Annotated in this window: 198 protein-coding genes, 5 tRNA genes, 3 pseudogenes and 1 riboswitch (2 of these 207 cut by a window edge); of the genes and pseudogenes, 85 read left to right on the top strand and 121 right to left on the bottom strand. The window is 62.0% G+C overall.

The annotated features are described in order from the left end of the window. A protein-coding gene (locus FYJ44_RS01540) for a sensor domain-containing protein (RefSeq protein ID WP_154508489.1) crosses the window boundary here: on the top strand, positions 1–979 show its 3' end. 1,127 nt of this gene lie to the left of the window's left edge; only the last 979 of its 2,106 coding nucleotides appear in the window; its start codon lies off the left edge, out of view; the stop codon is at positions 977–979. Positions 980–1,071: 92 nt separating this feature from the next. On the opposite strand, the gene FYJ44_RS01535 is transcribed toward FYJ44_RS01540, so the two are convergent. Then, on the bottom strand, positions 1,072–3,135 hold the full coding sequence (locus tag FYJ44_RS01535) for an elongation factor G (RefSeq protein WP_154508487.1): 2,064 nt from the start codon (positions 3,133–3,135) through the stop codon (positions 1,072–1,074). Positions 3,136–3,411: 276 nt separating this feature from the next. On the opposite strand from FYJ44_RS01535, the gene FYJ44_RS01530 reads away from it, so the two are divergent. After that, positions 3,412–3,921 carry a translation initiation factor IF-2 gene (locus FYJ44_RS01530; protein ID WP_154508485.1) on the top strand — a complete coding sequence of 170 codons (510 nt, stop codon included), beginning with the start codon at positions 3,412–3,414 and terminating at the stop codon, positions 3,919–3,921. Positions 3,922–3,942: 21 nt separating this feature from the next. Here the strand turns inward: FYJ44_RS01530 and FYJ44_RS01525 are convergent, their stop codons facing one another. Together FYJ44_RS01525 and FYJ44_RS01520 are read right to left on the bottom strand one after the other, a co-directional pair. Continuing rightward, positions 3,943–5,169, bottom strand: coding sequence for an NAD(P)-dependent oxidoreductase (locus FYJ44_RS01525; RefSeq protein ID WP_154508483.1), 1,227 nt, complete (start codon positions 5,167–5,169; stop codon positions 3,943–3,945). Positions 5,170–5,228: 59 nt separating this feature from the next. Further along, positions 5,229–5,651: an acyl-CoA thioesterase gene (locus tag FYJ44_RS01520; RefSeq protein WP_288230487.1), complete on the bottom strand. Its 423-nt coding sequence runs from the start codon at positions 5,649–5,651 to the stop codon at positions 5,229–5,231. Here FYJ44_RS01520 and FYJ44_RS01515 point away from each other — a divergent pair. Together FYJ44_RS01515 and FYJ44_RS01510 are read left to right on the top strand one after the other, a co-directional pair. Beyond that, positions 5,646–6,827: an MltA domain-containing protein gene (locus FYJ44_RS01515; RefSeq protein ID WP_229772439.1), complete on the top strand. Its 1,182-nt coding sequence runs from the start codon at positions 5,646–5,648 to the stop codon at positions 6,825–6,827. The genes FYJ44_RS01520 and FYJ44_RS01515 overlap by 6 nt on opposite strands. A 76-nt stretch (positions 6,828–6,903) precedes the next feature. Beyond that, positions 6,904–7,605, top strand: coding sequence for a TetR/AcrR family transcriptional regulator (locus FYJ44_RS01510; RefSeq protein WP_154508477.1), 702 nt, complete (start codon positions 6,904–6,906; stop codon positions 7,603–7,605). Here the strand turns inward: FYJ44_RS01510 and FYJ44_RS01505 are convergent. The 11 genes from FYJ44_RS01505 to FYJ44_RS01455 all read right to left on the bottom strand — a co-directional run bounded on the left by FYJ44_RS01505 (position 7,573) and on the right by FYJ44_RS01455 (position 21,536). After that, on the bottom strand, positions 7,573–9,081 hold the full coding sequence (locus FYJ44_RS01505) for a DHA2 family efflux MFS transporter permease subunit (RefSeq protein ID WP_154508475.1): 1,509 nt from the start codon (positions 9,079–9,081) through the stop codon (positions 7,573–7,575). The two genes, FYJ44_RS01510 and FYJ44_RS01505, sit on opposite strands and share 33 nt — an antisense overlap. Next, the gene (locus tag FYJ44_RS01500; protein ID WP_154508473.1) at positions 9,078–10,319 is read right to left on the bottom strand and encodes an HlyD family secretion protein; all 1,242 of its coding nucleotides are present in this window, start codon (positions 10,317–10,319) and stop codon (positions 9,078–9,080) included. The genes FYJ44_RS01505 and FYJ44_RS01500 overlap by 4 nt, the downstream gene beginning before the upstream one ends. A 180-nt stretch (positions 10,320–10,499) precedes the next feature. Next, positions 10,500–11,885: an aminopeptidase gene (locus FYJ44_RS01495; protein WP_154508471.1), complete on the bottom strand. Its 1,386-nt coding sequence runs from the start codon at positions 11,883–11,885 to the stop codon at positions 10,500–10,502. Between the two features lie 18 nt (positions 11,886–11,903). After that, the gene (gene selA / locus FYJ44_RS01490; protein WP_154508469.1) at positions 11,904–13,325 is read right to left on the bottom strand and encodes an L-seryl-tRNA(Sec) selenium transferase; all 1,422 of its coding nucleotides are present in this window, start codon (positions 13,323–13,325) and stop codon (positions 11,904–11,906) included. Beyond that, positions 13,322–14,626, bottom strand: a complete 1,305-nt coding sequence (locus FYJ44_RS01485) for a bifunctional folylpolyglutamate synthase/dihydrofolate synthase (RefSeq protein ID WP_154508467.1) — start codon at positions 14,624–14,626, stop codon at positions 13,322–13,324. The genes selA and FYJ44_RS01485 overlap by 4 nt, the downstream gene beginning before the upstream one ends. A gap of 32 nt (positions 14,627–14,658) precedes the next feature. After that, positions 14,659–16,077 (bottom strand): amino acid permease, encoded by a 1,419-nt coding sequence (locus tag FYJ44_RS01480; protein ID WP_326833657.1) that lies wholly within the window; start codon positions 16,075–16,077, stop codon positions 14,659–14,661. 112 nt (positions 16,078–16,189) lie between these two features. Then, positions 16,190–17,374 carry an FtsX-like permease family protein gene (locus FYJ44_RS01475; protein ID WP_154508465.1) on the bottom strand — a complete coding sequence of 395 codons (1,185 nt, stop codon included), beginning with the start codon at positions 17,372–17,374 and terminating at the stop codon, positions 16,190–16,192. Continuing rightward, a complete protein-coding gene (locus FYJ44_RS01470) occupies positions 17,371–18,048 on the bottom strand; it encodes an ABC transporter ATP-binding protein (protein WP_154508463.1) in 678 nt (225 codons plus the stop codon). Before FYJ44_RS01470 ends, FYJ44_RS01475 begins: the two co-directional genes overlap by 4 nt. Continuing rightward, on the bottom strand, positions 18,045–18,533 hold the full coding sequence (locus FYJ44_RS01465; RefSeq protein WP_154508461.1) for a hypothetical protein: 489 nt from the start codon (positions 18,531–18,533) through the stop codon (positions 18,045–18,047). The genes FYJ44_RS01470 and FYJ44_RS01465 overlap by 4 nt, the downstream gene beginning before the upstream one ends. Before the next feature lie 102 nt (positions 18,534–18,635). Further along, the gene (locus FYJ44_RS01460) at positions 18,636–20,363 is read right to left on the bottom strand and encodes an alkaline phosphatase (protein WP_288956730.1); all 1,728 of its coding nucleotides are present in this window, start codon (positions 20,361–20,363) and stop codon (positions 18,636–18,638) included. 45 nt (positions 20,364–20,408) lie between these two features. After that, positions 20,409–21,536 (bottom strand): twin-arginine translocation signal domain-containing protein, encoded by a 1,128-nt coding sequence (locus tag FYJ44_RS01455; RefSeq protein ID WP_154508457.1) that lies wholly within the window; start codon positions 21,534–21,536, stop codon positions 20,409–20,411. 155 nt (positions 21,537–21,691) lie between these two features. Here FYJ44_RS01455 and FYJ44_RS01450 point away from each other — a divergent pair. From FYJ44_RS01450 to FYJ44_RS01440, 3 genes and pseudogenes are all read left to right on the top strand, one after another. Further along, positions 21,692–21,768 (top strand) — tRNA-Arg (locus FYJ44_RS01450). 388 nt (positions 21,769–22,156) lie between these two features. Next, positions 22,157–23,078 (top strand): annotated as a pseudogene (locus tag FYJ44_RS01445) (IS481 family transposase). Between the two features lie 248 nt (positions 23,079–23,326). Then, positions 23,327–23,624, top strand: a pseudogene (locus tag FYJ44_RS01440) (flagellin); the annotation flags it as partial. Positions 23,625–23,848: 224 nt separating this feature from the next. On the opposite strand, the gene FYJ44_RS01435 reads toward FYJ44_RS01440, so the two are convergent. The 14 genes and pseudogenes from FYJ44_RS01435 to FYJ44_RS01370 all read right to left on the bottom strand — a co-directional run bounded on the left by FYJ44_RS01435 (position 23,849) and on the right by FYJ44_RS01370 (position 39,242). After that, positions 23,849–25,591: an AAA domain-containing protein gene (locus FYJ44_RS01435; RefSeq protein WP_154508456.1), complete on the bottom strand. Its 1,743-nt coding sequence runs from the start codon at positions 25,589–25,591 to the stop codon at positions 23,849–23,851. Then, complete coding sequence (locus FYJ44_RS01430) at positions 25,510–26,058, bottom strand: AAA domain-containing protein (protein WP_229772451.1); 549 nt, start codon at positions 26,056–26,058, stop codon at positions 25,510–25,512. Before FYJ44_RS01430 ends, FYJ44_RS01435 begins: the two co-directional genes overlap by 82 nt. A 1-nt stretch (position 26,059) precedes the next feature. Then, positions 26,060–26,629, bottom strand: a complete 570-nt coding sequence (locus tag FYJ44_RS01425) for a hypothetical protein (RefSeq protein ID WP_154508454.1) — start codon at positions 26,627–26,629, stop codon at positions 26,060–26,062. A 323-nt stretch (positions 26,630–26,952) separates the two neighbouring features. After that, positions 26,953–27,180: a hypothetical protein gene (locus FYJ44_RS01420; RefSeq protein WP_154508453.1), complete on the bottom strand. Its 228-nt coding sequence runs from the start codon at positions 27,178–27,180 to the stop codon at positions 26,953–26,955. Between the two features lie 128 nt (positions 27,181–27,308). After that, positions 27,309–27,479 (bottom strand): bacteriocin-type signal sequence, encoded by a 171-nt coding sequence (locus tag FYJ44_RS01415; protein WP_154508452.1) that lies wholly within the window; start codon positions 27,477–27,479, stop codon positions 27,309–27,311. 43 nt (positions 27,480–27,522) lie between these two features. After that, positions 27,523–28,962: pseudogene (locus FYJ44_RS01410) on the bottom strand (putative sulfate exporter family transporter). A gap of 492 nt (positions 28,963–29,454) precedes the next feature. Beyond that, on the bottom strand, positions 29,455–29,973 hold the full coding sequence (locus FYJ44_RS01405) for a HyaD/HybD family hydrogenase maturation endopeptidase (RefSeq protein ID WP_154508451.1): 519 nt from the start codon (positions 29,971–29,973) through the stop codon (positions 29,455–29,457). Positions 29,974–30,059: 86 nt separating this feature from the next. Next, a complete protein-coding gene (gene cybH / locus FYJ44_RS01400; RefSeq protein WP_154508450.1) occupies positions 30,060–30,758 on the bottom strand; it encodes a Ni/Fe-hydrogenase, b-type cytochrome subunit in 699 nt (232 codons plus the stop codon). A 207-nt stretch (positions 30,759–30,965) separates the two neighbouring features. Beyond that, the gene (locus tag FYJ44_RS01395; RefSeq protein WP_154508449.1) at positions 30,966–32,774 is read right to left on the bottom strand and encodes a nickel-dependent hydrogenase large subunit; all 1,809 of its coding nucleotides are present in this window, start codon (positions 32,772–32,774) and stop codon (positions 30,966–30,968) included. A gap of 12 nt (positions 32,775–32,786) precedes the next feature. Then, a complete protein-coding gene (locus FYJ44_RS01390; protein ID WP_154508448.1) occupies positions 32,787–33,905 on the bottom strand; it encodes a hydrogenase small subunit in 1,119 nt (372 codons plus the stop codon). Between the two features lie 202 nt (positions 33,906–34,107). Then, positions 34,108–34,629 (bottom strand): DUF305 domain-containing protein, encoded by a 522-nt coding sequence (locus tag FYJ44_RS01385; RefSeq protein WP_229772438.1) that lies wholly within the window; start codon positions 34,627–34,629, stop codon positions 34,108–34,110. Between the two features lie 1,166 nt (positions 34,630–35,795). Further along, positions 35,796–37,391 carry a (Fe-S)-binding protein gene (locus FYJ44_RS01380; RefSeq protein ID WP_154508446.1) on the bottom strand — a complete coding sequence of 532 codons (1,596 nt, stop codon included), beginning with the start codon at positions 37,389–37,391 and terminating at the stop codon, positions 35,796–35,798. 11 nt (positions 37,392–37,402) lie between these two features. After that, on the bottom strand, positions 37,403–38,344 hold the full coding sequence (locus tag FYJ44_RS01375) for a respiratory nitrate reductase subunit gamma (protein ID WP_154508445.1): 942 nt from the start codon (positions 38,342–38,344) through the stop codon (positions 37,403–37,405). Positions 38,345–38,756: 412 nt separating this feature from the next. Next, positions 38,757–39,242, bottom strand: a complete 486-nt coding sequence (locus tag FYJ44_RS01370; protein ID WP_154508444.1) for an RrF2 family transcriptional regulator — start codon at positions 39,240–39,242, stop codon at positions 38,757–38,759. Positions 39,243–39,538: 296 nt separating this feature from the next. On the opposite strand from FYJ44_RS01370, the gene FYJ44_RS01365 reads away from it, so the two are divergent. Beyond that, positions 39,539–40,084: an RrF2 family transcriptional regulator gene (locus FYJ44_RS01365; protein WP_154508443.1), complete on the top strand. Its 546-nt coding sequence runs from the start codon at positions 39,539–39,541 to the stop codon at positions 40,082–40,084. After that, positions 40,059–40,361, top strand: a complete 303-nt coding sequence (locus FYJ44_RS01360; protein ID WP_229772436.1) for a response regulator — start codon at positions 40,059–40,061, stop codon at positions 40,359–40,361. Before FYJ44_RS01365 ends, FYJ44_RS01360 begins: the two co-directional genes overlap by 26 nt. Before the next feature lie 134 nt (positions 40,362–40,495). Here FYJ44_RS01360 and hmcF read toward each other — a convergent pair whose 3' ends face one another. From hmcF to FYJ44_RS01340, 4 genes are all read right to left on the bottom strand, one after another. After that, entirely contained in the window at positions 40,496–41,881 is a 1,386-nt protein-coding gene (gene hmcF / locus FYJ44_RS01355) for a sulfate respiration complex iron-sulfur protein HmcF (protein ID WP_154508441.1), read from the bottom strand. 50 nt (positions 41,882–41,931) lie between these two features. Then, positions 41,932–42,612, bottom strand: coding sequence for a sulfate respiration complex protein HmcE (hmcE, locus tag FYJ44_RS01350; protein WP_154508440.1), 681 nt, complete (start codon positions 42,610–42,612; stop codon positions 41,932–41,934). A 50-nt stretch (positions 42,613–42,662) separates the two neighbouring features. Continuing rightward, positions 42,663–43,064, bottom strand: a complete 402-nt coding sequence (locus FYJ44_RS01345) for a cytochrome c3 family protein (RefSeq protein WP_154508439.1) — start codon at positions 43,062–43,064, stop codon at positions 42,663–42,665. A gap of 105 nt (positions 43,065–43,169) precedes the next feature. Then, the gene (locus FYJ44_RS01340; protein ID WP_154508438.1) at positions 43,170–43,460 is read right to left on the bottom strand and encodes a hypothetical protein; all 291 of its coding nucleotides are present in this window, start codon (positions 43,458–43,460) and stop codon (positions 43,170–43,172) included. A 245-nt stretch (positions 43,461–43,705) separates the two neighbouring features. On the opposite strand from FYJ44_RS01340, the gene FYJ44_RS01335 reads away from it, so the two are divergent. Further along, positions 43,706–44,389 (top strand): MgtC/SapB family protein, encoded by a 684-nt coding sequence (locus FYJ44_RS01335; protein WP_154508437.1) that lies wholly within the window; start codon positions 43,706–43,708, stop codon positions 44,387–44,389. A 97-nt stretch (positions 44,390–44,486) separates the two neighbouring features. Here FYJ44_RS01335 and rpoC read toward each other — a convergent pair whose 3' ends face one another. From rpoC to FYJ44_RS01160, 35 genes are all read right to left on the bottom strand, one after another. Then, positions 44,487–48,659, bottom strand: coding sequence for a DNA-directed RNA polymerase subunit beta' (gene rpoC, locus FYJ44_RS01330; protein WP_154508436.1), 4,173 nt, complete (start codon positions 48,657–48,659; stop codon positions 44,487–44,489). 73 nt (positions 48,660–48,732) lie between these two features. Continuing rightward, positions 48,733–52,872: a DNA-directed RNA polymerase subunit beta gene (gene rpoB / locus FYJ44_RS01325; protein WP_154508435.1), complete on the bottom strand. Its 4,140-nt coding sequence runs from the start codon at positions 52,870–52,872 to the stop codon at positions 48,733–48,735. A gap of 472 nt (positions 52,873–53,344) precedes the next feature. Continuing rightward, positions 53,345–53,734: a 50S ribosomal protein L7/L12 gene (gene rplL, locus FYJ44_RS01320; RefSeq protein ID WP_154508434.1), complete on the bottom strand. Its 390-nt coding sequence runs from the start codon at positions 53,732–53,734 to the stop codon at positions 53,345–53,347. 48 nt (positions 53,735–53,782) lie between these two features. Then, complete coding sequence (gene rplJ, locus FYJ44_RS01315) at positions 53,783–54,310, bottom strand: 50S ribosomal protein L10 (RefSeq protein ID WP_288229615.1); 528 nt, start codon at positions 54,308–54,310, stop codon at positions 53,783–53,785. Between the two features lie 197 nt (positions 54,311–54,507). After that, positions 54,508–55,215, bottom strand: a complete 708-nt coding sequence (gene rplA, locus FYJ44_RS01310; protein ID WP_154508433.1) for a 50S ribosomal protein L1 — start codon at positions 55,213–55,215, stop codon at positions 54,508–54,510. Positions 55,216–55,385: 170 nt separating this feature from the next. Next, positions 55,386–55,808 (bottom strand): 50S ribosomal protein L11, encoded by a 423-nt coding sequence (rplK, locus tag FYJ44_RS01305; protein WP_154508432.1) that lies wholly within the window; start codon positions 55,806–55,808, stop codon positions 55,386–55,388. A gap of 183 nt (positions 55,809–55,991) precedes the next feature. Beyond that, entirely contained in the window at positions 55,992–56,564 is a 573-nt protein-coding gene (nusG, locus tag FYJ44_RS01300) for a transcription termination/antitermination protein NusG (RefSeq protein WP_154508431.1), read from the bottom strand. Positions 56,565–56,572: 8 nt separating this feature from the next. Continuing rightward, a complete protein-coding gene (gene secE / locus FYJ44_RS01295) occupies positions 56,573–56,812 on the bottom strand; it encodes a preprotein translocase subunit SecE (protein WP_154508430.1) in 240 nt (79 codons plus the stop codon). Positions 56,813–56,835: 23 nt separating this feature from the next. After that, positions 56,836–56,912: transfer RNA gene (locus tag FYJ44_RS01290), tRNA-Trp, on the bottom strand. Positions 56,913–56,953: 41 nt separating this feature from the next. Beyond that, positions 56,954–57,103 carry a 50S ribosomal protein L33 gene (gene rpmG / locus FYJ44_RS01285; RefSeq protein WP_008684737.1) on the bottom strand — a complete coding sequence of 50 codons (150 nt, stop codon included), beginning with the start codon at positions 57,101–57,103 and terminating at the stop codon, positions 56,954–56,956. 3 nt (positions 57,104–57,106) lie between these two features. Beyond that, on the bottom strand, positions 57,107–58,300 hold the full coding sequence (gene tuf / locus FYJ44_RS01280) for an elongation factor Tu (protein WP_154508429.1): 1,194 nt from the start codon (positions 58,298–58,300) through the stop codon (positions 57,107–57,109). Positions 58,301–58,509: 209 nt separating this feature from the next. Continuing rightward, positions 58,510–58,585: transfer RNA gene (locus tag FYJ44_RS01275), tRNA-Gly, on the bottom strand. Between the two features lie 146 nt (positions 58,586–58,731). Then, positions 58,732–58,817, bottom strand: a tRNA-Tyr gene (locus tag FYJ44_RS01270). Between the two features lie 51 nt (positions 58,818–58,868). Then, a tRNA-Thr gene (locus FYJ44_RS01265) sits at positions 58,869–58,944 on the bottom strand. A 116-nt stretch (positions 58,945–59,060) separates the two neighbouring features. Then, complete coding sequence (gene prmC / locus FYJ44_RS01260; protein WP_288229617.1) at positions 59,061–59,912, bottom strand: peptide chain release factor N(5)-glutamine methyltransferase; 852 nt, start codon at positions 59,910–59,912, stop codon at positions 59,061–59,063. Positions 59,913–59,914: 2 nt separating this feature from the next. Beyond that, positions 59,915–62,398, bottom strand: a complete 2,484-nt coding sequence (gene lon / locus FYJ44_RS01255; RefSeq protein ID WP_195840926.1) for an endopeptidase La — start codon at positions 62,396–62,398, stop codon at positions 59,915–59,917. Between the two features lie 138 nt (positions 62,399–62,536). Then, positions 62,537–63,229: a JAB domain-containing protein gene (locus FYJ44_RS01250; RefSeq protein WP_154508425.1), complete on the bottom strand. Its 693-nt coding sequence runs from the start codon at positions 63,227–63,229 to the stop codon at positions 62,537–62,539. A 102-nt stretch (positions 63,230–63,331) separates the two neighbouring features. Then, positions 63,332–64,363 carry a DNA polymerase III subunit delta gene (locus FYJ44_RS01245; RefSeq protein ID WP_154508423.1) on the bottom strand — a complete coding sequence of 344 codons (1,032 nt, stop codon included), beginning with the start codon at positions 64,361–64,363 and terminating at the stop codon, positions 63,332–63,334. Between the two features lie 15 nt (positions 64,364–64,378). After that, positions 64,379–66,892: a leucine--tRNA ligase gene (leuS, locus tag FYJ44_RS01240; RefSeq protein WP_154508421.1), complete on the bottom strand. Its 2,514-nt coding sequence runs from the start codon at positions 66,890–66,892 to the stop codon at positions 64,379–64,381. A gap of 21 nt (positions 66,893–66,913) precedes the next feature. After that, positions 66,914–67,402, bottom strand: a complete 489-nt coding sequence (gene nusB / locus FYJ44_RS01235) for a transcription antitermination factor NusB (RefSeq protein WP_154508420.1) — start codon at positions 67,400–67,402, stop codon at positions 66,914–66,916. A 3-nt stretch (positions 67,403–67,405) separates the two neighbouring features. Continuing rightward, a complete protein-coding gene (gene ribH / locus FYJ44_RS01230; RefSeq protein WP_154508418.1) occupies positions 67,406–67,876 on the bottom strand; it encodes a 6,7-dimethyl-8-ribityllumazine synthase in 471 nt (156 codons plus the stop codon). Between the two features lie 37 nt (positions 67,877–67,913). After that, positions 67,914–68,624: a riboflavin synthase gene (locus FYJ44_RS01225; protein WP_154508416.1), complete on the bottom strand. Its 711-nt coding sequence runs from the start codon at positions 68,622–68,624 to the stop codon at positions 67,914–67,916. A 4-nt stretch (positions 68,625–68,628) separates the two neighbouring features. Next, on the bottom strand, positions 68,629–69,786 hold the full coding sequence (ribD, locus tag FYJ44_RS01220; RefSeq protein ID WP_154508414.1) for a bifunctional diaminohydroxyphosphoribosylaminopyrimidine deaminase/5-amino-6-(5-phosphoribosylamino)uracil reductase RibD: 1,158 nt from the start codon (positions 69,784–69,786) through the stop codon (positions 68,629–68,631). Next, a complete protein-coding gene (locus FYJ44_RS01215; RefSeq protein WP_154508412.1) occupies positions 69,779–70,282 on the bottom strand; it encodes a deoxycytidylate deaminase in 504 nt (167 codons plus the stop codon). The genes ribD and FYJ44_RS01215 overlap by 8 nt, the downstream gene beginning before the upstream one ends. Before the next feature lie 127 nt (positions 70,283–70,409). Continuing rightward, positions 70,410–71,648 (bottom strand): serine hydroxymethyltransferase, encoded by a 1,239-nt coding sequence (gene glyA / locus FYJ44_RS01210; RefSeq protein ID WP_154508411.1) that lies wholly within the window; start codon positions 71,646–71,648, stop codon positions 70,410–70,412. A 91-nt stretch (positions 71,649–71,739) separates the two neighbouring features. Beyond that, positions 71,740–72,987, bottom strand: coding sequence for a beta-ketoacyl-ACP synthase II (gene fabF, locus FYJ44_RS01205; protein ID WP_154508409.1), 1,248 nt, complete (start codon positions 72,985–72,987; stop codon positions 71,740–71,742). A gap of 207 nt (positions 72,988–73,194) precedes the next feature. Further along, entirely contained in the window at positions 73,195–73,428 is a 234-nt protein-coding gene (gene acpP / locus FYJ44_RS01200) for an acyl carrier protein (protein ID WP_008684722.1), read from the bottom strand. 88 nt (positions 73,429–73,516) lie between these two features. Continuing rightward, positions 73,517–74,281: a 3-oxoacyl-[acyl-carrier-protein] reductase gene (gene fabG, locus FYJ44_RS01195; RefSeq protein WP_154508407.1), complete on the bottom strand. Its 765-nt coding sequence runs from the start codon at positions 74,279–74,281 to the stop codon at positions 73,517–73,519. A gap of 86 nt (positions 74,282–74,367) precedes the next feature. Beyond that, a complete protein-coding gene (locus tag FYJ44_RS01190; RefSeq protein ID WP_154508406.1) occupies positions 74,368–75,354 on the bottom strand; it encodes a beta-ketoacyl-ACP synthase III in 987 nt (328 codons plus the stop codon). 18 nt (positions 75,355–75,372) lie between these two features. Further along, on the bottom strand, positions 75,373–76,407 hold the full coding sequence (gene plsX, locus FYJ44_RS01185; RefSeq protein WP_154508404.1) for a phosphate acyltransferase PlsX: 1,035 nt from the start codon (positions 76,405–76,407) through the stop codon (positions 75,373–75,375). Further along, positions 76,407–76,589 (bottom strand): 50S ribosomal protein L32, encoded by a 183-nt coding sequence (gene rpmF, locus FYJ44_RS01180; protein WP_154508402.1) that lies wholly within the window; start codon positions 76,587–76,589, stop codon positions 76,407–76,409. The genes plsX and rpmF overlap by 1 nt, the downstream gene beginning before the upstream one ends. A gap of 106 nt (positions 76,590–76,695) precedes the next feature. Next, positions 76,696–77,271: a YceD family protein gene (locus FYJ44_RS01175; RefSeq protein ID WP_154508400.1), complete on the bottom strand. Its 576-nt coding sequence runs from the start codon at positions 77,269–77,271 to the stop codon at positions 76,696–76,698. A 73-nt stretch (positions 77,272–77,344) separates the two neighbouring features. After that, positions 77,345–77,980, bottom strand: a complete 636-nt coding sequence (locus FYJ44_RS01170) for a LysE family translocator (protein ID WP_287700977.1) — start codon at positions 77,978–77,980, stop codon at positions 77,345–77,347. After that, complete coding sequence (locus FYJ44_RS01165) at positions 77,974–78,300, bottom strand: GIY-YIG nuclease family protein (RefSeq protein ID WP_229772435.1); 327 nt, start codon at positions 78,298–78,300, stop codon at positions 77,974–77,976. The genes FYJ44_RS01170 and FYJ44_RS01165 overlap by 7 nt, the downstream gene beginning before the upstream one ends. A 42-nt stretch (positions 78,301–78,342) precedes the next feature. Further along, positions 78,343–78,852, bottom strand: coding sequence for a hypothetical protein (locus FYJ44_RS01160; protein ID WP_229772434.1), 510 nt, complete (start codon positions 78,850–78,852; stop codon positions 78,343–78,345). A gap of 190 nt (positions 78,853–79,042) precedes the next feature. On the opposite strand from FYJ44_RS01160, the gene FYJ44_RS01155 reads away from it, so the two are divergent. The 11 genes from FYJ44_RS01155 to FYJ44_RS01105 all read left to right on the top strand — a co-directional run bounded on the left by FYJ44_RS01155 (position 79,043) and on the right by FYJ44_RS01105 (position 92,848). Beyond that, positions 79,043–79,726, top strand: a complete 684-nt coding sequence (locus FYJ44_RS01155) for a tetratricopeptide repeat protein (RefSeq protein ID WP_154508395.1) — start codon at positions 79,043–79,045, stop codon at positions 79,724–79,726. Positions 79,727–79,783: 57 nt separating this feature from the next. Continuing rightward, complete coding sequence (locus tag FYJ44_RS01150) at positions 79,784–81,202, top strand: sigma-54 interaction domain-containing protein (protein WP_154508393.1); 1,419 nt, start codon at positions 79,784–79,786, stop codon at positions 81,200–81,202. 452 nt (positions 81,203–81,654) lie between these two features. Continuing rightward, positions 81,655–83,067 (top strand): MFS transporter, encoded by a 1,413-nt coding sequence (locus FYJ44_RS01145; protein ID WP_154508391.1) that lies wholly within the window; start codon positions 81,655–81,657, stop codon positions 83,065–83,067. 10 nt (positions 83,068–83,077) lie between these two features. Continuing rightward, positions 83,078–84,436, top strand: coding sequence for an amidase (locus tag FYJ44_RS01140; protein WP_154508389.1), 1,359 nt, complete (start codon positions 83,078–83,080; stop codon positions 84,434–84,436). A gap of 116 nt (positions 84,437–84,552) precedes the next feature. Then, positions 84,553–85,971, top strand: a complete 1,419-nt coding sequence (locus FYJ44_RS01135) for a sigma-54 interaction domain-containing protein (protein ID WP_154508387.1) — start codon at positions 84,553–84,555, stop codon at positions 85,969–85,971. Between the two features lie 357 nt (positions 85,972–86,328). Continuing rightward, complete coding sequence (locus FYJ44_RS01130) at positions 86,329–87,831, top strand: tripartite tricarboxylate transporter permease (protein ID WP_154508386.1); 1,503 nt, start codon at positions 86,329–86,331, stop codon at positions 87,829–87,831. A 9-nt stretch (positions 87,832–87,840) separates the two neighbouring features. After that, entirely contained in the window at positions 87,841–88,299 is a 459-nt protein-coding gene (locus FYJ44_RS01125; RefSeq protein WP_154508384.1) for a tripartite tricarboxylate transporter TctB family protein, read from the top strand. 50 nt (positions 88,300–88,349) lie between these two features. Continuing rightward, positions 88,350–89,330, top strand: coding sequence for a tripartite tricarboxylate transporter substrate binding protein (locus tag FYJ44_RS01120; RefSeq protein ID WP_154508382.1), 981 nt, complete (start codon positions 88,350–88,352; stop codon positions 89,328–89,330). Between the two features lie 78 nt (positions 89,331–89,408). Continuing rightward, positions 89,409–90,803, top strand: coding sequence for an aldehyde dehydrogenase family protein (locus tag FYJ44_RS01115; RefSeq protein ID WP_154508380.1), 1,395 nt, complete (start codon positions 89,409–89,411; stop codon positions 90,801–90,803). A gap of 42 nt (positions 90,804–90,845) precedes the next feature. Next, the gene (locus FYJ44_RS01110; RefSeq protein ID WP_154508378.1) at positions 90,846–91,967 is read left to right on the top strand and encodes a succinate--CoA ligase subunit beta; all 1,122 of its coding nucleotides are present in this window, start codon (positions 90,846–90,848) and stop codon (positions 91,965–91,967) included. Continuing rightward, positions 91,967–92,848, top strand: a complete 882-nt coding sequence (locus FYJ44_RS01105; RefSeq protein WP_154508376.1) for a succinate--CoA ligase subunit alpha — start codon at positions 91,967–91,969, stop codon at positions 92,846–92,848. The genes FYJ44_RS01110 and FYJ44_RS01105 overlap by 1 nt, the downstream gene beginning before the upstream one ends. Positions 92,849–92,915: 67 nt before the next feature. Here FYJ44_RS01105 and recJ read toward each other — a convergent pair whose 3' ends face one another. The 7 genes from recJ to FYJ44_RS01070 all read right to left on the bottom strand — a co-directional run bounded on the left by recJ (position 92,916) and on the right by FYJ44_RS01070 (position 98,367). Beyond that, complete coding sequence (gene recJ, locus FYJ44_RS01100; RefSeq protein WP_288229644.1) at positions 92,916–94,640, bottom strand: single-stranded-DNA-specific exonuclease RecJ; 1,725 nt, start codon at positions 94,638–94,640, stop codon at positions 92,916–92,918. Next, complete coding sequence (locus FYJ44_RS01095; protein ID WP_154508372.1) at positions 94,637–95,491, bottom strand: tetratricopeptide repeat protein; 855 nt, start codon at positions 95,489–95,491, stop codon at positions 94,637–94,639. The genes recJ and FYJ44_RS01095 overlap by 4 nt, the downstream gene beginning before the upstream one ends. A gap of 14 nt (positions 95,492–95,505) precedes the next feature. Next, a complete protein-coding gene (pyrF, locus tag FYJ44_RS01090) occupies positions 95,506–96,204 on the bottom strand; it encodes an orotidine-5'-phosphate decarboxylase (protein ID WP_154508371.1) in 699 nt (232 codons plus the stop codon). A gap of 36 nt (positions 96,205–96,240) precedes the next feature. After that, entirely contained in the window at positions 96,241–96,849 is a 609-nt protein-coding gene (gene gmk, locus FYJ44_RS01085) for a guanylate kinase (protein WP_154508369.1), read from the bottom strand. Continuing rightward, a complete protein-coding gene (locus FYJ44_RS01080) occupies positions 96,849–97,103 on the bottom strand; it encodes a DUF370 domain-containing protein (RefSeq protein WP_154508367.1) in 255 nt (84 codons plus the stop codon). The genes gmk and FYJ44_RS01080 overlap by 1 nt, the downstream gene beginning before the upstream one ends. A gap of 4 nt (positions 97,104–97,107) precedes the next feature. Further along, on the bottom strand, positions 97,108–97,989 hold the full coding sequence (locus tag FYJ44_RS01075) for a YicC/YloC family endoribonuclease (RefSeq protein WP_154508365.1): 882 nt from the start codon (positions 97,987–97,989) through the stop codon (positions 97,108–97,110). 123 nt (positions 97,990–98,112) lie between these two features. After that, positions 98,113–98,367 carry an FmdB family zinc ribbon protein gene (locus FYJ44_RS01070; RefSeq protein ID WP_154508363.1) on the bottom strand — a complete coding sequence of 85 codons (255 nt, stop codon included), beginning with the start codon at positions 98,365–98,367 and terminating at the stop codon, positions 98,113–98,115. A 198-nt stretch (positions 98,368–98,565) separates the two neighbouring features. Here FYJ44_RS01070 and FYJ44_RS01065 point away from each other — a divergent pair, with 198 nt between their 5' ends. Next, entirely contained in the window at positions 98,566–99,147 is a 582-nt protein-coding gene (locus FYJ44_RS01065) for a DJ-1/PfpI family protein (protein ID WP_154508361.1), read from the top strand. A gap of 45 nt (positions 99,148–99,192) precedes the next feature. Here the strand turns inward: FYJ44_RS01065 and FYJ44_RS01060 are convergent, their stop codons facing one another. Continuing rightward, positions 99,193–100,587 carry a MiaB/RimO family radical SAM methylthiotransferase gene (locus FYJ44_RS01060; RefSeq protein ID WP_195840925.1) on the bottom strand — a complete coding sequence of 465 codons (1,395 nt, stop codon included), beginning with the start codon at positions 100,585–100,587 and terminating at the stop codon, positions 99,193–99,195. Positions 100,588–100,651: 64 nt separating this feature from the next. On the opposite strand from FYJ44_RS01060, the gene FYJ44_RS01055 reads away from it, so the two are divergent. Further along, on the top strand, positions 100,652–101,512 hold the full coding sequence (locus FYJ44_RS01055; RefSeq protein WP_154508357.1) for a M15 family metallopeptidase: 861 nt from the start codon (positions 100,652–100,654) through the stop codon (positions 101,510–101,512). 10 nt (positions 101,513–101,522) lie between these two features. Here FYJ44_RS01055 and pgl read toward each other — a convergent pair whose 3' ends face one another. The 7 genes from pgl to FYJ44_RS01020 all read right to left on the bottom strand — a co-directional run bounded on the left by pgl (position 101,523) and on the right by FYJ44_RS01020 (position 107,605). Beyond that, the gene (gene pgl, locus FYJ44_RS01050; RefSeq protein ID WP_154508355.1) at positions 101,523–102,269 is read right to left on the bottom strand and encodes a 6-phosphogluconolactonase; all 747 of its coding nucleotides are present in this window, start codon (positions 102,267–102,269) and stop codon (positions 101,523–101,525) included. Between the two features lie 138 nt (positions 102,270–102,407). After that, positions 102,408–103,559 carry a translation initiation factor IF-2 gene (locus FYJ44_RS01045; protein WP_154508353.1) on the bottom strand — a complete coding sequence of 384 codons (1,152 nt, stop codon included), beginning with the start codon at positions 103,557–103,559 and terminating at the stop codon, positions 102,408–102,410. Continuing rightward, complete coding sequence (locus FYJ44_RS01040) at positions 103,556–104,323, bottom strand: class I SAM-dependent methyltransferase (RefSeq protein ID WP_154508351.1); 768 nt, start codon at positions 104,321–104,323, stop codon at positions 103,556–103,558. The genes FYJ44_RS01045 and FYJ44_RS01040 overlap by 4 nt, the downstream gene beginning before the upstream one ends. Before the next feature lie 130 nt (positions 104,324–104,453). After that, positions 104,454–105,596: a metallophosphoesterase gene (locus tag FYJ44_RS01035; protein ID WP_154508349.1), complete on the bottom strand. Its 1,143-nt coding sequence runs from the start codon at positions 105,594–105,596 to the stop codon at positions 104,454–104,456. A 181-nt stretch (positions 105,597–105,777) separates the two neighbouring features. After that, the gene (locus FYJ44_RS01030; protein ID WP_154508347.1) at positions 105,778–106,161 is read right to left on the bottom strand and encodes a RidA family protein; all 384 of its coding nucleotides are present in this window, start codon (positions 106,159–106,161) and stop codon (positions 105,778–105,780) included. Positions 106,162–106,172: 11 nt separating this feature from the next. Next, complete coding sequence (locus tag FYJ44_RS01025; RefSeq protein WP_154508345.1) at positions 106,173–107,399, bottom strand: aromatic amino acid transport family protein; 1,227 nt, start codon at positions 107,397–107,399, stop codon at positions 106,173–106,175. Further along, on the bottom strand, positions 107,396–107,605 hold the full coding sequence (locus FYJ44_RS01020; protein WP_229772433.1) for a hypothetical protein: 210 nt from the start codon (positions 107,603–107,605) through the stop codon (positions 107,396–107,398). The genes FYJ44_RS01025 and FYJ44_RS01020 overlap by 4 nt, the downstream gene beginning before the upstream one ends. A gap of 224 nt (positions 107,606–107,829) precedes the next feature. Between FYJ44_RS01020 and ettA the strand changes: the two genes are divergently transcribed. From ettA to FYJ44_RS00980, 8 genes are all read left to right on the top strand, one after another. Continuing rightward, entirely contained in the window at positions 107,830–109,512 is a 1,683-nt protein-coding gene (gene ettA / locus FYJ44_RS01015; protein WP_154508343.1) for an energy-dependent translational throttle protein EttA, read from the top strand. 84 nt (positions 109,513–109,596) lie between these two features. After that, a complete protein-coding gene (locus tag FYJ44_RS01010; RefSeq protein WP_229772432.1) occupies positions 109,597–111,189 on the top strand; it encodes a DUF4139 domain-containing protein in 1,593 nt (530 codons plus the stop codon). 591 nt (positions 111,190–111,780) lie between these two features. Then, positions 111,781–113,445 carry a potassium-transporting ATPase subunit KdpA gene (kdpA, locus tag FYJ44_RS01005; protein WP_154508339.1) on the top strand — a complete coding sequence of 555 codons (1,665 nt, stop codon included), beginning with the start codon at positions 111,781–111,783 and terminating at the stop codon, positions 113,443–113,445. Between the two features lie 33 nt (positions 113,446–113,478). Then, positions 113,479–115,578, top strand: a complete 2,100-nt coding sequence (gene kdpB / locus FYJ44_RS01000; protein WP_154508338.1) for a potassium-transporting ATPase subunit KdpB — start codon at positions 113,479–113,481, stop codon at positions 115,576–115,578. 28 nt (positions 115,579–115,606) lie between these two features. Next, positions 115,607–116,233 carry a K(+)-transporting ATPase subunit C gene (gene kdpC / locus FYJ44_RS00995; RefSeq protein ID WP_154508336.1) on the top strand — a complete coding sequence of 209 codons (627 nt, stop codon included), beginning with the start codon at positions 115,607–115,609 and terminating at the stop codon, positions 116,231–116,233. A 155-nt stretch (positions 116,234–116,388) separates the two neighbouring features. Beyond that, a complete protein-coding gene (locus tag FYJ44_RS00990) occupies positions 116,389–117,513 on the top strand; it encodes a universal stress protein (RefSeq protein ID WP_154508334.1) in 1,125 nt (374 codons plus the stop codon). A gap of 2 nt (positions 117,514–117,515) precedes the next feature. After that, on the top strand, positions 117,516–119,372 hold the full coding sequence (locus FYJ44_RS00985) for a sensor histidine kinase (RefSeq protein WP_154508332.1): 1,857 nt from the start codon (positions 117,516–117,518) through the stop codon (positions 119,370–119,372). Continuing rightward, entirely contained in the window at positions 119,348–120,685 is a 1,338-nt protein-coding gene (locus FYJ44_RS00980) for a sigma-54-dependent transcriptional regulator (RefSeq protein WP_154508330.1), read from the top strand. The genes FYJ44_RS00985 and FYJ44_RS00980 overlap by 25 nt, the downstream gene beginning before the upstream one ends. A gap of 112 nt (positions 120,686–120,797) precedes the next feature. Here FYJ44_RS00980 and FYJ44_RS00975 read toward each other — a convergent pair whose 3' ends face one another. The 3 genes from FYJ44_RS00975 to FYJ44_RS00965 all read right to left on the bottom strand — a co-directional run bounded on the left by FYJ44_RS00975 (position 120,798) and on the right by FYJ44_RS00965 (position 124,554). Next, a complete protein-coding gene (locus FYJ44_RS00975) occupies positions 120,798–121,820 on the bottom strand; it encodes a transporter substrate-binding domain-containing protein (RefSeq protein ID WP_154508328.1) in 1,023 nt (340 codons plus the stop codon). Positions 121,821–121,922: 102 nt separating this feature from the next. Next, complete coding sequence (locus tag FYJ44_RS00970; RefSeq protein ID WP_154508326.1) at positions 121,923–123,002, bottom strand: ABC transporter substrate-binding protein; 1,080 nt, start codon at positions 123,000–123,002, stop codon at positions 121,923–121,925. A 43-nt stretch (positions 123,003–123,045) separates the two neighbouring features. Beyond that, positions 123,046–124,554: an APC family permease gene (locus FYJ44_RS00965; protein WP_154508324.1), complete on the bottom strand. Its 1,509-nt coding sequence runs from the start codon at positions 124,552–124,554 to the stop codon at positions 123,046–123,048. 101 nt (positions 124,555–124,655) lie between these two features. Here FYJ44_RS00965 and FYJ44_RS00960 point away from each other — a divergent pair, with 101 nt between their 5' ends. Then, complete coding sequence (locus FYJ44_RS00960; protein ID WP_154508323.1) at positions 124,656–125,078, top strand: hypothetical protein; 423 nt, start codon at positions 124,656–124,658, stop codon at positions 125,076–125,078. A 652-nt stretch (positions 125,079–125,730) separates the two neighbouring features. On the opposite strand, the gene FYJ44_RS00955 is transcribed toward FYJ44_RS00960, so the two are convergent. Both FYJ44_RS00955 and FYJ44_RS00950 read right to left on the bottom strand, forming a co-directional pair. Beyond that, entirely contained in the window at positions 125,731–126,258 is a 528-nt protein-coding gene (locus tag FYJ44_RS00955) for a DUF1269 domain-containing protein (RefSeq protein ID WP_154508321.1), read from the bottom strand. Positions 126,259–126,934: 676 nt separating this feature from the next. After that, complete coding sequence (locus tag FYJ44_RS00950) at positions 126,935–128,272, bottom strand: deoxyguanosinetriphosphate triphosphohydrolase (RefSeq protein WP_154508319.1); 1,338 nt, start codon at positions 128,270–128,272, stop codon at positions 126,935–126,937. A 331-nt stretch (positions 128,273–128,603) separates the two neighbouring features. Between FYJ44_RS00950 and FYJ44_RS00945 the strand changes: the two genes are divergently transcribed. The 3 genes from FYJ44_RS00945 to FYJ44_RS00935 all read left to right on the top strand — a co-directional run bounded on the left by FYJ44_RS00945 (position 128,604) and on the right by FYJ44_RS00935 (position 131,527). After that, on the top strand, positions 128,604–129,575 hold the full coding sequence (locus tag FYJ44_RS00945) for a TRAP transporter substrate-binding protein (RefSeq protein WP_154508317.1): 972 nt from the start codon (positions 128,604–128,606) through the stop codon (positions 129,573–129,575). Positions 129,576–129,760: 185 nt separating this feature from the next. Continuing rightward, on the top strand, positions 129,761–130,240 hold the full coding sequence (locus FYJ44_RS00940; RefSeq protein ID WP_154508315.1) for a TRAP transporter small permease: 480 nt from the start codon (positions 129,761–129,763) through the stop codon (positions 130,238–130,240). A 9-nt stretch (positions 130,241–130,249) separates the two neighbouring features. Further along, positions 130,250–131,527 carry a TRAP transporter large permease gene (locus FYJ44_RS00935; RefSeq protein ID WP_154508313.1) on the top strand — a complete coding sequence of 426 codons (1,278 nt, stop codon included), beginning with the start codon at positions 130,250–130,252 and terminating at the stop codon, positions 131,525–131,527. 105 nt (positions 131,528–131,632) lie between these two features. Here the strand turns inward: FYJ44_RS00935 and FYJ44_RS00930 are convergent, their stop codons facing one another. From FYJ44_RS00930 to upp, 3 genes are all read right to left on the bottom strand, one after another. Further along, positions 131,633–131,794, bottom strand: coding sequence for a chaperone protein (locus FYJ44_RS00930; protein ID WP_154508311.1), 162 nt, complete (start codon positions 131,792–131,794; stop codon positions 131,633–131,635). 139 nt (positions 131,795–131,933) lie between these two features. Next, on the bottom strand, positions 131,934–133,193 hold the full coding sequence (locus FYJ44_RS00925) for a uracil-xanthine permease family protein (protein WP_154508309.1): 1,260 nt from the start codon (positions 133,191–133,193) through the stop codon (positions 131,934–131,936). Between the two features lie 27 nt (positions 133,194–133,220). After that, positions 133,221–133,847 carry a uracil phosphoribosyltransferase gene (upp, locus tag FYJ44_RS00920; protein WP_154508307.1) on the bottom strand — a complete coding sequence of 209 codons (627 nt, stop codon included), beginning with the start codon at positions 133,845–133,847 and terminating at the stop codon, positions 133,221–133,223. A 361-nt stretch (positions 133,848–134,208) separates the two neighbouring features. Here upp and FYJ44_RS00915 point away from each other — a divergent pair, with 361 nt between their 5' ends. The 4 genes from FYJ44_RS00915 to tatA all read left to right on the top strand — a co-directional run bounded on the left by FYJ44_RS00915 (position 134,209) and on the right by tatA (position 137,818). Next, positions 134,209–135,333: an alanine racemase gene (locus FYJ44_RS00915; protein WP_326833656.1), complete on the top strand. Its 1,125-nt coding sequence runs from the start codon at positions 134,209–134,211 to the stop codon at positions 135,331–135,333. Positions 135,334–135,429: 96 nt separating this feature from the next. Beyond that, a complete protein-coding gene (locus FYJ44_RS00910) occupies positions 135,430–136,524 on the top strand; it encodes a DUF362 domain-containing protein (RefSeq protein ID WP_154508304.1) in 1,095 nt (364 codons plus the stop codon). 125 nt (positions 136,525–136,649) lie between these two features. Then, the gene (locus FYJ44_RS00905; protein WP_154508302.1) at positions 136,650–137,489 is read left to right on the top strand and encodes an EamA family transporter; all 840 of its coding nucleotides are present in this window, start codon (positions 136,650–136,652) and stop codon (positions 137,487–137,489) included. Between the two features lie 131 nt (positions 137,490–137,620). Next, positions 137,621–137,818, top strand: a complete 198-nt coding sequence (gene tatA, locus FYJ44_RS00900) for a twin-arginine translocase TatA/TatE family subunit (protein ID WP_195840924.1) — start codon at positions 137,621–137,623, stop codon at positions 137,816–137,818. Positions 137,819–138,104: 286 nt separating this feature from the next. Here the strand turns inward: tatA and hrpB are convergent, their stop codons facing one another. Further along, entirely contained in the window at positions 138,105–140,684 is a 2,580-nt protein-coding gene (gene hrpB / locus FYJ44_RS00895; RefSeq protein WP_154508299.1) for an ATP-dependent helicase HrpB, read from the bottom strand. 195 nt (positions 140,685–140,879) lie between these two features. On the opposite strand from hrpB, the gene FYJ44_RS00890 reads away from it, so the two are divergent. The 6 genes from FYJ44_RS00890 to bioA all read left to right on the top strand — a co-directional run bounded on the left by FYJ44_RS00890 (position 140,880) and on the right by bioA (position 150,086). Beyond that, positions 140,880–141,968 carry a sigma-54 interaction domain-containing protein gene (locus FYJ44_RS00890; protein ID WP_154508297.1) on the top strand — a complete coding sequence of 363 codons (1,089 nt, stop codon included), beginning with the start codon at positions 140,880–140,882 and terminating at the stop codon, positions 141,966–141,968. Between the two features lie 115 nt (positions 141,969–142,083). Then, positions 142,084–145,359 carry a tetratricopeptide repeat protein gene (locus FYJ44_RS00885; RefSeq protein WP_229772431.1) on the top strand — a complete coding sequence of 1,092 codons (3,276 nt, stop codon included), beginning with the start codon at positions 142,084–142,086 and terminating at the stop codon, positions 145,357–145,359. 181 nt (positions 145,360–145,540) lie between these two features. Next, entirely contained in the window at positions 145,541–146,287 is a 747-nt protein-coding gene (locus FYJ44_RS00880; RefSeq protein WP_154508295.1) for a DUF4851 domain-containing protein, read from the top strand. Positions 146,288–146,487: 200 nt separating this feature from the next. Continuing rightward, on the top strand, positions 146,488–146,889 hold the full coding sequence (locus tag FYJ44_RS00875) for a Ros/MucR family transcriptional regulator (protein ID WP_154508648.1): 402 nt from the start codon (positions 146,488–146,490) through the stop codon (positions 146,887–146,889). A 142-nt stretch (positions 146,890–147,031) separates the two neighbouring features. Next, a complete protein-coding gene (gene bioB / locus FYJ44_RS00870; protein WP_154508293.1) occupies positions 147,032–147,979 on the top strand; it encodes a biotin synthase BioB in 948 nt (315 codons plus the stop codon). Continuing rightward, the gene (bioA, locus tag FYJ44_RS00865) at positions 147,966–150,086 is read left to right on the top strand and encodes an adenosylmethionine--8-amino-7-oxononanoate transaminase (protein ID WP_154508291.1); all 2,121 of its coding nucleotides are present in this window, start codon (positions 147,966–147,968) and stop codon (positions 150,084–150,086) included. The genes bioB and bioA overlap by 14 nt, the downstream gene beginning before the upstream one ends. A gap of 24 nt (positions 150,087–150,110) precedes the next feature. On the opposite strand, the gene FYJ44_RS00860 is transcribed toward bioA, so the two are convergent. Both FYJ44_RS00860 and lpdD read right to left on the bottom strand, forming a co-directional pair. Further along, complete coding sequence (locus FYJ44_RS00860) at positions 150,111–150,317, bottom strand: hypothetical protein (protein ID WP_154508289.1); 207 nt, start codon at positions 150,315–150,317, stop codon at positions 150,111–150,113. Beyond that, positions 150,311–150,673 carry a prenylated flavin chaperone LpdD gene (lpdD, locus tag FYJ44_RS00855; protein ID WP_154508287.1) on the bottom strand — a complete coding sequence of 121 codons (363 nt, stop codon included), beginning with the start codon at positions 150,671–150,673 and terminating at the stop codon, positions 150,311–150,313. The genes FYJ44_RS00860 and lpdD overlap by 7 nt, the downstream gene beginning before the upstream one ends. Before the next feature lie 463 nt (positions 150,674–151,136). On the opposite strand from lpdD, the gene dapF reads away from it, so the two are divergent. Then, complete coding sequence (gene dapF, locus FYJ44_RS00850; RefSeq protein WP_154508285.1) at positions 151,137–152,006, top strand: diaminopimelate epimerase; 870 nt, start codon at positions 151,137–151,139, stop codon at positions 152,004–152,006. A 16-nt stretch (positions 152,007–152,022) separates the two neighbouring features. Then, positions 152,023–153,249 (top strand): LL-diaminopimelate aminotransferase, encoded by a 1,227-nt coding sequence (locus tag FYJ44_RS00845; protein WP_154508283.1) that lies wholly within the window; start codon positions 152,023–152,025, stop codon positions 153,247–153,249. Positions 153,250–153,309: 60 nt separating this feature from the next. On the opposite strand, the gene FYJ44_RS00840 is transcribed toward FYJ44_RS00845, so the two are convergent. Next, on the bottom strand, positions 153,310–154,548 hold the full coding sequence (locus FYJ44_RS00840) for an HD domain-containing protein (protein WP_154508281.1): 1,239 nt from the start codon (positions 154,546–154,548) through the stop codon (positions 153,310–153,312). A gap of 307 nt (positions 154,549–154,855) precedes the next feature. Between FYJ44_RS00840 and rplM the strand changes: the two genes are divergently transcribed. From rplM to nrdG, 14 genes are all read left to right on the top strand, one after another. Continuing rightward, on the top strand, positions 154,856–155,290 hold the full coding sequence (rplM, locus tag FYJ44_RS00835; RefSeq protein WP_154508279.1) for a 50S ribosomal protein L13: 435 nt from the start codon (positions 154,856–154,858) through the stop codon (positions 155,288–155,290). Between the two features lie 12 nt (positions 155,291–155,302). After that, complete coding sequence (gene rpsI / locus FYJ44_RS00830) at positions 155,303–155,695, top strand: 30S ribosomal protein S9 (RefSeq protein ID WP_154508277.1); 393 nt, start codon at positions 155,303–155,305, stop codon at positions 155,693–155,695. Between the two features lie 108 nt (positions 155,696–155,803). Continuing rightward, complete coding sequence (locus FYJ44_RS00825; protein ID WP_154508275.1) at positions 155,804–157,618, top strand: YcaO-like family protein; 1,815 nt, start codon at positions 155,804–155,806, stop codon at positions 157,616–157,618. A 164-nt stretch (positions 157,619–157,782) separates the two neighbouring features. Further along, positions 157,783–158,931, top strand: coding sequence for an ABC transporter substrate-binding protein (locus tag FYJ44_RS00820; protein WP_154508273.1), 1,149 nt, complete (start codon positions 157,783–157,785; stop codon positions 158,929–158,931). A gap of 137 nt (positions 158,932–159,068) precedes the next feature. Beyond that, the gene (locus FYJ44_RS00815) at positions 159,069–159,962 is read left to right on the top strand and encodes a branched-chain amino acid ABC transporter permease (RefSeq protein ID WP_154508271.1); all 894 of its coding nucleotides are present in this window, start codon (positions 159,069–159,071) and stop codon (positions 159,960–159,962) included. Further along, positions 159,962–160,999, top strand: coding sequence for a branched-chain amino acid ABC transporter permease (locus FYJ44_RS00810; RefSeq protein WP_154508270.1), 1,038 nt, complete (start codon positions 159,962–159,964; stop codon positions 160,997–160,999). Before FYJ44_RS00815 ends, FYJ44_RS00810 begins: the two co-directional genes overlap by 1 nt. Beyond that, complete coding sequence (locus tag FYJ44_RS00805) at positions 160,996–161,814, top strand: ABC transporter ATP-binding protein (RefSeq protein ID WP_154508268.1); 819 nt, start codon at positions 160,996–160,998, stop codon at positions 161,812–161,814. Before FYJ44_RS00810 ends, FYJ44_RS00805 begins: the two co-directional genes overlap by 4 nt. After that, complete coding sequence (locus tag FYJ44_RS00800; RefSeq protein WP_154508266.1) at positions 161,807–162,529, top strand: ABC transporter ATP-binding protein; 723 nt, start codon at positions 161,807–161,809, stop codon at positions 162,527–162,529. Before FYJ44_RS00805 ends, FYJ44_RS00800 begins: the two co-directional genes overlap by 8 nt. 305 nt (positions 162,530–162,834) lie before the next feature. Beyond that, positions 162,835–163,764, top strand: a complete 930-nt coding sequence (locus FYJ44_RS00795) for a DHH family phosphoesterase (protein WP_154508264.1) — start codon at positions 162,835–162,837, stop codon at positions 163,762–163,764. 186 nt (positions 163,765–163,950) lie between these two features. Next, on the top strand, positions 163,951–166,587 hold the full coding sequence (locus tag FYJ44_RS00790; RefSeq protein ID WP_154508262.1) for a M16 family metallopeptidase: 2,637 nt from the start codon (positions 163,951–163,953) through the stop codon (positions 166,585–166,587). A gap of 171 nt (positions 166,588–166,758) precedes the next feature. After that, a complete protein-coding gene (locus tag FYJ44_RS00785) occupies positions 166,759–167,640 on the top strand; it encodes a peptide synthetase (RefSeq protein ID WP_154508260.1) in 882 nt (293 codons plus the stop codon). A gap of 327 nt (positions 167,641–167,967) precedes the next feature. Then, a riboswitch (cobalamin riboswitch) is annotated at positions 167,968–168,149 on the top strand. 125 nt (positions 168,150–168,274) lie between these two features. Further along, on the top strand, positions 168,275–170,542 hold the full coding sequence (locus FYJ44_RS00780; protein WP_154508259.1) for an anaerobic ribonucleoside triphosphate reductase: 2,268 nt from the start codon (positions 168,275–168,277) through the stop codon (positions 170,540–170,542). A gap of 241 nt (positions 170,543–170,783) precedes the next feature. Then, a complete protein-coding gene (nrdD, locus tag FYJ44_RS00775; protein WP_154508258.1) occupies positions 170,784–170,954 on the top strand; it encodes an anaerobic ribonucleoside-triphosphate reductase in 171 nt (56 codons plus the stop codon). Continuing rightward, the gene (gene nrdG, locus FYJ44_RS00770; protein WP_229772430.1) at positions 170,947–171,498 is read left to right on the top strand and encodes an anaerobic ribonucleoside-triphosphate reductase activating protein; all 552 of its coding nucleotides are present in this window, start codon (positions 170,947–170,949) and stop codon (positions 171,496–171,498) included. The genes nrdD and nrdG overlap by 8 nt, the downstream gene beginning before the upstream one ends. Before the next feature lie 16 nt (positions 171,499–171,514). On the opposite strand, the gene FYJ44_RS00765 is transcribed toward nrdG, so the two are convergent. From FYJ44_RS00765 to FYJ44_RS00730, 8 genes are all read right to left on the bottom strand, one after another. Beyond that, on the bottom strand, positions 171,515–172,588 hold the full coding sequence (locus tag FYJ44_RS00765; RefSeq protein ID WP_154508257.1) for a bacteriohemerythrin: 1,074 nt from the start codon (positions 172,586–172,588) through the stop codon (positions 171,515–171,517). Then, positions 172,588–173,898: an HD domain-containing phosphohydrolase gene (locus tag FYJ44_RS00760; RefSeq protein WP_154508256.1), complete on the bottom strand. Its 1,311-nt coding sequence runs from the start codon at positions 173,896–173,898 to the stop codon at positions 172,588–172,590. The genes FYJ44_RS00765 and FYJ44_RS00760 overlap by 1 nt, the downstream gene beginning before the upstream one ends. A gap of 220 nt (positions 173,899–174,118) precedes the next feature. Further along, positions 174,119–175,273 carry a cysteine desulfurase NifS gene (gene nifS, locus FYJ44_RS00755; protein ID WP_154508255.1) on the bottom strand — a complete coding sequence of 385 codons (1,155 nt, stop codon included), beginning with the start codon at positions 175,271–175,273 and terminating at the stop codon, positions 174,119–174,121. Between the two features lie 3 nt (positions 175,274–175,276). Continuing rightward, positions 175,277–176,113, bottom strand: a complete 837-nt coding sequence (gene nifU / locus FYJ44_RS00750) for a Fe-S cluster assembly protein NifU (RefSeq protein ID WP_154508254.1) — start codon at positions 176,111–176,113, stop codon at positions 175,277–175,279. Then, positions 176,100–176,540, bottom strand: a complete 441-nt coding sequence (locus FYJ44_RS00745) for an RrF2 family transcriptional regulator (protein ID WP_154508253.1) — start codon at positions 176,538–176,540, stop codon at positions 176,100–176,102. Before FYJ44_RS00745 ends, nifU begins: the two co-directional genes overlap by 14 nt. A gap of 38 nt (positions 176,541–176,578) precedes the next feature. Next, on the bottom strand, positions 176,579–177,520 hold the full coding sequence (metA, locus tag FYJ44_RS00740) for a homoserine O-acetyltransferase MetA (protein ID WP_154508252.1): 942 nt from the start codon (positions 177,518–177,520) through the stop codon (positions 176,579–176,581). A 157-nt stretch (positions 177,521–177,677) separates the two neighbouring features. Further along, positions 177,678–178,391 carry an ATP-binding protein gene (locus FYJ44_RS00735; protein WP_154508251.1) on the bottom strand — a complete coding sequence of 238 codons (714 nt, stop codon included), beginning with the start codon at positions 178,389–178,391 and terminating at the stop codon, positions 177,678–177,680. Positions 178,392–178,411: 20 nt separating this feature from the next. Next, positions 178,412–179,065, bottom strand: coding sequence for an HAD family hydrolase (locus FYJ44_RS00730; RefSeq protein WP_154508250.1), 654 nt, complete (start codon positions 179,063–179,065; stop codon positions 178,412–178,414). A 212-nt stretch (positions 179,066–179,277) separates the two neighbouring features. Between FYJ44_RS00730 and FYJ44_RS00725 the strand changes: the two genes are divergently transcribed. From FYJ44_RS00725 to FYJ44_RS00715, 3 genes are read left to right on the top strand one after another with little or no spacing between them, the layout of a single operon-like run. Further along, on the top strand, positions 179,278–180,174 hold the full coding sequence (locus FYJ44_RS00725; protein ID WP_154508249.1) for a Rossmann-fold NAD(P)-binding domain-containing protein: 897 nt from the start codon (positions 179,278–179,280) through the stop codon (positions 180,172–180,174). A 10-nt stretch (positions 180,175–180,184) separates the two neighbouring features. Then, positions 180,185–181,039 (top strand): threonine/serine exporter family protein, encoded by an 855-nt coding sequence (locus tag FYJ44_RS00720; RefSeq protein ID WP_154508248.1) that lies wholly within the window; start codon positions 180,185–180,187, stop codon positions 181,037–181,039. After that, the gene (locus tag FYJ44_RS00715; RefSeq protein ID WP_288229975.1) at positions 181,036–181,551 is read left to right on the top strand and encodes a threonine/serine exporter family protein; all 516 of its coding nucleotides are present in this window, start codon (positions 181,036–181,038) and stop codon (positions 181,549–181,551) included. The genes FYJ44_RS00720 and FYJ44_RS00715 overlap by 4 nt, the downstream gene beginning before the upstream one ends. 240 nt (positions 181,552–181,791) lie before the next feature. Here FYJ44_RS00715 and FYJ44_RS00710 read toward each other — a convergent pair whose 3' ends face one another. The 12 genes from FYJ44_RS00710 to FYJ44_RS00655 form a co-directional block, all read right to left on the bottom strand. After that, positions 181,792–182,337 (bottom strand): serine/threonine protein kinase, encoded by a 546-nt coding sequence (locus FYJ44_RS00710; protein ID WP_154508247.1) that lies wholly within the window; start codon positions 182,335–182,337, stop codon positions 181,792–181,794. Further along, positions 182,337–183,122, bottom strand: coding sequence for a 7-cyano-7-deazaguanine synthase QueC (gene queC, locus FYJ44_RS00705; protein WP_154508246.1), 786 nt, complete (start codon positions 183,120–183,122; stop codon positions 182,337–182,339). Before queC ends, FYJ44_RS00710 begins: the two co-directional genes overlap by 1 nt. After that, a complete protein-coding gene (locus tag FYJ44_RS00700) occupies positions 183,119–183,829 on the bottom strand; it encodes a thermonuclease family protein (RefSeq protein WP_154508245.1) in 711 nt (236 codons plus the stop codon). The genes queC and FYJ44_RS00700 overlap by 4 nt, the downstream gene beginning before the upstream one ends. 160 nt (positions 183,830–183,989) lie before the next feature. Continuing rightward, a complete protein-coding gene (rpoD, locus tag FYJ44_RS00695) occupies positions 183,990–185,759 on the bottom strand; it encodes an RNA polymerase sigma factor RpoD (protein WP_154508244.1) in 1,770 nt (589 codons plus the stop codon). Further along, positions 185,752–187,491, bottom strand: a complete 1,740-nt coding sequence (gene dnaG / locus FYJ44_RS00690; RefSeq protein WP_154508243.1) for a DNA primase — start codon at positions 187,489–187,491, stop codon at positions 185,752–185,754. Before dnaG ends, rpoD begins: the two co-directional genes overlap by 8 nt. Positions 187,492–187,670: 179 nt before the next feature. After that, positions 187,671–190,067 (bottom strand): endonuclease MutS2, encoded by a 2,397-nt coding sequence (locus tag FYJ44_RS00685; protein WP_154508242.1) that lies wholly within the window; start codon positions 190,065–190,067, stop codon positions 187,671–187,673. 415 nt (positions 190,068–190,482) lie between these two features. Beyond that, complete coding sequence (locus FYJ44_RS00680) at positions 190,483–190,938, bottom strand: GatB/YqeY domain-containing protein (RefSeq protein ID WP_154508241.1); 456 nt, start codon at positions 190,936–190,938, stop codon at positions 190,483–190,485. A gap of 152 nt (positions 190,939–191,090) precedes the next feature. Continuing rightward, positions 191,091–191,294 carry a 30S ribosomal protein S21 gene (rpsU, locus tag FYJ44_RS00675; RefSeq protein ID WP_009302365.1) on the bottom strand — a complete coding sequence of 68 codons (204 nt, stop codon included), beginning with the start codon at positions 191,292–191,294 and terminating at the stop codon, positions 191,091–191,093. Positions 191,295–192,033: 739 nt separating this feature from the next. Continuing rightward, the gene (locus tag FYJ44_RS00670; protein WP_268234056.1) at positions 192,034–192,333 is read right to left on the bottom strand and encodes an HU family DNA-binding protein; all 300 of its coding nucleotides are present in this window, start codon (positions 192,331–192,333) and stop codon (positions 192,034–192,036) included. 71 nt (positions 192,334–192,404) lie between these two features. Continuing rightward, positions 192,405–193,244, bottom strand: coding sequence for a 16S rRNA (adenine(1518)-N(6)/adenine(1519)-N(6))-dimethyltransferase RsmA (rsmA, locus tag FYJ44_RS00665; RefSeq protein WP_154508239.1), 840 nt, complete (start codon positions 193,242–193,244; stop codon positions 192,405–192,407). 7 nt (positions 193,245–193,251) lie between these two features. Next, complete coding sequence (fusA, locus tag FYJ44_RS00660) at positions 193,252–195,294, bottom strand: elongation factor G (RefSeq protein ID WP_154508238.1); 2,043 nt, start codon at positions 195,292–195,294, stop codon at positions 193,252–193,254. A gap of 117 nt (positions 195,295–195,411) precedes the next feature. Next, positions 195,412–195,855, bottom strand: a complete 444-nt coding sequence (locus tag FYJ44_RS00655) for a VOC family protein (RefSeq protein WP_154508237.1) — start codon at positions 195,853–195,855, stop codon at positions 195,412–195,414. Positions 195,856–196,078: 223 nt separating this feature from the next. On the opposite strand from FYJ44_RS00655, the gene FYJ44_RS00650 reads away from it, so the two are divergent. Continuing rightward, positions 196,079–196,390 carry a hypothetical protein gene (locus tag FYJ44_RS00650; RefSeq protein ID WP_154508236.1) on the top strand — a complete coding sequence of 104 codons (312 nt, stop codon included), beginning with the start codon at positions 196,079–196,081 and terminating at the stop codon, positions 196,388–196,390. Between the two features lie 62 nt (positions 196,391–196,452). On the opposite strand, the gene FYJ44_RS00645 is transcribed toward FYJ44_RS00650, so the two are convergent. From FYJ44_RS00645 to FYJ44_RS00635, 3 genes are all read right to left on the bottom strand, one after another. Next, positions 196,453–197,331, bottom strand: coding sequence for a hypothetical protein (locus FYJ44_RS00645; RefSeq protein WP_229772429.1), 879 nt, complete (start codon positions 197,329–197,331; stop codon positions 196,453–196,455). A gap of 350 nt (positions 197,332–197,681) precedes the next feature. Further along, the gene (gene argH, locus FYJ44_RS00640; RefSeq protein ID WP_154508235.1) at positions 197,682–199,076 is read right to left on the bottom strand and encodes an argininosuccinate lyase; all 1,395 of its coding nucleotides are present in this window, start codon (positions 199,074–199,076) and stop codon (positions 197,682–197,684) included. Positions 199,077–199,154: 78 nt separating this feature from the next. Then, on the bottom strand, positions 199,155–200,360 hold the full coding sequence (locus FYJ44_RS00635; protein WP_154508234.1) for an argininosuccinate synthase: 1,206 nt from the start codon (positions 200,358–200,360) through the stop codon (positions 199,155–199,157). A 213-nt stretch (positions 200,361–200,573) separates the two neighbouring features. Between FYJ44_RS00635 and FYJ44_RS00630 the strand changes: the two genes are divergently transcribed. The 7 genes from FYJ44_RS00630 (at position 200,574) to FYJ44_RS00600 (ending at position 209,614) form a co-directional block, all read left to right on the top strand. Then, positions 200,574–201,059, top strand: a complete 486-nt coding sequence (locus FYJ44_RS00630) for a hypothetical protein (RefSeq protein ID WP_154508233.1) — start codon at positions 200,574–200,576, stop codon at positions 201,057–201,059. Positions 201,060–201,240: 181 nt separating this feature from the next. Beyond that, positions 201,241–203,190 (top strand): 8-amino-7-oxononanoate synthase, encoded by a 1,950-nt coding sequence (gene bioF, locus FYJ44_RS00625; protein WP_154508232.1) that lies wholly within the window; start codon positions 201,241–201,243, stop codon positions 203,188–203,190. A 101-nt stretch (positions 203,191–203,291) separates the two neighbouring features. Further along, the gene (gene carB, locus FYJ44_RS00620) at positions 203,292–206,534 is read left to right on the top strand and encodes a carbamoyl-phosphate synthase large subunit (RefSeq protein ID WP_154508231.1); all 3,243 of its coding nucleotides are present in this window, start codon (positions 203,292–203,294) and stop codon (positions 206,532–206,534) included. Positions 206,535–206,537: 3 nt separating this feature from the next. Further along, positions 206,538–207,668, top strand: coding sequence for a glutamine-hydrolyzing carbamoyl-phosphate synthase small subunit (gene carA / locus FYJ44_RS00615; RefSeq protein WP_154508230.1), 1,131 nt, complete (start codon positions 206,538–206,540; stop codon positions 207,666–207,668). Positions 207,669–207,967: 299 nt separating this feature from the next. Next, positions 207,968–208,399 (top strand): hypothetical protein, encoded by a 432-nt coding sequence (locus tag FYJ44_RS00610; RefSeq protein WP_288229990.1) that lies wholly within the window; start codon positions 207,968–207,970, stop codon positions 208,397–208,399. 49 nt (positions 208,400–208,448) lie between these two features. After that, positions 208,449–208,691: a YMGG-like glycine zipper-containing protein gene (locus tag FYJ44_RS00605; protein ID WP_020990587.1), complete on the top strand. Its 243-nt coding sequence runs from the start codon at positions 208,449–208,451 to the stop codon at positions 208,689–208,691. Positions 208,692–208,834: 143 nt separating this feature from the next. Beyond that, entirely contained in the window at positions 208,835–209,614 is a 780-nt protein-coding gene (locus FYJ44_RS00600) for a 4Fe-4S dicluster domain-containing protein (RefSeq protein ID WP_154508229.1), read from the top strand. A gap of 76 nt (positions 209,615–209,690) precedes the next feature. On the opposite strand, the gene FYJ44_RS00595 is transcribed toward FYJ44_RS00600, so the two are convergent. The 4 genes from FYJ44_RS00595 to pyk form a co-directional block, all read right to left on the bottom strand. Further along, positions 209,691–210,365 carry a nucleotidyltransferase family protein gene (locus FYJ44_RS00595; protein WP_154508228.1) on the bottom strand — a complete coding sequence of 225 codons (675 nt, stop codon included), beginning with the start codon at positions 210,363–210,365 and terminating at the stop codon, positions 209,691–209,693. Between the two features lie 31 nt (positions 210,366–210,396). Further along, the gene (locus FYJ44_RS00590; protein ID WP_154508227.1) at positions 210,397–211,242 is read right to left on the bottom strand and encodes a class I SAM-dependent methyltransferase; all 846 of its coding nucleotides are present in this window, start codon (positions 211,240–211,242) and stop codon (positions 210,397–210,399) included. A gap of 242 nt (positions 211,243–211,484) precedes the next feature. Beyond that, complete coding sequence (locus FYJ44_RS00585) at positions 211,485–212,531, bottom strand: HD-GYP domain-containing protein (protein WP_154508226.1); 1,047 nt, start codon at positions 212,529–212,531, stop codon at positions 211,485–211,487. Positions 212,532–212,533: 2 nt separating this feature from the next. After that, complete coding sequence (pyk, locus tag FYJ44_RS00580; RefSeq protein WP_154508225.1) at positions 212,534–213,952, bottom strand: pyruvate kinase; 1,419 nt, start codon at positions 213,950–213,952, stop codon at positions 212,534–212,536. Positions 213,953–214,278: 326 nt separating this feature from the next. On the opposite strand from pyk, the gene FYJ44_RS00575 reads away from it, so the two are divergent. From FYJ44_RS00575 to FYJ44_RS00515, 13 genes are all read left to right on the top strand, one after another. Further along, the gene (locus FYJ44_RS00575; protein ID WP_154508640.1) at positions 214,279–214,689 is read left to right on the top strand and encodes a division/cell wall cluster transcriptional repressor MraZ; all 411 of its coding nucleotides are present in this window, start codon (positions 214,279–214,281) and stop codon (positions 214,687–214,689) included. A 17-nt stretch (positions 214,690–214,706) separates the two neighbouring features. Next, complete coding sequence (gene rsmH, locus FYJ44_RS00570) at positions 214,707–215,693, top strand: 16S rRNA (cytosine(1402)-N(4))-methyltransferase RsmH (protein ID WP_154508224.1); 987 nt, start codon at positions 214,707–214,709, stop codon at positions 215,691–215,693. Further along, a complete protein-coding gene (locus FYJ44_RS00565) occupies positions 215,693–216,001 on the top strand; it encodes a hypothetical protein (RefSeq protein ID WP_154508223.1) in 309 nt (102 codons plus the stop codon). Before rsmH ends, FYJ44_RS00565 begins: the two co-directional genes overlap by 1 nt. A gap of 103 nt (positions 216,002–216,104) precedes the next feature. Further along, a complete protein-coding gene (locus FYJ44_RS00560; RefSeq protein ID WP_154508222.1) occupies positions 216,105–218,231 on the top strand; it encodes a penicillin-binding transpeptidase domain-containing protein in 2,127 nt (708 codons plus the stop codon). 2 nt (positions 218,232–218,233) lie between these two features. After that, a complete protein-coding gene (locus FYJ44_RS00555) occupies positions 218,234–219,700 on the top strand; it encodes a UDP-N-acetylmuramoyl-L-alanyl-D-glutamate--2,6-diaminopimelate ligase (protein ID WP_154508221.1) in 1,467 nt (488 codons plus the stop codon). Further along, positions 219,691–221,172, top strand: a complete 1,482-nt coding sequence (locus FYJ44_RS00550) for a UDP-N-acetylmuramoyl-tripeptide--D-alanyl-D-alanine ligase (protein WP_229772428.1) — start codon at positions 219,691–219,693, stop codon at positions 221,170–221,172. Before FYJ44_RS00555 ends, FYJ44_RS00550 begins: the two co-directional genes overlap by 10 nt. Further along, a complete protein-coding gene (gene mraY, locus FYJ44_RS00545; RefSeq protein WP_154508220.1) occupies positions 221,162–222,238 on the top strand; it encodes a phospho-N-acetylmuramoyl-pentapeptide-transferase in 1,077 nt (358 codons plus the stop codon). The genes FYJ44_RS00550 and mraY overlap by 11 nt, the downstream gene beginning before the upstream one ends. Positions 222,239–222,421: 183 nt before the next feature. Next, positions 222,422–223,729, top strand: coding sequence for a UDP-N-acetylmuramoyl-L-alanine--D-glutamate ligase (gene murD, locus FYJ44_RS00540; RefSeq protein WP_154508219.1), 1,308 nt, complete (start codon positions 222,422–222,424; stop codon positions 223,727–223,729). Then, positions 223,726–224,901, top strand: coding sequence for a putative lipid II flippase FtsW (gene ftsW, locus FYJ44_RS00535; RefSeq protein WP_154508218.1), 1,176 nt, complete (start codon positions 223,726–223,728; stop codon positions 224,899–224,901). The genes murD and ftsW overlap by 4 nt, the downstream gene beginning before the upstream one ends. Then, on the top strand, positions 224,883–225,959 hold the full coding sequence (gene murG, locus FYJ44_RS00530) for an undecaprenyldiphospho-muramoylpentapeptide beta-N-acetylglucosaminyltransferase (protein WP_288230946.1): 1,077 nt from the start codon (positions 224,883–224,885) through the stop codon (positions 225,957–225,959). The genes ftsW and murG overlap by 19 nt, the downstream gene beginning before the upstream one ends. Positions 225,960–226,139: 180 nt before the next feature. After that, positions 226,140–227,513, top strand: a complete 1,374-nt coding sequence (murC, locus tag FYJ44_RS00525) for a UDP-N-acetylmuramate--L-alanine ligase (protein WP_154508216.1) — start codon at positions 226,140–226,142, stop codon at positions 227,511–227,513. Further along, positions 227,506–228,396, top strand: coding sequence for a UDP-N-acetylmuramate dehydrogenase (murB, locus tag FYJ44_RS00520; protein WP_154508215.1), 891 nt, complete (start codon positions 227,506–227,508; stop codon positions 228,394–228,396). The genes murC and murB overlap by 8 nt, the downstream gene beginning before the upstream one ends. Continuing rightward, positions 228,381–228,828: the 5' portion of a cell division protein FtsQ/DivIB gene (locus tag FYJ44_RS00515; protein ID WP_288230948.1), read on the top strand. Its footprint extends 443 nt past the window's final position; only the first 448 of its 891 coding nucleotides appear in the window; the start codon lies at positions 228,381–228,383; its stop codon lies beyond the right edge, outside the window. The genes murB and FYJ44_RS00515 overlap by 16 nt, the downstream gene beginning before the upstream one ends.

Below are 228,828 nucleotides of genomic sequence, written 5' to 3'. Positions count from 1 at the left end.
CAACCGCTTTGAGCCGATAGTCCGGCGCAAGTATATTATCTCCTTCTCCGCCGGTATCTACCACATTGACGACCCGTCCCTGCCGCTGATCCAGATTCAGGACAGGGCCAACATTGCCCGTAAAAATGCCGGCGCCGCCGTGGGCAACGGCCTGTGCGCCTGCCGGATGTACAGCGAGCAGGACCGTCTGCGCTCCCTGCGTGAAAAGGAAATGGAAAACCGCATGCGCGGCGCGCTGGAGCGGGGGGAATTCATCGTCTATCTCCAGCCCAAGCAATCCCTGAAAAAATCCTCCATTGCCGGCGCTGAAGCTCTGGTGCGTTGGAATGCCCCGGAAGGCCTGATCTCTCCCGCTGAATTCATCCCTCTGTTTGAGCAGAACGGTTTTATTGTGGACCTTGATCTCTATGTTTTCGAGCAGGTCTGCGCCATGCAGCGCAAGTGGCTGGACAACGGCGTCGCGGCGGTGCCGGTATCTGTGAACATGTCGCGCACGCACCTTTCGGACCCGCATTTTCTTGATCACTATGAGAGCATCCGGCAAAAATACGGCGCACCTCCGGGCCTGCTGGAAATTGAACTGACGGAGAGCCTGGTGTTTGAGAATCCGCAGTTGCTGATCCGCTTCATTGATCAGATCCGCGCCCATGGCTACCATTGTTCCATTGACGATTTCGGCAGCGGCTATTCCTCGCTGAACATCCTCAAAGATTTGAACGTCAACGCCCTCAAGCTGGACAGAGTCTTTTTCTCCTCAAAGGAAGTGGGCAACGCCCGTGAGCAGGTGGTCATCGTCTCGGTTATTGATCTGGCCAGAAAGCTCAGCATGGTTACAGTGGCTGAAGGCGTGGAGACAGAGCCGCAGGTGGATTTTCTGCGCCGCACGGAGTGCGATATGGTCCAGGGCTATGTCTTTTCCCGGCCCGTGCCTCTAGCGGAATTCGAGCGGATGGCCTATGGCCGTGAAATCGCCGCCTGAATTGCCGGGCCGCACTTCGGCTGCCATAAAAAAGACGCCCCGTACGGGGCGTCTTTTTGTCGGCACAGTCCGGGACCGTGTGCCCCGTAGGGTTATTCTGCGGCCTTGGCGGCCTGGTGCTCGGCAATAACTTTTTCGGCCACAGGCTGCGGCGCTTCCTCGTAATGGTCAAATTCCATGGTGAAGAAGCCCTGACCGCCGGTCATGGAGCGCAGGTCCGGCGCGTAGCGCAGCACTTCGCTCATGGGCACGTGGGCCTTGATTTCGGTGATGCCCGCCTGGGAGTCCGAACCCAGCACCTTGCCCCGACGGGAGGAAAGGTCGCCGATCACGTCGCCCATGCTTTCATCGGGAATGGACACGGTCAGCAGCACGATGGGCTCCAGCAGCACGGGTTTGAGGCTTTCCATGGCTTTTTTGAAGGCCAGGGAACCAGCCACCTTGAAGGCCATTTCCGAGGAGTCCACGGTGTGGTAGCTGCCGTCGTAAACCTTGACGCGGAAGTCCACCACTTGGCAACCGGCCAGAAAACCGCGCGCGGCCGCTTCCTGAACGCCCTTGTCGATGGCCGGAATGTACTGGCGCGGGATGACGCCGCCCACAATGGCGTCTTCAAAGACATAGCCCGAGCCGCGTGGCAGGCCTTCCATCTCGATCCAGCAGTCGCCGAACTGGCCGCGCCCGCCGGATTGCTTTTTGTGGCGGCCCTGCACCTGGCATTTGCCGCGTACGGTTTCGCGGTAGGGCACCTTGGGCGTTTTGAGCACGATGTCGATCTTGAAACGGCGCTTGGCCTTTTCCACGGAAAGTTCAATATGCAGCTGGCCCATGCCGGAGAGCAGAATGTCGCCGTTCTCTTCGTCGCGGCCCAGGCGGAGGGTGATGTCCTCGTCCAGCAGACGCTGGATGGCCGCGTAGACCTTGTCTTCCTCGCCTTTTTCCTTGGGGGCCAGGGCGTAGGTGATCAACTGCGGCGGCAGTTCGGGCATGGGCAGGGCGAAGGGCGCTTTTTCGTCGCAGAGGGTGTCGCCGGTGCGCGTGTTCTTGAGTTTGGCCACGGCCACAATGGCGCCCGGACCCACGGGATCCTTGCAGGGGGTCTGGGTTTTGCCCACCAGATAGAGCAGGCTGCCCAGGCGTTCGTTTTCCTCGCTGCGCATGTTCCTGAGTGTGGCGTCGCCGTTGATGGTGCCGGAAAGCACCCGCAGGATGGAAAGCTGCCCGGCAAAGGGATCGGCCAGGGTTTTGAACACAAAGCAGGCCACCGGGCCGTCCGGATCGGGCGCGCGCTCGGCCCCGGCGGCGTCTTTAAAGGCCGGGTGGTCCAGCGGCGAGGGCAGCAGGGCTTCCACCGCATCCAAAACGGCTTTGCCGCCCTTGTTCTCCAGGGCGGAGCAGACCAGCACCGGGGTCAGCTCGCCGCTGAGCACGCCCTTGCGCAGGCCGGATTGCAGGTCTTCCAGAGAGAGGCTGCCTTCCTCCAGATATTTTTCCATCAGGACTTCATCGCTTTCCGCGATATTTTCCACGGTGACGTCGCGCAGCAGGCTCATGTCGTCCAGCAGGTCGGCGGGAACTTCCGCTTCGCTGACAGAGCCGTTTTCGCCGAAGATGAGGGCTTTGCCTGCCAGCACGTCCACCATGCCCGTGAAAGCCTCGCCCTGGCGGATGGGCAGTTGCAGGGCCACGGGTTTGACGCCCAGGGCCGCCAGACCGTCAAAGGCCATGTGAAAATCGGCCCGGTCGCGGTCCAGCTTGTTGATGACGATCATGGCCGGCAGGCTTTCCGCGCGGACCATGCTCCAGAATTTTTTGCTCAGGGGGCGCACGCCGTCCACGGCGTCCAGCACGAAGAGCACGCTGTCCACGCCCTTGAGCAGGCATTCCATATCGCCGGTGAAGTTGCCGTCGCCGGGAATGTCCAGCAGGAAATGGCGGTTCTTGTTCCAGAGATAGGTGGCGCAGGCAGGCTGCACCGAACCGCGGCGGCGCACTTCCTCGGGTTCGTAGTCGAGGTTGGTGGTGCCGTCTTCAACGGCGCCCATGCGGGTCACGGCCCCGGCGTTGAACAGCAGCATTTCGGCCAGCGACGTTTTGCCGCAGCCGCCGGTGCCGACGAGAGCGAAAGTGCGTTGCATTTCCAGAGGGGTTGGCATGGTTTTCTCCCTTAGTAAGCGATATGGCGGCGCGAAAAAAGAGCGCGCAAGCCGGGTGAACGAAACCAGGGAAGGCCCGCGCGCGGGCCGCGCGCGCCAATCAGGATTAACGATACAGTCTTGCACGGAAAAAGGGAAGAGCCCCGCGTCCCTGCCATGACCCTGCCGGGTACGGGGCCCGGCGACACGGCGCCCTTCTGCCGCTTACCGGGCGCGGGCGCTTGACAGGGCCGCCGGCAATGGCGAGATTAACCGCAAAAGCGGGAGGCCGTGCCGATGATTCTGGAATGGGCCGCCGCCGGAGCGGTAATTCTGGCGGGCCTGATTTTCTGCCTGCGCATCATGCGGCGCGGCATCACCACGCTGGACCAGGACCGGGACCAGTATCTGGAGCGCATCCGGGCCGGTGAGCGCCAACTGGACGAGGACAGGAAAAATATTTCCCTGGACGAACAGTGCTGTGTGCTGCGCGCGGCGGTGGAGGATCTGTTGCGCCTGGCGGGCGACCCGCCCGGTCACGAGCTGTCGGGCAAAGGCACGCGCCTGGTGCTGCGCACCCCGGCGGGAGAGTGGCGCCTGGAACTGAGCATGCGCGAACGGTCCCTGCGCGGCACCCGCAAGGTGCTGCACGGCCGCAGCCGCTGGCTGCTGAGCGGATTCGACCGCGACGAAACCTTTGACGATCTGGCCGGCCTCATGCGCAGCCTCAACGCCCATCTGCGCGGCGACGAGATGGTGACGCCCGAACCGGCGCATCTGGCGCGCCGCCTTTCCCACCAGCGCTGACAGAGGCCGCCCGCCCGGCAATCACGCGCGCGGCAGACTTTGCATATAGGCGTCCATGGCGTCGGCCACTGTTTTGGAGCAGTGCACGGCCTCCACCACGGTTTTGGCCCCGCGCACCACATCGCCCGAGGCGAAGATGCCGGGATAGGTAGTGGCTCCGCGCGCGTCTGTTTTCACCAATCCGCGTTCGTTGATTTCTATGCCTCTGGACGTGGAAACGATCTTGTCCTTGGGGCCCTGGCCGATGGCGATAATCACGGAATCCGAGGGTTCCAGAAAATCCTCGCCTTCCACTTCGCGGGCATGGCCTTCCGCGTCATAGTCCAGGCGGCGGAATACAGCGCCTTCGGGCCGGATTTCCACGGGCCGCACGCAGGTGTGAAAGTCCACGCCGTCCACCCTGGCGTATTCCACTTCGCGCGGGCTGGCGGCCAGCGCGGGCTTGCGGGCGAACACCGTCACCTTGCGCGCGCCGTGGCGCAAAATGGTGCGGGCCGCGTCAATGGCCGCGTTGCCCGCGCCGATCACGCTGACAACTTCCCCCGGATTGTAGACCGCCGGATTGCAGAGATAGTCAATGGCGAAATGCACGTTGCCCAGGCTTTCGCCCTTGATGCCCAGGCTGTTGGGCCGCCAGACGCCCGTGCCGATGAAGACGGCGCTGTAGCCGTCCCGGAAGAGGTCGTCCATGCGCAATGCGCCACCGATGGTGGTATTGGGGCGGATGCGCACGCCCAGTTCCAGCAGGCGTTGCTGATAGCGGTCCAGAATGCTCTTGGGCAGGCGGAAGTCCGGAATGCCGTAGCGCAGCACGCCGCCGATGCGGTCGTGGGATTCGAAAATGGTCACGCTGTAGCCGCGCTGGGCCAGAATGATGGCGATGGTCAGTCCCGCCGGACCCGAGCCGATAATGGCGGCGGCCATGCCGTTCTGACGCGGCCGTGGCGGATGGTGCACGGCCAGAAAGCGTTCGGAGATGTAATTTTCGATGCTGCTGATATGCACGGGGCTGCCTTTTTTGCCCAGAATGCAATGCCCTTCGCACTGTTTCTCGTGGTCGCAGACCAAGGAACAGACAATGGAAAGGGGATTGTTGTCAAAGAGCATCTGTCCGGCTTCGTCGATATTGCCGTTCAGGAACTGTTCGATCATCACCGGAATGTTGGTGCTGATGGGACAGCCCGTGCGGCAGAGAGGCTTTTTGCAGTGCAGACAGCGCCGGGCTTCGTTGATGACATGCAGCGCCATGGCTTCTCCTTGTGCTTGAGGCCGCGCCGCCCGCCGGACGCGGGCGGCGCATCCCGCGTTCAATCGTCGCTTTTCACGCACAACTGCCGGAACCAGTCCGGCACGGGCACGGGGCGTCCCTGGGGATTGACCAGGGCGTGCTGGGTCATGCCTTCGGCCAGCAGGCGCGTCTTGTCCTCGTCCCATATCTCATATACAAAACGCAGTGAGGCCCGGCCCCATTCGCTGATGGCCGCGCGCACCTGCACCAGATCGTCATAACGGGCCGGTGCGCGGTAGCGGCACTGGGCTTCGCGCACGGGCAGGATGATGCCCTTTTTTTCCACGTCGGCGTAGCTCATGCCGCATTGGCGGATGTAGGCGTTGCGGGCGCGCTCGAAAAGGTGCAGGTATTCGGCGTAATACAAAACCCCCATGGTGTCCGTTTCACCGTAGGACACGCGATGGGGCAACCAGATTTCCGGAGTGGGAAAAACATGCACGGGCAAGCTCCTTGTTTCGGCGCGCGCCGCGAAGGCCGCGCGTCAGCATGGGCCGGGGGCGCGTTGCGCCCGGCCTTGATTGTGGTTTTGCTGGCGAGTCTCGCGCTCTCCGCCTGCGCCGGCAAGAAGCCGCAGCCCGAAGAACTGCCGCCGCTGGGGCCGCCGGTGGCCGTGCAGGAAAGCCCGGAATTTTTCGTCGCCAATCTGGCCCCCCGCAACCAGGATCTGACCAGCTGGAAGGACATGGCCCCTACCGTGCGCAAGTCTCTGCGCTATGTCAACAGCAAGCCGCAGGGCGCGGCGGCCGTCAAACGGCCGGGCCTGACCGTGACCTGGGGGGATCTCTCCCGCAGCCTGACCCGCCTGCGGGATCTGCTGCCGCGTCTGGATGCGGAGCCCGGCCTGCTGCTGGCGAACTTCCGCTGGGTGGAAGTGCCGGGCGGCATCAATTATTCCGGCTACTACGAGCCGCAGGTACGGGCCAGCCGTACGCGCAAGCCGGGCTATACCCAAGCCATCTACGGCCTGCCGCCGGATCTCGGGCGGGTGCGCGCCAAACGCGGCCGCTACCATGACCGCCGCACCATTGAGGAAAAGCAGGTGCTGGCCAACCGGGGCCTGGAACTGGCCTGGGCCGCGGACCCTGTGGACGTCTTTTTTCTGGAAATTCAGGGCTCGGGCCGCCTGATTTTTGACGACGGCACGCAGGCCTATGTGAACTATGCCGGGCAGAACGGGCACAAGTACAAGAGTTCGGGCCGGATCATGCGTGAAAAGGGTCTGCTCAGGCGCGGCGACATTTTCGAGCAGCGCGAGTGGTTCAGGAACAATCCCGAGCGGGTGCGCGAAATTCTCAACGACAATCCCAGCTATGTTTTCTTCAAATTCGGCAGCCGCGGGCCCACCGGGGCCATGGGGCATGAGGTGGACGACTGGCTCTCCCTGGCCACGGACCGGTCCTTTATCCCTCTCGGGTCTCTGGTGGCTTACGGTGTAAACGCGCCGGACGAGCGGCGCGGCAGCGTGCCCCTGCGCGGGATCGGTTTCGCCCAGGACGTGGGCGGGGCCATCAAGCGCAACCGTATTGATATCTTTTGCGGCGGGGACGCGCGGGCCAATTATGTGGCCAGCCATCTGGACGCCAAGGGACCGGCCTGGGTGCTGCTGGCCCGCTGAGGCCCGCTGGGTGCCGTGGAGGCCGTAGATGCCGCCGCTCACGCCGACCCGGCGGCTTGTGGGAAGGAATGAGGTCATGAAACATGTCAAAATCCGGCAAAATCCGGTTTCCGCCGCGGCCGGAGGCCGCCGGGAAAAAGGAGAGGCCCGCCGCGCCGCCATTCTGGACGCGGCGCTGGAAGAGTTCAGCGGCAAGGGCTTCACCATGGCCCGCATGGAAGATATCGCCCGGCGCGCCCGTGTCTCCAAGGGCAGTCTTTATCTGTATTTCCCCAATAAAAAAGCCCTGTTCGAGGGCGTGATCGAGGCGGCCTTCGCGCCTTTTTTCGCGCGCAAGCAGGCCATTTTGCAGGACGCCTCACTGGACCCACGCGAAAAGCTGCTGCGCATGTATGAGCCGTTGATCAGCGGCGGGCCGCGCTCGGCGTTGCGGCGCTGCGTGTGCCTGACCTTCAGCGAGGGCCTGCACAATCCGGAACTGATGGGCGGTTTTTACGAGCGCTTCCTTGCCCCCAATACAGCCCGCCTGCGCGAGGAGTTTCTGCCCGTCGCGCGGACCGTCAATGTGCGCGACGCGCTGGACCGCTTTCCTTTGCTGTTGATGGCGCCGCTGCTTTTCGGAGTGCTGCGCGCGGATATCTTCGCCAATCTGGAATCCCAGGACCTGATGGGTCTGTTCCGCGCGCATCTGGATATTCTTTTCCCCGCGCGGACGCCCGATCCGGTTCCCGCTCCGAATCCCGCCTCAGACCCGCCGGGCCAGCCAGACCAGGCCTGAAAGCAGCACAAAAAGCGCGCCGCCCAGCCAGAACAGTTCATCAAAACCCAGAATAAATCCCTGCCGGGTGATTTCATTGGCGATCCAGGCCCTGGCCTGGGGCAGGCTCATGCCGAGCTGTTCCAGAGCGCGCAGGGCCGCGTCCCAGACCGGGCTGTATTCGTTGACGCCCTCGGTCAGACGGGCGTGGTGCAGGGCCTCGCGCCGCTCCCACATGGTCGTGACCAGGGATGAGCCTATGGAACCGGCCAGCACACGCACACAGTTGGACAGGCTGGAGGCGGCGGCCAGCTCGCTGTTGGGCAGGCCGGAAAGGATGATGGTCGTGAGCGGCATGAAAAAGAGGGCCACGCCGATGCCCAGAATCAGCTGGGGCAGGGCCACGGAAAGGAAATCCATGCCCGGCGCGGAACCGGCGCGCCAGAAAAAGCAGCCGGCAAAGACCAGAAAGCTCAGGCAGGCCATCAGGCGCATGTCCAGGCGGCGGGCCTGCCTGCCCAGAATGGGCGAGATGATCAATGGAAACAGGCCCACCGGGGCCAGGGAAAAGCCGGCCCACATGGCCGTGTAGGAGAGGCGCGACTGAAGCATCAGGGGCAGCAGCACCACGGAGGCGAAGTAGAGCAGAAAGCCCAGACTGATGCAGATGGTGCCCACCGTGAAATTACGGTGCCGGAACAGGGAGAGGTTGACCACGGGATGCTTTTCCGTGAGCTCCCAGACGATGAAAAAGGCGATGCCCACCACGGCCGCCACGCCCAGAGCCACGATATAGCCCGAGGAGAACCAGTCGTGGTCCTTGCCCTCGTCGAGCATGAGCTGAAGACAGCCGATGCCCACGACCAGCAACACAAGGCCCACCACGTCAATGGGCGCTTTGCCGGTGGGGGTTTCCCGCCCGCGCAGCGGCGCGCGCAGCAACAACAGGCCCAGAGCGCCCACCGGCACGTTGACGAAAAAAATCCAGCCCCAGTGGTAATTGTCGCAGATCCAGCCGCCGAGAATGGGGCCGAGAATGGGGGCCAGTACCACCACCATGGACCAGAGGGACAGGGCCAGGCCGCGTTTTTCCGGGGGATAGCAGGCCAGCAGCAGGCTCTGTGAGAGCGGCAGGATGGGCCCGGCCGCCACGCCCTGGAGCAGACGGAAGAAAATCAGCATGCCGAGGCTGCTGGAGATGCCGCAGAGAAAGGAGGAAAGCACGAACAGGGCGCTGGCCACGAAGTAAAGTCGCACCTCACCCATCCGCCGGGCCAGCCAGCCGGTAAGCGGAATGGCCACGGCGTTGGCCACGCCGAAAAAAGTGATCACCCAGGTGCCCTGGGAGACGGCCACGCCCAGATTGCCCGCGATGGTCGAAAGGGCCACGTTGGCGATGGTCGAATCCAGCACGGTCATGGCCGTGAGCACGGCAATGCCCACCGTGGCCGTCACCAGCGGCCCGCCGCGCAGCGGCGTGAGCGCGGCCTCGCTCATAGTCCGGCCTGATGCGTGGCGGCGGACCCGGCCTGGGTATTGGCCGCGATGACGGCGCGGATGCGCTCGTCCACAGGCGCGAAATCTACGGGCGGGGTCTGGGCGGCCAGACTGGCCGGCGGCTCGGGCCGGGGCGCGGTAAGCAGCATGGGGCCGTCCTGGTCCTTAGTGTCAACTTCCACGGTCACGGACAGGCCCACCAGCAGGGGATGCGCCCGCAGTTCGTCTTCCGGAATGGCGATGCGCACCGGCACGCGCTGGACCACCTTGATCCAGTTGCCCGTGGCGTTCTGGGGCGGCAGCAGCGAGAAGACGCTGCCCGTGCCCGCCGCGAAGCCCTGAACCGTGCCGTGATAGGTCACGGAACCGCCGTACATGTCGGCCCTGACCAGGGCGGGCTGGCCGATGCGCATGCGTCGCAGCTGGCTTTCCTTGAAATTGGCGTCCACCCAGAGGCTGTCCAGCGGCACAACGGCCAGCAGGGCCTTGCCGGGCGTGACGTATTCACCTACCTGCACGGCGCGACGGGCCACCTGGCCGCGCACGGGGCTGCGCACCGTGGCGCGCTGCAAATCGAGCCAGCGTTCACGCACCGCGGCTGCGGCTTCTCTGACGGCGGGCTGCCCGTCCACCGGCGTGTCCAGCAGCACGGCGGTCAGGGCGTTGCGCTGGGCTTCGGCCACAGCCAGAGCGTGACGGGCCGTAGCCACATCCTCGGCGCTGTGGATGAATTCCTCCTTGCGTACGGCCTTGTCCCTGATCAGGAGCTGGCGGCGCTCCAGGTTGCCCTGCTGGCGCTGAAGGTCAATCTTGCGCATGGCGATATTGGCCTCGCTCTGGCGCAATTCCGCCTCCAGTTTGCAGGTTTCGCGCACCGCCGTGGCCAGGCTGACCAGAGCGTGCTCATAGGCCAGCCGGGCGTCCACCGGGTCGATGGGCACCAGGGCCTGACCGGCTTCCACCAGGTCGGTGTCGTCGGCCAGTACCGCCGTGACCCGACCCGCCACCTGCGGCATGACCGTGACCGTGTTGCCGGCCGCATAGGCGTCGTCCGTGCTTTCCGCATAGCGCAGTACCGTGACCCACCAGATACCCCAGGCCAGGCCCACAGCCAGAAAAAAGCCCGCGAGCAGGAACAGGGCGCGCGCCCGTCGGCCGGCCCGCATTCTGCTGAAATCCGGCAGGCGGTGGGGCGGCGTAACGGGCTGCCCCTCCGGTTGTTTTTGCACTTCGTCCATGCCGATCCTTTATTTTTTCAGGGTATAGTACTGACCGGTCAGTACTATACCCTGAAAAAAACGTCTGTCAACGGGAATAGCACTCTTCCCCTTGACAGACGTTTTTGCAATATACCGTAATGTTACAGAAAAACTGAAGCCAATGCGCGTTTTTCTTTCCTTTACGGCATCCAGCCCGCCTCAGGCTTCCAGAAAGGCTTTGTAGGCTTCCAGGGTGGCGTGCAGGTCCGCCACGCTGGCCAGTTCAAAGGGGCTGTGCATGGAAAGCACGGCCGGGCCCAGGTCAATGACCCGCATGCCGTAGGCCGCCAGAAAAAGGGCAACCGTGCCGCCGCCGCCCAGATCCACCTTGCCCAGTTCGGCGGTCTGCCAGGGAATGCTTTTGGCGTTGTACAGGCCGCGCAGCTCGCCGAAAAATTCGGCGTCCGCCTCGCTGGCCCCGTATTTGCCGCGCGAACCCGTAAACTTGGAGAAGCAGGGGCCGTAGCCCAGCTGGGCCGCGTTCTGCTTTTCATGCACTTCCTGAAAATCCGGGTCCAGAGCGGCCTGCACGTCGGCGGACAGGGCGCGGCTGTGCAGCAGCACGTGCGAGGCGGGCGTGCCCGGAGCCCAGGCCCGGGCCAGATCCTCCACGCAGTACTGGAAAAAGCGCGAGGCCGCGCCCGTGGCCCCGTCCGAGCCGATTTCCTCTTTGTCCCAGAAGATCACAGCCATGTTGCGCGGCCCGGCTTCAGCCGTGAGCAGGGCTTCCAGGGCCGTGAACACGCAGATGCGGTCGTCCTGCCCGTAGCCGCCCACCAGGGCCTTGTCAAAACCCACGAAGCGCGCCGGTCCGGCGGGCACGGCCTGAAGTTCGGCGGTGATCAGGTCTTCTTCGTTGATGCCGTATTTTTTGTGCAGGATGTCCAGCAGTTGTTCCTTGACCGGCTCTTTGGGCGCGTCCTTGTCCTTTTTGCCGCCTTTGGCCTGTTTGGGGCTGTGGGCCAGGATGATGTTCAGCTTTTCGGCCTCAAAGGCTTCGCTGATGGTCTGGCCGCTCTGTTTCTGGGCCAGATGCGGCAGCAGGTCCGCGATGCAGAACACCGGTTCGCCCGGCTTTTCTCCGATGCTCACCGTGAGGCTTTCGCCGTTTTCGCGGATGATCACTCCGTGCAGGGCCAGGGGCCGCGCCAGCCACTGATATTTGCGGATGCCGCCGTAATAGTGGGTCTTGGCCTGGGCCACGCCGGGCTGCTCGATGAGCGGGCGCTGCTTGAAGTCCAGGCGCGGGGTGTCGGCGTGGGCCGCGATGAGCGCCAGCCCTTCCTCCAGCGGTTGGGAGCCGCGCCGGGCCGCGAACAGGGCTTTGCCGCGCAGGGGCCGCAGCACGCGCTCCGCGCCGAAGTCCTCGCTGTACCCTGCCCGGGTCAGGCGTTCGCGCACGTAGTCCACGGTTTCGCGTTCGGTCTTGCAGCGGGTCAGAAAGTCGATGTAGCGGGCGGCCAGGGCTTCCATGTTCTTACGCTGCTTGGCGTCGTCATAGCTTTCCCAGGCGCTTTGCGGTTTGTAAGCCAATGTCTTTTCCATGGTATGCTTCCTTTTCGGCTATGAGGTATGTTTGTTGTCCGCCACATGCAGCGCCGTTTGCAGGGCGCGCAGCAGCGGCGGGTATTCATTGCTTTCCAGGGTGCGCGGGTCCAGGCAGAAATGATCGTCCTCCAGACGGCCCAGCAGGGGCGGATCCGTGTCCAGCAGGGCGTTTTTCAGGGCCGTGGCGCTGAGCCGCGCGGGCTTGAGGCAGACCAGGCTGGTGGGCAGGTCATACTGGGGAAAGGCTCCCCCACCCACGCGCGAGACGTCCGGGCGCACGCTCACGGCGCAGGCCTCGCCCAGGGCTTTGCGCAGCCGGGCGGCCAGGGCGCGGGCGCGTTTGGCCAGTTCTTCGGGCCGCAGGCAGATGCGGCGCAGGGTGGGAATGCGCTCGCGGGCTTTGTCCGGGTCCAGATAGAGGCGCAAGGTGGCTTCCAGAGCGGCCAGACAGAGTTTGTCGCAACGCAGGGCGCGGGTCAGGGGATCGCGCTTCAGCGTGTCCACCATCTCCCTGCGTCCGGCGATGATCCCGGCCTGGGGGCCGCCCAGCACCTTGTCGCCGGAAAAGGTCACCAGATCCGCGCCGCCTGCCAGCACCGAGGGCACGGTGGGCTCGTTGGGCAGGCCGTAGGGAGAGAAATCCATGAAACTGCCGCTGCCCAGATCCTCAAAAAGCGGCAGGCCGCGCCCGCGCGCCAGAGACGCCAGTTCCGGCAGAGGCACGGCAGCGTGAAAGCCCACGATGCGATAATTGGAGGTGTGCACGCGCAGCAGGGCGCGGGTGTTTTCATTGATGGCCGCCGCATAGTCACGTAGATGGGTGCGGTTGGTGGCTCCCACCTCGCGCAATCGCGCGCCGCTTTTTTCCATGACTTCCGGGATGCGGAAGCTGCCGCCGATCTCCACCAGCTCGCCGCGCGAGACGATCACCTCGCCGCCCTTGCAGAAGCCGTCCAGCATCAGCAGCACGGCGGCCGCGTTGTTGTTGACCACCAGTGCGGCCTCGGCTCCGCTCAGGCGGCAGATCAGTTCTTCCACCAGCTCGTAGCGGCTGCCGCGCCCGCCGGTGCCCAGATTGAGTTCCAGATTGCAGTAGCCCCCGGCGGCCAGGGCCACAGCCTGCCGGGCCTCCTCGGCCAGCACCGAACGCCCCAGGTTGGTATGCACCACCACGCCCGTGGCGTTGAGCACGGGCCTGAGCCGGGGCCGCAGTCCGGCGCGGACATGGGCCAGCAAGTCAGGCAGTTGGGCGTCCAGGCTCAATCGGGCGGCCTCGCGGCAGTGTCCGGCGCGGATGTCCTCCCGCCGGGCGTCCCAGAACGCGGTGACCAGCTCGCGCAGCAGGACGCGCGGGGCCGCTTCCAGTTCGGGATCAGCCCCGGTCAGGGCGTCCAGGCAAAGGTCCGTGGCGGGAATGGCGCGGAAGAGTTCGTTCATGGCAAGGCCTTTGGCGGCGCGGCCGCCGACAGGTGTGGAAAGAGGGTGAAAAATTCGGCCAGCAGATAAAGGGAGCCGGTCAGCAGTATCGGGCGCTCGGGGGCCGTGCCTTCCACGCGGCGCGCGGCGGCCAGGGCTTTCGGCAGCGCGCGTGGCCCCGCCAAGGGCACGGCCGTGGCCGGGGGCAGGCTGTCGCAGGCCGCGGCCACCTCGCGGACATCGGCGGCGCGCGGATTGTCCAGGGCGGGGATGAACAGGGGGGCCGCGCCCAGCCGGTGCTTGAGCATCAGGGCCGAGGTGCGCCAGTCCTTGTCGCCTAGGCAGGAGAAAACGGCACCGGCGGGGCGGACGCCAGACTGTTCCAGATAATCCAGCGCCCGCAGCAGGGCGCGCATGCCATGGGGATTGTGCGCGCCGTCCAGCAGCAGGGCCGGGTAGTCCTCTGTGCCGGGCACGCTCTGCAAACGGCCCGGCAAAAAAGCGCGGGCCAGGCCTTCCGCCTGAGCGGCCGCATCGTCGGCCTGTCTGTCCAGCAGCGGGGCCAGCTGCCGCCAGGCCGTAAGGGCCAGCCCGGCGTTGACCATCTGATGCGGCCCGGCCAGCCCAAGACGGGGAATCCACGCGGCGGACAGGGCTTCGGCCTGATACAAGGGCGCATTATGGGCGCGCGCGGCTTCTTCAAGGCAACGCGCGGCCTCGGGGAATTGCGGGGCCGTGCAGAGCGGGACCGGGCCGCGCACGGCGGCGGCCTTGTCCCCGGCGATAGCCGCGAGGGTGGGACCCAGAACGTCCTTGTGGTCCAGGGCGATGGGCGCGTAACAGAGCAGGTCGGCGGCCACGGCGGTGGTGGCGTCGTGGCGTCCGCCCAGCCCGGCTTCCAGCACGGCCACGTCCACGCCTTCTTCCCGAAAGAGCAGCAGGGTCAGTACGGTGAGAAATTCAAAATAGGTCAGGCCGCCGGGTGGGGGAGCCACAGCCATGATCGCGTTGGCGTGCGCGGTCCAGGTTTCGCCGGGCAGGGGCTGCCCGTTCACGCGGATGCGTTCCTCGGGCGAGACGAAATGCGGCGAGGTGTACAGGCCGGTTTTGCAGCCGTGGGCCGCGCAGAGCGAGGCCAGAAAGGCCGCAGTGGAACCTTTGCCGTTGGTGCCCAGAATCTGGACCACCGTGAAGGGGGGGCGGGTCAGATCCAGAGCGGCCAGGGCGCGGCGCATGCGGTCCAGGCGCATGTCCATGTGGAAAAGGCCGAGGCCGTCCAGATGGGCCAGCACTTCCTGAAAATTGTGGAACATCGTGCTCATGGCCGCCACAGTATCCGAAAGCGGGCCGCCTGTCAGCGGGGGCGGGAGGGTGTCTCCCGCGCCGCGCCCCGGCGTTTTTCACGCGCCTTTTTCAGCCGGAAGCCCGCGTACAGCACGGCCAGCCAGAGCGGCAGCGCGAAAACCGCCGGGCGGGTGCCGTCCAGCCGGGTCATCAGCGCCAGCACCAGCGCCAGAAAGGCCAGGCAGAGGTAGTTCAGCCAGGGGCAACCCGGCGCGCGGAAGCTGTCTTTTTCGCCCTGGCCGCGCGCGTCGCGGATCCGGCGGAAGCGGATGTGGGTCAGGGCGATCATGCCCCAGGTCAGCAGGGCCGCGGCCGTGGCGACGGAGACCACATAGAGGAAGACCTGGCCGGGAAAGAGCCAGTTGAGCAGCACGATGACGGCCGTACAGAGCGCGGAGAACAGTGTGCCCAGATACGGAGCGCCCTGGCGGTTGAGCCTGGCGAAAAAGGCCGGGGCGTTGCCCTGCCGGGCCAGACTGTAGAGCATGCGCGCGTTGCTGTAGGCCCCGCTGTTGTAGACCGACACGGCGGCGGAGAGCACCACCAGATTGAGAATGCCTGCGGCCGCCGGAATGCCCAGACCGGAGAAGATCAGCACAAAGGGGCTGCCCTCCATGCCCACCTTGTTCCAGGGATAGAGAATCATGATCACCGCCAGCGCGCCGATATAGAAGAGCAGGATGCGGCGCAGCACCTGGCGGATGGCTCTGGGCAAGCTTTTTTTCGGATTGTCGGCCTCCCCGGCGGTGACCGCGATGAGCTCCGTGCCGCCGAAGGAGAACATGACCAGCACCAGAGAAAGCAGCATGCCCGAGAGGCCGTGCGGGAAAAATCCGCCGTGCGCCCAGAGGTTGGCGAAGCCCGGCCCGTTGGCTCCCTGCGGATCATGTCCCGCGTTGAGCAGAACCAGTACCGCGCCGAGGCCGATCATGCCGATGACGGCCGCCACCTTGACCAAGGCGAACCAGAATTCCAGTTCGCCGTAGAGCCGCACCTGGATCAGGTTGACGGCCGTGACCCCGGCCAGTACCAGAAAGGCCGTGAGCCACTGCGGGAAATCCGGCAGCCAGTAATTGACGTAGATGCCCACCACCGAAAGTTCGGTCATGCTCACGGCTACGTAGAGGAACCAGTAGTTCCAGCCCGAGAGAAAGCCGGGGAATTCACCCCAGTAGGCATAGGCGAAATGGCTGAAGACCCCGGCCACGGGCTCGGCCACGGCCATTTCGCCCATCATGCGCAGGATCAGCCAGATCACGGTTCCGCCCAGCAGATAGGCCGGCAACACGGACGGTCCGGCCAGGGAAATGGAAGCGGCGGAACCGTAGAACAGGCCGGTGCCGATGGCCCCGCCCAGCGCGATCATCTGGATATGCCGGTTTTTCAGGCCGCGCCGCAGTTCCTTTTGCCCTTCGTGCCCGTGTTCCACGCCGTCCTCCTTGCCGTTCAACGTGCCGGAACTGTACAGACAATCGTCGTGGGCGGCAATGCGGGGAGGGACTCTCCAGGCGGGAGCACAGTATGGGAACGCCGGACTCCGCTCACTCCCGCAAGGCCGCGGCCACGGGAATGCGCCAGCAGCTTACGGCAGGGAGCAGGGCGGCCAGACCGCCCAGGCCCAGGGTCAGGCCGAAGGTCAGCAAAAAGTCGGCACCGAGGCTCACGGGCGCGAGCACGCCGGTCTGTTGGGCGAAAAGCTGTGCGGCCCAGCAGGTCAGGCCATAGCCCAGAACCAGGCCCAGCAGGCCGCCCAGGGCCAGCAGCAGGGCCATTTCCAGCCAGAGAGCCAGGGCCCCGTAGCCGCGTGGCGCACCCAGGGCCCGCAACACGGCCAGAGTCGCGCGGCGGCGGGGCAGGCCCGCGAACACCGCCATGAGTACCCCGGACAGCACGGCGGCCTGGGCCAGCCAAGCCATGCCGCTGAGCAGGCTTTGCACATCTCCCAGCACGTTATAGAGGCGCAGCAGCACTTCCGCCGGGAACAGGGCCACGCTGCGCTCCGTGCGCAGGGCGGCGCGCAGACGGTAGGCGCCGGCCACGGAGCGCGGTTTGATCACCAGGGCGGATACGGCCCCGTCGTGCGCGGCGTGCGCATGGTTTTTTTCTTCTTCAGCGTGCTCCTCGTCGTGTTCCGCCGGACCGTGCGCGTGCATGGCCCGCACTGTGGCGGCGGGCACCAGGATGGCACGGTCCCAGGGCGTGCCCGTGGGCGGCAGTTTGCCGCGCACGGTGTAGGCCATTTTATGCACATCCGTGGGGGACAGGGCCGCCGCGCCGTGCGTGCCGTGAAATTTTTGGCCCGGCTCCAGCGGCACCAACGCGCCTGCGAACGCGTCCGTGGCGTCGGCGAAATGGCCCGCGCCCTCCAGAAATACCTCTTCCACGCCCGCGATGGGGTGTTTTTGCCAGGTATCGCCCAGCAGAATGGGGGAAAACCAGGCCACGCCCGGATCATGGGCCACGCTTTCGACCACGTCGCCGCTGAGCAGGGGCAGGGGCGTACCGTCCAGATAGACGGCCGAAAGCACCAACTGGCTTTCACTGCCGGGCGCGCCCGCCAGCAGGTCGAATTTGTCCGCCGCCGCTGTGGCTCCCCGGCGCAGAGAGGGTTCCAACAGGGAAACCGACGTGCCCAGGCCCACGGCCACGGCCACCAGCAGCAGCGTGGCCAGGGAGACCAGAGGAAAACGCCGCAACGAGGCCTGAACGACGGGCAGGGGATTCATGCGACCTCCTTGAGTCGGCCCTGGTCCAGCCGGACGCAGTGGTCCAGACCGGCCATGAGCCGGGCGTCGTGGGTTACGCAGATCAGGGCGCTGCGCCGTTCCCGGCAGAGTCCGCGCAGCAGGTCCGCCACCTGGTCGGCGTTGGCCGCGTCCAGGCTGGCTGTAGGTTCGTCGGCGAAGAGCAGGCGGCAATCGTTCATAAAGGCTCTGGCCAAGGCCACGCGCTGCATTTCTCCGCGCGAGAGCTTCTCCACCCGCGTGCGCGGCGCGGCGATGCCCAGGCGGTCCAGCAGTTCCACCGCCTCGCGGCGCCGCCCCCGCGGGGTACGCCAGCCCCGGAAGGTCTGGGGCAGCAGTACGTTGTCCAGCGCGTTCAGGCCGGGCATGAGCTGGAAATCCTGAAAGATCATGCCCGCAGCGCCCGCCCGCAAGGCGTCGCGCCGGGTCTCGGACAGGGCGTAGATATCTTCTTCGTCCCAGAAAACCCGTCCGCCGGAGGGCGGCAGCAGACCGGCCAGCACATGCAGCAGGGTGGTTTTGCCGCCGCCCGAGGGGCCGCTGACGGCCAAGGATTGCCCGGCCTCCAGGCGTAAGGTGTCTATTTCCAGCAGGAACCGCTCCCGGCGGCCTTCGCGCAGGCACAGGCGCAGATTTTCGGCATACAGGGCGCTCATAGCCGCGAAATCCTGGTTTTGGTCAGCCGCAGCAGGCTGACGAAGCCGGTTTGCGGGTCCGTGGCCGAACCCACTTCCAGTATGCCTTCGGCGGCAATGGCCTCGTTGTTCTGCACAAAGCGCTGGCCGTCGTCCATGTAGGCCACGATGATGTCCGAGGGCCAGTCGGCCTCGGAATTGCAGAAGGGGCAGAGCGACACCGGTTGGCGGGTAAGGACGAAAAAGACGCTGTCGGCCTTGAGAGGCGGGGCCATAAAGCCCTTGATCCGTACTTTTTTGCCGTTCAGGGCCTTGAGCTTATCGGAAAATTCCATGCCCAGCACTCCTTGGGCGGCGTATATTTCGTCAAAGCCCAATTCCGTCGCCCCGGCGTCCAGAGCCCGGACATGGGGCGCGGCGGCGAGAAAATGCGCCAGCCAGAGCACGGTCAAAAACGGCGCGAGCAGGGGGGCGAGCCAATGAAGAAAATAACGCAGGCCTTGCATTGCTGATTCCGTGGTTATGGCCGGGGCGGTATGGGAAATCCGCCCCGGCCCTGTTCAGGGTAAGCCTCCGCGTTCAGGAGGAGAGGAGGAAGGAATGGTTTTTCAGCGGCCCAGGCCCAGCGCCTTGGCCATGAGCTTGAAGACCTCGGTATTTTCCAGATAGCCGTGGAAGTTTTCGGCGGTGGGCCCCTGGGCATGCAGCAGCAGGTCGTCCACGGTATGCACTCCCTGGGCCTCGTCGCGCGGCAGCACGCCGGGCCTGAATTCCGCGCCGGGCGCATCCTTGTAGGCCGCGTTCGCCACATAGCGGCCGTTTTCATCCTTCACGGCCGGGACAAAGGGGTTGTCCAGCTTGGGGGCGAAGGTTTCGTAATAATCCGGCGTGGCCCCGAAGAACACGGCCAGACGCTTGGGCGGGTTCACGCTGTCCGGGTAACCGTCGCCGTCCTTGTCCTCATAGAGCGGATATCCGGCCTTGCCGTAGGTGCCCACCTTTTCCCGCATTTCCGTGCCGGGCAGACGGTCGTCCACCGTGCCCGCCACGCTGATGGAGTGGGTGTGGTCGCCGGTGACGACGAGCAGTGTGTCAGGATGCGTTGCGCAGAACTCACGGGCCATGGCCACCACCTTGTCGAACATGATGGTGTCGTAAACGGAGCGCTCCCAGTCCAGAGGATGCGAGTATTTGTCCACCAGCCCGGCTTCCAGTACCAGCACGAAGCCTTCCGGATTGCGGGAAAGCACGCCCAGGGCCGTGCGGGCCATGTCCGTGAGGTCGGGCTGATCCGGGAACTTGGACACAGTGCCTTTTTTCAGGAATTTGCGGTCCAGCGCGCCGTCCATGTTGCCGGGATGAAACAGGCCGAGCACGCGGTTCGCATCCTTGGGCAGAGCCTGCAATTCTTTGTTGGAGGTCGCCAGGACATAGCCGTCGTCCTTGAATTTCCGGATGTAGTCGATGTCGTCCTTGCGCTTGGAACCCGGCACGCTCTTGGGTAGGAAATAGGCCGCGCCGCCGCCCAGCAGAACGTCGGGTTTTACCTTGTGGAACATCTCCACGATGGCGGCCTTTTCCGCGCGTTTGCGGGTATGGGCCACCACGGCTGCCGGGGTGGCGTCCTCCACTTCCGCGTCGGAGACCACGCCCAGGGATTTTTTGCCCGTGCGGCGCAGAATCTCGCCCAGGGTTTCCTGTTTGGGGTCGTCAAAAGGATCGGGCGTTCTGTCCGCGTAGACGCCGATGGCGTTGACGCTGGATTTGTGGCCCGTGGTATAGGCGCTCATGGTATTGGCCGAGTCCGCGGCGATAGAATCCACGCTGCCCGTGCCCACAAAGGCCAGGTGCGGCATGTCGTCCATAGCCAGTCGGCCGTTGTATTTGCCCTCGGTCATGCCCTTGGAAAGCAGGCGGGCGGCGGTCCGGTGCCCCACGCTCAGGCCGTCGGCGATCAGCAGAATCACGTTTTTGGCCTGGGGCTTGCCGGTGGCATAGACCGTCCAGGTCACGTTTTGGCTCTCATTGCCGCCCTTGGCTTCCACGGTATAGGTTCCGGCGGGCAGGCGCGCGTCGCGGATCAGCAGGGCCGAGCCCTTGCCGTCCTCGTCGGTCACGAATTGCGGTTTTTTGCCCAGCACTTCCCCGGCGTCCTTGCCGTTGATGGTCAGACGCGCGCTGTCGGCATCGGGCAGGCGCGAGTCGAATTCCACCTTGATGTCAAAGAGGCCGCCGGAGAGAATTTCCGCATTGTTCAGGGGGTAGACGGTGGCGGCCTGCGGCGCTGCGGGCAGGCAAAGGGCCGCGGCCAGCAGGACCGGAAGAACTTTGTTCACGGGGATCTCCTTCAAAAAATGGTTGAAAGTGGTGAACGGCATGGCTCAGGCGCGACGCACGATGCTTTCGGTTACCCGTGCCACGCCCTTGGGGCCTTCGGTGACAAGGACGCCGTAGAGGCGCATGATGCTGGCCTGGGAATAGACGTAGTTGCGCAACTGATTGAAGGGCGCGCCGTCGAGGTCCGTGCCGGACAGGCCGTAGCGCTCGCGGGCCACGTCGCGCAACACGGGCGTGAGCCACTGGGCCGCAGGCACGGAAAGCACAAAGTCATGGTCCCCGAGATGGACCAGAAAACCTTCGGCGCGGCGGGGCAGGGGCAGGCTTTTGCCGCCCGGGGCCAGCAGGTCGGCGCGCACCGGGTCCACGCCCGCCAGCAGGGCGGCGGCTGTGATCCAGCTCACTACCTGGGCCTCGTCCTTGTCCGTGCCGGGGTGCGTATGGGCACAGGCCTGGGCCACCACCACTTCGGCGGGCAGCTTGCGCTTGATGCTTTCGGCCACGCTCAGCACATGGTGTTCTCCCGTGGCGGCCAGGGGCTGCTCCGTGCGACAGGTTCCGTCCGTCTGCCACTGGAAGACCCAGGGCTTGTGCAGGTCATGCAGCAGTTGGGCGGCCAGGGCCACGTCCATGTCCGGCTGCATGCCGAAGATGCGGGCGTAATCTTCGCCCAGGGCGCGGGTGGCGCGCACGTTGAAGGCCACGTGAGTGACCAGGCCGCCGGGATAGGCGTGGTGGCTGTTCCAGCCGCTGCCCGGCGCGGAGGAAAAAGGCTGCGGCGCGCGGTCTGTGGTGGCCAGGGGCGGCAGCAGGGGCGCGTCGACCTTGGCTTGACGCAGCCCGGCGTCGATCAGGGCTTCGGCGGCGGCCCGCTGATCCAGCCCGGCGGCCAGGGTGGGGGCCGGATTGTCCAGAATGGCGATCACGGACGCACGCAGCCCGGCGTCGCGGATGCTGTTGGCGGCGTCGCGCAGATCCTGCCAGGCGGCGGTCACTGTGTCCGAGACGGCGGCCATGTCCTGCGGGGACAGGCTCCGGCATTGCTCCAGGCTGATTGTTTTAACGGTCGCCGCTCCGGCGGAGGCGGGCGCGCCGAGCAGACCGGCGCCGCAGACAAAACCGGCAGCGGCGGCGTATTTGAGGAAATCCCGGCGAGTGGAGGGTGAAGGCATATCTGCTCCTTGGCAAGCGTTGTGGAATGAGCACACGCTAGCCGCGAGACATGACGGAATAGTGATGGAGGCGTGACATTTTACGTATCTTGACGCGGTGGGCCGCCGTCTCTATAGTGAGCGCGAAAATGGCGGTCTGTCCGCCGACCTGGCCTGCGCCCATAGCTCAGATGGATAGAGCAGGAGCCTTCTAAGCTCTTGGTCGGGGGTTCGATTCCTCCTGGGCGCGCCACATGGGAATATTGGTCCGCGACTGACGTTGCGGGCCTTTTTTATAGGTGAAAAACTCCTGCCAAGTGGGGAGTTCCAAAAAGGCGAAGCCGATATCTGTCAAAAAGAGGCTCTCCTTTGCCTCATGAAAGTTGTCCTGATTTGCGTAGCAGCAAAGGAGAGCGAAAATGGACGATCAAAGTTTAGAGACACGCGTTTGAATTGCAGATACCATGCTGTATTTACACAAAAATTCAGACGCAACATTATCTATGACAAATACAAAAAGAGATTTTTGTGATATTAAGAAGATAGTGTGAGCACGCGAAGATTGAGATATGAAAAGCACATGCCTGCGTAACTTGTGTGATTCATAGACATCGTTTCAATTCCCCGGTACTTTTCCCTCAATGGAAAAAGAAGTTCGACAGCGTCTTCAATGGGTAAGGCTTTGCGGAGAATCTGGGGATGCCGGGCTTGTTTGTCGGTGTTGCGGAATTTCGCGTCCGACTCTGCGTAACTGGCGCAGGCGGTATCAGGCCCAAGGCATTGATGGCCTGAAGAGTCAAAGCCGACGACCGCACAGTTCTCCTGCTGCCAAGATAGGGCCTGACCACGTAGAGCTTATTGGGGAACTGCGAGAGAGGCGTATTTGGGAGCCAGACGCATACAAAGCGAGCTGAAACGGCTCCATGACATATCTCTTTCCGTTGCCTCCATTCACAAGGTTTTTTGCCACCATCTGGTAAAGCCTCTGGTAACATATCGCCGCAAAAGCGATTTCACACATTACCAGCGCCCGATTCCCGGTGAGCGGGTGCAAATGGATCCTGCAAAATTGCTCACGGCCTGTATCAATATACCGCCGTGGACGACTGTACCCGTTATCGTGTCTTGCGGGTCTATGCCCGCCGGACTGCGAACAATACCTTGGATTTCCTTGATTGCGTCCCTGAGGAAATACCCTTTCCCATTCAACGCATACAGACGGATCGCGGCCGTGAGTTTTTTGCCGTTATCGTCCAAGAGCGCCTAAAGCGCTATGGAATCAAGTTTCGTCCGAACAAGCCAGCCTCGCCACATTTGAACGGGAAGGTCGAGCGCTCGCAAAAAACGGATAAGATTGAGTTCTACAGCACCATCGACCTGTCATCGCCCGAACTTGATATGCTTCTGGCTGAATGGCAGCACTACTATAATTGGGAGCGTCCCCACAGTGCCCACAGCGGGAAAACCCCTATGGAGCGATACTGCGAATTGATGGAGCAAACGCCACTATCTGAAGAGGTAGCGGACGACTATCATCCGGAGCGGGAACACATCCAGGAATAAAATTACAGGCTGGAGCTTCAACTCAGAAAATTGAAACGATGTCTATGAATCACACACATAAATAGTCCGGTAAATGAAGACCTCATTTTTTTATTGCCGGATATGGCAGAGTTGCATTTCGGGCAGACTGGACGGATATGCCCGGTGGGACTGGCGGCCCAGGCCCTCTGCCTGCAGGTGATCCGGTTCATCCTCCTGCCCCTTTCCTACCTGATCCAACTCTTCCTGTTCCCCAAGGCGACGTCATTTCCATCAAGACCCAAGGCTTGGCGCAGTCGGCCCTGGAGCGGCTCGACGGCGCAATGGTCAAAAAACAACATCCGCGCTCATCTTGGCGCGATGCAAAACAGGTTTGAAAATACCGTTACCAATCTCTCCATTCAGGCGGAAAACCTGCAAGCTGCGGAATCGCGCATTTCCGGTGTGGACGTGGCCTTGGAAATGACCGAGCTCATCCGCAGCCAGATCCTCACTCAGGCGGGCACGGCCATGCTCGCGCAGGCCAACGCCATACCGCAGATGCTGGCGGGCTTGCTGCGTGAATAGGGCGTAGCTTTACCTTTTCCAGGAGAAACATGACTCCTCCATCATGTGAAAACGCCGGGAAAGCCATGAGCTTTCCCGGCGTTTTCATTATAGGCTTTAGCCAGTTGAGCGCACGTAGTGCGCGAAACAAGCAAGCATCGCTTGGGACGGTTTTGACTTTCAGCTCCCCACCGTATCGGGTAATTTCAAGATTATCGGTAGGCCTGACACAGTATCAAATTGTTTTAAAACGACTCTATTTCATCAAGTTTCGTTCGTATCTTAGTCATCTCATTACTGCCATTTGTGGGTAAACGCAAAAGAGGCACGCCATATTTGTTCAATATAGATTGTTTAACTGCATCTCTCTTAAGCTGCACAGGATTGTTTTCATGGTATTCAAAACCATCAACTTCTATCGTTAGAACACATTTTTTATCTTGTCTATTATAGATTACAAAATCTATAAAAGCGCGATTGTTGATAAAATCAATTTCACGTTTATCAAGCAGGTCTGTATTTTTTATTATATTCCTTAAAAGAATTTGGCTGGTTACATAGTAATGCATATATTTGGGCTCTGAAAGAATATCTTTCAGGGCAGTATACATAATATTCTCAGACTGAAACTTTGAAATATATAATAATTTTGATTTTAATACCTTCAATTTGTCTGAGTAATTTCTATAAAGTAAATCAAAAATAGAAACGACCTGGCTTTTGATTATATGTTCATCCAAAGTATTATATTGAATATAGCGCAAAAGTTCACGGACATGGTGTCCATGTCTCTGGAACAATTCATCGTCCGTTACCAGTATGAACTGCTTCTGCGCTCGTGAAACCGCAACATTCACCAGGCAAGCATCATCAACGAAGCGGAGCCCTTTTTTCCCGTTACATGTATTATTCAAAACCGTGCTCATAATTATTACATCATTTTCACGACCCTGAAATTTATGGACTGTGTCGTTTTTGATGTCATCAGGAAGATGCGCGCGGGCTTTTTCTACCTGTTTCCGATAAGGAGTGGCAACGCCTACGTCATCTGAGGCCAGATTTACATTTTGCAGAACTTCTTCTTTGATGACATCCAACTCTCGCTGATTATAGAGTCCGTTGCCTTCTCCATGCGTAACTGCACGCATGTGGTTGCCCCTGCTCGTTTTATACAGAATGAGGGGGACTTGGCAGCAATCTGGGTCAGTGAAGGGAATTAATTCACCATCATAATACTTCTGGTTGCAAAACTGGATAATTTGAGGGTGGCATCGATAATGTTCTTTCAGAATAACTCTGGGTATATCTTCAGGATAAAGGCAAATAAATGAAGATAATATGCTCTGCTTAAAATATTCGTACCCCTGAGGGATATTCCAATCCACCATAGTATCTTTAATGCTTTTATCCACAATTTGCGGTAATTGCTTTAAGTCGCCGACAATGATCAGATTTTTGCAGCACGAAAGAGCAAGAACTCCGGAAAGGAGATCAACCTGGGAAACTTCGTCTATTATGATGTAATCGAGTAAGTAGTTCGGTGGGATTGAGTTGCGTATGGAATGATTTGTGCTGAGAACAATGGGATAGTATCGGGTAAACTTTTCGTAGTCAGTTTGGTACTGATCGGCGAAAAAAGCCGGTTGCTCCAAATTACCGTGTGAAAGAAACAGTTTTTTCTGAAATATCCGCTCGGAGATACGTTGATGCTCATCTTGCAGAGCCTTAAAAGAGCTCTTTTCCAAATGTTCTGAAAGGACTTGGCACTCTTCTTCCAGCTCGCGGATTTTTAAAGAGTAAAACCGTCTCTGCAGGTGTAAAAGATAGTCTACTTCGGAGGCTTTCAATTTGCCGAAACGAAATTCTCTGTATTTGAACAGCAGTTTAAGCTTATGCAGGAATTTTCTCACTGACTGAAGCTTCTCTTCAAGGGTCGCGTCCGCCAAATATTCAATAATCTGACCGGAAGAGCGTGTATAGAAAGGCATTTTTTCAATATGTTGTAACTGCTGCGCCGCGAATATTGCTCAAAATGCCGCTGCTCAAGCCGATATGCGGCCAATTCCTGTCTCAACTGAGCCCGCCTGTTATCGTCCGCCAACAACCGGGCCAAAATCTGATTCATCTCCTTAACTCTGTTTTGCAACTCTGGAAGGCTGTCTTTGTGATTCCATGCCGCAACATCAATGGTAGGCAGATTATGGAAAAAATCCTGTCGTTTTTCCGCACGGCCCAAATCCGCAATCAGAAAGCCGAATTTTTGCTTGTTCAGTTTATCTTTGATATTTTTAACGGCTTCATTGTTGAACGAGACTATACCGACGCTTTTGCCCATGACGGTCGTCAAATTCGCCAGAATATTCAGTATGGTCTGGGTTTTTCCCGTGCCGGGCGGCCCTTCTATTATGGATATGGAATGCGTAAGGGCTTTTTCCACGGCGGCTTTTTGGCTCAGGTTAAAACGAAAAGGGAAAATGATCTCTTCCAGCGGCGCTTCTGTCTTGTTTATTGGACTCCGGTTTCAAATAAGCGGCGAGCGCGCTTTCCGGATGAATGAAGTCAAGCTTGGCGTATACTTTCGCCAGAAAGCTACTGCCATTCCCGGTTTCATGAGGATTGGACATCGTCGGTTTGGTTCGTCCGGCAATGGTGCGCAGATAATCAAATATCTTTTGTCCCTCAGGCGACAAATCGGCGGATTCGGATACCGTAAACTTGCTCTCTGGCGCGCTGAAATCCTTACCGTTTTTTTTGACTACGTATAAAAAGCTGTGGCTATCATTCGCAAACAGAAGGATTCTCTCAAAGTCTATTACCGGAGCCCCTCTGTAAAAAATATATTTGCCTTTGCTGGCGTATGGCTGGGGAGTCAGGACGGCGGCATTCGTCTTGCTATATTCATATTGACGGCCATTACTGAAAGTTATCAGATGGTTACCGCGCTCTTCATCAAATTTGTAATCTTCAATGGAGGAAGTTTTATCCTCTCCCTTGCATACGATCATGATCTCTCTGGGATTCAGCATACTGAACCTCTTATCTCCGGCAAAGTAGAACCGTTTCATCCGGCTGCAAAGCATATTACATAAAATATTTACTTTTATATATCCAAGCCGATGTTTACGCCATCAATAATTTGCCGTTTCGATCGCTGACTGTGAGGCCTCACTTTTATAATTTAAGAATATTATCTGTTATATTAATATGTTATATGGTTTGGTTCTATTCCACTGAGTGTGCCAAACATAATAGTGGTCTCCGTCAGATTCTCGGGCTGTTTTTTCCCGAAATTCTTCCGCTGTCATCCAGTGGCTACTTTTAGTGGACGCAAGTCCCTGCCGAAGTTCTGTCAGGCTTTGTCGTCTTCCAGGGGCATGGCTTCCCAAGCTTCAAAATCATAGAGGCTTGTGCCCGGATTTTTAGCGCAGGCCGAGGTATGGTCGTAAGTCTCCACCACCGGCCAGTGGGTGACACGGCCAAGGGCCTCCTGAAAGGAAGCGGCCTCAATGATCTGGCTGCGGCTGATTGTAAGATTTTCGTTAGGCCCCGCGATATAATGCACTCGGTATTGCGGCATTGTTTTTCCCTCGTTGTTGGGGCGGTGTGTGGGCCGCCGGAAATTGTTTGGATCAGAATTTCATAGGAAGAGCGGGAATACGCGTTGGCGTGTTCCCGCTCTTTTCAATTACAGATGCAAAGGGTTTTCTAACTGTGAGCGCCCGGGAAGAGATAACTCACGAACCAGAGCACGACAAGCAGGGTAACGCCCAGCCCCCAGCTCCAGTGGATGAGCTTCAGTTCCGTCTCATCCAGGGGTTCATATTCCATTTTCTGCACTTCTTCCTGAAATTTCATGTCGTTCTTGTCTTCAGACATATTCTGGCTCCTTATGAGGCTGAAACCTCTTGGATGAAACGCGTTAGCCGGCCATTACGGGCGGGGTCATGCCGTGGAAGAACGCCCACGAGATGAACAGGCCGATCCAGATGATAAAGCCGAACAGGCAGATGATGTAAACGACAGCCAGCTTGCCGATGCCTTCCTCCATCAGCTTGCGGAAGTTGGAAACCATGCCGATGGTGAAGAAGGTCAGCGTGAAGAAGATGGTGCGCAGGGGGCCGAGCGTGCTGATCACGCTCTTGCCCATGGCGGCCAGTTCCTTGGACTGCAGGCAGATGATCAGCATGATTGCAAAGGTGCCCACATAGCCCAGCACGAAGCGCGGGAAGCGCGCCCACACGTCGCCGAAGGTCATGGTGCGCTCGCCCCTGGTCTTGTCAAACTTGGCGGCCCAGACCCAGGCCAGCACAAAAGCCCACACGCCGATGAAGATGTCAATGAAGATCTTGACCGTGGTCGTGACCATGGTGATCCAGCCGGATTCCCACATGATGCCGGATTCCATGGCCTTGGCGCGGATCAGCGCGTCGGTGATGGCGCCGCTGGCGATGGCGCCGCCGTCGGACTTGACCGCCAGGCCCATCCAGCCGCCGGCCACCATGGGCTCGTTATGCAGGAAGTAGGAGGCCACGAAGGGCAGCACCAGCATTTCAATGCAGGTGAAGACCACGATCAGCGAGGAGACCATGATCGGCACCACAGGCCGGGCGCGAATGGCGCTGCCCGTGGCGATAGCGGCGGACACGCCGCAGATGGAGATGCCGGAGGCCATGGGCACGGCCCATTCCTTGCTGAATTTGAAATACTTGCGGGCAATGTAGTACACAGTGGCCCAGTAGATCAGATAGGCTTCCACAATGGCGCAAAGACCGCGGAAAATGATGTGGCCGGCATAGCCGGAAGCGCCGGCGGCCTTCACGCCCAGTTCCGCGCCGAGCACCACGATGGCGATCTTGACGAAGAGCTCGGGACGGCAGGCGTCACGCAGTTTTTCCGCCAGGGCGGGGAAGAGGTTGCTGATCAGGATGCCCGCGATCAGCGCCACGATGAAGCCCGCTTCGGTGGTCAGGCCGATGGACTAGGTGATGCCGAATTTGGCCTGCTGGTTGGGCGTGGCCGCGATGTGCGCGTTGGCGCCCAGCATGAAGAAGAATTCAGAGATGAAAAAGACGATAGTGAAGGCCAGCACAAAGCGGCCCACATTGGCTCCCAGGCATTTGATGCCCACGGCGAGCACCGCGGTCATGGCCGCCCAGGTCAGCACAAGCGAGGCGACGCCGGAGAGTCCGCTGTATGCTTTGTTGGTCACCGAGAAGGCATCGCCCATGTTCGTCCACATGTTGGTCTTGAGCACCCAGCCCAACACATCGACGCCCCAGAGATTCAGGGCGGCCAGGATGAAGACAAAGCAGCCGATAAAGAGGGCTACGCTGTCTTCGGTCAGTTTCTTGTTAGCCATAAACCATCCCTCCTAGAAGTACAGACCCGGGATCCGGCTCCACCCGTCGGCGGAAACCTCCCTATGCCAGATGTCCGGCAGTACGTCGACAACTCGGCGCGCGTCGGGCAGAAAAGCCTTGCTATCGCTGTGCCTCAATCATTCCTGAGGCGGTGTTTTTCCCGTTATGTATCTGGAACCCTTTCGGACACAGCGGGCCTATCAAAGCTGCTTGCGGCTGTCAATAGTATAGCTGTAAATTTAGTTATGTAAAACGATATTGTGTTGTTTATGGCTATTTGGAGGCTGTCGGCATTGTAAATTTGTGCTGTTGCTGTCCTTTTTGGGGGTTGACGGTGAGTTTGTGCATATTTTCTCAATCTAATTACAGCCCATATCTCCTTCAATCTGGCCGAGTTGGCGGATTTTACAGGCGCAACGTATTCCCTTAGTTTTCTACTTCTCTATTCGGTTCATGCCGCACGTTTAGGCGCGGCTGGATCAACGCCCGCTTCAGAGCTGGGCCAGCACAGGCGCTGAGAGATGACGGGGCCGCGCGCGGCGGACGGGTTCAATGCCCCAGCGGCGGAGCAGCGCCAGCGCCTGGTCCGTCGCTTTGGGCAGCGCCTGTTCCACTGCGGGCGAGCAGTGCGCGCCCAAGGTCATAACCGCCGGCTGCACGCCCAGCAGGGCGCAACGCCGCGGCAGGGCGCCGCGCAGGGCCGCCAGGCCCAGCACTTCGGAAAAGCTGTTCTGGTGCGGGCCGACCTTCTGAGCGGTGATATAGGCCGGAACTTCCTCGCGCAGGGTCAGTTCTCCTTCCTCAAGGCCAAAATCCACGGCGTCCAGCACCAGCAGGCTGTCCGCCTCCTCCACGAAGGTAAGCAGCGTTTGCCCCTGCGTGCCGCCGTCCACCACGCTGACGCCTGGCGGAAAATCCCAATGGGCGTACAGATGCTGTGCCAGACGCACGCCAAAGCCTTCGTCGCCGTAGAGGAGATTGCCGAGTCCCAGAATGACTGTTTTTTCCATATCTGTTCCTTATCGCGTTTCCGGCCGGTTCCCGCGCGTAACTGCATGGAACCGGCCGGTCGTTGGCGGATTCTGTATCGTTGGGGTCAGCGCCGACGACGCTCCCTGAAGCCGCTGAACATGGCGGAAACCAGGGTGGTCTTGCCCATGATTTCCTCGCGGATCACCATGTACACGTGCACGGTGACGAAGGTCACCAGCAAAAGCATGCCCAGTCGGTGCAGGCTGCGCAACTCCTGTCCGTTGCCGCCCACCCCGTACATCAGGTCCAGCATGAAGAGGAAGGGCCTGAAGAGGGCCGACTGGGAGCTCTCGGCATACATGCCCAGACCGCTGAGCATGATGACCAGCATGAAGACCATGCCCATGGCCATGCCCGCCTGGGCCAGGGGATTATGCCCCACATAGGCGCGCGGCTCCTTGTCCAGGAAGAGATACCAGCGGACGTCGCTCCACAGACCTCCCCACCAGGACTTGCGCCAGACCGGCAGGATAAGAAGTTCCCGCGAGTATTTGTTGCCGATCAGGGCGTACAGGTAGCGCAGCACCGTACTGATGACCAGGGTGAAGCCCGCGATGAAGTGGGCCATACGGGTGTAGCCCATGTAAAATGTGTCATAGGGCTGTCCGGTGACGGAATGCCAGGGTTTGCCGATGATGTAGCCTGTGACGATCAGCACGCTGACGCAGGCCACCATGGTCCAGTGCCAGATGCGGATGGGCAACTGGTAGACATAGACCGACTTGCCCACAGGTTCCAGCACCTTGGTGTCGTTGTCGTTCATGACGTATTCTCCACAACTCCGTGCCGCTTTGACGCGGCGCCGGAGGTTCAGAGCGGTTCCACATCGAAAATGCGGGCGACTCTGTCTGCACTATAACTTCGCTATTGAAAATATCCTATTTTCAATGGCTGCGCTGCCCGTTTGCCGGGGAAAAACGCGTTTTTTCCTTGTTCTTGGGCGCGTTTTGCGTTTGAAATGCAAAATGTTCTAAAATCCCCGGTCCACGCGCACGGTCAGCAGGTCCGAGCCGTCGGGCCCGATGATGTGGGTGGCGCAGGCCAGGCAGGGATCGAAGCTGTGCAGGGTGCGCAGAATTTCCAGCGGCTGCTCGGGAATGTCCATATGGGTTCCCATCAGCGCGGCCTCATACGCGCCCAGCTGGCCCTTGGGACCGCGCGGGGCTGCGTTCCAGGTGGTGGGCACAATGCACTGATAGCGTTCGATCTTTCTGTTCTTGATCACTATCCAGTGTCCCAGAGCGCCGCGCGGGGCTTCGGTAAAGCCCACGCCGCGCACCTCGCCTTCCGGCCAGGTGTCCGGGCTCCAGTTTTTGGTATTGGCCGTGGAGGTGTTGCCGTTTTTCAGATTGGTCACCAGTCGGTCATAGAAGTAACGCAGTTTTTCGGCGGCCCAGGCCAGCTCCAGCGAACGGGCCGCGATGCGGCCCAGCGTGGACTGCAGCACCGTGACCGGCGCGCCCAGACGGCCGCAGAAATCATCCACCATCCCCTTGATGGCGTCGTCTTTTTTGGCGTAGCCCACCAGCACGCGGGCCAGCGGGCCCACTTCCATCTGATTGCCGCGCCAGAGCGGGGTTTTCAGCCAGGAATAGCGCGCCTGCTCGTCCACCTGCTTAAGATCTGTGGGCGTGCCCTTGATGCCGGGACCGGGTTGATAGTTGGGGTCGGTGACGCCGTCAAAGGGATGCAGGCCCACCTTGCCCTGGGGATAGTCATACCATGAGTGGTTGACGCTCTCCTGAATTTCATCCGGGTCTGTGAGGTTGACGGGCAGGACTTCCTCAAAGTTGCCGTTGATAATCGCGCCGCGCGGCAGCAGGAGGCTTTTGTCCGAAAAGTCGTTGGCGATATCCGGAATGGCCCCGTAGGCCAGCACCGAGAGTTTGGACAGGCCGCTGCCGATGCCGAGCCAGTCCTTGTAGAAACCCGCCAGGGCCAGGGTGTCGGGAATCACCACCTGTTGGGCGAAGACCCGGCAGCGCTCGATGACCTGGAGGATGTACTCCAGGCGCTCCTGGTTGATGACGTCGGCCGCGCCGTAGGCGTCCAGGTTCAGGGAACAGGGTACGCCGCCCACCAGCCAGTTGGGATGGGGGTTCTTGCCGCCGAAGATGGTATGGATGTGAATGACGTCCTTCTGGAAGTCCAGGGCTTCCAGATAGTGGGCCACGACCATCAGATTGGCTTCGGGCGGCAGTTTGTAGGCCGGATGGCCCCAGTAGCCGTTGGTGAAAATGCCGAGGTTGCCGGATTCGATGACCTTGAGCAGCCGGTCCTTGACCGATTTGAAATAGCCGGGCGAGGAATTGGGCCAGGGCGAGAGCTTCTGGGCCAGGGCCGAGGCAGCTTCCGGATCGCCCTTGGAGGCCGAGACCACATCCACCCAGTCCAGACCAGCCAGATGGTACATGTGCACCAGGTGGTCATGGTACATCAGGCAGAGCTGCATCATATTGCGGATGATGTTGGCGTTGTCCGGGATGTCGATGCCCAGGGCGTCTTCCACGGCGTGCACCGAGGCCAGGGCGTGGGTGCCGGTGCAGACGCCGCAGATGCGTTCCACAAAGGCCCAGGCGTCGCGGGGGTCGCGTCCTTTCAGGATGATCTCGATGCCGCGGAAGATGGTGCCGCAAGACACCGCGTTGGTGATGACGTTCTGTTCGTCCAGATTCACCTCGCAGCGCAGATGCCCTTCAATACGGGTGACCGGGTCCACCACGACGCGGCGGCCCGCGTCAATAACTGTATATCCTTGCGTGGTATATTCGTAGGCCATGGATATGATTCCTTAGCTGTTTGAGTCGTTGGTGTCGGCAGAGACGGAAACGCCGTCGGCCTTCTTTTCGGGACAGCGGGCGTGACGGACCATGCTGGCCACGCCGTGCACGGCCACGCCGGCGGCCACACCGGCCACGGCGGCCACGCCCACGGTCTCGGCCGTGGCGTTGGTGCCGAAGTGCGGAATGGTGGTGATGCGGTCGTAGAAGGATCCCTGATCCCAGAAATTCTGTTCCGAACAGCCTATGCAGCCGTGTCCGGACTGGATGGGAAAGGAAACGCCGTTGTTCCAGCGCGTGGACGGGCAGGCATTGTAGGTGGTGGGGCCTTTGCAGCCCATTTTATACAGGCAGAGGCCCGAGCGGGCGCCTTCGTCGTCCCAGGATTCCACAAATTCGCCGGCGTCAAAGTGAGCCCGGCGGTAGCACTGGTCATGCACGCGTTTGCCGTAGAACATTTCCGGCCGTCCCTGAGAATCCAGAGCGGGCAGGCGGTCATAGGTGATGATATAGGCCAGAATGGCGCTCATGACTTCCGGGATGGCCGGGCAGCCGGGCACCTTGAGCTGGGGTTTGTTGGGAAAGAGTTTGTGCAGTGGCGTGGCCGCCGTGGGATTGGGGTTGGCCGCCTGTACGCAGCCCCAGGAGGCGCAGGTGCCCCAGGCCACCACGGCCCTGGCGTTCTCCACGCCGCGCGTGAGCTTGTTCAGGAAGGGCTTGCCGCCGTCAATGCAGTACATGCCTTGGCCGTTCATGGGCGTATTGCCTTCCACGGCCAGAATATACTGTCCCTTGTATTTGCTGATCGCTTCGTCATAGGCGGCCGTGGCCTGTTCTCCGGCGGCGGCCATGATGGTGTCCTGGTAGTCCAGGGCGATCATGGAAAGAACGATGTCCGTAGCAAGGGGATGGGCCGTGCGCAAAAAGGATTCCGTACAGCAGGAGCAGGAAAGCCCGTTGATCCAGAGCACGGGGAGACGCGGTTTGGTGGACAGCGCCTGGGCCATGACCATATCCGAACCTGGACCAAGCCCCAGCGCCACGCTGGTGATCGCGCAGAATTTCAGAAAATCCCGGCGGCTGACGCCGCGGTTGCGCAGCATTTCAGCGGTTGTTTCAAGATGTGCCATAGTTATTCTACCTCAATACTGAATTACAACTCCAATAATGTTCGCATCAGGGCGGCCCGGAGCCGCCCGGCCCCGGCCGAGGGTGCGCGCCGTTTACCGGACGCAAGCACAGAAACCACTGCGCCGTGCGGCGCAGTGCCCCCCATTGCGTAAGCCCCTGCTCCGACAGCAGCCCCCTGCCGTCGGAACAACCCTCTCTCGTTTAGATGTTGTGATCGCCCCGGACGTTAAGCCAGACTCTGAAGGCGTGCATCTCCGCGGCCTGGGCTTCGATGATTTCCTGGCCCAGCTTGAGTAGATCCGCTTTCTGCGAATGCACAAGCACGGGCACGGTCATCGTCACCGCCATGCCGTGGTGGGGCAGCATCTGCTGCACAAACTGCACATTGGGATTGGAAGACGTATACATGTGCATCATGTTCTGCATCTCATGACGCATGGCGTCATAGGCATGTTGATCCAGCCCGCCCACATCCTTGAGCCAGGCTTTCATCTGCGCGATTTCGCCTTTTTGGGCTTTGATGATCTGCCCGGCCCAGGCGGCCACTTGCGGATCCTGCTGTTTCTTGGGCGCGGCCAGCAGGGCTTCGGACATCTGCACCGCCCCTTCGTGGTGGGCGATCATGCCGGAAAGATAGGCCCGGTCGGAGTAGGCGACCTGGTCATGGGCCATCATCTGCCCGGCTTCCATCCGGTCAGAAGGCGTCATCGCGTGATCGCCCATATTCCGTTCCGCCGCCTGCGCGGGCAAGGCCGCCAGGAGAAGGAAAAGAAGACTTATATAGAGTATGTTACGCATGGTTAGCTCCATTAAAATAGTAAAGCTGCCTGTGCGGCTTGGCCCGGCTTCGACTTGCCGTTCCGGCCTCACGAAGCGCCCCGGCCGAACCGGGCGCGCACACGCGGCAGACCGTTTAAAATATACGTTCAGCATTCACCGTGTACAAGCGCCCACGTATTTGCCCATGAGAGGGGGGTCGGCGCGTGAGAAACGGCTATATAGAATACTGGATGTGTCGCCTTGTCAATATTTCCACGGTTTGGGCTTTTCCCAAGAAATATCCGTGAATTACCTCACTTACGCATAAAAAATACTATAGCTCTTAAGGAATAAAGGCAAGTGAAACTACCCTGGCGGCCATGGCCGACGCATTTAATTTCAGTTTTGCCGGTCTGTTATTTGCTGTGATTATCCGTCAATGCCAGCCTTGCCGGCGCTGGCGGCGTCATCCGGCGCTTTTTGCTGCTCACGGCTCTCGATGCCCGTAAGCTCGCTACGCTCGCCAACGGGCACGGCCCTTTGGGCCGCCTTCCGGTCGGTTTCCGCGCAAAAAGCGCCATTTTCCTTACCCGCGCCGAAAAATCTTGCTTCAGCCGTTGCGACGCAGGAGCTTTAGCCGTAGGCGAGCTTGTGAGCCGTACGGATAAAGACAGCACTGCCAGCTACGGCTGAAGACAGCAATGAGTTACACGAAATTGTGTCCAGGGAAGTCACTGTCGCTATCTGTAGCGATGCTGTTTTGTTCCGTAACACGGCTTCGCCGTGAACGGCTCAAGCAAGCCGCCGGCGCGGCAACGGCCGGCGCAGTTTTCAGGATGCTCCCGGCACCAGCCATCCGCCTGTGCTTCGTTCCGGCGGAGCAAAGGCGGCTTTACCTCTTTTTGCCCGTTACTGGTTTATCGAGCCAATAAATAAAGGTTTTTTAGATGTGTATGCCCTGCCCTGGCGGCAGTGTGGGGTCATCAGAGACCGTGAGGAATCAGCCCGGCGACAACCAGCGGCGACGGGTGAGGGAACGAAGAAGACGGTACGGAGCCGCGAAAAAAGGGCGTAAAAAAGGGGGGGCTTGCGCCCCCCTGAGAGTCTCCGTCGTCAGCGTACTGCGCGGACTACTCTTCGTCGCCTTCCCACTTGATAAAGCCGGGATTGGTGTTGGTCATGGCGTTGACGATCAGTTCCACCAGGCCGCCATAAGCGAAGCTGTTTTTGGAATACAGGTCGTTGTGCTCCAGCAGTTCGCGGATCTGGCCCTTGCAGTTGGAGCAGGGGGCGCAGATGTACTTCTTGGTCTCGGGTCCGAGGCAGTCCTTGAAGGCTTCGCCGATCTGCCACATCTTTTTGCGTCCGGAGATGTTGCCGCGCCATTCGTCGATGTTGTTGCGGGTCATGATGGCGAAGCCGGAACCGCCGCCGCAGCAGTAGTTGTCCACGCCGTGGCAGGGCATTTCACGGAACTGGGGCGCGATCTTGTGCAGGATTTCGCGTTGCGGCTGCACGATGCCCATCAGGCGCACCGCGTTGCACGGGTCGTGCAGAGTCACCGGGAAATCGTTGCGCGCGGGGTCGAGCTTGAGGCGGCCGGACATGACAATGTCCCGCAGGGTCACGTAGCAGGATTCGCGCGGCACCTGGTATTCAAAGGGAATCACGCGGTCGGCGATGACAGTCAGGGCCTTGTGGGCATGGCCGCATTCGCCGATGACGATCTTTTTGACGCCCAGTTCCTTGGCGGCCATCATGTGCTGCAGGGCGATGCGCGCGGTCTGGGCGTCGTCGTAGAACACGCCGTAGTTCACGCCGTCATAGGCCACAGCCTTGCTGGACAGGGTCCAGGACAGACCGGCTTCCTGGAAGATCAGGGAGAAGGCGGCGATGTTTTCGGGCCAGGCCATGATTTCGCCGGCATTGTGCAGCAGCATGATGTCCGCGCCCTGCACGTCAAAGGGGGTATGGATGCCCACGCCGGTGATTTCCGTGTAGTCCTCGTCGATGAACTCCACGTTTTCCTTGACCACTTCGGGCGTCATGCCGGTGGAAGAACCCACCTTCATCTGGTTGATGGTGCCCTTTTCGTGCAGCTCGCGGGGGTAGATGCCCAACTCCTGGCTGAACAGCTTGCGGATTTCACGGGCGATGAGGCCGTTGTCCACGCCGATGGGGCAGGTCTGGGCGCAACGGCGGCAGAGGTTGCAGCGGTAGGCCAGTTCGCCGAGGCGGGCGACGGTTTTCCAGTTCAGGCCCATGTCGCCGTAACGCCATTTGGCGAAGGGCTCTTTTTTCACATACTGCTTGTAGATGCGGCGGAAGATTTCCGAGCGGAAATTGGGCCGGTACATCTCGTTCTCGCCGGACATTTCAAAGAGATGGCAGGCGGCGGAGCAGGAGTTGCACTGCACGCAGTTGTCCATGCTGGTTTCCAGCATGGGCAGGAAGGTCCAGTTATTTTCCTTGGAGAAGAGCTTGCGCATGCCGTTGAGGAACTTGTTGACCAGTTCCTCTTCTTCCTGCTGATTTTTGGGCTTGGGAATATTCAGCACGCACACGTCGTCCAGAATACAGGCCGTATTTTCCTTCTGCTCGTCGGTGAACGGCTTCCAGGGCATGGCCTTCACGTCCAGGGTGAGCTCGGGAAGAGTATTGGGATCAATGCTGACCATCTGTCCTTCGACAGTGGAAACATCGCTCAAACGCAGATTATCTTTCATTTCGGAACTCCCTAGTCTTCTTTCTTGGGGGCTGCGGGATTGGTGGTGGCCACATCCACCCAGGTCTTGGGGCTGCCGTCGCCGGCGATATGGTCCGCGGACCAGGTCACGTTGTACTTGAGCATCTCGCCGATCTTTTTCTTGTTCTTGTCGCTGTAGTTGGTGGGTTCATCGCCCCAGCGGATGTCGTGGTACATGAAATATTTCATGATCAGATGGCCCATGTTGGTCACGGGAATCCAGATCAGCAGGAAAAAGCCCACCAGCAGATTCAGGGTGAAGAAAACGCTGGGCAGGGGCTGGAAGGTGAAGGTGAACAGATTGTGAATAAAGGTGCGGGCCAGTTCGAAGTACGAAGGATTGAAGGCCCAGGCCGCCAGCGTCAGCAGGCCGAAGAGCACGAAGGCGCCCAGGTTGAGGAAGTGTTCGGGCGTGGTGTATTTTTTCAGGCCTTCGTCGCTGCGGCGGCGCTGGATCAGGGCGATGCCGCCGCCCACGATGCAGAACGCGCCCAGCAGCACCACGGCGCTGATCACATTGCTCACGAAAATCATGAAGCCGCCTTGCGGATCCATGCCGAGCATCTGGGCGAGAACGGCCAGAATCACGATGATGGTGCCGCCCATGAGCATGTACATGCCCACATGAAAGGGATAGGTGCGCAGCCAGAGCTTCGGATTATGTTCTAGGGTAGCGTGCAGGCAAAGCACTTCCACCAGAATGCCCTTGATGTCGCCCCAGTGCGAAATGTGGCGGGGCTTGGTCCACCATTCCTTTTCTTCCATGAAGCTGCCGCCGTACGCGGCTTTTTTGACGCCTTCATGGGGCACAGGATAGAGTTCCCAGCGTACGTGCAGAGGGCTGGCCGCCATGTACGACTTGATTTTCAAGTAGGCCAGGCAAATAAAGCCGACTACCGCCAGGTAGCCCAAAATGTAGAACAGAGTGGTCATGCGTTTTCTCCCGTAAGTCAAGATGCCGCTGCATCATGGGTTTGCCGGGACATCGGCCCCGGGCCGGTGTCGCCGCAACAAGCCCGGCATACGCCTGCTTGCCTTTCAACCTCACCCCAAATTACGCACGCGCCCAGCCTCATTGTTGTGACCTGTCTTATTGGGAATTGGTCACAAAAATGGGAAAGTCAAGGTACGCGCCGAGTCACTTCTGATAACGGAAATTCACAAAAATGCAAAGATCTCGGCGTGATTCCGAGGAATCATAGTAATCTTGAGTGAAATAATTTTATTTAAATAAATCAACTATATTATGCAAAAAAAAGAGCAGAAAAAATTTTTTGAGCAAGCCTCAAAAAATTTTTTCTGCCTGGAGGAGAGAAGGGGATCCAGCGGTTTGACGGAAAAGCCCTCACGGAGACGGAGGCGCGATACGGAGATCGCGTTCCGATGCGTCCGGGGATGGATCCGGAGGGGACAGAGCGGGGCAGAGTGCTTCGTTACGCAAAATATCATCCAGCGTGATGGATTCAAGCGCTCCGTCAAGCGTACCCTGCAGGCTTTCCCAGGCATTGCGTACCGCGCAGTCGCCGAAGCGGGCACAGGCTTCCGGACTTTCTAGGCAACTGGTCAGCTCAATGCCGCCCTCCATCAGCCTGACGATGCAGCCGAAGGTCAGTTCCTCCGGTTTGCGCAGCAGAGTATGCCCCCCCTTGGCGCCGCGCACGCTGCCGGTAATTCCGGCAAGTCTGAGCTGACGCAGAATCTGCTCAATGAACTGCGAGCTTATGCCGGTTTTCGCGGCAAGCAGGTTGGAGGAAACCGGTTCGCTCGGATTGTGCTTTGCCATATAAAAAAGAATCCGTGCCGCATAACGCGTTTTAGCCGAAAGCTTCATGGCCTGTCCTCCAAAAAACTGGCTGAACTACAAAAGCAGACTGCCAGTTTTGTATTCGTTTAAGTAAAGGGTAACATTTTTGTAGGGCTTTTTGTATCTTTTTCCGGCAAAAAACTTTTGCGAATTTTTCCACAAAGGGTCGCCGAGCGACACGGCGCACATATTTTTCACCTTCGGAACGAATGACTTGACGGATACGTCACCATGCGTTAGGGAAAAACAAGAGTAAAATAGTCTAAATTAGATCCATCAACTTTTTACCGCTTTTATCGGCTCCTTTTACCAGAGGAAGAAAAATGCGCATTTCCACAATGGCCTGCCATGCCCTGCATCTCTTGCTCTGCCTGTCCGAGCAGACGGCGGACATTCCCGCTTCCGCGTCAGAGCTGGCGGGCTGTACAGGCATTTCAGAAAAATTCGTTCAAAAGATAATGCGTCTGTTGCAGGGGGGCGGCATTGTCAAAAGCATTCGCGGCATAGCCGGTGGCCACGTGCTGGCGCGCGGTCCGAAGGATATTACCCTGGCGGACATCATTGCCGCTGTGGAAGGGGGCATAACCCTGCCCGGCCTCAGCAGCGACGCGCCTGGCGGTCAAGCCGCGCTGGATATCTGGGCCAAGGCCGCCTGCGGCCTGCAGAACTCTTTGCGCTCGGTAACGCTCGATTCCATCCGGCAGAGTTGCGGAGCGTCGTTGCGCGCGGCGACCCGCAACCCGGCGGAACAATCAACCCGGCGCATGCCGGATTCCCGGACGGGAGGCCTTCATGCAAAAGCATATTCTCTTGGTCGACAGCGATGCCGAAAACCTCGCCAGATTGTCACAGACACTTCGTCTGCATGACTACCGGGTAAGTGTGGCCCGCGACGGCGTCGAAGGCCTGGCTCTGGTGGACAGCCTGCGACCGGACTGCATTATCTTTGACGTGGACCTGCCGCGCCTTTCCGGCACCATCATGTACAGCCGGTTGCGCCGTGATGCGAAAAGCAGGCAACTACCGGCCATTGTCTGCAGCGACGTGGGACCGCGCCCGGTGGATTTCGGCACCGGCATTCCCGTACTGCCCAAAAGCTGCGCCCCGGAAACGCTGATTGAAACGGTGCGGGGGGCGACGGCCTGAAACTTTTCCCGATCTGTACGGGCCTGCCGTGTGTTTTGTCCGTATCCGCTCGGGGCGGGCATGCGATCCGCAAAAGGACATGGGGGGAATCGCATGCCCGCCTTTCTCATCGCCGCTAGGGGTATGGCGGCGGCCTACGGCGCTTCATGGCGGATATGCGGCGGTATCAGCATCATATCCACCAGAAGCGGTTTGAGGAATGACCATTTGATGTTGTGTTCCTCATAGACTTCCATCATGTCCCTGATGGCGTCCCAGCAATTGTGGCAGGGCGTGATGACCAACTGTGCACCGGTGCCCTTGATCTGATCCAGTTTGTTTTTAAGACCGATATTGCGTTCCTTGCGGTAAAGGCCGATGCCGTTGAGACCGCCGCCGCCGCCGCAACAGAAGTTGTGGTCGGTATTGGGTGACATTTCGCGGAAATCTTCAGCGATATAGCTCATGATTTCCCGTGTATATCTGCCCAGTCCGTCGTTACGCACATAGTTGCAGGCATCCTGCAAGGTACAGGGCACTTTGATTTTCTTGGCCGGATCAATTTTCAGTTTGCCGGTGCGCAGACAGTGGGCCACCCATTCCACATAGTGCATGAAGGGCACCGGCGGGTCACCGTCGGCGCGACCGCCCCAGTAGGGACCTTCCACAACGGTGCCGCGATGGGCGTGGCCGCACTCCGTGCCCACCACCACTTTGGGCTTCAGGCGCTCCACGGCGGCGTAAATACGCCTGATGTTCTGGGCGCAGCCTTCCCAGTCGCCCGCGAACATGGTCAGCGAGGTATTTTCCCAGCCTTCGCGCGGTACGGTCCAACTGGTTCCCGTGACGTGAAACAATATGGCGGCCTGCGCGATGTCTTCGGGATAATGTTTTACCTCGCGGGCGTTGAGAATGTACATGACGTCCGCGCCCTCTTTTTCAACCGGAATTTCCAGGTCCGGCCACTCGTCCTGGTTTTCTTCCACCATCCATTCGCAGGTTTCCAGCCAGTCTTCTTCCGTGACGTCCATCTGCGCGCCGTAAACGCGGTGCATGCCCGAGCCGATCTTCATCTCCCAGGGAACAAAACCGTGCTTGAAAAGAAGGCCGCGCAGATAGCTGAACATGACGCCCGTATCAATGCCATGCGGACAATAGAGGGCGCAACGGTTGCAACAGGTGCAGCGCCCCCAAGCCACGTCCATGGCATGGATCATAAATTCGGTGTCCACTTTGCCCTTGAGACGGACCATTTCGCCCAAGGTGGACTGGATTTTGTATGAGGGAATCTGCGTGGGATCATTGTTGTTGGTCTTGTAAAAAAAGCAGCTGTCCGCGCACATTCCGCAATGCGCGCAGATGGACAGCCATGTGCGGGTGCGCGACTTACAGGTCCGTTCAAGGTCGAGAGCGAGAGCCGCCTGATCCACGGGCATTATTTTCATCTGCTGGTAATAGACCGCGCCGCCCTTATCCTGAAGCAGGGCATGAATGCCCTCTTTGGTGGTAACGGGCGTGGGGCTGCACAATACTTCACACATGACGCGCTCCTTGCGGGAGAAAAATGAAAATTGTATCCGGCACCGTTTCGCTACCAGGGATATGCCCCGCCGCGCGTCGAGCCGCCTCGCTTGATGGCGAAATCCATGCCGATTTGGGCACGGGACATGAAGTAGAGAACAATGTGGGAAAGTTTGGTGAACGGAGCGAGAATCAGAAATAATTCACCGCTCAGCACATGAAGGATAATCCAGGTCTGATAGGACGAGGTGTCCAGTCTGGCCATCAGGCCGGTGCAGAAGGGTAAAAAGGTCAACAGCAGCACGAGCCAGTCCCCGCCGCTGTTCAACCGGCGCAGCACGGGCGAGAAAAGCCGGCGCGCGAGCAACAGCAGAATGCCGGCCACGCTTGCCACACTCAGCACGTCGGCCAGACCGTTGGGCAACGCGGGCAGAGAGATGCCCGTAAAGTTTTCAAGCAGCACCGTATGGCCCAGAAGGAAGAGCGGCACCAGCACCGCCCCCAGGTGCAGCAGGAAGAAGGCCGCCGAGGCCGCCGGTTGCGAGCGCCAGCCTGCGGTTCCGCCCGGTATGAGCCATTTGACTATGGATACCAGCGCGCCGGGAATGGAGCGTTCCGGATGGCAGGTATAGGCCACGCGCTCCAGACGCCAGTCCAGGCCGCGCACATAAAGGACCGCGCGCGCGAGAAGACCGACGACAAAGACCAACAGGGAGAAAATGAATAGGGGGCCGGTAATGAAGTTCAGCATCTGAATCTGTCTCCTGAGTGGCGTGCGGCGGCAGCCGCATCGCGGGTCCGTTACTTGCTCTTTCCGATTTGCGCGGCGACGGCCTTGTCGTGGCAGACTCTGCAATCCACAAGACGCGGACCCGCAGCGGCGTTTCGGTGGCATTGGGTACAGGCTGTGTGCAGATAAGGAATTTGTTTGTTTTCAGGCTGCGCTTTGACATCCAGAAAGGTTTCGGACAGACCTTCCTCTGTTTCCCGGTGGCAGAGCGTACATTCAGCATTGGCGCGTTCCATGTACTCCACATGCTTGTCATGCGTGAAAAAGACCGGCGGCATTTTTTGTGTAGGCAGCGGGGGAAAGGTGAAGGGAATGCGCTCTTCCCCTCTGGCCGTGGCGGAGAAAAGGGCGACGCCGGCGAAAAGCGAAAGGCAGAGCAGGGAGGCCCCGAATCCGAATACTATGTTACGCATGTCACGTCCTTGATTCCTGGTGAAATTCCGGCATGCCTCGACGCGGAGACGATGCCGCCGGAGCGGCTGAGGGGAATCCCGGGCTGAGACGGGATTCCCCGGCCGTCATGCCGCGGGCCGCCCGGCGGTCAGCGATTCCGCGGCGCTGCGCACGAATACGGCGCACTTGTACGGATCGCGCTTCATGCAGCGCATGGCGTAAGCCACGGCCGCAAACAGGAAAAGACGGGATTCATAATCCAGGTGGTTGGTCAGCAGCCAGTGGTCCTGGGGGCCTTCCTCTTCCGCAAGCTTGCAGGCAAGGCGCAGATCCGCATCCTGCGTTCCGCCGGTGAGCCGGGTGTACAGATCGCAGATTTCCTCGGCCAGGTATTCGCGTTCCAGTACGGCTGACATGATGTTCTCCTTGCGCTATAGGCGGTTAGGTCCTCAGGCGAAAGCCGGTGAACCATATTTATGAACAATTAATCAGTTCTGATAAATAAATATTAAATCCATACAAAACAATTCTCATATTAAGGGGAGCGTGTCAAGGTGGTTTTCTGGTTTCGCTGAATTTCAAGGCTGAAATTCAGCGGGAGGCCGAAGCGGTTGAGTCCCGCGCGCATCTGTGGTAGGGGGCCAAGTCTGGAGGAGATGGTATGGACTTGGGCTTGTTACAGGAATTTGAGTTTCTGGGGCGTCTTTTTCTGGCCGGGCTCTGCGGGGCCTTTATCGGCTACGAACGGGCCAACCGTCGCAAGGAGGCGGGCATCCGCACTCACTTGGTGGTTTCCATGGGTTCGGCGCTGTTTATGATCGTCTCCAAATACGGCTTCGCGGATATGCTCTCTCTTCAGGGCGTGGCGCTGGACCCCTCGCGTATCGCGGCCCAGATCGTGACCGGCGTGGGTTTTCTGGGCGCGGGCATGATTTTCGTGCGGGGGCAGAATATCAGCGGACTGACCACGGCGGCGGGCATCTGGGCCACGGCGGGCATCGGCATGGCTGTGGGCTCGGGCCTGCATCTGCTCGGTGTGCTGGGCACGGCGCTGATTTTTGTAATCCAGATTTTTTTGCACAAGCATTTTACCTGGCTGCGCGCGCCCAGCATGGAGCGTCTCTGCCTGCATATCGGCGGTGGCTGCACAGGACTGGATGCGGTGCGCGCGGCCCTACGCGAGCGCAAGCTGTATGTTTCCACATTCAAGGCTGTTCCCGACAAAGAGGGCAAGGTCATCGTGGTGGATGCGCACATCAAGGTGCCCTACGGCTATGATCTGGCCGACCTGCTTGACCTGCTGAAAAAGGACGGGCATGTGCTGCGGGTGGAAATCAAGGGCTGAGCAACTGCGGTTCAGCGCGCCGTTCATATTAAAACGCAAACGAGCCCCGGAAGGCATGCCTTCCGGGGCTCGTTGCTTGTCCGGCAAATGCGGGACGTTACTGGTTCAGATCCACCAGCACGGGATTTTCTTCCAGTTCTTCCAGGAACTTGTCCGGGCGTTCCTTCTGGTCCGGCACTTCGATATCGCCGTTCACGTATTCGCGATAACCTGTACCGGCGGGGATCAGGCGGCCCACAATGACGTTCTCCTTGAGGCCGCGCAGGTAGTCCATCTTGCCTTTGAGCGAGGCTTCGGTGAGCACCTTGGTGGTTTCCTGGAAGGAAGCCGCCGAGATGAAGGAAGACGTGGTCAGCGAGGCCTGGGTGATGCCCAGCACCAGAGGCTCCGCCGTGGCCGGTACGCGGCCTTCGGCGATGGTTTTCTGGTTTTCGGCCTTGAACTCGCTCTTGTCCACCTGCTCGCCCACCAGGAAGCTGGTGCCGCCGGAGTCGAGGATGGTCACCTTTTTCAGCATCTGACGCACGATCACTTCAATGTGTTTGTCGTCGATGCCCACGCCCTGGAAGCGGTAGACTTCCTGAATTTCGTCCACCAGATAGCGGGCCAGGTATTTCTCGCCCCGGGTGCGCAGGATGTCGTGCAGTTCCGGATAGCCTTCGGTGAGGGGATCGCCCGCCTCCACAAAGTCGCCGTCCGCCGCAGTGATGTGCTTGCCCTTGGGCACCAGGTATTCCTTGGCTTCGCCGATTTCCGGCGTAACCACCAGCTTGCGCTTGCCCTTGGATTCGCCGGCGTAGGTGACGGTGCCCGCGATTTCGGAAACCACGGCCATGTCCTTGGGCTTGCGCACTTCAAAGAGCTCGGCCACGCGCGGAAGGCCGCCCACGATATCCTTGGTCTTGGAGGTTTCACGAGGTTTGCGGGCGATGATGTCGCCGGCCTGGATGCTCTCGCCGTCCTTGACCATGATGATGGAACCCACAGGCAGACTGTAGATGGCCGAGGCCGCGCCGTGGATGCGTTTTTTCACATTGCCGTTGTCGTCGCAGATCGAGATGGAGGGCCGGAAGTTGGTGGTGCGGTACTCCATGATGGTCAGGGAGGCCTGACGGGTAACGTCGTCCACCTTTTCCTGCACGGTCTTGCCGTCGATAATGTCCGTGAAGCGGAGCACGCCTTCTTCCTCGGCCACGAAGGGTTCGTTGAAAGGATCCCATTCGGCCAGCACCGTGCCCTTGGTCACTTCCTGGCCGTCATGGACCATCAGGCGCGCGCCGTTGGGCAGGATGTATTTCTCCCGCTCGCGGCCCTGCGGGTCCACGATGGTCAGCTGGCCGCTCTTGCCGAGCACCAGCTGCGAACCCTCGCGGTTGGTCACGGCCCGGACGCGGCTGAGGATCACCCGGCCCGCGTTGAGCGCCTCGAACTTGTTCTTTTCAATGGTGCTCGAGGCCGTGCCGCCGATGTGGAAGGTGCGCATGGTCAGCTGGGTGCCCGGTTCGCCGATGGACTGCGCCGCGATGATGCCCACAGTTTCGCCGGTGTTCACCAGGTGGCCGCGCGCCAGATCGCGTCCGTAGCAGAGGGCGCAGATGCCGCGCTCCGACTGGCAGGTCAGGGGCGAGCGCACCATGACCGAGGAGATGCCCTTGTCGTTGATCAGCTTGGCTTCCGTTTCCGTGATCAGGGTGTTCTCGGGCAGCAGGATCTGTTCCGGATCGTCTGGATCATGCACGGGATAGAGCAGCACGCGGCCCACGATGCGTTCGGCCAGCGGAGTCTTGATGTCGCCGCCTTCCTTGAGATGGGTCAACTCGATGCCGTCCACCGTGCCGCAGTCGTGTTCGGAAACGATCACGTCCTGCACCACGTCCACCAGGCGGCGGGTCAGGTAACCGGAGTTGGCCGTCTTCAGGGCCGTGTCCGCCAGGCCTTTGCGCGCGCCGTGCGTGGAGGTGAAGTACTGCAGAACCGAAAGCCCTTCACGGAAAGAAGAAGTGATGGGCGTTTCAATGATTTCGCCCGAGGGCTTGGCCATCAGGCCGCGCATGCCGGCGAGCTGGCGCATCTGGTCCTGGTTGCCTCGCGCGCCGGAGTTGGACATCATGAAGATGGGGTTGAAGCTCTGGTTTTTCTCCTGCTTGCCCGTCTTTGGGTCCGTGAGCACATCGTAGGAGATCTCCTTGATCATTTCCGTGGAAACGTCCTGCGTGGCCTTGGTCCAGACGTCCACCACCTTGTTGTACTTTTCCGTACGGGTGATGATGCCGTCCCGGTACTGGCGTTCGATGTCGTCCACCTCGGCCTGGGATTTGGCCAGGATGTTCTTTTTGCTTTCGGGAATGGTCAGGTCCTTCACGCCAATGGTCACGCCCGCGCGGGTGGCGAACTCATAGCCCATGTCCTTGAGCCGGTCGCAGAGGATGACCGTGGATTTGATGCCGCAGGTGCGGTAGGCCGCGCCCACCAGTTTGGCGATGGCTTTCTTGGTCAGCACCGTGTTGACGTGCTCGAAAGAAAGCTCCGGCGGCAGAATGTCGCTGACCAGCACGCGGCCCGGCGTGGTCTGCACGAGTTCCTCGCCTTCCTTCATGCGCACCTTGATGCGGGCATGCAGGGAGACCTGACCCGCGTCGTAGGCGGTTTCCACTTCCCAGGGCGCGCAGAAGGTCATGCCCTCGCCCTTTTCAAAGCTGCGCTCCACGGTCATGTAGTAGAGGCCCAGCACGATGTCCTGCGAGGGCACGATGACCGGGCCGCCGTTGGCCGGGGACAGAATGTTGTTGGTGCTCATCATCAGCACGCGGCATTCGATCTGGGCCTCCACGGAGAGCGGAATGTGCACGGCCATCTGGTCGCCGTCGAAGTCCGCGTTGTAGGCGGAGCAGACCAGAGGATGCAGGCGGATGGCCTTGCCTTCCACCAGCAGGGGTTCAAAGGCCTGGATGCCCAGCCGGTGCAGGGTGGGGGCGCGGTTCAGCAGAATGGGATACTCGCGCACCACTTCAGACAGGATGTCCCAGACCACCAGTTCTTCGCGCTCCACCATTTTTTTGGCGCTCTTGATGGTGGAGGCGTGGCCGCGTTTTTCCAGTTCCGAATAGATGAAGGGCTTGAACAGTTCCAGGGCCATTTTTTTGGGCAGACCGCACTGGTGCAGCTTGAGGTAGGGGCCCACGGTGATGACCGAACGGCCCGAGTAGTCCACGCGCTTGCCCAGCAGGTTCTGGCGGAAGCGGCCCTGCTTGCCCTTGATCATGTCCGACAGGGATTTGAGCGGACGGCCGTTGGTGCCGGCAATGGCCCGGCCCCGGCGGCCGTTGTCGAAGAGCGCGTCCACGGCTTCCTGAAGCATGCGCTTTTCGTTGCGGATGATGATTTCCGGCGCGCCCAGCTCCATGAGCCGTTTGAGGCGGTTGTTGCGGTTGATCACCCGGCGGTAGAGGTCGTTGAGGTCCGAGGTGGCGAAACGGCCGCCGTCCAGGGGCACCAGAGGGCGCAGTTCCGGCGGAATGACCGGAATGACTTCCATGATCATCCATTCGGGCTTGTTCTGGGACTCCAGAAAAGCCTCCACGATCTTCAGGCGCTTGGTCAGTTTTTTCTTCTTGGTCTGGCTCTTGGTGGCCTCGCCTTCCTCGCGCAGCTCCACGCGCAGCTTTTCCAGGTCCAGTTCCTCCAGCAGGCTGCGCACGGCTTCCGCGCCCATGCCCACGGTGAGCACCTCGTCGCTGCCGTAGTGGTCCAGAATCTGGAGGTACTGGTCCTCGGAAATGACCTGACGCTTCTGCAGGTTGGTCTGGCCGGGGTCCAGCACGATATAGGAATCGAAGTAGAGCACCTTTTCCAGATCGGCCATGGTCATGTCCAGCAGGGTGCCGATCTTGGAGGGCAGGGTCTTCAAAAACCAGATGTGGGCCACGGGCGCGGCCAGCTCAATGTGGCCCATGCGCTCGCGCCGCACCTTGGAGGCGATGACTTCCACGCCGCATTTTTCGCAGACGATGCCCCGGTGCTTCATGCGTTTGTATTTGCCGCAATTGCACTCGTAGTCCTTCACCGGGCCGAAGATCTTGGCGCAGAACAGGCCGTCCCGTTCCGGCTTGAAGGTGCGGTAATTGATGGTTTCCGGTTTTTTCACTTCGCCGTAGGACCATTCGCGGATGGCTTCCGGCGAGGCGATGGAAATCTGGATGGCTTTCAGATTGCGGATGTTGGTCACATTGGCCGACGTGCCGCGCGCGGTGAAAAGATCGTCCAGGCTCATATATTCATACCTTGCTTAGTAAAAAAGCTCGTTGGAATCGTTACTGTAATCCGGATGGCGAAGCGAGGGGCGCTTATTCCGCTTCCTCGTCACGCTCGCGCATGTAGCCCACGCGCTTGGGTCGTTTTTTGCCTTCCTCCTGGTGCAGAGTCACGTCGAGCCCGAGGCTCATCAGTTCCTTGACCAGGACATTGAAGGATTCGGGCAGACCGGCTTCCAGGAAGTTGTCGCCCTTGACGATTTTTTCGTACATCTTCACGCGCCCGGCCACGTCGTCGGACTTGACCGTGAGGAATTCCTGGAGGAGGTAGGCCGCGCCGTAAGCCTCCAGGGCCCAGACTTCCATTTCACCCAGCCGCTGACCGCCGAACTGGGCCTTGCCGCCCAGCGGCTGCTGGGTGACCAGGGAGTAGGGGCCCGTGGAGCGGGCGTGGATTTTTTCATCCACCAGATGGTGCAGCTTGAGGATGTACATGACGCCCGTGGTGACCCGGTTGCGGAAAGGCTCGCCGGTGCGGCCGTCGTACAGGGTGGTCTTGCCGTCGTTTTCCAGACCGGCCTTGTCCATCCAGCCCCAGATTTCCTCTTCCGTGGCGCTGTCGAAAACCGGCGTCTTGGTCACGATGCCGTTGCGCAGCTTTTTGACCGAGGCGACGAATTCCTCGTCGTCCATGCCGTCCACCAGCGCGCTGACTTCTTCGGAGCCGAAGACGTCCTTGACTTCTTTGCGCAATACCTGCATGGCCGCGCCGGAATCCAGCAGTTCGGCCAACTGGCGGCCCAGTTCCTTGGCGCCCCAGCCCAGATGCGTTTCCATGATCTGGCCGATGTTCATACGCGAAGGCACACCCAGCGGGTTGAGCACGATGTCCACGGGCCGTCCGTCAGCGAAGAAGGGCATGTCCTCTTCCGGCAGAATGCAGGAGACCACGCCCTTGTTGCCGTGGCGTCCGGCCATCTTGTCGCCCACCGAAAGCTTGCGCTTGATGGCGATATGCACCTTGACCATCTTGATCACGCCGGGAGGCAGATCGTCGCCCTCGGTGACCTTCTCGCGCTTGGCGTCGTAGATGGCCTTGAGGTAGTCCACCTCATGGTCATAGGCCTTGAGCAACTCGGCCACTTCGTCGTTGACTTCCTTGCTCTTGAACAGGCCGGCCAGCTTCTTGACGGGCAACTGGGCCAGCTGTTCCTCGGTGAGGGCCGCTCCGGCCTCCACCAGCACTTCGCCCTTTTTCTTGCCCGGCACGGAAGAGGCCGTCTGCTTGCCCAGCACATGCGGGGCGAGAAGAACGCGCGTGCGCTCGGTGAGGGCGCGCATGTGGTCGGCTTCCTTCTGGTCCTGCACCGCGGTGTCGTGGGCCTCGATGGCCAACGTGCGCTCGTCTTTTTCGCCCGAGCGGCGGTTGAAGACCTTCACGTCGATGATGGTGCCTTCCACTCCCGGCGGGACCTTGAGGGAGGTGTTTTTCACATCCCTGGCCTTTTCGCCGAAGATCGCCCGCAGAAGTTTTTCTTCCGGGGTAAGCTGGGTTTCGCCCTTGGGGGTGATTTTGCCCACCAGGATGTCGTCGGGCTTGACCGCCGCGCCGATGCGGATGATGCCGCTTTCGTCCAGGTTGCGCAGCATGTCTTCGCTGACGTTGGGAATGTCGCGGGTGATTTCCTCGGGTCCCAGCTTGGTGTCGCGGGCCACCACTTCGAATTCCTCGATGTGGATGGAGGTGAAGACGTCTTCCTTGACCGTGCGTTCGGAAATCAGGATGGAGTCTTCATAGTTGTAGCCGCACCAGGGCATGAAGGCCACTACCAGGTTCTTGCCCAGCGCCAGTTGCCCTTCGTCGATGCCCGGACCGTCGGCCAGGATCTGACCTTTCTTGACGGTCTGGCCGGGATAGCAGGTCGGCTTCTGGCCGAAGCAGGAATTCTGGTTGGACTTGTGGAACTTAAGCAGGTCATAGGCCCGCACGCCGCCCTGGTCCTTGTAAATGTCGCCTTCATAGGCCACCACGATGCGGTCGGCGTCGGCGTACTGCACCTTGCCGTCGGCCGGGGCCACAATGCAGGCACCGGAGTCGCGGGCCACATCCACTTCCATGCCCGTGCCCACCAGGGGCTTTTCCGAGCGCAGCAGCGGCACGGCCTGGCGCTGCATGTTGGAACCCATCAGCGCGCGGTTGGCGTCGTCGTGCTCCAGGAAGGGAATCAGCGCGGCGGAAATGGAAACCATCTGGCTGGGCGAAATGTCCATGAGGGTCACTTCGTCGCGATGGCGCATTTCCACTTCGCCCTTAACGCGCACGGTGACGTATTCGTCAAGCAGGTTGCCCTCGGCGTCCATGCGGGCGTCGGCCTGGGCCACCACCTGGTCGCCTTCACGCGAGGCGTCCAGGTGGACCACCTCGTTGGTCAGCTTGGCCTCGCGCACCACCCGGTAGGGGGTTTCAATGAAGCCGTAGTCGTTGACCTTGGCAAAGGTGGTCAGGGACACGATCAGACCGATGTTCGGGCCTTCCGGCGTCTCAATGGGGCAGATGCGGCCATAATGCGAGGTGTGCACGTCGCGCACCTCAAAACCGGCGCGTTCGCGGGTCAGGCCGCCGGGGCCCAGGGCCGAAAGACGGCGCTTGTGGGTGACCTCGGAGAGCGAGTTGGTCTGGTCCATGAACTGCGAGAGCTGGGACGTGCCAAAAAATTCCTTGAGCACCGCGGCCACGGGCTTGGGATTGATCAGATCATGGGGCATGAGGGTGGAGATTTCCTGCAGGCTCATGCGCTCCTTGATGGCGCGTTCCATGCGCACCAGACCGATGCGGTACTGGTTTTCCACCAGTTCGCCCACCAGGCGCACGCGACGGTTGCCCAGGTGGTCGATGTCGTCGGCCGGGCCGTGGCTGTCCTTGAGCTGGACCAGCACCTTGATGGCCGTAAGGATGTCCTCGTCGCTCAGGGTGCGCAGGTCGGCGGGCGCGTCGATGCCCAGACGCTGGTTGAGCTTATAGCGGCCCACAGGCGAGAGATCGTAATAATCCGGGTTGCGGAAGAGATTGTCAAAGAAGCTGGCCGCGATCTCGGCGGTGGGCGGCGAGGACGGGCGCAGGCGGCGGTAGATCTCTTCCTGGGCTTTCTGCTGGTCCGGGATGCGGTCCAGCACCAGGGTGTCGCGGATGGAAGAGGAGGTGTCCGTGCCCTTGGTGTGCAGCACGGAAAGGCGCTTGATGCCCGCCTCGCGCATACGTTCCAGCAGGCCGGGAGTGATTTCGTCGGCGGCTTCGGCCAGCACTTCACCGCTCTGGGGGGCCACCGCGTCCTCGGCCAGGAACATGCCGTCCAGCAGGTCCGGACGCACTTCAATGGCCGGAATGGCGGCCTCGCAGATCAGACGCCAGCTCCGCTTGGTGATGGGCTTGCCCGCCTTGACGATCACGTTGCCGTCGGGCGCGGCGATGTCCGCGTAAGCGTTGTCCTTGCGGTAGAGATCCTTGCGCACTTCCCAGAACAGGCGGCCGCCGTCCTCCAGCAGGTACTGCTCCCGGCTGTAGAAGTAGTCGAGGATCTGTTCCTTGCTCATGCCCATGGCCTTGAACAAAATGGTGGCGGGCATTTTGCGGCGGCGGTCGATGCGCACGTAGAGAATGTCTTTGTGGTCGAAGTCGAAGTCCAACCAGGATCCGCGCATGGGGATCACCCGGCAGGAATAGAGCACCTTGCGGCTGGTGTGGGTCTTGCCGCCGTCGTGCTCGAAAATGATGCCGGGCGAACGCTGCAACTGATTGACGATGACGCGCTCGGTGCCGTTGATGATGAAGGTGCCTTTTTCGGTCATCAGGGGCAGGGTGCCGAAATAGATGTCCTGCTCCTTGATGTCGCGGATGGTCCGGTTGCCCGACGCTTCATCGGCGTCGTAGACGACCAGACGCACTTTGATGCGCATGGGCGCTTCATAGGTCAGACCCTTGGCAATGCACTCGGCCTGATCGTACTTGGGCTCCTGAACTTCGTAGCTGACGAATTCCAGGCTGGCGGTCTTATTGAAATCCTCAATGGGAAATACCGTGTGAAAGACGCCTTCCAGGCCTTCGTCCGGTCTGCGATCGGCCTCGGGCACGCCTTCCTGAAGGAATTTTTGATATGAATCTATCTGCAGATTCAGCAGATGGGGAATGGGGAGGGAAATCTTGATCTTGCCGAACTGTTTGGTGAGCTGGCCCATGGGTACCTCAAGATAGGTAGCGGTTGCGCCCCGGCTGCGGACAGAAGCGTCTGCCGGCAGGCAAAAAAACTTGCTGTCACTGCACCCTGAAAGCGTATGAAACGGCCGCGGGGAGTCGCGGGGGAGCTCACTATGCACAACAAAGACGACAAAAACCCATCCCCTGTCTGGGTGAACAGGGCCTGGGCTGTCGAGCCTATTTTAAGAAAGTGTGCATATACAGTGAGTTATAAAAAACAGAAAGGATGCCTCCCGCGCCGTTCATTGAACACAGATACATAAGCAGAAAACATTTTTTTGGCAAGACTTTTTCTTGAAGAAATATCTGTCGCCCGCCGCGCCCGGCAACCGGAAAAAATACCGCAACCTCGGGCCGCCTGCCGGGAGCAGAACAAAAAAACATGACGGGGTCAATGACCCCGTCATGTGGAATGCGGCTTCGCGCTGACGCGAAGCGGACACAGGGAAATACTTACTTGATTTCCACAGTGGCGCCGGCTTCGGTGAGCTGCTTCTTGGCTTCTTCAGCTTCTTCCTTGGAAACGGCTTCCTTCAGAGTGGAGGGAGCGCCGTCAACCTTTTCCTTGGCTTCCTTGAGGCCCAGGCTGGTCAGAGCGCGCACCACTTTGATGACACCGATCTTGTTGGCGCCGGCTTCCTTAAGAACGACGTCGAATTCGGTCTTTTCCTCAGCGGCGGCGGCGCCGTCGCCACCGGCGGCCGGAGCGGCCATCACCATAGCGGCGGCGGGCGCGGCGGCGGAAACGCCGAACTTCTCTTCCAGTTCCTTGATGAATTCGGAAAGTTCCAGAACGGTCATGCTGGAGATGAATTCAACAACTTCTTCTTTGGTCACGGCCATGATATTTCTCCTGATCTTTGGCTTAATGTTTGAGCTGTCCACATCCGCTTACGCGGCAGCCTTGCCTTTCTGTTCCTCAATAGCCTTGAGGGCGTAGAGCAAGCCGCGCAGCATGTTGGCAAACAGCGACACAAAATTGGTGGGCACGGCGTTCATGGTGCCAAGCAACTGGCCGAGCAACTGTTCCTTTCCGGGCAGTTTGGCCAGAGCGTCCACCTGGGCAGGGGTCATTTCCTTGCCGTCCAGGCTGGCGCAACGCAAGCTGAAGATCTTGCTCTGCTTGACAAAATCACTGAGCGCCTTGGCCACCGCCACCGGGTCGTCGAACCCAAGGGCCACGCCGCAGTTCTCATGGAACTTGTCCTTGATGGCGTCGTGCGTGCCGCCGGTCAGAGCGATACGAGCCAGGGTGTTTTTGACGACATGATATTCGCCGCCCGCATTGCGCAGGCTCACCCGGAGGTTCGTCAGCTCTTCCACCGTCATGCCCTTGAAGTCCGTCAGCACCGCAAAGGAAGCACTGTCGGCCTTAGCCTTGATGGCTTCGATAATTGCGGCTTTTTCAGACCTGTTCACGTGATACCTCTCACGTTCGGGGTTGCCAGGTGGAATGCCGAGCCAAAGATGAAGCGTCTGGGCAGGAGATTAAGGGCTTGCGCCCGCCTGCCGTCTTCGACTCGAATTCCTTGCCTTAACCGAGGTTGTTGTTACACAACCGCTTGAGAGCTTGAACAAAACGCCCGGCCGCCGCATGCGGCGCCCGGGCCAGTTCATTAGCCCTCAAGAAATTTCTTGACCTGGGGCATATCAATTTTGAAGCCGGGGCCCATGGTGGTGGAAACCGCCATGGACAGCATGTAAGCGCCCTTGGCGGCCGAAGGCTTCAGACGATTGACGGCATCCAGCAAGGCCTTGAGGTTGCCCAGAATTTTTTCCGGACCAAAGGAAACCTTGCCCAGAGGCGCGTGCAGCACGCCAGCCTTGTCCACCTTGAAGTCCACGCGGCCAGCCTTGAGTTCGCTCACGGCCTTGGCCACGTCAAAGGTGACGGAACCGGTCTTGGCGTTGGGCATCAGGCCGCGGGGGCCGAGCACACGGCCGATCTGACCCACCAGAGCCATGACGTCGGGCGTGGCCACGGCGGCGTCGAACTCCAGCCAGCCTTCCTTGATCTTGGCCACCAGATCTTCGGCGCCAACGATATCCGCGCCGGCGTCTTTGGCTTCAGCCTGTTTTTCACCTTTGCAGAACACAGCCACACGCACGGTCTTGCCCAGCCCGTTGGGCAGGGTGACGGCGCCGCGCACCATCTGGTCGGAATACTTGGGATCGACGCCCAAGCGGATAGCCACGTCCACAGTTTCATCAAATTTAGCAAAGGACGCGCCCAAGGATTTGCTCACAGCATCTTCAATGCTGAAGCGTTCCTGCGGGTTATAGGCCTCAAGGGCTTTACGAAAATTTTTGCCATGTCTGGGCATGAGGTTTTCCTTGTCGTTTTATCTCCTGCCGTTTCCAATTCTGCGCGGAAAACGGCAGTACAATTGATTTCAACGAGTCTGGCGGAAAAAAGCGAAAATTCAGCAAGGTCCGCCGAACGGCTTTTGCCGCCGCAAGGGCAAATCCGCCGGAACTTCCCGGCAGGCTGTCCTTACTTGATGTCAATGCCCATGCTGCGGGCGGTGCCCGCAATGGACTTTACGGCGGATTCAAGGGTAGAGGCGTTGAGATCCGGCAGTTTGACCTTGGCGATCTCTTCCACCTGAGCCATGCTGAGGCTGCCCACCTTGTTGCGGTTGGGTTCGCCGGAACCCTTTTCAAGCTTGGCCGCCTTCATGATCAGCACCGCCGCCGGAGGCGTTTTGGTGATGAAGCTGAAGGAACGGTCGGCGTAGACCGTGATGACCACGGGGATGATCATCCCTTTCTGGTCCTGGGTGCGGGCATTGAATTCCTTGCAGAAGCCCATGATGTTCAGGCCGTGCTGGCCCAAGGCCGGACCCACCGGCGGCGAGGGGTTCGCCGCGCCCGCGGGAATCTGCAATTTGATCTTGGCAACTTCTTTTTTGGCCATGTGCGTTATCCTTCATCGCTGCTCGCGCTATTCTCGACCGTCAGGCCGACGCGCGGGGGCAAGTCTTAAGAATCTGTTACGCCTGAGATGCCTGCCGCACGACGGGCAAAATCCGTCTCGGGGCATCTCGCTGCAAGGATTTACAGGCAATTCCCTGCAGAGCATTGCAACCTTGGAATGCTCTTAACCTTTGGAGACCTGTACGAAATCCAGCTCCACCGGCGTTTGACGGCCGAAAATGGAAACGGAGACGCGCAGTTTTCCCTTGTCATAGTTGACGTCTTCCACCACGCCGTTAAAGCCGCCGAAAGGCCCGTCAATGACGCGCACTTCGTCGCCCCGCTCAAAATTGAACTTGGGGCGGGGGGTTTCCTGACGTGTTTCCATGAGCGCCAAAATGCGCTCGGCTTCGCTGTCGCGCATGGGCGTGGGACGGTTTCTGCCGCCCACAAAACCGGTTACCTTGGGTATGGATTGCACCAAGTGCCAAGACAAATCGGTCATGATCATGCGCACCATCACGTAGCCGGGATAGAACTTGCGCGTCGTGGTGCGCTTTTCGCCACCCTTGGCAAGTTCGATGACCTTTTCCGTGGGCACCACCACTTCCTGAATAAGGCCCTGATCCTGACCGGTGCGGCTCATCTCGTTGATGGTCTTTTGCACGCGCTGCTCGAAACCCGAGTAGGTATGCACGATGTACCAGCGCGGCCGTTTGCTCAACTCGGAGTTTTCATCGATGACGGGATCTTTCATTTCAGCCTTCAGGACAGTATGGACTTGATAAGGGCCGACAGACCAAGGTCCACCAGCCCCAGGATAACGGCCATCACAGCCACAAAGCCCAAAACCGCCAGCGTGGCCTTGCGCGTTTCTTTCAGCGTGGGCCAGGTGACTTTGCGCAATTCGGCCTTGGAATCCTCCACATAACGCGCAAAGCGCGCAAAGAGATTGGGGGCCTTGTCCGACTTGACGTCCGCGGCTTGCGCCTGTTTTTTTGCCATGATGTTACCCGAGAGATAAAAAATGGCAGGGCAGGAGGGATTCGAACCCCCAACTTGCGGTTTTGGAGACCGCCGCTCTAGCCGTTAGAGCTACTGCCCTGCGTACCGTCCGGGGGGCTCGCGCCCCCCGGCGGAAAGTTGTTACCTGGTTTCGCGATGCACTGTGTGCTTCTTGTCCCAGGGACAATATTTTTTCATTTCCAGCCGCCCGGTGGTGTTCTTCTTATTCTTCCGGGTGCTGTAATTGCGCCGCTTGCATTCGGTGCAAGCCAGAATGATGTTGACTCTCATGGCTTACTCGATAATTTCGGTAACGACGCCGGAACCCACGGTGCGGCCGCCTTCACGGATGGCGAAGCGCAGACCGGCTTCCATGGCGATGGGGGCGATCAGTTCCACGATGAACTGCGAGTTGTCGCCGGGCATAACCATTTCCACGCCTTCGGGCAGACCGATGACGCCGGTGATGTCCGTGGTGCGGAAGTAGAACTGCGGACGATAGCCGGAGAAGAAGGGCGTATGACGGCCGCCTTCTTCCTTGGAGAGCACGTACACTTCAGCCTTGAACTTCTTGTGCGGCGTAATGGACTTGGGAGCCGCGAGCACCTGGCCGCGTTCCACGTCGTCACGCTTGGTGCCGCGCAGCAGGGCGCCGATGTTGTCGCCGGCCTGACCCTGGTCCAGCAGCTTGCGGAACATTTCCACGCCCGTGCAGGTGGTCTTCTGGGTGGGCTTGATGCCCACGATTTCCACTTCGTCACCCACCTTGAGGATGCCGCGTTCCACACGACCGGTCACCACGGTGCCGCGGCCGGAGATGGAGAACACGTCTTCAATGGGCATCAGGAAGGGCTTGTCGATGTCGCGCTCGGGATCGGGGATGAAGCTGTCGCAGGCGTCGAGCAGCTCGCCGATGCATTTGGCTTCAGGCGCATTGGGATCGTCGCATTCCAGGGCCTTCAGGGCGGAACCGCGGATCACGGGCACGTCGTCGCCGGGGAAGTCGTAGGAAGAGAGCAGTTCACGCACTTCCAGTTCCACCAGTTCCAACAGTTCCTCGTCGTCCACCAGATCGCACTTGTTCAGGAAGACCACCAGCTGGGGCACGCCCACCTGACGGGCGAGCAGGATGTGCTCACGGGTCTGGGGCATGGGGCCGTCGGTGGCGGCCACCACCAGGATACCGCCGTCCATCTGGGCGGCGCCGGTGATCATGTTCTTGATGTAGTCGGCGTGGCCGGGGCAGTCCACATGCGCGTAATGGCGCTTGTCGGTCTCGTATTCCACATGGGCGGTAGCAATGGTGATGCCACGCTCTTTTTCTTCGGGGGCCTTGTCAATTTCGTCATACGAAACGAAGCTGCCCTCGCCCTTCAGGCCGGCAATTTTGGTGATGGCGGCGGTCAGGGTGGTTTTGCCGTGGTCGATGTGCCCGATGGTGCCGATGTTTACATGGGGCTTCTTGCGTTCATATTTGGCTTTGCCCATTGTACGTCTCCCTGGAAAAAAATTGTTTGCGGTTGTACGTGCGCTACTTTGCCGGATCTCTGCCGTCAGGTAGCGCCTGTTCCTCGCGTAACGGCAGGCAGAGGGGTAAAGCCGCTTGGCGGCCGACGCCATTGCCCGCATTCAGTCCCTGGTCGCCAGGGAACGTGCATTGGCAGGAGCAGGACTCGGGGAATTGGATTTTGCAGGAATGGAGCGGGAAACGGGATTCGAACCCGCAACCCTCAGCTTGGAAGGCTGATGCTCTAGCCGTTGAGCTATTCCCGCACACTGGCGGTGCTGTCGCTGTACGTCAAACCTGCGTTTGACGGCTACCGCACCGTAGTTCCCCGACAGTCGCGCTGTCTCCTACAGCCAAGGCAGTTTGTCAAAACCAGCCACCGACCGCCTGAAAAGTTGGAAGGCGGAAGGGGTGGTGGAGGGGGGTGGATTTGAACCACCGAAGTCTTACGACGACAGATTTACAGTCTGTTCCCTTTGGCCACTCGGGAACCCCTCCACACATGCCGCAAAGGTCCGGCCCGCAGGCAGGCCTTTGTTCAGCTTTTTGTGGAGCTGGCGATGGGACTCGAACCCGCAACCTGCTGATTACAAATCAGCTGCTCTGCCAGTTGAGCTACGCCAGCGGCAAGATGGTGTCTTAAACGGTTCCGCCGCTCTTGGCAAGTGAAAAGTACATTTTCCCGCAATTTTTTCAAAAAAAGCCGAAAAACCGCCGGTTACGCATTCTGCGAAGTCCATTCTACACTTTCCGGGCCAGAGCGCAACGGTCCAGCCCGGCCAGATCGCGCCGGGTGGCGATGCCGTCAAATACGCAGGTGGAGGATAAAAGCTCCCGCACCGCCGGGCCCTGGCTTGCGCCGTGTTCCAGAAGCAGCAGGCCTCCGGGCTGGAGAATGCGGGCGGCCTGGCTGATGACGGCGCGCAAATGGGCCAGGCCTTCCCGGGGCGAAAAAAGCGCCGTGTGCGGTTCATAACGCAGCACTTCGTCCATAACTTCGCTTTGCTCGGCCTCCGCGATGTACGGCGGATTGCTGACCACCAAGCCACAGGAGCCGGGTTGCAACGGCACGGAACGCATATCGGCCCGCAGCGCGTCCAGACGCGCGGCGGCCCCCAGTCGTGCGGCATTTTCGCGAGCCACGCACAGGGCCGGAGCGCTGAGTTCCAGCAGCAGACCGCGCCATTGCGGGCGCTCCAGACAGAGGGTCACGCCGATGCAGCCGGAGCCCGCGCCCAGATCCGCAAAGCGGAGCGAATGGTGCACGGGCAAAAGTTCCAGTGCCGTTTCCACCAGCAGTTCCGTCTCCGGGCGGGGGATCAGCGTGTCGGGCGTGACCAGAAAATCCCGTCCGAAAAATTCCCGCGCGCCGAGGATATAGGCCAGAGGCTCGCCGGCGGCCCGTCGGGCCGTCAGAGCCTCCAGCGCGTCAATCTCCGGAAGCGCAAGTTCGCGTTCCGCCGCCAGAACACAGTGCAGCCGGTCCAGACCCAGCACGTGTCCGGCCAGCAGTTGCGCGCAAAGGCGGGGGCTGTCCACCCCCGCCTTTGTCAGTCGCCTTGCGGCGTCATGTTCATATTCCCGCAGGCGCACGCTCAGGCCTCGGCGGGCCGTTCCGCGCGTCCGCGTCGCGCCGTGGCCGCGACGGCCGGGCGGGCCGGGCTTTTGGGGCGCGGCTCGGGCGCGGCTTTTCCGGACTGGCCGGCTTTTACGCCGCCGCCGCGCTTGCCCTTGGCTTCAAAGACCAGCGGAAGGAGCTCGTCGTAGTGATGCACCGGGTGCACTGTGATGCGTTTGAGCAGCTCCCCGGGCACGTCTTCCAGGTCCTTGACGTTTTGCTGCGGGATGATCACGTGCTTCAGACCCCGGGCCACTCCGGCCAGGATTTTTTCCTTGATGCCGCCCACGGGCAGCACACGGCCCTGTAAGGTGATCTCGCCGGTCATGCAGAGGTCGGCCCGCACCCTGCGGTTGCTGAGGGCCGAAATCAGGGCCGTGGTCAAGGTCACGCCCGCCGAGGGGCCGTCCTTGGGGGTGGCGCCCGCCGGGACATGCACGTGGATATCCTGCTTGCCAGCAAAGGACGGGTCCACACCCAGTTCTTCCGCGCGGCTGCGGATATAGCTCAGGGCCGCCTGGGCGCTTTCCTTCATGACATCACCCAGCTGTCCGGTGAGGGTCAGGCCGCCCTTGCCCTTCATGACGCTGGCCTCCACGGTCAGCACTTCGCCGCCGGCCGGAGTCCAGGCCAGACCCAGGGCCATGCCGGGCATGAGTTCCTTTTCCTTTTCGTCTTCCACAAAACGGGGCGCGCCGAGGAGCTTTTCCACATCCTTGGGCTCCACCTTGAAGGGCGCTTTTTTGCCCTCCGCCTTGCGCCGGGCCAGCTTGCGGCAGATGGACGCCAGTTCGCGTTCCAGATTGCGCAGGCCCGCCTCGCGCGTATACTCCTTGATGACCTTTTCCAGAGCCGCGTCGCTGAGCGCCACGTCGCCCTCGGCCAGGCCGTTCTCGGTGATCTTTTTGGGCAGCAGATGCTTGCGGGCGATCTCCGCCTTTTCCTGCATGGTGTAACCGGGCAGGGAGATGACCTCCATACGGTCGCGCAGGGCCGCCGGAATGGTTTCCAGATGGTTGGCCGTGCACAGGAACATGACCTTGGACAGATCAAAGGGCACGTTCAGATAGTGATCGCTGAAGGTGTGGTTCTGTTCCGGGTCCAGCACTTCCAGCAGCGCCGAGGAGGGATCGCCCCGGAAGTCCGTGCCCAGCTTGTCCACTTCGTCCAGTACGATGACCGGATTACGGGTGCCGGCCTGCTTGACGGCCTGGATGATCCGTCCGGGCATGGCACCGATGTAGGTGCGCCGGTGTCCGCGAATTTCAGCCTCGTCGTGCATGCCGCCCAGGGACAGTCGCTGGAACTTGCGGCCCAGCGCCCGCGCGATGGAGCGGCCCAGCGAGGTTTTGCCCACGCCGGGAGGGCCCGCGAAGCAGAGGATAGGTCCCTTGGACTGCGGGTTGAGTTTGCGCACGCTGAGGAATTCCAGAATGCGGTCCTTGATCTTGTCCAGGCCGCAATGATCCTCGTCCAGAATTTCCTTGGCGTGGGCAATGTCCAGACGGTCGCGTGAGAGCTTCTTCCAGGGCAGTTCCACCAGCCAGTCCAGATAGGTGCGCACCACGTTGGCTTCCGAGGAATCAGCGTGCATGCCGGACAGGCGGCGCAACTGCTTGTCCGCCTCCTTGCGCACGTCCTTGGGCAGGCCGGCCTTGTCCAGGGCCTGTTTCAGGTTTTCCAGATCGTCCTCGCCCTCGGGCTCGTTTTCACCCAGCTCTTGGCGGATGGCCTTGAGCTGCTCGCGCAGGAAATAATCCTTCTGGGCCTTGTCCATGCCCTCGCGGGCCGAGCTCTGGATGCGGGCCTGCACTGTGGCCACTTCCACTTCACGCTGGAGCTGGGCGTTGACCAGGGTCAGACGTTCCAGAGGATTTTCCGCTTCCAGGATGCGCTGGGCGTCCGCGATCTTCATCCGCATGTTGGCGGCGATAAGGTCCGCCAGGCGGCCCGGATCGTCCACGCCCTGCAATACGGCCAGCACGTCCGGCGAGGCCAGGCCGCGCAGGGTGAGCACCTTTTCGCTCTGCTCGCGCGCGGAGCGCAGCAGCGCCTCCAAGGTGGCGTCGGTCTGGGGTGTGACTTCTGGCAGGGTTTCGATGCGCGCTTCCAGATAGGGTTCCACCTGGCTGTAGCCGGTGATCCGCGCGCGGCTCACGCCCTGAACCAGAATTTTCACCCGCGAGTCCGGCATCTTGAGCAGGCGCATGATCTGGACCACGGTGCCCACGCTGTAAAGATCCTCCGGTGCGGGATCGTCGGTGCTTTCCTCACGCTGGGCGCAGACCAGAAGATGCCGGCCGTTTTTCAGGGCGGATTCCACGGCCTGCACGGATTTTTCGCGGCCGATGAACAGCGGCAGGATCATATAGTTGAAGATGACCACGTCGCGTACCGGCAGCACGGGCAACGCGTCGGGGATGCCCTGCGCCGCGGCGTTGACGTTGCTCTCGTCGGGCAGGTCCCGTACGGGCGCTTCAGCCTGCGCCGCATGGTCGTCCTTGTCGATGGCCGGCTCGGCGGCGCCGGGCCCCTGTTCCTCGTGGAGCGGATGATTTTTTTCGTTGTAATCTGCCATATATATTCTCCCTGACTGCCTTCAGATGCGTTTGCTCTGTGTTATACTGTAGCAGTCTCCCTCAGTGACGATGACATGATCCAGAAAACGCAGGCCCATACGCGGGGCCAGCCGTTGCAGCTCGGTGGTCAGCATGAGATCCGGCTGGGAAGGTCCCGGACTGCCGCCGGGGTGGTTGTGGACCAGAATGATGCCGCTGGCTTTGTGCGTGAGCGCCGCCTCCAGGACATCCCTGGGCTGTACGGGCACTTGGCCGATGCCACCGCGCCGCAGGCGTTCCCAGAAAATCAGCCCGTTGCGCGCGTCCACCAAGGCCAGCCAGCATTCCTCATGCGGGCAACCGGCCAGGCGGCTTTGCGCCATGCGGGCAACGGCGTCCGGCGTGGCCAGGATTTCGCGTTGGCGCGCGGCCGAGGCCGCGTACCGGGCCAGCAACTCGCGCTGAACCCGCCAGAGGGCCATGAGACCCGGCCCGAAGCCGGGCACCTGCAATAACTCGTCCGGTCTGGCATCCAGCGCGCCCCGGATGGTGCCGAAGCGCCGCAGCAATTCCTTGGCCAGCGGCTTGGTGTCTTTGCGCGTGAGCCCGTAGCCGAGCAAAAGCTCCAGCACCTCATAATCCGCCACGGCCAGAGGGTCGCGTTTCAGCCGCTCACGCAGGCGGGCGCGGTGCCCGCTGTGCGGCGAGGTGGTGGAGTCGGTCGTTGCTGACATAAAGTAAGCAGTCTTGTCCTGGAGGCAAGGGGTTGGGAGAAAAGTGAGAAGAAAACATCCGTTGCGGGGCCCGGCCGGGTTTGGCCGCCGCCTCGTCAAATTTTAGCGCGACGCGGCCTGGCCGAACAGAACTGTAAGCCGCGCCGCCAGAAAATCCAGGGTCTGTTCCGGCGTGCGGCGGCCGCTTTTGACCTGCCATTCGGCGTCCGCCACAGCCGCCATGCCTTCGGCCAAACCGCGCGGGCCGAGGCGCAAGGCCAGTTGCTTTTTCAGACCGGCCTCGGACGGGTGCAGGCGCACCTTTTCCCCGGCCTGTGTCTGCCAGAGCAGCCGCAGTTCACGGGCCAGCAGCGCCAGCAGGGAAAAGAGCAGGCTGTCGCTGTCCCGGCTGCGGCACAGCTCCTTCCAGACAGCGGCCAGGTTGCCGGCCTCCATATGACGGATGCAGGCAAAGACATTGCACTCCGGGCTCCAGGCGGCGGTGGCGGTCATGGCGGCCGTGATCCTGTCGTCTGCGCCCGCGCCCCCGGCGTTATCCGGCCCGTGGATTCCACGCAGAAGCGAGAGCTTCTGCAGTTCGTTTTCAATGGCCTGGGCGTCCGGCGGCACCGAGGCGCAGAACTGTTCCAGGGCGTCGGCTTCAAAGTTCAGCTCCAGATCGCGGGCGCGCTGCTGCACATGACGTTTGACGCCGCGCTCGGTCAGCCCCTCATGCCGCCAGATCCAGCCCTGCTGGTCGGCAAAGGCCAGACAGCGCAGTTTGGCGATATGGGCCGGGATCTTGGGCTGCCCCTTCTCCCAGTTTACTTCCAGGCAGAAAAAGGGCCAGCACTGGGCCGAAGGCCGGGCCAGCGCCTGGGATATCTTTTTCCAGACAGCCGCGGGCCAGAGCTGGGCCTGACGGACCAGCAGGACGCGTGACGCGCCGAATAGGCCTTGCAGGCTGAGCTGTTCCCAGAAGCGCGGCGGCGGCTCCTCGTCGCCCCAGTAAACATGGCGTTCCCACGGACCGCCCGCCGACGAAAAGACGGCCAGTTGTTCCGCGAGATGAGTGCGGAGCAACCGGCTGTCCGGGCAGACCAGAAAGCTGAAGCCGGGCCTGCCGTTTCTGTCGGTTCCGTTCTGCGGACTCATGCCAATGCGCGCGGCCTAATTGGCCACGATGTTGACCAGTTTGCCGGGAACCACCACCACCTTGCGCACGGTCAGGCCGTCCGTGTGGCGCAGCACCGCCGGATCAGCCAGGGCGGCCTGTTCCAGCGCGGCCTTGTCCGCTCCGGCGACCACTTCCAGGGTGCCGCGCAGTTTGCCGTTGACCTGCAGGGCCACGGTAATCATATCCTGAGCCGTGGCGGCCTCGTCCCATTGTGGCCAGGGCTCGTCGGCCAGCGGCGCGGGGTGCCCCAGCCGTTGCCAGAGCTCCTCGCAGAGATGCGGGGTGATGGGCGAAAGCAGGGTCAGCACTGTGGCCATGGCCGAGGAGAAGACGCGGTTCTCGGCCTCGCTGTGGCCCAGTTTTTCGCGCGAGAGGTGCATGGCGTTGACCAGTTCCATGACGGCGGCGATGGCCGTATTGAACTGGAAGCGGCCGCCCATGTCCTCACCGGCTTTTTTGACCGTGAGATGCTCCTTGCGGCGCAGGTCGCGGCTTTCCAGGCTGCCCGCGTCCACGGCGGTCGCTCCGCAGGCCTTGAGCGGGAGCAGACGGGCTTCCTCTTCGGTGAAAAGCCGCCAGATGCGGGCGAGAAAACGCGACGCGCCTTCAATACCCGAGTCCGACCAGTCAAAATCCCGCTCCGGCGGAGCCGCGAAGAGACAGAACAGGCGCACGGTGTCCGCGCCGTATTTGTTGATCATCTCTGTGGGATCCACCACATTGCCCTTGGACTTGGACATCTTGCCGCCGTCCTTGAGCACCATGCCCTGGGTCAGTAGGTTGGTGAAGGGCTCGGCCAGATCCTTGGGGAAGAAGCCCAGATCGCGCAGCACCTTGGTGAAGAAACGGGAATAGAGCAGATGCAGAATGGCATGCTCCACGCCGCCGATATACTGGTCCACGGGCAGCCAGTATTGCAGCGCCTCGGTCTTGAAGGGAGCCTTGTCGTCGCGGGCGTCGGTGTAGCGGGCGAAATACCAGGAGGATTCCACAAAGGTGTCCATGGTGTCGGTTTCGCGCCGGGCCGGGCCGCCGCAGCGGGGGCAGGCGCACTCCGCGAAGGACGGCGTTTCCGGCAGGGGAGAGCGGCCGTCGTCGCGCACCTTCACATCCAGGGGCAGGAGCACGGGCAGATTTTCTTCCTTTTCCGGCACCACGCCGCATTTTTCGCAGTAGACCACCGGAATGGGCGCGCCCCAGAAGCGCTGGCGCGAGATGTTCCAGTCGCGCAGGCGGAACTGGGTGGTGGCCTTGCCCTTGTTGTTCTTTTCCAGCGCGTCGGCCACGGCCTTCTTGCCTTCTTCATTGGGCAGGCCGTCAAAGGAGCCGGAATTGACCATCAGGCCGGGGCCTGTCCAGGCTTCGGTCATGCTGCGGGGATCAAGCGTCTGGCCCTCGGGGCTGATGACCACTTGCACGGGCAGGCCGTATTTGCGGGCGAAATCGAAGTCGCGCTGGTCGTGGGCGGGCACGCCCATAACCGCGCCGGTGCCGTAGTCAGCCAGCACGAAATTGCCCAGCCAGAGCGGCACGCGTTGGCCGGTAAAGGGATGCAGGGCATATGCGCCGGTGAAGACGCCTTCCTTTTCCAGGTTGTCGGACTGGCGGTCCAGGCGGTCCATATTGCGGATGCGCTCCACAAAGGCGCGCACTTCGTCGGCTTTTTCGTAGCCTTCAATGAGCTTTTCCACCAGCGGATGTTCCGGGGCCAGGGTCATGAAGGTCACGCCGAAGACGGTATCCGGCCTGGTGGTGAACACATCAATGCCGGATACGCCCTCAACGGCTTTTTTCAGGCCGAAACTGATGGCCGCGCCCGTGGATTTGCCGATCCAGTTGCGCTGCATGGCCAGCACGCGGTCCGGCCAACTGCCTTCCAGCAGGGCGAGGTCTGCCAGCAGTTCGTCGCCGTAGGCCGTGATCTTCAGAAACCACTGGGTCAGATCCTTCTGCTCCACCCGGCTGTCGCAACGCCAGCAGAGGCCGTCGATGACCTGTTCGTTGGCCAGCACCGTATGGCAGGAGGGACACCAGTTCTGCGGGGCCTTTTTGCGGTAGACCAGGCCTTTTTCCAGCAGGCGCAGAAAGAACATCTGCTCCCAGCGGTAGTATTCCGGGCGGCAGGTGGCGATTTCACGCGACCAGTCGTAGGAATAGCCCAGGCGTTGCAACTGGGCGCGCATATTGTCGATATTGGCGTAGGTCCACTGGGCCGGGTGCACATGATGCTTGATGGCCGCGTTTTCGGCGGGCAGGCCGAAAGCGTCCCAGCCCATGGGGTGCAGCACGTTGAAGCCCTGCATGCGTTTGCAGCGCGCCACCACGTCGCCGATGGAATAGTTGCGCACATGGCCCATGTGGATGTTGCCCGAGGGGTAGGGAAACATCTCCAGCACGTAATACTTGGGCTTATCGCTCTCGTGCGTGCTGGCGAAGGATTTTCCCTCCCGCCAGCGGGCCTGCCATTTTTCTTCGATAGCCTGCGGATTGTAGCGTTCTTGCGTCATGTGCGGATACCGTGGGGCGGATTAAGGGTTGGCGGCGCGGGCGGCGGGCGGAACCAGTGCGCCGCTCTCCAGAGCCTTGGCCGCCGCGTCCAGAATGCCGTTGATGAAGTTTTTGGCGTTGCCTTCGCCGAACTGGCCGCTCAGTTCCAGAGCCTCGTTAATGGCCACCTTGGGCGGCACGTCCTGGCGGTAGAGCATTTCAAACACGGCCAGACGCAGCAGGGTCAGCTCAATGCGGCCCATGCGGTCCACACGCCAGTTGTGGGAAAAGTGGCCGATGGCCGCGTCCAGCGCCTTGCTGTTACTCCAGACGCCTTCCACCAGTTCCCACGCGAAGCCCGTGGGCTCGGCGGACAGGTCCTCTTCGCTCATGGCCGTATTATGAGGGGAGAGCACAAAGGCCCGGCGCAGTTCGCCGGGGCTTTCCGCCGGAGTGAAGGAAAGCCCGTACAACACCTGAAATGCCAGTTCGCGCGCGCCCCGGCGGGTGGCGTTCTTACCCTTGCCCATGAATTACAACTGCTCCAGCACGCGGATGGTTTCCAGCATGGCCGCGGCGGCTTCCACGCCCTTGTTGCCGCCCTTGGATCCGGCCCGTTCAATGGCCTGTTCAATGCTGTCGCAGGTCAGCAGGCCGAAGCCGATGGGCGTGCCGGACTGCATCATGGCCTGCGCGATGCCCTTGCTGGCCTCGGCGCAGACATAGTCGAAATGCGGGGTGCCGCCCCGGATCACCGCGCCCAGAGCCAGAATGCCGTCATATTTGCGCGCGGCGGCCAGCTTCTGACAGACTAGGGGCAGTTCGAACGCGCCGGGAATGCGCACCAGTGTGATGTCCGCCGGATCCAGGCCATGGCGTTCCAGATAATCCTGAGCCCCGCCCACCAGACGGTCCACGATGAAGTCGTTGAAGCGGGTGGCCACGATGGCCACTTTCAGGCCTTTGGCGTCCAACTGGCCCGCGATGGTTTTCACTGCGTTCATGCAAACTCCTGTGCTGTGAAGACGATGGCAAAAAAAGCTAAATAAAACCGTTGCGCAACAGCAGTTCCCGGCTGACGCCCGCACGCGCTTCCGTCGCGGCGGCAGAACCGTCCGTCCGTCCGGTTTTGCCGGGCACTCCGGTCGCTCCGGCTATTCCGGACCAGGGGCCGAGCAGGCTGTGCACATATTTTCCGATAAGGTCCGTTTCCATATTGACGCGCGCGCCGGGGCGCCACTGGCGCATGGTAGTGCGCTTCTGCGTGTCGGGAATGATGTTGACCTCCAGAAAATCGGGGCCGCAATCATTGACCGTCAGACTGATTCCGTCAAGGGCCACCGAGCCTTTGGCAATGACTTCGGGGCCGAAATCCGCCGGAAATTCCAGGCGGCAGCGCAGGGATTGCCCGGCGGGGCGCACGTCGCGCACCGTGGCCAGGCAGTCCACATGGCCGCTGACCAGATGCCCGCCCAGACGGTCGCCCAGCGCCAAGGCGCGCTCAAGGTTGACCAGATCGCCGTTGCGTAGCGCGCCCAACGTGGTGCGCGCCAGGGTTTCCGCCGAGGCGTATGCCGTGAAGGCGTCGCGGCTGTGGCTTTCCACCGACAGGCAGGCCCCGTTGACCGCGATGGATTCACCGTCGATGACGTCCGTCAGGGTGAACAGAGGCCGGATGGCCAGACGGCATTCCGCGCCGGTTTTACGCAGGGAGCTGATCTCGCCTTGCCCCTGGATGATGCCCGTGAACATCCGTCTACTCCCCCTGACCGGCATCGTCCGCCGCAAGGGGACGCAGCAGAATATGAATGTCATCGCCACAGAGGCTGGTCCGGCTGATCCGCAGGCGCAGGGCTTCACTCAGGCTTTGGGGCGCGCGTCCGGCGAACAGGGGGCGGGCCTCGTTGTCGCCCAGCACCAGAGGTGCCAGATGCAGGCGGAATTCATCCACAAAACCCGCTTCCAGCAGGGCCAGCGCCAAGCGGCCGCCGCCCTCGCAGAGCACATAAGGGCAGCCCAGGTCCTGGCGCAGGGCGCGGAACATCTCGCGGAAATCCGGGCCGCCGTGCGGACCGGGCCCCAGCGCCAGCACGCGCGCGCCTATCTGACGCAGAGCCTGTGCCGCCGTGGAGGCCGCAACGGCCGGTGAGGCCAGAAAAACCGTCTGTTCGGGTCGCTCCTTGAGCAGATGAAAATCAGCGTCCGGCTTGGGCAGACGCGAGGTCAGCAGGCAGGCCAGGGGCTGCGGAGCGTCGGCGCAGCCGCCGCGCGCCGTCAGGAGGGGATTGTCCGCCCTGAAAGTGCCGCCGCCCACCAGCACCGCGCCGCCGCACAGGCCCAGACCCGCGCGCAGGTCCTGTACCTCCCGGCGCGAGGCCTCGCAGGTGATCCACTGGGAATGCCCATTGCGCGTGGCGATGCGGCCATCCAGCGTGGCGGCCATCTTGAGAATCAGATAGGGCCTGTCCGTGCTCTGCCAGACCAGAAAATCCGCCACCAGATCACGGCATTCCGTTTCGCAGACCGGACCCAGAACCTCCACCCCGGCTTCGCGCAGGCGGGCCGCGCCTCCGGCGGCCAGGGGATTGGGGTCGGCCAGCCCCATGACCACCCGGCTGACGCCCGCGTCCAGGATGGCCTGGGTGCAGGGCGGCGTCTTGCCCTGATGGTTGCAGGGTTCCAGCGTGACCACCAACGTGCAGCCTTTGGGATTCACGCCGTGCGCCGCCGCGTCTTTCAGGCAGTCCACCTCGGCGTGGTCCTGCCCGGCTTCATGGTGCCAGCCGCGCGCGACAATCTGGCCGTCGCGCAGCAACACCGCACCCACCGTGGGGTTGGGGCAAGCTTTCCAGCGTCCCTGCTCGGCCAGGGCGATGGCCTCGCGCATGAACGGAGCGAAATCCTGTTCAGTCATAGCGCTTTTCTCCGCTCATGGCCCCGGGCATGCCGCTGACGCGGGGCGGGGTGAAGGTGAACTGCTCCACGGTGACGCCTGCCTCGCGCAGCATGGTGGAGGCCAGATCGTCGGGGTAGTCTTCGGCGTAGTAGATATGGCGGATGCCGCAATTGATCAGCATTTTGCTGCACAGCACGCAGGGATGGGTGGTGCAGTAGAGTTCCGCGCCCGCGATGTTGATGCCGTGCACCGCGGCCTGGATGATGACGTTCTGCTCGGCGTGCAGGCCGCGGCAGATCTCGTGGCGCTGGCCCGAGGGAATACCGAGTTGTTCACGCAGGCAGCCCACTTCCAGGCAGTGGGGCACGCCGGCGGGCGCGCCGTTATAGCCTGTGGCCAGAATGCGTTTGTCCTTGACGGCCACGGCGCCTACCCGGCGGCGGGTACAGGTGGAACGCTCACTCACCAGGTAGGTGATATTCATAAAATAATCAGGCCAGGGCAGTCGTTGCATAGGGCGCTCGCAAATGGATTTGAGGCAGTTTACACAGAGGCGGCCCAAAAGCCAAGCCGCGCGGGCGCGTCGCAAAAAATGAAAAAGGCCGCGCAAACGGCCTTTTTCATGCAGAAACGGGAACAGCCTAACAGGTGAACAGCGGGAACTGGCGGGCGAAATCCTCCACATTTTTGCGGATGCGGTCCAGTTCATGGGCGTCTTCGCGCTTTTCCAGGGCTTCCACGATGAAGCCGCCCACCGTTTGCATATGTTCCTGTTGCAGGCCGCGCGTGGTCAGGGCCGCCGTACCCAGACGGATGCCCGAAGTCACGAAAGGCGAACGGGTTTCAAAGGGCACGGTGTTCTTGTTCACCGTAATGCCCGCCTGGTCCAGAGCCTGCTCGGCGTCCTTGCCGGTGATGTCCTTGTTGGTCAGGTCCACCAGCATGAGGTGATTGTCCGTGCCGCCGGAAACCAGTTCAAAGCCCGCGTCCATCAGGCATCGGGCCAGGGCGGCGGTGTTGTCCAGCACCCGCTGCTGATAGGCAGCGAAGGCCGGGCGCAGGGCCTCGCCGAAGGCCACGGCCTTGGCCGCGATAACGTGCATCAGCGGGCCGCCCTGGATGCCGGGGAAAATCTGGCTGTTCAGGGTCTTGGCATTGTCTTCGCTGGAAAGGATCATGCCGCCGCGCGGCCCGCGCAGGGTCTTGTGCGTGGTGGTGGTGGTGATGTGGGCGTGGGGAATGGGGCTCTCGTGCAGGCCCACGGCCACCAGACCCGCGATGTGGGCCATGTCCACCAGCAGCTTGGCCCCCACCTCATCGGCGATGGCCCGGAAGCGGGCGAAATCGATGCGGCGCGGGTAGGCGCTGGCCCCGGCCATAATGACGGCGGGCTTGTGCTCGCGCGCCAGGGCGGCCACTTCGTCATAGTCGATGCGGCCGGTTTCCTTTTGCACGCCGTAAGAGACGATGTTGAACAGGCGGCCCGAGAAATTGACCGGGCTGCCGTGGGTCAGATGCCCGCCGTGGGAGAGATTCATGCCCAGAATCACGTCGCCGGGCTTGAGGCAGGCGAAATAGGCGGCCATGTTGGCCTGCGAGCCGGAATGGGGCTGCACGTTGACGTAGCCGCAGCGGAAGAGCTGTTTTGCCCGGTCCTGCGCCAGGGTTTCGGCGATGTCCACGTATTCGCAGCCGCCGTAATAGCGCTTGCCGGGATAGCCCTCGGCGTACTTGTGGGTCAGCACGCTGCCCTGGGCTTCACGCACGGCGGGCGAGACGAAGTTTTCCGAAGCAATCAGCTCAAGCTTGCTCACCTGCCGGTCCGACTCCAGAATAATGGCCCGGGCCAGCTCCGGATCTTGAAGCAGAATTTCGTCCATGAACGCTTGTCCTTTTTACTTAAAGAGTGCTGCCCGCCACAGCGGCGGGCAGCGTGTTTGTCAGGATGCGGCCGGGCGGCGGACGCCGCGCTTATTCAATCCATTTTTTCAGGATCAGGCTCGCGTTGGTGCCGCCGAAGCCGAAGGAATTGCACATGGCATACTCGCAGGCCACATGTCGGGACCCGTCGGCCAGGTAGTCCAGATCACATTCCGGGTCGGGATTTTCCAGATTGATGGTGCCGGGCAGCATTTCGTCGCGCAGGGCCAGGGCCGTGAAGACCGACTCGATGCCGCCCGCCGCGCCCAGAAGATGGCCGGTCATGGACTTGGTGGCGGAGATTTTGATCTTTTGGGCGTGTCCGCCGAAGACCAGCTTGATGGCCTTGGTTTCCGTGCTGTCGTTGAGCTGGGTGGAGGTGGCGTGGGCGTTGATGTGCCCCACGGCCTCGGGCGCGATGCCCGCCTCGCGCAGGGCGTTTCGCATGGCGTGGGCCATGCCTTCGCCGGTATCGCAGGGGGCCGTCATATGGTAGGCGTCGCCGGAAGCGCCGTAACCGGCCACTTCGGCATAGATTTTCGCGCCGCGCGCCTTGGCGGACTCCAGACTTTCCAGCAGCAGCAGGCCCGCGCCTTCGCCGATCACAAAGCCGTCGCGCTTGGCGTCAAAAGGCCGGGAAGCGTGTGTGGGATCGTCATTGTAGTGCGAGGAGAGGGCCTTCAGGGCCGTGAAACCGGCCACGCCCAGAGGCGTCACCGTGGCTTCCACGCCGCCGGAAATGGCGGTGGTGGCCCGGCCCAGCAGAATTTCGCTGTAGGCCGTGCCCAGCGCGTGGATGGCCGAGGCGCAGGCCGTGGTAGTGACGATGTTCGGGCCCTTGGCTCCGGTGAAAATGGAGATCTGCCCCGGCCCCATATTGGAAATGAGCATGGGAATCATGAAGGGCGAAATTTTGTTGGGTCCGGCTTCCAGCAGCTTGGTGTGGTAGGTCTCCAGGGTATGGAGGCCCCCGAGGCCGATGCCGAGAATCACGGCCACGTCGTAGGCGTTGGCCTCGGTGATTTCAAAGCCGGCGTCCTGCAGCAGCATCTTGGCCGAAGCCACGGCGAACTGGGTGAAGCGGTCCATGCGCCGCACCTGTTTGGGAGGCATGTAGTCCTCGGGCACGAAGTTTTTTACTTCGCCGGCGATACGCGAATCATAGGCCGAAGCGTCGAACAGGGTGATGGGCGCGATGCCCGACTCGCCGGCAAGCAGGCGTTTCCAGGTGGTTTCAATGTCGTTGGCGAGGGGCGTAACGCCGGCTACGCCGGTGATCACTACGCGGGGACGGGTCATGCGGACTCCTTTTGGGCGGGGGGCCGGAATCCCCCCCGCTCGACGGATGACTACCGGCCGGGCGATGCGCCATGCGAGGAACGGCGCGAAACCGCATCCTCTCCCGCCGCGTGTCCGTCTGAACGCCAAGCGGCGCGACGGATGCGGAATGGACATGCCCGTTCCGGCCGCGGTCCTTTACGTAAAGGAACCGCCGCCGGGCCGTGACTATTTTTTATTTTCAATATAGGAAATGGCGTCCTGGACCTTGAGAATTTTCTGCGCGTCGTCATCGGCGATTTCGATGTCGAATTCTTCTTCCATGGCCATGATCAGCTCGGTCAGGTCCAGGGAATCGGCGCCGAGGTCTTCCACAAAAGAGGCTTCGGGCTTCACTTCATCGGCGCTCACGCCCAGTTGGTCCACAATGATCTTGGTAACTTTTTCCGCGACATCAGACATGGTATCCTCCAGGTAATATTGACTCTTATCGTATGCCCCGGTGACGCGAAGGGCGTTCCGGGCGCGTTGCCGCAGGGGAGAGGCCTTCTCAGCAGTACATGCCGCCGTTGACGGCCAGCACCTGTCCGGTAATGTAGGCGGCCCTGTCCGAAGCCAGAAAAGCCACGGCCTCGGCCACATCCTGAGCCTCGCCCATGCGCTTCAGGGGAATGGATTCCACATAGCTTGCGCGCACGTCGTCGTTCAGGTTCGCCGTCATATCCGTTTCAATAAAGCCCGGAGCCACGGCATTGACCGTGATCTGGCGGGAAGCCAGCTCCTTGGCGCAGGATTTGGTGAGGCCCAGCAGACCGGCCTTGGCCGAAGCGTAGTTGATCTGCCCGGCATTGCCCATCTGGCCCACCACTGAGGAAATATTGATGATCCGCCCTTTGCGGTTCCGGCTCATGGTCTTGGCCGCTTCGCGGGTACAGACAAAGGCTCCGCGCAGATTGACGGCCAGGACTTTGTCGAAGTCCTCGTCTTTCATGCGCACCAGAAAGCCGTCCTTGGTGATGCCGGCGTTGTTGACCAGCACGGCCAGATCGACTTTGTCCTTGATCTCGGCGGCAAAAAAGTCCGCCACGGCCGCGCTGTCGCCCACATTGAGCGCGAAGGCCCGGGCCTGTCCGCCTGCCGCGACAATCTCGGCCACGGTCTGCTCCGCCTCTTCGGGGCGGCTCACATAAGTGAGGAAAACCTGAAAGCCGTCACGGGCAAGGGTTTGGGCGATAGCCCGGCCGATGCCGCGCGAACCGCCGGTCACCAGGGCTGTGGGAAGGGCGGCGGAAGGCGTGGACTGCGTTATGCTCATGCTGGTTCTGCCTTTGCTGTGGGAACGTGGAACGCTGTTTATAGCTCAGACAAGGGGGAATTTCAATGCGTGCATGCGCCCGGCGGCTAAAAACGCAGCAGAGCGGCGCCCCAGGTCAGGCCGGAACCGAAGGCCGTCATCAGCACGCGGTCGCCGGGCTTGATCCGCCCGGCGGCGCGGGCCTCGTCCAACGCCAGAGGGATGGATGCCGACGAGGTATTGCCGTACTTGTCCACATTGGTGAACACGCGATTGCCGTCGACGTTCAGGCGGCTGCCCACGGCTTCAATAATGCGCATGTTGGCCTGATGCGGCACAAAAAGATTCACGTCGTCTATGGAAAGACTGTTACGGGCGAGAATCTGCTCGCAGACCCGCACCATCTGGCGCACGGCGTGCTTGTAGGTTTCACGGCCCTGCATGGTGATGAAAAAGTTTTCGTCCACGGGCTGGCCCAGGCCGTAGCGGCAGGTCGTGCCGCCGCCCACGGTGATCAGGTCGCGCTGATTGCCGTCGCTCTGACAGATGACGTCTTCCACTCCGGCCAGGGCCTTGTCCGCCGAAGCGGTCAGCACGCAGGCCGTGGCCGCGTCGCCGAACAGCACGCAGGTGGCGCGGTCGCTCCAGTTGACGCGGCGGGTCAAGGCTTCGGTGCAGACAAAAAGAATGCACGCGTCGGGCGATTGGGCCAGCATGCCCCGGCAGATGGAAAGGCCGTACAGAAAACCGGAACAGGCGGCGCTGAAATCAAAGGCCATGACCGGACCCGCGCCCAGCTTTCCGGCCAGAATGCAGGCCACGGAAGGCGAGAGCATATCCGGCGTGCAGGTGGCCGCGATAATGTGGGTCAGTTCGTCCACCGCCACGCCCGCTTCGTCCAGGGCGCGCCGGGCAGCGACCAGACCGAGATCCGAGGCGTTGTCCGTATCCGCCAGCTTGCGGCGCTGTTTGATGCCGGTGCGCGTGACGATCCATTCGTCGTTGGTGTCCACCAGTTTGGTCAGATGGTCATTGGTCAGCACCGTGTCCGGCGCGTGGGCGCTCAGCGCGTGCAGATGGCAGATTGCGGTCATGGCGGGTCCGTAGTCAGTTTAAATGGCGCGGGAGAAACGGGTCAGCTCTTCGTTGGCCAGAATGGTTTCGGCAAGACGGTCATTGGTGCCCTTGCGCACGAAGGTGCCGCTCATCTTGATGGCATTGCTCATGGCGCGGGCATTGGAGCGGCCGTGACAGACGATGGCCAGACCCTGGAGGCCGAGCAGCGGCGCGCCGCCGTATTCGGCATAATCAATGGTTCGGGCGAAATGCCTGAATGCGCCCTTGGCCAGCATGCCGCCCAGAGCGGGAAGAAAGCCCGAGGTAAAGACGCGTTTGAGCATGCGGACCAGAGACGCGGCCAGCCCTTCGCTCATCTTGACCACCACGTTGCCCACAAAACCGTCGCAGATGACTACGTCGATGTTGCCGGTGAAGATGTCGCGGCCCTCGGCATTGCCGATGAAGTTGAGATTCTGGGCCATCTTCAGCAGCTCATAGGCTTCCTTGACCTGCGAGTTGCCTTTGCCTTCCTCCTCGCCGATGCTCAGCAGACTCACGCGCGGGGCGGCGTAGCTGAGCAGGTCGCGGGCGAAGGCGTCGCCCATGAGCCCGAACTGGAAAAGGTGATAGGGCCGGCAGTCCACATTGGCTCCGGCGTCCAGCACCACCACAGGATTTTTTTCCGTGGGCAGCAGAGCGGCCAGGGCCGGACGCTCCACGCCGGGAAGCCGCCCCATGATGAACATGCCGCAGGCCACCGTGGCCCCGGAATGCCCGGCGCTGACCACGCTGTCGGCAGCGCCTTCCTTGACCAGACGGCAGGCCACCTGAATGGAGGCATTTTTCTTGCGGCGCAGGATGTCCGAAGGCTTTTCGTTCATGTGCACCACATCATCGGCCTGGACAATGTCGAAGTGCACGTTGGCGAGGTCGATCTTGCTCAGTTCGGCCTCCAGCTTGGGGGTATCGCCCACAAGCAGAACGTGCAGATCATGGAGCCGGGCGGCCTCAACGGCGCCCGGCACCACCACGGAGGGGCCGAAGTCCCCACCCATGGCGTCCACGGCGATGATGGGGCGTTCGCTCATTATTCGGCTTCGTTTTTGGCGACCACCTGACGGCCCTTGTACGTGCCGCAGTTGGGGCAGACGCTGTGGGGCACGGTGGGTTCGCCGCAGGAGCAATAGATGACGGCGGGGGTGGCCACGCGGTCATGGGAACGGCGCATGCCCTTGCGGGAACGGGATTTCTTGTTTTGCTGAACAGCCATGGTATTCTCCTTTTCCGACAGGGCGGAATGCTTAAACGAAATGGTGCGGTTCAGGATCGCTCCTAACCGCAAGACAAATCAGTATAGCTGAGGTCTTTGCAAATGTCTAGGTTTTATGCAGGGTGAGCCCGCGTAAAACCGCCAGCCGGGGATCGCCTTCATCCGGAATGCAGCCGCAGTCGTCGTTGTTCAGATTGGCGCCGCACTGGGCGCAGAGTCCCTTGCAATCCGTCTTGCAGAGCGGGTTGACCGGCAGCGCCAGCATGAATTCCTCCCAGCAGACGGCCGCCAGATCCAGCATGGGCGTGTTGCGCTCATAGATGATGCGGCTTTCCGTTTCCGCCGCCGGGTCGGGCGCGCCGTTTCCGGCATGGGCGTTCAGCCCGGCATCCGGGTCTTCCTCGTCGGGCAGTTCCTCAAATTCTTCGAAACTGCTCCGGATGTCGGTCACGGCATCCTCGGCGCAACGGTTGCAGGGCAGGACGACCTGGCCGCGCAGTTCGCCGCGCACCAGACAGCCGCCTTCGGCGGGCAGCACGCTGATATGCGCGCTGAGGGGGCTGCTTATGCGGCAGTCCATCTCGAATTCCCGCATGGGTGTCTGCCAGATGGCCTGATCGTCCAGGTCGAATTCCTTGCCGTCCGGCGGCAGGTCGTTGATGGAAATACGGTATTTCTGCATGGGCACCTCAAGAGGGGCTGTTCATACCCGTCGCCCCCGCTCCTGTCAAGGAACGGCGGGCGGATGACGCGTTTCAGGAACCGGTCAGGACCAGAGCCGCCGCGAGCGCGGCGAAAACCAGCCCGGCGGCCCTGTGGACCAGGATCTGGCCGCGCCGGGAGCGGTTGAACCAGAGGGCCAGACGGCCGCCCAGGGCGGCCACGGAAAAAAAGACCAGAATGGTGGCCAGCATGAACAACGCGCCCAGCGTCAATACCTGCCCGGCCACGCCGCCCAGCGCCGGATTGCAGAACTGGGGCAGAAAAGCCAGGAAAAAAAGTGTAACCTTGGGGTTGGTTACGTTCATCACGATGCCGCGCCGGTACAGCACGCCATAGCCGGGAAAGGCCGTCCGGCCGCCGTCCGGCGCATGGGTCAGCAGGGCTCCGGCCCGGAAGGAGAGCCAGGCCAGATAGAGCAGATAGGCCGCGCCCACGTATTTGAGAATGGCGAAAGCCAGGGGCGAGGTCTGAAAGAGAGCCGCCACGCCCAAGGCCACGGCCGTGGTGTGTACGCACAGGCCGGTCACCAGACCCAGCGTGGTCGCCAGACCCGCGCGCACGCCATAGACGGCGGACTGGGTGAGCACAAAAATATTGTCCGGCCCGGGCGCAATGCCCAGCAGCAGGGACGCTGCGAAAAAGGTCAGCAGAACCTCGGGGCTCAACACGGCGCAACAACTCCCTCTTGCAGGAAAAGGATTTTTTCGGCCCGGGGACGGGCCTTGACCGCGCATTCCAGGCGCAGGGCCGCGCCCTTGTGGGCGCAGGCGCGGCTGGCCAGCAGACGCACGGGCCGGCGTCCGCTGGTGTAACGGGCGCCGCCAGGCGCGAGGCCGTTGTGCTGGTCCAGCCGCCGCGCGAGGTCGGTGGTGATGCCGCAGTACAGCGTGCCGTCGGCGCATTCCAGCAAATAGACGTGCCAGATGTCCGCGGCCTTCTCGGTCCGGTCCGGACGTTGCGAGGGTTGTACGGCGCTGTCCAATGCCATGTCATGCCTGCGGGGGAGTGACGGTTGCCGCTTGCCGGGGCATCAGTCGAAACCGCCCGCGAGCCAGGCGGTCAGCAGAAAACTGACCAGCCAGTTGCCCATGCGCCAGGGCCAGGGGTTAGGTTGGCGGCCCTGCATCAGCTGGCGCATGTCGCGCAGACCGCCCGCCACGCTGCCCACAATATGAAAAAACACAAAGCCGATGCCCGCCAGCAGGCCGAATTGGGCCAGACAGACCATAAAGAGCGCGAAGCTGATGCAGGGAGCAAGGCAGGCGTTCTGGTCCGCGCGTCCGCTGGTCCAGATCCGACCGAAATGCAGGCCGCCGGAGCCGAAGCCTCCGAATTGCGCGCCGCTGAAGCCGCGCCCCTGTTCCTGACCCTGACCGCCGAACATGGCATCATGGTCGTTGCGGCTATGTTCCTGGCCTGGCTCCAGGACCTCGGCGTCCAGCACCCTGCGCTGGTCCTGGTTCGCGGAGTGGCCGGAAATCCGTTCCGGCAGGTTGCCGTCGCCGCGCGGATCATCCGGATGGTTGGGGGAAGGGGTCATGCCGTTCCTCCTGGACGGTGCGGGCGGCATTGCGCCGGGCCGCCGGAAAATGAAAAAACATTGTTCATGTCCCGGTTGTGCCTTGTGCCGGGGCCAGCGTCAAGTGTCCTTGCCTTTGGGCAAACTAGGCGATATCCTTGCGCCCCATGAAAACCGGCCCGACAGGGCTGGAAGCGTGAAGGAGAAAATCATGAAAAAGTATTGTCTGGCGGCCGTGCTGGCCGTTGTCATAGGTTTCAGCTGCGGCGCGGCGTCCATGGTTCAGGCGGCTGCCGCCGTTCCTTCGGCCGCGACGGGCAAAATCCTGCAGGAGGCCTGGACGGCCTACAATATCGGCGAATACAAAAAGACCCTGCGGCTGGTCCAGCCTCTGGCCGGGGACGGCAACCCCCGTGCCCAGGTGCTGCTGGGGCGCTGCTATGAGAACGGCCTGGGCGTGCCGCAGGATCTGGCCGTGGCCGCCCAGTGGTATCAGTTGGCCGCCGAGCAGAACGACAGCGAGGCCCAGGTGCTGCTGGCCTATTGTTATGAAGTGGGCGCCGGGGTGCCCAAGGATCCCAGAGCCGTGGTGACCCTGATGACCCGCGCCGCCAATTCCGGATATGCCGAGGCCCAGTTCAATCTGGCCCTGTATTACAGTCAGGGCCTGTACCAGACCGCCAAGGACCAGAAAGAGAGCTTCCGCTGGGCCAAACTGGCGGCGGATCAGGGTTACGCCCAGGCCGAGCGTTTTGTGGGCGCCTGCTATGAATACGGCATCGGCGTTCAGGAAAATCCGGCTGAAGCCGCGATCTGGTATAACAAGGCCGCCGCGCAGGGTCTCGCCAGGGACGGCAATGTGTTCAACCGGGTACGCGAGTACAGCATGCCGTAGCGTTTTTATGCTTGTATCCGGCCACGAAAGTGGCCGGATATTTGCATAGCGTATGCTATGCATAGTCGGGAATTACGGGACACTCTCATCGCGGCGGCCATGCGCAACCTTCCCACCGGCGCGTTCATTTGCGACAGGGAAGGCATTGTGCAGTTCATCAATGCCGCCTATGCCAACTATCTTCATCTGCGCCCGGACGAGGCCGTCGGCCGTCATATTACCGAACTTATTCCCGATTCCGGCATTCCTGCGGTGCTGCGCTCAGGCAAGGCCGAGCTGCGCCGGATACGGCGCTTTCCCAACGGCGGCGCGACGCTGATCGTCAACCGCGTTCCCCTTTTTAATGATGACGGCGAACTGATCGGCGCCCTGAGCATGACCTTGTTTGATACGGCGGATCAGGTCAGAGATCTTCTGGAGCATGTGCAGTGTCTTGATAACAAGTTCAACTCCTGCCAGCGTCGGATCAAAAGCGCCCTATCGGCGCACTATACCATTGATTCCATTGTCGGAACCGGCAAGAGCATTACCGAGTTCAAATCCCTATTGCTGCGCTACGCCCGCACGGATGCTTCCGTGCTTATCCTCGGGGCCACGGGCACGGGCAAGGAACTGGCGGCTGGCGCCATTCATGCCGCCAGCTTACGTTCCGAAGGCCCGTTTGTAAGCATCAACTGCGCGGCGATCCCCAAAGAACTCTTTGAATCCGAGGTCTTCGGCTACGCGCCGGGCGCTTTTTCGGGCGCGCGCAAAGAGGGAAGCATCGGCAAAATTGAGGTGGCCCACCAGGGAACGCTTTTCCTCGACGAGGTGGGCGATCTGCCCATGTCGGCGCAAGCCAAGCTGCTGCGCGTGCTTGAGGAAAAGCGCCTTTTCCGCTTGGGCTCCTCGCAACCGAGGGATGTGGACTTCCGCCTGGTGGCGGCCACCAACCGCGATTTGCGGGCCATGATCGCGGCGGGAACCTTTCGCGAGGATCTGTATTACCGCATCAATTCCATGAAACTGCGCCTGCCCGCCCTGCGCGAACGCCGGGAGGACATCCCCCTGCTGGTGCGTTTTTTCCTTGATCGCATGGGCGCGGGCGAAACCGTCTGCACGGAAGAAGCCATGAACGTGCTGATGGAATATCCCTGGCCCGGCAATATCCGAGAACTGCGCAACGCTGTGGGACATGCCCTGAGCCTGTGCTGCGGGGGCCGGATCGGCGTGCATGATCTGCCGCCGGAATGCTGCCGGGCCGGATGGGGAAAAGATATGGCGGCTGGTTCCTTGCAAATGATTACCATGAATGCGGAGGGACAGGCCATAGAAAAAGTTTTACGCGAAACCGGCGGCAATAAGGTTAAGGCGGCGGCCATGCTGGGTATTTCCAGGGCCGCTCTGTATGAGAAAATAAAAAAATTGCGCATGGCGGGGGCTTTTGACGAAGAGACGCTCAAGCTGAAGGTTCGTGATAAAAAGCGCGAACGCTAAGAAAATGTCAAGATAACGAGACATAAAACAACAACTGTCCAGAAATATTGACATATTTTTGTGAGAACCTCCACAGGCAAATGTGGAGGTTCTCTTTTTATTATAACATATTACATGCATGTTGTCTGGCCGCGCCGCAGTTGGTGCAGACTTTGCTATAAATAGAACAAAGTAATTTGAAGATGGTGTATGGCAGTATGCCCTGTAGCAGTATGCACTATAGCTATAATAGTGAGTTTAATATTCAATCCTATAAATATAGAAAAATATTTTTTGTTTAGAAAAAACTTTAATATGAAGATGTAACAATTCATATTTTTGATAAATGTAATTTTACAGCCTATATTTATAATGCTGTTAGTATAAATAAGATTACATATGCCGTTATACAAAAAGCAGGGTGTCATTTTTTTGTTCTGTCACTAAAAAATTTTTTAGCGGGAGGAGCGACTATGACACAGGTACAGCAGGATACTATCCATAAAGAAGCGAATCTTATTTCACGACTGGACCGGATGCCCATGAACAAATCCGTCATGCTGCTTGTGGGGCTTTTGTCCTGGTGCTGGGTGATGGAGGCGTTTGATATCGGCATGATCGGCCAGGTTGTCCTGGTTTTGAAGAACCTCTGGCACATGGATGCCGGCACCATCGGCATTCTGGGGTCCTGTTCCACAGCCGGCGTGGTTATTGGTACGGCCTGCGCGGGTTTTCTGACGGACCGCTTCGGCCGTAAAAAAATACTGCTGTGGGGCGTTTTCATCTTTACTTTCTTTACCTTGGTGGGCAGCGCCATAGCCGATCTGTGGTGGATCGTGAGCATGCGTTTCATTGCCGGGCTGGGAGCGGGCGCGGTATTTCCCTTGCCTTATCTCATGATCTCGGAAATAGCGCCCGCCAGGCACAGAGGAATTCTGGTCTGCATTTGTAACGCCGTTCTCACGGCGGCCTATGTATTGCCGACACTGTGCGGTTCATGGGCCATCAGAAATTTCCCTTTGGAAACAGCCTGGCGTGTGCCCTTCATCGTGGGCGGCATCCCCATCATCACCATTTGGTTTTTCCACAAGTATCTGCCTGAGTCGCCCCGCTGGCTCATGAAGCGGGGGCGGCATGAAGAAGTCAGGCGTCTGGTGGAGCGCCTGGAAAAGAGCGCGGGCGTTGAACACGACGACAATTTTGTGGACCCCCAGGTTCTGCGCAATTTGCAGCGGACCGAGACGGACAGAAGCGTGGGCAGGGCCGCTAACTGGCGCATGTTGTTCCAACCGCCCTACCTGAGCCGCTCGCTGGTTTCCTGGAGCATGTTTTCGGCCGGATTGATCACCTGGTATGTGGTCATGGTCTATGTGCCCACCATTCTCACCACGTATGGTTTTGAGCTTTCCAACTCCGTGATTCTGGCCGGGGCCATGACCGTGCTCGGCGGTGTGGGGTCCGTGGTCATGGGGCCCCTGGCCGACAAGTATGGCCGCAAGCTCGTCTGGAGTCTTTATGTCATCATCACCATCATCAGCCTGTTCCTGCTGACGAGCACGGAATCCATCACCGCCCTGTTGTGTATCGGCGCGCTGGTGGCTTTTTTCGGCACGGGCATCATGCCTATCTGCAAGGTTTATGTGGCTGAGCAATATCCCACCGAACTGCGCGGCGTGGGCACCGGCTTCGGCGAAGCCGTTTCCCGCATTGTCGGCGGCGTTCTGGCCACCTATTACCTGGCATTCTTCCTGGCCATGGGCGGAGTCAAGGCTGTGTTTATTTTCATGGCCGTGGCCTTCGGCATAGCCATCATAGCCCTGTGGCTCTGGGGACAGGAAACCGCCGGGCGTAGCGTTGAGGATACGGCGTCAACCGGGGAAAACTAGGAGAGCGGATATGGCGGCGCAGCGGTACCGCGGCATTTCCGAAGCCGTAACGGCCATGAAAAACGGCGAGCTGAGTTCAGGAGAGCTTGTACGTCACTGCCTGGAAAAGCATCAGCAGTATAATGAAGTCCTGAACGCAACGCTTTGCCTCGCGCAGGATGCTTCGGAGCAGGCCGCGCAATGTGACGCTGAGGCGAAGCAGGGGCGTTTCCGGGGCCGCCTGCACGGCATTCCCCTGATCGTCAAGGACAACATCAACGTCAAAGGTCTGCCGACCACTGTGGCCAGCGCGCTTTTCGCCCAATCTTCCCCGTGTGAACGCGACGCGCGGGTTATTGCGAAGCTGCGGGAGGAAGGGGCCATCATCCTGGCCAAAGCCAATATGGACGAATTCGCGGCCCATGTCAGCGGCAGAACCTCGCACTGGGGGCCGTCCATCAACCCTTGGTGTCCGGAGGAACGTTTTTCGCCCGGCGGCTCGTCCAGCGGCGCGGCTGTGGCCGTGGCGGCGGGTTTCGCTTGGGGAGGGATCGGCACGGACACCGGCGGGTCGGTGCGTCTGCCCGCCGCCTGGTGCGGCTTGTGCGGTCTGCGCCCCACATACGGTTCTGTGTCGCTGGACGGCGTATACCCGCGCGCTTCCAGTCTGGATACGGTCGGCGCGCTGGCCAGAAGCGTCCGTGACGTGGCGCTGCTCATGGAGATCGCGACCGAGGCGCGGAACGCTCCCCGTGCTGGGGACACGTCCGGAAACGGACCGCGCATCGGCATATTGTCTGAGATCATGGAAGATGTTTCACCGGCCACGCGTTTTGTCTACTCCCGAAGCATGGAGCGGTGGAGCGGTCTCGGGGTTTGCGCCCGGATCAGCTTTCCCCTGCTGGAAGATCCGGAGGCGGCGGCCACGGTGGATCTGTTGCGCAGCTATGAATTCGCCAGGGATGTCCGGCGGGACATGGAGGCGCATCCGGATGCGGAAAACGTCGTTCATGCCGGGGTTCTGGCCGACTACCGCAAGGGGAAAAGCGTCACGGACGAAGCCTATGCGCAGGCCTTGCGGCGCAAACAGGAATTCACGGAAGCTGTGGAGGCCCTGTTTGCCCGTGAAGGGATAGACGCGCTTCTTCTGCCCGTGGCCCGATTCACCGCGCCGCGCCTCAGTGCGCAGGCGGAGGAATTTGCCCTGGCCCGGAATCTCGTCAATCTCTTCAGCATAACGGAAGGCCCGTCTCTGGCGTTGCCGGGCGTTCAGGCCAACGGTATGCCTTTCGGTCTGCAACTCGTCGGTCCGCGCGGGGCGGACAGCCGGCTGCTGCGTGCGGGCATGGCCTATGAAACGGCCTATGAGCCCTTTCCCATGCCTCTGTGAGCAAAGGGAAGCGGCCTGCAAGGCGCGGAAAGCCGCGTCCGGATGCCTCATGCCGTAACGTTCTGATATGGAAAACCGGCCGCGAACATGGCCGGTTTTTTGCGAGGCAGGAGCCAATGCACAATAGAAAACTGCGAAACTCCCTCATCGTCACAGCGATGCGCGACCTTCCCACCGGCGCGTTCATTTGCGACAGGGAAGGCGTTGTACAGTTCATCAATGCCGCCTATGCCAACTATCTCCACCTGCGTCCGGACGAGGCCGTCGGTCGCCATATTACGGAACTTATTCCCGATTCCGGCATTCCGGCGGTGCTGCGCTCAGGCAAGGCCGAGTTGCGTCAGATACGGCGCTTCCCCAACGGCGGCGCGACGCTGATCGTCAACCGCGTTCCTCTTTTTGACGAGGACGGCGAACTGATCGGCGCTCTGAGCATGACTCTCTTCGACACGGCGGCCCAGGTTAAAGATCTTCTGGAGCATGTGCGCTGCCTGGACATAAAGGTCAATTCCTGCCAGCGGCGGATCAAAAGCGCCCTGTCCGCGCCGTATACCATTGAATCCATTGTCGGGGAAAGCGAGAGCGTCAGGGCGTTCAAATCCCTTTTGCTGCGCTACGCCCACACGGATGCGGCGGTGCTCATTCTCGGGGCCACGGGCACGGGCAAGGAACTGGCGGCGGGCGCCATCCATACCGCCAGTTCCCGCGCGGAGGGCCCCTTTGTGGGCATCAACTGCGCGGCGATTCCCAAGGAGCTCTTTGAATCCGAGGTCTTCGGCTACGCGCCGGGCGCTTTTTCGGGCGCGCGCAAAGAGGGAAGCATCGGCAAAATTGAGGTGGCCCATCAGGGAACGCTTTTCCTCGACGAGGTGGGCGATCTGCCCATGTCGGCGCAAGCCAAGCTGCTGCGCGTGCTTGAGGAAAAGTGCCTTTTCCGCCTGGGTTCCTCGCAACCGAGGGATGTGGACTTCCGCCTGGTGGCCGCCACCAACCGCGACTTGCGGGCCATGATCACGGCGGGAACTTTTCGTGAGGATCTGTATTACCGCATCAACTCCATGAAACTGCGCCTGCCCGCCCTGCGCGAGCGCCGGGAGGACATCCCCCTGCTGGTACGCTTTTTTCTCGACCATATGGGCGCGGGCGAAGTGGTCTGTACGGAAGAAGCCATGAACGTGCTGATGGAATATCCCTGGCCCGGCAATATCCGAGAACTGCGCAACGCTGTGGGACATGCCCTGAGCCTGTGTTGCGGGGGCCGGATCGTCGTGCATGATCTGCCGCCGGAGTGCTGCCGGGCCGGGTGGGGAAAAGATATGGCGGCTGGTTCCTTACAGGCGATTACCATGAATGTGGAAGGGCAGACCATAGAAAAAGTTTTACGCGAAACCGGCGGCAATAAGGTTAAGGCGGCGGCCATGCTGGGTATTTCCAGGGCCGCTCTGTATGAGAAAATAAAAAAATTGCGCATGGCGAAAGCTTTTGATGAAGCGACAGTTCAGCTGAAAATTCGTGAAAAAAAACGCGATCAATAAGAAAATGTCAACTTAACGAGACATAAGACAGCATCTGTCTAAAAAAATTGACAGATTTTTATGAGGCCATCCACATGTAAATGTGGATGGCCTCTTTTTATTATATAATTTCAATTTATTAGGGACATATAAAAATGCAGGACTCCTTGGCATGATATTTGTAATTTTATGCACAAGCTCAGGCGTGCGGGTTTCATCGCCCGGAAGTGCGATTGGCCCGCATACACCTTTAAAGAGAGGAGACAATGAACAGAAACAGTTGGGGAAAATGCCTTGAACGGCGCCGGGCATGCGATACAGCGAAAGTGTGTGGTCGGGTAAGCGGCACGCACACCAAGGGTAAGAGAGGACACTCTAATGGAATTTTTTCAATATCTACCTGATGTATTTTCTTGGTTGAACCTGCTGGTGTTGATTGCCAGTTCCATCGGCGGGCTGTTTTTCGGCGCAATGCCCGGCCTTTCGCCGACTATGGCCGTGGCGCTCATGGTGCCTTTTACGTTCTACATGCCGCCCACCACCTCGCTGATCATGCTGGGGGCGGTGTACACCAGTTCCGTAGCCGGCGGCAGCATTTCGGCCATTCTGCTGAGCATTCCCGGCGCGCCGGCTTCCATCGCCACCCTGATGGAGGGGCCGGCCATGGCCAAGCAGGGGCGTGGCGAAGAAGCCCTGTATACCAGTTTCTGCGCCCATGTGGTGGGCGGCGTATTCGGCGTGCTGGTGCTGCTTTGTTTCGCGCCTCCGCTGGCCCGCTTCGCCATGCGCTTCGGCCCATCGGAACTTTTCTGGACGGCCATTTTCGGCATCACGGTCATCACCGGCTTGTCGTCCGGGGGCATGCTCAAGGGGCTGTTCGGCGGCGCGCTGGGCATGCTCATTTCAACCATCGGCTACAGCCAGATTTCCGGTGAGCCGCGTTTTATTTTTCATGAAGACCTTTCCAGCGGCATTGCCCTGGTGCCCGCGCTCATCGGTTTTTTCGCCGTACCGCAGGTTATTGACCTCATGCGCGATGCCCATGTGAAACTGGCCAAGCTGGACGTGAAGGCCAAGAAGGGCATGCTGCGGCGCGTCGTCAAGAGCCTTGCCACCTATGCGCGCACTCTCACCCTCGGCAGCACGCTGGGCACTGTCGTCGGCATCATCCCCGGCGCAGGCGGCCAGATTGCAGGGCTCATGGCCTATGACCAGGTAAAAAAACTGAGCAAGCACCCCGAACGCTTCGGCCAGGGCAACCCAGAGGGGCTCTGTGCTTCGGAATCGGCCAACAACGCCACTGTGGGGCCTGCCCTGATTCCCATGCTGACGCTGGGCATTCCCGGCTCGCCCACGGCGGCGGTGCTGTTGGGCGGCCTGCTCATCCACGGTCTTTTCCCTGGGCCGGATCTGTTCACCAAGCATGCCGGCGTCACCTATACCTTCCTGGGTGGTCTCCTGCTGGCGCAGTTCGCCATGTTCGCCCTGGGCATTCTGGCTTCGCGCTATTCGCAGTATGTGGCCAACGTGCCCAATCACATCATGTTCGGGGCCGTGGTCATCCTCTGCGTTTTCGGCTCGTACTGCGTGTCCAACAATTTTACCGATGTGCTCATCATGTTCGTGCTGGGTATGGCCATGTTTGCGCTGGACAAGCTGGGCTTCCCCAGCGCGCCCCTGGTGCTGGGCATAATTCTCGGCCCCATCGCCGAAGAGAACTTCCTGCGCGGCAGAATGATCGCTGAAACGGATGTGGGCCTGTTCTCCTACTTCTGCACTGGAGAACTCAATCTGATTCTCATTGCCCTGAGCGTGTTCAGCTTCGCCTGGGGCATCGTCGGCGAAATAAAGTACGCCCGCAAGCGCGCGGCCGAGGCATAGGAGGCTTCCATGATTTTCTTGCAACGGGAATTTATGGCTGCGGTCTGCATGAGCCTCCTGACGGCCCTGTTCGCGGTCAATGTGTCGGATCTGTCAGAAGAGGCGGGCCTCCTGCCCCGGTTGCTGATCTGCTTTATGGCCGGGGTCAATATTCTGCAATACGTCCTTGCCCTGTACAGACGGGGAGGGAGCAACCTGCTCGAGGCCCTGAAGGGCTATCCCTTCCCCCTGGTGCTCAAGCTGTTCGCGCTTACGCTGGCCTATATTGCCGTACTGCTGCCCCTGGGCTTTTATGCGGCCTCCTTTCTCTACTTTTGGGCGGGTTCGCTTCTGGCCAACCCGACGCCTCTGAACGGGCGCATTGTGGCCCAGCGCGCGCTGGGCTGCGCCTTGTTTGTGGGCGGGTTGTGGCTGCTGTTTTCCTGGGGGCTGGGCGTGCTCATCCCCCTTGGCGAGATATGGCCCTGACGTGCGGCTGTTCCGGCTGTTAACCGAATTTTATTTAAGGAGTAGTTGAGATGAGAAAAAGTCTTTTTTCCCTCCTGTGCCTGTGCGCCATCGCGTTTTCCGGCGCTGTGGCCCATGCCGCTCAAACGGCGGACGGCTATCCAGCCGCTCCGGTGAGTCTGGTTGTGGTTTATACGCCTGGCGGCGCCACGGATCTGCAGGCCCGCATTTCCTGCATGGTGGCCCAGAAGAAGGAATACTTCGGTCAGCCCTTTGTCGTGTTGAACAAGCCCGGCGCGGGCGGCCAGACCGGCTGGAACTGGATGATGGAGCGGGGCAGCCGTGACGGCCTGACTATCACTGCCTATAACATGCCGCACTTCATCGCCCAATCCATCATCTACAAGACCAAGTACAGCGTTGACACCTTTGAGCCGCTGGCCAACTGGGGCGCGGATCCGGCCGTGCTGGTGGTTGCCAAGAACAGTCCTATCAAGTCCGTTGACGACCTGGTCACGTTCGCCAGGGAGAACCCCGGCAAGCTGACCATCAACGGAGCGGGCCTCTATGTGGGCCATCATGTCGCCACCCTGCAGTTGCAGAAGGATGCCGGCATCAAGTGCACCTATATTCCCGAAAAGGGCGGCACCGACGCCATGCAAAGCGTTCTGAGCGGCAAGGTGATGGCGGGCTTCAACAATCTTTCCGATGCCGGGCGCGCCCAGGATCGCCTCACCATTCTGGCCATCGCGGATGTGAAGCGGCACGAATTCCTGCCCGATGTGCCGACCTTCCAGGAACTGGGATACAAAGGCGTGGATGACACGAGCGTCAACTTCCGCGGCTACGCCATGCCCAAGGGCGTGGATCAGGCCATCGTGGACAAGGCCGCCGGAATTGTCGTCAAGATGTTCAATGATGAGGAAGTGCTCAGACGCATGAAGGACAGCTACTCTCCCATGCTGATTCTTGACCGCGCCAAGGTGCAGGCAATGTTCAAGGACAAACAGGCCAAGCTCCAGGAGCTCCTCCAGGAGCTCAATAAAAAGTAATGCAAGCCGCGCGTCTCTGCCGCGTTGGCGGCAGAGACGCTTTTTACATCACCCCAAACCGTGAGAGGAGCGGATACGATGAAAACTGTGGCAGAGCAGATGGAACTGGCCCGCAAGGCGCAGGAGGCTGTGGCCGAGTACACGCAGGAACAGATAGACGAGGTCTGTCTGGCCATCGGCTGGGAGGTGTACCGCGATGAAAACATCGCCAAGCTGGCCCGGATGGCGGTGGAAGAAACCGGCTACGGCAATGTGGAAAGCAAAATCCTCAAGCACAAGCGCAAGGTCGGCGGCGTTATGCACGACATCAAGGGCGCGGTGAGCGTGGGCCTCATGGAGCGGGACGAAGCCAGCGGCATCTCGAAATACGCCAAGCCTGTGGGCGTGATCTGCGCCATCCTGCCCGCCACCAATCCCACGGCCACCTGCGGCGGCAAGGCTGTGGGCATCGTCAAAGGCCGCAACGCCGTCATTTTCAAGGCCAGTTCCCGCGCGCTCAAATGTACGGCGGAAACCGTGAGGATGATGCGCGAAGGCCTCAAAAAAGTCGGCGCGCCCGAGGATTTGATCCAGATTCTTGAGGACTCCAGCCGCGACGGCATCGCGGAACTGATGCGGGTTTCGGATCTGGTGGTGGCCACAGGCAGCGGGGCCGTGGTGCGCGCGGCCTATTCCAGCGGCACGCCCGCCTACGGTGTGGGCCAGGGCAACGCGGTGGCCATTGTGGCCGAGGACGCGGACCTTGTGGAAGCCGCCGAAATGATCTGCGCCAGCAAGCTCTTTGACTACGCCACATCCTGCTCTTCCGAGAACGCGGTCATCGCCGTGGCCGACGTCTACGAGCCGTTTATGGAAGAGATGCTGGCCCACGGCTGCCACCTGGTGAGCGGCGCGGACAGGGAAAAGCTCCAGAACCATATGTGGAAGGTCAACGCCAAGGGCAAGCTGGCCCTCAACCCGGACATCATCGCCAAGTCCGCCAAGGTCATTGCCGGCGGCGCGGGCATCGCCATCCCCGACGGCGCGGACATACTGCTGGTGGAGGGGCGGGAGCCCATTGCCGACGACAAGTTCCACGACGAGAAAATTTCGCCCGTGCTCACCGTCTACAAGGCCGCCGACTTCCAGGACGCCTACCGTATTCTCACGGAACTGACCAGCAGGGTGGGGCGCGGCCACTCCTGCGGCATCCATACCTGGCGGCGGGATTACATCGACTATCTCGGCGCGCACATGAAAACCTCGCGGGTGACCGTGCGCCAGCCCATGAGCGCGGGCAACGGCGGGCACCCCTTCAACCGCATGCCGTCCACGGCCACGCTGGGTTGCGGCACCTGGGGCGGCAACATCACCACGGAAAACGTCCACTGGAAGCAGTTTATCAACGTGACCTGGGTCAATGAGCCGGTATCGCCCTGGGGCTTCACGGACGAGGAAATGTGGGGCGAGTTCTGGAAGAAGCACGGCAAATAATCCGGGGATCGACATACCGGATTTCTTGAAAAAGGAGCTGTTATGAATCTTTTTGAATACCAGGCCAAGGAAGCCTTCCGGGAATGCGGCATAGCGACGCCCAAAGGCGTGCTTGTCCGCTCCGTGAAGGAGCTGGACGCGGCTTTCGCGGAAACGGGCTTTCCCTGCGTGCTCAAATCCCAGGTCTTGCGCGGGGGGCGCGGCAAGGCCGGTTTGATCCGGGTGGTCAAGGACGCGGCGGCGGGCAGGAAGGAGGCCGGAGAACTGTTCGCCTCCGAGCACAACGTGCGCATGCTGCTGGTGGAAGAGGCTGTGGACATTGCCCGCGAAATTTATCTGGCGATCACGGTGGACCCGGTCACGGGCACGGCTCTGCTCATGGGCTGCGCCGAGGGCGGCGTGGATATTGAAAGCCTGGCCGCCACACAGCCGGAAAAGATCGTCCGTGTGAATGTGGATATGGCCGAGGGGCTCGGCGGCTATCATGTGAACAATCTGGTCTACGGCATGGGCCTTTCCGGCGATACGGGCAAACAGGCGGGGGCGGTGGTTCGCGGCCTGTACAAGGTGTTCCGCAGCCGGGACGCCCAACTGGCCGAGATCAATCCCCTGTTCATTACCGGCGACGGGCGGGCCGTGGCCGGCGACGGCAAACTGATCATTGACGACAACTCCCTGCCCCGGCAGCCGCGTTATCCGCTGAGCCGCGATTATTTCGACTCGGACGTGGAATTTGAGGCGGCGCAGGAGGGCATCCCCTATCTGCGCTTCAACGGCGACATCGCGCTGATGTGCGCTGGTTCCGGCCTGACCACCACGGTTTTCGACCTTATCCACGACGCGGGCGGCAGCGTGGCCACCTATGTGGATTTCGGCGGCGCCAACTACACGCGGGCCGTGCGCGCCATGGAACTTTGCCTGGAAACGCCCAGCAAGGTGATTCTGGTGGTCACCTTCGGCACCATAGCGCGGGCCGACGTCATGGCCGACGGCGTGGTGGAGGCCATCAAAAAACTTAATCCCAAGGTGCCCGTGGTGCTGCGCATCCGGGGCACCAACGAGGCCGAGGCGTTTGAAACCCTGAAACAGGCCGGGCTCACCAATCTGTCCGACACAGAGGAAGCCGTGCGCAAAGCCGTGGAACTGGCGGCGGGGAGGGCATAATGAGTGTTTTTGTCAATAAAGACAGCCGGGTGGTAGTTCAGGGCGTGACAGGCAAGGAAGGCTCGTTCTGGACAAAACACATGAAAGAAATGGGCACGCAGGTGGTCTTCGGCGTCACGCCGGGCAAGGAAGGGCAGGACGTGGCCGGCGTGCCGGTCTACCACAGCGTGCGGCGGGGCATGCGCGAGCATCCCGCCGACGTGGCTATGCTCTTCGTGCCGCCGCGTTTCACCAAGGACGCCATTTTTGAAGCCCTGGACGCGGGCATCCGCAAAATCTGCGCCACAGCCGACGGCATTCCCCTGCATGAAAGCGTGCAGATCCGCAAGGCCGCGCTTTCCTGCGGTGCCATGGTGGTGGGCGGCAATACCACGGGCATCATTTCCGTGGGCGAGGCGCTGTTGGGTATTATCCCCTACTGGATCGACAGCGTTTACAAAAAAGGGCATGTGGGCGTTATGACCCGCAGCGGTTCGCTGACCAATGAAGTGACCGCCGAGATCATCAAGGGCGGCTTCGGCGTCACCACGCTGGTGGGCGTGGGCGGCGACCCGGTGCCGGGCACCCGTTTCGCCGAGCTTCTGCCCATGTATCAGGAAGACCCGGACACCCACGCCCTGGTGATCATCGGGGAACTGGGCGGCAGCATGGAGGAGGAAGTGGCCGAGGCCGTGGAGGCCAAGGTCTTCACCAAGCCTCTGGTGGTCTTCATGGGCGGCCGTACCGCGCCCGAAGGCAAGCGCATGGGACATGCCGGGGCTATCGCCAGCCACGGCCACGGCACGGTGCAAGGCAAAACCGCCGCCCTGCGCAGGGCCGGGGCCAAGGTCGCCGCGCGGCCCAGCGAAGTGGGGCCGCTGCTGCGGGAACTGCTGGGCTGAGCAAGGTCGTGTGAGGTTTTCAACGGCGGCGGCTTTGCCGCCGCCGTTGCGGCGTTGGCGACAGATTTTATGCGGGCCGCCAGTCCTTGACGCCGATATCCACGGAGGCGATGCCGTTGTAGGTGTCAATGCGGGGAGTGTAGGCCAGGCGGATGGTCCGGCCCAGCAGGGAAGGCGGCAGGGCCTCGGCCATGCGCCAGGCCTTGGCCGAGAGGGTGACGCCGCTTTTCTGGTCCTGCACGCGCAGCAGCACATGCTCGCGGCTGTGGCCCAGAAAGGAGCGTTCCTTGACCAGCAGCGGCGGCGAGGCGAAAACCGGCTCGGCGTTGCCTGGCCCGAAGGGTTGCATGAGTTCCAGTTCCTTTAAAAAGCTCTGTTCGCCCGCCTGGGCGAAGTCCAGTTCGCATTCCAGCGTCAGGCTGGGGCGCAGCGGCTCCGGACCGAGGGTTTCGGTGACCACGGCGTCGAAGCGTTCGCGGAATTCCTCCAGACGCTGCCGTTCCAGACGCACCCCTGCGGCCAGGCGGTGCCCGCCGAAACCCAGCAGGCAGGAAGCCGTGGCCGCAAGGCCGGAATGCAGGTCGAATTCGCGCACCGACCGTCCCGAACCCTTGAGGCTGCCCTGGTCTTCGCAGAGGATAATGGTGGGCCGGTAAAATTCATCCACAATGCGGGAGGCCACAATGCCCACAATGCCGGGATGCCAGTCCGGGCCGTAGAGCACCAGACCCGTGCAGGATCTGCGCTCCAGCAGTTCCGACGCCTGGACGCGGGCCGCGGCGTGGATGCGTTCCTCCTCGGCGCGGCGTTCGGTATTCAGGGCGTCCAGTTGCGCGGCCAGACGCGCGGCGGCCGCGTAGTCTTTTTCGCGCAGCAATTGCAGGGCCAGCTCCGCCGCGCCCATGCGCCCGGCGGCGTTGATGCGCGGGGCCAGACGGAAGACCACCTGCCCGCCGCTCAGGGAAGCCGCCGCGTCAAAGCCGCTGACCACCTTGAGGGCCGCCATGCCGGGCCGCGCGGCTCTGGCCAGCGTGGCCAGGCCGCCGCGCACCAGAATACGGTTTTCGCCGGTCAGGCGCATGACGTCAGCCAGGGTGCCCAGCGCCACCAGGTCCAGGGCTTCGTCCATTTTGTAGCGTTTGCCCGTGTGCGGGGCCAGGGTCGCGTTGACGGCGGCCATGAGGTAAAAGGCCACGCCCACGCCTGCCAGATGCGGGCAGGGCGAATCGCCGGGTTCGCCCATCCGGGGATTGCAGACGGCCTGGGCCGGAGGAAGTTCCGCCGGGGGCAGATGGTGGTCGGAGATCACCACGCTCATGCCCAGTTCTCGCGCGCGGCGTACGGGTTCCACATCGGAAATGCCGCAGTCCACGGTCAGCAATATGCCGTAGCCCTGCGCGGCCAGAGCTTCAACCTGCGGAATGTTCAGGCCGTAACCTTCGCTGCGGCGGTCCGGCAGATGGCGCCCGGCCTGGATGCCGTGAGCTTCCAGCACGTCCAGAACCAGGGTGGAGGCCGTGATGCCGTCCACGTCGTAATCGCCCCAGACCGCCAGCTTTTTGCCGGCCAGCAGTTCCCGGGCCAGCAGTTCGGCAGCCTGCGGAATCTGCGGCCAGCGGGCGGGGGGGGTAAGCGCGTTCAGGCGCGCGGAAAGAAAATCCTCCATGGCCCCGGCCTCGGTGAGGCCCCGCCGCCAGAGGATCTCCAGCAGAAGCGGAGAGATGGAAAGCCGCTCGGCCCAGGCGGCGGGCGGCGCGCCGGCGGGACCTTCGCGGAACTGCCAGTTTTTCACTCTGCCGGGCCTGAATCCTGCGCCGCCTGCGCCAGGGCGCGCAGCGCTTCCCGCACGGCCTCCTGGCGGTCTTCGGGCACGAGGTTTTTCTGGATCATCCAGGCCAGGAATTTCAGCGAGGCTTCGTGCGTGGGGGCGATTTCAAGGGCTTTGAGCAGGGAATCAATGCAACCGTTGATGTCCTTGGTTTCCAGAAGCGCGCGGGCCATGTTCATGTGCAGGTTTTCATCGTTCTGCGAGAGCTCCAGGGCGCGCTGGTAATATTCCACGGACTGTTGCAGCATCTTGTTCTTGCGCAGATTAATGCCGAATTCATTGAAAAGATGTTTGTGCTCGGACTCGAACGCTGCGTCGAGCTTGACCAGACGCTCGAAAATGTCCTGGGCCTTTTCCACGTCGCCGCGTTCCATATAGGTCAGGCCGATGCCGAAGTTGGCCCGCACGTTTTCCTCGTCCACCTTGAGCGCGCGGGAATATTCATACTCGGCGGCGAAATTTTCGCCTTTTTCGCGGTGCTCGTCCCCGTTGTCCACGGCATGCTGCAATTCCTGCATCTTGGGATAGACGGAATTGAGGTAAAACTCCGGTTCCGGCGCGAACTTGCTGATCAACTCGTCCATGGTGATCTTGCGCTTGGGACCGCTGGGCACATAATTGGGGTTGAGCGGCTGGCACTCAATGACGTCGCCGTGCTGCTCAATGAACCAGAAAGTCTTCTGCACGGTTTTGCGGGTCGTGGTGCCGGTGCCCACTCTGCGGATTTCCTGGGTGGAAAATACTCCGCGCACCTCGGCTTTGCCGCTGTCAGCGGCGTGCCCGGCGGGCGTGGCGGTTTTTTTTTCTTCGGGCATGACTGTTCCTTCTATTATTCGGCGGCGTCCATTTCCGCCAGAATGCGCCGCGCGGCCTCAGCCGGGGAAGGCGCTTCCAGAATGGGCCTGCCGACCACCAGAAAATCCGCGCCGGCGGCCACGGCCTTGGCCGGGGTCATAATACGGCGCTGATCGCCGGCGGCGGTTCCGGCCGGACGGATGCCGGGGCAGAGGCAGAGCAGGCCGGGGGAGGCCGCCTTGATGCGCGCCGCTTCCTGGCCGGAGCAGACCACGCCGTCCAGGCCCCAGCCTTGGGCGTCGGCCGCCAGATTCATGGCGAAATCCGCCGGAGCGGCGGCGATGCCCGGCATTTCGCCTGCCGCGAAGCTGGTCAGCACCGTGACGCCGAAGAGCAGGGGGCGCGCGGGACTGTCCGCCGCCAGCCCGTCCACGGCCGCGCGGGCCTCGCGGCACATGCGCCCGCCGCCCTGGCAATGCAGGGTCAGCAGGTCCACGCCCACGGCGGCTGCGGCTTTGACGGCCCGGCCCACGGTATGCGGAATGTCGTAAAATTTCAGATCAAGAAAAACCTTGAACCCCAGAGTTCTGAGCGACTCCAGCAGGCCGGGTCCGGCCAGGGTGAACAGTTCCATGCCCATTTTGCACCAGGGGACCAGACCTTGCAGGTCCCGGGCCAGGGACAGAGCCGCGTCCTTGCGGGGCAGATCCAGAGCGACGATAAGCTGGGCCATTGATGTTCCTTGCCGTGACGGACGGTTGCGCCGGGTTCAGCGGGCGAGCAGTTCTTCCACCAGCCGGGGGTTGCGGCCCGGAGCCAGGGTGGCCGCCAGGTATACCGCCCGCAGGGCGTCGTAGGCCGCATCCAGATCGTCGTTGACCACCAGAGCGTCGTACCAGCGTGTTTCAAGCATTTCCCGGCGGGCGTTGTTCAGGCGGCGCTGGATGGTTTCCTCGTCGTCCAGGCCGCGTCCGCGCAGGCGGCGCTCCAGCTCGGCCATGCTCGGCGGCAGGATGAAGGCGAAGGCCGCTTCCTCAAGCGTCAGCTTGAGCTGGGCCGCGCCCTGCACGTCAATGTCAAAGAGCACGTCCTGGCCCTGGCGCAGCATCTCTTTGACCGGCGCCAGCGGCGTGCCGTAGAAATTGCCGTGCACTTCGGCCCATTCCGCGAACGACTGTTCCGCGCGGCAGCGTTCGAATTCCTCCCGGCTCAGGAAAAAATAGTCCTTGCCGTGCACTTCGCCCTGGCGCGGCCGGCGCGTGGTGCAGGACACGGAATAGCCGAAATGCGGAAATTCCGCCAGAAGCCGCTTGATCAGGGTAGTTTTGCCCGCCCCGGACGGGGCGCTCAGAACCAGAGCTATGCCTTCGCGCCGCATCAGTCTCCTTCCTCCTGCGTAAAACGCTGGCTGATGGTTTCAGGCTGGATGGAGGAGAGGATCACATGGTTGGAATCCGTCACCAGAATGGAGCGCGTCTTGCGTCCCTGGGTGGCGTCGATGAGCCGTCCCTCGGCCCGCGCGTCCTCGCGCAGGCGCTTCATGGGCGAGGAGGAAGGGTTGACGATGCCCACCACCCGTCCGGCCAGCACGTAATTGCCGAAACCTATGTTGATAAGTTTGTCGCCGGGCATGGGTTCATTCCAAGTTCTGGACCTGCTCGCGGCATTTTTCCAGTTCGTTCTTGAAATCCACCACCAGACGGGAAAGCTGCACGTCGGGCAGCTTGTTGCCGCAGGTATTGATCTCGCGGAAGCATTCCTGCAGGGTAAAATCCAGACGCCGTCCGGCGTCGCCGCCGCTTTGCAACAGATTGCGCAGACGCTCCAGATGGGTGTTCAGGCGGGTCAGCTCTTCGCTGACATCCAGACGGTCGGCCAGGACGACCACTTCCTGAAGCAGGCGGGTTTCCTCCAGCTCTTGTCCGCTCTGGGCCAGGGCCTCGCCCAGACGTTCCCGCAGCAGGTTGGCGCGTTCTTCCTTGATGGCCGGGGCCCGTTCGGCGATGAGGCCGGTCCATTCCTCCATGCGCAGAATGCGGGAATGCATGTCCGTGGCCAGGGCGCGGCCCTCGGCGGCGCGGGCTTCGTTCCAGTCCTCCAGGGCCAGAGCCAGGCCGTCCTCCAGCAGGGCGACGAGGTTTTCGTCCAGCTCTTCGCCGGTGTCGCCCCACAGGGAGGAAATCTGCAGCAGGACATTGTAGTCGGGCCTGAAATCCTCACCGCGTGAGGCGGCCAGACTGTGCAGACTTTCCAGCATGGCCGTCGCCTGCAGACTGTCGAAGCGCGGACTGGGCGCGGAACCGGCCGCGTATTGCAGGACCAGGCTGATGTCCACCCGGCCGCGCGCGGCAAAGCGCCGCACCACTTTTTCCAGGCGCGGCTCCAGACTGCGCACGGCCACGGGCAGACGCCATTTGAGATCCAGATGGCGGCCATTGACGCTTTTGATTTCCCATTGCTGGGTGATATTGGCGTTTTCCACCAGACAGCGGCCAAAACCGGTCATACTGCGGAGCATAACTTCTCCTGCTGCGAACTGTATCCGGGAAGTGTAGAGCAAGGGGCGGGGGAATGCAAGAAAGGCCGCCGTTGCAACGGTGGCCTTTCAGTATGGCAATCCGACGGATTGCGGCTAGCTTCCTCAGGAAAAACCGCCACCGCCACAGCCGCCCGCTCCGGCGGAACCGCCGCAGGAGGGCATGCCCGTGCCCATGGGGCGCACCGGGCCGGGCTTGAAGGGAAACGCTCCGGTTTTCAGGGGGCTCGGGGCGCTCATCTGGCGTTCCGTGGCGGTGGACCCGCATTGGGGACAGGCTGGCGACGCGGCCTCCCCGTTCAGGACCAATTCCTCAAATTTTTCTCCGCAGGCTGTGCAGAGAAAGTCGTACATGGGCATAACGGCCTCCGGCAGCAGGAATGTTCGTCCGTCGGAGCCGGCAGTGGGGCTTGCCGACGGGCCTTGCCTGCATATATAAGAATGCATATCGGCAAGGCAAGAGCGACAAGCTCTTCCTGGCGCCGTGAACCCGTCAACCGGGCCCCGCCGGGGCCATGCATGGCGGTCCCGTCGGGACCTGTCCAAGGAGTAAAGATCATGAAAAAGATTTTATTGCTGGCCGGAGATTTTGTGGAAGACTATGAAGTGATGGTGCCCTTTCAGATGCTCCAGATGGTGGGCTATGAAGTGCATGCCGTCTGCCCCGGCAAAAAGCCCGGCGATACGGTGAAGACCGCCATTCATGACTTTGAGGGCGACCAGACCTACTCTGAAAAGCGCGGCCACAATTTTGTCATCAATTATGATTTCGACAAGGTCAATACTGCCGATTACGCGGGGCTGGTCGTGCCCGGCGGCCGCGCCCCGGAATATCTGCGTCTGAATTCCCGCCTGCTGGAAATCGTGCGTGAGTTCAACGCGGCCAAAAAACCCATTGCGGCTGTCTGCCACGGCCCGCAGATACTGGTCTCCGCCGGGGTGCTGAAAGGCTGCACCTGCACCGCTTACCCGGCGGTGAAGCCCGACGTGGTGGACGCCGGGGCCACCTGGGCCGACACCAATGAAACCTTCACCAACGCGGTGGTGGACGGCAATCTGGTCACGGCTCCGGCCTGGCCCGCGCATCCGGCCTGGATTGCGGCCTTTATCAAGATGCTGGGCGGCAAAATCAGCGTTTAGGCAGCATGCGCCGCATATAAAAACGGGGGCTTCGGCCCCCTTTTTTCATGCTTCATTTTTTTTCAGTTCCACCAGCAGGCCTTTTTCCGTGACCCGCACGGGCCGCGCGGCCAGCAGGCCGGTCAGCGCGTCGGGCTGACCAGCCGCACCCGCCGCCGGGGCGCGGAACAGGCAGGGAGCGTAAAATTCGTTGACGCCCTTGCACCATACGCCGGGGCCGTCACCGATTTCCGGAGCTTCGCGCTCCGCTTCCGGCGGAACGTGTTTCGAGGCGTCGGCGGCCACCAGCATGCCCGGCAGGTCGAGTTGGTCCCGCAAAAAGCGCTGGTGGCGGCGCGCCACGGCCTCACGCGTCAGGGCGGCGCGTTTGAGCTTGACAGCCTGGGGCAGATGACCGGCAAAGGCGTCCGCCGCCGTGCCTGGCCGCCGCGAATAGGGAAAGACGTGCGCGTAGCTCAGGGGCAGGCGTTCAATCAGTTCCAGCAGCAGGCGCAGGTCTTCATCCGTTTCGCCGGGAAAGCCCACCAGAATGTCCGCGCCCAGCCCGATGCGCGGCCAGTGGGCCGTCAGGGCGGCCACGGCTTCTTCCAGCATGGCCGCCGTATAATGGCCGCGTCCCATGCGCTTGAGCACCGCCAGGCTGGCGTGCTGAAGCGAAATATGCAGATGCGGGCAGAGCAGGCGGCAGGCCGTCAGGGTTTCCAGGCCGCGTCCGCCCAGTTGCGACGGCTCCAGAGAGCTGATCCGCAGCCGTGCCCGGCCCGCGAATTCCGGGGCCAGGTTTTCGTCCAGAAAGCGCAGCAGGTCCCAAAAGTCGCCGTAACCGGGGACGTCGCGGCCGTATTGGCGCAGATTGACGCCGGAAAGCATCAGTTCCGCGTAACCGGCGCGCAGCAGGCGGCGGGCCTCGTCCAGAACCTCTTGCGGGGCGCGGCTGCGGGGCTTGCCGCGCGTGAGCGGCACAATGCAGTAGGTGCAGCGGTGGGCGCAGCCGTCCTGCACTTTGAGCACAGGCCGGGCGCGTCGGAATGCGTTGATCTGAAAAGGTGGAAAAGCCGGGGCCGCCGGGAACGCGGGAATGCTCTCCTCAGGCCAGGGACCGCGCAACAGGCGGCTTTTGTCCTCCTGCGGCACCAGAAGATCCGGCTCGGCCCAGACCGCGCCGGGCCGGGGGCGGAAGTCCGCGAACAGGCGGGCCGCGCAACCGGTGAGGATCAGACGGGCGGCCGGGGCTTCGCGCCGCAGACGGAAAACCGCGTTGCGCGCGTCGCGTTCGCCCTTGGCCGTGATGGCGCAACTGTTGACGCAGAGCACGTCGGCCTCACCCGGCGCGTCGCATTCCACGCCGCCCAGCTTTTGCCAGGCTTCGCGCAGGGATTGGCTTTCGTACTGGTTGACCTTGCAGCCGAAGGTCGCAATGAAGAATTTCCAGGCAGGCATGGCCGCTGATGTACGCAAAAGCGCCCGCCTTGACAAGCGCGGGCGGGTCGCGTCAGGCTGGGACATGCGTTGTTTTTTGTTGCTTTGCTGGCTGCTGGGTTGCGCGCCCGGCATGGTCCATGCCTTGCCGTCCGTGCCGGATGCCCCGGCGGAGGACGCGCTCAATCTCTACTGTCTGCGCCTGTCCTATCCCGCCGTGAGCGCCCTGGAGCGTGACGGCGACGGCGCGCAATGGCTGGTGCTGGCCGACGGCCGCCGGGTGCTTTACAGCCGGGGGCGGGCCGAGCTTCAGGCTGACCCCTGGAATGTGGACGTGCGGACCAGCATGGCCGACCTTTATCCGCTGGAGCCGGAACGTCCCGCCACTCCGTCGGGCGTCGCGCCCGGGCGGCGGCGCTCCTACGCCCTGCTGGCGGCCTTGTACGGCGCGGATGCCGGAGAAGTGGGCAGGGGGCTGCACACGGCGCTGCTGCTGGGGCAGCCCGTCCGCATGGCAAAAGCGGCGGCGCTGGCCCTGCGAAAAGTGGAACCCTTGCTGGCAGAAGCCGTGCGCGAAGAGCCGGGACTGCGCGGTCTGCTCAAGTCCGACGGCGGTTTTTTGTGGCGTCGCGTGGCCGGGGAACAACGTCTGAGCCCGCATGCCTATGGCGTGGCCCTGGACCTGAGCGCCCGGCGCGCGCCCTATTGGCGCTGGAGCCGCCTGCGGCCCCATCCCATGCAGCAAAGTTATCCTCCGGCCATTGTGACGGCTTTTGAATCGCAGGGCTTCATCTGGGGCGGCAAGTGGCACGAGTACGACCTCATGCATTTTGAATATCGCCCGGAACTGATCTGCAAGGCGCGCATTCTGCGGGGACTGGAAAAAATGAACGCCGCCGGTTTCGAAACCGGCGGCGCGACGGGCGAAATGGAACCGCGCCCTTGAGGAGAGACGCTTATTTGCCGGTGGCGGCGGCCTCGTCCACAACCCAGATCAGATCGCCGATGCTCGGCCGGACCATCTGGGCGGGCAGGGTGGGCTCGGCCAGAAGATTGAGGGCGCGGGAAAGCACGTCGTGTTTTTCCGCGCCGGTGACCAGAAACATGCAGCAGCGGGCGTTGTTGATGACCGGCAGGGTCAGGGTCAGACGGTCGGCCTTGCGTTCGGGCACGTACTGGTCAATGACCAGGCGTTTTTTCTCGGCCAAGGCCGGAGAGTTGGGGAAGATGGAGCCGGTGTGCCCGTCCTCGCCCATGCCCAGCAGCATGAAGTCGAAGCGCGGCAGTTCCTGCGGGCCGAGATTGAAGTCGTTGCGGATCTGCTGTTCGTACTTGACGGCGGCCTCCACCGGGTCGGCTTCGCCGCGCATGCGGAAAAAGTGCATGGCCGGCACATGGCTCAGCAGTTCGCGCCGGGCCAGACCGTAGTTGCTCTCCGGGTGCTCGGGCCCCACACAGCGTTCATCCACCCAGAAAAAGGTCATTTTATCCCAGGGCAGCCGGTCCGCCCAGTCGCTGGCGGCCAGCAGGCTGAAAAGAGGGATGGGGGTCTGCCCGCCGGAAAGGGCGATCTTGAATACGCCGCGCTCGGCCACGGCTTCTTCGCAGGCCGCCGCCAGGATGTGGGCGGCGCGTTCGGCCATGGCGGCAGGATCTTTGTGGATATGCACGGAAAGATGAATGGAACGGCTACGGCCCTGCATGTGAGGCTCCTTGCGTAAATGCCGCCGGATGTGCGTCGGCGGAAGCTTTCGTATTCGAACCGCTTCACTATGGCATAGATGCCCTGGAGAGAAAAGCCATATTTTTCACTCCGCTGCTAACCTGCTGAAAGTACTTCCTCATTCGTCTTGCAGCGACAGCCGGAATCGGTTCTGAAAGATGGGCGAGAGGCAGAAACCCAAAGGATGATTATGCCCCGGCTTGTTGCAGGCTTTCAGAATGTCGGGGACATCGACAATATGCAGCACTTCGGCATTGCTCAGCCCCAGGGTGCGCCAGCCGGCGGAGCAGGTGAGCGGCCCTGCCGCCAGAATTCGCTGGCCCTGCGGGCTCTGTCCGTCCAGTTCGATGCTCCAGCGCTGCTCGAAATCCTCGCCCGGCGCGATGGGCCGGGCCGTGTTGAGAAAACGGCGCAGCAGTTTCGTGCCGTCCGGACCGCTGAAGGTGGCGTCCAGGTCCAGATTGTTCACGGAAACGTCACCCGTGTTGCGGGCCAGCACATGCGCCACCAGCACCAGGGTTTTGCCGTCGGAAAGCAGGCCCGCGCTGGCCGTGCAGGATTGCAGGGCCAGAATGCCGTTCATGCGCTTGCGGGTGGCGGCGTTCTTGCGGATCAGCACATCATGGCGGGCGGTCAGGCGCGCGAGCAGGGCGGCGCGAAGCTGTTTGGCCAGTTCAGCGGCGTTGACCAGGTCGCGGACGACCCAGCCGTCCGGTCCATGCTCCATGCTGAGGATCAGGGGAAAGGTGCGCTTCAGCTGCGGATGCTGGATGCTGGCGGAGATCAGGACCGTGCCGTTTTCAGCCCGGCGCATGCTGAGGCTGGAGGTGAGCTGGGCCAGAAAGTCGGGCGGCAGCAGAATCAGCGGCTGTTGCAGCAGTTTTTGCGGATCATCCTCTTTGGCCGCGTCGCCCTTGGGCGGTTCTTCCTTGCTCAGGAATTTTTTGAGCAGGCCGGTCTGGATGATGTTTTTCAGATCATGAATCTGATCCGGTCCGCGTTTGAAAAAGGCAAAAACTTCTGTGACGGCCTTGGCCAGATGTTCGGAGAGGGTGTTGAAATCCACGAGCAGGGCCAGTTCTTCCGGCTTGGGCGGCGTGAGGGCCGCGGTCAGGCGGACAAAGGCGTACTCGCTGCTCTGGCGGTACTGGTAATAGCGCCAGCCGTAAAAGCCTCCCGCAGTCAGGGCCGCCACCAGCAGAGCCACGGTCAGGGCCAGAAGATGCGCGCGCGCCATGGCGATCAATGGGGAAAGCAGGGGCAGCTTCATGAGCTTTTCCGCCGTTTGTTGAGGGGAGAGGCAAGATTTTTCTGCCCGCATTCCAGCGCCGGTTCGGGACGGCGCAAGCGTCCCCGTCCCAGGCGCAGGGGCAGAGGCGTCACCGGTCTGAGCGGGGCCAGATCCAGACGGATGATGCTCCATGCGCCCAGCGGCAGGCCGCGCAGCCAGGTATTGCAGGGCGCGGCGGCGCATTGTCTGTTCCAGGTGCGCATGGGCCCGGCAAGGGTGCTCAGGCTGGTCAGGCGGCCGGTTCTGAAACCCCTGAACAGCCGCCAGACGCGCCACCAGCTGTGGCCCGGAGCGGGCCAGACGGCCTTGCGGCCGCTCAGGCGACGGCAGAAACCGGGCAGGGAGGCGGTATTCCAGAAGGTCACGGCCAGACCCCGTGCCGCCACTCGCAAGGCCTCGCGCACACTGGCCGCGAGAGCGTCGCCGTCGGCGGCCGTAACATGCAGCACAACCCAGTCAAACTCATTGTCCTCAAAAGGCAGGTGATCATCGGCGGCGGCTTCCACCTCCGCTTTGGCGGCGGCATTGATGGCCGCCTGCGCCCGCAGGCAGGGCGTCCGCTCCGTGCCGGTCACGTCAAAACCGCATTCCCAGAGCAGGGGCAGGAACAGACCTTCGCCGCAGTTGATTTCCAGAAGACTTGCGCCCCGGCGCGGCCAGGCCGCCAGGCTCTGCTGCAGCAGGCGCATTTGAAGGCTCAGGGCGAAACGCCCCGTAGGCTCTGATGACCATTGCTTTTCCATCAACTGTGACCTTTTTCCTCTTTTTCAACCGGAGTCGGGCATAGCTCACTATTTTGCAAAACCCGGAAAATGGCAAGGGGGAGGCGTGAGACTTTCAGCGTATTCCGGACGGAAACCGCCGCCGGCTCCTTTATGGCGCGCTGCGCGGGGCGCGCAACGTGATCTCCGTGATTTCCGAAGGCACGAGCAGGCGCAGGGGAAAGCCCGCCCACAGGCCGCTGCCGGGGCTCACATACAGAGTAGCGTCTCCCGCGTGATAGTTTCCGGCCAGAAAGCCGTCGTTGAAAAAAGCCATCAGTTGGTTGACCCCGGCCAGCTGGCCGCCGTGGGTATGGCCGGAAAGCTGAAGGTCCACATTCTCCTCGGCGCTCTGCGCGATCAGGCGGGGGCGGTGGGCCAGCATGATGCGCGTGGCGTCCGGGGGCGCGCCCGCCAAGGCTTGCGGGATGTCGGGGCCGGGCAGGCCGAAGGCCGGGGCCGCCTGATCCGTGACGCCCGCCAGCACCAGTTGCCGTCCCCGCGTTTCCAGAACCACATGGGCGTTTTCCAGGGGATGGATGCCCTGTGCGCGGCTTTTTTTCATCCAGCCCTGGTAGCCCCAGTAATATTCATGGTTGCCCGCGCAGGAAAACACGCCCAGGGGCGCGCGTAAGTGCGCCAGAGGCGCGATGTCTTCGTTGCGCCGGGCGGGCGGCCCGTCGGCCAGATCGCCGGTGATCACGATCAGATCCGGCTTGAGCGCGTTGACCCTGTCCACCACGGCCCGGACCCAGTCGCGGGGAAAGGCCGGGCTGATATGCAGATCCGAAAGCTGGACGATGCGCAGACCGTCCAGAGCCCGCGGCAGACGGGGCAGGACCAGATTGAACTTGTGCACGTCCGGCACGCGCAGGGCCTGCCGGACGGCCGTCGCGCTCAGCAGCAGGGAGAGCGCCAGCAGGCCCGCGGCCCATTGTCCGCTGGAAAAGGACAGGGCCGGCAGTTGAGGCAGAAATTTGCGCGCCAGCCAGAGCGCCAACAGCAAAGCGTCGCGCAGCGCGCAGAGGATGATCAGCAGGACCAGCGAGCCGTGCAGCACCCCTGTGGCGGCCATCAACCAGCGCGGCAGCTCGGGCATCATGGTGCCGAAGGCCAGACGGAAAAAATAGAGTTTCAGCGCGAAAAGCAGCACCAGCAGGGCAAGGACAAGCTTGACCCAGAGCGGCAGTCGCAGGGGCAGGATCAGGCGGACGATGACATAGAGCGAAAGAACCGTGGTGAGGAAATGCAGCATAAAAGGGAGCGGTGAAAAATGTTGGCGGATGCCGGGGAATGTATTTGCGCTGTTCAGTGCCGGAGCGCGCGTCTTCAAACTTTAGAATGTACATTCTTAATGCTGATCTGTCCTAGCCTGAAACGGGCGGAAGAGCGCGACGGCTCTTCCGCCCGTGGAAAACGCGGAAGCGTTCCGGGCGTCAGGCCACGGCGATAGCTTCGATTTCCACCTGCACGCCCAGCGGCAGGGCGCTGACTTCCACGCAGGAGCGGGCCGGGCAGGGCGCTTTGAAATATTGCTTGTAGACTTCGTTGACCTTGGGGAAATTGCTTATGTCGGTGATGAAAACCGTGGTCTTGACCACGTTGTCCAGGCTGAGGCCCTGGGATTCCAGAACGGCCGCCAGGTTTTTGCAGGCCCGCGCGGCCTGTTCCTCAATGCCGCCTTCCACCAGCTTGCCGGTGGCCGGATCAAGGGGCACTTGGCCGGAAAGAAAGAGCAGATCCCCCGCCGCGCGGATGGCCTGGCTGTACGGGCCCACGGCGGCGGGCGCTTTGTCGGTGCTGATGACTTCCTTTTTCATGACCTTCTCCTTTAGTGATACATGGGTAAGAGTTTGAAGACAAAGAGAGTATGGCAGACGGCCACAAGAATGCCGTACAACAGCAGCATGGGGATGAGAAGCGCGCCGCCCGGCGCGGCGTAGCCGTGCGCGGCGAAACGCCTCCGCCCGGCCCGCAGAAGCAGGGCGGGCACGATCACGGACCAGATGGAGGCCGCCAGCCCGGCCCAACCGATGGCGGGCAGAAAACCGTCCGGCCAGATCAGGCCGCAGAGCATGGGCGGCGCGAAGGTGATCAGCAGGGTTTTGGTGCGCCCCCGGCGGCTGTCGTCAAAATTGCACAAATCGGCCATGTAGTCAAAAAGCCCCAGACCCGCGCCCAGAAAGGAGGTGGCTACGGCCAGCAGGGAAAAGGCCTCCAGCAGGCGCAGAACGACGCCGCTCAGGCTGTTGCCCGCGGCGGCCACTAGGTTGCCCACATTGCCGCCGTCGGCGATGACGGTCTTGAACTGCTCACGCGGGATATTGCCGTCCGCCGCCACAATCCAGGAGAGATAGCAGGCCAGGGCGATGAGGGTGCCGTAGCGCAGGCAGGCGTTGATGGTGCGGGGTTCCTTGCCCAGATACTTGACCAGACTCGGGACCGAGGCATGGAAGCAGAACGAGGTCAGGTAGGTGGACACAGCGCCCCAGACAAAGATGGTCTGACCGCCGCCGCCCTCGACGTCCAGCAGGGTGTCCAGGCGGATATGGCCGATCATGCCGCTGATGGAGAGCAGGAAGGACAGGGCCATGCCGCCCATCAGCAGCACGGAAAGGCGGTCCACCATTTTGGAACTCCACCAGACGCAGGCCGTGAGCAGCAGGGCGAAGAACAGGCTGGAGAGCAGGCGGGGCGGCGTGCCGCCCAACAGAGGCGCGAGGCTCTGCTGCACTACGGAGCCGCCGCCGCTGACGTAGGCGTAGACCAGGGTGTAGAGCACAAAGGCCACAGCCAGGCCGTTGAGCGTGCTCCAGAACGGGCCCAGCAGTTCGCGTACCAGGGTGTGGAAGCTGTCGCCCGGCTGAAAATGCAGGTTGACCTCCAGAATGGCCTGGCTGGAGCGGAACATGCAGAACCAGGAGATCAGCAGCAGGGCCACGGACCAGTAAAACCACATGCCCGCCGAAATCATGGGCAGGGCCAGCATGCCCGCGCCGATGGCCGTTCCGGCCACAATCATGGTGCCGCCCAGAATGGAGAGGAAGCGGCTGTTCATGCCTGCTCCTTGTTTGCCGCCGCGCTGAGCGGCCGGGTGTGAAAGTCATTGGACAACAACGCCCCGGAAAGGTTCTGCCAGACGCTGAACAAGACTCCGGCAATGGCCGGGGCCGGTGAAAAACGGGGCAGGGCCGAGCAGGCGATGATGACGACGCCCATGAGGCGGGTGACAACGGTGCTGAGCCTGTGTGCGAGGCGCGGCAAAAGAGCTCTCCGGCTGCTTGGGGGAAGAGGGAACGTGCAAAAACGTGTTCCGCATACTGGCAGAGAGCGCGGATGATGGCAAGCGCGGGCGGGGAAAGGGCGCTAAATGGGCGAACTTGAAAAACGCCCTGGTCCCGGCTATTATCTTCTTTTACATCCGGGCCGGACGGACACGCGCGGGACAATTTCATCCGCGCGCCGGGGCCCCAGACTCTGAGGAGCCTATGAGCAACGAACCGGACAAGATTATTTATTCCATGATCCGCGTGTCCAAGCGCCACGGCCAGAAGGAAGTGCTGAAAGACATTTCCCTCTCCTATTTTTACGGGGCCAAAATCGGCGTGCTGGGCCTTAACGGCGCGGGCAAATCCAGTCTGCTGAAAATTCTGGCCGGTGTGGACCAGGCCTTTGACGGCAAGACCGTGCTGGCCCCCGGCTATACCATCGGCTATCTGGAGCAGGAGCCCCTGGCCCATGAAACGCGCACGGTGCGCGAAGTGGTGGAGGAGGGCGTCAGCGACCTTACGGCCATCGCCAAAGAGTTTGAGGAAATCAACGCCAGATTCGCCGAACCCATGGAGCCGGAGGAAATGGACGCCCTCATCGCCAAACAGGCCGAGGTGCAGGAACTCATGGACGCCAAGGGCGTCTGGGATCTGGACTCGCGCCTGGAAATGGCCATGGACGCCCTGCGCTGTCCCCCCGGCGACATGCCGGTGGACAAGATTTCCGGCGGCGAACGCCGCCGTGTGGCCCTCTGCCGCCTGCTGCTCCAGAATCCCGACATTCTGCTGCTGGACGAACCCACCAACCACCTGGACGCCGAGTCCGTAGCCTGGCTGGAGAGTTATCTGGGCACCTTCCCCGGCACGGTCATTGCCGTGACTCACGACCGGTATTTCCTGGACAACGTGGCCGGTTGGATTCTGGAGCTGGACCGTGGCCGGGGCATCCCCTGGAAGGGCAATTATTCCTCTTGGCTGGAGCAGAAGCAGAAGCGTCTGTCCGGCGAAGAAAAGGCCGAGGCCGAGCGCCAGAAAACCCTGGCCCGCGAACTGGAGTGGATCCGCATGTCGCCCAAGGGCCGTCACGCCAAGGGCAAGGCCAGGATCAACGCCTATGAGGCCATGCTTTCGCATGAGAGCGAAAAGCGCGCGCCGGATCTGGAAATCTACATTCCGCCGGGACCGCGTCTGGGCAAGAGCGTCATCGAGCTCAAGGGCGTGAGCAAGAGCATGGGCGACCGTCTGCTTATGGACAAGGCCGACGCCCTGATCCCGGCGGGCGCCATTGTGGGCATCATCGGCCCCAACGGCGCGGGCAAAACAACATTGTTCAAGATGCTGGTGGGGCAGGAGAAACCTGATTCCGGCAGCCTGAGCGTGGGCGACACCGTGCAGTTCGCCTACGTGGACCAGGGGCGCGAGTCGCTCACGCCCGGCAAGACCGTCTATGAACTGATCAGCGACGGGCAGGAGACCATCCGGCTCGGCGGGCGCGAGGTCAACGCGCGCGCCTATTGCACGCGCTTCAATTTCCACGGCGCGGATCAGCAGAAAAAGGCGGACGTGCTCTCCGGCGGGGAGCGCAACCGCCTGCACCTGGCCCGCATGCTCAAGTCCGGGGCCAACGTCCTGCTGCTGGACGAACCCACCAACGACATTGACGTGAACACCATGCGCGCCCTGGAAGACGCGCTGGACAACTTCGCCGGCTGCGTGCTGGTCGTCAGCCATGACCGCTGGTTCCTGGACCGCGTGGCCACCCACATCATGGCCTTTGAAGGCGATTCCAGCGTGGCCTTTTTTGAAGGCAATTTCACGGAATATGAGGAAGACCGCAAAAAGCGTCTGGGCAAGGAGGCTGAAACGCCGCACCGCCCCAAATTCCGCAAACTGACACGATAACGGCCCGCCCCGCGCCGGGCGTCGGCATGGCCTGGCGTGATCCGGCGCAACGGCGCAAGCCGTGGAGGTTCAATGCATACAAGTATGACATCAGTATGGCGGCGGCCCGGAGCTTTGCTCCGGCTGCTGCCGGGCCTTACGCTTTTATTGTTGATCCCGTTGTTCTGCCTGTCCCTTGCCGGACGGGCGGCGGCCGCCGAGGCCGCCCCGGCGAAGCAGCCCGAACTGGCCGATCCGGTTTCAGCCCTGCTGTCGCCCGGCGGCGGCGTGCTTGACGTGGAGGACAACGCGCCGGTTACGACCAACGGCGGCGTGAGCGTGCTGCATTTTGTGATTCCCGGCGACGCGGAAAACCTGCAACTGACCGTGCCCGGCCAGAGCGTGGCCCGCTGGAGTGCCGTGCCCCAGTCGCTGGAGCAGAGCGGCGATCTGGCCCGGCTGCGCGAGGAGCTGCTGGCCGAACAGGCCCGCCTGAACGGGCGGCTCACCGCCGTGACCGCCCGGCTGGCCCTCTGGCAGGCCCATCCCGAAACCATCACCCTGTCGGAACTGGAGCAGCGCGAAAAAAAGATGCAGGATGCGATCCCCGGTCTGGCCCGTGAGCAGGCGGATCTGGGACGCCGCCTGAAACTTGTGCGGCAGGAGCTGGAACGCCTGCCCGCCAGCCCCGAACTGGGGCAGCGGATCAGCGTCACCCTGCAAAAGGCCGTGTCCGGCGTGGAAAAATTGCCGGTCCGTTACAGCTATACCCTGCGCAACTGCGGCTGGCAGCCTGTCTATGCCTTCAATGCCCAGCCGGAAAAGGGCGACGGCGACGTCATCGACGTGCGCCTCATGGCTGAAGTCTGGCAGTTCACGGGCATGGACTGGCGGAACACCAAGCTGACGCTGGCCACGCGCGGTAACGGTCCGCGCGAGCCCGCCCCCCTGCCGCGCTGGGTGGTGGATTCTTCTCCCAAGCCGGAACCCGCGCCCGTGATGCTGATGCAGGCGCGTAAAGCCGCTCCCATGGCTATGGCGGCTGAGGAAGCCCCGGCCCAGGACAACGCGCCGGTGGACCTGGACGCCAGCAGCGTATACGCGACCTGGACTCCGGCTGTGCGCGGCCTGCCTGAAGGACGTTCGCGTTTGCTGATCACCGCCGACGCCTGGAAGGCCCCCCTGCAATGGCTGGCCCGGCCCGGCGTGGGCGACAGCCGCGTCTGGCTGATGGCGAAGTACGTTCTGCCGCCGCGGCAGGCCTGGCCGGAAGGCCGGGCGGAGTACAGCGTGGACGGCCAGAGCGTGGGCCAGGGTCTGTTCCGCCCGCGCGGCGGCGAAGCCACGCTCTTTTTCGGCGCGGACCCGCGCGTCAGCGTGACCACCACGGCGGACAGCAAAAAGCGCGGCGAAAGCGGCTTCATCGACACGAGCAAGAACTGGACCTGGGCCTGGACCTATGTCGTCACCAACAGCCATGCCAAGCCCGTGACCGTGCGCCTGGAGCGTCCGGCGCCCGAGATCGTGGACCAGGGCGTCAGCGTGCGTTACGACGACACCCCGCCCTCAAAGAAGGACGAGAAAGAACATATGCTCTTCTGGGATGTGAAGGTGCCTGCCGACGGCAAAGCCGAAGTGCGTCACAGCGTGACCATTTCCTCGCCGACCAAGCTGCCCTTGCTGCCGGATGCTCCGTAGGGCGTGCTGACACTACGTTCTTTTGCGCTTTGACGACGTCGAACTTCGCCTTTCCAGCAAGCAAAATCCTGTAGCGTCAACACTCTCCGGAGCCTTTTAACGTTACTATACTCTGCCTCCTGACATCTCAGCGCAACCCGCTTCCTGACGCGCGCCGCCCCTTGTGGACGGCGCGCGTTTTCGCGTTCGCGTTTTTCTGCCCTTCAGCCCGTCATACGTTTCTCCACATTACATTTTGTAATCACGGTCCTGTCCCAGATTACAATATGTAAGACAAAAGCACTTCAATAAAATTATATCTTATTGAAATTAAACATAAATATAGTTTGGTACAGGCCTTGCTCCCTGCGGGGAGCGCCGGGTGCACACCGGGCGCGAGCACTGTCGCAAGGAGGAATCATGTTTGTCATCTGCTTAGCGCTGGGTCTGGTCTTTTATGCCGCCATGGTTTTGCTGACTCTGGCCTGTGCCAAACTGTAAGAAAAGATGGAGTGCATCATGTTGTATGTATCGGGGCTGGCATTGCTGTTTTGCATTGCCTATCTCGTCTGGGTCATTCTGAATACGGAAAAACTGTAGGAGAACGCGGCCATGCTGTATGTGATTATGCTGGTGGCGCTCAGCGTCGCCGTGTCCTGGCCTCTCGGCAAGCTGGCTGCCTGGGCCATGAATGATCCGGTTTCGGATTACGGTTTCCGGCATGCCGTCGAAAACCTGTTTGTGAAGTGCGGCGGCCGTGTCGTCAGTCGGCAGCAGACCTGGAAGAACTATGCTTTGTCCATGCTGCTGTTCAACGTGCTTATTTTCATCGCCGTCTTTCTGGTTCTGGGCGCGCAACAGTGGCTGCCGCTCAATCCCGACGCCAAGGGCGCACTGGAAGGCAGTCTGATTTTCAACACCACGGCGTCTTTTACTACCAATACCAACTTGCAGCACTACTCCGGCGAACAGGCGCTCAGCTATATCGGGCAGTTCGCTTTGATGTTTCTGCAATACCTGACCCCGGCCACGGGCCTTGCCTGCCTGGCGGCGCTGGCGCGCGGCCTGTCCGGCAAAGTGCTGATGGGCAATTTCTACGCCGACGTGATGCGGGCCACCTTCCTGGTGTTGCTGCCCGTCTGCGTGGTGACGGCCAGTATGCTGGTATTGGGCGGCGTCATTATGACCTTTGACGGCTCGGTAGTCGCCCATACTCTGGAAGGGGCCAAGCAGATCATCGCCCGCGGCCCGGTGGCAGCTTTTGTGACCATCAAGCAGCTGGGCACCAACGGCGGCGGATTTTTCGGGCCAAACTCCACGCATCCTTTTGAAAACGCTGGTTTTTTCACAAATGTTGTGGAAACTATGGCCCTGATTGTTATCCCCATGGCTTGCGTCTGGATGTACGGGCGGATCACTGGCCGCATGAAGCACGCGGTCGTGATTTTCGCGGTGATGCTGAGTCTGCTCTGCGTCAAGCTGGGTTGCGCCGTGTACTTTGAAAGCGCGCCCGCCGCCGCTTTCAACGGCCTGGATATTGAAAACAGCTCCAACCTGGAGGGCAAGGAACTGCGCTACGGCACCACGGGCGGCCCGGCCTGGAGCGTCTTCACCACGGCCACCAGCAACGGTTCGGTCAACGCCATGCACGACAGCCTGAATCCGCTGTCCGGTCTCATGCCCATGATCGGCATGTGGCTCAACGTGGTCTTCGGCGGCGTGGGCGTGGGCTTCATCAATATGTTCCTTTACATCATCGTGGGCGTGTTCATCAGCGGCATGATGGTGGGGCGCACGCCGGAATACCTGGGCCGCAAGGTGGAAACGCGAGAGATGAAGCTGGCGCTGCTGGCCATTCTGGCCCATCCGCTTCTGATTCTGGGGGGCACCGCCCTGTTCGCGGCCACGCCCTGGGGCGCTGATACCGTGGCCAACCCCGGCTTCCACGGTTTTTCCGAAATACTGTACGAATTCACCTCCTCGGCGGCCAATAACGGTTCCGGTTTTGAGGGCCTGGGAGACAATACCGTGCCCTGGAACATCGCCACCGGCCTGGTCATGCTGCTGGCCCGCTATATCCCGATCATCCTGCCCCTGGCCATGGCCGGTTCCCTGGCGGCCAAGAAGGCCGCTCCCGAAACCGCCGGCACGTTGCGCACCGACAATCTGCTCTTCGGCGGCATGCTGCTGGGCTGCGTGCTCATCGTGGGCGCGCTGCTCTTCATGCCTGTGGCGGTGCTGGGGCCCATTGCCGAGCATTTGTCCGCCGTACGCTAAGGACTGAGAATATTTATCGTGGAGAAAGATACAATGGATACCGCAATGGACTATCAGAGCGCGCAGGCCAGACTGTCCCGCCGCGCCGGGCGCAAAGCCTCGCTTTTTGAGGCCGGTCTGGTGCGTATGGCGCTTGGACGGGCTTTCGTCATGCTCAATCCCATGACCATGATCCGCAATCCCGTGATGTTCGTCACGGAAATCGGCGCGGCCCTGACCACCTTGACCCTGATCCTGGATCTGGCGGGCACGGGACCCGTCTTGCTGCCCGTGCCCTATACTCTGGCCGTGACCTTTATTCTCTGGCTGACCGTGCTGTTCGCCAATTTCGCCGAGGCGCTGGCTGAAGCCAGGGGCCGGGCCCAGGCCGACAGTCTCAAGTTGACCCGCGCCCGCACTCCGGCCCGGAAGGTGAATGGAGAGACGCTGGTGGACGTTTCCTCCGACCAGTTGCGTCAGGGCGATCTGGTGCGGGTGGAAGCCGGGGAGATCATCCCCGTGGACGGAGAAGTGGTGGAAGGCGCGGCCAGCGTGGACGAGTCGGCCATCACCGGCGAATCCGCGCCCGTGGTGCGCGAGGCCGGAGGCGACCGTTCCGGCGTCACCGGTGGCACACGGGTGCTTTCAGACAGTATTGTGATCCGGGTCACGGCCATGCCCGGCCAGTCCTTTCTGGACAGGATGATCGCGCTGGTGGAGGGCGCATCGCGCCAGAAGACGCCCAATGAACTGGCCCTCACCGTGGTGCTGGCCGGTCTGAGCCTGGCCTTCGTGCTGGTGACCGGCGCGCTCTGGCCCATGGCGCGCTATTTTGACGTCAACCTGCCCATTCCCTGGCTGACTTCCTTGCTGGTCTGCCTGATCCCCACCACCATCGGCGCGTTGCTGGCGGCCATCGGTCTGGCGGGCATGGACCGGGCTCTGGCGGCCAATGTGCTGGCCAAGAGCGGCAAGGCCGTGGAACTGGCCGGGGATATCGACACCCTTCTGCTGGACAAGACCGGCACCATTACCATGGGCGACCGTCAGGCCTCGGAGTTCTTTCCACTGCCCGGCGTGAAGCCTCTGGAGCTGGCGCGCGCGGCCATGTACGCCTCTTTCGGCGACCAGACTCCGGAGGGAAAATCCATTGTGGCTCTGGGCGAAAAACTGCTGGATGAGGGGGCCCCGCTGGAAGCGGAGGCGACGGCCGGGGCCAGACTGATTCCCTTTACGGCCCAGACCCGCCTGAGCGGCCTGGAACTGCCCGACGGCAATCTGTACCGCAAGGGCGCTCCCGATGCCATCGAACGCCTGCTGATCAAGGAAGGCAAGACCCTGCCGGACGGACTGTCCAGTCTGGTCGCGACGGTGGCCCGTAGCGGCGCAACGCCGCTGGTGGTGCTGCACAACAGCGACGTGCTGGGCGTGATCGCTCTGGCCGACGTGCTCAAGCCCGGCATTTACGGCCGTTTTGCCCGCTTGCGGGCCATGGGCATCCGCATCGTCATGGTCACGGGCGACAATCCGCTCACGGCCGAGGCCATTGCCAGGGAAGCGGGCGTTGATGACTTCATCGCTGAAGCCAAGCCCGAGGACAAGCTCAACTACATCAAGCGGGAACAGGCCCAGGGCCGCCTTATCGCGATGATGGGCGACGGCACCAACGACGCCCCGGCCCTGGCCCAGGCGGACATCGGCGTGGCCATGAATTCCGGCACCCAGGCCGCCAGAGAAGCCGGCAATATGGTGGATCTGGACAGCGATCCCACAAAACTTATTGAAATCATTGAAATCGGCAAACAGCTGATCATGACCAGGGGCGCGTTGACCACCTTTTCCATTGCCAACGACGTGGCCAAGTATTTCGCCATCATCCCGGCCATGTTCATGCTGGCCATTCCGCAGCTTTCGGCCCTGAACGTCATGGGCCTGGCTTCGCCGCAAAGCGCCGTGCTTTCGGCCCTGATCTTCAACGCCATTATCATTCCGCTGCTGATTCCCATTGCCATCAGGGGCGTGAAGTACCGGCCCAGAAGCGCGGAAAGCCTGCTGCGGCACAATCTGCTGGTCTACGGCCTGGGCGGCATCCTGCTGCCTTTCGCGGGCATCAAGCTTATTGACATGTTGCTGGCCGGTCTGGGCCTGGCCTGATGGTCCGCAAACGAGTGAGGAAAATGTCATGACGACTGAACTTACGGGAAATTGGGGTGCGCAACTGGCTGCCTGCCTGCGCCTGATGCTGGTGTCCGCCGTGATCCTCTGCGTGCTGTATCCTCTGGCCATCCTGGCCGTGGGGCGGGCGTTCACGCCCTGGACCGCCCAGGGCTCCCTGCTGACCAACGAGCGGGATCAGGTGGTGGGCAGCGCGCAGATCGCCCAGGCCTTCACCAGGCCGGAGTATTTCTGGCCGCGTCCGTCGGCCGTGGACTACGCCGCCAACGCCACAGGCGGCAGCAACCTCTCTCCGGCGGGCGAGGCCCTGCGCGAGCGCGCGCTGGAAAGTCTGAAAAGTCTGGAGGCCACACCGCGGCGCAAGGCTCCGGCCGATCTGGTGACGGCCTCTGGCAGCGGCATGGACCCGCACATCACCTTGAAAGCCGCGCACTGGCAGGCAGAGCGTGTGGCCCGCGCGCGCGGGCTGGAGCTTCCGGACGTGCTGGAACTGGCGAACAGCCTGGCCGAAACCCCCGGCGGCGTACTGAACAGCGCCCCGCTGGTCAATGTGCTCAAGCTGAACATGGCTCTGGACCTTATGGGCAGCGCTGACGCCAAGGCCATGCCCGCCCCGGGGGAGGTGGGGCGATAGCGTCGCCTTGTCCGTGGCCGGGAGGTCGGATAAAATGAATATCCGGCCAGCGGGAGCGTGCCTCCCCGATCCGGCTGCGGACAGACATGAAGACCGGAGGGACGGGCCGGCACCCGTCCCTCCGCTGTATCCAGTTGGAAACCGCCGGGGGCGTTATGCGGGAATTTTCGGACGTGCTGGCGCGCAAGCGCGAAGGTTCGCTCAAGATATACCTGGGCTATGCGGCGGGCGTGGGCAAGACCTGCGCCATGCTCCGGGAGGCCCACAACCTGCTGGAGCAGGGTTTCGATGTTGTGGCCGCCTACGTGGAACCGCACGATCGGCCCGACACCCGGACGCTTCTGGACGGCATCGAAACGCTGCCGCCCCTGAACGTCAGCCAGGGCGGAGCGGCGTTTCCCGAAATGGATGTGGAAGCCCTGATCCGCCGCGCGCCCCAGATCGCCCTGGTGGACGAACTGGCACACACCAACGCGCCCGGTTCTCAAAGGGAGAAGCGCTACCAGGACGTGCTGGAGATCCTTTCCCACGGCATCAACGTCATCGGCACTCTCAACGTGCAGCATCTGGAATCCGTGGCGGAAAGGGTGCAGGAGGCCACGGGCGTGGCTGTGCGCGAACGCCTGCCCGACGCTTTTCTGGCCCGAGCGGATCAGGTGGTCACGGTGGACGTTTCCAAGGAGGATTTGCGCGAGCGCCTGCGCCAGGGCAAGATTTACAAGCCGGAACAGGCCGAACGGGCTCTGCGGAACTTTTTCAGCTACGAAAATCTTTCTTTTTTGCGCGAACTCTGCCTGCGTGAGGCTTCCGGCGACCAGATGCGCAAAATCGAAGCTCAGGCCCTGCTTTCGCCGGCTGCGGAAGGCCATGCCGCCGAAGCCGTGATGGTGGCCATCAGTTCCAATCCCACGGATGCGGAAACCCTGATCCGCAAGGCCATGCGCCTGGCGAGCCAGATGGGTTCACGCTGTTACGTGGTCTATGTGCAGCGGCAGCGTGAAAGCCCGGAACGGATCAACGCCGCCGTACAGCGCGGCTTGCAGAACAATTTGCAACTGGCCGCCCGTCTGGGGGCGGAAGTGGTGGAGCTGACCGGCGAGGATGTGGCCGAAACCCTGGTCAATTTTGCCAGCGCCCGTAACGTGCGACATGCGTTCTTCGGCAAATCCCGCCTGACGCCGCTGCGGGAACGTCTGCGCGGTTCGTTTATCCTTAATTTTCTTTACGACGCGGTGGGAGTGGACATGCATATCGTGAACCTGACCCCCAAGGACTGGTGACAATGGAGATGGCCGTTCTGCCCACGCTGCACCGCAGCATCAGCCAGGCCACGCTCAGGCTGGTCCTGGCTTTCGGTCTGCTGGGCGTCCTGCTGTGCACGGGCTTTTTTTTCGCCGGGCGGGCGCCGGATTCCCTGGTGCGCCAGAATTACGATTCCGTGGTGCTGGCCCGGCAGATGTCCACAGCCCTGGCCGGCTGGCGTTTCCCCGCGCTCTACGCGGAAAAGGACCGCGCGGCCTGGCGGACCAGTTTTGACGAGGCCCTGGCCGGGGCGCGGGCCAATGTGACCGAAACCGGCGAATCGGCGGCGGTGGAGGCCGTGGCCCTGAGCTGGGACGGACTGCTGCGCGCCGCGCCGCGGGATGCGGATGAGGCCTACAAGCTTTTGCGCATGAAGATTGAAGCGCTGGTGGCCCTCAATGAGGAGGGCATTCAGCGGCGGATCACCGAGGGCCGCTGGTGGCGTGATATCGTCTTCGCGGCGGGCGTCGGCTTGTTTCTGATCTGCACGCTCTGGGCTTTTTTTCAGACCGACGCCATTGCCGCCCGTATCGCGCATCCCTTGCGCCGCGCGGCCGAGGTGCTCCAGGCAGGTCCGCCCCTGCGCAAGGCTCTGCATCTGCCGCCGCCGCAGACGCTGGAAGTGCGCATTCTTTTTGAGGAATTCGCGCGGCTCTGGGGGCGGCTCGGGCAGCTCGACGCCGTGAACCTGAACCGTCTGATCGCGGAAAAGAACAAACTGGCCGTGCTGCTGGACGCCGCCGAGGACGCCGTGCTGATGCTCGGCCCCGGCGGCGCGGTGGAGCATGCCAGCAGCCGCATGCTGGCTCTGCTGGGGCTCAAGGCCAAAGACGTGCTGGGCAGGCCCTGGTCCGATCTTTCCAGCATGGCCCCCAATTATCTTGCTTTGCGCGCGGTGCTGCACAGTGCTCTGAACGGCAGTCGGGACATCGCCCTTGTCGATCCGGACCGCAAGGGCGGGGAAGGGAACGAGCGCTGGTTCATGGTCCGGCGGCGGATAGTGGAGGAGCAAAGCCGGGGCGCGCGCCCGGCGGCCGGGGCGGGAGCGAAGCTGGGGCAGGTTTTCCTGCTCACTGAAATTACGGAAAAAAAACGGCGCGACGCCTTGCGCGCGGAAATGATGGACTGGATCTCCCACGAACTGAAAACTCCGGTGCACTCTCTGGGACTGGCCGCCGATCTGCTGGCCCGGCGGCCCGAAAACGGGACGGACCCGGATATGGCGGCCCTGGTGGCCACCGTGCGGGAAGACGCCGCGCGCCTGCGTGATGTGGCGGCCCAGTTTCTGGATATTGCCCGCATGAGCCCGCATGCGCTGGAGCTGCGGCCCGCGCCCCTGGATCTGCGGGATTGTCTGGCCCGCTGGCTGCAACCCTTTGAGCTGACGGCGCGGGAGGCGGGCGTGACGTTGCGTTACGATGCCGCGCCGGATCTGCCGCCCGTACTTCTGGATCAGGAACGTTTCGCCTGGGTGCTTTCCAATCTGGTGTCCAATGCCTTGCGGGCCGTGTCCGCGGGCGGTACGGTCAGTGTGGATGCCGGTCTGGACGGTGACGCCCTCGTCCTGAGGGTGGCGGACGACGGGCCGGGCATCGACGCTGAACTGGCCGGGCATCTTTTTGAACCCTTTTCCCACAAACGCGCGGCCGGGCGGCGGCTGAGCATCGCCGGTCTGGGACTGGCCATCAGCCGGGCCATCGTGGAGGGGCACGGCGGCACGCTGGACTATGTTCCCGCCCCGGAGGGCGGCGTCGTTTTTACAGTGCGTCTGCCTTTGCCGACGCGGGAGGCCGGAATGGAAGGAGAACAAATATGCCCGGTGACGACGCGGAACTGAGCGTTCTGGTGGTGGATGACGACGCGGCCATCCTGCGCACCCTGCTGCTGACCCTGAAAAGTCTGGGCTGCCGGGCCGTGGGCGAAAGCGGCGGCGAGGCCGCGCTGGCCGCTGTGGAAAAATATGCGCCCGATTTGCTGCTGACCGATATGCGCATGGAAGGTCTGAGTGGGGTGGAGATGATCGCCGCTGCCCTGGAGCGGCGGCCGGAACTGATCTGCGTGCTGATGACGGCTTTCGCCTCTTATGAAAATGCGGTGGCGGCCATCAAGGCCGGGGCCTATGACTATCTGCCCAAGCCTTTTTCGGTGGGCGAGCTGGAGCATCTGCTGTGCCGGGTCAGGGATCTGGTGCGCCTGCGGCAGGAAAACGCCCGCCTGCGACAGGCGCAAAGCGGCTGGTTTGAGGGACTGACTTCTCCCGCCGCGCTGGGTTTGCAGAAGCTGGTGGGCAAGTTGGCGCAAAGCGATGTTTCCGTGCTTTTTCAGGGCGAGACGGGCACGGGCAAAACCTCCCTGGCCCGCGAACTGCACCGTTGCTCGATCCGAAGCGGCAAGCCTTTTGTGGAGATGGTCTGTTCGGCCATCGCTGAACCTTTGTTTGAATCCGAAGTCTTCGGGCATGTGCGCGGCGCGTTTACCGGAGCCGTGCGCGACCGGGCCGGTAAATTCGAGGCCGCCGAAGGCGGCACGTTGTTTCTGGACGAAGTGGGGGAGCTTTCGCCGTCAAGCCAGGCCAAATTGCTGCGTTTCCTGGAAGACAGGACCATTGAGCGGGTGGGGGACAACAAGCCCCTGCGCTTGGACGTGCGGGTGCTGGCGGCCACCAACCGCGATCTGCGGGCGCTGGTGGCCGAAGGCCGTTTCCGCGAGGATCTGTATTACCGCCTGAATATCTTTGAATGCCGCCTGCCGCCCCTGAGGGAGCGCCGGGAGGATATTCTGCCCCTGGCCCAGCGTTTTTTGCGCCAGGCCGCCGGAGAAAAGGAGCTTCCGGCGCTTTCCGGCGAAGCGCGCGACGCCCTGCTGGCCTACGGCTGGCCCGGCAACAGCCGCGAACTGCGCAACGTCATGGAACGCGCTCTGCTGCTGGCCGAAGGCCGGAGCGTGCGCCTCGTTGACCTTCCTCCGGCTCTCAGCGGCGCGGCGGCGAAGGAGGAGGGAAGCGAACGCCTCCTGACCCTCGCCGAATTGGAGGAGGCCCATATCCGCAAGGTGTTGGGCCTGGGCGTGAGCATGGACAAGGCCGCCGCTCTGTTGGGCATTACCACGGTCACGCTCTGGCGCAAGCGCAAGGAACTGGGGCTGGAGTAGACAGTAAAAACGAGCCGGGGCGGGAACGCGCGGCGCGCGTTCCCGCCCCGGTTTCTGTTCACTGTGCTATGACCCTTGCGGCAGCATAGCCTGTAAAGCTCTTCGGCTCGTGCTAAGCCCGCTTCGCGGCGGCCAGCCTGGCCTCAAGTTCCCTGGTCCGCAGGGCCACCTGCTTTTTCAGTTCGTTCTGCCAGAGCCAGTTCAGGATCAGGCAAAGCATGATGGATTCCACCACAAAGAAGAATATCCACTGGAGATGCCGTTCCTGCCCGGCGGGGCGCTCCTGCTGGAGCCACTTGCGGGCCAGTATTTTCTGCTCCGCGGGCGTGATCCGGGACAGGGCCGTGGAAATGACGCTGAACAGCTCCGGCCAGTCCTTGCGTACGGCAATGGCGTGGCCGTAGGAGGAGTCCACCTTGCCGGCGGGCTGGATCTGCATGATGCCGCCGGTCTGGATTTTTTCCAGCAGGTTGAATTCATAGTCGATGACGGCGTCGGCCTCGCCGGTGACGACCCGTTGCAGGGCCTCCAGGGTGTTGGCCACCGGCACGGCGATGATTTCGGGGTGGAATTCCTTGAGGAAGTCATGCCAGGAATAGTTGTTCACCACCGCCACTTTCTTGCCCTTGAGGTCATCAATGCCGACCTTGTCCAGACCGCTGCCGCGCCGGGTCATGATGATGCCCGGCATGTTGATGTACGGCGTGGTGAACAGCATGTATTCGCTACGGCGGCCCGTCTTGGCTGCGGCCATGAAGACGTCGATGAGCCGCTGCTGGGCCTGGGCTTCCGTGCTGGCCCAGTCCGTCAGCCTGCGCACCCGGAAGTCAAGGCCGGTCAGCTTGCCCAGCAGGCGCAGATAGTCCCCGCCCAAGCCGGTATAGCGACCCCGCTCGTCAAACATTTCCAGTGGGTAGAAGTTGGGGTCCACACCCACGATGACCACGGGGTGGTCCGTGATCCAGGCCAGTTCCGCAGGGGGAATCTGATCCAGCACGGATTTTTTTTGCTCCATCAGCGCGTCCACCACGTCGGTTTTGTCGGCAAAGGCGTCGGGAAAGAACGCCTTGGCTCCCAAAACGACCTGAAGGGCGATGATGCACAGGCCCAGACAAAGAGTGAGCAGCAGACGCATATGGCTCTCCGCTTTTCTTCGGTTCGGCGCGCGCCCCGGCGGGGAACAAACCCCGCCGTCGGCGCGATGCGCGAAAACACGGTTACGCCCTGAGGCGGTTGGCTACTGCTTGGTCACGGCTTTCGGCGTGACCATGTCGATATACTTGGACGTCACGTAGGAACTGCTTTGGAGTTCCTTGCGATTCTGCTCCGTGATCAGGCCCACGGAAGCGAAGAACTCGGCCAGCTCGCTCTGCCACTGCTGCACCTGGCTGGGACCGGCGGACGTGCTGAACAGTTTTTTCTGGGCTTCCAGGTTGAAGAATTCATAGGTGTCGAAGTTGAGATTGATCAGGTCCGTGCTGTAATCCTGCCCGGCCCAGTCCAGATAGAACTTCTGGAACTGCTTGACGACCTCTTCGCGCGGGGCGGTCTGGAGCCAGTCAACGCCGCGCAGGTAGAGGGTCAGGAAGGTGGCGGTCACGTCGGGGTACTGCGTGGCGTAGGCGGTGTTGGCCACCAGCACGATGGGCAGATGCTTGCCCATGTCCTTGGGCGTGCCCACGGTCTTCCAGCCGCGCTTGTCGCCCACAAAGGTGAAAGGCGCCCAGAGCACCACGGCGTCGCCGATATTGTAGTCAAAGGCGGTCAGGGCCGGGGCCTGCTCCAGATTCTTGAGGACGATGTCCGATTCCTTCAGGCCCAGAGCCTTCAGCCAGAGGTGCAGGGCATAATCGGCGGAGGTCACGCGGGTGCAGAGGATGGTCTTGCCGCGCACGCTTTCCGGACTGCCGTACACATTGGGGTAGTCCTTGTTGTAGCCCTTGGTCTTCAGAATGGGGCTGTCAGCGCGCACCATGACCGCATTGGCCATGGCCTCGTCGTTGCCCAGCCCGATGACGCTCATATTGTAGCGCAGCGCGCCCAGCATGGCCGGCACGGCCCCCAGCCCGCCAAAAACCCAGCTTCTGGCCGGGAAAGCGCGCAGGGCGTCGGCGCCGGAATCAAAGGCGTAAATCTGCAGGTCAATACCGGCGGCTTTGTCCCAACCCTGCTGTTTGGCGTACCAGATGGGGAAGGCCTCCTGGCCGGGCAGCCAGGCCGTGGGCACCTTGACCAGATCGGCGGCGGCCGCGGGCAACGCCGCGCCCAGACAGAACAGGGACATCAGGACAAAGCTCAGACATTTCTTCAACCGCATAGACGTCTCCGTGATGATGGTAAAATGTTTTTGCGGAAGTCGGTTATTCAGCGCTGGCGGACGGTGCCGGCTCTTCGTCGGCGTCCTTGAACAATACGGGATAATCACTCTTGCCGAACAGCAGGTAGCGCAGGCGGGAGTGCGGAATATTCAGCAGTTCCTCCCGCCTGTTCAGATAGAACAGACCACCCAGGCCCACCCAGATAAAGAGCATGATCCACGACGGCACGCTGATGGCCGCGGGCGAGCTGGGAAAGACCAGCAGAATGAAACAGATAATGGATGTGGTCGCGCCGATGAGGCAGACGGGCTTGCCCCATCGCGCTTCAGGAATATCCGGATTCTGGTCCAGATACTTGTAGGCGGTCAGGCTGGTGTACAGATAGGCCAGGGCTGTGCCGATGGCGGACATGTCCACGATCCAGATCAGGGCGGCCCGGCCGAACCAGGGCACGATGAGGCAGAGCGCCAGGGTAAAGACCACACTCTTCCAGGGCGTATTGTAGCGGGGATGCACGGCGGCAAAGAAATTGGGCAGGAATTTGCTGCGTCCCATGCTGAACAGCAGGCGGGTGGTGGCCATGAAGAAACCGTTCATGCCCGTCAGAATGCCCGCCAGAACCGGCACGGTCAAGGCCACGCCACCCCAGCGCCCGAAAATCTGATCCGCCACCCAGCCGGTGGCCCAGGCATGGTTCTGGCTCAGCAGCTCTTTGTAGGGAATGAGCCCGGCCACACACATCGTGACAAGAGCGTAAATGACGGCGCCGCAGATGATCGAAAGCAGCATCAGATCCCGCGCCTTGTGCGGGGAAAAGGTAAATTCCTCGGCGGTCTGGGGGATAGTGTCGAAACCCACGTACAGCCAGGGGGTCAGGGCCAGCACCATCAGCACACAGGCCAGGGGCGAACGGTCTTCCGCAAAAAACGGCTCAAGGTTGCTTAAGCTGGAACTGTCGGCCTGGATGGTTCCGAACGTCAGCACCAGCACGCCGATGGTCAGGGCGAAAGCCAGAAAGACCTGAATGGTGCTGGCGGCGCTCATGCCCCTGAAGTTCATCCAGCCGAAGAGCATCAACACCACGGAGACGAAGGCCAGCTCTCCCGCGTTGATATCCCATCCGGCGATGGTGTAGAGGTAACCCACATCGAAAACGCCGGGCAGAAGATAACGCGTGAGGAGAATCATGGCCATGGCGTTGGCCGCGATGACGCAGATATAACTGAGCACCAGCGCCCAGCCGCAGATAAAAGCCCCTTTGGTGCCGAACCCGGCGTAGGCGTAAGCGAAAGCGCCGCCGGCCACCGGATAGGGCTTGATCAGAAAACTATAGCTCAGGGCCACAATGCACTGGAACAGCGCGCCCACAAAGAAGGCGATGACCGTTCCCATGGGACCGGCATCGGGCAGAAAGCGTATCCCCGGCAGTACAAAACAGCCCCAGCCCACGATGGCGCCCAAGGCCAGGGCCAGCACCTCGACAGGGCGAAGCGTTTTTTCAAGTTCTTCACGCAACTCGCCCGCATGACAGTGCTTGTCTGAATCTCCCATGCGCTTCCTCCCGCTCATTGTCTGTTTTTAGGGCCTGTTATGTTGCCGGCGCGGGGGACCGCAAAGCCCGGCGGCATACTCTGGCCGGAAATGCGTTGCCGATGTCGCGGCGCGCCGCGGGCGCGGGCTTCGGCAACGCCGTCTTGCCACCTGGAACTGCGCTCCATGTTGTAGGTTGTGTAAGACTCTCTATTTTCCGGAGCAGAGTAACATTGCGGCGTCATGCGCTTCAATGTTTTATTCAATTGAAAAATCCATTCGGGCAAACCCGCGCCGTTTTGCGGCGTGAGGGCATTTCAACGCAGAAACGCGCCGGGGTGCGCCCTCGGGATAGTTTTTTTCTGGCGGTTTCGCCGCGTATGGCGGTTTCAACGGGGTTGTCGGCAACGCTTGCTAAGGTCGTCGGCCACAACGGTAATTCTATTAAGCAATCCTTGTGCCAAATTGAACATGTCGTGGATGCCGTGCAATGGCGGCAGGTTATTTGCCCAGGCTACTTCGTCGTGCAGCGGGTTTTATTCTAAAATTGAGTCAATTATAACTCAAAAACTCTCAACCCCCCCGTTTTTGTGTGAGTTGATTTTAACTTATAATGCGAAATGGACTTATTCTTTGCGGCGGCCTGACAGACATTTCAACGGACGACGCCATCTCAAAAGCTGCTTCAAATGCGTTTTCCGGGTATTATTTTATCCAATAGCGGCTTTCAGAACAAACGGCAGCAACGTCGGCGAATGAAAGTGTTCAGCGGCACAGGAAACACTTGCCACGGCCCTTGGAGCAACTTTTTTGGAAAAGCGTTGCGCCTCTTAAGGCTTCATTCAGGCGGAACAAGCGGCTATCATTGCTGGCCGATATCCGTGTGGATTCCTTTGCCGCAACGGGACAAATCTTCGGCCGTCTTGGATTGAAGCCACGCCGCTTCGCGACGGATGGCGGCCCGCCAAAGCCGTATTCATCCGGACGGAACCGATTATGTTACGGATATTGACAAAACGGTAATGCCTTGGAGCAGTTCAACATTAGAGTGCTCAAGGGCCACAGATGAGCATGCGCTGTTGCGCGCGAGCTCGGCCATCATTTGTTTCGGAATTACGCGAGCAAGAAGGGCGGGCAAGCTTTCGCATCCTCCCAAAGGCCGTCTCCGGAGAGGAAGACGGCCTTTGGGAGATGGGGTTATTTCTTTTCTTGGGCGGATTCGGTTTTTTCCTGGGTCGCACGGGCGTCGTCCAGCGCGGCCTGCAGCTTGGCTTCGTTTTCATGTGAAAGCGAAGACTGCAACACCGTACCGCCGGTGCCGCGCAGCTCATCCAGCACCTTGTCCGTCAGGTCGGCATCGACCAGCACAAACAGGGCGGAGGTGCCGGGGGTCAGTTTTTCGGCAAGCTGTTTCATGAAGTCATCGTTGATGCCCACATCGCTCAGCGCGCCGGCCACGGCACCGGCGCCAGCGCCGACCACAAGACCGAGGAGGGGGTTCATAAAGATCAGGCCGATGAGCACCCCCCAGAAGCCGCCGCCCACAGCGCCGCGCGCCGTCAGGTTGTACATCTGGTGCAACTTTATTTTGCCGTCCTGTTTCTTTTCAACAACGACAGCATCCTCAAGCGCGACAAGGTAGGATTTCTGCATTTTGAGGAAGTCAAGGCGGACTTCCTCAGCTTTGAATTCCGAGTCGTATGCGACGACGATAAGTTTATGCATGGTAATCTCCTATATATGGTATCAGGCTATATCTTTCGAGCGTCGGCAGACCATCTGGAACAGATTAACTTTAAGAATGTACATTCTTAAAATTTGAAGACACCCACTTCGGCGCTTAACAGCGCAAATAAATTGCGCTTACGCCTTCGTGGCGGAGGGCTGCTCTCGCAGTCACAAGAGCAATTTTAAAGTAAAATTGCTCTCATCCGCGCTTGGGCCTGCGTCACGGCATCGGCCGGGCCGCCAATGGACGGCGCGGGATAGCCAACTCATTTTTTTATAAACGGATTTCCCGTTCCAGGCAATCTTTTACAGGGAGCAGATCCAGGGCAGACGCATCTAATTTCAGTTTTGCCGGTCTGTTATTTGTCGTGATTATCCGTCAAAACCAGCCTTTTCGGCGCCGGCGGCGTCATCTGGCGCTTTTTGTTCGGTACTGAGCTGTCCAGCCAGTAAATAAAGTTTTTTAGCTGCGTCTCTCTGGGGGCAGATCGTGCGGAGGCTCAGTGCGACAACAACGGCCAAGCCGTGACGTTTTCGCGTGCGCCGGAAGACGCCGTGGCAGGCTGTTTGCCCGACTGCTCACGGCGTGCAGCAGGCCGGAAGGTACAATGCGGATAGACCCGCCCCGGTTCACGGAGAAAGTCGCCCTGCTTTAGCCGTAAGGCGCAATGCCTCAGCCGGCCGTGCCGGAAAATTGTCTGGAAATGAAGGTCGCGTAATCATCCGTCATGCCGGAAACAAAATCGAGAACGCGCAAATAGGACTGATAGAGGTCATCCTCGGGCGTGGGGGCGTTCACGCCCATGAGATGCAGCGCCCTCTCCTCCTGATAGGTCAGCAGCCGGTTCATCTTGACCTTGAAGCAGGCCGGAATGAACACGTCCAGAAGCCGCCGGTACAGGTTGTAGGCGCCCACCTCCAGGGAAATTTTCTGGCTGTCATTCAGGATTTTTTCATTAAAAATCTTCCGGGCCCGCTCCAGATAGGCGGTGACGTCGCTTTCCACATGCCGGAGCAGACTCCCTTCCAGCCGTCCTTCCAGGATGGTCGCATAGTTGTCGTCAAAGGCCTTGCCCAGCGAGGCCACAATATGAGAAATCAGCTGGGCGCGCAGAAAACCCACCCGCCGCCTGTCGGAATCCATGTCCCGCTGCTTTTCCTCATTGATCTTCAAGGCGGCCTTGAGAGGTTCCAGCACGTCGAGAATGTCTTCATAAGAAATGATTCTCAATTCTCGCGCGTCTTCCATATCAATAATGCGGTAGCAGACGTCGTCCGCGGCCTCCAGCATATAGGACAGCGGATGACGGTGAAAGCGGCCGGAACAGAGGCCCAAGGTTTCGAAGATCTCGTAGAAAAATTTTTTCTCAGCCGCATAATAGTTGAATTTTTTTGAATCGCTGCCCACAGCCTCAAAAGAGGAGTTCGGATATTTGACAAGCGCGGCGATGACCGGAAAGGTCAGCCGGAAACCGCCCCGGTCCTTGTTGTTCTCGATGCGATTAATGAGCCGGAAGCCCTGCGCGTTGCCGTCAAAGGTCTTGAAATCCGTTTTTTCGTATTCTTTTAATTCCCGCAGGTAGGTTCCGCCGTTCTGCTCATCCTTGAACCAGTCCTGGATGGCCGATTCTCCGGCATGTCCAAAGGGTGGATTGCCGATGTCGTGGGCCAGGCAGGCCGCCTGCACGATCTGCCCGAAGTGGAGCGGCGAAAAGCCCTCCGGCAGATCCCCGCGCCCGGCCGCCAGCCGCCCGACCAGAATGCCCAGCGAGCGCCCCACGCAGCCCACTTCCAGCGAATGGGTCAGCCGGTTGTGGATATGATCATTCCGGCTCAGGGGATGCACCTGCGTTTTTTTGGCCATCCTGCGGAAGGAACTGGAAAATATGATCCTGTCGTAATCCTGAAGGAAGGGATTTCGCTCATCCGCCAGATCACAGCAGAAGGTTCCGGAGCCCGCTCTCCGATACGGCGCAAGCAGTTTCCGCCATTGTTCCGCATATAAACCCATAGTGCCGTCTCCTCCGCCGCGGTCTTGAAAGACTGTGTGGCGCGGCGCGCAACCTGATCCTGTCGTCGAGGACAGTCTACACGATTTTTTCCCGCCCCGACAGTGGGCTTTCTTGCGTCTCCGCCGCGCCCGAGGTCATTGATCGCACAAACAATGAAAGGAAAATTCTTGCCAGATACCAGGCGCGAGGCTACATAGTTAGAATTATAAACGCATGGAGTGCGGTTTCCCCTGTGCGCGGACACTGTTGCGGAAGCGACGGCGTCTTTTGCGGCATTGTCGGAAGCCCGGCTCCAGATTCATAACCCGCATTCTTGCAAGGGAGTTGTGTATGTTCCGTACCCTCGTGTCCGCCGCGGCCATTCTGCTGCTCGGCGCATCTCTGGCCCTGGCCGCGCCCGTTACCCTGAAACTGGGACACATTGCCGAGCCTGAAAATCCCTACGGTCAGGGCGCCGACCATTTCGCCAAACTGGTGAAAGAGCGCAGCAACGGCGAAGTGGAAATCAAGGTGTACCCTTCCAGCCAGTTGGGCAACCAGCGCGATCTTGTGGAAGGCCTGACCTTCGGCACCGTGGACATGACCCTCACGGGCACGGCCGTGCTGGGCAACTTTGTGCCCGAAGTGTCGGTTTTTGACCTGCCCTTCATTTTCCGCGACGTGCAGCACGCCTACAAGGCCCTGGATACCGTGGGCATGGAACTGTGCAAAAAGGGCGAGGCCCGCGGCATGATCACCCTGGCCATCTGGGAAAACGGCGTGCGCCACATGACCAACAACGTCCGCCCCATCCGGAAGCCCGAAGACATGAAGGGCCTCAAGTTCCGCGTCATGGAACAGCCCGTGTACATTGAAATGATGAAGTCCCTGGGCGCGAGCCCGACCCCCATGGCCATGAGCGAACTGTACACCGCGCTGCAGAAAGGCGTCATCGACGGTCAGGAAAATCCCCTGGCCCATATTGCCACCAAGCGTTTCTATGAAGTGCAGAAGTACATCTCCCTCACGGGCCACACCTATGCCCCCGAGCCGGTGCTGATCAGCACCATCGCCTGGAAGAAGCTCAGCCCCGAGCAGCAGCAGATCGTGCGCAAGGCTGCTGAAGATACCCGAGACTGGCAGCGCCAGCTCTGCCGCGACCTGGAAGGCAAATTCATGAAGACCATTCTTGACAGCGGCAAGAGCCAGGTCAACGACGACGTGGACAAGGAAGCCTTCGCCAAGGCCACGCACGGCGTGTGGGACATCTATACCAAGCGCTTCGGCGACGCGAACATCAAGGCTATCCTGGCCGTCAAGTAAGCGCGCGGCGTTCAGGGGTTTTTCCGGCGGGGTTCCAGACGGAACCCCGCCGGTTCTTCCGCCCGGCGCAGGCTGCCGCCGGGGCGCGGGAAGAAACGCGGCGCGCGTATGAAGGTCTTGGGAAGCGAGCACGAAGCCCGCTCCGTTCCCCGTTGAGTCATCGCGTCGGCAGCCGGGGAGTTCACATGATTTCGTTGTTCAAATTTTTTGAGAATCTGCTCAAGACGCTGGTGATCGTGGCCAACGCGGCCATGCTACTGCTGGTTTTCGGGCAGGTCATCACGCGCTACGTTTTCGGCTGGACCCCGCATTTCGGGGAAGAGCTGGCGCGTTACCTCTTCGTCTGGGTGGTCTTTCTTTCCCTGCCGCTGGTGGCCCGCTACGGCGGTCACATGTGCATTGAAACCCTGACCAGCCGCGTCAAAGGCCGCATGCTGAAGACGCTCAATATCCTTGCTGATATTTTTTCCATCGCCTTTTTGTCCATCATGGTCTGGAACGGCGCGCGCATGGTGGCGCTGGCCGACTTCCAGACCTCTCCGGCCATGATGATTCCCATGTCCTGGGTCTACGTGGTCATTCCCTTCGGCTGCGGCGTCATGCTGCTCTATGTCATCGGCAACCTCGCGCGCGTTCTCAGAACGCCCGCCGCGGAACTGAAGTAGGAGGCGGCCATGACATTGTGGGTTATTCTGACGTCCTTTGTGCTGATTCTGGCCACCGGGGCCTCCATCGGTGTGGCGCTGGGCCTGTCCTCGGCCATTGTGCTCTACGCCGTGCTGGATATGCCGCTCATTGTGGTGGTGCAGCGCATGTTCACCTCGGTGGATTCCTTTTCCTTCATGGCCGTGCCTTTCTTCATGCTGGCCGGGGCCTTCATGTCCGACGGCGGCGTGACCCGCCGTATCGTTGATTTTTCCATGGCCCTGGTGGGAGCGCTGGCAGGCGGCCTCGCTCTGGTGGTGGCTGTGGCGGGCATGTTTTTCGCCGCTCTGTCAGGCTCATCGGCGGCCACAACGGCGGCCATCGGCGCGTCCATGATCGACGAGATGGAGCGGCGCGGCTACCCGCGTTCCTTCGCGGCGGCCGTGGTGGCCAGCGGCGGCACGGTGGGCATCGTCATTCCGCCGTCCATCACCATGGTGGTCTACGGCTCCATTGCCAATACGTCCATTGCCGACCTGTTCATCGCCGGTTTCGCGCCCGGCATTCTCATGGGCGTGACCATGTGCCTGGTGAGCTGGGTCATCTCCAAGAAAAACGGCTATCAGGGCGAAGGCCGCTTCTCTGTCATGCGCGTTCTGCGTTCCTTCAAGGAATGCTTCTGGGCTCTGATGATGCCGGTGATCATCCTCGGCGGCATTTACACGGGCATTTTCACCCCCACGGAGGCCGCCGCCGTGGCCGCCGTGTATGGGGCGCTGGTGGGCTTTTTCGTCTACAGGGAGCTGACCCTGGCCCACTTGCCCAAAACCCTGCTCAGCGCGGCTTACAACACCACCATGATCATGTTCGTGGTGGGCGCGGCCAATCTGTTCGGCTGGATTCTGACCAACGCTCAGGTGCCGCACATGCTGGCCCAGAGCTTCGCCACGCTCACCGACAGTCCCATTGTCTTCCTGATGCTCGTCAACGTGCTGCTGCTCTTCATCGGCACCCTGATCAACGCCTCGGCGGCGGTGGTCATTCTCACGCCCATTCTGCTGCCCGTGGCCACGGGCATGGGCATCGACCCCATGTTCTTCGGCGTGCTCATGGTCGTGAACCTGGCTATCGGCTGCATCACGCCCCCCGTGGGCCTGGACCTCTTTGTAGTGGCCTCCATCACCGGCCTGTCCATCGACAAGGTCACGGCCAAGGTCATGCCGTACCTGATCATGCTGCTGGTGGACCTGATTTTGCTGACCTACTTCCCCTCCATAATCACTTTCCTGCCCGAGCTGCTGCGGTAGCCACCGGCGCACGGCAAAAACACAAAGGCTCCCCCGGAAAGCGGGGGGAGCCTTGCACGCAAAGCGGCGGGTTTCCCCGCCGCTTTGCTGTAGTTTCAGATTGTTCTAATCGCACACGCCGGTGTGCTCCGGCCCTTCGGGAACCTGGCAGGCGTTCTGGCGCTTGCCGCTGCCGCTGCACTCATTGCAGACGCTGCCGTCGTTATTTTTGCCGCTGCCGTTGCAGGCCGGGCAGGTAGTGTATTGGTCGTTACGTTTTTCCGTCATGATTCAGACCTCTCTTATATGCATTCGCTGTTGATCCAGCGTTGCAGAAAGGATAGCACGCGCCATGGAAAAGGCCTAGTCCTGATTTCAGCCCGCAGCCGGGCTGCGCCGCGCATGGCCTGCGCCTTTCTTCCCGGCCTCATTCCCGTCGCTGGGGCAGAAAGAGGTTGAGCAGCACGCCGGTCACGGCGGCCAGACCGATGCCGCCCAGCTTGAAGGAACCGATGCTGAACTGCATGCCGCCCACGCCGAAAATGATGATCAGGGCCACGATGACCATGTTGCGCGCTTCCATCAGATCTTCGCGGGCCCGGACCAGAGTATTCAGGCCCACCACCATGATCGCTCCGAAGAGCAGGATCATGATCCCGCCCATGACCGGCGTGGGAATGGAACTCAGAAAAGCTCCCAGTTTGGAAAGAAAGGAGAGCAGGATGGCGCAGAGCGCGGCCCAGGTCATCACAGCGGGATTGAAGGCGCGGGTCAGGGTCACCGCTCCGGTGACTTCGGAATAGGTGGTATTGGGCGGGCCGCCCACGGCGCAGGCGGCCATGGTGGCGATGCCGTCGCCGAGCATGGTGTTTTTGATGCCCGGATCCTTGAGATAATCCTTGCCTGTGACCGAGCTGATGGCGATGACGTCGCCGAAATGCTCAATGGCCGGGGCCAGGGTGATGGGAATGATAAAGAGGATGGGTTCCAGGGAAAACTCCGGAAACGTGAAGGCGGGCACGGCCAGCCAGGGCGCGGCCAGCACCTTTTCCCAGCCGCCCACGCCCAGGGCGAGGGAGGCGGCGAAGCCCACGGCGATGCCGCAGAGAATGGGCACCAGTCGCAGAAAGCCCCGCCCCAGCAAAGAAACCAGCACCGTGGCCGCCAGGGAGGCCATGGAAATGATCATGGCCGTATTTTCCGGCACGAGCTGCTGCGCGCCGTCGCCGCTCTTGCCCAGAGCCATGTTCACGGCCACGGGCGCGAGCACCAGGCCGATGACCACAATCACCGGGCCGGTGACGATGGGCGGCAGCAGGCGCAGAATGATTCCCATGCCCCGCCAGCGGATCAACAGGCTCAGAAGAACATAGACCAGACCGGAGCAGAACAGCCCGCCCAGCGTCTGGGCCATGCCCCAGGTCTGCGCGCCGTAGATGATGGGCGCTATGAAGGCGAAGGAGGAGGCCAGAAAAATGGGTACCTTGCCGCGGGTGCAGATCTGGAAGATCAGGGTGCCCACACCGGCGGTGAACAGAGCCACATTGCTGTTCAGGCCGGTGAGCAACGGCACCAGCACCAGGGAGCCGAAGGCCACGAAAAGCATTTGCGCGCCCAGCAGACAGTCCCTGAAACGAAAGTTATAGCTGACGCCTGTGCCGCCGTGTTGCCCGCTGTCCGCATGCATGCGCCCGCCCCCGTGTACGTGGTTATGCTATTTTGTGCCGAAAATGCGGTCCCCGGCGTCGCCCAGGCCCGGAATGATGTAGCCGTTCTCGTTGAGATGGTCGTCAATGGCGGCGGTGTAGATGTCCACATCCGGGTGTTCGGCCTCGACCCTGGCGATGCCCTCGGGCGCGCAGACCAGATTGAGACTGCATATCCGGCGGCAGCCGTGCTTTTTCAGCAGTTCGATGGTTGCGGTCAACGAACCGCCGGTGGCCAGCATGGGGTCCAGGATGATGGCCAGCCGCTGCTCCAGATCCTTGGCCAGCTTCACGTAATATTCCACCGGCTCCAGCGTGGCCTCATTGCGGTACAGGCCCACCACGCTGATTTTGGCGCCGGGAATCATGTCCAGCACGCCGTCCATGAGGCCGAGGCCCGCCCGCAGAATGGGCACCACGGTCACTTTTTTGCCCGAAATGGCCTCCACTTCCACCGGTCCGGCCCAGCCCTGCACGGTGTGCTTTTCGGTACGGAAGGTCTTGGTGGCTTCATAGATCAGGAGGCGGGCCACTTCATTGGCCACGGTGCGGAATTCGCGGGTGGAAGTGGACGCCATGCGCAGGATGCCCAGTTTATGGCGCACAAGAGGATGATTTACCACATAGACGGCCATAACTCCCTCCCGGGAAAAGGATAAAGAGAATATAATAGACTGTTTTTACTACAATTCTTAATTTATTAGCCTATGCCGCCAGAGCAGGCGTGTCAAGATGGGACGGCGCGTAATCGATCTCCCCGGCGACTGTGGGAGCCCGGCCCGGTTTACAGGCGGGGACTTTTGCGGTAGGCCGATTTCGCCGGAACGGTTGACGCAGCAGTCGCTCATGGACCGACTTCTATTGTCAGGCGAGAGCATGACGCGGCGGCAACGCTGCCGTGATCGAGCAGAAGCCGCCTTTTACGGCGAAGTAATTTTCATGAATCGCCTGTGGGCAATTTTATGAAATGATCTGTGGAGAGCAAAAGGAACGCCCGTGCATATAGACCACCTGCCCACCCCCGCTCTGCTCCTGGATGAAGCGCGCCTGCGCCGTAACATCGCCCGTCTGGACGAACGCCTGCGCGCCCTGGGCGTGAACCTGCGGCCGCACTGCAAGACTTGCAAAAGCATGGACGCGGCCCGGCTCTGCATGGCCTCGCCGCAGGGGCCCATCACCGTTTCCAGTCTGGCGGAAGCCGAATATTTCGCGGAACACGGCGTCACGGATATCTGCTACGCTGTGGGCGTCGCTCCGGCCAAGCTGGCGCGGGGCATGATTCTGCGCGAGCGGGGCGTACGCCTTTCCCTGCTGCTGGACAGCACGGAGAACGCCCGCCTGCTGGCCGCCTTTGCCGGGAAACACGGGCACGTCTTTGATCTGCTGCTGGAAATCGACTGCGACGGGCACCGCTCCGGTCTGCGTCCCGATGATCCGGAACTGCTGGAGTGCGCGGCTGTCCTGACCAGGGCCGGCCAGAATTTGCTGGGCGTGCTGACCCACGCCGGTTCGGCCTATGATCTTGCCGCCCCGAGTCCGGAAGCCTTCGCCGCCCTGGCGAAACAGGAGCGCGACGCGGCCGTGAGCGCGGCGCAACGCTTGCGCGCCGCCGGGCATGGCTGTCCTGTGGTCAGCGTGGGTTCCACGCCCACGGCCTTTTTCGGCAGGGATTTCACGGGCGTCAGCGAAGTGCGGGCCGGGGTCTACATGTTTCAGGATCTGGTCATGGCCGGGCTGGGCGTCTGCCGTGTGGAAGACATTGCCCTGTCCGTGCTCTGTACTGTCATCGGTCGCCGGAAAAGCGACGGCAATCTGGTGGTGGACGCCGGCTGGACGGCTCTTTCACGCGACGCGGGACTGCCGGGCCGTTTCGCCCGCGAGGGCTACGGTCTGGTCTGCGATGTTGACGGCAAGCTTCTGCCCGGTCTGCGCGTGGCGGAAACCAATCAGGAGCACGGCATCATCGCCGCGCGCGAGGGTATGTGCCCGCCCCTGCCCGTGGGCGCGCAACTGCGCATTCTGCCGACGCACGCCTGCGCCGCCGCCGCCGCCTTTGACGCCTATCACGTCTGTCGGGAGCGGGAAGTCACGGCCCTCTGGCCTCGCTGCCGGGGCTGGTGATTCGCGCCGGAACGCGGGCGCGGCTCTTCGTCCCGCTTGCCTGGAAAATACGATCGTGCCAGAATGAAAAAACACATCCACTGGAGGAGATAGCCTATGCCTGCCACCGTTTATTACGCGGATATGCACAGCCGTTCACACGAAGACAGTAAAATCGCCAAGGTGGCTCGCCTTTGCGACGCCGTGGGTCTGAAAAAAGTCATCAAGAAGAATGACCTCACGGCCATCAAGCTCCATTTCGGTGAATACGGCAATGACACCCACCTCAATCCCACTCTCGTGCGCCAGGTGGTGGACAAGGTTCTGGACGCCGGAGGCAAGCCCTTCCTGACGGATACCACCACCCTGTATTCCGGCAGCCGCCACAATGCCGTGGATCACCTCCAGACGGCCTATCTGCACGGCTTCGCGCCCTCCGTGGTGCGCGCGCCGGTTATTGTGGCCGACGGTCTGTACGGCGAAAACGACGTGCCCGTGCGCATCAAGGCCAAGCACTTCAAGGAAGTCCACATCGCCACGGAAATCCGCCGCGCGCCCGCCATGGTGGTGCTGTCGCACTTCAAGGGGCACGAGATGGCCGGTTTCGGCGGGGCCATCAAAAACCTGGCCATGGGCGGCGCCTCGGTGCGCGGCAAAAAGGACCAGCACGCCACCCACGTGCATGTGGATGAAAAAACCTGCGTGGGCTGCGGCAAATGCGTCAAGGCCTGTCCGCAAAAGGCCCTGAGCCTGCACAAGAAGAAAAGCCAGGTGGACGTGGAACGCTGCATCGGCTGTTTCGAGTGCATTACGGTCTGTCCGGTCAAGGCCATCAGTATCGACTGGGCCACGGAAATGACCCCCTTCATCGAGCGTCTTACCGAATACGCCTACGGCGTGGTCAAAGGCCGCCAGAAGCGGATCTGCTATATTAACTTCGTGCTTAACGTCACGCCGGACTGCGACTGCGTGGCCTGGAGCGACGCCCCGCTGGTGCCTGATCTGGGCATCCTGGCTTCCACCGATCCTGTGGCCCTGGACCAGGCCTGTTTCGACCTCGTGAACAAGGCTCCCAGCCTGGCCGCCGGGTTGGACGGCGGCGCGCCCGACAAGTTCACGGCCCGCTGGCCCAATACCCGCGGCGACGTCCAGTTGAGCTACGGCGAGGAAATCGGCCTGGGCAGCCGCAAATACAAGCTGGAAAAAATATAGTCCCTCACCGGCGGCGGGCCTGATCAGGTTCGCCGCCAGTCCCTCTACGCATAGCGCCCGCGCGGGCACGCATCTGAAACGACTCCGCGCCGCCATCTGTTTCGCCCCAAGTTGGAGAGCCATTCATGTCCGGCCAGATCATTCTTCTTGTGCTCGGCGCGGCCCTGCTGCATGCCTCCTGGAACATCATCGTCAAAGGCGGGGACAACAAACTGTACGAGTCCGCCATGAATGCGCTGGGCGGCGGCCTCGGCGCGCTCTGTCTGCTGCCTTTTCTGCCCCTGCCGGACAAAAGCGCCTGGGGCTTTCTGGCTCTCTCCTGCTGTTGCCACCTTACTTATTATCTTTGCATCGCGGCGGCCTACAAGGTGGCGGACCTTTCCCTGGGCTACACCATCATGCGCGGCACCGCGCCCATGCTCACGGCCCTGGTGCTCTGCGTTCTGGGGGTGCCGCTGAGCCTCACCGGCTGGGGCGGCGTGCTGCTGCTCTGCTCGGGCATCCTGACCCTTGCTCTGGAACAGAAATTCAGCCGCAAGGCCGGTCTTAAAGGCATTTTGTACTCCCTGCGCACCTCCTTCGTCATCATGGGCTACACCCTTGCCGACGGCTACGGCGCGCGCGCCAGCGGCGACGGCGTGAGCTACACCTGCTGGATTTTCTTTCTGAACATCTTTCCTCTGCACCTTTACGTGCTGGGCCGCTACGGCAAAGACTATCTGCATTACCTGCGCAAGCGGGCCGTGGTGGGCATCAGCGGCGGCCTGGCAGGACTGGGCTCCTACGGCATCGCCATCTGGGCCATGACCGTGGCGCCCATTGCCCTGGTGGCGGCCCTGCGCGAAACCTCGGTGATTTTCGGCATGCTCATGGCCGTGGTATTTCTTGGCGAAAAACTCTCTCCGGTCCGCGTACTGGCCATTCTGCTGGTCATGGGCGGGGCCATGATTCTGCGCTTGGGCTGAGCCCGCCCGCTGGAAGCGCGCACGGCTTCAGAAGCGGCTTGCTTTTATGCCGGGGACGGATATGCTGATCTGGAATGAGAGAGGTTGTTCCGGCTTGCTTGGCTTTTTACCCCAAAGGAACTCCTGATATGATGGATTTATTCAGCATACCGCATTTACTCGTGGTGCTTCTGGTTGTCATGGTGCTGTTCGGCACGAACAAACTGCCTGAAATCGGCGCCGGGCTCGGCAAGGCCATCAAGAACTTCAAGATGGCGGCCACGGAGCCGGATGAAATCGATATTTCCTTCAGCAAAAACAAAAGCGCTCAGCACAAATCGGACAGTTGACCGCGTCCCCGGATTCGCTCGACGGAGAGCGTAAAGGCCTGATGAATCGCTTTGTCAGGCCTTTTTGCATGAGAAAGAAGCTCCGGGCTGCCGACAGTTGCGCGTTTGCGTGAGCATGTTGCTGTTGGGCATATTGAAATATTCCGGCGCTGCACTCGCAGCCGCCCGCCACAAAGGCGTAAGCGCAATGCATTTGCGCTGTTAAGCGCCGAAGTGGGCGTCCTCAAACTTTAAGAATATAAATTCGTAAAGGTAATTTGCTCTAAAGGCTCAAGCCGCCGGTCCCTCAGGTTTGGTTTTTGGCCGCCAGTTTTTTCTTGGTCAGGGCCGTGGCCGGAGCCGTAAGCGGATCTTCCGGCCAGGGATGCTTGGGGTAGCGGCCCCGCATTTCCGCACGTACGGCCTGATAGCCGTTGCGCCAGAAATGGGCCAGATCGCGGGTGACCTGCAAGGGTCGCCCGGCCGGTGAGTTGAGCCGCAGGGTCAGGGGCACCCGACCCTGGGCGATGCGCGGGCTTTCCTCACAGCCGAAAAGTTCCTGCAGTTTTGCGGCCAGCCAGGGGCCGCCTTCCTCGCCGTAGACAATGGGCCGCAGCGTGCCCGAGGGCACCTGCCAGTGGCTGGGGGCTTCCCGCTCCAGCCGCCGGGTCAGGGGGTAGGGCAGTTGCGCGCGCAGAGCTTCCAGCAGGCGGCCGGGCGTCAACTGGTGGAGTGCGGTACACTCCGCAAGCCAGGGGGCCAGCCAGTTCTCAAGGTTTTTCAGCAGGGCGTGGTCGCTGAGATCCGGCCAGGGGTCGCCGTCCAGTTCCCGCAGCAGCGCCACTCGCGCCCGCCATTGGCGGGCCTCGTCACTCCAGGGCAGCCGGGCCAGGTTCCGGCCTCCGCCCTGGCGGAGATATTCGCACAAGGCCCGGACGCAGGATCCGGCGTCCGGACGGGGCAGCGGGGCGTCCCGCAGCAGCAGGCTGCCCAGCATTTGCTGTCGGCGGGCCAGCACCGCGCCGTCGTCTGAAACGCTGATGCAATCCTGACTGCTGATTTGATGGCCGAAGAGTTCTTCCAACTGCGGGCGGCCGAACGGCGCGGCAAGGCGGATGCGTCCGCGCGGGCCGCCGCCGGAAACGGCGGCTACAGCCAGAAATTCGCGGCTGGCCAAGGGGTCGCTTTGGGGCAGTTGCGCGGCCTGGCCCGAGCGGAGCAGAAAATGGACCACAGCCTGTTCGCCGGGCTGTCCGCCCGTCCGTCCGGCCTTGGGGCGGTCGGCGTCGCCGGAAAGGCGCTGAGCCAGCCATTCCGGCCAGGCCAGGGCCAGCAGCGTTCCGGCGGCATCCTGGTCCGTCAGGGCGGCGTCAAAAACCTGTTGTCTGACGCCCAGCGAATCGGCCAGACGCCGGGCCCGGCGTCGCAAGCGCGTCTTTTCCGGCGTGTCCCGGCCACGGCAGAGCCAGTCCAGACGGCGGCCCAGATCACAATCCGCGCCGTGGGCATCCTGCCCGGAGCGCAGCAGGGGATCGCGGTCTTCCAGCAAGGCTGCCAGGCAGCAGGCCAGGGCCGCGTGCCCGCGTTCCCGGCCGTACAGCAAAAGGCGCGCCAGACGGGGGCTGGAAGGCAGCGCGGCCATCTTCCGGCCCAGACTGGTGGCGCGGCCGCGTTCGTCCAGCGCGCCCAGATCGTACAGGGTCTGCCGGGCCACGGCCAGCGCGGCGGGGGGCGGTTGATCCAGCCAGGTCAAGGAGGCCACGCCGTCCGGTCCGGCCGCGCCCCAGACAGCCAGTTGCAGCAGCAGGCCGCTCAGATCGGCATCCAGAATTTCGGGGCGGATCTGCGGGCGCAGGCCGTTTTCTTCTTCTCTGGCCCAGAGACGGCAGCAGATGCCCGGCTCCATGCGGCCCGCCCGGCCCGCGCGCTGGGCCGCGCCCGCCAGGGAGACGCGCCCGGTGACCAGGCGGCTGAGGCCGCAGGCCGGATCAAAACGCGCGCTGCGTTCCAGGCCCGCGTCCACCACCAGACGCACGCCTTCAATGGTCAGGGAGGTTTCGGCAATGGAGGTCGCCAGGACCACCTTGCGCGTGCCGGCTTCCGCCAGGGCAATGGCCGCGTCCTGTTCCCGGGCGGAGAGATTGCCGTACAACGGGCAGAGCCGGGCATCCGGCGGCAGGCGTTCTTCCAGCAGCGCCGCCACTTGGCGGATTTCGCCCGCGCCGGGCAGAAAGGCCAGCAGGCTGCCGGTTTCCTCCCGCAGCAACTGAAGGATCACCGCCGCCGTGTGCCGCCAGAATTCCGCTCCCATGCGTCGTTGCGCGCCGCGCGGCGGCAGCCAGCGGGTTTCCACCGGAAAGCTGCGTCCGGCGCAGTTCAGGCCCGGGCAGTCTCCCAGCAGATGCGCCACGGCCTGGACGTCCAGCGTAGCGGACATGACCAGCAGGCGCAGGTCGGGCCGCAAGGCCGCCCGGCTTTCCAGGCAGAGGGCCAGACCCAGATCGGCCTGGAGCGAGCGCTCGTGGAATTCGTCAAAGATTACGCAGGCCGCCTGCGGCAGTTCCGGGTCGGCCTGCAACAGGCGGGTCAGCACGCCTTCGGTAATGACTTCAATGCGGGTGGCCGGGCCGATGACGCTTTCCTCCCGCATGCGCCAGCCCACGGTTTGTCCCGGCTCCTCGCCGAGCAGGCGGGCCATGTAGCGGCCCAGAGCGCGGGCGGCGACGCGGCGCGGCTCCAGCAGCAGAATCTTGCGGTCCGCCAGCCAGGGCGCATCCAGCAGCCAGAGGGGCACGCGGCTGCTCTTGCCCGCGCCGGGCGGCGCGCCGAGCACAAGACTGTCGCCGTGCTCCAGCAAGCGGAGCAACTCGGGGCGCAGTTCGTCCATTGGACAGGGCGGGCAGGACAGCAAAACAGGCGGTTCGGCGCGTCGAAGGGAGTTGGAAGAGGGCTGGCTCATGGGCGGCAGGGGGAAAAATTGTGGCGGCGCAACAAAAACTGCTGACATCCTGTCTTTTTTACTGGCAATTCGGCACGCGTCAGTGTATTGACACCTGAAAAGCCCTGTAAGCGGGGAAGGTCCATGGAGCTAAATACAAGCGGCATTATCGGCCAAAGCACCACGCTGGCCGACGTTTTCAGAATTCTCGGCAAGGTGGCCCCCACTGACAGCACTGTGCTTGTAACCGGCGAATCCGGAACAGGCAAGGAGTTGCTGGTGCGCGCCCTGCACGCTAACAGCCGTCGCGCCGACAAACCTTTTGTACCCATCAACTGCGGGGCTATCCCCAAAGAACTGCTGGAAAGCGAACTTTTCGGTCACGAAAAGGGCGCCTTTACGCACGCCATCCGCTCCAGGCCGGGCCGTTTTGAACTGGCTGACGGCGGCACCATTTTTCTGGATGAAATCGGCGAAATGGAGTTGAGCCTCCAGGTCAAGATTTTGCGCGTGCTGCAGGAGAAGGAAATCGAACGGGTGGGCGGCAGCGGTTGCAAAAAGGTGGATGTGCGCATTGTGGCGGCCACCAACCGCGACCTGGAAGCCGAGGTGGAAGCCGGACACTTCCGCGAAGATCTGTATTACCGCCTGAACGTGATTCCCCTGCATTTGCCCCCCCTGCGCGAGCGCGGCGACGACGTGCTTTTGCTGGCCCGGCATTTCCTGGACCACTTCTGTCGTAAGAAAGCCCGTCCGCCCCTGGGCCTGACCCCGGACGCCCGTCGTGTTCTGGCTGCCTACACCTGGCCCGGCAATGTTCGCGAGCTGGAAAATTTCATGGAGCGCCTGAGCATTCTGGTGGACGGCGCTGTGGTCCAGCCATCGGACCTGCCGCGCAAAATTCTGGATCAGGTGGGCGACATTTCGGCCCTGCCCGAAGTGGAGGAGCAGGGCGCACCGGAGTCTGCCGCCCCGTCCGCGCAATCGGCGTCGGACGCGCCGACCCACACGGAAGCCCCGCGCGACGCGTCACAATCCGGCGGTTTTGTCTGGCCGGATCTGGCTGTGCTGGAGGGCCACGGCCTGAATCTCAAGGATTTTCTGGACGCCGTGGAAAGCCGTCTGATCGACGAAGCTCTGAACCGGGCCGGGGGCGTGAAAAATCAGGCCGCGGAATATCTGGGCATCAAGCGCACCACCCTCATTGAGAAGCTCAAAAAACGCAATCCCTGATGCGGAGCGCTTTCCGTCACCTTTTATGGGCATATTTTTTGCATAAAATGAGGCGGATGTCTGATCCGTCATGTGTTGTTGTCATACGTCAGTGAACAGAAGCCTGACTGCCGGCATGTTCCGGCCTCATAGCGCCGTTGTGAAGGGCGCGCCGCGCCGGTTGTTGCCATGGCTCTGTCTGCTGTTGGCCGTGCTCCTGTGTCGGCCGGAGCAGGCGCGGGCCATGCTCTGGCAGTGGACGCCCGGTACGAATGCCGGGCGGTTGATCCTGGTGCTGGACAGCCCCGGCCAGGCCCGTAGCGTGGCGCGCGTCAGCGCCACGGATCTGGAACTGATGCTGAACAGCCCGACCGCTTCTCTGCGTCAGGCCGGGGATGCGCCCGCGCCTGACGCTCTTTTGCGCGCTCTGGCTCTGGACGGCAGCGCGAACGGCGGGCGGCTGCGCATCCGTCTTTCCCCGCGCGTCGTCAATTATACGCTGACCCGTCCCGCGCCCGGCAGGGTGGTCATGGAATTCTTTGCCGCCCCCGGCGGTGACGCGGCTGCGGCGCCCGTCGTCGCCGGGCCGTTGTCGGCCCCGGTCGGCGCGCGGGCGTCCCGGAGCAGGGCGGACGAAAGCGTGCCGCCTCTTGCGGCCGGGCAACTTCCGGCTGATCTTTTGCGCCGCCGGTTGAGCGGTCTGCGGGCCGTGCCGTATTCCCGTCTGGCGGAGCTGGCCGATCCTCGGCCTAGTGTCCCCACTCCCCATGAAGAGCGCGTGGTGCCCGACTTCGCGCCGCCCGCCGCCGAAGCCGGTTTCTGGTCTTCTTCGGCTTTTGCCGCCGCTGTTCCGGAAAACGGCGGTCCCAAAGAATTGGGCGACAGGGGGGTGATGCTTTCCCGTCAGGATTTGCGCGGCAAGATTAATGCCGGTGGCCCGGAAGACTGGCCTGAAGCCGGCGGGCTGTCCACGGCTACGCTGCCGGCGACCGGCGGGGAAAGCGCCGCGCCGGGAGAAAGTCCGGCTGAAGCCCGGCCCGGGAGCGTCGGCGGCAAAACGGAATCAGCCGGAGATGTCGACGCGGCAACGTCCCGGACCGCGTCGAACGCCGCCCCGCAACAGGCTTCTCCTTCGGATGCGGCTCCCGCGTCCGAAGGAAAAACCACCGGTGAAGAGCCGGGCGCGTCCGCGCCGTCCGCCGCAGTGCAGAATGCCGCGTCGCAGGCGCGGGATACGGGGCCGAAGGCTTCCGGCACAGTGAACACAAAGCCGGTGGGCCTGCCTGTGGGCGAAAAGCAGGCCGAGAAAAAGGAAGCGCCCGCGGAAAAGCCTCGTGAAGTCATTTACGTGGACGAACAGGGCAATCCCGTATCCAAGCCGCCGGAGCCGGACAAGATGCTGGCCGAGGCAGAACGCCTGATCGGAGAAAACAAATTTGACGAAGCCCTGCCGCAACTGGAGAAAATCCGCGCTCTGACCGACATCACGCCGGAGATGCGGGAAAAGGTGCTCTATTACATCAGCGACTGCCTCTGGGTGCGCTATGCGGACAATCCTCTGGCGGGCTACGAGGCCATTGTTTCCTCCACCAACGAGGCCTTGAACGCCAATCTGCGTTCGCCCCGCGTGCCCGACGCCCTGTTGCGCCTGGGCCTTGCCAACGCCAATGTGGGCAATCTGGTGGACGCGGGCGGCTATATCGTGGCCCTGCTCCGGCGTTATCCCGATTATCCCGGCGTGGCGCAGGGCTTTACCGCGCTGGGCAAGGAACAGCTCAAGCGCGGGCTCAATGCCGAGGCGGAGCAGTCCTTTTCCATCGTGCTGGACAAATATCCCGAGTCTTCCCACCTCCAGACCGCGTCCGTGGGGCTGGCCCAAGCGCTTTTCAACCAGAAAAAGCACGACAAGGCCCAGATCATTCTGGACTTCATCAGCAAGCGCTGGCCGCGTTATTATATTGATGAGCCTTCCTTTCTGCTGTTGCAGGCGGGCAACGACGAAGCCCTGCAAAAGACGGACACGGCGCTGGATCTCTACTGGCTCTATGTCAACCTGGAGCCGGGCCGCCAGGGCAACGACGCGATTCTGCTCAAGATGGGCGATACCTATCTGCGCAGGGGCAAGAACGCCGCCGCTGATTTTATTTACCGTGAACTGGCGCGCCGCTTTGCGGATTCGCCCCTGGCGTCCACGGCCAGGCTGCGCCTTGCGGAAAAGGGCATTTACGACTCGCCCATCACCTATGAGCAAATGAATCAGGTCTTCGCCAGGGGCGGGGAGCCGCCGTTGTGGCAGACCTACAGCGAGCTGGCCGCGTCGTCCCAAACGTCTCCGGACGCTGTCCTGGCTCGTCTGAAGCAGGCCATGTGGCTGTTCTGGGACAAGCAGTACACCGAAGCCATGGGCAAGGCGGCGGATTTTATCGACGGCTACCCCGAACACCCCGACGCGCCGCAGGCCCGTGAAATTATCTGGCAGGCCTTTCAGAAAGAACTGGCGAACTCCCTGGCCGAGCAGAATTACGGCCGCATTCTGATCTTGTGGAACGGTTTCCCCCTGGTGCGTGAGCGCTACGGCGAACCGGACCCGCGCCTGCGCTATGCCCTGGCGCAGGGCTGGCTGGAGCGCGGCAACGAGAAGAAGGCTTTTGAACTGCTGGGAGAATTTTTGAAATCTCCCATGGACCCGCAGTATGGCGAAGCGGCTTTTACGGAATTTTTCAACCGCTATCTCCAGGCCGGGGCCTGGGACAAGATTCTGGATCTGGGCAAACTGGTTTCCACCTGGGACATGAAGCCCCAGTTGCGCAAGCAGCTGGATTACGCTCTGGCGCTTTCCGCCCAGAATCTGAATCTGGCAGGCCCGGCGCTGGCCATGTGGCGGCAGTTGGCGGCGCGCGACGACATCCCGCTCTACCAGCAAGCCTATGCCACGTATTTTCTGGCCCGGGACGCGGAAAACCGCAAAGACATCAAAGACTCCTATGATCTGAACCGCAAGGTCATTGAGCTTTTCACCCGCCTGCAGGACGAGCGTTCCGACAAGGCCGACCCGCAACGCATCAAGGAGGCCATAGCCGCGCTGATGGATATCTGCGAAGTGGGCAACCGCATTCCCGAAGCCCTGCAATGGGTAAACCGCTACAATGCCTTTGTGCCGGATACTTCGCCGGAATATCCGGGTCTGCGTTTCCGGGAAGCGCGCCTCTATCGCAAACTGGGCGACGCAAACCGCGCTCAGGCCTTGCTGGAAGATATTGTCCGGCGGTTCCCCGACTCCAGCTTCGCCACGGCGGCGGCCGGTGAATTGCGCACCTTTGAGGTCTCGCGCGATCTGCAGACGTACATGCCGGGCGGCAATGCCTCGCCGCGCCGGCAACAGTCCCAGCAGCAACAACCGGCGCAACAGTAATTCCGTTTCGCCTCTCCTTTCTTCTTCTTCTTCTTTTCCGCCTTTTTTCCACTGTCATCTCTCTTAATAATAATGATTGCCAGGCACTGAACCTTGGCATATCTTTTCCATAGGGAATGAAAAACCGTTACCCGGCACCCGTCCGCTTCGGCGACGTGCCGGTTTCATGGAGGATTGCGCCATGACGACGAAACACATGCGTCTTTTCGGTATAGCGGCTCTGGTGCTGATGATGGTCGGCTGCAGTGCCGCGCAGCAACGCGGTATGGTCGGCTCCGCCTATGTTTCCACCGCTCGTCCGGCCATTGCCGTGGAAGCCAAAAACATGCCGCTGCTCACGGCGGGACGGGGTTCGGCCAATCTGACCAGGAGCAGCATGGCGGGCGGCCTGCCCATCCGCGTCTGGCTTGCGGTCTACGGCGCGGGCGACATCAGCCCCATGGCCGTGGTGGCTCAGGCCGAAGTGCCCCAGGGCTGGTACTGGGACGGCATTATGCGCCGCCCGTTCAGCGTGGATGACGGCGTGGAGGTTTTTGACGGCGTCGGCTATCAGGCCTGCACCTATATTGTGGACAGCAGCCGTGATCCCTTTGGCGCGCTGGTGGCCGGCAAAACGCCGGAAGGCCGTCCCGTGCGCTGGCTGGCCCGTGGTTTTGCGGCCCGCTACAACTTTAATGACGATAAGATCATCATGGAATATCGTGAGCCGCTTCCCGCCGGAATAGAATCTCTTTCGGCCTTGCCTCTGGGGGCTGCCGATACGCTTAAAGACTTTGAACAGCGGGCGCGGGAGACGTTCAGCGTGGGGCCGGTGCCCGCTGATCTTTCCCCGTTGCGTCAGGGGTACGCGCAGGGCGTGCAATGGCAGTACATGGATGAGAGTTTTCTGGGTACCGTATCCCAATATGACTTTTTCAACGATAACTGATTTCGTTATGAATGGATGAAAAATAGCTGCGGCACATTCGATAGAGCACAATACAATTGACGTGGCATGAGGCAGTGTGTATGGTAAGCGCACCCTGTAATAGGGGGAGGCTGAAGCTGTCCTGAGGCACGGGTGTTGTATCCCAAGACACCGTGCGTCGCGCTGGAAACAAAAGACATACCACAAGCAAGAGGTGGGCAATGGACGATTATTTAAAAGAGGCGTTGGAAATCACCCGCGCCCAGGCCGGTGTCCGGATTATGACTGAAGAGGACATCGCGACCTTTATCCAGAAGGTGGCGGTGGGCATCCGTGCTGTGGCCGAAGGCGAAGCGCCGGTGGAACTCGACAGCGCTGAAATGGCTCTGGAAGCCCGCAAATCGGTGAAAGAAAAATCCGTTACCTGCCTTGAATGTGGAAAGAGCTTCAAAATCCTGACGAAGCGGCATCTGGCCAGTCACGGCATGGATACCGCCGAATACAGGGAAAAATGGGGCTTCAAGAAGGATGCGCCGCTGGTTTGCAAAGCCCTGCAACGTGAACGCCGCAAAAAGATGAAAGACATGAAGCTGTGGGAAAAGCGGCGCAAAGTAGTCAAATAGGACCAAGACGCCATGGAGCCCGCCGCACGGCGGGCTTTTTATATGCCGTAGTAATCTGCTGACGCGTCCGGTCCCATGCCTGTCCGTTCACCGGGGCTCCCCCACGGCGGCAAGAGACTGGAAAGTTCAAAGGTTGATTGTAATGGAGATGTTCCCGGCGGCAACGCCCGCCCAGGCTTTAGCACTTTTGTCCCTGCCCGACGCGCGGCTTTTTGAACAGGCCGCGCGTTTGCGCGAGGCGGCTTTCGGACGCGCGGTGGATCTTTGCGCCATCATTAACGCCCGCAGCGGCAACTGCGCCATGGATTGCCGCTTTTGTTCCCAGAGCCGTCATAATCACACGCCCATAGCTGTGTTTGATCTTTTGCCGGATGACGCATTGCGGGAGCGTATTCTGAAACTGGCCGCGCTGCCGGTGAACCATATCGGCATCGTCACTAGCGGCGCGGCGCTCAGCGAGGCGGAGCTGGCGCATCTGCGCGCTGTGCTGGCCACATTGCCGGACGCGGCGCGGCCCCGCGTCTGCGCCTCTCTGGGGCGGCTGAGTGCGGCCCAGCTTGAGCAACTGGCCGGGGCCGGTCTTACACGCTACCACCACAATCTGGAGACAGCGCAAAGCCATTACCCGCGTGTCTGTACCACCCAGACCTGGGAACAGCGCCGCGATACGGTGCTCCGGGCTCAGCGTGCCGGTCTGACGGTATGCACCGGCGGTTTGTTCGGTCTGGGCGAAAGCTGGGAGGAGCGCATCGCCTTTGCGTTCAGCCTCAAGGAACTGGGCGTTCGCCATGTGCCCATGAATTTTCTGCATCCTCACCCCCAAACGCCGCTGGCCGGGCAAGAAATTCTCTCCGCCCGGGAGGCGTTGCGGATCATCGCCCTGTTCCGGCACATTCTGCCCGAGGCCACGTTGCGGATCTGCGGCGGCCGTCCCACAACCCTTGGAACGCGACAGCACGAAATTTTCGCTGCCGGGGCCAATGCCCTGATGACCGGCGATTATCTTACCACGCACGGACAGGGCATTGAAGAAGACCTTGCCATGATCGCGGCTCAGGGCCTGGAGGCGGGCAGTCATGCGCGGCGCTGATTCCACAGGCGGCGCGATGCGGGAAGGGCGTCCTCTGTGCGCCGTCTTTGTGAGCGGCACCGGCACGGATGTGGGCAAGACCGTGTTCACGGCGGCCCTGTTGCGGGCGCTGCGTCTGGCGGGTGTGGCGGCTCAGGCCGTGAAGCCCGTGCAGACCGGCGTGCCCGCGGGAGAGGAATATGACGCGCTTCAGGCTGACGCGCCGGTGTATACGGCGGCTGTGGCCGATCTGCCGCCTGTGCCGGGTCTGGCCCCGGCGGCCGTGCTGCGCTGCTTTTCCCTGCCCGCTTCGCCTCATCTGGCCGCCGCGTACGATGGCAAGCGTCTGAAAGCGGCAGAGCTGGCCCGGGACATCCTGAAGCATTGGGACGGCCTGAATGGCGCGGCGGAACTTTTGCTGCTGGAAGGCGCGGGTGGACTGTGCGTGCCGCTCAACAAGCGGGAGGACATGCTGGACCTGATGGACGCTCTGGATTTGCCCGTGCTGCTGGTGAGCGGCAACGGTCTGGGCGCATTGAATCATACCCTGCTTTCTCTGGCCGCCCTGCGCGACAAGGGCTTGCGTCTGGCGGCTCTGGCCCTGATCCCCACGCAACCTGCCGCAGCGGGCGCTCCGGATGAGGATGAAGCCCGCATTCTGGCCGACAATCCCCGGATGCTGCGCGCGCGGCTGGCGCAAGCCGGCTGTGACGCGCCGGTGCTGGAGCTGCCTCGTCTGGCGCGTTTGGACGGCGCGGCATGGCAGCGTCTGGCCGCGGAATTGTCGCCTCTGGCAGAGGAACTGCGCCGCTCTGTGGAATGTCCGCGCGGCGAGGCCGCAGCGGATCTGGTATCGCGCGACCACGGCGCGGTCTGGCATCCCTATGCTTCGGCCGTGGAATTGCCGCCCTTATGCGCGGCCCGGCGCAGCCATGACAACCGTATCGTTCTGGCTGACGGGCGGGAACTGATCGACGGCATGTCCTCCTGGTGGGCGGCGGCGCATGGCTACAATCATCCCCGTCTGCTCGCGGCCCTGCGTTCCCAGGCCGGCCGCATGCCGCACGTGATGTTCGGCGGCCTGACGCACGCCCCGGCCGTGGAGCTGGCGGAGCGCCTGCTGGCGCATATGCCCCGGGGGCTGGAGCGCGTCTTTTTTGCCGATTCCGGTTCCGTGGCTGTGGAGGTGGCCCTGAAAATGGCCCTGCAATATCAGCAGGGCAGGGGAGAGACGCGGCGCACGCGTTTTTTGACGCCGCGCGGCGGCTATCACGGCGATACGCTGGGGGCCATGTCGGTCTGTGACCCGGTGACGGGCATGCACAGTCTGTTCGCGGGGCTGTTGCCGCGACAGATTTTTATGGAGCGGCCTTCCTGCCGTTTTGACGCGCCCTTTGATCCGGCCAGCCTGGACGACGCCCGCCGGGCGCTGGAGCAACACGGCAAAGAGATCGCGGCCGTGATTCTGGAACCTGTGGTACAGGGCGCGGGCGGCATGTGGTTTTACCATCCGGATTATCTGCGCGGTCTGGCGGAACTCTGTCGCGGGGCAGGCACGCTGCTGATTTTTGACGAGATCGCCACCGGCTTCGGCCGCACCGGAAAATTTTTTGCCGCGGAGTGGGCCGGCGTCACGCCGGACATTCTTTGCTGTGGCAAGGCCCTGACCGGCGGCATGCTCACCCTGGCGGCCACGGCCTGCACCGGCGACGTGGCGCGGGAGATCTGCCGGGAAGGCCGGGTCTTCATGCACGGGCCCACATTTATGGCCAATGCTTTGGCCTGCGCCGTGGCCGGGGCCGCTCTGGACATCCTGGACGAAAACCGCTGGCAGGGGCAGGTGGCCGGTCTGGAAACGGCCATGCGCCAGGGGCTGGAGCCCTGCCGCCAACTGCCCGGCGTGGCGGACGTGCGGGTGCTGGGCGGCATCGGCGTGGTGGAAATGGAGCAGGCCGTGAATACGGCGGCCTTGCAGACCTGTTTTGTGGAGCAGGGGGTCTGGATCAGACCCTTCAACCGTCTGATCTACCTTATGCCGCCCTACCCGAGTCCCGCCACGGACGTGGCCCGGCTTTGCGCGGCTGTGGAGGAAGCCCTGCGCCGGGGGGCGCACAGGGCGGACGCCTGACGCGCGTGCTCTGAGGCCGGGGCCTTATTCGGCGGGAGGCGGCGGTACGGGCAGGCCCCGGAAGATGAGCCGCGTGGCTGTGGCGTCGGCCAGTTCGGCCACGTCCATGAGCTTTTCCAACAGCTCCAGCAGGTAGAAGCGGTCATTTTCGCAGCCGTCCTTGAAGTCGGCTTCGAGTTCGCCGGAACGCATATAGGTTTCCAGTTCTTCCAGATCCTTGACTGTCAGCATGCTTCATCCTTTTGTTCCGCTGTCATGGCGGCCAGGCAGCGCTCTGTCAGCGTTTCGGCCAGGCGCTCCACGGCGGCGATTTCTTCTTTGCTGATGGCGTCGTAATGGATGCCCGCGCTTACGCAGACGGCGCAGTTCAGGGCGTCGGCCATGCGCCGGGCCATGCGCCGGACCAGTTGATCTTCCCGGTGTCCCGGCAGAACAAGCAGACCCGCTTCGTCCGCGCCGCCGGGCGCGGCCAGGGCCACGGCTCCCAGATGGGCCGCGCCGCCGTTCAGCACCACCTGAAGATCGCGCCCCAGCCGCAGGACGCGCAATTCCAGTTTCAGCCGTCCCTGGCAGAGACGAAAACGCATGGCCGCTCCTTGGGCGTTTTTTGGCAGCATGGAGTAGAACAACCGTTCTGGCAAGTGGAAACGGACTGTCCGGTGCGGCGGCTTTCTCTGGGGAGATAGCCATAATCGCTTCCGCGCTGTTGATGATATCAGAAGATTTTTACCGGAATGTTATCAAAATCCTGACCGCCGCAAAAAAATGCAGGTTCACAGGGATACCGTGGTTGCAGTCGGTCGCCATCAGTCATGGCATGATCATCCTGTCCACGTTCTTTGATAACCCGCCGCCGAGCCTAGCGGATGCTTTTGCGCCCTAACGGCGGACGGAGACAAGCATTCTTTTTCTTCATTCAAGCGTGTTGCGGATGAAGGCCCCTTGTCTTTACTTTCAAGATGGTTCAGTCTATAAAAATCAGCTACGCTTACTAAATGAACCTGCCGGAAATGGCGCACGACGCATTGCCGGAAGGGAAGGAGTCACTATATGGTCGCGGGATTGCATTTCACCAAAATGCAGGGCATCGGCAATGATTACGTCTACGTGAATGGCTTTGAGGAGCGCGTGGACAACCCCGGCGAACTGGCCAAAAGGATCAGCGACCGGCATTTCGGCGTGGGTTCCGACGGTCTGGTGCTGATTTTGCCCTCCGGTGTGGCCGATTTGCGCATGCGCATGTTCAACGCCGACGGCTCGGAAGCCGAAATGTGCGGCAACGCCACCCGTTGCGTGGGCAAATACGCGCGCGATCACGGCATCGTCAACAAGGATGTCATCCGTCTGGAAACGGCGGCGGGCATCAAAATTATCCGCCTGCTCTTTGAGGCCGGAGAGGTTTGCGGGGCCACCGTGGACATGGGCGAACCCGTGCTCGCGCCTGACCGCATTCCCGTGCTGGTCGCGCCCGCCCTGACCGAGGGCGAAGATCCGCAGCGCTTCATCGCCCGCCCGGTGGAGGTGGGAGGCCGCACGTACGCGATAACCGCCGTGTCCATGGGCAATCCGCACGCGGTGGTTTTCATGGACGGCATCGACGACCTGGATCTGCCCAAGCTGGGACCGAAGTTCGAGCATCATCCCATTTTTCCCAAGCGCACCAATACTGAATTTGTGGAGGTCGCTTCCTCCGACAAAATCAGAATGCGCGTCTGGGAGCGCGGCGCCGGGGAAACCCTGGCCTGCGGCACCGGCGCGTGCGCCGCGGCGGTGGCCAGCGTGCTCAACGGGCATACGGGCCGCTCGCTGGATGTGGAACTCAAGGGCGGCGTGCTGCATATCGACTGGGATAAGAGCGACGGCCACGTCTACATGACGGGCGGCGCTGTGACCGTTTTTGACGGCGTATATTTTATCTGACAAAACCGAGGACAGCATGGCTACGATCAATACCAATTTTCTCAAGCTCCAGAGCAATTACCTTTTTGCCGACATTGCCCGCAAGGTCGCTAATTTCAAGGATTCCAATCCCGACAGCCGGGTCATCAGCCTGGGTATCGGCGATGTGACGCGCCCCCTGGTCCCGGCGGTGGTGGAAGCCCTGCACAAGGCCGTGGACGAAATGGGCGACGCCGCACATTTTCACGGCTACGGCCCGGAACAGGGCTATGCTTTTCTGCGCGACCTGATCATGGAGAACGACTACAAGGCGCGCGGCGTGAACCTCAGTCCAGATGAAATTTTCGTCAGTGACGGGGCCAAGTCCGATGTGGGCAACTTTCAGGAGCTCTTTGCCCCGGACAGCATTGTGGCCGTCACGGACCCGGTCTACCCGGTCTATGTGGACTCCAACGCCATGGCCGGGCGCGCCGGGGACATGGCGGGCAAGCAGTGGAACCGGCTTGTCTATCTGCCCTGCGTCAGGGCCAACGATTTCGTACCGGATTTTCCCAAGACCCGGCCGGACATGATTTACCTCTGCTATCCCAACAATCCCACGGGCACCGTGCTTTCCCGCGCGGCCCTGCAGGGCTGGGTGGACTACGCCCGGCGCGAGGGCTGCGTGATCCTCTATGATTCGGCCTATGAGGCCTTCATCCGTGATCCGGACGTGCCGCACAGCATCTATGAGCTGGAAGGCGCGCAGGAAGTGGCTGTGGAGTTCCGCAGTTTTTCCAAAACCGCCGGTTTCACTGGCCTGCGCTGCGCCTACACCGTGGTGCCCAAGGCCCTGCAGATCAGCGACGGCAAAGGCGGCAAGACGGGGCTCAACGCTCTTTGGAATCGCCGCCAGTGCACCAAGTACAACGGTTGCGCCTACATCGTGCAGCGCGCCGCCGCCGCCGTGTACAGTCAGGAAGGCCGCAGCCAGATTGAGGGCGTGATCAGGGGCTATCAGAGCAATGCCGCCCTGCTCAGCGCGGCGGTGAAGGAAATGGGCCTGGAGGTCTTCGGCGGGGTCAACGCCCCCTACATCTGGGTGAGCGTGCCCAAGGGCATGGATTCCTGGGGTTTCTTCGACCATCTGCTGCAGTCGGCGGCCCTGGTCTGCACGCCGGGCGCGGGCTTCGGAGCCAGCGGCGAAGGCTATGTGCGCCTGACGGCCTTCGGTTCGCCCGAGGATACAGAAGAAGCCATCCGCCGCATGCGTCAGTTGCGCTGATCGCGGGAGCGGACGAAAATATGAAAAGGGGAGGGCGACCTCCCCTTTTTGTATGAACACCTAGTCGAAGTCGGCCAGCAATGCGCCCAGATGCAGGCATTCCAGCGGGCTTTCGCAGAGCTTGGCTTTGAGCCGGGCCTGAGCCTCCTGCAGATGCGGCGAGGAAATTCCGTTGCGGATGGAGCTGTGCGCTTCCAGAAAAGCGGCCAGCCAGTCGCAGATCTTGAGCATCTGGCCGTCCTTGGGGTCCAGGGCGTCGCGGTTGCAACCGCGCTGGAGCGCTTCAAAGCCGTCCACCTTGATGATTTTGCCGCCCTCCCGCCGGCATTCCTGAAATTCCGAACCAACGCTCAGGCCCAGATAGTAGGAAATGCGCTCCACCAGGGGGCCGAAACCCTGTTCGCGCAGGGGCCGGAAAATGCGCCGTTCCAGTTCCGCTTCCTCATATTCTTTAATGATCAGGGGCAGGCTGGCCACGGACTGCTTGACCGGGGAAATGATATCGCGGGTCAGCAGTTCCGGCAGGTCGTGGAACAGGCCGCAGAAAAAATTGTTGTTGGCCCTGGCTGTGCAGGCGTCCACCGCAAGGCTGAAGAAGTAGGCGAAGGCGGCCACAATGAACATATGCCCCAGCACCGAGGTGGCCGGAATGCGCGGAGCCTGGGTCCAGCGGATCTGGAAACGCAGCTGACCGCAGAGGTTGGCCAGCTTGGCCAGGGCCGTATTGGGCGTGAGAATGGCCTCCATGCCCCTGAGGTCGCGGAAAGTATCCAGCCGCTCCACAAAGGAAAGGTCAATGTCGTCCATTTCATCGTCAAAACCGTTGAGCGGCTTGATGAGATGAAATTCCCACTGCGAGGCGTACAAATGGGCCGCCGTGAGAATGCGCCGGTCCAGCCCGTTCTCGTCGCCGCTCAGATGCCAGGCCCGCATGCGCTCCCAGAAATCTCCCAGCGGGGCGAGCACCGGCTCCAGCCGGGCCAGGACATGCTCTGTGAGCTGGCGGTAGTGGACGGGATTTTCCTTGATTTTGTAAAAGACCGGCGGCTTGATGTCCGTGATGATCAGGCGGTAGAAATAATCGAACAGACCACCCTCGATGATGTCGCGGGCCAGGGCCAGGTGCCGGTCTTCCGGCAGGTCGCGCGAATTTTCGTGCCAGAGCACGCAGGCCAGCAGCATTTTGTGGGCCTGTTTGTCAATTTCCAGCAGTTCCACAGGGCGCAGCTTGTCGTTCCAGCGCAGCATATACGCGCCGGAAAAGATCAGTTGCAGCAGGCTCTTGCGAATAACCGGCATAGTCTGTCCTTGAAAAAAGCGAGGGAGCGGGCGGGCGTTTCGGCGCAGGCCCGCGCTGTGAAATTGTCAGTAGCAAAAGTATACGGTCATGGGCTATAAAGCTCAAGCGCCGCGGCCCGGCCGGAAAATCCTTGCCCGACGCGGATGGCGCTTGACACGTTTCAGAGTTTGGCGTATCAAATCGACCTTTGCAGTGATCCTGCCGCCACCCCGTTAGACGGCGCGACGCTGGACGAATTTTTCTCAGCCTGACGGCTGCCGTATATTTTTTGCTGCTTATCCCAGCAGATGTGAGGAGTTCTTTCTGATGAAGACGTTCAGCCCTACCCCCAAAGACATCAACCGCCAGTGGTTTGTGGTTGACGCCCAGGATCAGGTTCTCGGCCGTCTGGCCAGCCAGATTGCCCATCGCCTGCGCGGCAAGCACAAGCCTGAGTTCGCCCCGCATATGGATAACGGGGATTTCATCGTGGTCGTCAACTGCGAAAAGGTCAAAGTGACCGGCGCGAAAATGACCGACAAAAAATATTACCGGCACTCCGGCTGGGTAGGTGGCCTCAAGACCACGACCCTCGGCGATGTGCTGGCCGACAAGCCTTCGCGCGTTCTGATGTCCGCCGTGCGCGGCATGCTGCCCAAGAACCGTCTGGGCCGCGCCATGTTGAAGAAACTCAAGATTTATGCCGGGCCCGAGCATCCGCACACGGCCCAGAATCCTCAGCCGCTGACCCTGCCTTACTAAGGAGTGCACGCCATGAGCGAAAAATTTGAATACGGCACCGGCCGCCGCAAGACCGCCACGGCCCGTACCCGCGTTTACGCCGGTTCGGGCGGCATCACGGTTAACGGGCGCTCCTTTGAGGAGTATTTCCCCCGCAAGACCCTCCAGATGATCATTCGTCAGCCTCTGGTGCTGGCCAAGCTGGCCGAAAAGCTGGACGTGCGCGTCAATGTGGCCGGCGGCGGCGTGACCGGTCAGGCCGAAGCCGTGCGTCACGGTATTTCCCGCGCCCTGCTGCTGGTGGACCCGGCTCTGCGTCCGGTGTTGAAAAAAGCGGGTTTCCTGACCCGCGACGCCCGCAAGAAGGAACGCAAAAAATACGGTCTGCGCGCGGCCCGCGCCCGGTACCAGTATTCCAAGCGTTAATCAGTCTTGTATCCGGGGAATCCCTCAGGGGTTCCCCGGTTTATTCTGCGCGATGTGCGGGCCTCACGGCCCGCTTTTTGTTTACAGCTTTTGCCAGCGCGAGGAACCATGTCGTCCGGCCATTTCCGATCCTCAGATTTTTCCGGGGCAGCGCCCGCCGCTCCTCATATCGATTACGCCTATACCCACGCTGAAACTCTGGCCACCACCGGCTATTTTTCCTGCGAACCGCCGCCGTCCCTCAGTCTGGACGATGCGCTGACGCAACTGGAAGCCGCGCCTCTGGACGATTTTCTGCACCAGCATCTGTTGCGGGCGCTGAGTAAAAAGAAGCCGGAGGAACTGCGCGATCTGGCCGCGACCTGCTACGATGCCGCTGCCGATGTCTTTCTGCGACCGGCCCTGGCCGGTCTGCTGTTGGAATGCGCGCTGCTGCTGCCCGCATGGCGGGAGCTGTATGAGGCCTTTTCCCCCTTTCCGGCTGACGCCGTGACGCGGTTGGCCCCGGCCAGCCCGGCGGTCTATCTGCGGGCCGCTCTCCAGCCGGAACGCGAGGCCGCCGCGGCCTGGAGTACGGCGTTTCGCGGCAATATCTGCGGGCACCACGCCCTGCCTCGGCCTGACGAGGCGGATATCCCCCCGCTGTTCAGCCCGGAAGCGCTGGAAAAAACAGCGGAGGAACTGGCGGCGCGCGCCGGTATTCTGGCCCGCGAGCACGCCCGCATGGCGGCTGAAAACTGGGAGCCGCGCGAGCGTCCCCCGGCCAAGGATACATTTCTGCGCGCCCTGGACGCCCTGATGGAAGCGGGCTTCATCGCCGGGCCGGAAATGCGCCACGAGGCTTCGCTCTCGCCCATCGCCCTGCTGCGTTCCTGGCAGGTAGATCTGCATGTGCGCAACGGCCGCCTGTCCCACAGCCTGCGAGGCCAGGCCACGGCTTATGGGCGGGGGCTGTCGCTGGCCCAGGCCCGGGCCTCTTACGCCATGGAAATTGTGGAGCGGGCCAGCGCCTATGTCAGCGTGGGGCCGGGCGAACAGGAGAGCGGCGGGCAGGTGCTGGACCGCAAGGAGCCCTTGCCGCTGCTCAAGGACCGCCATGCGGAGTTGAGGGAGCAGGGCAGGGCTACGCTGAATCCCGATCTGCTGCCGCTGGAAGCGCCCTGTCCGGACGCGCCTTTACACTGGCTGGCGTCCCGCGCCGTGGACGGCGCGGAAGTGCTGGTTCCGGCCCAGGCCGTCTTTTTGTTCTGCAATCTGGACGAACCGGACCTTTTTCTGGCCGGAGGCTCCACGGGCCTGGCGTCGGGCAACAGCCTGGACGAGGCCAAGGTGGCGGCGATTACGGAAATTCTGGAGCGCGACGCCGAGGCCACCACGCCCTTCAGCCGGGCGCGCTGCTTCACCCTCAGAAGCCGCGACCCGCGCATCCAGAGTCTGCTGGAGGATTACGCGGCGCGCGGCATCCGCGTTCAGTTTCAGGATATTACCACGGAGTTGGGCCTGCCCGTGTACCAGTGCTTCGTCACAGCCCACGACGGCAGTGTGGCGCGGGCCACCGGGGCCAATCTGAACGGCGCGCGCGCCGCCCTGGCCGCGCTGACCGAAACGCCTTGGCCCTATGTCTGGGCGCAACCGGCCCCCTTCGGCAAGGCTTCCGGGCCCGGTCTGGCCGGACTGCCCGAGCGCGTGCTGGAAGACCTGCCGGACTACAGCCTCCCGTCGGCCGAGGCCAACCGCCGCCTTCTGGAATGCGTCCTGGCCGGGCACGGCAGAAGCCCGCTTTATGTGGAGCTGACCCGCGCGGACCTGGATCTGCCCGTGGTCCGCGCCCTGATTCCGGGCCTGGAACTCAATGCCGAATGGGACCGTTTTTCGCGGCCGAGCCTTCGGCTTTTCGCGCGCTACGCGGCCATGTACAGATAGACCGGCCGGGATGAATGTTGTTTTTGTGAATTGCGGCAAAAGGCTAAGTGGTCTATACTGAACGACACATACCTGTCACAGCGGCGGGAGGACCGCCGCCGCGGGCCGCTTTGGCGACCGGCGCGGGTCTGTCGTGTCGAGAACCGCACAACCTGGAGGGTTAGATGAAACTGGGCAAACATCTCGCGGTGCTGGCCGCGCTGACGCTTTCGCTGGGTTTTGGAGCGCAGACCGCGCCTGCCGCGGACAAGGATCCCATCAAAATCGGCGTGTACCTGCCGCTGACCGGCCAGAACGCCTTCGGCGGCCAATTGGAGCTGGAAGGCGTGCGCCTGGCCCAGAAGGAAATGCCCACGGTGCTGGACCGTCCCGTGGATCTTGTGGTGGTGGACAACAAGTCCGACAAGGTGGAAGCGGCCAATGCCGTGAAACGCCTTGTGGAACGCGACAAGGTCGTGGCTCTTATCGGCACCTACGGTTCCTCACTGGCCATGGCCGGCGCTGAAGTGGCCGAAAAAGCCAAAGTGCCCGGCGTGGGCACCTCCTGCACCAACCCGCTGGTGACCCAGGGCAAGAAATACTATTTCCGCGCCTGCTTCATCGATCCCTACCAGGGCGCGGCCGCGGCCACCTATGCCTTTGAAAATCTCGGCTTCAAAAAAGCCGCCGTGCTCATGGATATGACCAACGACTATGCCGTGGGCCTGTCCAGTTTCTTCGCGCGCTCCTTCAAGAAATTGGGTGGCGAAGTGGTGGCCAACCTCAAGTACAGCTCCGGCGATCAGGACTTCACGGCCCAGCTCACCGAGTTGATCTCCAAAAAGCCCGACATCGTCTTCATGCCCGCCTACTTCGCCGAAGGCGCCATCATCATGAAGCAGGCCCGCGAACTGGGCGCGACCTTCCGCCTGATGGGCGCGGACGCCATGGATAACCCGGACACCGTCAAACTGGGCGGCAAGGCGGCGGAAGGCTTTTTGCACACCACCTTCCCCTATGATCCCCAAATGACCAACATGAGCCCCGAGGCCAAACGCTTCACCGAGGCCTGGAAAGCAGCCTATCCCGACAAGGAAACCAACGTGAACGGCGCTTTGGGCTATAACTGCTACTTCCTGATCGTGGACGCCATCAAGCGAGCCAATTCGGCCGATCCCCAGGCCATCGCCAAGGCCCTGGCCGAAACCAAGGGTCTGCCCACCGCTCTGGGCAAACTCTCCATCAACAAGAACCACGACGCTGAAATGCCCGTGGGCATCATCGAATACAAGAACGGCCAGCGCGTCTATGTGGGCGAAGTAACGCCCAAGTAAACCGGTTGCACGTCATGGCCCCGCGGCGGAATCCGCCGCGGGGCGTTGTCCGTTTATTGTTCAGCGCGATCGTCGCTGTCCGAAGGCCGGGTCGCCAGAGCCGGTTTTCGAGGAGCGGGCGCGCCCAGAGGTGGCCCATGAGCCTTGACATGTTTCTGCAGCACTGTTTCAACGCCCTGACCCTGGGGTCGCTCTACGCGCTGATCGCCATCGGCTATACCATGGTCTACGGCATCCTGCGCCTGATCAACTTCGCTCACGGCGACATCCTGATGGTGGGCGCGTATTTCGTCTTTTTCGGCACCTTCGCCTTCGGCTGGCCTTGGGGCATTGCCGCCATCATGGCCATCGCCGGGGCCAGCCTGCTGGGTGTGATCATCGAGCGGGTGGCCTACCGGCCCCTGCGCGACGCCCCGCGCATTTCGGCCCTGATCAGCGCCATCGCGGTGTCCTTTTTCATTGAAAGTCTCGCTGTGGTGGTGTTTACCGGTCAGCCCCGGCCCGTGCTTCAGCCGGAATGGCTGGTTTCGGAATGGCAGGTGGGGGGCTTGCGCATTCTGCGCCTGACGGCCTTCGTCCCGGCCATGACCGCCGTGCTGGTGGGCATTCTGCTCTACATCGTCTACCGCACCAAGCCGGGCCTGGCCATGCGGGCCATCTCCAAGGATATTGAGACTACGCGCCTCCTCGGCGTGCGGGTGGACAACATCATCGCCTTCACCTTTTGCATGGGCTCGGCCCTGGCCGCGGCCTCGGGCATTATGTGGGCCTTGCGTTATCCGCAAGTACACCCTTACATGGGCATCATGCCCGGCCTGAAAGCCTTTATCGCGGCGGTGTTCGGCGGCATCGGCTCCATTCAGGGCGCGGTGATCGGCGGCGTGGCCCTGGGTTTTGTGGAAATCATGACCGTGGCTTTCATGCCCGAGCTTTCCGGCTACCGCGACGCCTTCGCCTTTGTGTTGCTGGTGCTGGTTCTGCTGTTCAAGCCCACGGGCCTGTTGGGCGAACGCATGGAGGAAAAAATCTGATGCGTCTGAACCGCAGCACCCTCCTGAACATTGCGGCTATGTTTCTGCTGGGCTGCGCGCTCTGGCAGGCGGAAAGCTTTCTGGGCGACTACCAGATCTACATCGCCAAGCTGATCTTCATCAACATCATCCTGGCCCTCTCCCTGAACCTGATTTACGGCTTCACGGGCCTGTTTTCCCTGGGCCACGCGGGCTTCATCGCCGTGGGGGCCTATGTCTCGGCCCTGTGCATCCTTTCGCCGGAGCAGAAGGAGATGATGTGGATTCTGGAACCCATCATCTGGCCTTTCTCCGAGCTGTTCACTCCCTTCTGGGCGTCCGTGCTGGCCGGGGGCGTGGTGGCCACGATCTTTGCCTTTTTCATCGCCGTGCCTGTGCTGCGTCTGGGCGACGACTATCTGGGCATCGCCACTCTGGGTTTCGCCGAGATCATCCGCGTGCTCATCGTCAACGCCACGGTCGTGACCAACGGTTCGCTGGGCATCAAGGGCATACCGTCCCATGCCACGTTGCTGGCCTGTTACGGCTGGGCGCTGTTCACCCTCATTGTTCTGGCGCGTCTGGTGTTCAGCAATTTCGGCAACGTGCTGCGCTGCATCCGCGACAATGAAATCGCGGCCAGCGTCATGGGCATCAACGTCTTTCGCTACAAGGTGCTTTCCTTCTGCATCGGCGCTTTTTTCGCGGGGGTGGGCGGCGCGCTGCTGGGCAGCCACCTTTCCACCATCGACCCCAAGATGTTTAACTTTCTGCTGACCTTCAACGTGCTCATGTTCGTGGTGGCCGGCGGTCTGGGGTCGCTGACCGGCAGCATTCTCGGCGCCACGGTGATCACCATCCTGCTGGAATGGCTGCGGGCCATCGAGGAGCCCATGAATCTGGGTTTCATCGAACTGCCCGGCATTCCGGGCATGCGCATGGTGGTTTTTTCACTGGTGCTGCTGGCGATCATCCTTTACCGGCGCGAGGGCATCATGGGCACGCGCGAACTGACCTGGACGAGGATTTTCGCCTTCCTGAGGAGGCATAAGGCATGAGCGGCTTTGTATTGCCCACGCCGCCCGACTATGCGGGCGCGCTGCTGCTGGCCAGGGACGTGACCATGCGCTTCGGCGGAGTGACGGCCGTGAGCGAGCTGACCCTGGCCGTTCCGCAGGGGACCATCGTGGGGATTATCGGCCCTAACGGCGCCGGCAAAACCACGGTGTTCAACGTGCTGAGCGGTTTTTACACCCCCCAGGAAGGAGATGTGGTTTTCGCGGGCAAGAGCATCAAGGGCCGCAAACCCTATGACATCTGCCGTCTGGGCATGGCCCGTACCTTTCAGAATATCCGGCTTTCGCAGCAGATGACCGTGCTGGAGAATATCATGGTGGGCTGCCATGTGCGCCGCCACTGCCCCTGGTGGATGGCTCCGTTGGGCCTGCCGCGTTATTACCGGGAAGAGGCGGACATTGCCCGCAAGGGGCGGCAACTGGCCGAGCGCGTGAACCTGGGCGATCAGTTGTATGAAAAGGCGGGCAGCCTGCCGTATGGCGCTCAGCGCCGCCTGGAAATAGCCCGCGCCCTGGCCACAGAACCGCGCCTGCTTCTGCTGGACGAACCGGCGGCGGGCATGAATCCTCAGGAAAGCCTGGGGCTGATGCATTTCATCCAGCATATCCGGGACGAGTTCGATCTGACCATTCTGCTTATCGAGCACGACATGAAAGTGGTCATGGGCGTATGCCAGTATATCTGGGTCATGGAGTACGGCGCGCTGATCGCGGAGGGCGATCCCGAGGCCGTGCGCAACAATCCTGTGGTCATCCGCGCCTATCTGGGTGAGGACGTGGCGGTGCAGCATGCTTGAAATACGCGATCTTCATGTGCGCTACGGCGGCATCCAGGCCGTGCAGGGCGTCAGCCTTTCCATTGCGCGCGGCAGCATAGTGACCCTGATCGGGGCCAACGGCGCGGGCAAGAGCAGCATCATCCGCTCCATCGCCGGGCTGAACAAAACGATCAGCGGGGAGATTTTCTTTACCCGGCATGACGGCGAGGAGCCGGTATCCCTCAGGGGCCTGAAACCTGAAGACATGGTGCGCAAGGGCATTTCCCTGTCGCCCGAGGGTCGCCGCATCCTGCCGCACCTGAGCGTGGAGGAAAATCTTTATCTGGGCGCGTATTCGCGCAAGGACAAGGATGAGATCGCGGCGGACCTGGAGTGGGTGTACAGCCTTTTCCCGCGCCTCAAGGAGCGGAGCTGGCAGAAGGGCGGCACGCTGTCCGGCGGCGAGCAGCAGATGCTGGCCGTGGGCCGGGCGCTGATGAGCCGCCCGGACCTGCTCATGCTTGACGAGCCTTCGCTGGGTCTGGCCCCGTTGCTGGTGCGTGAGATTTTCGAGATCATCAAGCGGATCAACGCTGAGGGCAAAACCGTGCTTCTGGTGGAACAGAACGCCTTTGCCGCGCTTTCCGTGGCCCACTATGCCTACATTCTGGAGGTGGGCCGGGTGGTGTTGGAAGGGCCGGGCCGGGAGCTGCTGGAAAATCCCAAGGTCAAGGAAGCCTATCTGGGCGGTTGATCCTCTTTCTCCACCTCAGGGATCAGGAAAGATTTTTGCCCTGTGCGAGCACGGCCTGCCCATTGCATCCTTGCGGGCATTGGAGGCTGTTCCCCCTGATTGCAAAATCCGCGCCTGAAGGAAATTCTCAATCGTTTCGTGAAGCCGGTTAAAGAAAATGTGAATCTTGCCGCGTCTTATACGCTTGAAAAATTCGCGGATGAAGTCATAAGACATGAAGAACACGTCTGAGGTGGTGTCCGGATGGATATCTTTCCTTCCGGAGAGGCGTATCTCGGAAAATACACTTACAGGAGCTGATTGGCATGGCTGAGAAAAAATACCGGCTTGTGACCCGAAGCGACTTTGATGGTCTGGTCTGTGCCGTGCTGTTGAAAGAAATGGATATGCTGGACGGCATCAAGTTCGTCCATCCCAAGGATATGCAGGACGGCAAGGTGGAAATCACCGGCGGCGACATCACCACCAACCTGCCGTACAATCCCAACGCGCATCTGGTCTTCGACCATCACCTTTCCGAAACCCTGCGTCTGGGCGGCGCGCGGCCCGAGAACTACGTCATTGATCCCGACGCGCCCTCGGCGGCCCGCGTCGTTTATGAGTATTTCGGCGGGCGGGAGCGTTTTGTGGGCATCCCGCAGGAAATGATGCGCGCCGTGGATCAGGCCGATTCCGCCCGGTACTCCAGAGAGGATATCCTCGCGCCCGAAGGCTGGACCCTGCTCAATTACATCATGGATCCGCGTACCGGCCTGGGGCGCTTCCGCCAGTTCCGGATCAGCAACTACGACCTGATGATGGAACTTATCGGGTACTGCCGCACCAATCTCATTGAGGACATTCTGCAATTGCCCGATGTGAAGGAACGGACGGACCTCTATTTCGAGCAGCAGCCCAAGGCCGTGGAGCAGATCAAGCGCTGTTCCTCGGTGCACGGCAAGCTGGTGGTGCTGGACCTGCGCGATGAGGAGGTCATCTGGTGTACCAACCGCTTCATGATTTACGCGCTCTTTCCGCAGTGCAACATTTCCATGCACGTGCTCTGGGGCCTGAAAAAGCAAAATACGGTTTTTGCCGTGGGCAAGTCCATTCTGGACCGCTCCAGCACCGTGAACATTGGTCAGGTCATGCTGGCCCACGGCGGGGGCGGGCATCTGGCCGCCGGCACCTGTCAGGTGCCCAATGAAAAGGCCCAGGACGCGTTGCGCGAATTGATCGCCACGCTCAGCGCCTGAGCCCCGCGGGCGGGACTTTTCCCCGCTTGCCTTGAATGGCGGCAGTAACTACTATTGCCGGATGGAATGCGCAAAACGCCTTCCATCCGGCTTTGTTGTACCTGCACCGAACGGCTGTTTCCGGCGGACGCCCGCGCCATGCGGCCGGCTGGCGGAAGGCTTGCAACCTGTTTCTCAGGAGTTTTCATGCGACATATCGTTTCTCTGTTCATTCTGACGCTGTTCATAGCCATAAGCACGTCGGCGGCTACGGCGGCAACGCCGGCGCGGGCCGCTTCCGCCGCCGAGCGTCTGGTCCGGCTGCCCAACGGACTCACCGTATATATCCTCAGGGACGCGCGCTTTCCCCTGGTCTGCACCCGTCTGTACGTGCGCACGGGCTCGGCCAATGAAGAGCCGGGCCATGCGGGCATCAGTCATCTGCTGGAGCACATGGTTTTCAAAGGCACGGAACACCGGCCCAAAGGGCAGGTGGCCCGCGACGTGGAGGCTCTGGGCGGCTACCTCAACGCGGCCACCAGCTTCGACAAGACCTGGTACATGACCGACATGCCCGCCGCCCACTGGCGCACGGGCATGGACGTGGTCAAGGATATGGCCTTTCAAGCCCAGCTGGATCCCAAGGAGCTGGAAGCCGAAAAAAACGTGGTCATTTCCGAGCTTCAGCGTGGCGAGGATTCGCCCATGCGCAAGCTCTATGAAAACCTTCAGGTGGCGGGGCTCAAAAATACGCCCTACGGCCGTCCGATCATCGGCTATGTGGACACCATCAAGGCGGTTACGGCCCAGGATCTGCGCGATTACGTCAAGCGCTGGTATCAGCCCCGCAATATGCTCTTGCTGGTGGCCGGCGACATTGAGCCGGACGCGGTGCTGGCCTATGCCCAGAAGCTTTTCGGCGGTCTGAAGAACAGCGGGGATCTGCCCGTGCCCCAGCCCCTGGACCTGACTGATGCGGCGGGCGGCCCGCGTGTGGAAGTGAGCCGCGGCCCCTGGAACAAGGTCTATCTGGGCATCGCCCTTCCCGCGCCCGGCCTGCGCGACCTACGTTCCGTGGAATTGGACGTGCTGAGCTATCTGCTGGGCGGCGACGGCACCTCGGCCTTCTACCGCAAGTATAAATATGAAAAGCAGTTGGTAGACAGCATCAGCGTTGACAATATGAGTCTGGCCCGCGCGGGCCTGCTGACCATCACCGCCCAGCTGGATCCCGGCAAGCTGGAGATCTTCTGGCGGGAATTGACCGGAGATCTGGCCAAACTCACGGCAAAGGACTTCAGCGCCGATGCCGTGCGCCGGGCCAAGTTCAATCTGGAGGACGGCATGGACCGGGCCGGGGAAACCCTCAACGGTCTGGCCTCCTGGAAGGGCGCCATCCAGTTTGATCTGGGCGGAGAGCAGGCGGAGCGCAATCTGCGTTTCACCCAGCGCAATGTGGATGAAAGCCAGTTGCAGAACGCCATTGCCCGCTGGCTTGCGCCGGAACAGGCGCGGGTGCGCGTGCTTGCGCCGGAAGGCGCGGCCCTGCCGGACCTGGACGCCATACTACAAAAGAACTGGCCCGCCGGGAGCGGTGCGCAAAAGACCTCCACGGCCGAAACGAGCGCCGGAAAACGCGAAGTGGTCCAGTTGGGACAGGGCCGCACCCTGATCCTGATTCCCGACGCCACGGTGCCCTATATCTCCCTTGATCTGATGCTGCCCGGCGGCCAGGCCCTGCTCAAGCCCGAACAGCAGGGCCTGGCCGACCTGACCGCGCGCCTGCTCACCGACGGCAGCGGCAAACTGGACGCCCAGGGCGTGGAGCGCTATTTCGCGGAGCGCGCGGCCGCCATTTCCGCCAGAGCGGGCTTGCAGACCTTTGGCATCTCCCTGACCGGGCCGTCACGCTTCAATGCCGACTATTTCAGCGTCCTGGCCGACGTGTTCTCCAAACCGCGCTTTGAGGCCAAGGAACTGCGGCGCGAGGTGGAGAACATGAAATCCGCCATCCGCCAGCGCGCGGACAGGCCCCTGGCCTATATGTTCGCTAAGCTGAATCCTTTTCTCTATCCCGGCGGGCAGTCCTACGGCTTTGACGGTCTGGGCACGCCGCAGAGTCTGGACGGCTTTGACCGCAAGGACGTGCAGGCTTTCTGGACCCGGCAGTCCGGCCAGCCGTGGGTGCTCTCCGTGGCGGGCAGTTTTGAGCGCGAGGCCGTGCTGGCTTTCGCCCGGAGCCTGCCCGCGCCTGAAAGGCGGGACTTTGCCGTGCCCGCGCCCGTCTGGGGTCGGGATAGAACTCTGAACCTGAATCTGCCAGGCCGCAACCAGGCCCATCTGTTGCAGCTCTTCAAGACCGTACCGCCCACCCACCCGGACGCGCCCGCCCTGATGTTGCTGCAGGCCGTGCTGTCGGGCCAGAGTGGTCTGTTGTTCAGCAGCCTGCGCGACGAACAGGGGCTGGGCTATACCGTGACCGCCTTTAACCGCAGCATGCCGGAGACGGGCTTCATGGCCTTCTACATCGGCACCACGCCGGACAAGGTGGAACAGGCCCGCAAGGGTTTCGCCGGCATCATTGCCGAACTCAAGGCCAAACCCCTGCCCAAGGCCCTGCTGGCCGCCGGAAGCAACCGTCTGCTGGGCGAATACCTGCGCGACAGGCAGAGCCTGGCGGACCGCGCCGGTGAAGCGGCCACGGACGCCGTGCTGCGCTATCCGCAGGATTTCCAGAAGCAACTGCTGGACAAGGCAGCCGCTTTGACCCCGGCGGATGTGCAGGCCGTGGCCCGCAAGTACCTGGAACCGGCCAATGCCTATGAGGTGACCCTCTTGCCGTAGCATTCGTGCTTGACGTTTGAAACGCACGCCCCGCCCCGGTCAGCAATGCACTACCGCGGCGGGGCGTTTTCGCGTCTTTACAGGGGCTGTCCGACTGGGTTATCTATGAAGCATCCTTGGAAAATAACGAACATGATCCGCATCTCATGGAGATGACAGGAGCTCCGCTTCATGTCTCACTGCCTCTGGCGTCCCGATATTGCCGCCGCCCTGGAATACGTGCGCGACCGAGCCATTCCGGTCAGTCTCACCTATGACGGACGCCCGCGCGAGGCTGGGCCGCTGCTCTGCCTCGTGACCTTCACTGCTCGCGACATCACGGTTCTGAGCATGGCGGAAACCCCGCTTCCCGCTGAACTGAGCGGCGGGGAATGCCGGATCTATTTCAAGCCGGACATGGAAGCCGAGCCGGAAGAAATCCCGGAGGACGGGGAAGAGCGCGGCAAACACAGCGGGCCGCGCCATGGGTTTTACTGCTCCTGCCGAGTGCGGGAGGTGCGGCGCGATGCCCGGAACCGGTTGACGGAGATCATCGTCAAGACGCCGTTCCGTTTTTTGTGGCGGGAACTGCGCCGCCATGAGCGGCTGCGCGTGCGGCCGGGCATGCTCAATAAATTCCGCTTCTGGTTCGCGCCCATGCTGCCGGAACAGCGCGGTCAGGTGCAGGTCTACATGAGCCACTACAGCCGGGAATTGGAGCAACAGATACAATTGATCGACGTTTCCGCCGGCGGCGCCTTCGTGCGGCTGGTCAATTACGAACTGCTTCATGCCATGGACATTACTCAGGATACGCTCTGCCTGCTTTATCTGGACTGCAACGGGCCGGAAGGCGTCTTCCGCAAATTTTTCCTGGCCGCCAGCAGTACGGCCGTCTGCCGCAATAAAAAAGATACGGCCCTGAACCTGCATCTGCGTTTTGTGCGCTATCTGTCCGCAACGCGTCGGGATGAAACTCTGGACTGGCGGCCTGTGGGTGAGGAGGGCGCGCCCGGCCTGGCTTTCTGGATAGAAAGCCAGCTCGGCAGGGAAGCGGGCGGCGCGGCGGAATAGCCCGCCTTTGCAGTTTTCCGCAGAGGATATGACCCGTTTCGAATCCCTTGCCGTCCAGATACTCAACGGCCGCACTGTCCGGAGAAGCGCCCATTTTCATGACAGCCAGAGCCTCCAGATGTGACCTGCCTCCCGGCAGCCGCCTGTAGCGCGAAACCGCCGCTCATCCCGCCGGCCCGGCCTTTTTCGCGTCGCGGGCGATCATGCCGGGTTTGACGCGTCGTGTCGTCTGTTTGTGAAAAAAAATACATTATAATTCAATATGTTATCACGAAGCAAGGAAGGCTTTTTTCGCGCTTCGCATTGACAGAAGGGGGGGGTTTTGACTATCTCTAGACTTACGGAAGCGCCCTTCGGGGCTTCATAGGGAATCCCGTTCAAATCGGGAGCGGACCCGCCGCCGTACGCCGAACTGATGCCGCTTTTCCCCGTGCGCCACTGGACATGTTCCGGGAAGGCCGAAAAGTGAGCCGGCAAGCCGGAAGACCTGCTTTCGTACATCGTTTCTGTGGATGGATCATCGGCAACGGGGCTTTTGCCGACAGATCCGGCAATGAGGACAAGCTTCCTCCTCCGCCCGTCTCTTGGGGGGAGGTATTTTTACCGTACCAGCCCCCCATGCCCGGAGTTTTTCATGCCCGCCACTATCATTAAACGGGACGGCGCGTCCGTGCCCTTTGATTCCGTCAAGATTCTCAACGCCATCACCAAGGCCAATCAGGCCGTGGGCGGCGAAGACATGTCCCCCACGGACCTGCTCTTCGTTACGGAAAAAGTCTGCAAAAAGCTGGACGAGCGCAATCTCTGCAGCGTGGAGGAAATCCAGGATGTGGTGGAAGAAAGCCTGATCCAGTACGATTACGCCAAAACCGCCAAGGCCTATATTCTTTACCGCGCCGAGCACGCCAAGATGCGCAACGCGGAATCCTATCTCATGGATATTTATAAAAAATTGACGTACTCCCCGGCCATCCGGGAGGACATCAAGCGGGAGAACGCCAATATCGACGGCGATACGGCCATGGGCACCATGCTCAAATACGGCTCCGAGGGCTCCAAGTTTTTCATCGACAACTACATCCTGCCCAAGGACGCCTCGGCCGCGCACGGCAATGGCGACATTCACATCCATGACAAAGATTTCTACATGCTCACGGAAACCTGCTGCCAGATTGACCTGATCCCGCTGTTCAGAAACGGGTTCTCCACCGGGCACGGCTATCTGCGCGAGCCCAATTCCATTGAAAGCTATTCGGCCCTGGCCTGCATCGCCATTCAGGCCAACCAGAATGAAATGCACGGCGGCCAGAGCGTGCCGCATTTTGATTTCGCCATGGCGCCCGGCGTGGCCAAAACCTACGCCAAGGAATACCGCAAGGCTTTCTGCGCCTGTCTGCGTATCGCGGGCGGCCTGGACGCCGCCTCGGCCGAGACGCTGGCCGGGGAACTGCTGGAGGCCGCCGGTCTGAGCCCGGCCGTCGCCATTGACGAGGCCGGGGCCGAGGCGCTGGCCCGCGCCCTGGCTGAGCACGCGTCCGCGCAGTGGCGGGAGTTGGCCGGGCGCGCCCACACGTATGCCGTGGAGGAAGCCCTGGGCAATACGGACCGCCGCGTGTATCAGGCCATGGAGGCGCTGATTCACAATCTGAACACCATGAATTCCCGGGCCGGAGCCCAGGTGCCGTTCAGTTCCATCAACTACGGCACGGACGTCTCCGCCGAGGGCCGCATGGTTATGAAAAACCTGCTCCTGGCCACCCAGGCGGGCCTGGGCAACGGCGAAACCTCCATTTTTCCGGTGCAGATTTTCAAGGTCAAGGAAGGGGTCAACTACAATCCCGGCGATCCCAACTACGATCTGTTCAAACTGGCCATGGAGACTTCGGCCAAACGCCTCTTCCCCAATTTCAGCTTCCTCGACGCGCCGTTCAACTTGCAGTATTACAAGAACGGCGATTACAATAGCGAAGTGGCCTATATGGGCTGCCGCACGCGCGTGCTGGGCAACGTGCACGACCCGGAGCGCCAGGTGACCTGCGGGCGCGGAAATTTGAGCTTTACCTCCGTGAACCTGCCGCGTCTGGGCCTGGAGGCCCACGGCGACGTGGAGAAATTTTACGCCCTGCTGGACGACAAGATTGATCTGGTCTTCCGCCAGTTGCTGCACCGGCTCAAGATCCAGAGCGCCAAGAAGGTGCGCAATTATCCCTTCCTCATGGGCAACGGCATCTGGCTGGATTCCGGCAAACTGGACTGGGACGACAGCATCGGCGAGGTGCTCAAGCACGGCACCCTGACTGTGGGCTTCATCGGCCTGGCCGAGGCCCTCAAGGCCCTGCTGGGCGTGCACCACGGCGAGAGCGAAGAGGCCCAGAAGCTGGGCCTGGAGATCATCGGGCACATGCGACGCCGCGCCGACGATGAGGCGGAAAGGACCGGCCTGAATTTCTCGCTTATCGCCACTCCGGCGGAAAGCCTGAGCGGGCGCTTCGTGGCTCTGGACCGGGAGCGCTACGGCAGCATTCCCGGCGTCACGGACCGCGACTATTACACCAATTCCTTCCACGTGCCGGTCTACTATCCCATCAAGGCCTTTAAAAAGATCCAGCTGGAAGCGCCCTACCATGCCATGACCAATGCCGGACACATCACCTATGTGGAACTGGACGGCGATACCTGCAAAAATCTGCAGGCCTTTGAGCGGATCATCCGGTACATGCACGATCAGGGCGTGGGCTACGGCTCCATCAACCATCCGCTGGACCGTGACCCCGTCTGCGGCTATACGGGCGTCATCGACGACGTCTGCCCGCGTTGCGGCCGCCGCGAGGGCGAGGGCGTGAGCCTGGAAACGCTGCGGGAACTGCGCAGGAAATTTCCGCAGACCCCCAAATGGGAATGAGCAGGCGGGGCGGATCACCATGCGATTGAATCCCGGTTCTCCGGAACCGGGGAAAACATTTTATAACGTTAGAGCAATATAACGTTACATTGCTTTGGCGGCTGCGAGAGCAGTCGCCCGCCACGAAAGGCGTAAGCGCAAGTTATTCGCGCTGTTGAGCGCGGAAGTGACCGGCTTCAAGCATTAAGAATGTAAGTTCTTAGTATTAATCTGCTCTGAGAATGAAAAGGAGACTGTGGCAATGCTGATGGAATCACGCTTGTTTGAGGAAACGAAAGTGAAACAGAAAATGGTGGGCCAGGGCGTGGGCTTTGAGCGCATCCGCCGGATCACCGGTTATCTGGTGGGCACCCTGGACCGCTTCAATAACGCCAAGCGCGCCGAGGAGCACGACCGGGTCCGGCATGCCTGAACACGGCATCGCTTCCACAATGCCGGACCGGACGCGGTTGCGTCTGTCCGGCATTGTGGAGGAATCCATTGTGGACGGCCCGGGCCTGCGCTTCGTGCTCTTTACCCAAGGCTGTCCACACGGCTGCAAGGGCTGCCATAATCCGGAAACGCACGACCGGGAGGGCGGTTTTGTCCGTGACGTGGAGGGAATCCTCGCGCAATACGACGAAAATCCGCTTCTGGCCGGCGTCACTTTTTCCGGCGGCGAACCCTTTCTCCAGGCCGGGGCGCTCTGCGCCGTGGCCGAAAGAGTCCGTGCCAGGGGCGGTGACGTGGTCACCTATACCGGCTATACTTATGAAGTCCTGCTGGCGCGGACGGAACGCGGCAATGAGCCGGACATCGCCCGCCTGCTGGAATTGACCGACCTGCTTATCGACGGGCCATATGTGGAAGCGTTGCGGGATCTGGAACTGCTCTTTCGAGGCAGCTCCAATCAACGGCTGCTGGACAGGAAGCAACGGCGCGCGCTGGCCGCCGGGAAAGGCCGAAACGTGGCCTGAGTCCGGCGGTCCGGATTCAGGGCCGATCACCGTCCGCAATCTTGGCCAGATAGGGCGCAAAGGCGACGTCCATGCCCTGAATGTGCTCAATAAGCCAGTTTTTCAGAAAATCCAGCACTTCCATATCCACATTGGCCTTGCCGTCCGAAACCGCGTCGCGGAACTCCATGACTTTGGCCTTGAACTGCTCGTGAATCTGGATGTGCCGGTTCGCGTCCGGGTAGTCGGAGTGACAGAAAAAGATTTCCTCAGTGTTGAAATGGGTGAAAGCATAGCCCGCCAGAGCGTCCAGCACTTCCAGAAGGGTCTTTTCGTCCCTGCCGTTCCGGATGGCCCGGTGCAGCTTGTTGATGTAGGACAGCAGCAGCTTGTGCTGCCCGTCAATGGCCGGCACGCCGGTGGACAGCGCGTCCGACCAGACAACAATGCCGTCGTTGGCGGGCTGGAGAGCTGTCTGCCGTCCCGTTTGCGCGCCGTCGGTGAATTTTTCCACCTGAGACAGGCAGGAATTGAGAAATTCCAGGTCGCTGTCGAATTTTTTCAAAAATTGCTCAACCAGCGTATTCGCGCCGCGCGCGCGGCGTGAGAGCGTCGCGTGGCTGTCCGGGGCCGCGTCCGGCGCGGTTTCGGACATGGCGCGCAAAAGGCGGGACAGTTCGCCGGAAAGCGCGCGCGTGCGTTTGGCGCTGTCCGCCAGATTTTCCCGGATCAACTGCTGCCCGGCCAACATCAGGTTATATTTTTCCCGCCATTCCTCCAGTGATTGGGCCGCATCCTCGGCGTCCCGCCGGGCCTGAGCCCGCTTGCGCCGCAATTCCGCCGTATGAGCGGACACGGCTTCCGCCACGGGGCGCAACGCGCCGTAGGCGGCGTCGCGGGCCCGGGGCGTGTCGGCATTCATCCCGCGCAGGTCCCGTTCCAGTTTTTTGGCCGGGACCAGGAGCGCCCGGTACAGCATGACCAGGCCGCAACCGCCGAGCAGCAGGGCCAGAAGGGGCAGCAGCCGGTCCAAGGGAGCGCCGGGCGCCAGAGCCGTGGCCGCGCCCGCCAGCAGGCCGCAAATCAGCAGAAAAAAAGAAGCGTTCACCATTATATTACATTCCTGTCGCATGTCTTGCTCTCGTCGCAGACGTGGACGGACGCAGCCCAGATGGGTTCCGCTTTGCCCGGCTTGCGGCACAGGACGCGCAACTGTTGAAAGTTTTCAGCGGCTTTGCCTTGACCACGGAGACGGGCTTGGTTGATCCGCTCCACGTCGTCGGCCAGCAGGCTCACCATGTCGCGGTCCAGAGCGTCGCGCCGGGCCATATCCCGCATGATCTCCAGGGCTTCGCCGACGGGCATGCCTTCGCGGTAGGGCCGGTCTTCGGTCAATGCGGTAAAAACGTCGGCCACGGCCATGATTCGCGCGGGCAAAGGAAAGCTGCGTCCGCTGAGGCCCAGAGGATAGCCCGAACCGTCGGGGCGTTCGTGGTGCAGGCCGCCCCAGTTCCGGATGCAGGCGAAACCGGGCACGCCGCCCAGCAACTGCAGACCCACTTCGGCATGCCGCTTGATGATGTCAAATTCGTCAGGGCTGAGAGCCGCCGGTTTTTCCAGAATATCCGAAGGCACGGCCAGTTTGCCGATGTCGTGCAGCAGGCCGGCCACAAAAATGGCGGAAAGTTCCGTGGCGTCGGCCAGGCCGCTGCGCCGGAACAGGGCGCGGGCCGTATGGGCCACGCCGCTGGAGTGGGTGGCGGTAAACGGGCTTTTGGAGTCGATGATCTGGGAAAACAGCCCGCATACTTTCAGCAGCTTTTGCGGGCTCAGGCCTTCCTGGGGGGCGATCTCGCCCAGATGCCGGAGCATGGACTGCGTGCGCCCGCTCTGTTCCGTGATTTCCCGGTCCCCGGCCAGAGCGTGCAGGGCCTCCAGATAACGGGGAGCGAACTTTTCGCGCTGGCGGCAAAGACGCTCCACCTCAGCAGCGAAGCCCTCGGTTTTCTGGGCGCGCAGGAGGATGTCCAGCCTGTCCGCCAGATGGATGAGGTTGCCCAAGCGGGCGTCGTCGTCATGGCGGGCCGCGTTCCAGGGCGTATGATGGTGGAGGACCATGTTGCAGATGGTCCTGGGCAGACCGGCGGTTTTACAGAACGCCCAACCCGCCCGGCAGTGGGGGCCCTCATTGATTTCGAAAACCAGATCCCTGGTTTCTGTTTTCATGGGCACCGTGCCGATATCGTGCAGAATGGCGGCGGTCAGCAGACGGGTACGGGTACGGCGGTCATAACCCAGCTTTTCCGCCATACGCAGACTCAGCCAGGCCACGCGCGCATGGTGTCCGGCCAGCGCCGGCGTCACAATGTCCAGCGCTGTGGAAAAAAAACTGAGCAGGTCAAAAAGACGGGGCGTCCGCATGCGGCCTCACATATTCGTGCCCCTCCCGGAGGGAAATCCTGAAGGGCTGTGTAAAACTAAATCATAGTGCTTCAGGAGGCAAGGGGCTTCACACTTTTCAGTAAATGCACATTGTTTTGTAGATGATTATTGGCGATGACGGCATGCGGGCCGCCGCTGGAAAGGCGCAAAAAAAACGCCGGAGGGACAAAGCCCTCCGGCGCCGGGACAGCGGGGCGATTCAATTCTTGAAGGGAGAAATTGCCCGCAGGGTCTGGATTACGCCCGGGAAGTTTTCAATTACGAAATCCACATCCTCTTCCGTGGTGTAGCGGGAGAGGGAGAGGCGTACCGAGCCGTGAGCATAGTTGAAGGGCACGCCCATGGCCCTGAGCACATGCGAAGGCTCAAGGCTGCCCGAGGTGCAGGCCGAACCGGAGCTGGCGCAGATCCCCAGGCGGTCGAGCATCAGCAAGATGGCTTCGCCTTCCACATTCTTGAAAGCGATATTGCTGGTGTTGGGCAGGCGGTTTTCCACATCGCCGTTGACCATGCAGTCCGGGATGCGCTCCAGCAAGCCGCTTTCCAGCTTGTCACGCAGGCGGGCCACGTTGACCCGCTCTTCCTGCATGTGATCGATGGCCAGTTGGGCGGCCATGCCCAGGCCCACGATGTAGGGCACGTTTTCCGTGCCTGCCCGCCGGCCCCGCTCCTGATGGCCGCCGCGCAGAAACGGCCGGAAGCGCACGCCCTTGCGCACATAGAGCACGCCGATGCCCTTGGGTGCGTGAATCTTGTGCCCGGACAGGGAGAGCATGTCCGCCGGCAGATGGCGGAGGTCAATGGGCGTTTTGCCCACGGCCTGCACTGCGTCGGTGTGAAAGAGCACGCCGCGCTCCTTGGCCATTTCGGCCATGGTCTGAATGGGATAGATGTCGCCCACCTCGTTGTTGGCGAACATGACGGACACCAGGGCCGTGTCGTCGGACAGGGCGGCGGCGTATTCGTCCAGGTCCAGGCGGCCCTTGCCGTCCACGCCGAGCAGGGTCACGTGATAACCCTGGCGTTCCCAGTACTGGACCACATTGAGCACCGCCGGATGCTCCACGCGGGTGGTGATCAGGTGGCGCTTTTCCGGCTGGGTCTGGAGAGCGGACCAGATGGCCGTATTGTCGCTTTCCGAGCCGCAGGAGGTGAAAATGATCTCATCCGGGTCGGCCCCCAGCAGGGCGGCCATGCGTTCGCGGGCCGTATCCACGGCCTCGCCCACCTGGCCGCCGAAGCTGTGCATGCTTGAGGGGTTGCCGTACAGTTCGCCCAGATAGGGCAGCATGGCCGCGAGCACTTCCGGAGCCACGGCTGTGGTGGCGTTGTTGTCGAGATAGATGGTCTTCATGATTTAAGCCTCCTCCACCACAATGTCGGGTTCCACATGCTCGCGCAGCAGGCGTTCCACCAGATTGCGGATGGTCACTTCGCTGGAGCGGCACTGCGAACAGCGCCCGCGCAGGGAAACCGTCACCCGCTTGCCGTCCACATCCACCAGTTCGATGTCGCCGCCGTCGGCCGCGAGCTGGGGCCGTATCTCCTCGTCAATGGTCTTGAGCACCTGCTGCATGCGCTGCACGTTGGTCATGCGCGGTTTGGGCTTCAACTCGGTCAGCGGCTTCTGTTTGAGTTCGGCGGCGAGGATTTCGGAGATTTCATCCAGGCATTCGCCGCACGCGCCGCCGGCCTTGGTGTAGTTGGTGACTTCCTCCACAGTCTTCAGATTGTTCTCGCGGATGGCGCGGATAATCTGGGCGTCCGTGACGCCGAAGCATTTGCAGACCAGCTTGCCTTCTTCGTGGGCGTGGGGCACGGGCGGTTCGCCCTTCCACTGGCGGATGGCCGCCTCCAGGGCTTCCTGGCCCATGACCGAGCAGTGCATCTTCTGCTTGGGCAGGCCGCCCAGAGCGTTGGCGATGTCCTTGTTGGTCAGCTTGAGCGCGTCGTCCACCTTCATGCCCTTGATCATGTCCGTGAGCACGGAGCTGGAAGCGATGGCGCTGGCACAGCCGAAGGTTTCAAAACCGGCGTCTTCGATGACGCCCTGATCGTTGATTTTCAGATAGAGCTTGAGGGCGTCGCCACAGGCCAGGCTGCCCACCTCGCCCACGGCGTTGGCGTCGGCCAGCGGACCGGCGTTGTGCGGGTGCAGGAAATGATCATGCACGGCTTCGCTATAATTCCACATAATTGCCTCCTGAAGCGGAACGCTTCTCAGATTCTATGATTTCCTGAAGGGTGTGCCGCTGTAAAAATCCACGGATATGGCTGTCCAGTTCTTTCCAGAAGCCGCGCGTGGAACACTGGCTCTCCCGCTGGCAACGCCGCCCCTTGGTCAGGCAGCGCACCGGCGCGATTTCACCCTCCAAATGCAAAAAGACGTCTTCCATATTGATTTCGGACGGAGCTTTGGCCAGAGCGTAGCCCCCACCCGAGCCTCGTACGGCGCGCAAGATGCCCAGAGGCTTCAGGGCCCGGACAATCTGCTCCAGATAACCCGAGGAGATGTTTTCCTCGCGGGCCACCTGGCCCAGTTGCAACAGGCTGTCCTTGGGCTGGGCCGCCAGTCGCAGCAAAAAACGCAAACCGTAGCGGGTTCTGGTGGAAAAACGCATATGCAGCACCTCGTTGCGCCGGTCAGGAGCCCGGCCGGTTATTCCTCCCGTGTCTCGCGGCGCCGGGAAATGGCCGTGAGGCTGAAGGGGGTTTCCTGATAAACGTAATAATTGAGCCAGTTGCTGTAGAACAGGTGGGCATGCGCCCTCCAGGTCATCAGCGGCATGGCCGAGGGATTGTCGCCGGGGTAATAGTGCCTGGGCATCGCGGGGTCCAGTCCTTTGCCCAGATCGCGACGGTATTCGGCGTCCAGCGTGCCCCGGTCGTATTCCAGGTGGCCGGTCATGAACACCTGGCTGTGATCCAGGCTCTCCGCCAGGGCCAGCCCGGCCTCGCCGGACTGCGCCAGAACGCGCAGATTGGGCACCTTGAGCACGTCCTCGGCGCGCACTTCGGTGTGGCGTGAGTGAGGGGCCAGAAATTCGTCGTCAAAGCCCCGGAACAGGCGGCATTCCGGGTGGAGCACCTCATGGCAGAATATGCCCGAGATCTTGGCCGGAAGGATGTACTTGGGCACCCCGTAGAAATGGTACAGGGCCGCCTGGGCCGCCCAGCAGAGATAGAGAGTGGAGTAGACATGCCCCTGGGCGTAAGCCATGATTTCCAGCAGTTCCCGCCAGTAGTCCACATCCTCGAAAGGCAGATGCTCCACCGGCGCGCCGGTGACGATCATGCCGTCGAAGCTGCGGTGGCGGATTTCGGCGAAAGTTTTGTAAAAACGCTCCAGATGGCGCAACGGCGTGTTTTTGGATTCATGCGCCGCCGTGCGCAGCAGAGTGATGTTGACCTGGATGGGCGAATTGCCCAGCAGGCGCAGCAATTGGGTTTCCGTGGCGATCTTGGTGGGCATCAGGTTGACGATCACAATCTCCAGAGGGCGGATGTCCTGCTGCCGGGCACGGTCCTCGGTCATCACGAAAATGTTTTCGCCCTCCAGGGCGGTGCGGGCCGGGAGATCGGCGGGAATCTTGATGGGCATGGCCAAAATCCTTTACAAAGCCTTGCGAAAGTGCAAAGCCTGCTTATCTCAACTGTATCACGCGGCTGTGTCGAACCGTGTTTAAATCATAGTTATTAGCTATGTTTTGTCAAGGCATACCAAAAAGTTTTCCAACAGCGCGAGGTCTTGGGCGACTTCAGCCCAGACACGCCACATGGCTTTCCAGAGGCAGGTCGCACCCGGCCTTGTCCAGGGCCTCGCGGGCCAGGCGATCCAGCCCGCCACAACAGGGCACGCTCATACGAAGCACCGTAAGCCCGGCAATACGCCCGCCGCGCAGGATGGCAGTCAGTTTTTCCAGCAGCAGCGCATTGTCTTCCAGTTTGGGACAGGCGATGAGCGGCACACGGCCCGCCAGCCAGTCCCGGTGCAGACGGGGCAGGGCGAAGCCCGCGCAATGGGCGGCCAACAACAGGTGCGCGCCGTTCAGAAAGGGAGCCTGCGGCGGCACCAGCCGCAACTGGATGGGCCAGGTGGGCAGTTCCACCCGCAATGCTGCGTCCGTGGCTGCGGCGGCGGGCCCGGCCAGAGGGCGCAGGCTGCGCGCCGCGCTGCCGGGGCAGCCGCCCGCCGGGCGCGGTTGCGCGGCTCGCTCCGCGCCGTCCGGGGATTCGCGCCGGGCCTTGGCCGCCAGAGCCGCTTTTTCGTCAAATTCCGGAGCCTCGCGTGTGGTCAGGGTCAGCGCGCCCTGTGGGCAGTTCAGACAGGCGCCCAGGCCGTCGCAGAATACTTCGCTGATTAGCCGGGCCTTGCCGTCAATGACAGCCAGCGCGCCCTCGGCGCAGTCCAGCACGCATTGACCGCAGCCGTTGCATTTTGCTTCGTCGATTTCAATAATAGGCCGTTCCATGTGGTTTCCTTATACCAATGTCATATCAATTCCGGCAATTGCGCCGGTGTGGTTACCAGATGCCGCGCGCCCGCGGCGCGCACTTCCTCCAGGCCGCGAAATCCCCAGGCCACGCCCACGGAAACCATGCCCGCATTGCGCGCCGTGAGCATGTCCACGTCACTGTCGCCCACGTAAAAACACTGCCCGGCCTCCAGGCCCAGTTTGGCCAGCATGGCCCTGGGGGCTGCGGGATCGGGCTTGAGCGGGGTTCCGGACCGCCCGCCGCGCACGTCGGCAAAGGGGATTTGCGGGAAATAATGGCTGACCAGCGTCCGCGTGAGATCATCGGGTTTATTGGAGAGTACGGCAAGCGTCAGGCCGCGCCGGGCCAGTTCCGCCAAAGCCTCGGGCATGCCGTCATACGGGCGGGTGCGCTCGCGCATATGTTGCCCGTACCAGAGACGGGCCTCGTCCACCAGCGCGTCGAGCGCCTCGGGCGCGAGATCGCGCAACGCCGCCGGGGGCAGCGCGCTGCGCACCAGACGGCCGAAGCCGTTGCCCACCATGCGGCGGTAGGCCGCCAGAGGATGGGCGGGATGGCCGTGGGAGGCCAGAACCGCGTTGCAGGCCCGGCCGATGTCTTCAAGGGTGTCCAGCAGAGTGCCGTCCAGATCAAAAATGAAAGCCTTCATATGTCCGCTCCGGAGCGGCGGAATCCGCTCGTAGACTTACCATCACAGTATAGCTGAAAACCGTTATAAACCCAAGCCCGCATCCGGGGCCGTTCCGGCTTTGCGGTGTTTGGCCCCTCCGGCCTTCTGGACAGGGCCGGAACGCCTTGTTACAGTTCAAATGTATTCGGCCGCGGCATACCGCCCGTGCCGGCCCGTTACGGGAGGAAACAATGCCAAGACATGTATTGACCATCAAGGATCTGGGCGAAAGCGCCTGCTGGCTGCTGGTGCAGCAGGCCATCGGCATCCCGGACGCCAAATTGCGCACCGACTTCATGACCGAACGGGTGGCGGTGCTGATTTTTGCTCAACATTCCCTGCCCGAACGGCTCTGCGTGACGGCGGCCGTGCGCCAGATGGGCGGCTTCACGGTGTACGAGGGCGAGCAGCAAGGCGCGTGGCGCGTGGAGCTCAACGAGTATCAGGAACATCTGATGCCGATTTTCGGTTATTATATGGACTGCCTGTACGCCTACGGCCTGCCGGTGAGCACTTGGGACATGCGTGCCGCCAACGTGAATTTTCCGGTGATCAACGCGGGCAGCCCGGATGCGCATCCGGCCCATGCCCTGGCCGACATCGCCTGCATGCTGCGGTCGTCGCGCTATCTGCAGGGCGTCACCGCCGGCTGGCTGGGCTGCGCCAACGGCACGCTTCATTCGATCATTGAGGCCACGGCCTGGTTCCCCTTCAGCCTGCGTGTGGCCCTGCCCCCGCATCTGGACCCGGCCCCGCTTCAGGCCATGGTGGACCGCCTGCAAACCCCGGTGACGTTTGTGGATACGCCCGAAGAGGCGGTGAAAGGCGCCAATTTCGTCTTTGCCGGTTGCCGGGGCGGCATGAGCACTGAAGATATCGGTCCTTGGCGGCTCGACGCCGAACTGATGGGCAAGGCCGATCCTGAGGCGCGCCTTCTACTTAGCGCTTCGCCGGTGGAGGCCATTCCCGTGGACCAGAAGGTGCTTTCCAGCCCGGCATCCCAACTGGTGCGCCAGTCCGAGTACCGTTTGCGCGTGCACAAGCGGATTCTGCACTGGGTGTTCCAGGATGGCGAAAGCCCCGCGTAACGGATCCGCCATGTCCGAATCTTTCCAGCAAAGCGCGGCCAAGGCCGCGCTTTCCCATGCGCCCCATTGCAGTTCCGGCGGACGGCTCGCAACGAACCAGGCCCCCGGCGCGGGAGAGGTCAATGATTTTCTGCGGACCTTCTGCGCCGCCTTGCTGGGCTTGGGCGCGCAGACCGCGCGCGTGGACCGTAACGCCGCGCGCATTGCCGGGGCCTTCGGCTTTGCGGTGGATCTGGCGGTCTTTCCCAAACACCTGATGCTCTCTGTCACCTCGGCGGACGGGCGGGAACGCCGCACGTCGGTGGGGTCCATCAAGGCCGGAGCGCCGGATTTCCGGAAAGTGGCGAGTCTGAACGCGTTGGGCTGGAGCATTGTGGATGAGCGCCTGAGCCTGGAGGAAGCACGGAGGCGTCTCAACGCCATTCTGAGCGGGCAGTCCTACCATCCGGCCTGTGTGCGTCTCATGGTGGCCTGCGCCAATGCCGCCTTCTGCCGTTTGTTTGAGGGCGACGCCACGGCCATGGCTCTGGTGTTCGCGGCCACCCTGGCGGGTTTCTATCTGCGCCAGCTTCTGGTGCGCTGGCGGGTGGACGGCAAGATCGTGTTTTTTTGCTGCGCCTTCGGCGCTTCCCTGCTGGCCGCGCCGGGCGTGCTCTTTCACTGGGGCTCAACGCCGCAGACCGGCCTGGCGGCCAGTGTGCTCTTTCTGATTCCCGGCATTCCACTGATCAACGCCATGCTGGACATTATGGACGGGCATGTGCTGATGGGTTTCTCCCGGGCCGTGCAGGCCAGCATTCTGATCGTCTGCATCGCTCTCGGTCTGGCCCTGACCATGGCCCTGCTGGGGGTGAGTTCGCTGTGATTCTTCTGACGGCAATAGCCGCCGACGGTTTTTTCGCGGCGGTGGCGGCCATGGGATTCGCCGTCATTTCCAATCCGCCCAAAAAGGTTCTGCTCATGGCCGGGGTGCTCGCCGCCGTGGGGCATATGAGTCGCTTTGCGTTGCTGCGGGAAGGCGTGGGCATTGCCAGCGCCTCGCTCTGCGCGGCTTTGCTGATTTCGCTGTGCAGCATGCCCTGTGCCCGGCGCTGGCATATCCCGGCGGAGATGTTCGCCTTTCCCGCGCTGCTGCCCATGATTCCGGGCATGTTCGCCTACAAGACCATATTGGCCACCATGCAGTTTCTGGGCGCAACGGCCATGTCCCTGCGCCAGGAACTGCTGGTGGATATTGTCTACAACGGCCTGACCGCCTTTTTCATCATGTGCGCTCTGGTCATCGGGGCCGTGCTGCCCCTGCTGGCTTTTCACCGGGAATCACCCCTGGTCAGGGGCATCAGGAAGCTGCGGCGGAGGGGAAGCACGGAAGGGTAGGATTTGTCGAATGAGTTGAGTGGGGCTTGCCGTACGGCAAAGCCCCGCCGCCAAGCGTCAGGCCTAGGCTCAGCCCTCATAATCCGCCTGCTGCAAAGCAGCCTTTTCCCATACAGCGGCGTTGCAAAGCAGAAATTGACCTTGCAGTATGCCAATACAGCTTCAGCCCATTCTTGCTTTGCGCCTTGCTGCCTGAAAAAATGCAGCTTTGCGCGGTCGGCGGTTTAATGATGACTGAACCTAGTCCGCCAGAATTTCGAATTCCTCCAGCTTGTCCCACACGGCGCTGACCACCAGCGCCATCACAGCGGCCAGACGCGCCTGGACGCGCATGTCTTGCGCCAGTTGCGGGGCAAGTTCAGGTGCGGCGTCGGCCAGGCGTCGGCAGAAGAGGGGCGGGCAACCGGCCTGTTCGCCGTGCCCCAGCAATGCCATGTAGGAGGCAAAAGGACCGTCCACAAAGTCGGCCTGGGCCGGTGGGGCCTCTGGAGCGACGCGGCCGTCCGGCGCGTCCGCTTCCGCCGCGCGCAACAGGTGGCCGGTCTGCCGCAGATAGCCCACCAGCACGCTGTTGGGGGCGTGCTGCATGAGTCCGGCCGTGACCGCGGCATGGACAAAGGCCCGCCATTCGGCGCAAAGCCGGGTCCGCTCCGAGCCGTGGATGAAAACGGAAGGCAGCCCGGCGTTTTCGGCCAGACGCAGAATGTCGGCTGTTTTGCTGTTGAGCTGAAAGAGAATGCAGGCCGCTTCAATGCCCTGAGCCGCGCCGAGTTGTTTTCTGGACATCAGGCCTCCGTGTGGTCCGGCCCGGTATGGGGCGCGCCGTTGCTGTCCGTTTGCCGCGCTTCCCGGTACGCCGCGTACCCGGCGGCGCGCAGGCGGCAGGCCGGGCAGAGGCCGCAGCCGTAGCCCCACTCGTGGCGCTGCCCGCGTTCGCCCGCGTAGCAGGTATGGCTCTCCTCCAGAATCAGGTCCACCAGGGCCGGGCCGCCCAGTTCTTCGGCCAGTTCCCAGGCTCCACGCTTGCTCAGCCACATCAACGGCGTGTGCAGGACAAAGCGGCTGTCCATGCCCAGATTGAGCGCCACCTGCATGGCCTTGACGCTGTCGTCGCGGCAGTCCGGATAGCCGGAAAAATCGCTCTGGCAGACGCCCAGTACCAGATGGCGGATATCCTTGGCATAGGCCCAGACGGCGGCGTGCAGGATGAACAGCAGGTTGCGGCCCGGCACAAAGGTGGTGGGCAGACCGCCCGGCCCGTCGGCGGCGATGGGCGTGTCGGAAGTCAGGGCCGTGTCGGCCAGCTGGCGGAAAATATCCACATCCAGCAAAGTATCCGGTCCCAGACGGGAAGCCCAGAGCGGATCAAGCCCGGCCAGGCCCGCGCGCAGGCGCTGGCGGCAGGTCAGTTCCACGCTGTGGCGCTGGCCGTAGTCAAAGCCGAGGGTCAGAACGCGCTGGAAGCGGCTCAGCGCCCAGGCCAGGCAGGTGGCGGAATCCTGCCCGCCGGAAAAGATGACCAGAGCCTGCTCTTGCCCGAGGAGAGCGGCGGAAGGGACGGCGGCGCTCATGGCTGCGCGGGCCAGAACTGGCAGACCCGGGCCGGGGCGTAACCGGCCAGAAAGGCGTCCATCAGGGTGCCGAAATAGACCCGGTTACGGGGTTTGATGTGCTGGGCGTCCGGACAGTCCGCCGGGAAGAAGCGCAGGGAATCGCGGTTGCCCGTGTAGTTCAGGTGGGCCAGCGGCAGGGAGAGCAGATAGGCCCAAAGGCCGCGCCGTTCGTTGATAGCCTGTTCCTGCAGGGCGCGCAGACGCTCCTGCAGATGCGGATTCTGGTCTTGGTGCGGATAGTAAAAAGCCGCGCCACGCTCGATCATCAGGTCGCTCAGGGAACGGCCGTCTTCCAGGCGCACGTCGGCCACGATGCGGCCGTAGCGGTCCTTGCTCTTGACCCCGGCCGCGAACAGGCAGACTTTTTGCCCCTTGGCCAGGGCGTCCAGTTCCTGCCGGGCTTCGCGGGCGTAATACTGGGGCTTGCTGTTGTCCCGGCCCGTTTCCGGCGTGTCGATGCCCGCCAGACGCACCACGCGCCGGTCCGTGAGCTTGAGCGTGTCGCCGTCAAAACAGCGGGCCACCACGCCCTCGGGCTGGGGCAGGGGCTCTTGCTCCGCCCGAACCGCCGCAGGCAGCAGACAGCAGAACAAAATGAGCAGAGCGGCTTTCGCCGTCTGACGAGACCATTTGCTGTTGGTGAAGATTGCCGTACACGCAGCCATGTTATTTTCCTGTGCCGTCTTAACTAAGACAAATGGCATTCGAGAAATTTTTGTCGCTGGCACGGCAGGCAAGCGGCCCGGCGCGGGCGCGTAGCTGTCTACGTAACCAAGCCGGGCCGCGCCGCCTAACACAGCCAGCGGCAAAAAGAATCAAATGCCGTCAGTTTTCGTAGTAGGAACGTAGCGGCTGACTCCTTACCGGATGCCGCAGCTTGCGCAACGCCTTGGCCTCGATCTGGCGAATGCGTTCGCGCGTCACGTTAAAGAGCTTGCCCACTTCCTCAAGGGTGTGATCGCTTTTTTCAGCAATGCCGAAGCGCTTGCGCAGCACCTGCTCCTCGCGCGGGGTCAGGTCGGCCAGCACGGCGGCCAACTGCTCGGAAAGCTTGGTGTTGATGACTTCCTCGGCCGGGGCCACGGCCTTCTTGTCCTCAATGAAATCGCCCAGGCTGGAGTCTTCCTCATCGCCAATGGGCGTTTCCAGTGAGATGGGTTCCTTGGCGATCTTGAGCACTTTCTTGACCTTTTCCACCGGGTATTCCATGCGCTCGGCGATTTCCTCGGGCGTGGGATCGCGCCCCAGCTCCTGCACCAGATAGCGCGAAGTGCGGATCAGCTTGTTGATGGTTTCGATCATGTGCACGGGAATACGGATGGTGCGGGCCTGGTCCGCGATGGCCCGGGTGATGGCCTGACGGATCCACCATGTGGCGTAGGTGGAGAACTTGTAGCCGCGCTGGTACTCGAATTTGTCCACGGCTTTCATCAGGCCGATGTTGCCCTCCTGGATCAGGTCCAGGAATTGCAGGCCGCGGTTGGTGTATTTTTTGGCAATGGAAACCACCAGACGCAGGTTGGAGCGGATCAGCTCCTGCTTGGCGCGCATGGCGGCGGTATTGCCGCGCTTGATGCGCCAGAGCACTTCTTCCAGGTCGCCCACGTTGTGGCAGCATTTTTCCTGGAGGCGCTTGAGGATTTCGATCTTGCCGATGATCATTTCCTTGAAGGAAAAGAGCTCGTCCACGCTGAGCTTGAGATCGCGGGCCGCTTCGGCGGGGTTGACCTCGCGTTTTTCCAGACCGTCGAACATGGCCTGGATTTCCGCCTGGGTGCGGCCCGTGGACAGGATATAGGCCGAGAGATCGCGCTGGCAGTTGTGCATCTGCCGCACGTAATCCTCCACCGTTTCGATGATCCGATCAATGAGGGTCTTTTCCAGCTTGATGTCGCGCAGGCGGGTGACGATTTCCTCTTTGAAGCCGATGATTTCCTTCTGGGTGGCCGTGACCCGCCGTTCCAAGGTGCAACAGTCGTCCAGCTTCCTGTAGATCTTGCGTTTTTTCTTGAAGACCTGCTTGATTTCGTCCAGCAGCAGGATGACCCGCGAGCGCTGGTTCATTTCATCTTCGCTGGGGTCGTCCTCTTCAATGGTTTTAACCACATCCTTGAGCTTGATGCGGTTCTGGCGCAGATCCTCGCCCACATTGATGAGTTCTTCCACGGCCACGGGCACTTCCACCAGGGCGTAGAGCACGTCCTGTTCGCCCATTTCGATCTTTTTGGCGATGACCACTTCGCCGTCGCGGTCCAGCAGGGGCACGGCGCCCATTTCGCGCAGATACATGCGCACGGGGTCGGTGCTGCGGGAGGAGTAGTCGGCTGATTCCTCGTCTTCGGCCAGATCCAGCGCGCCTTCGGACACCTCGTCGTCGTTTTCGGCGGCAGTGGCGGAAATTTTTTTGCCGTCCTTCTCGGAATCCACAATGACGATTTCCAGCTGCTCAAAAATGCCGATAATTTCTTCAAACTGCTCGGGCGTGCTCATTTCCACGGGCAGAGCTTTGTTGACCTCTTCAAAGGTCAGAAAGCCGGTGCCTTTGCCCTTGGCAATAAGCGATTGTATTTGCTGGATATCTTTAAGATTACTCATGCCCTTTCTCCAAGGTTTCCTGCAGTGCGCGAAGATAATCCAAATCAGCCGCAAAGTCACCTGTGCCGGTATTCTCGCGTAAGGCTGCGGAAACAGATGATTTTTGCGCCGAGGCGTAATAAGCGTCCAGGTCGCGGCGCAAAAATTCCAGTTCGTTGTCGCCGCTGTCGCGGGGCGCGGCCTCAGCTCCCCGGCAGTGGTTCCAGAAGTTTTTTTCGCGTTGATCCAGATGGTAGGAGCTTTCTTCCCCCAGTTCCTCAATCTTGTCCCAGAGCCGCCGGGCGATAGGCGACTGGATGGCCAGATCCGCGCCCAGAGCGCGGAGGTCGTCCAGGCGTTCGGGATAGCGCACTGCGTACATCATGATCTGGCGGTCGCGCATGTTCTGCCGGGCGAGGCTGGGTTTGGCCGTCTGCTCCGGGGCGCGGCCCCGGCTGTCCTGCTGTTTCTGGCTGTGCCAGGCGGCCAGGCCCTGGCGCAGCTCGTTTTCCGAAAGTTGCAGATGCCCGGCCAGCCGCGATACATAGGGGCTGACCAGTTCCGGCAATTCCACCTGGCGCAGAAAGTTGCGCGCCCATTCCACGGTTTCGCGCGGGGCCAGGGCCTTGAGCACATCCACGCAGAAGCGCAGGCCGTCCGGCGCCTTGGCCTGCAAATCCTCAAAGGCCTCGGGTCCGGCACCGCGCAGCAGGCTGTCGATGTCTTCTCCTTCGGGCATCAGCACCACGTTGCAGGCCAGACCGCGCGTAAGCAGCATTTCGCAGGAGCGCAGGGCGGCCTTGCGCCCGGCGCGGTCCCCGTCGAAAAGCAGCACCATCTGGGAGGCGAAACCCGAAAGACGCTTGATCTGCTCCGGGGTCAGCGCCGTGCCCAGCACGCCCACGGCGTTGTCGTAGCCGAACTGGTGCAGGGTGAGCACGTCCATGTAGCCCTCGGTGAGCAGGGCGCGGCCCTTGGTGGTGATGCCGCGCCTTGCCTGGGCCAGGCCGTAGAGATGCTCGCCTTTCTTGTACAGGGGGGTGTCCGAGCTGTTGATGTACTTGGCCTCGTCCTCTCCGGCGATGATCCGCCCGCCGAAGGCGATGATCTGGTTGGACAGGCTCTTGATGGGAAAGATCAGCCGCCCCCGGAAGCGGTCATAGGCCCGGCCGTTGCCGGACTGGCCCAGCAGGCCCGCCTCCACGGCCAGGCGGGCGTCAAAACCCGCGCGACGCAGGGCGTCGGCCAGGGATTGCCACTCACGCCGCGCCCAGCCCAGGCCGAAGCGCCGCACAATATCTTCGCTCAGGCCGCGCCGTTCGATATACTCCCGGCATTCGGCGGCTTCCGGGCTTTGCAGGGCCGCGCTGAAATGCCCGGCGGCCAGTTCGTACATGCGCAGCATCTGCTGGCGGCTGGAGCGGCGTTCCCGCTCCTCGCCCTGGTTGCCGACGTTGCCGCGCCCGCGTTCAATGGTGATGCCCGCCTCGGCGGCCAGCTGTTCCAGGCTTTCCTTGAAATCCAGGCCGTTGATCCGGCCGTAGAAATCAAAGATGTCCCCGGAAGCGTGGCAGCCGAAGCAGTAAAACATGCCCTGTTCCTCATTGACGGAAAAGGAGGGCTTGGTCTCCTGATGGAAGGGGCAGGGCGCCACCCAGCGCGGGCCGTTGCGCTTGAGCTCCACATAGCGGCGCACGAGGTCCACAATGTTCAGGCGCTCTTTGATGGCGCGGATGGCGTCTTTGGATTGCATGCGGCAACGGCCCCTGTTTGCTCTGACAACTCGATTTGTTCCCTTGCGCGTCTGCAAGATTTTTTCTGTTCGCGGGCAAGGAAACGGCTTGGTCGGGGGGGAGTGGACTTTTCCCGTCCACGGCCGGGATATAAAACGACGTTGATGCGGCCCTCGACAAAGGGGCCGCCGCGTGCCGACTAACGAAACGTCACAATAGTCATGCCATCGCCGCCGCGATCTTCCGGGGCCAGCGTGAACTGATCCACGGCCGGAAAGCCGCGCAGAAATTCGTGGACCTCGCGGCGCAACGCGCCCGTGCCGCGCCCGTGCACGATTTCCACCTCTGAAAAACCGGCCAGCAAGGCCTTGTCCAGAAAGCGCTCCACCTCGGCCAGCGCCTGGTCCGCGCGCATGCCGCGCAAATCCAGCCGCAGGGAGGCAATGTCGTCGCCGCGCTTCACGGCGGCGCGCGGCGCTACGGGCTGGGCGGGCTTGCCGCCGCTTTCGCGCAGATCCTTCATCTCGGCCCAGAGGTTCACGCCGTTCATGTCCAGCCGCACACGGCCCCGGCGTTCGTCCACGTCCGTGATCACGCCGCGCTTGTTGAAAACGCTGTGCAGCACGCTCTGGCCCGGCGCAAACTGTTGCGGCCGGGGCAGCACGGACTGTTCCTCCGGTTCCGCCGCCGGAGCCAGGGAGGCGCGCAGACGGGACATTTCCTTCAGCGCCTGTTTGGACGTGGCCCGGCCTTCCTTCCAGGCCCGCATCAGTTCAGCGGCCTTGCCGCGCACTTCCTCATGCAGGCGCAGGCGTTCCTTTTCCAGGCGTTCACGGCTCTGCTGCGCGGCATGGCGGGCCTTTTCCTGTTCCGCGCGCAGCGTGGTCAGTTCTTCTTCGCGTTTGGCGGCCAGATCGTTGAGGCGACCCAACAGAGCTGTGGCGTCCTGACCGTCCTGCAACAGATAGTGCTCGGCCCGGCGCACAATGGCTTCGGGCAGGCCGTGCTCCCGCGCCACGTCCAAGGCCTGGCTGGCCCCCACCTGATCATAGGCCAGCTTGAACAGCGGCTTTTTGGTGGCCGGATCAAACAACATGGACGCCGCTCTGGCCCCTTCGCGGGTCAGGGCGTAGGACTTGAGTGCCGGAAAATGCGTTGCCGCCAGTACAAAGGTATGTTTGTCCAGCAATTCGTCAAGGACCGCCTGAGCCAAGGCCGCGCCCTGAGCCGGATCCGTACCCGCGCCGAATTCGTCCAGCAGCACCAGGCCGTGCTGGTCCAGATGCTTCCAGGCCTTGGCCAGATGGTCGATCTGGGCCGTGAACGTGGAAACATTGTCGTCCAGACTCTGCTCGTCGCCGATAAAGGCGTCCATGCGGCTGAACCAGGGCAGATGCGAACCCTTGCCCGCCGGAACGGGCAGGCCGCTGAGGGTCATGGCCACCATGAGGCCCAGGGTTTTCAGGCAGACGGTCTTGCCGCCCGCGTTGCCGCCGGTGATGACCAGCGCCCGTTCGCCGGGACGCAGCAGAATGTCCAGAGGACGGACCGGCGGGATGGAGGCGCTTGCGCCCTCGGGCCGCCGGGCGGCCCTGGCCGCGCCTTGCTCCGCGTCCGCGTTCCTGCTCCGGGCCAGGGCCAGCAGCGGATGACGGGCCTCCAGCAGGCTGATGCCTTCCTCCACCGGGGAGAGGCTGATGCAGCGGCCGTCAAAAAGGTCGGCCAGACGGCGCTTGGCCTGCAGTACGTCCAGTTGGGACAGCAGGTCCAGGGCGGCCCAGGCTCCGGGCAGTTCGGCGTTGAGCAAATCGCGCAGATAGGCCAGCACCTTCTGCTCTTCCTCGCGCTCCTCGTGCTTGAGTTCCTGAAGGCGGTTGTTGATCTCCACCAGGAACATGGGCTCGAAATAGCAGGTTTCGCCGGTCTGGGACCAGTCGTGGATGATGCCCTGCATGCGGCCCTTGAAATTGGCCTTGAGTGGCAGCACGTAGCGGTCCGAGGACAAGGTCATGAACTCGTCCTGTAAATAGGGCAGCATATTGTATTGCAGGGCGAAATCTTTGACCTTGCGCATGCAGCTCTGGTGCAGGCGGCGCAGTTCGCCGCGCAGGCGGTACAGCTCCGGCGAGCTTTCGTCCCTGATCAGGCCGTCGTCGGAAATGCAGCGGTTCAGGGCCGCCGTGAGCTGCACGGGCAGAGGGGCGGCCTGGGCCAGTTCGAGCAGATGCGGCCAGTGGCGGGGAGCGTCGGGCGTGTCGATGGCCGTATGGGCGCTTTGGGCCAGGCGCAGCACTTCGCGCAGAGCCCAGAAGGCGTCGGCGTCGGGCCGGGACTGCGGGCGTTCCGCGGCGCGCAGCAGGCCGCCCACATCGGGAAAGGCCGTCAGGCTGAAGCCCTTGCCGCCGTCGCCCACGGGCCGGGCGGCCCAGACGGCGGCCTCCTCATAGAGGCGGGCGGCCAGGGTCACGGCTTCGCCGTCCGGCAGGGGGGCGACGGTCAGAGCGGCTTCTCGTCCCACGCCCGAGCAGCAGAGCCCGGCCAGATGTTCCGTGATCTTACCGAATTCGAGGGCGTGGAGGGTGCGATTGTGGATCATTGGAGCTGCCTCAAAAAAGTTCTTTTGCCATCCGGCCGCATCGTCCATGCTGTCTTTATCCGCACGCCTCACAAGTTCGACTGCGGCTAAAGCTCCTTCGTCACAACGGCTGAAGCGAGTGCTGTCAAAGGGGCTCCCTCCGTGACGAGCGTGTTTTCCTTGCGGGAAGAACAAATCGCCGCTTTTGCGTCAATCCCCTGAAAAACAGGGAAAGGCGCGGCCGAGGGAGCGCTTTGCGGCAGGGCTCGTCAAATGGCAAAATCCCGTACCTCTAGAGCAGAATAACGTTAAGAATGTAGATCCTTAACATTTGAAGCCGTCCGCTTCGGCGCTTGCCGGTGCGGAAAATGCGCTTCGCTTTCGTGGCTGGCGGATGCTCTCGCTGCCGCCAGAGCAGTTTAACTTTAAGATTGCTCTATTGCGCAAGGCGTTGCTTGACCGCCTCAGAGAGAGCCTTGCCGTCCACCCGCCCCTTGTAGGAACCCATGATGGCCGAGATGACCCGGCCCATGTCCTTGGGGCCGGCGGCCTGGAGCTCGGCCACGGTGGTTTCGATTACCGCTGTCAGTTCTTCCGGGCTGAGCGCCTTGGGCAGATATTCCTGCAAAATTTTCAGTTCTGCGGCTTCCTTGTCGGCCAGATCGGCCCGATTGGCCGCTCTGTACTGTTCAATGGAATCCTGGCGCTGCTTGCCTTCCTTGATGATGACGTCCAGCATTTCCTCGTCGGAAAGGCTGCCGCCGGGCCGCCGGAGGTCCACCAGTCTGTTTTTGACCGCGGTTTTCAGCAGCCGCAACACGGTCAGGCGCACGGCGTCCTTGGCTTTGTAGGCCTGGATGTATTCTTTTTCGATTTGTTCAAATAAGCTCATGGCAGTGGCGGGGTGGAAGGGTGGAAAAGAAGCGGAAACTGCGGGAAACCCCATTGGGATTTCCCGCAGTGTCTGTCCGGAATACGTGAACGGCCTGGGGATGACAGAACCGCGCCGCGCAACGCGCGGAAAGACGCGTTGCGGGAGTGGGCCTAGGCCATGTTCATTTTTCTGATTTTCTTCATCAGCCGCTTACGGGCAGCGGCCTTCTTCTTTTTGCGCATGACGCTGGGCTTTTCATAGTGCTGGCGTTTCTTCATTTCAGAAAGAATGCCGGCCTTCTCCACCTGCTTTTTGAAACGGCGCAAAGCGATGTCAAAGTTATAATCGTCGTCGTTGAGAAAAACTCCGGGCAAGAACATCACCCCCTTCGGCGGGCAGGCCGGGCTTCAAAAAGCGCGACGCTGCAAAATATGAAAGATGTATATAGCGCGCGCTTGAGAAAAAAGCAAGCGCTATGATCCGGAAAAGCATGTTTTTCCTTTGGCGGCGGGCCATGCCGTTTTCTGCAATTGAACAGACTTCAACACGTCGTCCGAGAGCCTTTCCATCATAAAAAGCTCGGACAACCGTGGGCGCAGGGAGTTGCCGTGAACGCCTGACCCGTAGGGCAACGCAGCATCCGCGTTGGAGCGTTTCAACTTCGGGAGGCTCCAATGCCGCGCACCGTGTAACGCGCCGCATTGTTGCTGTCGGTGTCCGCAACTCGCACCGCCGGATGGATATGCTTCTGAGAGGCTGTCTTAGGAACGCGAAACGGCGTGAATACAGCGAAACGACCGGAGACAGCTTGAAGGGCTGTCCCCGGTCGCAAAAAACATGAGGAAACCGGCAGCAACAATATTCGTGTTCCCCGGCTGAATGAACCTTTGAAAGGAATTGCTTTTCAAAGGCAATCTTGTTCCGGGCGACCGTACCTTGCCCGGGACAAGAGCAAAACGTAAATACAATGCTTTTGCGCTCTTGCCGCTCGAAGGACGCGAAGCCCGCCCCTGTCAGACAAGCCCCGGACCTTGCGGACACGGGCAGCAAAGCACGCACGGAAGCAAGCGCACATCAAACTTTGCGAATGTGACTTCCCAAAGTTGTTCTGCCCTAGTTCAGGGCGTCTTTAAGCATTTTGCCGGGACGGAACTTGACCATCTTGCAGGCGGGGATGGTCAGGGTGGCGCCGGTGCGCGGATTGCGGCCCTGGCGGGCGTTGCGGCTTTCCACGGCGAAGGTGCCGAAGCCGGTGAGGGTCAGTTTGGCTTCCTTGCTCAGCGAGTCTTCCACGGAAGCCAGAAAAGCGTTGAGGGCGCGTTCGGCGGCGGCCTTGGTCAGATTGGCCTTGGCGGCGATTTTTTCAACCAGATCAGCTTTAGTCATCAGCATATCCTCCTGAAGATTTGCCAAGAGATATCACGCGCCGGACTCCCCAAGTCCGTAGTGTAAAACCACCGCGCAATACCATTATGATAGCGGGCTTAACTCAACCTCTTTTGGCCCGGATTGTCAAGATTCGGCGGCAAAAAAGCGGCAAGACGCTGAAAATCGTCCTTGCCCAGAGCTTCGGGCCGCAGATTGGGGGCCAGTCCCGTCCGCTCCAGGGCCGTTTCCAGCTCCGGCAGGCCCGCGCGGCGGAAGATGCCGCCCAGCTGTTTGCGGCGCTGCTGAAAACAGATCCGCAGCAGACGGGACAGGGCTTCGGGGCGGGCGGGCAGAGCCTCGGGCGGCAGCGGCTCAAAGGACAGCACGGCGGAATCCACCTTGGGCGGCGGGCTGAACGCGCCGGGTCCCACCACAAATTCCAGGCGTGGCCGGGTGTAGCTCTGCACCCAGACCGAGAGCGCGCCGTAATGGCCGTTGCCGGGCGCGGCGGCCAGACGCTGTCCCACTTCCTTCTGGACCATGAACACGGCCCGGTTCAGGCCCCGGGCCCGGGACACAATGTCCCAGATCAGGGGCGAGGCCACGTTATAGGGCAGGTTGCCGATGATTTTCCAGGGGCGCTGCGGGCCCACGCGCCGCCAGTCAAAGCGCAGGGCGTCCGTCAGCACGGCCTGGGTGCGCGGCCCGGCCAGACGTTGCCGCTCCGCCGCCCAGTGGCGGTCTTTTTCCAACAGCAGCAGGCAGGCATGCGGCCCGTCCTCCAGCGCTCTGGTCAGCGCGCCGGGGCCGGGGCCGATTTCCAGCACGCGGTCTTCAGGGCGGGGCAGCAGCAGGGAGGCGATGCGCGTACAGATCTCTTCCCGGCGCAGAAAGTGCTGGCCCAAGCTTTTCTTGGCGCGGGGAGCGGGCAGGCTGTTTTTCAGAGATGCGGGCATAGGGGCCTCAGGGCAGGTCAAAGCGGTCAAAGGCCAGCATCAGCCCGGCCCGGCCTTGCGTGGCCGAGCGCAGTGAGGTGGAAAAGCCGAACAGGCGGCGCAGAGGAGCCGTGCCGCGCAACAGCTTGCGCCCGGCGTGGTCCTCCAGGTCTTCCACCTTGCCGCCGGCGGTATTGAACAGGCTGATGGCCGGGCCCAGAAAGTCCTCGGGCACGTTGATTTCCACCTTCATAATGGGTTCCAGAGCCACGGGCGCGGCCTTGGACAGGGCCTCGCGCAGGGCCTGCCCGGCGGCCATGTGACAGCCCGGCGCGGTGGTCAGGCCTTCGCGCCGCTCCACATCGGTCAGGGTCACGGCCACGTCCACCACCGGCCAGCCGGTCAGTTCGCCGCTTTGCAGGCCGTCGCGCACGCCGTCCAGGGCGGCCTGGAGCAGGGCCGGGGGCAGAAGCTTGCGGGCTTCCTGCGGGTCCGCGGGCAGGAAGTCGCCCACGCTCACCTGATTGCCCGCGTGCCGGGGCAGGGGGGCCACGCGCAGGGAGACGGCGCCCTGATGGCGCTCCTTGCCCAGCTCCCTGTCAAAAACGGCCTCGGCCTCAGCCTCTTTGCGCACTGTTTCGCGCAGCACCACTTGCGGCTGACCGGCGCGCGGGCTGATGCCGTATTCGCGGCGCATGCGCTCCAGCAACACGTCCAGATGCAGTTCTCCCATGCCGGAAACCATGCGCGTGCCCGAGTCGTCGTCCAGGCTGACCTGAATGGTGGGGTCTTCCTCCACATAGCGGGCCAGGGCTTCGTCCAGGGTTTTGCCCTCGTCGGCGTTGCGCGGCTCCAGAGCCAGGGTGAGCACCGGCGCGTAGGACTCGATGGATTCCAGCATGACTTCGCGGCCCCGCGCGGCGTAGGTTTCGCCGGTATGGGCCGCACGCAGGCCCACCACCGCCGCGATTTCTCCGGCCGAGGCCGATTCAAGCTGTTCGCGGCGGTCGGCGTGCAGGCGGAAGATGCGGCCCACGCGGTCGTCGCTCTTTTGCGCCACGTTGCGCAGGGAATCGCCTTCCTTGATCCGCCCGGCGTAAAGGCGCAGAAAGGAGAGTTTGCGCCCGTTCTCCATCAGCACCTTGAAGACCAGGGCCACGGGCGGCGCGTCCGGGTCCGGTTCGACCATTTCTTCCCGGCCTTCGGCGTCGCGGCCCACGGGCGCGGCCACGTCCAGAGGCGAGGGCAGGTAGTCGCAGACCGCGTCCAGCACAGGCTGCACGCCCATGTTGCGCAGGGCCGAGCCGCAGAGCACGGGCGTCAGCGCGCGGGAAAGCGTGGCCCGGCGCAGGGCGGCGCGGATGTCTTCCCGGCTGAAGGAGCCATCCATCCAGAGTTCCAGAAATTTGTCGTCGGCTTCAGCCAGTTTTTCCAGCAGGGTTTCGCGCCAGGGCGCGGCCAAGGTGGCTTCGCGCGGGCTGAAAGGCACGCGCAGCACGGTGCGGCCCTGATCCGCCGGGTCAAAGGTCAGGGTTTCGTCGCTGATCAGGTCCAGCACGCCGGAAAAGGCCTCGCCCTGGCCCAGGGGGGCAGTCACGGCCACGGCGTTGGCCTGGAGGCGGCGGCGCATGGCCTCCAGCGCTGCCTCGAAATCCGCGCCCAGCCGGTCCATCTTGTTCACAAAGGCGATCTTGGGCACCCCGAAATGCTCGGACTGCCGCCAGACCGTTTCGGACTGCGGCTCCACCCCGCCCACGGCGCAGAACACGCCCACGGCCCCGTCCAGCACGCGCAGGGAGCGCTCCACCTCAATGGTGAAATCCACATGGCCGGGCGTGTCGATGAGGTTGATCGTCTGTTCCCGCCACTGGCAGGAGGTGCAGGCCGAGGTGATGGTGATGCCGCGTTCCTGCTCCTCGGGCATGTAGTCCATGGTGGCCGCGCCGTCATGCACCTCGCCCATGCGGTGGATTTTACGGCTGTAGAAAAGCATGCGTTCGGACAGGGTGGTCTTGCCCGCGTCGATGTGGGCGATGATGCCGATGTTGCGGATGTCGCTGATTGGGGGCATGGCTGGCTCCGGCTGGCTGGCGTTATTACTGAGTGGTACGGCTTTTTCAGAACTCCCGCAAGACCGGGCGCGCGCGAACGCGCGAGCCGCGTCCGCCGTCATGGCAATCTGTTGCGCTTAATGGTCTTCTTCAATAACCAGCATGTTGTTGTCATCAAATTTCCAGGCCGGACCGTAGGCGACTTCCCAGTAATAGCCGTCCGGGTCTTGGAAATAGCCGCTGTAGCCGCCCCAGAATACTTTTTGCGGCTGCTTGGCGATCACGCCGCCGTGTTCTTTCACGCGTTTCATGAAGGCATCAACTTCCGCTTCGGACTTCAGATTGCAGGCCAGAGTGATGCCGCCGAAGCCGTCCAAGGATAGAGGCGGCGGGTTTTCCGCGTCGATATCCCTGACGAGTTCCTCAAGGGGGTACAGTTCGAGTTTTGTGCCCTGGTTGTCAAAAAAGACAACGGCGGGTTTGTCCTTTTTCTCATATGTATGAAAACCGATATTTTTATAGAAAGCCAAAGATTTTTTTATGTCCCTGACTCCGAGACAGATGAGATTAATTCTGTTCATGCCATGTCATCCTTCTCCGCTGGCGGAGCTGTTTTCCCGGTTCGTGCCGTGCTTCTTCCGCAGAAGGGACTCGGTTGTCCCATAAGGAGTACGTTTTTTTTATTCCCGCGGCAAGGAAGCGGTAAAGTGAGGCAAAGGACATGCCATTTTGAAGAGCTGTTAAAAATGAAATTCAATTTGTATATACTCTCCCCGTATCCGGCCCGCAACCCAAGGAGAGAGTATGATCAAGCGTTTCGGAAGCACCTCGGACATGATCATTCAGAGTGTCGAGGAAAACGGCGTGCAGTATTTTCTCGTCATTGACGAGAAAGGTCTTTGTCTCGCAACGCAAAAATATCTGGACAGCGATCTGGCAGATCCCAATCGCTATTCCTCGCCCCGCGTGGGCTTGCCCGCCCGTCTGGCGGCCTTACAACTGGATGCGGCTGCTCTCGCCGGCGCCAATCAGCATCGGGTGAAGAAAATCGGCGAGGGCGACGTCAAGAAGAAAATCAATCTCCTCAAGACGTCCAAATGCGGCATGAAAGCCTGAAGAGCCGTTGCGGACGCTGTGGGCCGCAAGCGACGGTTGCGCCGCCGGAGCATTCCGCGCGTTCAGCTTGGAATGCTCCGGAGCGGCCCGAACGCCAGGCGCGAAACCGTGAAAAAATCCGGCGTCAGCCCGGCGTGCAGCCAGAAACCCTCGCAGCCGGGGGAAAGGGCCAGCGATCCCACATAACGGAAGGGGCCGTGGCGGCGGGCCTTGCAGTGGCCGCGCGCGGCCTCGGGCCTGAGGTAGATGGCCGCGGGCAGGGTCGGTCGCGCGGGTTCCAGGGCCTGCTCCAGGGCGTCGCCCTGGGCGAAGGCCAGAATATCCAGATCAAAGGCGTCGGGCTCGGGCAGAATCAGGGCCGGGGCGCGGCGTTCCTCATAGCAGGGCAGGCCCAGCACCCGGGCCGCGCGCGCCACGTTGTCCAGTTCGCCCTTGTGCAGCAGAACCAGACGGCCCGGACCGGGCTGGCTTTCTTCCAGCAGGGCGCAGAGGCCGGTTTCATCCAGACAGAAGATGTCCTCCACGCCGCTGAGCTCCAGACTGACCAGTGCCGCGCGGTGGGGCGCGCCGCCCACGCAGACCGCGCCCACCAGCGGCACGTCGGCCAGAAGGGCGGGAACGCAGGCCGCCGTCAGCCGCGCCGCCGCCGCGTATTCGGGCGTAAAGGCCAGTACGGCCCAAGGCGCGGGAAAAGAGGCCGTGTGCCGCCAGAAGCCCAGATGGGGGTCCCCCCGGCTCTCGCGCAGGCAACCGGGGCTCTGGCCGAAATGCATGTGGGCTAGGGCCAGGCCGGTCTTCAGGGCGGCCCGGCAGGCGGGCGGCGTGGCCTCATAGGCCGCGGCCGCCAGATCGTCGTCCAGGCGCGCCTCTTCCGCCCATTCCGGCCAGCGCGCGGCGGGGGGGGCGTCCAGGGTCAGTTCCGGCTGTCGGGGATCGGGCATGGCGTTTTCCTCATCATTGGTTGGACGGGTAGCTGTGCCGCCATTATTAAGGAAGTGCCGGAAGCGCGCAAGCGGCGCGCTCCCGCGTGATGACGAACCCCGCTTCGCGCGGTTTGCGCCGCCAACGGCGGCAGAGGCACCGGGCGGTAAGGCACGAAAATCAGTCGCTTAACGGCGCGGCAAAGCCGCGACCTACTTCTGATTTTCGGCGCTGCCGACTTTGTCAGCAGCCTGAAGCGCGCAGCTTGCGCGCTTCCGCCTTGCGGGGCTGCCGCATCGTCATGCCCCGCTTTCCCGCGACCAGCCCGATCCGGTCAGGCCCGGTCAGGTCTGGTCGGAGGGGGCGGCGCTCATGCCTTGTCCCAATCCGCCAGCCACTGGCCGAGCTGCTCCAACTGGCGCGCCACCGAGCGCGGGCCTGTGCCGCCCGGCGTTTCGCGCCGTCGCACGGCGGCCGCGTAGTCCAGCACGGCGTAAACGTCGCTGTCGATGCGCGGCTCCAGCGCCTGCAATTCAGACAAGCTGAGATCTTCCAGACCCTTGCCCTCGCGTTCGGCGGCGGCCACGGCTTGGCCGGTGACGTGATGGGCCTCGCGGAAGGGCAGACCCTTGCCCACCAGATAATCGGCCAGTTCCGTGGCGTTGAGGAAGCCCGCCTTGCAGGCTTCGCGCATGCGCTCTGTACGGAAGGTCAGCTCTTCCAGCATGCCCGCCATGAGCCGCAGGGAGGATTCCACCGTGCGGTCCGCGTCCAGAAAGCCTTCCTTGTCTTCCTGCATGTCGCGGTTGTAGGCCAGGGGCAGGCCCTTCATGGTTGTGAGCAGGCCTGTGAGCGCGCCGTAAACCCGGCCGGTCTTGCCGCGCATCAGTTCGGCCACGTCCGGATTTTTTTTCTGCGGCATGATGGAGGAGCCCGTGGCGTAGCCGTCGGGCAGCTTCACAAAGCCGAAGGCCGGATTGGCCCAGAGAATAATCTCCTCACAGAGGCGGGAGAGGTGCATCATAATCGCGGAGCCGTCGAACAGGGCTTCCAGAACGAAATCCCGGTCGGACACGGCGTCCATGGAATTGCCGTAAATCTCGGGAAAGCCCACCTCTCCGGCCACGCTTTGCGGGTCCAGCGGATAGGTGGTTCCGGCCAGGGCCGCCGCGCCCAGCGGAGAGACGCGTACCCGTTTGAGGCTGTCCCCCAGGCGCAGGGCGTCGCGCCGGAACATCCAGGCGTAGGCCAGCAGGTGGTGGGCCAGGCTCACGGGCTGGGCGGGCTGCAAATGGGTGCAGCCAGGCAGGATGTCCTCCCGATGTTCGGCCGCGCGCTTGACCAGCACGGCGCAGAGCCCGGCGGCGCGTTGCCGCCAGACCTCCAGCCTGTCCGCCACAAAGAGGCGGAAACTCAGACCCACCTGATCATTGCGGCTGCGGCCGGTATGCAGCTTTTTGCCCACGTCGCCGGTCAGTTCGGTCAGCCGGGCTTCGATGTTCATGTGCACATCTTCCAGCTCCGGCTTCCAGGCAAAAGCGCCGGATTCGATCTCCGCGCGCACCTTGTCCAGTCCCTCCGCCAGAATCCGGGCCTCCTCGGGCGTGATGACGCCCTGACGGCCCAGCATGCGGGCGTGGGCCTGGGAAGCGCGGATGTCCTGGGCGTAGAGCGCCCGGTCGTAGGTCTGGGAATCCGTATAGCGGGCCACGGCTTCTCTGGGGCCTTCGGCAAAGCGGCCGCCCCAGCTCTGATTGGTTTTCATCGTGTGTTCCTCGTGGTTATGCAAAGGCCCCGCTCGTGCCGAAGCGGGAGCGGGGCCTTGGATGCGCATCCGGGCGGGTTATTTTCCGAGCTTGTCCTTGATGGCCGCGTACATGCCCAGGCGCAGGCCGTTGAGGCGGATGAAGCCCGCCGCGTCCTTGTGATCGTAGTCGCCGCCTTCAAAGGTGGCCAGATCCTCGGAGAAGAGCGAGTAAGGAGAGGTGCGGGCCAGGGGCCAGACGCCGCCCTTGTAGAGCTTGGCGCGCGCGGTGCCGGTGACCGTCTCCTGCGATTTGTCGAAAAAGGCCTGCATGGCCTCGCGCTCGGGCGAGAACCAGTAGCCGTTGTAGACGGCGTGGGAATAGGGCACGGCCAGCATGTCGCGGATGCCCAGCAACTCGCGGTCCATGCAGATGCCTTCCAGGTCGCGGTGCAGGGCGAAGAGCAGGGTGCCCGCCGGATTTTCGTACACGCCGCGGCACTTCATGCCCACATAGCGGTTTTCCACCATGTCGTCGCGTCCGATGCCGTGCTTGCCCGCCAGTTCGGCCAGGGTGCTGATAATGGTGTACGGCGACATTTTTTCGCCGTTGACGGAAACGGGATTGCCCGCCTCAAAGCCCACTTCGACGATTTCAGGCGCGTCGGGAGCCTGTTCCACGGGCACGCAGCGGTCGTGGCAGGTTTCGTGCGGCGCGTTGCCGGGATTTTCCAACTCGCTACCCTCAAACGAGGTGTGCAGCATGTTGGCGTCCATGCTGTAGCGCTTGGCCTCGCTGGATATGAAGATGCCATGCTTTTCGGCAAAGGCGGTCAGGGCCGTGCGGGACATGAGATCCCACTCGCGCCAGGGCGCGATGACCCGGATTTCCGGGGCTAGGGCCTTGGCGGAAAATTCGAAGCGCACCTGATCGTTGCCCTTGCCCGTGGCGCCGTGTGCGATGGCGTCGGCGCCTTCCTTGCGGGCAATGTCGATGAGGGCTTTGGTGATGCAGGGCCGGGCGATGGAGGTGCCCAGCATGTAACGGTTTTCATAGCGGGCCGCGCCGCGCATCATGGGAAAGACGAAATCGCGGGCCATTTCCTCGCGCAGATCCAGCACGTAGGCTTTGGAAGCGCCGGTTTTCAGCGCTTTTTCCTCCACGCCAGAAAGATCCTCGGGCTGGCCCAGGTCGGCGGTGACGGTGATCACTTCGCACTGGTAGGCGGTGATCAGCCATTTGAGAATTACGGATGTATCCAGCCCGCCGGAATAGGCGAGCACGACTTTTTTGATCTTCTGCATTGTAGAGCCCCCTTGTGGATTCGGGGGGTTAGTATTGCCCAAAATGCGCCGGGGCGCAAGCCCTGAAGCCGCCGGCCGCCGGGGCGCGCGTTGGGAAAAGTTTTTCCGGTTGCGTTTTTTTTTTGCTTGTCAGAGCGGAAAGATAGGTTTAGCTCTGGCTCAGACGCAATATCGCGGCGTATTTACATTTTTTCTTTTTTTAAGGAGATGATCATGTTGCAGTTTTTCGGCAGGGTTTCCCTGGCGTTGGCGGCTGTTGTGCTGGCTGCTTCCCTGGCCGTCCCGGCTCAGGCCGTGGAAGTGAAGACCAAATATTTCAGCATTGATCTGCCCGCCGACTGGACCCAGCCCCAGCCCGTGCAGGAAGCCCAGGGCGCGCTGATGGCCCTGTTCGTCAATACCAAGGACGGCACCGCCGTGACCGTCACGGTGGTGGCCAATTCCATGTCCGCCAAGGACGCGGCCACCCAGACCGTGGCCAATATGAAGAGCGGCGGCATGTCGCCCAGCGATCCCGTGGAAAAGGACGGCCTGTATGTGAGTTCGTTCAGCCAGGGGCAGGGCAAGGGCATGTCCTGGTTCGGCTCCAACGGCAAGGAATTTGCCGTGACCACGGTGCTCGGCAGCTCCCTGGACAATGGCGAGGCCCTGCTCAAAGGCCTGAAGCCGGTGGACGCCAAGCTCTTTCCCAAGTTTTAAATTCTAATTCCCGCCCCGCGCGGGGGAAGGCCTTCATAAAGCCGGACCGTACACGCGGCCCGGCTTTTTGCGGCGCGCTTCCCGTTGCGCCGCTGGACCGGAAGGCGCAAATCCGGCATCCTGCGGTTGCCCGCGCCGGAATGCCGGGCGAAATGAAATGCCAGTGAATACAGGACAGCGGATGAATTTGTTCAGCGTAAAAATGCGCGCCAGCCGGAGGACGCGGGACGGGGAAGAGCATATTTCCGGCGCGGAACGCATTGTCAGGGCCGGGGACGTCCCCGGTTTGGTGAGCGCTCTCGTGAGTCGCGCCCAGAACCACGGCAAGGGCCGTCCCGACTTCACCAACATCAAGATAGAGGCCGTGCCGGAATCCGCCTGCCTTCGCCTGCCCGCCCTGCCCGTGCGCGCGCTGGATTGCGCGGACCCCGCCGAAGGCCTGCGGCTGGCCGCCGGGCTGCTTGCGCGGGCCGGGGTGGCCGATCCGCAAGCCGTGCTGGCTCTGCTGCGCGAAGCCGGGGGACTGCGCGGGGCCATGCTGCTGGACGCCGACAGCCTGGAACGGCTGGAGCCGGACAAAAGGCGCGGCGTCCGCGCCACCTGCATGGACGGGGCAGAGGTTGCGGCGGCGGACGCTGCGGGGAAAAACCATTATCAGGAGGCCATGGTGCTGGCCTCCAAGGTGGCCCACGCCCCCAACATCCTGGCCGAAATCTGCATTTCGGACGATCCGGACTATGTGACGGGCTATGTGGCGTCGCGTGAGCTGGGCTACGTGCGCATTGCCCAGATGAAGACGCCGGGTTCGCTCGAGGGCGGACGCATTTTTCTGTACCGGGGACCCAGGGCGGAACTGGCCGCTACTCTGGATTTCATTGAGCGCCGTCCTGTGCTGGTGGAGAACATTCCGGCCGCGCCCGGATTCGGCGCGCCCAACGCGTCCTCCGCGCCCGCCGGCCCGGACAAATGGGCCTTTCTGGACGAAGGTCTGGAGCGCCTGAGCGCGGGCGGCCTGCGCCGCAACATCCGGGCGATGGGATCGGCTCCGGGGCCGCGCGTGCGCTGCGAAGGCCGGGATGTGCTGCTGCTGGCCTCCAACGACTATCTTGGCCTGGCCGATGACGCGCGGGTCAAGGCCCGCGCCGCCGAGGCTCTCGCCGCGTACGGCGCGGGCAGCGGGGGCTCCCGCCTGACCACGGGCGCTCTGGAACTGCACGACGAACTGGAGCGGCGGCTGGCGCCCTTCAAGCATGCGGAGGCCGCGCTGCTCTTCAACACCGGCTACATGGCCAACGTGGGCGTCATCACGACTCTTTGCGGCAAGGGCGACGTGATTTTCAGCGACGAGCTGAACCATGCCAGCATCATTGACGGCTGCCGCCAGAGCCGGGCCGAGATCGTCGTCTACCGCCATAACGACATGGAAGATCTGGAGGCCAGAGCCCGCCTTCATGCGGGCCGCCGGGGTCTGATCGTCAGAGACGCGGTGTTCAGCATGGACGGGGATCTGGTTCCCCTGCCGGAGCTGCTGCGCATCGCCGACCGCTACGGTTTTCTTTCCATGATAGACGAGGCGCACGCCACCGGCGTTCTGGGGGCCACGGGACGCGGCGCGGCGGAGCATTTCGGCCTGGCCGCCGCGCCGGACGTTACGGTGGGCACCCTGAGCAAGGCTCTGGGGAGCGAGGGCGGTTTTGTCTGCGGTAACGCGCGGCTTATTGAATATCTGAAAAACAGCGCGCGCAGCTTTATTTTTTCCACCGCTTTGTCGGCCGCGCCGGTGGCCGCCGCCCTTGAGGCGCTGGACATCCTTTGTCGCGAACCGGAACGCGTGCGCCGTCTGCGGGAAAATACGGCCTTTTTCTGCGCCCGCCTGCGGGAAGGGGGCGTGGCGGCGCGCTCGGCAAGCGCTATCGTGCCCCTGATCGTCGGAGATGAGAAAAAGGCTGTGGACGCGGCGCGCGAGCTGTTTGACGCGGGTTTGTATCTTTCGGCCATCCGCTATCCTTCGGTGCCCCGGGGGGCTGCCCGGCTGCGGGCCACCGTGCGCGCCGACCATGCCGGGGAGGACCTGGCGGAAGCGGCGCGGCGGATAGTTCTGGCGCTGCATCAGGTTCAGGAAAAATCTTGACTTACAGACTCGATATAACGTATAAATAATCGTTTTGAGCTACACGGTGCGGCAGTGCTCGTTATTATTTTTGATTCTCCAAAAATCCGCAGGAATACCCCATGCCCAAGCGTACGGATTTACACAAGATTCTGGTTATCGGCGCGGGCCCCATCATCATCGGCCAGGGTTGCGAGTTCGATTACTCCGGCTCCCAGGCCGTCAAGGCCCTTAAGGAAGAGGGCTATGAGGTGGTGCTGGTCAACTCCAACCCGGCCACGATCATGACCGATCCGCAGATGGCCGACGCCACCTATGTGGAGCCCATCGAACAGGACACCTTGGCGGCCATCATCCGCAAGGAACGTCCCGACGCCCTGTTGCCTACGCTGGGCGGCCAGACGGCATTGAACGCCGCTCTTGGACTTGCCAAGAGCGGCGTTTTGGCGGAATGCGGGGTGGAACTCATCGGCGCGCGGGCCGAAGTCATTGAAAAGGCCGAAAGCCGCGAACTGTTCCGCGAGGCCATGGAAAACATCGGCCTGAAAATGCCCGCCAGCGGCATCGCCCGCAATATGGACGACGTGCGCCGCTTGGGCAACGTGCTGCCTTTCCCGCTCATCGTGCGCCCGGCCTTCACCCTGGGCGGCACGGGCGGGGGCGTGGCCTACAATCTGGCGGATCTGGAGGAAGTGGCCGCGCGCGGCCTTTCCGCCAGCCCTACCTCCGAGGTGATGATCGAGCAGAGCGTGCTGGGCTGGAAAGAAATCGAGATGGAGGTCATGCGCGACACGAAAGACAATTGCGTGATCATCTGCTCCATCGAAAATTTCGATCCCATGGGCGTGCACACCGGCGACTCCATTACCGTGGCCCCGGTCCAGACCCTGTCGGATGTGGAATACCAGCAGATCCGCGACGCCTCCATCGCCATCATGCGCGAGATCGGCGTGGAAACCGGCGGCAGCAACGTGCAGTTCGGCGTCAATCCGGAAAACGGCGAGGTCGTGGTCATTGAGATGAACCCGCGCGTGTCGCGCTCCTCGGCCCTGGCCTCCAAAGCCACGGGCTTCCCCATCGCCAAGATCGCCGCCAAGCTGGCCGTGGGCTACACGCTGGATGAACTGCGCAACGACATCACCCGCGAGACCGTGGCCAGCTTTGAACCGGCCATTGACTACTGCGTGGTCAAAATTCCGCGCTTCACCTTTGAGAAATTCCCCGGCGCCAAGGACGAGCTGACCACCTCCATGAAGAGCGTGGGCGAGGCCATGAGCATCGGCCGCACCTTCAAGGAGGCCCTGCAAAAGGGTCTGCGCTCCATGGAAATCGGCGCGCCGGGCCTGGGCTACAACTTCCGCGCCGAACTGCCTTCGCGCGAGGCCATTCTGGAGGCCCTGCACCGGCCCAATTCGCACCGCGTCTTCACCCTGCGCCAGGCCCTGGTGGCCGGCATCAGCGAAGAGGACATCTTCGCCGCCTCGGCTATTGATCCCTGGTTCATCCGCCAGGTCAAGGACATCGTGGACATGGAGACCCGCATCCGCGATTTCGGCATGGCCAACGACATGACCCCGGCCAATCCAGCTCTGGCCGTCGTGCTGCGCGAAGCCAAGGAATACGGCTTCTCCGACCGGCAGCTTTCCGAAATGTGGAAGCGGCCCGAGGGCGACATCCGCCGCCTGCGCAAGGAAATGGGCATCGTGCCCACCTACTATCTGGTGGACACCTGCGCGGCGGAGTTCGAAGCCTACACCCCCTATTTCTACTCCACCTATGAAAGCGGCGACGAGCTGGCGGTCAAGGACTGCCGCAAGGTGCTCATCCTGGGCGGCGGTCCCAACCGCATCGGCCAGGGCATCGAGTTCGACTACTGCTGCTGTCACGCTTCCTTCGCCCTGCGCGACGCCGGGATCATGGCCATCATGGCCAACTCCAATCCGGAAACCGTGTCCACGGACTATGACACCTCGGACCGACTCTACTTCGAGCCGCTGACCTTTGAGGACGTCATGAACATCGTGGAGAAGGAAAAGCCCGAGGGCGTCATCGTCCAGTTTGGTGGGCAGACTCCGCTGAATCTGGCCGTGCCTCTGATGCGCGCGGGCGTGCCCATTCTGGGCACTTCGCCGGACGCCATCGACCGCGCCGAGGACCGCGAGCGCTTCCAGGCCCTGATCCAGAAACTGGGCCTGTTGCAGCCGCCCAACGGCACGGCCATGGATCTGGAGCAGGCGCTGGAGGCGGCCGAGCGCATCACCTATCCCGTGGTGGTGCGGCCCAGCTACGTGCTGGGCGGCCGGGCCATGGCCGTGGTCTATGACGCCGAGGAACTGACCGAGTACTTCCGCGAGCAGGTGCCGGAAAAACCGGAGCATCCCATCCTCATCGACAAATTTCTGGAACACGCCGTGGAAGTGGATGTGGACGCCCTTTCCGACGGTCAGGAAGTCTACGTGGCCGGGATCATGGAACATATCGAGGAGGCGGGCATTCATTCCGGTGACTCGGCCTGCGTGCTGCCGTCCTTCTCGCTCTCCTACGACCACGTGGCCCTCATCGCGGCCCAGGCCGAAGCCCTGGCCCGCGAGCTCAAGGTGGTGGGCCTGATGAACATCCAGTTCGCCATCAAGGGTGACGATCTCTACATTCTGGAAGTCAACCCGCGCGCCTCCCGCACCGCGCCCTTTGTCTCCAAGGCCACGGGCGTGCCCCTGCCGTACCTGGCCACTCAGGTCATGCTGGGCAAGACCCTGGACGAACTGGACCCCTGGAGCATGCGCAAGGGCGGCTTCACCTGCGTGAAGGAAGCGGTCATGCCCTTCCAGCGTTTCCCCGGCGTGGACATCATCCTTGGACCGGAAATGCACTCCACCGGCGAAGTCATGGGCATGGGCTCCAACTTCGGCGAGGCTTTTCTCAAGAGCCAGCTGGGCGCGGGGCAGGTACTCCCGCAGGGCGGCAAGATTTTTCTTTCGGTCAATGACCGCGACAAGCCTTACCTGCCCGAAGTGGCGGCCATGTTCTCCAGGCTGGGCTTCCAGCTGTTGGCCACGCAGGGCACCGCCGCCGTGCTGCGCAAGCACGGCCTCGAGGTGGAGGAAGTGCGCAAGGTCTATGAAGGGCGGCCCAATATCGTGGACCTGCTCATCAATCATGAGGTGGCCCTGGTCATCAACACCGCTTCGGGCAAGAACACCGCCAGGGATTCCAAGGCTATCCGCCGCGCGTCCCTGACTTACAAGGTTCCGTACTGCACCACGATCGCGGCGGCCCGGGCCACGGCCACGGCCATCGGTTCGCGGCGGGACGAAACCCATGTGGAAAGCCTGCAGGAATACTACGCGCGGGAAGCGCGGGGGTAAGTTATGAAAGCATTGCTGGTGCTGGAAGACGGGTTCACGCTGGAAGGCAAATCCTTTACCGGCGACTTCGAAACCGGCGGAGAGGTGATTTTTACCACGGGCATGACCGGCTATCAGGAAGTGCTCACCGATCCCTCCTATTACGGGCAGATGGTCTGCATGACCTATCCGCTCATCGGCAATTACGGCATTTCGCGAGAGGACATGGAATCCGCCGCGATACATGCCGACGCCCTGCTGGTCAAGGAGTGCTGCAAAAAGCCCTCCAACTGGCGGGCCACCATGTCCTTGCCCGCTTTTCTGAAGCGCCATGAAAAACCGGGCATGGAAGGGCTGGACACCCGCGCGCTGACCCGCCACCTGCGCATCAACGGGGCCATGCGCGGGATCATTTCCACCCGTGAGACGGATCCGCGCGCGCTGCGGGAAAAGGCCCTGGCTCTGCCCACCATGAAGGGTCGGAATCTGGTGCCCTTTGTGGCCGCCAAAGAACCTTACGCCTGGTACGACAACGCCCCGCAGAAGGCCGTCTTCAGCCCTGATGGCGCGTACGCCTGGCGAGGGACGGGCCTGCCCCTGCTGGTCTATGACTTCGGCATCAAGTGGAATATCCTGCGGCATCTGTGCGCGGCGGGCTTCGAACCCCTGGCCGTGCCGCCCGCTTTCAGCGCGCAGGCGGCCAAGGCCAGCGGCGCGCAAGGGGTTTTTCTCTCCAACGGCCCCGGCGACCCGGCCACGCTGACCGGGGAAATCGCCGTGGTGCGGGATCTGATCAAGATTTTCCCGGTCACGGGCATCTGCCTCGGCCATCAGCTTATCGGCCATGCCCTGGGCGGCAGCACGGACAAACTCAAGTTCGGGCATCACGGCTGCAACCATCCGGTCAAGGATCTGACCACCGGGCGCATTGAGATTTCCTCGCAGAACCACGGCTTCCATGTGGTGCTGGACGGCGTGGCCGATGTGGAGGCCACCCACGTCAATCTCAACGATCACACTCTGGAGGGCCTGCGTCACAAAACGCTGCCGGTCATGAGCCTGCAATACCACCCCGAGGCTGCGGCGGGCCCGCGCGACGGCAATTATCTTTTCAGCCGCTTCCGGGAGATGATCGGCAAGGCCGTGGGGGCCTGAACCGTCCGTCTTTGGAAAATGCTTGATATGGCCCGGCTGTTGAGGATACACTAAGCCTAGAGCAATTTTATTTGAAATGGCTCTGGCGGTTGCGAAAGCAGCCGCCCGCCACAAAGGCGTAAGCGCAATTTATTTGCGCAGGTAAGCGTCAAAGTGGGCGTCTTCAAACTTTAAGGATGTACATTCTTAAAGTTAATCTGCTCTGAGTTGAAAGAGCGGGGCGCTCCCCGACTGTCGCGAGCGGCCAGGGAGCGACGGCGGCATCGGCCGCCATGACCACAACATAAAAGGAGCTTCGCGTGAAGAAATCGATTCTGAGCCTTGGTCTGGCTCTGGTTCTCGCCTTGGCCTGCGTCAATGCGCAGGCGGCGGAAAGCAGCGATGCCGCGGGCATGGGCAATCCGGTGGACCAGTTCACCGGCGCCGTATGGGAAAAAACCACCGAATCCAATAAAGCCGCTTTCCTGTTCGGCGTGGAGTCGGCCATCACCGTGGAATATTTCGTCAATGCCAAGGTGGCGGAAAAGGCCGCCAAAGCTGGCAAACGCCCGGTGTACACGCTGTCGCCCTTTGAAAAGGGCTGGATGAAGGCCTTCAAGGACGTCAAGCGCGCCGAGATCATCAAGATGGTGGACGAGTGGTACGCGGCCAATCCCAAGAGCCTTGACCGGCCGGTGTTGAGCGTTATCTGGTATGAACTTATCGCGCCGCGTCTTGCCGCCGCGAAGTAGCGCCTGTACGCTGACCGTGCGCGTCAGCCTTTTATCAGGAGAAAAAAATATGAAAAAAGTTTTGATTGTGGGCCTGATGGCCATGATGTTCGCCACCGGCATCGGCTGCACCAATATGAGCCGCACCCAGCAGGGCGTTGCCAGCGGCGCGGCCTTGGGCGCGCTGGGCGGCGCGGGCATTGCGGCCATCTCCGGCGGCGCAGCCGGTTGGGGCGCTTTGGCCGGCGCCGGTGTGGGCGCTTTGGCCGGTGGTATTGTGGGCCACCAGCAGGACAAGAATTACCGCTGGTAAGCTTCGCAGCCATGGTTTCGGGCGACGCCGTGTGACGTGTGCCCGGTAAAAATTGAGCAGCGGGCCGGATTTTCCGGCCCGTATGCGTTTTGCGCAAAAAATTTCTGAACGTGCCGTAACGTCACGCGGTTGCAGGAGGCAGTATGAACGGAACCCTACGCACTCTTTTTTTCAGCCCTACCCACAGCAGTCGGAAAATTGCGCTGGTTTTGGGCGAGAGCCTGACCGCCGCGCTGGGTAAGTCTCAGGAAAGCCGGGATCTGACGTTCCCGCTTGACCGGGAAAAGAGTCTGGACTGCGGCCCCGATGATGTTCTGGTTTTTGCCTTTCCGGTGTATGGGGGACGCGTGCCGCAGGTCCTGGAGGCCCCGTTGTCCCGCTTGCGGGGCAATGGCGCGACAGCGGTTATCGCGGCTGTCTACGGCAACCGGGACTATGACGACGCCCTGCTGGAAGCCGCCGACCTGCTTACGCGCCGGGGCTTTACTGTGGCGGCGGCCGGGGCTTTCATCGCCGAACATTCCGTGGCCCCCACCGTGGGCGCGGGCCGACCCGATGCCGAAGACACGCGCGTGCTGACGGATTTCGCCAAGCGCGCGGCCGCCAAAATCGCGGCGGGCAATCCAGCGCCAGTATCCGTCAAAGGCAAGCGGCCTTACAAGGAACGCGGCCCTGCGGCCGATGTCCGACCCAAGACCACGGATGCCTGTACCCAGTGCATGATCTGCGTGGCGGGCTGTCCCATGGGCGTTATCAGCAAGGATGATCCCGCTGTGGTGGCTGCGGGCTGCATCCGCTGCCGCGCCTGCGTCAAATTCTGCCCGGAAGACGCCAAATTTTTTGATGATCCGGGGACGGCAAAGATTCGTGAAATGCTGGAGAGCAAGTGTCTGGCGCGCCGGGAGCCGGAGTTGTTTCTTTAGAACATTGCACGGTGAATCCGTTTCCGATTGGGATTGCGGGGCGGCGGAGATGACACCATCTCCGCCGCCCCGCAATCTATGCGCTGATTTGAATCATAACCCTGCGGCACCAATCGCGGAGCATGCCGAACGCTTCCTGTTCCGTATGAGCGGCCAGCCAGGCGGGAAAATCCAGTCCAGCGACGATGATTTCTTTTTCCGGACCCTCCAGGCGGCTAAGCAGTTCTTTTTTGCTCGTGCAATAGACGCCGGATGTCAGATAATGCACAACCTGCATGACGAAGAAGGCGGATTTGCAGGCGCCTTTCAGAATGGCGGGTCTGTCCCCGGCTCCGGCGTACAGATAACTGTGCGTGAGCAGATGCAACAGGGCGGCTGCGCCGATTCCGGCTCCCTCCCGCACATCTTTCCTGCTTACGGGCGGAAGGAAGTCGTCCAGCAGGCCGTAACAGTCCTTGGTATCCATTTTGAAGGGAAAGAGCTCATGCCGGGGCCAATGAAAGAACTCTTCGGTGCCGCTGATAAAGCCGCAGGCCTTGTGTCCTTCGGGCAAGGCGTGAACAATGCTCCGGTAGACGTCAAGATCAGCCAGTTCGACCGTGTCCAGAAGAACGACGAGATCAATGTCGCTGGCCTCGGTGGCTTCTCCCCGGCGGTAACTGCCTTGCAGGCCCAGATATGCAAGGCGTGGGCCGAAGGCCTCTTTCAGGCGGAGCAACGCCTCGGCCAGCCAGGATTGTGTTTCGATCATCAGCGGCTTCCTTTGCTGCTGTCGCGCAGGGTTATATTTTCCGGCAGAGGAATGTTTGCAGTTTGTTACAGAAATCCTGCCCGCAACTCCAGACTTTTTCGCTGAGAATTCGCTGCAGGGGCAGGGCCGCCGCAGAGAGCATTTCCACATAGGTTTCAAAATGATAGGCCTGCATGAAAGAGGCGTATTGCCGTACCGCCGCGCTGGCCGCGTCAATGATGAAATAGCGCGACAGCGCGCTCGCATCGGCATCGTTCCAGCTGTTCTCCCGCAGGCAGAGATGCGGTTTGGCGGAAAAAAGGCCCGTCGCGTAGCGCAGCCAAGTGGCCGGGGCTTCGCCTATGGCGCGGACCGCGTCATAAGTATGGGTTTCCATGATCAACAGACCGTTCTCACGCAGCATATGGGCGCAATTTTCAAGTATGATGGCGGCGTCCTGTCTGATGAAGGTATTGAATTCACCAAAGGTCATGATGATGCAGTCAAATTTTTGATTGCTTCTGTAGTTGCGGATATCCTCAAGAATATATTCCGGCTTAGGATCGCAGCGCGCGCCCTGTTGCCGGGCGTAGTCTATGGAGGCGGGCGAAAAGTCCACGCCGACGCAGTGATGTTTCCGCTCAGCCAGGGCCTGCGTGTACAGACCCGGACCGCAACCCATATCCAGTATCCGGGAAGGCTGGGATAACTGTGCAGCAATCCAGGCCACGTGCGAGGCAATGATCGAGCCGCGTCTGCTGGCCCAATCGTGTTCCTGGTTCAGGTGATTTTCGAGCATCCTGCGGCTGAAGTCCGGCTCATCCCAAGGGATTTTCGCTCCGTAGGCGTCGGCATTGGCGCGAGAGGCATCCCACAATGTCAGTTCCATAAGATCCATCAGCCCTCCTGGAATGCGTCGTCCGCCTGCTGTGATTGTTATATGGGGGGAGGGAAGGCAAGCCGAACACCGGGATGCGCGGGTTCAAAAAACAAGGATGCCCGCCGTCAGGCAGGCATCCCACAATATCTGTTTTTGAGTTTGCTGTCTGCCGGCAGAGTACGGCGTCGTATCCTGTCCGGCATTGGTTTGCCCATTGGCCCGCGTTTACCCGCAATCAGGGCTTGTTGCCGTGTCCCGTTCTACAAGGGTTCGTCCAGGCTTTTGTCCATGTCCACGAAACGGCCGAAGCCTTCGGTGGCAAAGACCGACATGAGCAGTTTGGTCATCTCCGGATCATAGTGCTGCGGGTCGGCCGCCAGTTCCTTCACGGCCTCCACCGGATCCTTGGCCTGTCCGTACGGCTTTTCGCAGATCATGGCCGAGAAGGAGTCGGCAATGGCCGTAATCCTGCCCACACGGCTGATTTGCGGGCCTTTTATCTTTTGCGGATAACCGGAGCCGTCCATGCGCTCATGGTGCTCAAAACAGGCCCGCAGCAATTCCTCAAAGGCCATGTCCATTTTCTGCATCAACTTTACGCCCACCAAGGGGTGCAGGAGCACTTTTTCCCTCTCTTCCGCTTTCAGGGGGCCCTGTTTGTTGAGCAGGAAGGTGGGCACCTTGCTCATGCCCACGTCGTGCAGCAGCAGGGCCAGAGCCATGCGGTCCAGATCCTTGCGGCGAAAGTCCGAAACGAGCTGCAGCCAGAGCCAGAGGCCTACGGTCATGGTGTTGATGGCGTGGCGGGCGGGATCGTGGCGGCGAAAAAGGCGGCGCACGAAGGCGTTGATGTGATGCTTGTCCTGCCAGATGTACTCGGTGACCACCATGACGTCGCGGTAAAGCGGCTCGAACACCGCCTTGACCGGCTGGCCGTTGAAATCCGTAAAGCGCATGACCAGCGCGCGGATGCAGATATCCGCGATTTCGGATTCCTTGAGGTTGTTGTCCTGGAGCACAAGGTCAAGCTGCTTGACGATGTGGCGGGAGTAAATGGGGTGATCCGAACGCGACACGAAAAGATCGCCCTCGGCGCAAAGCCGGGCCACTTCCTCCACCTGTTCGTTGCTCAGGCGCACGCCCTTCTTGCAGTAAGGGGCCAGGACCTTGATATCTTCACGGAAGCTGAACAGGTCCACCGGCGGTCGGTACTTGGGAAAGCTCGCCAGAATCTCGGTGCTGATCTGATAGTATTCCTCATTGATGTTTTGAGGAACCTCGCGGGCTTGCCGGTTTTGGTCAACCATGGTCACTTCCAGTAGATCTTGACGAGATTGGTGCCGCGCGGCGTGGCCGAGGAACCCTTGAGCTGGCCGGCGGTGATGACAGCGCAGTCATTGGCCTTGAAGTCCGGGCTGCCGTGGATGAACTCCTCGGCCCGGATGAGGTGGCTGGGCTCCGCTTCCGGCTTGTCCACAAACACAGGAGTAATCCCCCAGACGAAATTGAGGGCCTTGATGGTCACCGGATCCGGCGTCAGGGCGTAAATACGCTGCGGCGGGCGGCGGGCGGAAACCTGACGGGCCGAACCGCCGGAAAGACTGTGCGAGACAATGGCTTGGGCGTGGGCCTTGTCGGCCAGCAGACAGGCCGAGAAGGCCAGAAATTCGGGAATGCCCTTGTCGCCGTCCGGCTCTTCCAGTTTCCGGTGGTTCAGCAGCAGCTTTTCGGCCTCGTTGGTGATTTTGCGCATATAGCGCACGGTTTCCACCGGAAAGTTGCCCATGGCCGTTTCTTCGGAGAGCATCACGCAGTCGGCCCCATCCAGTACGGCGTTGGCCACGTCCGTGGTCTCGGCGCGGGTGGGCGCGGGGCTGTTGACCATGGAAAGCAGCATCTGGGTAGCCACGATGACCGGCTTGGAGGCCTTGTTGCAGGCGCTGATGATCCGCTTTTGCAGGGCGGGCAGCTGGGGCAGGGGGCACTCCACGCCCAGGTCGCCGCGAGCCACCATAACAATGTCCGTCTCCTGAAGGATTTCGGCCAGATTGTCCACCGCGCTCTGGCGCTCCAGCTTGACCACCACGGGCACATGGCGTCCGGCGGCCGCGATGAGCGCCTTGGCCTCGCGCACGTCGTCGGCGGTCTGCACGTAGGAGATGGCCACCGCGTCCACGCCCAATTGCAGGCCGTCGGCCAGATCTTTTTTGTCCTTCCCGGTGAGGGCGCGCACCTTGGTGGCCTTGCCGGGCAGGGCCAGACCCTTGCGCGAGGTCACCAGACCCGCGTTGTCGGCCTCCAGCAACACCAGACCGTCGGAGCGGCGCTCCCGCACAATGAATTGCAGGCCGCCGTCGGCCAGCACCATGCGGTCGCCCGGCTCCAGGCTTTCCAGAATGACGTCGTGGTCAAAGGGCAGATAGGGCAGCTCGGCCACGCGCCGGGCGCTGGGGCCCAGCAAAAGCCGCATGCCCTTGCTGACCTGAATGGTGTTTTCCGGCACCACGCCCAGACGGATCTTGGGCCCGGAAAGGTCCTGCATGATGGTGATGGGCCGTCCCAGTTCCTCTTCGACCTCGCGGATGTATTTGATGATGTTGACGAAGTCGGAAGCGCCGCCGTGGGAAAAATTGAGCCGGAACACGCTGACGCCGGCCTCGGCCAGCGCTTTGAGTTTTTCTTTGCTGTTGGAAGCCGGACCAATGGTGGCGACGATTTTTGTTCTCATGGTGTTCCTTCCCGGGCATCCCGGCAATGGCTTTCGAAAAAAGGGCGCAACAGCGCCCAAAGCGCATTTTTTCAGGAAATCATCCGGGTTTTCCGGGCTATTGTCAAGGGCGCACGGTCAGGCCAGCGCTTTCTCCGCCCGCACGGCGTTTTTTCGCGCTTCCGGCGCGCCGGGCAAGGGTCATTTGAGAGCGGCCTTGCTTGACACCCCCATGGCCTTGGGGCATAAGTGGGAAAAAGTGGTAAAACTACGTAAGAAAGTGGTAAATCGTGCAAAAGCTTTTCACCAAAAGTCTCTCCCGCAGCCTGGACCCCAAGGGCCGGTTGATGCTGCCTCCGGAATACCGTGAGGCGCTTTGTGCGGGTTCGGCGGACGGTGAAGACGGCGAAAGCACGGGCACGTTCTGGCTGACCGCCTTTTACGGCCGCTTGGTGGCCTACCTGCCCGCCGACTGGGATGCCGTCACCGAGCAGTTGAGCCGCATCCGCATCCCTTCGCCCAAACTGTCCCACTTCAAAACCAAGGTCATGGGCCTGGCGCAGGAACTGACCCCGGACCCGCAGGGCCGGATACGCATTCCGCAGGCTCTTATGCGCGAAGCCGGGTTGCAGAAGGACGTCATGCTGGTGGGCATGCTCAACAAGTTTGAGATCTGGGATCAGAAGCGCTTTGACGCGCTGCAACTTGAGGATGTGTCCGAAGAGCTGGCGGCCAGCGGCGTGGATATTTCTTTGTGAGCCGCGAGGGCGGAATAATGGCGCATGTGATGCAGGATACGGAAGAACACGCGCCGGCGCGCCATGTGCCGGTGCTCCCCGCCGAAACGCTGGAGGCTCTGGCCCCCCGCGCGGGCGGCCGTTATCTGGACGGCACGCTGGGACTGGGCGGGCATGCCGCCGCCGTGCTGTCCGCCGCGCCGGGCAGTGAGCTCTGCGGCCTGGACCGGGACGAGCAGGCCCTGGCCCTGGCCCGCGAACGGCTGGCCCCTTTTGACGGGCGGGCGCATTTTTTCCACTGCCGTTACAGTCGGTTCGCCGAGGCTCTGAAAGAACTTCAGTGGGACAAGGTGGATGGCGCGCTGCTGGACATCGGTGTGTCTTCCCTCCAACTGGACGAAAACGGGCGCGGTTTCAGTTTTTACGGCGACGGGCCGCTGGACATGCGCATGGATCAGCATTCCGGCGAACTGTCGGCCTGGCACTGGGTCAACCGCGAGAGTTTCGCCCGGCTCAAGGAATGTATCGCCACCCTGGGCGAGGAGCCGCAGGCCGGGCGCATCGCCCGGGTCATTGTGGAAGCCAGGCAGAAAGCGCCCATCGACAGCACGGCGGAACTGGCCGCCCTGGTGGAAAAAGCCTATCCGCCCGCGTGGCGGGCCAAGGCCCGTCGGCATCCGGCCACCCGTACTTTCCAGGCTCTGCGCATGGCCGTCAATGATGAGCTGGGCGAACTGCGGCGTTTTCTGGATGAGATTCTAGCCTGGCTGCCCGTGGGCGGACGTCTGGCGGTGATCACCTTTCATTCCCTGGAAGACCGCATGGTCAAGCAGGCCATGCGCCGCTGGGCCGAGGGCTGCCGTTGCCCCCGGCACGTGCCGGTCTGCGTCTGCCGGCATCAGCCGGAAGTGCGCATCCTGCACAAAAAACCGGTGCAGGCCGGGCCGGACGAACTGGCCGTCAACCCGCGCGCCGGCAGCGCAAAGCTGCGCGCTGTGGAAAAAATCGCCGAGGCCTCGGCCTGATGCTGAAAAATAACGCCACTGGCAATCAGCAGCGGGGCGGCCGGGGCTGGCTTCTGGCGCTGGCCCTGGGGCTGCTGGCCTGCATGGTCATGGGTCTCGTGCTGGTCTGGAGCAATATTGAGCGCATGGACACCACATATTTTATCAATATCGCGCAGAACGAGCTGCGCGAACGCCGTGCCCTGCGCGCCAAGCTGGAAGTGGAGCGAGAACGCCTGCTTTCCCCCTACGAGCTGCGTCGCCGGGCCGAGGAATTCGGCATGCGCGAGCCCAAGCCGGGGCAGGTGAGGCGCATGGAGATTCATTAACAGCGTTTTGGCTTTGAAAGCGGGCCCGCTTTCAAAGCGGATATGATGTCGATTTCTGTCGTTGCCCTGTCCTGTCTCACGGCTTGTGTCATTTGGGGAAGTCATGTTCAAGTTCACGTCACGCAAACGCAACCGGCCGGGCTATACGCCCCGGCGCGAGAAGATCTCGCGCGTTACCCGCAACCCCAGGGCCGGAAAGAGTCCGAGCACCCGTACAGCCTGGCTGGACAAGGTGGACTGGGGGCGTTTGCGCATCAACGTGGTGGTCTGCATTTTTTGTCTGCTCTGGGTAGGGCTCTGGGGACGGGCCTGGTATCTGCAGATGGTGGAAGGCCCGCGCCTGGCCGACCGCGCCCGCCGCCAGCACATGGCTTCCGAATTGGTCACCGGCCGCCGGGGCATGATCTACGACCGCAACGGCCAGGTGCTGGCCCGTAGCGTCGAGGCCCGTTCGGTTTACGCCAAGCCGCAGGACGTGGAAGATTTTCTGGTCATGGCCAACACGTTGGGGCCGATTCTCGGCATGGAGCCCCAGAAGCTCTATGATGAGCTTTCCAAGACCAAACGCCGTTTCGTCTGGCTCAAGCGCAAGGTGGACGACTACACCGCCGAGGCCGTGCGCAAGGCCAACCTTGCCGGCATCGGCCTGTCCAAGGAATATGACAGGGTCTATCCTTTCAAGCACATGGCCGGGCAGTTGCTGGGCTTTGTGGGCCTTGACGACAAAGGCCTGGAGGGCATTGAGCGCTCTCTGGAGGCCCGGCTGGGCTGCATCCCCACCCGCCAGATCGTGCAGCGCGACGCCATGGGCCGCCGCTTTTACCTGCATGAGGAAGGCCAGACAGAGCCGCGCGGCCAGGATCTGACCCTGACCATCGACGTGCAGATGCAGTTCATCGCCGAAGAGGCCGTGGCCCGCGCCGCCCGCGATTACGACGCCCGCTGGAGCGGAGCGCTGGTCGTGGACGTGCCGACGGGCGACATTCTGGCCTGGGCGCAGTACCCCTTCTTCAATCCCAACACCTATCGGGAGTCCTCGCCGCTGATCTACCGCAACCGCCTGGCCGCCGACGCGCTGGAACCCGGCTCCACCTTCAAGCCCTTTGTGATGGCCGCCGCCCTGCAGGAGCGCAAGGTCACGCCCAATACGCTCATTGACTGCGAACGCGGCAAGTGGGTCAGCAAAAATTTCACCATCCGCGACACGTCCAATCAGGGAATGCTGCCCGCCAGCAAGGTGCTGCGCTATTCCTCCAATATCGGCATGGCCAAGATCGGCCTGACGCTGGGCGCGCCTCTGTTCCACAAATACCTGCACGCGCTCGGTTTCGGCGAGAGGACCAGCGTGCCCGTCTCCGAAAGCCGGGGCATTTTGCGCATCCCCCGCGACTGGAGCGAAGTGGACCTGATGTCCACCGCCTTCGGGCAGAGCATTTCTGTCACGGGTCTGCAAATGGCGCAGGGGTATCTGACCCTGCTGAACCACGGCGTCTACAAACCCCTGCGCCTGATCCGGGAAGAGGGCAGTGTGGAAGAGCCGCACGAGCGCATTTTCAGCGAGAAAACCACACGTGAAGTCATGGACATGATGCGCGACGTGGTGGAGGAGAGCGACGGCACGGGCAAACGCGCGCGCATCGCGGGCGTGGAAGTGGCCGGAAAAACCGGCACGGCCCAGAAGGCCGACCATCGCGCGGGCACCTACGGCAACAAACGGCTGGCCTCCTTTGTGGGCTTTTTACCGGCGGACAGGCCTCGCTATCTGATTTTGGTCATGGTGGACGAACCTTCGCGCAACCAGTTCGGCGGCGTGGTGGCCGCGCCCGTGTTCAAGGAAATCGCGGGCCGTGCCCTGACCTATACCGGCATTCTTTCCGAAACCAAGGTGGCTGAGGCCGCGGGCGGATCGAACGCCGGTCCGGCGGCCGGGCGTCAGCGCGGGCTCAAGCTGGCGGGCCTGGACGTGCCCTATCTGGTTAAAACCGCCGATGCCCCGCAACGCGCGCCGGTCATGCAACTGCCCGGCCATCTGGCCAAGGCGGGCAGCCGGGTGCCCGACGTCATGGGCAAATCCGTGCGCAACGCGGTGGAGCTGTTCGCCCGCGCGGGCGTGGTACCGGAACTCAAGGGTTCGGGCAGCCGGGTGGTGCGCCAGAGCCCGCCCGCCGGAGCGGCCTGGCCCGAGGACGGCACGAGCGTGGACTATATTCTTTGGCTGTCGGAGAGGTAAATATGCAGCGGGATTTTGCGGCTCTTCTGGAGACATGTCGCCGTGGCGGCGTGGAAGTGCGTTCGGATTCGCGCGCCGTGGCGCGGGGCGACATTTTTGTGGCCGTGCCCGGCGTCAATGAGGACGGAGCGCGTTTCATCCCCGCCGCCGTGGAGGCCGGAGCCGCCGTGGTGGTCTGCCGCCCCGGCGGGCCGGAGCAAGCCGCCGCCCGGAATTCCGTGCAGGCCGGAGGCTGCCGGGTGGTGCACCACGACGATCCGCGCGAGGCCCTCTGGCGGCTGGCCGAGGCCCGCTGGCACACGGATGACCTGCACATCAAGGTTCTGGCCGTCACCGGCACCAACGGCAAGACCACCAGCACCTATCTGCTGGAACGCCTGTTCACGGACGCCGGACACAAGGTGGGCGTGCTGGGCACGGTGAGCTATCGCTGGCCGGGCCACAGCGAAGTGGCGCCCCTGACCACGCCGGACCCCCTGAAAGTGCATTCCATGCTGGCCCGGATGGACGCGGTGGGCGTGGACGTGGCCGTGATGGAGGTGTCCTCCCACGCCATCGACCAGCAGCGGGTCTGCGGCGTGCCTTTCGCGGGCGCGGCGCTCACCAATCTGACCCAGGACCACCTTGATTTCCACAAGGACATGGAAAGCTATTTCAAGACCAAGGCCAAGCTTTTCCTGGAACTGCCCAAGGCCGAAAAGGCCATGGCCGTCAATGCCGACGATCCCTGGGGCCGCCGCCTGCTGGAACTCTGCCCGCGCGCGCTGTCTTTCGGCCTGCAACAGGGGCCGCCCCGGCGGAGGCATCTCTGGGGCGAGCTGCTCTCCGCCGGAACCGGCGGCTGCCATCTGCGCATGCATCTGGAGGGCCGGACCTGGGAACTGCGTTCTCCTCTGGTGGGCGCGTTCAACGCTTCCAATCTGCTGACCGTACAGGCTTTGGCTCTGGAAACGGGTCTGGATCCGGAACAGTTCACGGCCCTGGAGAGTTTTACCGGCGTCTGCGGCAGGCTGGAGCGGGTGGATAATCCCCAGGGGCTGAGCGTCTTTGTGGATTACGCCCATACCCCGGACGCCCTGGTCAATGTGCTCAAGGCGTTGCGCGGCGCGGGCTTCAAGCGGATCATCACGGTCTTCGGCTGCGGCGGCAACCGTGACCGCAGCAAGCGCCCGCTCATGGGCGAGGCTGTGGCGCGCTATGCGGACGTGGCCGTGCTGACCTCGGACAATCCGCGCTTCGAAGAGCCGGAAGCCATCCTGCAGGATGTGCTGCCGGGCCTCAGAGAGGCGCGTGAAGTGCTGGTGGAAGTGGACCGCCGCGCGGCAACGGCCAAGGCGCTGGATATGCTGGACAAGGACGGAGCGCTTTTGATCGCCGGCAAGGGGCATGAGGATTATCAGATCATTCAGGGTGTCAAGCACCACTACAGCGATCAGGAAGTGGTGCGGGAGTTGTTGCATTGCGCCTGAGCACTACGGAAATGGCGGCCCACCTGGGCCTGACGGGCGCGGCGGCTCCGGCCGGGGAAGCGCTGGCTTCCCGCGTGGTTACGGACAGCCGTGAGGCCCGCCCCGGCGCGCTTTTTGTCTGCGTGCCGGGCGAACGGGTGGACGGCCACGATTTCGCGGCCAGGGCCGTGGAGCAGGGCGCGACGGCCGTGCTGGCCTCACGCCCACTGCCTGATCCGGGCGTGCCCGTGCTTCTGGTGGAAGACACGGTCCGGGCTCTGGGGCAGCTGGCGGCGCTCTGGCGCGGCAAAACCAGGGCCAAAGTGGTGTGCGTCACGGGCACGGCGGGCAAGACCACGCTCAAGGAAGCTCTGGCCCAGGTGCTGGCCCTGCGCGGCAAAACCGCGCGCACCGCCATGAACCACAATAATCAGATCGGCATGCCCTGCGCCGTGCTGAATACCGACGGGGATGAGGATTTCTGGGTCATGGAGGCCGGCATCAGTCACGCGGGCGACATGGACGAACTGGCCCCGGTGCTGCGCCCGGATCTGGGCCTGATTCTCAATGTGGGCCCTGGCCACACCGAAGGTCTGGGCGACAGGGGCGTGCCCTGGCACAAGGCTCGTTTACTGGCCTACCTGGCTGAAGGCGGCCGGGGGCTGGTCAGCGCGGACTACCCGGAGCTGGTGCGCGAGGCCATGGCCTCTGGCGCGAAACTGCATTTTTTCAGTGCCGCTGATCAGCGCACGGCCTATCGCGCCGCCTGGCTGGGTTCCGCGCCCGCTGACGGCAACGCGGCTGACGGCGCGCCGGAGCGCGGCCTGTACCGACTTTGGCTGGACGGCGAGACGTGTGACGTGATTACGCCTTTCCAGGGCGCTTACGGCGCGGAAAACAGCATCGCCACAGCCGCGGCCGCCCATCTGCTGGGCCTGAGCGCGGCGGAGATCGCCGAAGGACTCGCCAGGACCCGTTTGCCGGTCCAGCGCTTCAACCGCAGCCGTCTGGGCGCGTGGGAACTCATTGACGACACCTACAACGCCAATCCGTTGTCCATGCGGCGCATGCTGGACGCCGCGGCCGGGCAGGCGCGCGGCCGAACCTTTGTGCCCGTGCTGGGCGAAATGGGCGAGCTGGGCGCGGTGGCCGAGGCCATGCACGAGGAATTGGGGCGGCATCTGGCGGATCTCAAACCAACTGCCGTGTTCTGGAAGGGCGGGCACGCGGACGAAGTACGCGCCGGACTGGCTCACGGGGGCTATGGCGGCCCCTGGCTGATTGTGGACGGGCCTGAATCCTTTATGGCAGCCTGGAAAGAATTTGCGCGCCACGGCGGGCTGGAGGAAAAACGCGGCGGTCTGCTGCTTTTCAAGGGCTCGCGCTTCAACCGGCTGGAAACATTGCTGACGGCTTTTCGGGAAGGGAATGCGGATATGACGGAGACGGAAACGCGGGAATGCGGAGAAGGGGAGAGCGGGCATGTTTTATAATTTTCTGGCCCCGCTCGCATCGGAATGGACGCTGTTCAACGTCTTCCGCTATATTTCTTTCCGCTCCATGGCGGCCCTGATCACGGCTCTGGTGCTTTCCATCTTCATCGGGCCGCGCTTCATCGCCTGGCTGCGCCGCCTGAAATGCGGCCAGTACATCCACGAGGACGTGGCGGCGCACGCGGCCAAGGCGGGCACGCCGACCATGGGCGGCCTGCTGATGCTCTTCACGCTGGGCGTCAGTCTGCTGCTCTGGGCCGATCTGACCAATCCCTATATCTGGCAGACCTTTTTCGTTTTCGCGGGCTTCGGTGCCGTGGGTCTCTGGGATGATCTTTCCAAACTGCGCCACCACAAGAACAAGGGCATTTCCGCCAAAGCCAAATTCGGCGGGCAGATTCTGGTGGCCTTCGTGGCCATGTGGCTGCTGGCGGACAATCCTTCTTACAGCAGCAAGCTGATCATCCCCTTCATCAAGGAATGGACTCCGGATCTGGGCTGGTTTTATGTGCCCTTCGGCATGTTCGTCATGGTGGCGGCTTCCAATGCCGTGAACCTCACCGACGGTCTGGATGGGCTGGCCATAGGACCTTCCATTGTGGCCTGTCTGGTCTTTTCCATTTTCATTTACATCACGGGCAACGCGCGCTTTTCCGGCTATCTGCTGGTGCCCTACATGCCCGGCGTGGGCGAGGTGACGGTTTTCTGCGCGGCCCTGGTGGGCGCGGGTCTGGGCTTTTTGTGGTTCAACGCCTATCCGGCCCAGGTCTTCATGGGCGACGTGGGTTCGCTCTCCATCGGCGGAGTGCTGGGCTATCTGGCCCTGCTCTGCAAACAGGAACTGGTCCTGGCCGTGGTGGGCGGCCTGTTCGTGGCCGAAACCCTGTCCGTGATCCTGCAGGTGGGTTACTTCCGCTGGACGGGCGGCAAGCGGATTTTTCGCATGGCGCCGCTGCACCACCATTTTGAACTCAAGGGCGTGCCGGAATCCAAGATTATCATCCGCTTCTGGATTACGTCCATTTTGCTGGGGCTGGTGGCATTGTCGGTCCTGAAACTGCGCTAGGAGCTTTTTTCAATTGTCTTTTCGCCCTCTGCCTGCGTCAGGCTCGCTCCGTGCGAGGACCGAATATCTTTGAATATACTCCCTCCGCCCGGAACTCGCCTTCCTGGGCAGAGAACAAAAATTCTCATTTAGAAACAGCTCCTGGGGCGTATTAACACCCCTTAGCACAACGAGGAAACAGTCATGGCGCTGGAAAAGACGCGCGGCAGACGCATACAGATCGGTGAACTGGCGGTGGTTGTGGGAGCCGGGCGCTCCGGCCTGGCTGCGGCCCGGCTGTTGAGCCGGGAGGGCGCGCGGGTGCGCCTGCTGGACCGCAATACCGCCGCGCTTTCGCCGGAACAGGCCGCCTCCCTGCAAAAACTGGGCGTGGACGTGCAGTTGGGCGAGCACAGCCCGGAACAGTTCGAGCACGCGGCCTTTGTGGTGCCCAGCCCCGGCATGCCGGTGGCGAAGCTGGCGCAATATCTGGGCGGCGCTTGCGAGGGCGCGCCGGAAGTGCTGGCCGAAATGGAGCTGGCCTGGCGCTATCTGAACGACGAGCCCGTGCTGGCCGTCACCGGCACCAGCGGCAAGACCACCACGGCCTCCCTGGCCGCCGCCATGCTCCAGGCGCAGGGCTATACGGTCTTTCTGGGCGGCAATATCGGCACGCCCCTTTCGGAATACGTGCTCTCGGGCCGCAAGGCCGACGTGCTGGTGCTGGAGATTTCCAGCTTCCAACTGCAGGCCTGCTCCACCTTCTGCCCGCGTGCTGGCGTGCTGCTGAACATCACGCCCAACCATCTGGATTACCACAAGGACATGGCCGAATACACGGAAGCCAAATTCCGTCTGTTCCGTTGCCAGGACGAGGGCGACCTGGCCGTACTGGGCGCGGATCTGCAGGAACTGGCGCGCGGCTTCAATCTCAGGGCCCGTCAGGTCTGGGTGCGTGAAAGCGAACGCTTCCCCCAGAGTGGCCTTTTGGGCGCGCACAATAAATTCAATGAAGAGGCGGCATGGCAGGCCTGCCGCTTTTTCGGCGTCAGCGAAGCCAATGCCGCCCGCGCGGTGGCCCGTTTCAAGCCGTTGCCGCACCGTCTGGAACTGGTGCGGGAGCGCGGGGGCGTGCTGTACGTCAATGATTCCAAATGCACCACGGTTTCTTCCCTCAAGGTCGCCTTGCAGGCTTTTGACCGTCCTTTGCGGCTGCTCTGCGGCGGCAAGTTCAAGGGAGGCGATCTGGCGGCTCTGGGCGGTCTGGTCCGGGAGCGGGTCAGGGAAGTGGCCCTGTTCGGCGCAAGCCGGGAGCATTTTGAAAAGGCCTGGCGTGATCTTGCGCCTCTGCGCTGGCATCCGACTCTGGAAGAAGCCGTGCGCGCCCTGGCCGCGTCAGCGAAGGAGGGGGACGTGGTATTGCTGGCCCCGGCCACGTCCAGTTTTGATCTTTACGATAATTATATGGCCCGTGGCGATGATTTCAAACGCATTGTGAGCGAACTGGCATGAAAAACTCCTTTACCGAAACCAAAAAAAGCAAAAGCCGCAGCGCCTTTGCCAGAGCGACGGACAAAGCTCCGACCGCGCCGTTTGACTGGTGGCTGTTCACCATCGTGTTGGTCATTCTGGCCGTGGGCCTAGTTATGGTGCTCTCGGCCAGCGGCATTGTGGCCGAGCAGGTCAACGGCGACAAATATTACTTTTTCAAGCGCCAGCTGCTTTTTGCCGCGGGCGGGGGCGTGGCCCTCTGGAGCGCGGCTCTGCTGCCGCGCGAATGGCTGTACAAATTGCAGTATCCGGCCCTGTTCTTTTCCTTGTTGCTGCTGTTGATCACCCTGTCGCCCTTTGCTCCGGCCATCAATGGCGCTAAACGCTGGATTCCGCTGGGGCCTGTTTCCGTTCAGCCCATGGAGTTCGTGAAAATCGCTCTGGCCCTGTATCTGGCCTATTTCATGAGCTCCAAGCAGGATCTGATCAAAACATTCAGCCGGGGCGTCATCCCGCCTTTCGCGGTGACCGGCCTGTTCTGCTTTCTGCTCCTCCTGCAGCCGGACTTCGGCAGCGCCGTGGTGCTGGCGGGCATCCTCTTTTTCATGTGCGTGGCCGGGGGCACCCGCTTCATCTATCTTTTCTTTTCCCTGGCTCTGGCCTGCGCCGGCGCCATGGCCCTGGCCATTGCCTCCCCCTACCGTCTGCGCCGCCTTCTGGCCTTTCTGGATCCCTTTCAGGACGCCCACAATACGGGCTACCAGTTGGTGCAATCCCTGCTGGCCATCGGTTCGGGCAGCTTTTTCGGCGTGGGCGTGGGGGCCAGCAAACAGAAAATGTTCTACCTGCCCGAAGCGCACAACGACTTCATCATGGCCGTACTGGCCGAAGAAATGGGTTTTGTGGGCATGACCGTGGTCATGGTCCTCTTCGCCCTGCTGTTCTGGCGCTGCTACAAGATCATTATGGGCCAGCACAATCTGCGTGACCGCTTCACGGCCTTCGGCATCACCACCATTCTGGTCATGGGCGCGGTGATGAATCTGGCCGTGGTCATGGGCGTGGCCCCGCCCAAGGGCGTGCCCATGCCGCTGATGAGTTACGGCGGCAGTAATCTGCTGGCCACCATGCTTTGCGTGGGCCTGCTCCTGAACTTTTCAAGGACGGCGGATTCGTGGACAAAATCCTCCTGACCACCGGCGGCACCGGCGGTCATATCTTTCCGGCCCTGGCCGTGGCCGAGGAGCTCCGGCGGCAGAACCCGGACGTCAAGCTGCTGTTCGCGGGTTCGCTTTACGGACCTGAGCAGCGCCTCGCCGCGCGGGCGGGCATTCCCTTCGCGGGGCTGCCGGTACGCGGTTTTCTGGGGCGGGGGCTGCGGGCCGTGGGCGCGGGCGCGCGCATGAGTCTGGCAGTCTGCAAGGCGCTGGGCATTGTGCGCCGCTTCAGGCCCGACGTTGTGGCCGGTTTCGGCGGTTACGCGGCTTTTGCTCCCATGCTGGCGGCGCGACTGCTGGGCGTGCCCGGCATTCTGCATGAGCAGAACGCCGTGGCTGGAACCAGCAACCGCCTGCTGGCCCGGCTGGCGCGGGTGGTCTGCCTGTCCCTGCCCGGCACTCAGGGCTTTGCGTCGGGAAAATGCGTGCTTACCGGCAATCCGGTACGCCGGGCGGTGAGTGATGTGGGCCGTCTGCCCCGGCGGCGGGAGACGCGGCGACTGCTGATCCTCGGCGGATCGCAGGGTGCGCGGGCGCTGAATACTTTTTTGCCGGAAATCCTGCCCGCACTGCGTGAAGCCGGGGTGGAAATACGCCATCAGAGCGGTTCCGTGGATGAAGATGCCACACGCGCGGCCTACGAACGGGCCGGTTACGCTCCGGACTGTGTGACAGCCTTCATTGACGATATGGCCGGGGCCTATGCCTGGGCGGACCTGGCGCTCTGCCGTTCCGGGGCCAGCACTGTGGCCGAGCTCTGCGCCGCCGGGCTGCCCGCAGTACTGGTGCCTTTTCCGTACGCCATCCACGATCATCAGAGCCGTAACGCCGAGGTGCTGGAAAAGGCGGGCGCGGCTCTGCTGGTGCCGGAACAACTTTTGCGGGAGAAGGATCTGGGCCGCATGCTGCCCTGCATGCTCGATGACAGTGACGGCCGCGCTCGTATGTCCGCCGCGGCGCTGGGCGCGGCCCGGCCCGACGCCGCCGCGCGGGTGGCGGGGGTGCTGGCCGAAGTGGCCGCCGGACGGGCTTAGGGCCTGTTGCCCGTTCTCTGTATCAGATTTCGCCTGCTTTCCGGTCGGGCGGCATAAAAGCGCATTCCCCTGAAGCAGGCTTGTCTTCCCGGCGAACAAAAAGCGTAATCCGGGTGGAAGATGTTTTGAGGTCGGAGGTATCTCCGTAAAATATCTAGATATTTTCTAAAGGTTTGGCGCATGAACAATAAAATTCGGCATATTCACATGGTGGGCATCGGCGGCGCGGGCATGAGCGGCATTGCCGAAGTTCTGCTCAATCAGGGTTATGAGATTTCCGGTTCGGACCTCAGTGATTCGGCGGTGGTCCGGCATCTGCGGAGCCTGGGCGCGCGCGTGGCCGTGGGTCATGCCGCTGAAAACGTGGGCGATGTGCAGGTGCTGGTCAAATCCACTGCCATCGGCGACGACAATCCCGAACTGGTGGAAGCCCGCCGCCGGAACATCGCCATCATCCCCCGCGCTGAAATGCTGGCCGAACTCATGCGCCTGCGCCAGGGCATCGCCATCGCGGGCACTCACGGCAAAACCACCACGACCTCGCTGACCGCTTCCATCTTCGACACCGCCGGGCTGGATCCCACGGTCATCATCGGAGGCCGTCTCAACGTCTACGGCACCAATGCCCATCTGGGCCACGGCAAGTACCTCATCGCCGAGGCCGACGAATCCGACGGTTCCTTCCTCTGCCTGCTGCCCATCATCAACGTGGTCACCAATGTGGATGAGGACCATCTGGACCACTACAAGAGCCGTGAAGGCATTGACGCGGCTTTTGTGCAGTTTATGAACAACGTGCCCTTCTACGGTATCAATGTGGTCTGCGGCGATGATCCCGGCGTGCGCGCCCTTTTGCCGCGCATCAAGCGTCCAGTGCTGACCTACGGTTTCGCGGCGGACAATCATCTGCGCGCCGTGCCGCTTGAAAGCGGACTGCGCAGCCGCTTCGAGGTTTGGCGCGGGGACGAAAAACTGGGCGAGGTAAGCCTGCCCCAGCCGGGCCGCCACAATATTCTCAACGCCCTGGCCGCCATAGGCGCGGCTATGGCCGCCGATATCGGCTTTGAACGCTGCGCCGAAGGCCTTGACGGCTTCGGCGGGGTGGGGCGGCGCTTTGAATTCAAGGGCGAAAAAGGCGGCGTGACCGTGGTGGACGACTACGGCCACCACCCGGCGGAAATCGCGGCCACCCTGGCCACAGCCCGGCAGGTTTTCCCCGGCAGGCGCATTGTGGCGGCTTTTCAGCCGCACCGCTTCAGCCGCACTCAGGCCCATTTCGGCGAATTCTGCAAGGTCTTTGACCAGGTGGATATGGTGCTGCTGACCGAAATTTACGCCGCGTCCGAAAAGCCCATTCCCGGCGTTTCCGGGCAGAGTTTGGCGCAGGGCGTGCAGCAGGTTTCCACCACGCCGGTGCACTATTACCAGACCCTGGATGCCATGGCCCAGGCTCTGCCGGAACTGTTGCGGGAAGGCGACGTGCTGCTGACTCTGGGCGCGGGCTCCATCACCCGTCTGGGCCCGGCCTGGCTGGAGGGACGCGGCCATGCGTGAAATTCCGCGTCCCAGTCTGGCGGAGCGGACCACCCTGCGCCTGGGCGGTACAGCCATTGCCGAACTGGTCCTGGAGGATGCGGCGGATCTGGCGGCTCTGTCCGGACGCCTGCGGGCTCTGGGCGGCAGCCCGTTGATTCTGGGCGCGGGCAGCAACATCCTGGCTCGCGACGGCGATCTGCCCCTGGTGCTTGTACGACCGCGCTTCATGCAAGGGCCGGATATCGTCGGCGAAAAAGACGGCAAAATTCTGGTGCGGGTCGGTGCGGGCGTCCCCCTGCCGCGTCTTCTGCGTTTTTGTGTCGCGCAAGGTTTGAGCGGCCTGGAAGGGCTGGTTGGCATACCCGGCAGCGTGGGCGGAGCCGTGGCTATGAACGCCGGTTCCTTTGGTACGGAAACTTGCAAATATATTGAATCAATTCAAGTGGTTAATAAAGAAACAGTGCGGCGTATCACTATTGACGCACTGCAATATGGCTATCGCGCGCTCTCAATCCCGGAAGAAAAAGAGGGATTCATGGTAGTTGAAGCCACTTTTGGCTTGACCGGAGCCGCAAGGGATGGCATCTCTAATCGCATGCGTCACAACTTTTTTGAGAAAAAGTCTAAACAACCTGTGACGGCCTGGAGCGCGGGATGCGTATTCAAAAATCCCGCGCCGAATATGCCCGCCGGAAAGCTTTTGGAACTGGCCGGGTATAAGGGAAAAAAGCTGGGCGGCATGGCCTTTTCAACCCTGCACGCCAATTTTTTGATCAATGAAGGCAGGGGCAGCGCGGATGCGGCCCTGACCCTGCTGCACGAAGCCCGGGAGGCCGTGCGGCAACGGTTCGGTCTTGCGCTGGAGCCGGAGGTCAGGATAGTGCCGTGCCCCTCTCGCTGAAGAAAAACGGTCGTAAGGCCCGCAACACCTACACGAAGGAAAAGCCCGCAAAGTCAATAGGACGTTCGCTTCCTTCGGTTCGCCTGCCGAAGTTTCTCAGCGGAATGTTCGGCTGGTTCACGCGCCTGGGCAGTCTGAAAAGCCTTGCGGCGCTGGCGGTGCTTCTGCTGACCGCGACGCTGGTGCTGGCCGGCGTGTGCGCGGCCTCTCTCTGGCTCTACAATAAGGCGGTCACCAGCGACTTTTTCACCACCAGGCATGTGGACGTGACCGGCAATGTGCGGCTTTCCCGCGAGATGGTGCTGCAATACGGCGGCATCAAAGAAGGCGACAACAGCCTGGCCGTGAGCATCGCCAAGGTGGAACGGAATCTGCGCCAGACTCCCTGGGTGGAAGAAGTTTCAGTCAAGCGCCTGCTGCCTGACAGGTTCG

The organism is Desulfovibrio porci, from assembly GCF_009696265.1.
Lineage (GTDB): Bacteria > Desulfobacterota > Desulfovibrionia > Desulfovibrionales > Desulfovibrionaceae > Desulfovibrio > Desulfovibrio porci.
Note: the sequence above shows the minus strand (reverse complement) of the source record. Positions and strands in the feature narration are given on the sequence as shown.

Excerpts from the sequence above, each read along its gene's own strand:
- FYJ44_RS01535 (WP_154508487.1), bottom strand. The coding sequence starts at position 3,135 with ATGCCAACCCCTCTGGAAATGCAACGCACTTTCGCTCTCGTCGGCACC.
- FYJ44_RS01530 (WP_154508485.1), top strand. The coding sequence starts at position 3,412 with ATGATTCTGGAATGGGCCGCCGCCGGAGCGGTAATTCTGGCGGGCCTG.
- FYJ44_RS01525 (WP_154508483.1), bottom strand. The coding sequence starts at position 5,169 with ATGGCGCTGCATGTCATCAACGAAGCCCGGCGCTGTCTGCACTGCAAA.
- FYJ44_RS01515 (WP_229772439.1), top strand. The coding sequence starts at position 5,646 with ATGCACGGGCAAGCTCCTTGTTTCGGCGCGCGCCGCGAAGGCCGCGCG.
- FYJ44_RS01510 (WP_154508477.1), top strand. The coding sequence starts at position 6,904 with ATGAAACATGTCAAAATCCGGCAAAATCCGGTTTCCGCCGCGGCCGGA.
- FYJ44_RS01505 (WP_154508475.1), bottom strand. The coding sequence starts at position 9,081 with ATGAGCGAGGCCGCGCTCACGCCGCTGCGCGGCGGGCCGCTGGTGACG.
- FYJ44_RS01500 (WP_154508473.1), bottom strand. The coding sequence starts at position 10,319 with ATGGACGAAGTGCAAAAACAACCGGAGGGGCAGCCCGTTACGCCGCCC.
- FYJ44_RS01495 (WP_154508471.1), bottom strand. The coding sequence starts at position 11,885 with ATGGAAAAGACATTGGCTTACAAACCGCAAAGCGCCTGGGAAAGCTAT.
- selA (WP_154508469.1), bottom strand. The coding sequence starts at position 13,325 with ATGAACGAACTCTTCCGCGCCATTCCCGCCACGGACCTTTGCCTGGAC.
- FYJ44_RS01485 (WP_154508467.1), bottom strand. The coding sequence starts at position 14,626 with ATGAGCACGATGTTCCACAATTTTCAGGAAGTGCTGGCCCATCTGGAC.
- FYJ44_RS01475 (WP_154508465.1), bottom strand. The coding sequence starts at position 17,374 with ATGAATCCCCTGCCCGTCGTTCAGGCCTCGTTGCGGCGTTTTCCTCTG.
- FYJ44_RS01470 (WP_154508463.1), bottom strand. The coding sequence starts at position 18,048 with ATGAGCGCCCTGTATGCCGAAAATCTGCGCCTGTGCCTGCGCGAAGGC.
- FYJ44_RS01465 (WP_154508461.1), bottom strand. The coding sequence starts at position 18,533 with ATGCAAGGCCTGCGTTATTTTCTTCATTGGCTCGCCCCCCTGCTCGCG.
- FYJ44_RS01455 (WP_154508457.1), bottom strand. The coding sequence starts at position 21,536 with ATGCCTTCACCCTCCACTCGCCGGGATTTCCTCAAATACGCCGCCGCT.
- FYJ44_RS01435 (WP_154508456.1), bottom strand. The coding sequence starts at position 25,591 with ATGCCTTTCTATACACGCTCTTCCGGTCAGATTATTGAATATTTGGCG.
- FYJ44_RS01425 (WP_154508454.1), bottom strand. The coding sequence starts at position 26,629 with ATGCTGAATCCCAGAGAGATCATGATCGTATGCAAGGGAGAGGATAAA.
- FYJ44_RS01420 (WP_154508453.1), bottom strand. The coding sequence starts at position 27,180 with ATGCCGCAATACCGAGTGCATTATATCGCGGGGCCTAACGAAAATCTT.
- FYJ44_RS01415 (WP_154508452.1), bottom strand. The coding sequence starts at position 27,479 with ATGTCTGAAGACAAGAACGACATGAAATTTCAGGAAGAAGTGCAGAAA.
- FYJ44_RS01405 (WP_154508451.1), bottom strand. The coding sequence starts at position 29,973 with ATGGAAAAAACAGTCATTCTGGGACTCGGCAATCTCCTCTACGGCGAC.
- cybH (WP_154508450.1), bottom strand. The coding sequence starts at position 30,758 with ATGAACGACAACGACACCAAGGTGCTGGAACCTGTGGGCAAGTCGGTC.
- FYJ44_RS01395 (WP_154508449.1), bottom strand. The coding sequence starts at position 32,774 with ATGGCCTACGAATATACCACGCAAGGATATACAGTTATTGACGCGGGC.
- FYJ44_RS01390 (WP_154508448.1), bottom strand. The coding sequence starts at position 33,905 with ATGGCACATCTTGAAACAACCGCTGAAATGCTGCGCAACCGCGGCGTC.
- FYJ44_RS01385 (WP_229772438.1), bottom strand. The coding sequence starts at position 34,629 with ATGGGCGATCACGCGATGACGCCTTCTGACCGGATGGAAGCCGGGCAG.
- FYJ44_RS01380 (WP_154508446.1), bottom strand. The coding sequence starts at position 37,391 with ATGAAAGATAATCTGCGTTTGAGCGATGTTTCCACTGTCGAAGGACAG.
- FYJ44_RS01375 (WP_154508445.1), bottom strand. The coding sequence starts at position 38,344 with ATGACCACTCTGTTCTACATTTTGGGCTACCTGGCGGTAGTCGGCTTT.
- FYJ44_RS01370 (WP_154508444.1), bottom strand. The coding sequence starts at position 39,242 with ATGAAGCTTTCGGCTAAAACGCGTTATGCGGCACGGATTCTTTTTTAT.
- FYJ44_RS01365 (WP_154508443.1), top strand. The coding sequence starts at position 39,539 with ATGCGCATTTCCACAATGGCCTGCCATGCCCTGCATCTCTTGCTCTGC.
- hmcF (WP_154508441.1), bottom strand. The coding sequence starts at position 41,881 with ATGTGTGAAGTATTGTGCAGCCCCACGCCCGTTACCACCAAAGAGGGC.
- hmcE (WP_154508440.1), bottom strand. The coding sequence starts at position 42,612 with ATGCTGAACTTCATTACCGGCCCCCTATTCATTTTCTCCCTGTTGGTC.
- FYJ44_RS01345 (WP_154508439.1), bottom strand. The coding sequence starts at position 43,064 with ATGCGTAACATAGTATTCGGATTCGGGGCCTCCCTGCTCTGCCTTTCG.
- FYJ44_RS01340 (WP_154508438.1), bottom strand. The coding sequence starts at position 43,460 with ATGTCAGCCGTACTGGAACGCGAATACCTGGCCGAGGAAATCTGCGAT.
- FYJ44_RS01335 (WP_154508437.1), top strand. The coding sequence starts at position 43,706 with ATGGACTTGGGCTTGTTACAGGAATTTGAGTTTCTGGGGCGTCTTTTT.
- rpoC (WP_154508436.1), bottom strand. The coding sequence starts at position 48,659 with ATGAGCCTGGACGATCTTTTCACCGCGCGCGGCACGTCGGCCAATGTG.
- rpoB (WP_154508435.1), bottom strand. The coding sequence starts at position 52,872 with ATGGGCCAGCTCACCAAACAGTTCGGCAAGATCAAGATTTCCCTCCCC.
- rplL (WP_154508434.1), bottom strand. The coding sequence starts at position 53,734 with ATGGCCGTGACCAAAGAAGAAGTTGTTGAATTCATCTCCAGCATGACC.
- rplA (WP_154508433.1), bottom strand. The coding sequence starts at position 55,215 with ATGCCCAGACATGGCAAAAATTTTCGTAAAGCCCTTGAGGCCTATAAC.
- rplK (WP_154508432.1), bottom strand. The coding sequence starts at position 55,808 with ATGGCCAAAAAAGAAGTTGCCAAGATCAAATTGCAGATTCCCGCGGGC.
- nusG (WP_154508431.1), bottom strand. The coding sequence starts at position 56,564 with ATGAAAGATCCCGTCATCGATGAAAACTCCGAGTTGAGCAAACGGCCG.
- secE (WP_154508430.1), bottom strand. The coding sequence starts at position 56,812 with ATGGCAAAAAAACAGGCGCAAGCCGCGGACGTCAAGTCGGACAAGGCC.
- rpmG (WP_008684737.1), bottom strand. The coding sequence starts at position 57,103 with ATGAGAGTCAACATCATTCTGGCTTGCACCGAATGCAAGCGGCGCAAT.
- tuf (WP_154508429.1), bottom strand. The coding sequence starts at position 58,300 with ATGGGCAAAGCCAAATATGAACGCAAGAAGCCCCATGTAAACATCGGC.
- FYJ44_RS01250 (WP_154508425.1), bottom strand. The coding sequence starts at position 63,229 with ATGTCAGCAACGACCGACTCCACCACCTCGCCGCACAGCGGGCACCGC.
- FYJ44_RS01245 (WP_154508423.1), bottom strand. The coding sequence starts at position 64,363 with ATGAGTCCGCAGAACGGAACCGACAGAAACGGCAGGCCCGGCTTCAGC.
- leuS (WP_154508421.1), bottom strand. The coding sequence starts at position 66,892 with ATGACGCAAGAACGCTACAATCCGCAGGCTATCGAAGAAAAATGGCAG.
- nusB (WP_154508420.1), bottom strand. The coding sequence starts at position 67,402 with ATGGGCAAGGGTAAGAACGCCACCCGCCGGGGCGCGCGCGAACTGGCA.
- ribH (WP_154508418.1), bottom strand. The coding sequence starts at position 67,876 with ATGAACGCAGTGAAAACCATCGCGGGCCAGTTGGACGCCAAAGGCCTG.
- FYJ44_RS01225 (WP_154508416.1), bottom strand. The coding sequence starts at position 68,624 with ATGTTCACGGGCATCATCCAGGGGCAAGGCGAGATCAGCTCCCTGCGT.
- ribD (WP_154508414.1), bottom strand. The coding sequence starts at position 69,786 with ATGACTGAACAGGATTTCGCTCCGTTCATGCGCGAGGCCATCGCCCTG.
- FYJ44_RS01215 (WP_154508412.1), bottom strand. The coding sequence starts at position 70,282 with ATGCAACGACTGCCCTGGCCTGATTATTTTATGAATATCACCTACCTG.
- glyA (WP_154508411.1), bottom strand. The coding sequence starts at position 71,648 with ATGGACGAAATTCTGCTTCAAGATCCGGAGCTGGCCCGGGCCATTATT.
- fabF (WP_154508409.1), bottom strand. The coding sequence starts at position 72,987 with ATGACCCGTCCCCGCGTAGTGATCACCGGCGTAGCCGGCGTTACGCCC.
- acpP (WP_008684722.1), bottom strand. The coding sequence starts at position 73,428 with ATGTCTGATGTCGCGGAAAAAGTTACCAAGATCATTGTGGACCAACTG.
- fabG (WP_154508407.1), bottom strand. The coding sequence starts at position 74,281 with ATGAGCATAACGCAGTCCACGCCTTCCGCCGCCCTTCCCACAGCCCTG.
- FYJ44_RS01190 (WP_154508406.1), bottom strand. The coding sequence starts at position 75,354 with ATGACCGCAATCTGCCATCTGCACGCGCTGAGCGCCCACGCGCCGGAC.
- plsX (WP_154508404.1), bottom strand. The coding sequence starts at position 76,407 with ATGAGCGAACGCCCCATCATCGCCGTGGACGCCATGGGTGGGGACTTC.
- rpmF (WP_154508402.1), bottom strand. The coding sequence starts at position 76,589 with ATGGCTGTTCAGCAAAACAAGAAATCCCGTTCCCGCAAGGGCATGCGC.
- FYJ44_RS01175 (WP_154508400.1), bottom strand. The coding sequence starts at position 77,271 with ATGCAGAAATACCGTATTTCCATCAACGACCTGCCGCCGGACGGCAAG.
- FYJ44_RS01165 (WP_229772435.1), bottom strand. The coding sequence starts at position 78,300 with ATGGCATTGGACAGCGCCGTACAACCCTCGCAACGTCCGGACCGGACC.
- FYJ44_RS01160 (WP_229772434.1), bottom strand. The coding sequence starts at position 78,852 with ATGACCCCTTCCCCCAACCATCCGGATGATCCGCGCGGCGACGGCAAC.
- FYJ44_RS01155 (WP_154508395.1), top strand. The coding sequence starts at position 79,043 with ATGAAAAAGTATTGTCTGGCGGCCGTGCTGGCCGTTGTCATAGGTTTC.
- FYJ44_RS01150 (WP_154508393.1), top strand. The coding sequence starts at position 79,784 with ATGCATAGTCGGGAATTACGGGACACTCTCATCGCGGCGGCCATGCGC.
- FYJ44_RS01145 (WP_154508391.1), top strand. The coding sequence starts at position 81,655 with ATGACACAGGTACAGCAGGATACTATCCATAAAGAAGCGAATCTTATT.
- FYJ44_RS01140 (WP_154508389.1), top strand. The coding sequence starts at position 83,078 with ATGGCGGCGCAGCGGTACCGCGGCATTTCCGAAGCCGTAACGGCCATG.
- FYJ44_RS01135 (WP_154508387.1), top strand. The coding sequence starts at position 84,553 with ATGCACAATAGAAAACTGCGAAACTCCCTCATCGTCACAGCGATGCGC.
- FYJ44_RS01130 (WP_154508386.1), top strand. The coding sequence starts at position 86,329 with ATGGAATTTTTTCAATATCTACCTGATGTATTTTCTTGGTTGAACCTG.
- FYJ44_RS01125 (WP_154508384.1), top strand. The coding sequence starts at position 87,841 with ATGATTTTCTTGCAACGGGAATTTATGGCTGCGGTCTGCATGAGCCTC.
- FYJ44_RS01120 (WP_154508382.1), top strand. The coding sequence starts at position 88,350 with ATGAGAAAAAGTCTTTTTTCCCTCCTGTGCCTGTGCGCCATCGCGTTT.
- FYJ44_RS01115 (WP_154508380.1), top strand. The coding sequence starts at position 89,409 with ATGAAAACTGTGGCAGAGCAGATGGAACTGGCCCGCAAGGCGCAGGAG.
- FYJ44_RS01110 (WP_154508378.1), top strand. The coding sequence starts at position 90,846 with ATGAATCTTTTTGAATACCAGGCCAAGGAAGCCTTCCGGGAATGCGGC.
- FYJ44_RS01105 (WP_154508376.1), top strand. The coding sequence starts at position 91,967 with ATGAGTGTTTTTGTCAATAAAGACAGCCGGGTGGTAGTTCAGGGCGTG.
- FYJ44_RS01095 (WP_154508372.1), bottom strand. The coding sequence starts at position 95,491 with ATGCCCGAAGAAAAAAAAACCGCCACGCCCGCCGGGCACGCCGCTGAC.
- pyrF (WP_154508371.1), bottom strand. The coding sequence starts at position 96,204 with ATGGCCCAGCTTATCGTCGCTCTGGATCTGCCCCGCAAGGACGCGGCT.
- gmk (WP_154508369.1), bottom strand. The coding sequence starts at position 96,849 with ATGCGGCGCGAAGGCATAGCTCTGGTTCTGAGCGCCCCGTCCGGGGCG.
- FYJ44_RS01080 (WP_154508367.1), bottom strand. The coding sequence starts at position 97,103 with ATGCCCGGCGACAAACTTATCAACATAGGTTTCGGCAATTACGTGCTG.
- FYJ44_RS01075 (WP_154508365.1), bottom strand. The coding sequence starts at position 97,989 with ATGCTCCGCAGTATGACCGGTTTTGGCCGCTGTCTGGTGGAAAACGCC.
- FYJ44_RS01070 (WP_154508363.1), bottom strand. The coding sequence starts at position 98,367 with ATGCCCATGTACGACTTTCTCTGCACAGCCTGCGGAGAAAAATTTGAG.
- FYJ44_RS01065 (WP_154508361.1), top strand. The coding sequence starts at position 98,566 with ATGAAAAAGATTTTATTGCTGGCCGGAGATTTTGTGGAAGACTATGAA.
- FYJ44_RS01060 (WP_195840925.1), bottom strand. The coding sequence starts at position 100,587 with ATGCCTGCCTGGAAATTCTTCATTGCGACCTTCGGCTGCAAGGTCAAC.
- FYJ44_RS01055 (WP_154508357.1), top strand. The coding sequence starts at position 100,652 with ATGCGTTGTTTTTTGTTGCTTTGCTGGCTGCTGGGTTGCGCGCCCGGC.
- pgl (WP_154508355.1), bottom strand. The coding sequence starts at position 102,269 with ATGCAGGGCCGTAGCCGTTCCATTCATCTTTCCGTGCATATCCACAAA.
- FYJ44_RS01045 (WP_154508353.1), bottom strand. The coding sequence starts at position 103,559 with ATGAAGCTGCCCCTGCTTTCCCCATTGATCGCCATGGCGCGCGCGCAT.
- FYJ44_RS01040 (WP_154508351.1), bottom strand. The coding sequence starts at position 104,323 with ATGGAAAAGCAATGGTCATCAGAGCCTACGGGGCGTTTCGCCCTGAGC.
- FYJ44_RS01035 (WP_154508349.1), bottom strand. The coding sequence starts at position 105,596 with ATGCTGCATTTCCTCACCACGGTTCTTTCGCTCTATGTCATCGTCCGC.
- FYJ44_RS01030 (WP_154508347.1), bottom strand. The coding sequence starts at position 106,161 with ATGAAAAAGGAAGTCATCAGCACCGACAAAGCGCCCGCCGCCGTGGGC.
- FYJ44_RS01025 (WP_154508345.1), bottom strand. The coding sequence starts at position 107,399 with ATGAACAGCCGCTTCCTCTCCATTCTGGGCGGCACCATGATTGTGGCC.
- ettA (WP_154508343.1), top strand. The coding sequence starts at position 107,830 with ATGAGCAACGAACCGGACAAGATTATTTATTCCATGATCCGCGTGTCC.
- FYJ44_RS01010 (WP_229772432.1), top strand. The coding sequence starts at position 109,597 with ATGACATCAGTATGGCGGCGGCCCGGAGCTTTGCTCCGGCTGCTGCCG.
- kdpA (WP_154508339.1), top strand. The coding sequence starts at position 111,781 with ATGCTGTATGTGATTATGCTGGTGGCGCTCAGCGTCGCCGTGTCCTGG.
- kdpB (WP_154508338.1), top strand. The coding sequence starts at position 113,479 with ATGGATACCGCAATGGACTATCAGAGCGCGCAGGCCAGACTGTCCCGC.
- kdpC (WP_154508336.1), top strand. The coding sequence starts at position 115,607 with ATGACGACTGAACTTACGGGAAATTGGGGTGCGCAACTGGCTGCCTGC.
- FYJ44_RS00990 (WP_154508334.1), top strand. The coding sequence starts at position 116,389 with ATGCGGGAATTTTCGGACGTGCTGGCGCGCAAGCGCGAAGGTTCGCTC.
- FYJ44_RS00985 (WP_154508332.1), top strand. The coding sequence starts at position 117,516 with ATGGAGATGGCCGTTCTGCCCACGCTGCACCGCAGCATCAGCCAGGCC.
- FYJ44_RS00980 (WP_154508330.1), top strand. The coding sequence starts at position 119,348 with ATGCCCGGTGACGACGCGGAACTGAGCGTTCTGGTGGTGGATGACGAC.
- FYJ44_RS00975 (WP_154508328.1), bottom strand. The coding sequence starts at position 121,820 with ATGCGTCTGCTGCTCACTCTTTGTCTGGGCCTGTGCATCATCGCCCTT.
- FYJ44_RS00970 (WP_154508326.1), bottom strand. The coding sequence starts at position 123,002 with ATGCGGTTGAAGAAATGTCTGAGCTTTGTCCTGATGTCCCTGTTCTGT.
- FYJ44_RS00965 (WP_154508324.1), bottom strand. The coding sequence starts at position 124,554 with ATGGGAGATTCAGACAAGCACTGTCATGCGGGCGAGTTGCGTGAAGAA.
- FYJ44_RS00960 (WP_154508323.1), top strand. The coding sequence starts at position 124,656 with ATGTCGCGGCGCGCCGCGGGCGCGGGCTTCGGCAACGCCGTCTTGCCA.
- FYJ44_RS00955 (WP_154508321.1), bottom strand. The coding sequence starts at position 126,258 with ATGCATAAACTTATCGTCGTCGCATACGACTCGGAATTCAAAGCTGAG.
- FYJ44_RS00950 (WP_154508319.1), bottom strand. The coding sequence starts at position 128,272 with ATGGGTTTATATGCGGAACAATGGCGGAAACTGCTTGCGCCGTATCGG.
- FYJ44_RS00945 (WP_154508317.1), top strand. The coding sequence starts at position 128,604 with ATGTTCCGTACCCTCGTGTCCGCCGCGGCCATTCTGCTGCTCGGCGCA.
- FYJ44_RS00940 (WP_154508315.1), top strand. The coding sequence starts at position 129,761 with ATGATTTCGTTGTTCAAATTTTTTGAGAATCTGCTCAAGACGCTGGTG.
- FYJ44_RS00935 (WP_154508313.1), top strand. The coding sequence starts at position 130,250 with ATGACATTGTGGGTTATTCTGACGTCCTTTGTGCTGATTCTGGCCACC.
- FYJ44_RS00930 (WP_154508311.1), bottom strand. The coding sequence starts at position 131,794 with ATGACGGAAAAACGTAACGACCAATACACTACCTGCCCGGCCTGCAAC.
- FYJ44_RS00925 (WP_154508309.1), bottom strand. The coding sequence starts at position 133,193 with ATGCATGCGGACAGCGGGCAACACGGCGGCACAGGCGTCAGCTATAAC.
- upp (WP_154508307.1), bottom strand. The coding sequence starts at position 133,847 with ATGGCCGTCTATGTGGTAAATCATCCTCTTGTGCGCCATAAACTGGGC.
- FYJ44_RS00910 (WP_154508304.1), top strand. The coding sequence starts at position 135,430 with ATGCCTGCCACCGTTTATTACGCGGATATGCACAGCCGTTCACACGAA.
- FYJ44_RS00905 (WP_154508302.1), top strand. The coding sequence starts at position 136,650 with ATGTCCGGCCAGATCATTCTTCTTGTGCTCGGCGCGGCCCTGCTGCAT.
- tatA (WP_195840924.1), top strand. The coding sequence starts at position 137,621 with ATGGATTTATTCAGCATACCGCATTTACTCGTGGTGCTTCTGGTTGTC.
- hrpB (WP_154508299.1), bottom strand. The coding sequence starts at position 140,684 with ATGGACGAACTGCGCCCCGAGTTGCTCCGCTTGCTGGAGCACGGCGAC.
- FYJ44_RS00890 (WP_154508297.1), top strand. The coding sequence starts at position 140,880 with ATGGAGCTAAATACAAGCGGCATTATCGGCCAAAGCACCACGCTGGCC.
- FYJ44_RS00885 (WP_229772431.1), top strand. The coding sequence starts at position 142,084 with ATGTTCCGGCCTCATAGCGCCGTTGTGAAGGGCGCGCCGCGCCGGTTG.
- FYJ44_RS00880 (WP_154508295.1), top strand. The coding sequence starts at position 145,541 with ATGACGACGAAACACATGCGTCTTTTCGGTATAGCGGCTCTGGTGCTG.
- FYJ44_RS00875 (WP_154508648.1), top strand. The coding sequence starts at position 146,488 with ATGGACGATTATTTAAAAGAGGCGTTGGAAATCACCCGCGCCCAGGCC.
- bioB (WP_154508293.1), top strand. The coding sequence starts at position 147,032 with ATGGAGATGTTCCCGGCGGCAACGCCCGCCCAGGCTTTAGCACTTTTG.
- bioA (WP_154508291.1), top strand. The coding sequence starts at position 147,966 with ATGCGCGGCGCTGATTCCACAGGCGGCGCGATGCGGGAAGGGCGTCCT.
- FYJ44_RS00860 (WP_154508289.1), bottom strand. The coding sequence starts at position 150,317 with ATGCTGACAGTCAAGGATCTGGAAGAACTGGAAACCTATATGCGTTCC.
- lpdD (WP_154508287.1), bottom strand. The coding sequence starts at position 150,673 with ATGCGTTTTCGTCTCTGCCAGGGACGGCTGAAACTGGAATTGCGCGTC.
- dapF (WP_154508285.1), top strand. The coding sequence starts at position 151,137 with ATGGTCGCGGGATTGCATTTCACCAAAATGCAGGGCATCGGCAATGAT.
- FYJ44_RS00845 (WP_154508283.1), top strand. The coding sequence starts at position 152,023 with ATGGCTACGATCAATACCAATTTTCTCAAGCTCCAGAGCAATTACCTT.
- FYJ44_RS00840 (WP_154508281.1), bottom strand. The coding sequence starts at position 154,548 with ATGCCGGTTATTCGCAAGAGCCTGCTGCAACTGATCTTTTCCGGCGCG.
- rplM (WP_154508279.1), top strand. The coding sequence starts at position 154,856 with ATGAAGACGTTCAGCCCTACCCCCAAAGACATCAACCGCCAGTGGTTT.
- rpsI (WP_154508277.1), top strand. The coding sequence starts at position 155,303 with ATGAGCGAAAAATTTGAATACGGCACCGGCCGCCGCAAGACCGCCACG.
- FYJ44_RS00825 (WP_154508275.1), top strand. The coding sequence starts at position 155,804 with ATGTCGTCCGGCCATTTCCGATCCTCAGATTTTTCCGGGGCAGCGCCC.
- FYJ44_RS00820 (WP_154508273.1), top strand. The coding sequence starts at position 157,783 with ATGAAACTGGGCAAACATCTCGCGGTGCTGGCCGCGCTGACGCTTTCG.
- FYJ44_RS00815 (WP_154508271.1), top strand. The coding sequence starts at position 159,069 with ATGAGCCTTGACATGTTTCTGCAGCACTGTTTCAACGCCCTGACCCTG.
- FYJ44_RS00810 (WP_154508270.1), top strand. The coding sequence starts at position 159,962 with ATGCGTCTGAACCGCAGCACCCTCCTGAACATTGCGGCTATGTTTCTG.
- FYJ44_RS00805 (WP_154508268.1), top strand. The coding sequence starts at position 160,996 with ATGAGCGGCTTTGTATTGCCCACGCCGCCCGACTATGCGGGCGCGCTG.
- FYJ44_RS00800 (WP_154508266.1), top strand. The coding sequence starts at position 161,807 with ATGCTTGAAATACGCGATCTTCATGTGCGCTACGGCGGCATCCAGGCC.
- FYJ44_RS00795 (WP_154508264.1), top strand. The coding sequence starts at position 162,835 with ATGGCTGAGAAAAAATACCGGCTTGTGACCCGAAGCGACTTTGATGGT.
- FYJ44_RS00790 (WP_154508262.1), top strand. The coding sequence starts at position 163,951 with ATGCGACATATCGTTTCTCTGTTCATTCTGACGCTGTTCATAGCCATA.
- FYJ44_RS00785 (WP_154508260.1), top strand. The coding sequence starts at position 166,759 with ATGTCTCACTGCCTCTGGCGTCCCGATATTGCCGCCGCCCTGGAATAC.
- FYJ44_RS00780 (WP_154508259.1), top strand. The coding sequence starts at position 168,275 with ATGCCCGCCACTATCATTAAACGGGACGGCGCGTCCGTGCCCTTTGAT.
- nrdD (WP_154508258.1), top strand. The coding sequence starts at position 170,784 with ATGCTGATGGAATCACGCTTGTTTGAGGAAACGAAAGTGAAACAGAAA.
- nrdG (WP_229772430.1), top strand. The coding sequence starts at position 170,947 with ATGCCTGAACACGGCATCGCTTCCACAATGCCGGACCGGACGCGGTTG.
- FYJ44_RS00765 (WP_154508257.1), bottom strand. The coding sequence starts at position 172,588 with ATGGTGAACGCTTCTTTTTTTCTGCTGATTTGCGGCCTGCTGGCGGGC.
- FYJ44_RS00760 (WP_154508256.1), bottom strand. The coding sequence starts at position 173,898 with ATGCGGACGCCCCGTCTTTTTGACCTGCTCAGTTTTTTTTCCACAGCG.
- nifS (WP_154508255.1), bottom strand. The coding sequence starts at position 175,273 with ATGAAGACCATCTATCTCGACAACAACGCCACCACAGCCGTGGCTCCG.
- nifU (WP_154508254.1), bottom strand. The coding sequence starts at position 176,113 with ATGTGGAATTATAGCGAAGCCGTGCATGATCATTTCCTGCACCCGCAC.
- FYJ44_RS00745 (WP_154508253.1), bottom strand. The coding sequence starts at position 176,540 with ATGCGTTTTTCCACCAGAACCCGCTACGGTTTGCGTTTTTTGCTGCGA.
- metA (WP_154508252.1), bottom strand. The coding sequence starts at position 177,520 with ATGCCCATCAAGATTCCCGCCGATCTCCCGGCCCGCACCGCCCTGGAG.
- FYJ44_RS00735 (WP_154508251.1), bottom strand. The coding sequence starts at position 178,391 with ATGGAACGGCCTATTATTGAAATCGACGAAGCAAAATGCAACGGCTGC.
- FYJ44_RS00730 (WP_154508250.1), bottom strand. The coding sequence starts at position 179,065 with ATGAAGGCTTTCATTTTTGATCTGGACGGCACTCTGCTGGACACCCTT.
- FYJ44_RS00725 (WP_154508249.1), top strand. The coding sequence starts at position 179,278 with ATGCCAAGACATGTATTGACCATCAAGGATCTGGGCGAAAGCGCCTGC.
- FYJ44_RS00720 (WP_154508248.1), top strand. The coding sequence starts at position 180,185 with ATGTCCGAATCTTTCCAGCAAAGCGCGGCCAAGGCCGCGCTTTCCCAT.
- FYJ44_RS00710 (WP_154508247.1), bottom strand. The coding sequence starts at position 182,337 with ATGTCCAGAAAACAACTCGGCGCGGCTCAGGGCATTGAAGCGGCCTGC.
- queC (WP_154508246.1), bottom strand. The coding sequence starts at position 183,122 with ATGAGCGCCGCCGTCCCTTCCGCCGCTCTCCTCGGGCAAGAGCAGGCT.
- FYJ44_RS00700 (WP_154508245.1), bottom strand. The coding sequence starts at position 183,829 with ATGGCTGCGTGTACGGCAATCTTCACCAACAGCAAATGGTCTCGTCAG.
- rpoD (WP_154508244.1), bottom strand. The coding sequence starts at position 185,759 with ATGAGTAATCTTAAAGATATCCAGCAAATACAATCGCTTATTGCCAAG.
- dnaG (WP_154508243.1), bottom strand. The coding sequence starts at position 187,491 with ATGCAATCCAAAGACGCCATCCGCGCCATCAAAGAGCGCCTGAACATT.
- FYJ44_RS00685 (WP_154508242.1), bottom strand. The coding sequence starts at position 190,067 with ATGATCCACAATCGCACCCTCCACGCCCTCGAATTCGGTAAGATCACG.
- FYJ44_RS00680 (WP_154508241.1), bottom strand. The coding sequence starts at position 190,938 with ATGAGCTTATTTGAACAAATCGAAAAAGAATACATCCAGGCCTACAAA.
- rsmA (WP_154508239.1), bottom strand. The coding sequence starts at position 193,244 with ATGCCCGCATCTCTGAAAAACAGCCTGCCCGCTCCCCGCGCCAAGAAA.
- fusA (WP_154508238.1), bottom strand. The coding sequence starts at position 195,294 with ATGCCCCCAATCAGCGACATCCGCAACATCGGCATCATCGCCCACATC.
- FYJ44_RS00655 (WP_154508237.1), bottom strand. The coding sequence starts at position 195,855 with ATGAACAGAATTAATCTCATCTGTCTCGGAGTCAGGGACATAAAAAAA.
- FYJ44_RS00650 (WP_154508236.1), top strand. The coding sequence starts at position 196,079 with ATGATCAAGCGTTTCGGAAGCACCTCGGACATGATCATTCAGAGTGTC.
- FYJ44_RS00645 (WP_229772429.1), bottom strand. The coding sequence starts at position 197,331 with ATGCCCGATCCCCGACAGCCGGAACTGACCCTGGACGCCCCCCCCGCC.
- argH (WP_154508235.1), bottom strand. The coding sequence starts at position 199,076 with ATGAAAACCAATCAGAGCTGGGGCGGCCGCTTTGCCGAAGGCCCCAGA.
- FYJ44_RS00635 (WP_154508234.1), bottom strand. The coding sequence starts at position 200,360 with ATGCAGAAGATCAAAAAAGTCGTGCTCGCCTATTCCGGCGGGCTGGAT.
- FYJ44_RS00630 (WP_154508233.1), top strand. The coding sequence starts at position 200,574 with ATGTTGCAGTTTTTCGGCAGGGTTTCCCTGGCGTTGGCGGCTGTTGTG.
- bioF (WP_154508232.1), top strand. The coding sequence starts at position 201,241 with ATGAATTTGTTCAGCGTAAAAATGCGCGCCAGCCGGAGGACGCGGGAC.
- carB (WP_154508231.1), top strand. The coding sequence starts at position 203,292 with ATGCCCAAGCGTACGGATTTACACAAGATTCTGGTTATCGGCGCGGGC.
- carA (WP_154508230.1), top strand. The coding sequence starts at position 206,538 with ATGAAAGCATTGCTGGTGCTGGAAGACGGGTTCACGCTGGAAGGCAAA.
- FYJ44_RS00605 (WP_020990587.1), top strand. The coding sequence starts at position 208,449 with ATGAAAAAAGTTTTGATTGTGGGCCTGATGGCCATGATGTTCGCCACC.
- FYJ44_RS00600 (WP_154508229.1), top strand. The coding sequence starts at position 208,835 with ATGAACGGAACCCTACGCACTCTTTTTTTCAGCCCTACCCACAGCAGT.
- FYJ44_RS00595 (WP_154508228.1), bottom strand. The coding sequence starts at position 210,365 with ATGATCGAAACACAATCCTGGCTGGCCGAGGCGTTGCTCCGCCTGAAA.
- FYJ44_RS00590 (WP_154508227.1), bottom strand. The coding sequence starts at position 211,242 with ATGGATCTTATGGAACTGACATTGTGGGATGCCTCTCGCGCCAATGCC.
- FYJ44_RS00585 (WP_154508226.1), bottom strand. The coding sequence starts at position 212,531 with ATGGTTGACCAAAACCGGCAAGCCCGCGAGGTTCCTCAAAACATCAAT.
- pyk (WP_154508225.1), bottom strand. The coding sequence starts at position 213,952 with ATGAGAACAAAAATCGTCGCCACCATTGGTCCGGCTTCCAACAGCAAA.
- FYJ44_RS00575 (WP_154508640.1), top strand. The coding sequence starts at position 214,279 with ATGCTGCCTCCGGAATACCGTGAGGCGCTTTGTGCGGGTTCGGCGGAC.
- rsmH (WP_154508224.1), top strand. The coding sequence starts at position 214,707 with ATGGCGCATGTGATGCAGGATACGGAAGAACACGCGCCGGCGCGCCAT.
- FYJ44_RS00565 (WP_154508223.1), top strand. The coding sequence starts at position 215,693 with ATGCTGAAAAATAACGCCACTGGCAATCAGCAGCGGGGCGGCCGGGGC.
- FYJ44_RS00560 (WP_154508222.1), top strand. The coding sequence starts at position 216,105 with ATGTTCAAGTTCACGTCACGCAAACGCAACCGGCCGGGCTATACGCCC.
- FYJ44_RS00555 (WP_154508221.1), top strand. The coding sequence starts at position 218,234 with ATGCAGCGGGATTTTGCGGCTCTTCTGGAGACATGTCGCCGTGGCGGC.
- mraY (WP_154508220.1), top strand. The coding sequence starts at position 221,162 with ATGTTTTATAATTTTCTGGCCCCGCTCGCATCGGAATGGACGCTGTTC.
- murD (WP_154508219.1), top strand. The coding sequence starts at position 222,422 with ATGGCGCTGGAAAAGACGCGCGGCAGACGCATACAGATCGGTGAACTG.
- ftsW (WP_154508218.1), top strand. The coding sequence starts at position 223,726 with ATGAAAAACTCCTTTACCGAAACCAAAAAAAGCAAAAGCCGCAGCGCC.
- murC (WP_154508216.1), top strand. The coding sequence starts at position 226,140 with ATGAACAATAAAATTCGGCATATTCACATGGTGGGCATCGGCGGCGCG.
- murB (WP_154508215.1), top strand. The coding sequence starts at position 227,506 with ATGCGTGAAATTCCGCGTCCCAGTCTGGCGGAGCGGACCACCCTGCGC.